This is a genomic window from Paenibacillus massiliensis 2301065 = DSM 16942, assembly GCF_000377505.1.
In the GTDB taxonomy this organism is placed as follows: Bacteria; Bacillota; Bacilli; order Paenibacillales; family Paenibacillaceae; genus Paenibacillus; species Paenibacillus massiliensis.
Genome location: NZ_KB898186.1, coordinates 288,358 through 519,043, shown reverse-complemented (window position 1 = coordinate 519,043; position 230,686 = coordinate 288,358). Strand labels below are relative to the sequence as shown.

At 49.8% G+C, this 230,686-nt stretch carries 190 protein-coding genes, 3 pseudogenes and 2 riboswitches (2 of these 195 running past the window's edge); of the genes and pseudogenes, 67 read left to right on the top strand and 126 right to left on the bottom strand.

The window, feature by feature from the left end; translation table 11 throughout:
• Together D328_RS0106170 and D328_RS0106165 are read left to right on the top strand one after the other, a co-directional pair.
• Nucleotides 1-417: the 3' portion of a hypothetical protein gene (locus D328_RS0106170; protein ID WP_018884098.1), read on the top strand. It extends 273 nt beyond the left edge of the window; 417 of the gene's 690 nt are visible here — the last part of the coding sequence; the start codon falls outside the window, past its left edge; the stop codon is at nt 415-417.
• A 96-nt stretch (nt 418-513) separates the two neighbouring features.
• On the top strand, nt 514-1,062 hold the full coding sequence (locus tag D328_RS0106165; protein ID WP_018884097.1) for a GNAT family N-acetyltransferase: 549 nt from the start codon (nt 514-516) through the stop codon (nt 1,060-1,062).
• A gap of 345 nt (nt 1,063-1,407) precedes the next feature.
• Here the strand turns inward: D328_RS0106165 and D328_RS0106160 are convergent, their stop codons facing one another.
• The 17 genes from D328_RS0106160 to D328_RS0106070 form a co-directional block, all read right to left on the bottom strand.
• Nucleotides 1,408-2,403 (bottom strand): ABC transporter substrate-binding protein, encoded by a 996-nt coding sequence (locus D328_RS0106160; RefSeq protein WP_018884096.1) that lies wholly within the window; start codon nt 2,401-2,403, stop codon nt 1,408-1,410.
• A 222-nt stretch (nt 2,404-2,625) separates the two neighbouring features.
• Complete coding sequence (locus tag D328_RS0106155; RefSeq protein ID WP_018884095.1) at nt 2,626-3,156, bottom strand: GNAT family N-acetyltransferase; 531 nt, start codon at nt 3,154-3,156, stop codon at nt 2,626-2,628.
• 268 nt (nt 3,157-3,424) lie between these two features.
• The gene (locus D328_RS0106145; RefSeq protein WP_018884093.1) at nt 3,425-4,681 is read right to left on the bottom strand and encodes an MFS transporter; all 1,257 of its coding nucleotides are present in this window, start codon (nt 4,679-4,681) and stop codon (nt 3,425-3,427) included.
• A 178-nt stretch (nt 4,682-4,859) separates the two neighbouring features.
• Nucleotides 4,860-7,007 (bottom strand): molybdopterin-containing oxidoreductase family protein, encoded by a 2,148-nt coding sequence (locus tag D328_RS0106140; RefSeq protein WP_033412387.1) that lies wholly within the window; start codon nt 7,005-7,007, stop codon nt 4,860-4,862.
• 562 nt (nt 7,008-7,569) lie between these two features.
• Nucleotides 7,570-8,406: a formate/nitrite transporter family protein gene (locus D328_RS0106135; protein WP_018884091.1), complete on the bottom strand. Its 837-nt coding sequence runs from the start codon at nt 8,404-8,406 to the stop codon at nt 7,570-7,572.
• A gap of 509 nt (nt 8,407-8,915) precedes the next feature.
• On the bottom strand, nt 8,916-10,277 hold the full coding sequence (locus tag D328_RS0106125) for an FAD-dependent oxidoreductase (RefSeq protein ID WP_018884089.1): 1,362 nt from the start codon (nt 10,275-10,277) through the stop codon (nt 8,916-8,918).
• A gap of 415 nt (nt 10,278-10,692) precedes the next feature.
• Complete coding sequence (locus tag D328_RS0106120) at nt 10,693-11,169, bottom strand: glutathione peroxidase (protein ID WP_018884088.1); 477 nt, start codon at nt 11,167-11,169, stop codon at nt 10,693-10,695.
• A gap of 98 nt (nt 11,170-11,267) precedes the next feature.
• Nucleotides 11,268-12,062: a (2Fe-2S)-binding protein gene (locus D328_RS0106115; RefSeq protein ID WP_018884087.1), complete on the bottom strand. Its 795-nt coding sequence runs from the start codon at nt 12,060-12,062 to the stop codon at nt 11,268-11,270.
• 244 nt (nt 12,063-12,306) lie between these two features.
• A complete protein-coding gene (locus tag D328_RS0106110) occupies nt 12,307-13,179 on the bottom strand; it encodes an ABC transporter ATP-binding protein (protein ID WP_018884086.1) in 873 nt (290 codons plus the stop codon).
• 90 nt (nt 13,180-13,269) lie between these two features.
• Entirely contained in the window at nt 13,270-14,295 is a 1,026-nt protein-coding gene (locus D328_RS0106105) for a FecCD family ABC transporter permease (RefSeq protein ID WP_018884085.1), read from the bottom strand.
• Between the two features lies 1 nt (nt 14,296).
• Entirely contained in the window at nt 14,297-15,337 is a 1,041-nt protein-coding gene (locus D328_RS0106100; protein WP_018884084.1) for a FecCD family ABC transporter permease, read from the bottom strand.
• Between the two features lie 344 nt (nt 15,338-15,681).
• Nucleotides 15,682-16,863, bottom strand: a complete 1,182-nt coding sequence (locus D328_RS0106095; RefSeq protein ID WP_018884083.1) for an AI-2E family transporter — start codon at nt 16,861-16,863, stop codon at nt 15,682-15,684.
• 81 nt (nt 16,864-16,944) lie between these two features.
• Complete coding sequence (locus D328_RS0106090) at nt 16,945-18,582, bottom strand: DEAD/DEAH box helicase (protein ID WP_018884082.1); 1,638 nt, start codon at nt 18,580-18,582, stop codon at nt 16,945-16,947.
• A gap of 137 nt (nt 18,583-18,719) precedes the next feature.
• A complete protein-coding gene (locus D328_RS0106085; protein WP_018884081.1) occupies nt 18,720-20,162 on the bottom strand; it encodes a SulP family inorganic anion transporter in 1,443 nt (480 codons plus the stop codon).
• A gap of 425 nt (nt 20,163-20,587) precedes the next feature.
• A complete protein-coding gene (locus D328_RS0106080) occupies nt 20,588-22,258 on the bottom strand; it encodes an ABC1 kinase family protein (RefSeq protein WP_018884080.1) in 1,671 nt (556 codons plus the stop codon).
• A 1-nt stretch (nt 22,259) separates the two neighbouring features.
• Nucleotides 22,260-22,637: a phasin family protein gene (locus D328_RS0106075; protein ID WP_018884079.1), complete on the bottom strand. Its 378-nt coding sequence runs from the start codon at nt 22,635-22,637 to the stop codon at nt 22,260-22,262.
• A 116-nt stretch (nt 22,638-22,753) separates the two neighbouring features.
• On the bottom strand, nt 22,754-23,392 hold the full coding sequence (locus tag D328_RS0106070; RefSeq protein WP_018884078.1) for a ThuA domain-containing protein: 639 nt from the start codon (nt 23,390-23,392) through the stop codon (nt 22,754-22,756).
• 580 nt (nt 23,393-23,972) lie between these two features.
• Here D328_RS0106070 and D328_RS0106065 point away from each other — a divergent pair.
• Complete coding sequence (locus D328_RS0106065; RefSeq protein ID WP_018884077.1) at nt 23,973-24,422, top strand: AbrB/MazE/SpoVT family DNA-binding domain-containing protein; 450 nt, start codon at nt 23,973-23,975, stop codon at nt 24,420-24,422.
• A 278-nt stretch (nt 24,423-24,700) separates the two neighbouring features.
• On the opposite strand, the gene D328_RS0106060 is transcribed toward D328_RS0106065, so the two are convergent.
• From D328_RS0106060 to D328_RS0105970, 18 genes and pseudogenes are all read right to left on the bottom strand, one after another.
• Nucleotides 24,701-26,281: a cobyrinate a,c-diamide synthase gene (locus D328_RS0106060; protein ID WP_018884076.1), complete on the bottom strand. Its 1,581-nt coding sequence runs from the start codon at nt 26,279-26,281 to the stop codon at nt 24,701-24,703.
• Nucleotides 26,282-26,496: 215 nt separating this feature from the next.
• Nucleotides 26,497-27,579, bottom strand: a pseudogene (locus tag D328_RS0106055) (cobalt-precorrin 5A hydrolase); the annotation flags it as partial.
• Entirely contained in the window at nt 27,572-28,375 is an 804-nt protein-coding gene (gene cobM / locus D328_RS0106050) for a precorrin-4 C(11)-methyltransferase (RefSeq protein ID WP_018884074.1), read from the bottom strand. The pseudogene D328_RS0106055 and the gene cobM, both read right to left, overlap by 8 nt.
• Nucleotides 28,372-29,085, bottom strand: coding sequence for a precorrin-2 C(20)-methyltransferase (gene cobI, locus D328_RS0106045; RefSeq protein WP_018884073.1), 714 nt, complete (start codon nt 29,083-29,085; stop codon nt 28,372-28,374). The genes cobM and cobI overlap by 4 nt, the downstream gene beginning before the upstream one ends.
• A 233-nt stretch (nt 29,086-29,318) precedes the next feature.
• Nucleotides 29,319-30,539 (bottom strand): bifunctional cobalt-precorrin-7 (C(5))-methyltransferase/cobalt-precorrin-6B (C(15))-methyltransferase, encoded by a 1,221-nt coding sequence (locus tag D328_RS0106040; protein WP_026281025.1) that lies wholly within the window; start codon nt 30,537-30,539, stop codon nt 29,319-29,321.
• A 25-nt stretch (nt 30,540-30,564) separates the two neighbouring features.
• Nucleotides 30,565-31,737: a cobalt-precorrin-5B (C(1))-methyltransferase gene (locus tag D328_RS0106035; protein WP_018884071.1), complete on the bottom strand. Its 1,173-nt coding sequence runs from the start codon at nt 31,735-31,737 to the stop codon at nt 30,565-30,567.
• Between the two features lie 40 nt (nt 31,738-31,777).
• Nucleotides 31,778-32,422: a precorrin-8X methylmutase gene (locus D328_RS0106030; protein WP_018884070.1), complete on the bottom strand. Its 645-nt coding sequence runs from the start codon at nt 32,420-32,422 to the stop codon at nt 31,778-31,780.
• A 74-nt stretch (nt 32,423-32,496) separates the two neighbouring features.
• Nucleotides 32,497-33,261: a precorrin-6A reductase gene (cobK, locus tag D328_RS0106025; RefSeq protein WP_018884069.1), complete on the bottom strand. Its 765-nt coding sequence runs from the start codon at nt 33,259-33,261 to the stop codon at nt 32,497-32,499.
• The gene (locus D328_RS0106020; RefSeq protein WP_018884068.1) at nt 33,258-34,412 is read right to left on the bottom strand and encodes a sirohydrochlorin chelatase; all 1,155 of its coding nucleotides are present in this window, start codon (nt 34,410-34,412) and stop codon (nt 33,258-33,260) included. The genes cobK and D328_RS0106020 overlap by 4 nt, the downstream gene beginning before the upstream one ends.
• A gap of 72 nt (nt 34,413-34,484) precedes the next feature.
• The gene (gene cobJ, locus D328_RS0106015) at nt 34,485-36,476 is read right to left on the bottom strand and encodes a precorrin-3B C(17)-methyltransferase (RefSeq protein WP_018884067.1); all 1,992 of its coding nucleotides are present in this window, start codon (nt 36,474-36,476) and stop codon (nt 34,485-34,487) included.
• On the bottom strand, nt 36,473-37,369 hold the full coding sequence (locus tag D328_RS28445) for an energy-coupling factor ABC transporter ATP-binding protein (RefSeq protein ID WP_018884066.1): 897 nt from the start codon (nt 37,367-37,369) through the stop codon (nt 36,473-36,475). Before D328_RS28445 ends, cobJ begins: the two co-directional genes overlap by 4 nt.
• Before the next feature lie 124 nt (nt 37,370-37,493).
• Nucleotides 37,494-38,282: a cobalt ECF transporter T component CbiQ gene (cbiQ, locus tag D328_RS0106005; RefSeq protein ID WP_018884065.1), complete on the bottom strand. Its 789-nt coding sequence runs from the start codon at nt 38,280-38,282 to the stop codon at nt 37,494-37,496.
• Between the two features lie 103 nt (nt 38,283-38,385).
• Nucleotides 38,386-38,655 (bottom strand): annotated as a pseudogene (locus D328_RS28440) (energy-coupling factor ABC transporter substrate-binding protein); the annotation flags it as partial.
• Nucleotides 38,655-39,425, bottom strand: coding sequence for an energy-coupling factor ABC transporter permease (locus D328_RS0105995; RefSeq protein WP_018884063.1), 771 nt, complete (start codon nt 39,423-39,425; stop codon nt 38,655-38,657). The pseudogene D328_RS28440 and the gene D328_RS0105995, both read right to left, overlap by 1 nt.
• A gap of 378 nt (nt 39,426-39,803) precedes the next feature.
• A riboswitch (cobalamin riboswitch) is annotated at nt 39,804-39,994 on the bottom strand.
• A gap of 74 nt (nt 39,995-40,068) precedes the next feature.
• Nucleotides 40,069-40,644, bottom strand: a complete 576-nt coding sequence (locus D328_RS0105990; RefSeq protein WP_018884062.1) for a DUF4304 domain-containing protein — start codon at nt 40,642-40,644, stop codon at nt 40,069-40,071.
• Nucleotides 40,645-40,764: 120 nt separating this feature from the next.
• Nucleotides 40,765-41,184 (bottom strand): hypothetical protein, encoded by a 420-nt coding sequence (locus D328_RS0105980; protein WP_018884060.1) that lies wholly within the window; start codon nt 41,182-41,184, stop codon nt 40,765-40,767.
• Complete coding sequence (locus tag D328_RS0105975) at nt 41,181-41,774, bottom strand: LOG family protein (protein ID WP_018884059.1); 594 nt, start codon at nt 41,772-41,774, stop codon at nt 41,181-41,183. Before D328_RS0105975 ends, D328_RS0105980 begins: the two co-directional genes overlap by 4 nt.
• 5 nt (nt 41,775-41,779) lie before the next feature.
• Complete coding sequence (locus D328_RS0105970; RefSeq protein WP_026281024.1) at nt 41,780-42,592, bottom strand: uroporphyrinogen-III synthase; 813 nt, start codon at nt 42,590-42,592, stop codon at nt 41,780-41,782.
• 322 nt (nt 42,593-42,914) lie between these two features.
• Here D328_RS0105970 and D328_RS0105965 point away from each other — a divergent pair, with 322 nt between their 5' ends.
• From D328_RS0105965 to D328_RS0105950, 3 genes are all read left to right on the top strand, one after another.
• The gene (locus tag D328_RS0105965) at nt 42,915-44,276 is read left to right on the top strand and encodes a hypothetical protein (RefSeq protein ID WP_018884057.1); all 1,362 of its coding nucleotides are present in this window, start codon (nt 42,915-42,917) and stop codon (nt 44,274-44,276) included.
• Between the two features lie 300 nt (nt 44,277-44,576).
• On the top strand, nt 44,577-45,233 hold the full coding sequence (locus D328_RS0105960) for a hypothetical protein (protein WP_018884056.1): 657 nt from the start codon (nt 44,577-44,579) through the stop codon (nt 45,231-45,233).
• A gap of 292 nt (nt 45,234-45,525) precedes the next feature.
• Entirely contained in the window at nt 45,526-45,801 is a 276-nt protein-coding gene (locus D328_RS0105950) for a hypothetical protein (protein WP_018884054.1), read from the top strand.
• 162 nt (nt 45,802-45,963) lie between these two features.
• Here D328_RS0105950 and D328_RS0105945 read toward each other — a convergent pair whose 3' ends face one another.
• Nucleotides 45,964-46,326: a hypothetical protein gene (locus D328_RS0105945; protein WP_018884053.1), complete on the bottom strand. Its 363-nt coding sequence runs from the start codon at nt 46,324-46,326 to the stop codon at nt 45,964-45,966.
• Nucleotides 46,327-46,426: 100 nt separating this feature from the next.
• On the opposite strand from D328_RS0105945, the gene D328_RS0105940 reads away from it, so the two are divergent.
• From D328_RS0105940 to D328_RS0105920, 5 genes are all read left to right on the top strand, one after another.
• Nucleotides 46,427-47,134, top strand: coding sequence for a hypothetical protein (locus D328_RS0105940; RefSeq protein ID WP_018884052.1), 708 nt, complete (start codon nt 46,427-46,429; stop codon nt 47,132-47,134).
• Between the two features lie 358 nt (nt 47,135-47,492).
• On the top strand, nt 47,493-47,762 hold the full coding sequence (locus D328_RS0105935; RefSeq protein WP_018884051.1) for a hypothetical protein: 270 nt from the start codon (nt 47,493-47,495) through the stop codon (nt 47,760-47,762).
• A gap of 119 nt (nt 47,763-47,881) precedes the next feature.
• Complete coding sequence (locus D328_RS0105930; RefSeq protein WP_018884050.1) at nt 47,882-48,076, top strand: hypothetical protein; 195 nt, start codon at nt 47,882-47,884, stop codon at nt 48,074-48,076.
• A 226-nt stretch (nt 48,077-48,302) separates the two neighbouring features.
• A complete protein-coding gene (locus D328_RS0105925) occupies nt 48,303-49,733 on the top strand; it encodes a DKNYY domain-containing protein (protein ID WP_018884049.1) in 1,431 nt (476 codons plus the stop codon).
• A gap of 240 nt (nt 49,734-49,973) precedes the next feature.
• Nucleotides 49,974-50,189: an aspartyl-phosphate phosphatase Spo0E family protein gene (locus D328_RS0105920; RefSeq protein ID WP_018884048.1), complete on the top strand. Its 216-nt coding sequence runs from the start codon at nt 49,974-49,976 to the stop codon at nt 50,187-50,189.
• Nucleotides 50,190-50,208: 19 nt separating this feature from the next.
• Here the strand turns inward: D328_RS0105920 and D328_RS0105915 are convergent, their stop codons facing one another.
• From D328_RS0105915 to D328_RS28435, 7 genes are all read right to left on the bottom strand, one after another.
• Nucleotides 50,209-52,263 (bottom strand): methyl-accepting chemotaxis protein, encoded by a 2,055-nt coding sequence (locus D328_RS0105915; RefSeq protein ID WP_018884047.1) that lies wholly within the window; start codon nt 52,261-52,263, stop codon nt 50,209-50,211.
• 363 nt (nt 52,264-52,626) lie between these two features.
• Complete coding sequence (locus D328_RS0105910; RefSeq protein ID WP_233426155.1) at nt 52,627-53,034, bottom strand: DoxX family protein; 408 nt, start codon at nt 53,032-53,034, stop codon at nt 52,627-52,629.
• Nucleotides 53,035-53,101: 67 nt separating this feature from the next.
• Nucleotides 53,102-53,962 (bottom strand): M56 family metallopeptidase, encoded by an 861-nt coding sequence (locus tag D328_RS0105905; protein WP_018884045.1) that lies wholly within the window; start codon nt 53,960-53,962, stop codon nt 53,102-53,104.
• Between the two features lie 2 nt (nt 53,963-53,964).
• Nucleotides 53,965-54,378, bottom strand: coding sequence for a BlaI/MecI/CopY family transcriptional regulator (locus D328_RS0105900; RefSeq protein WP_018884044.1), 414 nt, complete (start codon nt 54,376-54,378; stop codon nt 53,965-53,967).
• 143 nt (nt 54,379-54,521) lie between these two features.
• On the bottom strand, nt 54,522-55,331 hold the full coding sequence (locus D328_RS0105895; protein ID WP_018884043.1) for a response regulator transcription factor: 810 nt from the start codon (nt 55,329-55,331) through the stop codon (nt 54,522-54,524).
• Nucleotides 55,307-55,702, bottom strand: coding sequence for a Fur family transcriptional regulator (locus D328_RS0105890; RefSeq protein WP_018884042.1), 396 nt, complete (start codon nt 55,700-55,702; stop codon nt 55,307-55,309). The genes D328_RS0105895 and D328_RS0105890 overlap by 25 nt, the downstream gene beginning before the upstream one ends.
• A gap of 381 nt (nt 55,703-56,083) precedes the next feature.
• Complete coding sequence (locus D328_RS28435; RefSeq protein WP_025680537.1) at nt 56,084-56,518, bottom strand: Rrf2 family transcriptional regulator; 435 nt, start codon at nt 56,516-56,518, stop codon at nt 56,084-56,086.
• A 295-nt stretch (nt 56,519-56,813) separates the two neighbouring features.
• Between D328_RS28435 and D328_RS0105880 the strand changes: the two genes are divergently transcribed.
• From D328_RS0105880 to D328_RS0105860, 5 genes are all read left to right on the top strand, one after another.
• On the top strand, nt 56,814-58,757 hold the full coding sequence (locus D328_RS0105880) for an anaerobic ribonucleoside triphosphate reductase (RefSeq protein WP_018884040.1): 1,944 nt from the start codon (nt 56,814-56,816) through the stop codon (nt 58,755-58,757).
• Nucleotides 58,754-59,299, top strand: coding sequence for an anaerobic ribonucleoside-triphosphate reductase activating protein (gene nrdG, locus D328_RS0105875; protein ID WP_018884039.1), 546 nt, complete (start codon nt 58,754-58,756; stop codon nt 59,297-59,299). The genes D328_RS0105880 and nrdG overlap by 4 nt, the downstream gene beginning before the upstream one ends.
• A 344-nt stretch (nt 59,300-59,643) precedes the next feature.
• Nucleotides 59,644-59,979 carry a PadR family transcriptional regulator gene (locus D328_RS0105870; protein ID WP_018884038.1) on the top strand — a complete coding sequence of 112 codons (336 nt, stop codon included), beginning with the start codon at nt 59,644-59,646 and terminating at the stop codon, nt 59,977-59,979.
• The gene (locus D328_RS30170; RefSeq protein WP_018884037.1) at nt 59,966-60,568 is read left to right on the top strand and encodes a DUF1700 domain-containing protein; all 603 of its coding nucleotides are present in this window, start codon (nt 59,966-59,968) and stop codon (nt 60,566-60,568) included. Before D328_RS0105870 ends, D328_RS30170 begins: the two co-directional genes overlap by 14 nt.
• The gene (locus D328_RS0105860) at nt 60,565-61,437 is read left to right on the top strand and encodes a DUF4097 family beta strand repeat-containing protein (protein WP_018884036.1); all 873 of its coding nucleotides are present in this window, start codon (nt 60,565-60,567) and stop codon (nt 61,435-61,437) included. The genes D328_RS30170 and D328_RS0105860 overlap by 4 nt, the downstream gene beginning before the upstream one ends.
• 177 nt (nt 61,438-61,614) lie before the next feature.
• Here D328_RS0105860 and D328_RS0105855 read toward each other — a convergent pair whose 3' ends face one another.
• Complete coding sequence (locus D328_RS0105855; RefSeq protein ID WP_018884035.1) at nt 61,615-61,983, bottom strand: VOC family protein; 369 nt, start codon at nt 61,981-61,983, stop codon at nt 61,615-61,617.
• A gap of 247 nt (nt 61,984-62,230) precedes the next feature.
• On the opposite strand from D328_RS0105855, the gene D328_RS0105850 reads away from it, so the two are divergent.
• The 4 genes from D328_RS0105850 to D328_RS0105835 all read left to right on the top strand — a co-directional run bounded on the left by D328_RS0105850 (nt 62,231) and on the right by D328_RS0105835 (nt 64,715).
• Entirely contained in the window at nt 62,231-62,539 is a 309-nt protein-coding gene (locus D328_RS0105850; protein WP_018884034.1) for an antibiotic biosynthesis monooxygenase, read from the top strand.
• A gap of 127 nt (nt 62,540-62,666) precedes the next feature.
• Nucleotides 62,667-63,386, top strand: a complete 720-nt coding sequence (locus D328_RS0105845; RefSeq protein WP_018884033.1) for a 3-ketoacyl-ACP reductase — start codon at nt 62,667-62,669, stop codon at nt 63,384-63,386.
• Nucleotides 63,387-63,755: 369 nt separating this feature from the next.
• Nucleotides 63,756-64,409, top strand: coding sequence for a hypothetical protein (locus D328_RS0105840; protein WP_018884032.1), 654 nt, complete (start codon nt 63,756-63,758; stop codon nt 64,407-64,409).
• 39 nt (nt 64,410-64,448) lie between these two features.
• Entirely contained in the window at nt 64,449-64,715 is a 267-nt protein-coding gene (locus tag D328_RS0105835; RefSeq protein WP_018884031.1) for a hypothetical protein, read from the top strand.
• A 140-nt stretch (nt 64,716-64,855) separates the two neighbouring features.
• On the opposite strand, the gene D328_RS0105830 is transcribed toward D328_RS0105835, so the two are convergent.
• A complete protein-coding gene (locus D328_RS0105830; RefSeq protein ID WP_018884030.1) occupies nt 64,856-66,076 on the bottom strand; it encodes a nitric oxide synthase oxygenase in 1,221 nt (406 codons plus the stop codon).
• A gap of 535 nt (nt 66,077-66,611) precedes the next feature.
• On the opposite strand from D328_RS0105830, the gene D328_RS31460 reads away from it, so the two are divergent.
• The gene (locus D328_RS31460; protein ID WP_018884029.1) at nt 66,612-69,152 is read left to right on the top strand and encodes a GH36-type glycosyl hydrolase domain-containing protein; all 2,541 of its coding nucleotides are present in this window, start codon (nt 66,612-66,614) and stop codon (nt 69,150-69,152) included.
• A 337-nt stretch (nt 69,153-69,489) separates the two neighbouring features.
• On the opposite strand, the gene D328_RS0105820 is transcribed toward D328_RS31460, so the two are convergent.
• The 13 genes and pseudogenes from D328_RS0105820 to D328_RS0105760 form a co-directional block, all read right to left on the bottom strand.
• Nucleotides 69,490-71,202 carry an adenine deaminase gene (locus D328_RS0105820; protein WP_026281022.1) on the bottom strand — a complete coding sequence of 571 codons (1,713 nt, stop codon included), beginning with the start codon at nt 71,200-71,202 and terminating at the stop codon, nt 69,490-69,492.
• Between the two features lie 23 nt (nt 71,203-71,225).
• Nucleotides 71,226-72,287, bottom strand: coding sequence for an ABC transporter ATP-binding protein (locus D328_RS0105815; protein ID WP_018884027.1), 1,062 nt, complete (start codon nt 72,285-72,287; stop codon nt 71,226-71,228).
• Between the two features lie 15 nt (nt 72,288-72,302).
• Nucleotides 72,303-73,091 carry an ABC transporter permease gene (locus tag D328_RS0105810; RefSeq protein WP_018884026.1) on the bottom strand — a complete coding sequence of 263 codons (789 nt, stop codon included), beginning with the start codon at nt 73,089-73,091 and terminating at the stop codon, nt 72,303-72,305.
• 7 nt (nt 73,092-73,098) lie between these two features.
• Nucleotides 73,099-73,920 (bottom strand): ABC transporter permease, encoded by an 822-nt coding sequence (locus D328_RS0105805; RefSeq protein ID WP_018884025.1) that lies wholly within the window; start codon nt 73,918-73,920, stop codon nt 73,099-73,101.
• An 11-nt stretch (nt 73,921-73,931) separates the two neighbouring features.
• Nucleotides 73,932-74,870 (bottom strand): nucleoside hydrolase, encoded by a 939-nt coding sequence (locus tag D328_RS0105800; protein ID WP_018884024.1) that lies wholly within the window; start codon nt 74,868-74,870, stop codon nt 73,932-73,934.
• Nucleotides 74,870-75,937 carry an ABC transporter substrate-binding protein gene (locus tag D328_RS0105795; RefSeq protein WP_018884023.1) on the bottom strand — a complete coding sequence of 356 codons (1,068 nt, stop codon included), beginning with the start codon at nt 75,935-75,937 and terminating at the stop codon, nt 74,870-74,872. Before D328_RS0105795 ends, D328_RS0105800 begins: the two co-directional genes overlap by 1 nt.
• 188 nt (nt 75,938-76,125) lie before the next feature.
• A complete protein-coding gene (locus tag D328_RS0105790; RefSeq protein ID WP_018884022.1) occupies nt 76,126-76,476 on the bottom strand; it encodes a Na-translocating system protein MpsC family protein in 351 nt (116 codons plus the stop codon).
• Nucleotides 76,477-76,743: 267 nt separating this feature from the next.
• Nucleotides 76,744-78,279, bottom strand: coding sequence for an amino acid permease (locus D328_RS0105785; protein WP_018884021.1), 1,536 nt, complete (start codon nt 78,277-78,279; stop codon nt 76,744-76,746).
• Between the two features lie 312 nt (nt 78,280-78,591).
• A riboswitch (Lysine riboswitch) is annotated at nt 78,592-78,804 on the bottom strand.
• Nucleotides 78,805-78,963: 159 nt separating this feature from the next.
• On the bottom strand, nt 78,964-79,803 hold the full coding sequence (locus D328_RS0105780) for a hypothetical protein (protein ID WP_018884020.1): 840 nt from the start codon (nt 79,801-79,803) through the stop codon (nt 78,964-78,966).
• Nucleotides 79,804-79,925: 122 nt separating this feature from the next.
• A complete protein-coding gene (locus D328_RS28425; RefSeq protein ID WP_018884019.1) occupies nt 79,926-80,630 on the bottom strand; it encodes a Crp/Fnr family transcriptional regulator in 705 nt (234 codons plus the stop codon).
• Between the two features lie 60 nt (nt 80,631-80,690).
• Nucleotides 80,691-81,427: pseudogene (locus D328_RS30000) on the bottom strand (class I SAM-dependent methyltransferase).
• A 232-nt stretch (nt 81,428-81,659) separates the two neighbouring features.
• Entirely contained in the window at nt 81,660-82,613 is a 954-nt protein-coding gene (locus D328_RS0105765) for a nucleoside hydrolase (protein ID WP_018884018.1), read from the bottom strand.
• A 130-nt stretch (nt 82,614-82,743) separates the two neighbouring features.
• Nucleotides 82,744-83,634, bottom strand: coding sequence for a diacylglycerol/lipid kinase family protein (locus D328_RS0105760; RefSeq protein WP_018884017.1), 891 nt, complete (start codon nt 83,632-83,634; stop codon nt 82,744-82,746).
• 182 nt (nt 83,635-83,816) lie between these two features.
• Between D328_RS0105760 and D328_RS0105755 the strand changes: the two genes are divergently transcribed.
• Nucleotides 83,817-84,455: a hypothetical protein gene (locus tag D328_RS0105755; protein WP_018884016.1), complete on the top strand. Its 639-nt coding sequence runs from the start codon at nt 83,817-83,819 to the stop codon at nt 84,453-84,455.
• Nucleotides 84,456-84,538: 83 nt separating this feature from the next.
• Here D328_RS0105755 and D328_RS0105750 read toward each other — a convergent pair whose 3' ends face one another.
• From D328_RS0105750 to D328_RS28415, 4 genes are read right to left on the bottom strand one after another with little or no spacing between them, the layout of a single operon-like run.
• On the bottom strand, nt 84,539-84,784 hold the full coding sequence (locus D328_RS0105750; protein ID WP_018884015.1) for a DUF7660 family protein: 246 nt from the start codon (nt 84,782-84,784) through the stop codon (nt 84,539-84,541).
• Between the two features lie 38 nt (nt 84,785-84,822).
• A complete protein-coding gene (locus D328_RS0105745) occupies nt 84,823-85,320 on the bottom strand; it encodes a cysteine hydrolase family protein (RefSeq protein WP_018884014.1) in 498 nt (165 codons plus the stop codon).
• Between the two features lie 53 nt (nt 85,321-85,373).
• Nucleotides 85,374-85,937, bottom strand: coding sequence for a MarR family winged helix-turn-helix transcriptional regulator (locus D328_RS0105740; protein WP_018884013.1), 564 nt, complete (start codon nt 85,935-85,937; stop codon nt 85,374-85,376).
• Nucleotides 85,927-88,281, bottom strand: coding sequence for an ATP-dependent DNA helicase (locus D328_RS28415; RefSeq protein ID WP_018884012.1), 2,355 nt, complete (start codon nt 88,279-88,281; stop codon nt 85,927-85,929). Before D328_RS28415 ends, D328_RS0105740 begins: the two co-directional genes overlap by 11 nt.
• Before the next feature lie 276 nt (nt 88,282-88,557).
• On the opposite strand from D328_RS28415, the gene D328_RS30605 reads away from it, so the two are divergent.
• The gene (locus tag D328_RS30605; RefSeq protein ID WP_018884011.1) at nt 88,558-88,725 is read left to right on the top strand and encodes an aspartyl-phosphate phosphatase Spo0E family protein; all 168 of its coding nucleotides are present in this window, start codon (nt 88,558-88,560) and stop codon (nt 88,723-88,725) included.
• Nucleotides 88,726-88,835: 110 nt separating this feature from the next.
• On the opposite strand, the gene cidR is transcribed toward D328_RS30605, so the two are convergent.
• The gene (cidR, locus tag D328_RS0105725) at nt 88,836-89,735 is read right to left on the bottom strand and encodes a cidABC operon transcriptional activator CidR (protein WP_018884010.1); all 900 of its coding nucleotides are present in this window, start codon (nt 89,733-89,735) and stop codon (nt 88,836-88,838) included.
• A 167-nt stretch (nt 89,736-89,902) separates the two neighbouring features.
• Between cidR and D328_RS0105720 the strand changes: the two genes are divergently transcribed.
• Together D328_RS0105720 and D328_RS0105715 are read left to right on the top strand one after the other, a co-directional pair.
• Nucleotides 89,903-90,274, top strand: a complete 372-nt coding sequence (locus D328_RS0105720) for a CidA/LrgA family protein (RefSeq protein WP_018884009.1) — start codon at nt 89,903-89,905, stop codon at nt 90,272-90,274.
• The gene (locus D328_RS0105715) at nt 90,271-90,951 is read left to right on the top strand and encodes an LrgB family protein (RefSeq protein ID WP_018884008.1); all 681 of its coding nucleotides are present in this window, start codon (nt 90,271-90,273) and stop codon (nt 90,949-90,951) included. Before D328_RS0105720 ends, D328_RS0105715 begins: the two co-directional genes overlap by 4 nt.
• Before the next feature lie 206 nt (nt 90,952-91,157).
• On the opposite strand, the gene D328_RS0105710 is transcribed toward D328_RS0105715, so the two are convergent.
• The 3 genes from D328_RS0105710 to D328_RS0105700 all read right to left on the bottom strand — a co-directional run bounded on the left by D328_RS0105710 (nt 91,158) and on the right by D328_RS0105700 (nt 95,470).
• Complete coding sequence (locus D328_RS0105710) at nt 91,158-92,855, bottom strand: glycerol-3-phosphate dehydrogenase/oxidase (RefSeq protein ID WP_018884007.1); 1,698 nt, start codon at nt 92,853-92,855, stop codon at nt 91,158-91,160.
• 252 nt (nt 92,856-93,107) lie between these two features.
• Nucleotides 93,108-94,601: a glycerol kinase GlpK gene (gene glpK / locus D328_RS0105705; RefSeq protein WP_018884006.1), complete on the bottom strand. Its 1,494-nt coding sequence runs from the start codon at nt 94,599-94,601 to the stop codon at nt 93,108-93,110.
• A 314-nt stretch (nt 94,602-94,915) separates the two neighbouring features.
• A complete protein-coding gene (locus tag D328_RS0105700; RefSeq protein ID WP_018884005.1) occupies nt 94,916-95,470 on the bottom strand; it encodes a glycerol-3-phosphate responsive antiterminator in 555 nt (184 codons plus the stop codon).
• A 218-nt stretch (nt 95,471-95,688) separates the two neighbouring features.
• On the opposite strand from D328_RS0105700, the gene D328_RS28410 reads away from it, so the two are divergent.
• Both D328_RS28410 and D328_RS0105690 read left to right on the top strand, forming a co-directional pair.
• Nucleotides 95,689-96,003 carry a hypothetical protein gene (locus tag D328_RS28410; RefSeq protein ID WP_018884004.1) on the top strand — a complete coding sequence of 105 codons (315 nt, stop codon included), beginning with the start codon at nt 95,689-95,691 and terminating at the stop codon, nt 96,001-96,003.
• Nucleotides 96,004-96,236: 233 nt separating this feature from the next.
• Complete coding sequence (locus tag D328_RS0105690; protein ID WP_018884003.1) at nt 96,237-96,869, top strand: NAD(P)-dependent oxidoreductase; 633 nt, start codon at nt 96,237-96,239, stop codon at nt 96,867-96,869.
• Nucleotides 96,870-97,186: 317 nt separating this feature from the next.
• Here the strand turns inward: D328_RS0105690 and D328_RS0105685 are convergent, their stop codons facing one another.
• From D328_RS0105685 to D328_RS0105665, 5 genes are all read right to left on the bottom strand, one after another.
• Nucleotides 97,187-98,113, bottom strand: coding sequence for a DUF4180 domain-containing protein (locus D328_RS0105685; RefSeq protein ID WP_018884002.1), 927 nt, complete (start codon nt 98,111-98,113; stop codon nt 97,187-97,189).
• A gap of 208 nt (nt 98,114-98,321) precedes the next feature.
• Nucleotides 98,322-100,319 (bottom strand): thiol reductant ABC exporter subunit CydC, encoded by a 1,998-nt coding sequence (cydC, locus tag D328_RS28405; protein ID WP_018884001.1) that lies wholly within the window; start codon nt 100,317-100,319, stop codon nt 98,322-98,324.
• Nucleotides 100,316-102,466, bottom strand: a complete 2,151-nt coding sequence (locus D328_RS30165; RefSeq protein ID WP_018884000.1) for an ABC transporter ATP-binding protein/permease — start codon at nt 102,464-102,466, stop codon at nt 100,316-100,318. The genes cydC and D328_RS30165 overlap by 4 nt, the downstream gene beginning before the upstream one ends.
• Nucleotides 102,466-103,482, bottom strand: a complete 1,017-nt coding sequence (cydB, locus tag D328_RS0105670; protein WP_018883999.1) for a cytochrome d ubiquinol oxidase subunit II — start codon at nt 103,480-103,482, stop codon at nt 102,466-102,468. The genes D328_RS30165 and cydB overlap by 1 nt, the downstream gene beginning before the upstream one ends.
• On the bottom strand, nt 103,466-104,875 hold the full coding sequence (locus D328_RS0105665; RefSeq protein ID WP_018883998.1) for a cytochrome ubiquinol oxidase subunit I: 1,410 nt from the start codon (nt 104,873-104,875) through the stop codon (nt 103,466-103,468). Before D328_RS0105665 ends, cydB begins: the two co-directional genes overlap by 17 nt.
• Before the next feature lie 375 nt (nt 104,876-105,250).
• On the opposite strand from D328_RS0105665, the gene D328_RS0105655 reads away from it, so the two are divergent.
• Nucleotides 105,251-106,123 carry a GNAT family N-acetyltransferase gene (locus tag D328_RS0105655; protein ID WP_018883996.1) on the top strand — a complete coding sequence of 291 codons (873 nt, stop codon included), beginning with the start codon at nt 105,251-105,253 and terminating at the stop codon, nt 106,121-106,123.
• Nucleotides 106,124-106,346: 223 nt separating this feature from the next.
• Here the strand turns inward: D328_RS0105655 and D328_RS0105650 are convergent, their stop codons facing one another.
• The 4 genes from D328_RS0105650 to D328_RS0105635 form a co-directional block, all read right to left on the bottom strand.
• Entirely contained in the window at nt 106,347-107,750 is a 1,404-nt protein-coding gene (locus tag D328_RS0105650; protein WP_018883995.1) for an MFS transporter, read from the bottom strand.
• Nucleotides 107,751-107,831: 81 nt separating this feature from the next.
• On the bottom strand, nt 107,832-108,983 hold the full coding sequence (locus D328_RS0105645) for a winged helix-turn-helix domain-containing protein (protein WP_018883994.1): 1,152 nt from the start codon (nt 108,981-108,983) through the stop codon (nt 107,832-107,834).
• A gap of 66 nt (nt 108,984-109,049) precedes the next feature.
• Nucleotides 109,050-110,255, bottom strand: coding sequence for a CynX/NimT family MFS transporter (locus tag D328_RS0105640; protein WP_018883993.1), 1,206 nt, complete (start codon nt 110,253-110,255; stop codon nt 109,050-109,052).
• 199 nt (nt 110,256-110,454) lie between these two features.
• The gene (locus D328_RS0105635; protein ID WP_018883992.1) at nt 110,455-111,195 is read right to left on the bottom strand and encodes an SDR family NAD(P)-dependent oxidoreductase; all 741 of its coding nucleotides are present in this window, start codon (nt 111,193-111,195) and stop codon (nt 110,455-110,457) included.
• A 133-nt stretch (nt 111,196-111,328) separates the two neighbouring features.
• Here D328_RS0105635 and D328_RS0105630 point away from each other — a divergent pair, with 133 nt between their 5' ends.
• The gene (locus D328_RS0105630) at nt 111,329-112,219 is read left to right on the top strand and encodes a LysR family transcriptional regulator (protein WP_018883991.1); all 891 of its coding nucleotides are present in this window, start codon (nt 111,329-111,331) and stop codon (nt 112,217-112,219) included.
• Nucleotides 112,220-112,524: 305 nt separating this feature from the next.
• Here the strand turns inward: D328_RS0105630 and kduD are convergent, their stop codons facing one another.
• From kduD to kduI, 3 genes are all read right to left on the bottom strand, one after another.
• A complete protein-coding gene (gene kduD / locus D328_RS0105625) occupies nt 112,525-113,301 on the bottom strand; it encodes a 2-dehydro-3-deoxy-D-gluconate 5-dehydrogenase KduD (protein ID WP_018883990.1) in 777 nt (258 codons plus the stop codon).
• Between the two features lie 108 nt (nt 113,302-113,409).
• Nucleotides 113,410-114,054, bottom strand: coding sequence for a bifunctional 2-keto-4-hydroxyglutarate aldolase/2-keto-3-deoxy-6-phosphogluconate aldolase (locus D328_RS0105620; protein WP_018883989.1), 645 nt, complete (start codon nt 114,052-114,054; stop codon nt 113,410-113,412).
• An 18-nt stretch (nt 114,055-114,072) separates the two neighbouring features.
• On the bottom strand, nt 114,073-114,903 hold the full coding sequence (gene kduI / locus D328_RS0105615; protein WP_018883988.1) for a 5-dehydro-4-deoxy-D-glucuronate isomerase: 831 nt from the start codon (nt 114,901-114,903) through the stop codon (nt 114,073-114,075).
• A gap of 302 nt (nt 114,904-115,205) precedes the next feature.
• On the opposite strand from kduI, the gene D328_RS0105610 reads away from it, so the two are divergent.
• From D328_RS0105610 to D328_RS0105595, 4 genes are all read left to right on the top strand, one after another.
• Complete coding sequence (locus D328_RS0105610) at nt 115,206-116,177, top strand: sugar kinase (RefSeq protein WP_018883987.1); 972 nt, start codon at nt 115,206-115,208, stop codon at nt 116,175-116,177.
• 229 nt (nt 116,178-116,406) lie between these two features.
• Complete coding sequence (gene licT, locus D328_RS0105605; protein WP_018883986.1) at nt 116,407-117,261, top strand: BglG family transcription antiterminator LicT; 855 nt, start codon at nt 116,407-116,409, stop codon at nt 117,259-117,261.
• A gap of 207 nt (nt 117,262-117,468) precedes the next feature.
• Entirely contained in the window at nt 117,469-119,364 is a 1,896-nt protein-coding gene (locus tag D328_RS0105600; RefSeq protein WP_018883985.1) for a beta-glucoside-specific PTS transporter subunit IIABC, read from the top strand.
• A gap of 60 nt (nt 119,365-119,424) precedes the next feature.
• A complete protein-coding gene (locus D328_RS0105595; protein ID WP_018883984.1) occupies nt 119,425-120,834 on the top strand; it encodes a glycoside hydrolase family 1 protein in 1,410 nt (469 codons plus the stop codon).
• A 170-nt stretch (nt 120,835-121,004) separates the two neighbouring features.
• On the opposite strand, the gene D328_RS0105590 is transcribed toward D328_RS0105595, so the two are convergent.
• The gene (locus tag D328_RS0105590) at nt 121,005-123,071 is read right to left on the bottom strand and encodes a beta-galactosidase (RefSeq protein WP_051091098.1); all 2,067 of its coding nucleotides are present in this window, start codon (nt 123,069-123,071) and stop codon (nt 121,005-121,007) included.
• A 105-nt stretch (nt 123,072-123,176) separates the two neighbouring features.
• Between D328_RS0105590 and D328_RS0105585 the strand changes: the two genes are divergently transcribed.
• Together D328_RS0105585 and D328_RS0105580 are read left to right on the top strand one after the other, a co-directional pair.
• Entirely contained in the window at nt 123,177-124,082 is a 906-nt protein-coding gene (locus D328_RS0105585; RefSeq protein ID WP_018883982.1) for a helix-turn-helix domain-containing protein, read from the top strand.
• Nucleotides 124,083-124,180: 98 nt separating this feature from the next.
• Nucleotides 124,181-124,546, top strand: coding sequence for a VOC family protein (locus D328_RS0105580; RefSeq protein WP_018883981.1), 366 nt, complete (start codon nt 124,181-124,183; stop codon nt 124,544-124,546).
• Between the two features lie 229 nt (nt 124,547-124,775).
• Here D328_RS0105580 and D328_RS0105575 read toward each other — a convergent pair whose 3' ends face one another.
• Complete coding sequence (locus D328_RS0105575; RefSeq protein WP_018883980.1) at nt 124,776-125,795, bottom strand: LacI family DNA-binding transcriptional regulator; 1,020 nt, start codon at nt 125,793-125,795, stop codon at nt 124,776-124,778.
• Nucleotides 125,796-126,052: 257 nt separating this feature from the next.
• Here D328_RS0105575 and D328_RS0105570 point away from each other — a divergent pair, with 257 nt between their 5' ends.
• Nucleotides 126,053-127,252, top strand: a complete 1,200-nt coding sequence (locus D328_RS0105570) for an MFS transporter (protein WP_018883979.1) — start codon at nt 126,053-126,055, stop codon at nt 127,250-127,252.
• A 118-nt stretch (nt 127,253-127,370) separates the two neighbouring features.
• On the opposite strand, the gene D328_RS0105565 is transcribed toward D328_RS0105570, so the two are convergent.
• The gene (locus D328_RS0105565) at nt 127,371-129,356 is read right to left on the bottom strand and encodes a methyl-accepting chemotaxis protein (protein ID WP_018883978.1); all 1,986 of its coding nucleotides are present in this window, start codon (nt 129,354-129,356) and stop codon (nt 127,371-127,373) included.
• Between the two features lie 347 nt (nt 129,357-129,703).
• On the opposite strand from D328_RS0105565, the gene D328_RS0105560 reads away from it, so the two are divergent.
• From D328_RS0105560 to rd, 5 genes are all read left to right on the top strand, one after another.
• Nucleotides 129,704-130,720: a BMP family lipoprotein gene (locus D328_RS0105560; RefSeq protein ID WP_018883977.1), complete on the top strand. Its 1,017-nt coding sequence runs from the start codon at nt 129,704-129,706 to the stop codon at nt 130,718-130,720.
• A 51-nt stretch (nt 130,721-130,771) separates the two neighbouring features.
• Nucleotides 130,772-132,424, top strand: coding sequence for a methyl-accepting chemotaxis protein (locus D328_RS0105555; protein ID WP_018883976.1), 1,653 nt, complete (start codon nt 130,772-130,774; stop codon nt 132,422-132,424).
• A gap of 314 nt (nt 132,425-132,738) precedes the next feature.
• Nucleotides 132,739-133,974: an FprA family A-type flavoprotein gene (locus D328_RS0105550; RefSeq protein WP_026281017.1), complete on the top strand. Its 1,236-nt coding sequence runs from the start codon at nt 132,739-132,741 to the stop codon at nt 133,972-133,974.
• Between the two features lie 105 nt (nt 133,975-134,079).
• Nucleotides 134,080-135,261 carry an NAD(P)/FAD-dependent oxidoreductase gene (locus tag D328_RS0105545; RefSeq protein WP_018883974.1) on the top strand — a complete coding sequence of 394 codons (1,182 nt, stop codon included), beginning with the start codon at nt 134,080-134,082 and terminating at the stop codon, nt 135,259-135,261.
• Nucleotides 135,262-135,386: 125 nt separating this feature from the next.
• Nucleotides 135,387-135,551 carry a rubredoxin gene (gene rd, locus D328_RS0105540; RefSeq protein WP_018883973.1) on the top strand — a complete coding sequence of 55 codons (165 nt, stop codon included), beginning with the start codon at nt 135,387-135,389 and terminating at the stop codon, nt 135,549-135,551.
• A 180-nt stretch (nt 135,552-135,731) separates the two neighbouring features.
• Here the strand turns inward: rd and D328_RS0105535 are convergent, their stop codons facing one another.
• The 3 genes from D328_RS0105535 to D328_RS0105525 all read right to left on the bottom strand — a co-directional run bounded on the left by D328_RS0105535 (nt 135,732) and on the right by D328_RS0105525 (nt 137,256).
• Nucleotides 135,732-136,436 carry a Crp/Fnr family transcriptional regulator gene (locus tag D328_RS0105535; protein WP_018883972.1) on the bottom strand — a complete coding sequence of 235 codons (705 nt, stop codon included), beginning with the start codon at nt 136,434-136,436 and terminating at the stop codon, nt 135,732-135,734.
• Nucleotides 136,437-136,618: 182 nt separating this feature from the next.
• On the bottom strand, nt 136,619-137,002 hold the full coding sequence (locus D328_RS0105530) for a retropepsin-like aspartic protease (protein ID WP_018883971.1): 384 nt from the start codon (nt 137,000-137,002) through the stop codon (nt 136,619-136,621).
• Nucleotides 136,999-137,256 (bottom strand): hypothetical protein, encoded by a 258-nt coding sequence (locus D328_RS0105525; RefSeq protein WP_018883970.1) that lies wholly within the window; start codon nt 137,254-137,256, stop codon nt 136,999-137,001. The genes D328_RS0105530 and D328_RS0105525 overlap by 4 nt, the downstream gene beginning before the upstream one ends.
• 203 nt (nt 137,257-137,459) lie before the next feature.
• Here D328_RS0105525 and D328_RS31740 point away from each other — a divergent pair, with 203 nt between their 5' ends.
• Nucleotides 137,460-137,981 (top strand): DUF5412 family protein, encoded by a 522-nt coding sequence (locus D328_RS31740; RefSeq protein ID WP_018883969.1) that lies wholly within the window; start codon nt 137,460-137,462, stop codon nt 137,979-137,981.
• A 104-nt stretch (nt 137,982-138,085) separates the two neighbouring features.
• On the opposite strand, the gene D328_RS0105515 is transcribed toward D328_RS31740, so the two are convergent.
• Together D328_RS0105515 and D328_RS0105510 are read right to left on the bottom strand one after the other, a co-directional pair.
• The gene (locus tag D328_RS0105515) at nt 138,086-138,550 is read right to left on the bottom strand and encodes a hypothetical protein (RefSeq protein WP_018883968.1); all 465 of its coding nucleotides are present in this window, start codon (nt 138,548-138,550) and stop codon (nt 138,086-138,088) included.
• A 29-nt stretch (nt 138,551-138,579) separates the two neighbouring features.
• Nucleotides 138,580-139,062, bottom strand: coding sequence for a GyrI-like domain-containing protein (locus tag D328_RS0105510; RefSeq protein ID WP_018883967.1), 483 nt, complete (start codon nt 139,060-139,062; stop codon nt 138,580-138,582).
• A 111-nt stretch (nt 139,063-139,173) separates the two neighbouring features.
• Here D328_RS0105510 and D328_RS0105505 point away from each other — a divergent pair, with 111 nt between their 5' ends.
• Nucleotides 139,174-140,136 carry a helix-turn-helix transcriptional regulator gene (locus D328_RS0105505; RefSeq protein WP_018883966.1) on the top strand — a complete coding sequence of 321 codons (963 nt, stop codon included), beginning with the start codon at nt 139,174-139,176 and terminating at the stop codon, nt 140,134-140,136.
• 67 nt (nt 140,137-140,203) lie between these two features.
• Here the strand turns inward: D328_RS0105505 and D328_RS30160 are convergent, their stop codons facing one another.
• On the bottom strand, nt 140,204-140,767 hold the full coding sequence (locus D328_RS30160) for a winged helix-turn-helix domain-containing protein (RefSeq protein WP_197031808.1): 564 nt from the start codon (nt 140,765-140,767) through the stop codon (nt 140,204-140,206).
• 285 nt (nt 140,768-141,052) lie between these two features.
• Nucleotides 141,053-141,214 (bottom strand): aspartyl-phosphate phosphatase Spo0E family protein, encoded by a 162-nt coding sequence (locus D328_RS30600; protein WP_018883964.1) that lies wholly within the window; start codon nt 141,212-141,214, stop codon nt 141,053-141,055.
• Nucleotides 141,215-141,539: 325 nt separating this feature from the next.
• On the opposite strand from D328_RS30600, the gene D328_RS0105490 reads away from it, so the two are divergent.
• The 3 genes from D328_RS0105490 to D328_RS0105480 all read left to right on the top strand — a co-directional run bounded on the left by D328_RS0105490 (nt 141,540) and on the right by D328_RS0105480 (nt 143,836).
• On the top strand, nt 141,540-142,148 hold the full coding sequence (locus tag D328_RS0105490) for a papain-like cysteine protease family protein (protein ID WP_018883963.1): 609 nt from the start codon (nt 141,540-141,542) through the stop codon (nt 142,146-142,148).
• Nucleotides 142,149-142,166: 18 nt separating this feature from the next.
• Entirely contained in the window at nt 142,167-142,955 is a 789-nt protein-coding gene (locus tag D328_RS0105485; protein WP_018883962.1) for a hypothetical protein, read from the top strand.
• Nucleotides 142,956-143,044: 89 nt separating this feature from the next.
• Nucleotides 143,045-143,836: a hypothetical protein gene (locus D328_RS0105480; protein WP_018883961.1), complete on the top strand. Its 792-nt coding sequence runs from the start codon at nt 143,045-143,047 to the stop codon at nt 143,834-143,836.
• A 1,229-nt stretch (nt 143,837-145,065) separates the two neighbouring features.
• On the opposite strand, the gene D328_RS29995 is transcribed toward D328_RS0105480, so the two are convergent.
• From D328_RS29995 to D328_RS0105465, 3 genes are all read right to left on the bottom strand, one after another.
• Complete coding sequence (locus tag D328_RS29995; protein WP_324608924.1) at nt 145,066-145,938, bottom strand: hypothetical protein; 873 nt, start codon at nt 145,936-145,938, stop codon at nt 145,066-145,068.
• A gap of 104 nt (nt 145,939-146,042) precedes the next feature.
• The gene (locus tag D328_RS31795; RefSeq protein WP_324608923.1) at nt 146,043-146,462 is read right to left on the bottom strand and encodes a hypothetical protein; all 420 of its coding nucleotides are present in this window, start codon (nt 146,460-146,462) and stop codon (nt 146,043-146,045) included.
• Between the two features lie 296 nt (nt 146,463-146,758).
• A complete protein-coding gene (locus D328_RS0105465; protein ID WP_018883959.1) occupies nt 146,759-148,087 on the bottom strand; it encodes a DUF2252 domain-containing protein in 1,329 nt (442 codons plus the stop codon).
• Between the two features lie 199 nt (nt 148,088-148,286).
• Here D328_RS0105465 and D328_RS0105460 point away from each other — a divergent pair, with 199 nt between their 5' ends.
• The 5 genes from D328_RS0105460 (at nt 148,287) to D328_RS0105440 (ending at nt 160,085) form a co-directional block, all read left to right on the top strand.
• Nucleotides 148,287-149,519, top strand: coding sequence for a response regulator (locus tag D328_RS0105460; RefSeq protein ID WP_018883958.1), 1,233 nt, complete (start codon nt 148,287-148,289; stop codon nt 149,517-149,519).
• On the top strand, nt 149,516-152,575 hold the full coding sequence (locus D328_RS0105455; RefSeq protein WP_018883957.1) for an ATP-binding protein: 3,060 nt from the start codon (nt 149,516-149,518) through the stop codon (nt 152,573-152,575). The genes D328_RS0105460 and D328_RS0105455 overlap by 4 nt, the downstream gene beginning before the upstream one ends.
• A 352-nt stretch (nt 152,576-152,927) precedes the next feature.
• The gene (locus D328_RS0105450; RefSeq protein ID WP_018883956.1) at nt 152,928-154,754 is read left to right on the top strand and encodes an InlB B-repeat-containing protein; all 1,827 of its coding nucleotides are present in this window, start codon (nt 152,928-152,930) and stop codon (nt 154,752-154,754) included.
• 4 nt (nt 154,755-154,758) lie between these two features.
• Entirely contained in the window at nt 154,759-158,166 is a 3,408-nt protein-coding gene (locus tag D328_RS0105445) for an S-layer homology domain-containing protein (protein WP_018883955.1), read from the top strand.
• A gap of 173 nt (nt 158,167-158,339) precedes the next feature.
• Nucleotides 158,340-160,085, top strand: a complete 1,746-nt coding sequence (locus D328_RS0105440) for a dockerin type I domain-containing protein (protein ID WP_018883954.1) — start codon at nt 158,340-158,342, stop codon at nt 160,083-160,085.
• An 89-nt stretch (nt 160,086-160,174) separates the two neighbouring features.
• On the opposite strand, the gene D328_RS0105435 is transcribed toward D328_RS0105440, so the two are convergent.
• From D328_RS0105435 to D328_RS0105415, 5 genes are all read right to left on the bottom strand, one after another.
• On the bottom strand, nt 160,175-161,302 hold the full coding sequence (locus D328_RS0105435) for a hypothetical protein (protein ID WP_018883953.1): 1,128 nt from the start codon (nt 161,300-161,302) through the stop codon (nt 160,175-160,177).
• Nucleotides 161,263-161,985, bottom strand: coding sequence for an RNA polymerase sigma factor (locus D328_RS0105430; RefSeq protein WP_231505534.1), 723 nt, complete (start codon nt 161,983-161,985; stop codon nt 161,263-161,265). The genes D328_RS0105435 and D328_RS0105430 overlap by 40 nt, the downstream gene beginning before the upstream one ends.
• A gap of 134 nt (nt 161,986-162,119) precedes the next feature.
• On the bottom strand, nt 162,120-163,529 hold the full coding sequence (locus D328_RS0105425) for an MATE family efflux transporter (RefSeq protein WP_018883951.1): 1,410 nt from the start codon (nt 163,527-163,529) through the stop codon (nt 162,120-162,122).
• Nucleotides 163,530-163,970: 441 nt separating this feature from the next.
• Complete coding sequence (locus D328_RS0105420) at nt 163,971-164,663, bottom strand: hypothetical protein (protein ID WP_018883950.1); 693 nt, start codon at nt 164,661-164,663, stop codon at nt 163,971-163,973.
• An 80-nt stretch (nt 164,664-164,743) separates the two neighbouring features.
• The gene (locus D328_RS0105415; RefSeq protein ID WP_018883949.1) at nt 164,744-165,289 is read right to left on the bottom strand and encodes a hypothetical protein; all 546 of its coding nucleotides are present in this window, start codon (nt 165,287-165,289) and stop codon (nt 164,744-164,746) included.
• Between the two features lie 208 nt (nt 165,290-165,497).
• Between D328_RS0105415 and D328_RS0105410 the strand changes: the two genes are divergently transcribed.
• Nucleotides 165,498-166,499 carry an acrylyl-CoA reductase family protein gene (locus D328_RS0105410; RefSeq protein ID WP_018883948.1) on the top strand — a complete coding sequence of 334 codons (1,002 nt, stop codon included), beginning with the start codon at nt 165,498-165,500 and terminating at the stop codon, nt 166,497-166,499.
• Between the two features lie 147 nt (nt 166,500-166,646).
• On the opposite strand, the gene D328_RS0105405 is transcribed toward D328_RS0105410, so the two are convergent.
• The 18 genes from D328_RS0105405 to D328_RS0105325 form a co-directional block, all read right to left on the bottom strand.
• Complete coding sequence (locus D328_RS0105405; protein WP_018883947.1) at nt 166,647-167,288, bottom strand: VOC family protein; 642 nt, start codon at nt 167,286-167,288, stop codon at nt 166,647-166,649.
• A gap of 2 nt (nt 167,289-167,290) precedes the next feature.
• Entirely contained in the window at nt 167,291-167,746 is a 456-nt protein-coding gene (locus D328_RS0105400) for a VOC family protein (protein ID WP_018883946.1), read from the bottom strand.
• A 35-nt stretch (nt 167,747-167,781) separates the two neighbouring features.
• Nucleotides 167,782-168,333: an NADPH-dependent FMN reductase gene (locus D328_RS0105395; RefSeq protein ID WP_018883945.1), complete on the bottom strand. Its 552-nt coding sequence runs from the start codon at nt 168,331-168,333 to the stop codon at nt 167,782-167,784.
• A 189-nt stretch (nt 168,334-168,522) separates the two neighbouring features.
• On the bottom strand, nt 168,523-169,224 hold the full coding sequence (locus D328_RS0105390) for a response regulator (protein WP_018883944.1): 702 nt from the start codon (nt 169,222-169,224) through the stop codon (nt 168,523-168,525).
• Nucleotides 169,221-170,945 (bottom strand): GAF domain-containing sensor histidine kinase, encoded by a 1,725-nt coding sequence (locus D328_RS0105385; protein WP_018883943.1) that lies wholly within the window; start codon nt 170,943-170,945, stop codon nt 169,221-169,223. The genes D328_RS0105390 and D328_RS0105385 overlap by 4 nt, the downstream gene beginning before the upstream one ends.
• A 93-nt stretch (nt 170,946-171,038) precedes the next feature.
• Nucleotides 171,039-172,535 (bottom strand): DUF4179 domain-containing protein, encoded by a 1,497-nt coding sequence (locus D328_RS0105380; RefSeq protein WP_018883942.1) that lies wholly within the window; start codon nt 172,533-172,535, stop codon nt 171,039-171,041.
• A gap of 24 nt (nt 172,536-172,559) precedes the next feature.
• The gene (locus tag D328_RS0105375; RefSeq protein ID WP_018883941.1) at nt 172,560-173,066 is read right to left on the bottom strand and encodes a sigma-70 family RNA polymerase sigma factor; all 507 of its coding nucleotides are present in this window, start codon (nt 173,064-173,066) and stop codon (nt 172,560-172,562) included.
• 274 nt (nt 173,067-173,340) lie between these two features.
• The gene (lspA, locus tag D328_RS0105370) at nt 173,341-173,823 is read right to left on the bottom strand and encodes a signal peptidase II (RefSeq protein WP_018883940.1); all 483 of its coding nucleotides are present in this window, start codon (nt 173,821-173,823) and stop codon (nt 173,341-173,343) included.
• Nucleotides 173,824-174,008: 185 nt separating this feature from the next.
• Nucleotides 174,009-174,965 (bottom strand): nucleoside hydrolase, encoded by a 957-nt coding sequence (locus D328_RS0105365; protein WP_018883939.1) that lies wholly within the window; start codon nt 174,963-174,965, stop codon nt 174,009-174,011.
• A 200-nt stretch (nt 174,966-175,165) separates the two neighbouring features.
• Complete coding sequence (gene abc-f / locus D328_RS0105360; protein WP_018883938.1) at nt 175,166-177,223, bottom strand: ribosomal protection-like ABC-F family protein; 2,058 nt, start codon at nt 177,221-177,223, stop codon at nt 175,166-175,168.
• A 132-nt stretch (nt 177,224-177,355) separates the two neighbouring features.
• The gene (locus D328_RS31170; RefSeq protein WP_018883937.1) at nt 177,356-177,529 is read right to left on the bottom strand and encodes an RAxF-45 family protein; all 174 of its coding nucleotides are present in this window, start codon (nt 177,527-177,529) and stop codon (nt 177,356-177,358) included.
• A gap of 275 nt (nt 177,530-177,804) precedes the next feature.
• A complete protein-coding gene (locus D328_RS0105350) occupies nt 177,805-178,530 on the bottom strand; it encodes a HEAT repeat domain-containing protein (RefSeq protein ID WP_407667781.1) in 726 nt (241 codons plus the stop codon).
• A gap of 35 nt (nt 178,531-178,565) precedes the next feature.
• Entirely contained in the window at nt 178,566-178,712 is a 147-nt protein-coding gene (locus tag D328_RS30965) for a hypothetical protein (protein ID WP_154658971.1), read from the bottom strand.
• Between the two features lie 239 nt (nt 178,713-178,951).
• Nucleotides 178,952-179,917, bottom strand: coding sequence for an acetylxylan esterase (locus D328_RS0105345; RefSeq protein WP_018883935.1), 966 nt, complete (start codon nt 179,915-179,917; stop codon nt 178,952-178,954).
• 51 nt (nt 179,918-179,968) lie between these two features.
• A complete protein-coding gene (locus D328_RS0105340) occupies nt 179,969-181,003 on the bottom strand; it encodes a glycoside hydrolase family 130 protein (protein ID WP_018883934.1) in 1,035 nt (344 codons plus the stop codon).
• A 51-nt stretch (nt 181,004-181,054) separates the two neighbouring features.
• Nucleotides 181,055-181,888 carry a carbohydrate ABC transporter permease gene (locus D328_RS0105335; protein ID WP_018883933.1) on the bottom strand — a complete coding sequence of 278 codons (834 nt, stop codon included), beginning with the start codon at nt 181,886-181,888 and terminating at the stop codon, nt 181,055-181,057.
• A gap of 2 nt (nt 181,889-181,890) precedes the next feature.
• Nucleotides 181,891-182,772 (bottom strand): carbohydrate ABC transporter permease, encoded by an 882-nt coding sequence (locus D328_RS0105330; protein WP_018883932.1) that lies wholly within the window; start codon nt 182,770-182,772, stop codon nt 181,891-181,893.
• 42 nt (nt 182,773-182,814) lie between these two features.
• Nucleotides 182,815-184,128 carry an ABC transporter substrate-binding protein gene (locus tag D328_RS0105325; RefSeq protein WP_018883931.1) on the bottom strand — a complete coding sequence of 438 codons (1,314 nt, stop codon included), beginning with the start codon at nt 184,126-184,128 and terminating at the stop codon, nt 182,815-182,817.
• Between the two features lie 201 nt (nt 184,129-184,329).
• On the opposite strand from D328_RS0105325, the gene D328_RS0105320 reads away from it, so the two are divergent.
• The 3 genes from D328_RS0105320 to D328_RS0105310 all read left to right on the top strand — a co-directional run bounded on the left by D328_RS0105320 (nt 184,330) and on the right by D328_RS0105310 (nt 187,812).
• On the top strand, nt 184,330-185,505 hold the full coding sequence (locus D328_RS0105320) for an AGE family epimerase/isomerase (RefSeq protein ID WP_026281013.1): 1,176 nt from the start codon (nt 184,330-184,332) through the stop codon (nt 185,503-185,505).
• Nucleotides 185,502-186,692, top strand: coding sequence for a glycoside hydrolase family 130 protein (locus D328_RS0105315; protein ID WP_018883929.1), 1,191 nt, complete (start codon nt 185,502-185,504; stop codon nt 186,690-186,692). The genes D328_RS0105320 and D328_RS0105315 overlap by 4 nt, the downstream gene beginning before the upstream one ends.
• Before the next feature lie 112 nt (nt 186,693-186,804).
• Nucleotides 186,805-187,812, top strand: a complete 1,008-nt coding sequence (locus D328_RS0105310; RefSeq protein WP_018883928.1) for a substrate-binding domain-containing protein — start codon at nt 186,805-186,807, stop codon at nt 187,810-187,812.
• A gap of 83 nt (nt 187,813-187,895) precedes the next feature.
• Here D328_RS0105310 and D328_RS0105305 read toward each other — a convergent pair whose 3' ends face one another.
• Together D328_RS0105305 and D328_RS0105300 are read right to left on the bottom strand one after the other, a co-directional pair.
• Nucleotides 187,896-188,105: a cold-shock protein gene (locus D328_RS0105305; protein ID WP_018883927.1), complete on the bottom strand. Its 210-nt coding sequence runs from the start codon at nt 188,103-188,105 to the stop codon at nt 187,896-187,898.
• 242 nt (nt 188,106-188,347) lie between these two features.
• Nucleotides 188,348-188,863, bottom strand: a complete 516-nt coding sequence (locus tag D328_RS0105300) for a DUF2179 domain-containing protein (RefSeq protein WP_018883926.1) — start codon at nt 188,861-188,863, stop codon at nt 188,348-188,350.
• Nucleotides 188,864-189,027: 164 nt separating this feature from the next.
• Between D328_RS0105300 and D328_RS30595 the strand changes: the two genes are divergently transcribed.
• Nucleotides 189,028-189,204 carry a CsbD family protein gene (locus D328_RS30595; protein ID WP_018883925.1) on the top strand — a complete coding sequence of 59 codons (177 nt, stop codon included), beginning with the start codon at nt 189,028-189,030 and terminating at the stop codon, nt 189,202-189,204.
• 569 nt (nt 189,205-189,773) lie between these two features.
• On the top strand, nt 189,774-190,841 hold the full coding sequence (locus tag D328_RS0105290; protein ID WP_018883924.1) for a stalk domain-containing protein: 1,068 nt from the start codon (nt 189,774-189,776) through the stop codon (nt 190,839-190,841).
• A gap of 240 nt (nt 190,842-191,081) precedes the next feature.
• Here D328_RS0105290 and D328_RS0105285 read toward each other — a convergent pair whose 3' ends face one another.
• From D328_RS0105285 to D328_RS0105260, 6 genes are all read right to left on the bottom strand, one after another.
• The gene (locus D328_RS0105285; protein WP_018883923.1) at nt 191,082-192,545 is read right to left on the bottom strand and encodes an efflux RND transporter periplasmic adaptor subunit; all 1,464 of its coding nucleotides are present in this window, start codon (nt 192,543-192,545) and stop codon (nt 191,082-191,084) included.
• A gap of 44 nt (nt 192,546-192,589) precedes the next feature.
• Complete coding sequence (locus D328_RS0105280; protein WP_018883922.1) at nt 192,590-194,128, bottom strand: DHA2 family efflux MFS transporter permease subunit; 1,539 nt, start codon at nt 194,126-194,128, stop codon at nt 192,590-192,592.
• A 15-nt stretch (nt 194,129-194,143) separates the two neighbouring features.
• A complete protein-coding gene (locus D328_RS0105275) occupies nt 194,144-194,797 on the bottom strand; it encodes an HlyD family secretion protein (RefSeq protein WP_018883921.1) in 654 nt (217 codons plus the stop codon).
• A gap of 593 nt (nt 194,798-195,390) precedes the next feature.
• Nucleotides 195,391-195,936, bottom strand: coding sequence for a PadR family transcriptional regulator (locus D328_RS0105270; RefSeq protein WP_018883920.1), 546 nt, complete (start codon nt 195,934-195,936; stop codon nt 195,391-195,393).
• Nucleotides 195,937-196,158: 222 nt separating this feature from the next.
• Nucleotides 196,159-197,340 carry an NAD(P)/FAD-dependent oxidoreductase gene (locus D328_RS0105265; protein ID WP_018883919.1) on the bottom strand — a complete coding sequence of 394 codons (1,182 nt, stop codon included), beginning with the start codon at nt 197,338-197,340 and terminating at the stop codon, nt 196,159-196,161.
• Between the two features lie 36 nt (nt 197,341-197,376).
• Complete coding sequence (locus tag D328_RS0105260) at nt 197,377-197,808, bottom strand: DUF1641 domain-containing protein (RefSeq protein ID WP_018883918.1); 432 nt, start codon at nt 197,806-197,808, stop codon at nt 197,377-197,379.
• A gap of 607 nt (nt 197,809-198,415) precedes the next feature.
• On the opposite strand from D328_RS0105260, the gene D328_RS0105255 reads away from it, so the two are divergent.
• Nucleotides 198,416-198,826, top strand: a complete 411-nt coding sequence (locus tag D328_RS0105255) for a rhodanese-like domain-containing protein (protein WP_018883917.1) — start codon at nt 198,416-198,418, stop codon at nt 198,824-198,826.
• A 274-nt stretch (nt 198,827-199,100) separates the two neighbouring features.
• Here D328_RS0105255 and D328_RS28385 read toward each other — a convergent pair whose 3' ends face one another.
• Nucleotides 199,101-199,856: an HNH endonuclease gene (locus D328_RS28385; RefSeq protein WP_025679989.1), complete on the bottom strand. Its 756-nt coding sequence runs from the start codon at nt 199,854-199,856 to the stop codon at nt 199,101-199,103.
• A 408-nt stretch (nt 199,857-200,264) separates the two neighbouring features.
• On the opposite strand from D328_RS28385, the gene D328_RS0105245 reads away from it, so the two are divergent.
• Nucleotides 200,265-201,716: an alpha-amylase gene (locus D328_RS0105245; protein ID WP_026281012.1), complete on the top strand. Its 1,452-nt coding sequence runs from the start codon at nt 200,265-200,267 to the stop codon at nt 201,714-201,716.
• A gap of 213 nt (nt 201,717-201,929) precedes the next feature.
• Here D328_RS0105245 and D328_RS0105240 read toward each other — a convergent pair whose 3' ends face one another.
• From D328_RS0105240 to D328_RS0105230, 3 genes are all read right to left on the bottom strand, one after another.
• Nucleotides 201,930-203,270 carry a cryptochrome/photolyase family protein gene (locus tag D328_RS0105240; RefSeq protein WP_018883914.1) on the bottom strand — a complete coding sequence of 447 codons (1,341 nt, stop codon included), beginning with the start codon at nt 203,268-203,270 and terminating at the stop codon, nt 201,930-201,932.
• A gap of 140 nt (nt 203,271-203,410) precedes the next feature.
• Nucleotides 203,411-204,121, bottom strand: a complete 711-nt coding sequence (locus D328_RS0105235) for an MBL fold metallo-hydrolase (protein ID WP_018883913.1) — start codon at nt 204,119-204,121, stop codon at nt 203,411-203,413.
• A gap of 239 nt (nt 204,122-204,360) precedes the next feature.
• Nucleotides 204,361-204,960 carry a TetR/AcrR family transcriptional regulator gene (locus tag D328_RS0105230; protein WP_018883912.1) on the bottom strand — a complete coding sequence of 200 codons (600 nt, stop codon included), beginning with the start codon at nt 204,958-204,960 and terminating at the stop codon, nt 204,361-204,363.
• Between the two features lie 366 nt (nt 204,961-205,326).
• On the opposite strand from D328_RS0105230, the gene D328_RS0105225 reads away from it, so the two are divergent.
• The 8 genes from D328_RS0105225 to D328_RS0105190 all read left to right on the top strand — a co-directional run.
• Nucleotides 205,327-205,857, top strand: coding sequence for a hypothetical protein (locus tag D328_RS0105225; protein ID WP_018883911.1), 531 nt, complete (start codon nt 205,327-205,329; stop codon nt 205,855-205,857).
• Nucleotides 205,858-206,203: 346 nt separating this feature from the next.
• On the top strand, nt 206,204-206,986 hold the full coding sequence (fabI, locus tag D328_RS0105220) for an enoyl-ACP reductase FabI (protein WP_033412282.1): 783 nt from the start codon (nt 206,204-206,206) through the stop codon (nt 206,984-206,986).
• Between the two features lie 12 nt (nt 206,987-206,998).
• Entirely contained in the window at nt 206,999-208,459 is a 1,461-nt protein-coding gene (locus D328_RS0105215) for a class I adenylate-forming enzyme family protein (RefSeq protein WP_018883909.1), read from the top strand.
• 26 nt (nt 208,460-208,485) lie between these two features.
• On the top strand, nt 208,486-209,709 hold the full coding sequence (locus tag D328_RS0105210) for an aldehyde dehydrogenase family protein (protein WP_018883908.1): 1,224 nt from the start codon (nt 208,486-208,488) through the stop codon (nt 209,707-209,709).
• Nucleotides 209,706-211,400 (top strand): thiamine pyrophosphate-binding protein, encoded by a 1,695-nt coding sequence (locus D328_RS0105205; protein ID WP_018883907.1) that lies wholly within the window; start codon nt 209,706-209,708, stop codon nt 211,398-211,400. The genes D328_RS0105210 and D328_RS0105205 overlap by 4 nt, the downstream gene beginning before the upstream one ends.
• Nucleotides 211,401-211,430: 30 nt before the next feature.
• A complete protein-coding gene (fabF, locus tag D328_RS0105200; protein WP_018883906.1) occupies nt 211,431-212,672 on the top strand; it encodes a beta-ketoacyl-ACP synthase II in 1,242 nt (413 codons plus the stop codon).
• Between the two features lie 3 nt (nt 212,673-212,675).
• Complete coding sequence (locus D328_RS0105195; RefSeq protein WP_018883905.1) at nt 212,676-213,092, top strand: 3-hydroxyacyl-ACP dehydratase FabZ family protein; 417 nt, start codon at nt 212,676-212,678, stop codon at nt 213,090-213,092.
• Between the two features lie 76 nt (nt 213,093-213,168).
• Nucleotides 213,169-230,686 carry the 5' portion of a non-ribosomal peptide synthase/polyketide synthase gene (locus D328_RS0105190; protein ID WP_018883904.1) on the top strand. Its footprint extends 6,293 nt past the window's final position, so 17,518 of the gene's 23,811 nt are visible here — the first part of the coding sequence; it begins with the start codon at nt 213,169-213,171; its stop codon lies beyond the right edge, outside the window.

Below are 230,686 nucleotides of genomic sequence, written 5' to 3'. Positions count from 1 at the left end.
CCCGAGATTATTGCCATTCTTACGCAAATATCCGGGACAGGAGTCGAGGTACAGCAGATTCATGTAGTTGATCCACACACGATGATGGAATATCCGGTAGAAAGGGCACAGGAAGCTATCGAGCAACGGGTACAGACCCAGGTCAATGTGGGCGAGGTTACCGTTCAGTGGGATATCGAAATTGACGGTCAGAACTACAGCTCCACCCGTAATCGTTCTGATTTTTATGCCGATCCTTCCTTATTCTCGGATACGATTAATTTTCACTCCTATCAGATCTATTCTACGTCTCCTCAGAAGCTGACACTCCACGCCTCTGGGTATATCTTCCCATCGGAGTATGTCGCCGACCTTGAGATAGATTACGATTACGTTGATGGGGGATTTCAGGTAGGTCTAATTCGGCTAGTGCCGTAGTCTTTTGACGAGTATGACGGAATCATGTAGCATAACTATAGATGAGCCGCCGCACTGGATCACAGGCTACTTCAGGATAGAAAGAGGGTATCCATTATGTTTACATACGCGCTGGACGAGCGAACATATCTGAAGCCGCTTGCGCGCGAGGACGTTCAACCCCTATTCGAATTGACCGAGCTGTCACGTGAGCGTCTTCGACAGTGGCTTCCCTGGGTAGATCATACCACCGAGATGAGTCATACCGAGCAGTATGTGCAGGGGGCTCTGCAGATCGCCGCCGAGAAGGGCGCCATTACCGCTGGAATATGGATTGACAGGGAATTAGCTGGCATCATTTCATACCATGCAATCAATTGGGAGCATCGTTCAGTAAGCATTGGCTACTGGCTGGGACATGGATATGAGGGACAAGGCATCATGACGAATGCCTGCCGTGTGTTCGTAGATCACGCCTTGGTAGAGCTTGATTTGCACCGGGTCGAGATTCGCTGCGCTACCGCCAACCGGCGTAGCCGTGGGATTCCGGAACGACTGGGATTTGTGCTGGAAGGGATTATTCGCGAAGCAGAGAAGCTGCCGCAGGGTTATGTGAATCATGCCGTATATGGCATGCTCCAATCCGAGTGGAAGCAACTGCGATAAGAACCTGGATGCAGTGCAGCGCGCTCTTCATTTTATAAGAGGAATATTGCGTTTAGTAGTTTTCAAGCCATCACCTGGGTTCAGATGTGAGCATAGAGCACTACTCTCCCCAGTACCATAGGATGTTATCAGATATTATTGAAAAAGGTATGCTGGCCGTTACTCGTCAGCATACCTTTTTTAGTATCAAGCTTAACTTCTAATATAAAGTTCAAACTTCCATCAAGCTCTTTTCAGGATACTTCCCCTATCGCTCGCGATAGGATACGTCCCACCGGGTATAAGCCTATAGGCAGGGCAATTATTGTGCCATCTAACTGGTCATCTCCTCAACAGCGAGCTTGTTCAGTTAGTTGACTCTACGCCTAACGACTGCAATACATCGTCTACAATGCCCTCATTTGCAATGATACCGGAATATAGCCAGCTTCGCTCCTTTGGCATCGTATATACATGTCCTGCCTTGACCGCAGGCAAAGATAGCCATATTGAGCGTTTTAATGCTTCGGCAGTGCCTGCACCCTCGCTGTTCACCAGGAAGATATGATCGGCATCCAGCTCTGCGAGCTTCTCCAGAGATACAGGCATCCAGTTCGCTCCTGTGCTCTCTAGCTCCTGCGCCAGATTTGGCTTGTTGATCCCCAGATCCTGATACAGCACCGTTCCGCTGGATCTGCCTGGATCAACCATGTATACATTCTTCTCCGTTACCCATAGCACTATAGCGGATTCGTCCCCAATCGCTGCATGAATCTGCTCCTTCGCTCCCTGAAGCTTACGATCATATTCTTCAAGACGCTGTTCAGCCTCTGCCTTCTTGTTTAACAGCTCTCCGACCTTGAGGAAGGCCTTCCGCCAATCCCCAGTCTCCTCTTCACTCAGTACATAGGTTGGAGCAATGGCATGATACTGCTCATAGAGCCCCTTCTCAACGGAGGCTGCATTTTCCACAATGATCAGATCAGGCTGGAAAGAAGCAACCTGCTCTGGTGGCAGCTTACTATCGATTAATGGAACATCCCCCAAGGCATCCTGCAAATAATCCTGCTTCGAAGTTGAATGTGCGGACCATTGTGCTACTGGAGTCACACCCAGCGCAGCCAGATGATCTTCCAGATATGAGGCTAGTACACGCTCTGGCTTAGCAGGAATCATGACTTCATGGCCCATCCCGTCTACTACAACCCTGTCTTGCTCTTGTATCTGTTCCTGCGCCTGTTCTCCTGTATCATTGGTGCCTGTGCTCGCTGCCTGACCACAAGCTGACAGCAATAGAATCATCACCAGACTCATCATCGCCTGCATCCAGCGCATACGGCGTGTTCCAGTTCTACTTGCCATAATTACGTTCCTCATTTCCATCCATAAAGTTTAGTACAATATAGATGGTAATGATTATCATTCTCTATGTCAATAATAGCCGAAGCAAGTGTGCCTCGACTATCGTCTGTTTTTTGCTAGATGCAACTACTAGCGCCTATTTTATCCTCCAGATTCAGATCCATACGCTCCCTACATTTCACCTAATAACGTATCAAAGCAATCCTCTGCATCCGTTTACAATTATGAACCTTCTTGCCAGGTGATCCGGGAATAGATGCCATCCAGGTAATACGCCATCAGAATATCGTCTACATACTGTCCCTCAATATAGAACTCCCCGAAGAGACGCCCCTCTTCCACAAATCCACACTTCTGATAAAAGGTAAGCGCACTGATGTTGCTGGAGAGGACACGTAGACTAATCTTCTTAACTCCACGCTGAGCAGCCAGCTCCAACAAAGCCTTCATTAACGCTGAAGCAATTCCTTGCCGCTGATATCGGGGATGCACAGCAATATTAATCTCTAATACATGACTGTTGCTTGCCAGAAGGGTCGGAGGACGAAAGCCTACATAACCGCACAAGGTCTCGTCCTGCACAGCTACAAGCTGAGTTCCCGGAGGAGTATGCCGGAGATATTCTCCACGTGTCTTCCAAGACAATGAGGCCGGTGCTGTTCGTTCATTCCACACAAGCTCATCGAGTGCCATCAGCCCGGGAGCGTCCTTAATTTCTGAATCTCTTACAATAATCGATTGTCCTATAGACACGTCACTTCCAACCCTTCACATAAATGCTGTAGCTTTTTTTCCATTCATTGTAACACAACAAAAGGAGAAGCACATCGGCTCCTCCTTCCAGTTCAAGCAACAACTGTACAAGAATCGCAAGTTGTTTGTGCACGTATTCCATATTCCATTTAACCACAAACCAGCTGTGCTTAATCACTTGTTCTTGCCGCTTGTATTACTGCTTGTATTACTGCTTGTAGTACCGCTTATGTTGCCACTTAATCCTACTACATGATACTACATATCCTTAGGATGAACTGCCTGCCTGAATCTCTCCCGTCCGTGGAGCATGTAGGTCTACTACAGCTCGATTGCGGTTCAGCCAGCCATGCAAGAGGAAGAACAGCACACATAGTACAGCCGTTCCAGCAGCCAGCCATACAGTAGGGTCAAGACCTCCATGGTCATACAGTCCTCCCATCATGAAAGGACCCAATACCCGTCCAGCGGCACCAATACCACCAACCAGACCCATGTAGAAAGGCGCCCCTCTTCCCCCGTGATCCGACAGGAAAGCCGGTATTGCAGGTGCAACCAGCATCTCACCCAATGTGGCCAATACCATCGCAGCCACCATTCCGGGGTAATGCCCTGTACAGAGGATGACAATATAGGCTGACAGGTAGAATACTCCGCTAAGCGTAAGCTGGCGGGACGTGGTACCTGCCCAGATTCGCTTGATCCAGGAGAGAAGCGGCTGGGCAGCGAAGATCAATATTCCGTTGAGCGTCCACAGCAAGCCATATAGACTCTTCGGCAGTCCTTCCTCAATGATGAAAGGTGACACCCCTGTATTCCAGACGGAATTCCCCAGCCATAGGAACATCGAGCCTACACCTACATACAAATAGATCCGTACATCCCGTAATAGCAGTGCTACAGGGGCATCCGTTGTATGTCTAAGCTTCTTCCCACCGGCCTGTACTTGTCCTTCCATATGATCGATCCGGCTCAGGTACACAAGGAAGAATAAGGAAAAGACTGCGGAGGTCACTCCGTTCAGAATAAAGCTCAGGTGATAGGAGACGTCCGCCAACACGCCGCTCAGGGCTGTACCGACAGCAACACCGATATTGTTCGCTACATAAATTACATTGAACAGCTCTCCACGCCGGTCAGCGAATCGGAATCCAATGAACGCCTGAATGGCGGGAAACGACATCGCATTAAAGAAGCCGACGAACCCCATCATCACGACAAACAACGACCAGGTCGTTGTGGTAAAGGGCAGCATGAGCAAGGAGACTGCATTCAGTGCCTGCGAGCCGACGATCAGCCGCTTGACGCCCAGTCGATGATACATGGAACCACCCAGCAATTGCCCGAAGATCCCTCCGAGGGACATGATCAGGATCACAGTGCCTGCATCCGTCATGCTACGATCAAGCTCATCAAATACATACATGGACACTAGTGGCCACATGAGAGAGCCACCCAGTGAACTCACTAGACTGGCGATCAGGAAAATTTTGATTTCTTTGGGGTACTTCATCAGGGCATGCATAGGTATAGGTTTCTCCTGGACTTTAAGTTGTAAAATCACATTCACGTATTGTATCACAGACCAGGATTCTCGTACATACGTTCCCTCACAAATTTTGTAAGCTGTAAGAAGAGGTTACAGCTATGCCTACTCCCATTTAGAAATTACTAATATTGACTAAGAGCTTTCAAAGGCTTCATTATTCGGCACAGCGTTCTTCCGCTTCATGCTTATGGACTTCGACCAGAGTAGAGAAAAAGGTCGCTCCCTTCCCCATATCGGCCAATCGAGAGGAGGTCAAGGTATTAGCACGCTGTCCTGCTTTCGTTCCCCACCAGAGGCCTTGACTGACTACCGTGCCTGGCAGCATGGCGTCTACTACTTTGGCACGTAGCTCATAGGTTCCTCTATCGTTCCATACTCGAAGGAGGTCCCCGTCCACAATACGCCGAGCAGCTGCATCCTCAGGATGCAGCTGGAGCTGCGGCTCCTTCTCCAATTGCTGATGCTTGCCTACATTGCCGAAGCTCGAATTGAGGAAATTGTGGTTCGGTGGTGAAATGAACATGAGCGGATAACGCTTTGGCTGCTCTCGTTCCACTAGCTCCTCTGTCTGCTGCTTCAGCCCACTTTGCTCCTGCTCTTGCTGCTGAGTCAGCTTCTCACCGTCGAAGCCCTCCACCAAAGGAATGTAGGTAGGCAGAGGAGGAAGGCCTGCAGCTTCCAAAGCTTGCGAATACAGCTCAATTTTACCTGAAGGCGTGTTCAGACGATCTAAATATTCGGACTGCGCCGACATGTCCAGCTTGACGAATCGCTGCTCCTGTAGCGCCTCCAGCGTCACTCCCTGCAAATAAGGATTGTCTGGCTTGTTCAGCGCCCCCCGGATCATCTCCTCTGGACTCTCCTCGAATGCCTCCGTATCAAATCCCATTGCCTTGCCCAGTAACGAGAACAGCTCAACATTCGTCTTACTCTCTCCCACTGGTGCAATGACGGGCTCCTGCAGCTGAATATAGTGATGCCAGTAGGAAGCATATAGGTCCGTGCTTTCAAAGGAAGACGCTGCTGGCAGCACAATATCGGCATACTTGGCCGTATCTGTCATGAATAGCTCATGCACGACGGTAAACAGGTCCTCCCGCGCAAAGCCCTGTTGTACCCTTAGGGTATCTGGCGCTACGACCAGCGGATTACTGCAGTAGACGAACAAGGCTCGAATCGGATCCTCCGTCTCAAGCAGGGCTTCCCCGATTCGATTCATGTTAATTGCACGCGCGTCAGGATTCGGACGCAGATCAGGACGCTCCAGTGCCGCATCGTTCATCGAGTTATAGCCACCATTCCCCTTGAGTGCGCCGCCCCCGCGATTCAACCATTGTCCCGTCAGTGCAGGCAGACAGGCAATAGTACGTACATTCATGCCCCCATTGTCATGATGCTGCAGACCATTTCCAATGTAAATGAAAGCCGCCTTGGAGGTACCATACAAGTCTGCCAGGCGCGTAATATCCTCAATCGGCACACCCGTTATACGGGCGACCCGCTCAGGTGTATAACTCCGAACATGCTCCCGTAGCTCCTCATGTCCTACTGTGTACTGTTCCATGAATTCCTGGTTCGTATAGCCACGCTCGAACAGCAGGTGCATCAGCCCAAGCGCCAAGGCCGTGTCTGTCCCCGGATAGAGTGGAATGAACCAGTCAGCCCACTGCCCGGTACGGTTGCGATGCACGTCGATGACAACGATCTTCGCACCTTTCTTCCTTGCCTTCTCGGCGAGAACCACCTGATGCATATTCGTACTGATCAGGTTGGCACCCCATATGATGATCAGCTCTGCTTGTTCGGTATCCTCTGGACTCACTCCACCATTGAAGCCCATTGTCGCTTTCCAGCCAGCCGTGCCTGCCGAATTACAGATGGTCTGCTCCAATTGGCTGGCCCCGAGAGCGTTAAAGAATCGTCGATCCATTCCATCCACACTGAGCAAGCCCATGTTACCGTAGAAGCTATATGGCAATATGGATTCGGACCCGTATTCGCGGGATAGCCCCTGGAAACGGGTCGTGATCTCTGCAATAGCCTCATCCCAGCTAATGCGCTCGAATTGGCCACTACCCTTGGCGCCAACGCGCTTCATGGGATACTGTAGCCGCTCGGGGTGATAGACTCGCTCGGTCATATGCCGGACTTTATTACAAATGGCTCCCTTGGTGATCGGATGCTCAGGGTTGCCCGTTACCTTCACGATGCGTCCATCTTGTTTATGTAACAGCAAGCCACAGGTGTCAGGACAGTCCAGCGGACATACTGCCGGAAATATTCCATCTGTCCGCTCCTTCATAGGCGTGAATGTCCCTTCGACCACTTCGTTATCAACTGCATTACTCATGAGTGTCACTGTACGGTCTCCGTCCAAGTGTACGTTCCGGGGCTCTACATCCCCAACAATTTTGCTACTCATCTCTGTGGCACTCCCTTCAGTCCTGTCCTACATCGAATTCCATTTTATCTATCATACTAAAAATTTGAAGTATCCACCAAAAATAAAAATCCGACTGTTTCATTCATGAGTGCCTCTGGGTAATGAGAATCAAGGCAGCAAGAGGCGAGAGCACACTCCCTCTAATGCCATATCATGGACCACTCCCAAAAAAATTCGCCATGCCAAGTTTCGTTCCCCCGAACCTGGCATGGCGAATTTGTTGTTTGTAGAACATTTACTTTCGAAGGCTTGCTCTCAGCTATACAATTGATGCTACTGTAAAAAGCGATTTGATGTGCTTCCGTACATCTAGCGGCTGTTATTGTTCACATTACTCTTTCCATCTATTGCTTCTATTCATGTACCTTGATACTGCTTCCATGCACCTTGATGTCACTTCCATGCATCTTAATTTTGCTCGCTACACTTGTTCAGCAGTCGCCGCACCCTTCATTGGATGCTCTTCCGCCTTAGTCGCAGAAGTGTGAGGTGCTTTACGCAAATAAGCCATCCAATATGCCGCTGCTACGAATATACTGCCTCCTGCCAAATTGCCAAGCCATACAGGGATGAAGTTCATAATATAGTCGCCCCAGGAATAGTAGCCCTCGAAGATCGCTGCTGGAATCAGGAACATGTTAGCTACAACGTGCTGGAACCCGATCGCAACGAACGCCATTGTCGGGAACCAGATGCCCAGAATCTTGCCACTGATGGAATCCGTACTGTAAGACAGCCACACCGCAAGTGCTACCAACCAGTTACAGCCAATACCGGAGACGAAGGCTTGCAGGAAGCTATCGTGAATTTTGTGGCCAGCCATATCGACCAGCTTATCCAGAAAGGCGCCAGATCCTGTGAGACCTAACACATGTCCAAAAAAGTAAGCAACGAACAACGCGCCCACGAAATTACTAAGTGTAATGATGATCAGATTGCGTACGGCTTCGCCTGTTGTAATTTTCCCCGCCATACGAGCCAGCGGCACCGCCATCATATTGCCTGTCAGCAGTTCTCCGCCTGCCAACAATACAAGCACCAGTCCGACAGGGAACACAGCCGCGCCTATAAAATTCGCAAAGCTCCCCCAGGATGCAGGTGCACTCGCAATGACGCGAATATCGAGTAGGAAGCCAAGTGAAATGAAGGCCCCTGCCAAAAATCCAAGAATAGCAGCTGTCTGCCAGGAATTGTGTGCCTTATGCATGCCGGTCTCCACGGTTTTGGCCGCGATCTGCGCCGGTTTATAGGTTGCCATAACTCTCTCTCCTTTTTAGCCTGCTTCTATAACTCCCAATTATTCATGTAATTCATTGTAAATGGTAATCAGGAGGGTTGTCGTGAAATAAATCACATGACATGAAATTGAAACATACGGCTTGCTGTTTGAGAGTTGGAAATCAGGCTGCCCTATAACTTAGCACATCACTAGCATGTAAAATACAAAAAAGCAGCCTCTATACGAAGCTGCTTCCATCCTGGCATTCAATCATCTTACTTGTTCACATCCACACACTTAAACGTGAGTGAAGTGGCGCAAGCATATGATTAATTATATTCTTCTTTTTCGATTTGCTTCATGAACCAGCTGATACTTACTACGGATACAATAGCAATGACAATCATGAAAGTAATCCAGAACATTGCCATGGTAGGTCCCCCTTAACATGATTAATTACAAACCATTATACATCATAGTTAAGGGGTGAATTTTCGAAATTCATGACAAAGTAGTGAACAATATCATAGCCATCCGCGCAGCGAATGTTATACAGTAATGGTTTCTCTAGCTTTTACAGCTGGTAAAGCCTGTAGTCCTGCTGTATTCAGGAAATTCCATGGTTTGTTATAGTGTGGCTGGAAGAAGAAGTCGATAAAGGCCAGCTGGTCTACGGTCATATGATTCTGAATGCACACGGACAAGGTATTGATCGACTGGGTCAAATCCACCTCGGACATCAGCTGGGCACCGACGATGCGGCGGCTAGCGCGTTCGTATACAACCTTCAATAGCACTTTCTCTGCTGTCGGCATGAATTCCGGACGGTAGCTATCCTCAATCAAGACCGCTTCTACGTCTAGTCCCTCATCCACTGCAGCGGTCTCTGTCAGACCTGTACCTGCAATATTTTGCTCATATATTTTGATCCCGGAGGTGCCCTGTGTGCCCATATAAGGTATCGTCGGCTCCACCAGATTGCGCGCTACGAGTGTTCCCATTCGTACTGCATTGGTTGCCAGTGGAATATAAGCATTCTTGCCTGTAGGGTTGTAATGAATAGCGCAGCTATCACCTGCAGCGAACACATCTGGTTGGCTGCTCTGCATATACTTGTTGACGATAATTGCCCCGTTCGGAAGCATATCGACTTGGCCCTTTAGCAGATCCGTGTTCGGACGGAAGCCAATGCACAGGATCACAAGGTCTGTCTCATACGCACCTTTGTCGGTGATAACCTTGCTTACTTTGCCTTGCTCACCTTCAAAACGCGTCACCGTCTGTCCGAGGGCCAGCTTGATTCCATGCTCCTCCAGGGAAGTCTCAATCCGATCTGTATAATCACTGTCCAGATACTTGTTGAGGATACGGTCCATGCTGTCGATCAGTGTGACCTCTTTGCCATTCATTTGGAATGCCTCTACAAGCTCAATCCCGATATATCCGGCTCCTACAACAGTTATGCGCTTGGCATCCTTCGCTTTCTCAATGATCGTATTGGAGTGATTGTAATTTTTCGATAACAGGATGTTATCGAGCTTGATGCCTTCCAGCTTCGGAATAATCGGCCACGAGCCAGTTGTCACAATCAGTTTGTCATAAGTGTCCTCCAGCTCTTGACCTGTAGTCAGGTCACGCGCCTTCAGGCGTTTGCCTTGAGTATCCACCTCTGTTACCTCATGCAGCATCTTGGTTACGACTCCGAGCTCTGCGAGCTGCTGTGGCGACGAATAGAACAGGCCCTCAGGGTCCTTCACTACACCCCCTACATACAATGCAATTCCACAGGATAGAAACGATATATTATCATTACGCTCATACACGGTAATTTGCGCATCAGGGTAAAGCTTTGCTGTGTTGACAATGGCTGCTGTGCCTGCGTGTGTACATCCGATAACTGCTACTTTCATGGTGGTTCCTCCTCGAAGTTGAATTCCTCTTGCATAGTCTGATTCGTTTGGCTTGGTTTATACAAATGCGCCATGTGATGATTTTCACTAATGACTGCGCGGTTGTGATTTAATTCACTTTATATTGGTATTATAGTGTGACTTTTTTCACATTGCAATAGCTTTTCAGTTAGTTCATTGTTTGTTCACAATTTCACATTCTGTAGAACTGATAAAAATATCCACAAATAGACTCAGCCTACGTGCAATCTGCTTAATATGGACTATTTATCTCACAGTATGTGTGGGCCAAGAATCATAACGTACAACAAAAAAACAAGCCTCAACCAAAATAGTGTCAGCTTGTCCAAGACATAGCACACTTCTGGTAAGACTTGTTGATACATGCATGTTGCAAAGCTTACTTGACTGTTGCTTATAGCAGTCCCTCGATCACAGATCTCATGGACTCAGGGGATTCCTTTGGCTCGAAGCGCGCAACAGGAGCACCACTGCGATCCACTACGAATTTGGTGAAATTCCACTGAATCTCACCCTCCGGTTGGTCTCCAGGCTGCTTTTGCTTCAAATACTGGAATAGCGGAGTGGTGTCCGGACCGTTCACTTCTACCTTAGCGAACACCGGGAAATTCACGCCATAGTTCAATTTACAGAACTCTTCAGCTTGCTCACTCGTGCCCGGCTCCTGCCCACCAAATTGGTTGCAAGGAAATGCTAGTATAGTTAATCCTCTATCTTTGTATTCATCATATAGCTTCTGCAATTCACCGTACTGTGGAGTCAAGCCACATTCGCTGGCCGTATTGGCAATGATCAGAACCTTACCTGCGTAGGTCTCCAGGGATTGCACCTGATTGGCAGGGGTTATTGCTTGAAATGAATGTACTGACATGTAGCTCATCCTCCTTATATGTTCAACTTTCGATCATATCTATCATACTCAATTTGGCGGGATAATCCAAATGTGTACTTGGGAGGCTGGCGATATGCCTATCCGGATTGGAGCATAATCTCCTGACGACGCTGTTCGCGCTGCGCTCGTGTTAGCTTGGGACAAGAGTAACAATACTCTCCTTCACCAGTCTTATAGTACTGGCAGCAGGAAGGCTTCATATACATCGTTGTCCCTGGATTATGCGGGTTATCCAACTCGACGAATCGAATACTGAAGGGGTTCCGTGTCCGTCCGAAGAGGGCTCCCTCCATCGTATGTGTTACATAGCCATAGTCTCGCTCCAGTCTGTCACGCTCCCCTTCCATTTCTAGCATCGGCAAGACCTGATCTCGGAAATAGAGCAGCCCGAGTGGCATTTGTCCCCACAGCTGTCCGATGGGCGCGGATACCGCCTCAGCCAAATTCTCCAAAATGGGACGGATCGTATCCGAGAAGAAGAAGTTGAACTGCGCATCAGCCCAGCTATCACGCAGCTCCGGGTTCACGGGACCAGACTCCGTATCATCTAGTGGCTGGAATTGCAGTGACGGATATCCATCTGCATATTTCACATGAATGACGAGGTTGGATGGCGCCAGGTTGACCGTTCGATTCATGACCGACACCATATAATGCTGTGCCATCACCAGACCTCGCATGTAACCGGCACAGTATACCCCCGCTGTCACAATATCATCGCAATCCATATGATCGAGAAACCGGTTAGCCAATAGCAGTGCCGCACCCGGATTGCTCAGATCTGAAGCTGGAACAGAGTAGACTGCCTGCTCCGGATGGGTAAATATAATCTGGCCGTAACGTGCGAGAAGCTCATAGTCCATCGGCTTCATGCTGTATCGCCTTCTTTCTGCAAGCGGCTGTCCATGCCGCCTGTCATTCAGACATCTAAGGTATCTGATCAAACATAACTCAACAACATCATAGTCTGCCGCTACATGTCTAGCACATGCCTGTTATTCTACACAACCACGTACCTTCTTATCTCGCTCGCTACTGTAATCATCTTGTCTTGCTTTGCAGTGGTTGCACTGTAACTACAGCAGGCTAACAACGCATCAGCAACACATTACAGGCTTATCGCCCAGCAGCTACGCGAATCATCCGCTCTACTTGTTCTGCCGGAGCAGCTGCAGAATCAGATGCTGTATTCACTGGTGCATTATGACCTGCCAGAGCATATGGGAGACACAGCGGTACGCCAGAACGTGGATCCGTCACAATGTCTGCCTCAATGCCGAATACATCCCGTAATACTTCACAAGTCATTACATCAGCAGGAGAACCGACAGCCTGTGCCTTGCCTTTCTTAATAGCTATCATGTGGTTCGCATAACGAGCTGCATGATTCAGATCATGTACGACCATAACAATAGTCCGTTTCGCATCCGTATTCAAGTGCTCCAGCAGCTGCAGCACCTCTAGCTGGTGAGCCATATCGAGGAAGGTTGTAGGCTCATCCAGAAACAATATATCCGTCTCTTGGGCAAGCGCCATGGCAATCCATGCACGCTGACGTTGACCACCAGACAATTGGTCGATCGGGCGATCGTGGAATTCCGTCATGCCCGTCACCTCAACAGCCCACTCCACAATCTTACGGTCCTCCGCCTTCAGGGAACCAAAGCCCTTCTGATACGGAAAGCGTCCATAGGATACCAGTTCAGTCACTGTAAGTCCTTCAGGTGCAGTCGGATTCTGTGGCAGAATGGCTAGTTGCTTGGCTACCTCCCGAGTTGACTGTTTATGGATGGATTTGCCGTCGAGCAGGACCGTTCCTCCCTTGGGCTGCATGATCCGGGCCATGGTCTTGAGAATAGTAGACTTGCCTGAGCCGTTCGCGCCGACCAATGCCGTAATTTTTCCTTGCGGAATTTCAATATTCAGATCCTCTACAATAAGACGCTCCTCATAGGCAATATTCAGACCGACTGTATTCAAACGGAACATGCTCATCATCCCTCTCAATTATGTGTACTATGCGAATCGTTATATGGACTGCTTGGACTGTTACCTAAGCTTCATTTCTACTAAAGCCAACTAGCCACGTGATCTTGCCAGCAAGTACAGGAAGTATGGTGCACCAATCACGGCTACCACAATACCTGTAGGTATTCCTGACGGTTGAATGACGGTTCGTGCAATGCTGTCCCCTACCAGCATGATTAACGCGCCCACAAGCGCGGATACGGGGATGAAATACAGGTGCCGTGGCCCGACAAGTCTACGTGCCACATGCGGTCCGATCAGACCAAGGAAGCTAATTCCACCGCTCACCGAGACACAGGAGGCACTCAGAGCCACAGCGGCAATCAGCAGCACCAGACGTTCACGATTCAGACGGCTGCCAAGACCCACTGCAGTCTGATCTCCAAGCATGAATACATCCATCTGTCTGGCCTTCGTCAGCACAAACGGAATCAGAATCAATATCCAAGGCAGCAGAGCGGCTACAAATGTCCAATTCGTCCCCCATATACTGCCTGCCAGCCAGTTCGCTACAAAGTCATATTGCCTCTCGTCCAGTCTGATGACCAGCACCAGCATAGCAGCCTGAATACCAGCCGCCATAGCAATGCCCGCAAGCAGCAGTCTGGTCGTAGACAGACCCTTATGTCGGCGGTAGGCCAGCAAATATATAGACAATGCAGCTACCATCGAACCGACTATAGCGATGAAAGGTAGCCGGAACGGGGAAGCGCCTGTACCAAGCGGATTCAAGGTGATGAATAGCGTCACCGCCAGACCAGCACCCGAGTTAATCCCGAGAATTCCCGGATCGGCAAGTCCATTCCGCGATACCCCCTGCAGGACTGCGCCCGCCACTGCCAAGCCGGCTCCGATCAATAAGCAGATGACAATGCGCGGCAACCGGAATTCAAACAAAATGAGCGACTCCTTGCTGCTGCCCATACCGAACAACGTTCTCATGACCTGCATCGGAGACAGCGCCGTATAGCCGGTGTTCATGCTAATGACAAATACAATCACAATTAATATAAATAACAGCCCAGATACCTTGAGCAGCCTGGATTGACGACTGGAGCTCCACAGATTGGGTTCCATGCTAATCCCTCACCTCTTTTCGAATAAGATAGAGGAAGTACGGGACACCAATTAGCGCAAGCATCGCTGCTGCAGGTGTCTCGTGATTGGGATGAACCAGACGTGCCGCAATGTCTGCCACGACCATGAGCAGGGCTCCCAATACCGCAGAGCAGGGAATAATCCAACGATAATCCTTACCGACCAGGAATCTGGCGATATGAGGAATGACCAGACCAATAAAGCCTACGGCTCCGGCAATAGCTACAGATACACCAGCAAGCATCATGACCACAAGACATGCCAGCAGTTTGACAACACCTGTGCGCATACCCAGTCCAGACGCTACATCATCCCCCAGACTGAGCACCGTGATGAATCGGGATAAAAGTAAGGCCCCGACTAAGCCAAGAGCAATCCAGGGAAAGGTATACATCAGCTGCTCCCAGCGTGTACCCGCTACCCCCCCAGCGATCCAGAAATCAATATTCTGAGCGACTTTATTGATCAGTGCGATTCCCTGACTAAGACTATACAGGAGCACCGATATCGCAGACCCAGCCAATGCCATGCGAACGGGCGTGAGCCCTCCCCTCGACAATTGTGCGATCCCAAAGACGAGGAATACCCCAAGGCCTGCTCCAAAAAAGGACATCAGCATCAGTCCGTTAAATGTCAAAAACGGTAAAAAGGCAAAGGATATAGCCAAGGCAAACCCTGCGCCCGCATTAATACCGAGCAGACTTGGATCCGCCAGCGGATTACGCGTCATCCCTTGCATAATAGCTCCCGAGGCTGCAAAAGCAGCTCCTACCATCATGGCCGCGATTACACGGGGCAGACGCAAATCCCATACGATCTGGTGATCGGTGAGATCAGGGTTAAAGGACGTAAGGGCTTGAACCACAATAGACAATGGGATCTTCCTGGCACCGACTGCAATCCCCAGTGCCATCATCAGGATCAATGCTGCTATTCCAAGGAAAATGACAGCAAGCGCAGTCCCTGGACGGGACCATATTCGGTTTTGCAGCTCTTCCTGCTTCATTGCGGAGCGATTCATGCTTAAGCCTCTTTCATTACGATATCTTGATGATGGTTTCATGTAATCTTCATCTTCACTCTATTAAAGATACTGATAATCATTATCAAGTGTCAATAGCCACGGACATTTTTTTGCATCCATTCTAGGGCTTCCCTGCTTTCTGCTAACCAGAAGCTTCCAGAGCATTCAAGCTTAATCATATTTGGTCTAAACAATAGTATGCCTGAGTTCACGTGTTTTCTTATCCATACAAAAGAAGCCTCCTGCTCAAGGCAGAAGGCTCTATTGGAAAAAGTGCTCATTTTACGATAGCAGAGCATGTGGCAACTGAAGTGAGATGTAATGTAGCCGCTGAAACTGCATCAATGCTTCACAATCTTGTTACTCGGATCAACATCATAGCCAGGTACCTTCTCTTCATATAAATGGGAACGCTCCTGGAACCAGCGATAAAGATGCGTCACAACGACCTTTAACACAGCGTAGCCAGGTACCGCGAGAATGATCCCCACGACCCCGAACAGATTACCCGCCGTCAAAATAACAAAGATAATTGTAATCGGATGCACACTAAGGGATTTACCCATAATTTGTGGTGAGATGAATTTCCCTTCGATCAATTGGACCACTGTCCAGACCACAATCATCTTCAACAGCATAATTGGAGAAGTTACCATCGCTACAATCAGCGCCGGAGTAATCGCAATCGCAGGTCCGAGGTAAGGAACGATACTGGTGAAGGCTGCAATCGCAGCAAGCGTAAGAGAGTAGTCCAAGCCGATGATCAGATAACCGATATAGAGCAACACACCAATACAGAAGCTCACGATAATCTGACCACGAATGTAGGAGCTCACTTGGTGATTCATCTCTGTCATAATCCGGTGCGAGGACTCACGCAGAGCTGTCGGTATTAATTTCAGAATATATGCGGGCAGCTTCCTACGGTCCTTGAGGAGATAGAATAGGATGAAGGGAACCGTAATAACGGCAATCAGCGTCTCGGTCACAGCACCCAGGAAGGTACCAACCCCTGTCCAGGCACCGTTCACGATATCCGTAATGCGCGTTGTGGCTTGCCTCATCAGCTCCTCAGGTCGAATGTTGATGGCACTCTGGAACTGAGCCATGAAGTCACTGCCGATCAGTGCCTCAAACTGTAGCTGCACTTGCTCCGTGTAGGTAGGAACATTCGTAACGAGCATTGTCACTTGATCACGGATGACTGGAATGACCGAAGTAATGATGATCGTGATGATCCCCGCCACTGCCAGGTACAGAATAATAATGGAGTAGGCACGCTTCACCTTGAAGCGCTCCAGAATGTCCACAATCGGGTTCAACAGGTAGAATGCGACCCCTGTCAGGATCAGTGGCAGCAGTACTGTTTTGAGAAACACGACAAATGGATCGAACACAAATGAGATACGTGTGAAAATGAGAATGTTCAGCCCGATTAGCAAGGTAACCAGCAAGAACAAGACAAACTTGTTGTTCAGAAAGAAACGCTTGAATCTGTCTCTCCAGTCCAGGTTATTCTCCATACATTCCTACCTCTCCGTATACAATTCTCTCTGGTGCACTTGTTCTTCGATCGAATTGGCCCGTCAGGGTCTTCCTTGTCTCTATCTACCTCTTGCCCCTCGACGGCCTCCTGCTTGACCACCACGTCCGCGAGAGGTGCTACCCTGGCCACCTTGACTGCCTCGGTTGCCCTGACTGCTCTGACCACCACGACTGCCCCGGCCTACTCGACCTTGCCCCGAACGTTCACTCTGCCCGGATTCTGTACGGCTAGCGCGTTCGAAGCTACGCACATCTTGCTTGCCACGACCTTGACCTTGACCTTGACCTTGACTGCGACCTTGACTGCGACCTTGACCTTGGCCTTGACCATCACCTTGACCGCGACCTTGACCCTGAGCTTGACCTCGTCCTTGGCTTGAGCTTGAGCCCCGACGTGAATCCCTCTCCCGATGAGAGGAGGATGACGCACGGCCTCGGCTATCTCGGCTTCCTTGTCCTCGACCTGAGCTATCACGGCCTCCGTGTCTACGACTCGGCCCTGAGCCATCACGGCGCGATTCACGGCGGCTAACTTGTCCGAAGGACTCCGAATCTGATTCAGACTCCTTGCGGCTTGATCCAGACCATTCCGCCCTCGAGAACTCTAGTCCCGCTGTCTTCTGAATGATCCGCAGTGTCTGCATATCTCCCGGAGCTGCGAAAGTGACAGCTACCCCTTTGCCACCAGCACGTCCAGTACGACCGATCCGGTGAATATAGCTCTCGGCATCCTGTGGCATATCATAGTTGAACACATGAGTGACGCCTTCCACATCCAGACCCCGAGCAGCGACATCGGTAGCGACCAGCAGCTCAAGCTTCGCTTCACGGAACGCCTTCATGACCTGCTCCCGCTTATTCTGCGACAGATCCCCATGCAGCTCACCACTCTTATAGCCCATGGCTTGCAGCTCTTCATTCAGCTTGGCCGCCCGCCGCTTCGTGCGGCAGAAGATCACAGCCAGATAAGGACGATGGGCATTGATCATGTCCACAAGTGCCTTCTGCCGAGTACGATCCGTGCACTCCACCACCAGCTGTCGAATCTGCCGCACAGGCACCGGTGATGCGGCTTCGACTTTTACATCTACAGGGGTATTCATATATGCTCTTGCAAGCTTGCGCACCGCAGGTGGCATTGTCGCCGAGAACAACATAGTCTGTCTTTGCCCAGGAGTCGCTTGAATAATGGTCTCGACCTCATTCAGGAAGCCCATATGAAGCATCTGATCGGCTTCGTCCAGCACCAGCATCTTCAGGCCGCCCAGCTTCAGTGATTCTCTCCGCATATGATCCAGCAGACGCCCAGGTGTGCCAATGACCAGTTGCGCACCACCTTCGAGCTTACGCAGCTGTCGCTCCACATCCTGTCCTCCGTATACTGCTAGCAAGGAGATTCCCTCGGTCGTAGCAGCCAGACGCTTGGCTTCCTCTGTAATCTGCAAGGCCAGCTCACGCGTAGGTGCAATAATAAGTGCTTGCGGATAACGCTTGCTCCGCTCGATCTGCTCAAAAATAGGCAGGAGGAAGGCGAGCGTCTTCCCTGTTCCGGTATGTGCTTCTGCAATGACGTCTTTCCCGGCCATTAGCTGGGGAATAGATTGACGCTGTACTGGCGTTGGCGCCGCAATGCCTTGCTCCTTCAGAGCATCTACCCAATGAGACTGTATACCTAATGAAGCAAAATTATTACTCAAACTCAACCACTTCCCTAATCTAGTATAGATATATCATGAACCGTTCATATCAAGTTGATCCCAGTATACGCGATGTTGATCACTGTTTCCAACTTAAGGCTCCACTAGCACTGCACTAGCGCGTTATTAACGCGTTACTAGTGGCCAGATAAAGAGCGGAGGTCCATCCGACTCAGAAGATTCCGGCTCTCCTCGTTCAATCCCGTAAGCTCCACTTTACGGCCTGTCTCTTCGTACTTATTCAGCACCTTGCCAATGGCCGTGACAGCGGAGTGGTCCCAGATGTGAGAGCGCGTGAAGTTAATCTCAATCTGTGCAGGGTCCTGTGCCGGGCTAAAATGCTCTAGAAAATGCGAAGCCGATCCGAAGAACATCGGGCCAGACACTTCATATACCTTTAGCTCCTCATCGCTACGTACGTGTACCTTGATCTTGGCCATGCTCCAGCCGAAGTTCAGGGCACTGAGTAGCACACCCACCATGACACCTTTGGACAGATCATGTGTGTAGACGACGATGGCTACAGTGATGACCATAATTAACGCCTCTGCACGCGGTACCCGGTGAATCGTCGTAATGGATTTCCAATTGAAGGTCCCAATACACACCATGAACATCACGCCCACCAAGGCCCCCATTGGAATCTGCTTCACCACACTGCCTAATACAAGCAACAGGAAGGCCAGGAACACTCCCGCCGTCAGTGTAGACAGTCTCCCGCGAGCACCCGACTTCACGTTAATAACAGACTGCCCGATCATAGCACAGCCTGCCATCCCGCCGAAAAAGCCTGTAACCACATTCGCGATCCCCTGCCCGCGCACCTCACGGTTCTTGCTACTGCGGGTATCCGTCATTTCATCAACAATCGTAGCGGTAAGCAAGGATTCGAGCAATCCGACAAGAGCCATCGTAAAGGCATATGGAGCAATAATACTCAAAGTCTGCATTGTCCACTCGATCTGTGGAAGATGGAACATAGGCAAGGTGTTCGTTAGAGCACCCATGTCACCGACACGCTTGATATCGAGATTCAGAAGCGCGGTAAGAATGGTCATGACAATGATTGCCACTAATGGAGCCGGGACGGCCTTAATGAAGCGTGGCAGAATATATATGATCGCCAGTGTACCCGCAACCATCGCATACATCACCCAGCCTGCCCCCTGGAAATGAACCAGCTGCGCCATGAAGATCAGTATGGCCAGCGCGTTCACAAAGCCGGTAATGACGGATTGTGGGACAAAGGTGATGAAGCGTCCAACCTTGAATAGGCCCAGTACAAACTGAATAATGCCGGTCAGAATCGTAGTCGCGAACAAATACTCCACTCCGTGATCCTTCACCAGACCGACCATCAGGACGGCCATGGCGCCTGTAGCCGCCGAGATCATGGCTGGTCGACCTCCAGCAATGGAGATAACGATAGCGATCGAGATCGAGGCATATAGACCGACCATCGGGTCCACACCTGCAATGATGGAAAAGGCAATAGCTTCAGGAATAAGCGCGAGTGCGACTGTCATTCCTGCCAATATGTCGGCCCGGATATTACCGAGCCATTGTTGTCTGAGTTTCATAGATTCTTAAGTTACCCTCCTTGAATATAGCTGAACCGGTTGAATGGATTGCCCTCTGCAGTTCGGTGCAGGTATGCCGTGCTGCAATCCTATCCGATCTTCATTTTTTGAAGGCCCCTCTCAGACCTTCTACCCGTTATGTTCAGTCCACCATTATAACTTAACTTATGTATATTTATGAGTTATCCATCGAACCAAATCCCTACTTTCCTCCTGAATACTCTATTAATCACTAAAATTCTAACTATTTCAAGCATCGTATAAATTATCTCTTCGTGATGTACACCTCTATTATTCGTGCAGCTGTACCCTCTATTAAATGAAAACTCTCTACATTTCTTCATCTATACAGGTATAGACTGAAACTTTCCTGAGTCCAGGCCCATGCTACAAAAAAATCAGACAAACCCTGAGCCACAGCGTGGTCAGAATCTGCCTGATTTGAATATCGAATACAGAAGAAATACGAACATCAGCAGGGCTACTATGAAGCCCACCTCAATAGCCGGAACATTCCATAAGACCGTCGTCTGGTGCGTCAGAGACGAACCGATGATTAGCCCCACCATAATAATGCTAAAGGCCAGCAGTACGATACTGAACGATAGCCGATTGCTAATCTGATCCAGCCGTCGCAGCAGCTGCTCCAGCTCAGGTACCGTGACCTCCAGCTTGAGCTTGCCCTTACTCATCGTAGTGACTAGCTGTCTGGCCTGACCCGGTAGCTGAGTCAGTGCTTCAGCCAGCTCAAGGACCCCGCCCAATACCTTATCCCCGATATTACGGGTGCTATAGCGCTCCTTCAAAAGTCTGCGCCCGAATGGCTCTGCCATGTCCAGAATGCTGAGACTGGGATCGAGATTGGCAATGACGCCTTCCATCGTCAGCAACGCCTTGCCAAGCATTAGCACATCGGAGGGAATACCGATCCGGTGCCTGCGTGCAGCGCTGAACAGATCATCCACCGCCTGTCCAAGCCGAATCTGGGCGAACGGGACATCACCATATTCCTCCCGCAGCAGATTGAGATCCCGGCGCAGCCCTCGGATGTCTGCATCCTCATCAATCAGACCAAGCTTCTCGATTGCCCGAATCATGGCATCCGTATTTTTGCGCATCAAGGCGATAATCAAGGCAGCGAGCTGACTCTTCATTTCCTCACTAAGCCGACCTACCATGCCAAAATCCATATAGGCCAGCTTCCCCGATTCCATGACCATCAGATTTCCTGGATGAGGATCGGCATGGAAGATGCCATCCATGAAGATCTGCTGGAACATGCTGTTGACCAGCTTACGCGCGATCTCGGGAAGATCATAGCCCTGACGAATCAGCTCTTCACGATCGCTGAGCTTAATCCCCTCCACATATTCCATGGTGAGGATGCGCGAGGCTGTGAACTCCCAGAATACTTTGGGAATATGGACATCCGGGTCCTCTGGAAAATGCATCGCAATCTTCTCATTATTTCGCGCTTCATGACTATAATCCAGCTCATGAATGAGCGATTTGCCCAGCTCCTCCACCATCTGTGGTAGCTGGTACTGCTCGACCCATACCCAGCGCTTGGCAGCCAGTCCCACGAAATCTCGCAGGATATCCAGATCTCGGCGGATGATTCGATCCACACCTGGACGCTGAATTTTAATAGCTACCTCTTCACCACTGTGGAGCCTCGCCAAATGAACCTGCCCAATAGAAGCAGCTGCCAGTGGTGTATCCTCGAACCAGGACACCATGTCATGCAGTGGCATATTCAGCTCCTGCTCCAGAATTCCCTTCGCTGTCTCGTGAGAGAACGGAGGCACCTGATCCTGTAGCTTGGTCAATTCCTGAACGATGGAAGCCGGAATAAGATCAGCGCGAGTACTCGCCAGCTGCCCCAACTTGATGAATGCCGGGCCCAGGTCCTCCAGCAGTAGCCGAATCCGCTCACCTAGCGTCTTCGTCGTAGGTTCTTCCCGAGTCAACCATTTGCGCGGCAATGTCAGAATGTGCACCAGTCCTAATTCCTCAACCATATAACCAAAGCCATGACGCACCAGCGCCATGGCGATCTCACGATAACGACCAGCATGCCTTACGCGAACAGCCATGTTACTCCGACCGTTTCTCTTCCGCCACCGGTACCTCTGGTGCCACAGCTGCTTCCGCAGTAGTCAGCGACTTCCCCTGCTTCAGCTCAGCAATCTGACTCTCCAGCACTGCTATACGCTGTTCCAGAGCACGAATATCCTTCTGAGACGGGACATCCAGCTCCTCCAGCCCACGGGCAATCTGCTCTCGAACCAGTGTCTTGACATGGCCCAGGTCCTCTTCTCCACGGCTCATTAGCCTCTCAATCAAGGCCTTGGATTCCGTCGGAGCCAATTCCCCACGCTTGACCAGATCATCCACAATACGTTCTACCTTCTCCTTGCTAACCACTGTGAGGCCCCAACCCAACGAAATTGCTCTCTTCAACAAGTCGCTCATGATTATTCCTCCCTGTGCTGTTAGACCGGCAGCCATACATGCTTCATCCGGATGGGAATATTATACCGTGAATTACTCCAAATCCAAAAACGGCAATAGGGCCGAACCAGGCTTCGTTATCCTGGCAGACGACCTGCCCACTTGGCAGCCTGCAGCAGCAATTGGCGATAGGGTTCATGCTGGAAGGATGGCTGATGATGCCCAGGCATCATATACACCACCCGACCAAGCCCGTAGGATTGTGCCCATGCCGCAGGCCATGACTCTCCTTCATGCACGTATTCCAGCAGGACTGTCTTGGGGGTAAAGGGGTCGAATTCGAAGCGATACGGCTCCTCTTCCATCTCAAAGTCCGCAATCCCCTCCATAATCGGATGCTCAGGTGAAGCTACCTTGAAGTCCAGCTTCGCATAAGCAGGGTGACGCTTGAAGCGAGCCCCGATCAGTTGGGCAATCTCATAATTTTGCCCCAGGGTAATGCCATTATGAATAACAAGCAATCCACCGCCACCACTCACATAGGAAGCCAGACCGGAGGTCTGTTGGGGTGACAGGGCATCTTTTCGATTATCCGTATAAGCAATACACAGATCGAAGGCCGCTATATTCTCCTTCAACAGCATTTTACGATTCTCACTGCATTGTACAGTCAGCAACGACTGTAAAATAGAGCTAAGCTCCTCATCAATCCCCTGCAACGGATGAAATTCGGGATATGTATAATCACCTATTAGAAGTGCCTTACGTTTGCTCATGAGTGTCTCCCTTCATGCAAGCTTATCTTTTCGGTTAGACTCTGCTTAAGTTGCATCCTGATCTTGAATTCCTTCGGGTCACTACACAGTACAGTTCCACACACGAATTGAGAACTCCTTTTTTGGAAGATAGGATTAAATAAGTTTAATATTCAGCCACATTACACAATTGTTGTTAACCATTTCATAATGAAGCGAATGGAAAGGAATACAGCAGCCTCATACCAAAATGATACCCAAAAAAGAAATATGCTTATCATATAGCATGAAAAAGTTGCTTTATTATGAAATGATCTGTTTATAAAATTTAAAAAAAGATTAATAAAGGACATACTGACATTTATATTCATATTTTATATAATAATTACACGTGCAATATTGAAATTCAAAACCAAATAAAGCGTTTTACTGTGTTATACTCTTAGAGCATCAGGCAATATGTATTTTGCATAAATCGTTTTAGGAGCTATTCCACGATGGAATGAGTAGGCTGTATGTCGTCAATTCTGGTTAAATTCTGTGTATGTTGTTGCTTGCCTGATCTATGCAAAATACTGAAATTAAAATTGGAGGTTACCACATGAAGAGGACTGGAATGACCCGGCCCTTGGATAGCCTGGGGCGAATTGTACTTCCCAAAGAAATGCGTATGACGATGGAGATCGAGATTGGTGACCCGCTGGAATTCTTCATTGAAGACAAGACACTAATGCTGCGTAAGTACAAGTCCACGAACTGCACCTTTTGCGGATCATTGGACACCAACACCTATTACAAGGACCAATTTATCTGCAACGACTGTGCTGCAGAGCTCAAGGTAGCTAAGCATCAGCCCGTACCCATTCCTGGTCCCGTCGCTGTCCCCTCTCCAACTGCTGCACCGGTCAAGAAATCCTACCGGCGTACAGACGACATCCTCGCTAAGATGAAGCAGCTTATGCAAGAACACCCTCATTCATCGCAAAAGCAACTGGCCTCCATGCTCGGCATTAGTCAAGGAAGAGTTTCGCAGCTAAAAAAACTCATGTAATTGAATCCTGCTGTAATGGCCGTTTGAATGAAAATACAATACAGGAACACAAATAGCGGAGGCTGATCCCTTATGGACAGGCCTCCGCTACTATTTTTGGGGCACGAGGGTGTAATGACCGCGCCCACGACGTCTTGATCTCGTATCAGCACGCCCCATAGGTTGGTGCCTTCACCGAGATGGTGCCTTCACCGAAAGTCGCGCACCTTAATCTAATCGAATATGAGTGTAGGGCCACTACAAGTGAAGAGTCCTGTTAGAGGGTAAGGCTGTAGCATCTACTGATTAGCCGCTGCAAAGGCCGCACATGCTTCAACCCACCGCCCTGCTGCAGGAGGATGGGAGGCCAAGTGAATATGCGTGTAGCCAGCCATCAGTCGGCCCGAGGCATAGCCTTCCCTGGTGCTGCCGCGCAGTCCCTTGGTCTCATAGGCAAAAGAGTACGTCTCCTCCTCGAAGCTCATGACCGAGTAGTGGAACTCATGCCCCCTTAGCATCTCTCCAGCCTTGAGCAGCAAGCAATCCTGGAGTGCCTTTGCTTCACGGTAGCCCAGTGCTGCCCGTCGTTCCTGCATGCGCACATCGGCTGGAATCAGCCCCGCCATAGTATGCTGATGACCACTGCGGTCCGTCAGAGTCCGAGCCAGTACCATGTAGCCCCCGCACTCTGCAAATATCGGCATATCCTGCTCAGCCGCACGGCGCAGATCCTCCAGGAAGGTCTTATTGGCGGCAATAGCCGCTGCGAATTCCTCTGGGAAGCCACCGCCGAGATATAGGCCGCTTGCCGCTTCTGGAATACTTTCTCCTGCGAGCGGACTGAAGTAAGCGATGACTGCTCCAGCCGCCTGCAGCAGCTCCAGATTGTCCTCATAGTAGAAGTTGAATGCCGCATCGCGAGCCACCGCAATGACAGGCCGCTCAGAGCCCGAAGCGAGAACTGTACTCTCTGCTCCCAGGTTCTGTTGAAGGGGACTGCCCCTATTTATGGACGAATCCGTGCTGACCTTCTGCCCTGTGCCTGGTATGTGATTTGGCGTATGCTCTACCAAGCCCTGCTGGTCTTCCTGTGCGCTCCAGCTCGGGACATCCTCAACAGACATGCCGTCAGCATGGGACAGCTGCTGCTGTTGAGGCTCCAGCGGAGAAGCCGCGCAGGCCAGCTCGAATATTTTGTCCAGATCCGCGCCTTCTGCGACTCTGGCTGCCATCTGCTGGAACAGTGGCTCCAGCTCCCCACGTTCTACAGCTGGCACCAGCCCCAGATGCCGCTCGGGTACATGAAGCTGTTCATCACGCGGGAGCCAGCCCAGCACAGGTATACCACACATTTGCTCGATCGCCGTCTTCACCATCTTATAGTGCCCGGCGCTGCCACAGCGATTGACGATGACACCTGCAATCCGAAGCCCCGGCTCCAGCTGCTGGAAGCCCAGTACGATAGCTGCTGCGCTGCGTGCCATACTACGTACATCCACGACCAGCAGGACAGGCGTGTCCGTCAGCATGGCGATTTCCGCCGTAGAGCCTGTGTTGGAGCTCGGGTCTTTGCCGTCGTAGAGCCCCATGACACCTTCAATGATGGACAGATCTGATCCTTCGGATACGCGACAGAAGGTATTGTGAACATCTTCCGAAGAGGTCATCCAGCTGTCCAGATTGCGGGAGGGCCTGCCTGTAACAGCCGTATGATAGGTAGGGTCGATGTAGTCGGGTCCGCACTTGAAGCCCTGTACCTGCAAGCCACGGTCTGCAAATGCCCGCATCAAGCCCAGCGTAATCGTCGTCTTCCCTGCTCCGCTGCCAGTTCCCGCAATGACCAGTCGTGGCCGCTTCAGCCTGCCTGGTGCATGCATCATGTGCGTTCCTCCAACTGCTTGTCATCTGTCTTCATTGCGCTGGTGGCGTCAATCGCGTTGGTTGTGTTAATCACGTTGGTCGCTTGGGTTACGTCGCTTTGGCCATTTGTACTGTTCCTATTGTTGAGACTGTTCCTACCGTTGAGACTGTTCCCATCATTCGCACTATTCCCGCCATTAACATCATTCGCGCTCACACTATTCGGCTCGTCCGGAAAAGGAATGCGCGCAATTGACAGTGTCAGATTCCCGCTCTTCTTCTTCTCCAGCAGCCAGCCATCTGCCCCGGAGGACAGTAGACAGGCCGGCTCGCAGACGCCATAGGCTCCGGTATACTTATAGACTGTCTCCGAAGGATGGGGCAATGTCACTGTATTCAGCTCGGCAGGCGTGTAGACTGTCAGCTCCCAGCCGTACTTGGCGCATAGAGCTAGAAGCCCCTCCTCATCCTTCTTGAGATCAATGGTTGCCAGATTGCGGACACTATTCATGGATAGCTTAAGCTCTTGCAGTGTCTCGAGCAGCGCCTCTTCCAGCTCCTCCATTGGTGTTCCCCGGTTACAGCCGATGCCGACGACAAGGCTCTTGGGACGATACAGCACTCCATTACTCATGTAACGCGCTTGCTCCGTCTCATCCAACAGTCGATCTGTAATGACCAATGCTGCTGAGAAGGAGGCCGAAGACGCCTCGGCTGTGCTGCTGTAGATCTGGATATGTGAAGGTATTGGCTTATCATATCGCCACCAATTCTTCTCCCCTGTCTCCTGGATTAATGCTACAGGCTCCTCATTCACGACGGCGGCACTTACTGGCGTGGCTTGATCGAAGCTATCAATCGTCCAGCCCAGCTCCCTCCCGAAGAGATCGACCGGAATGGTCCCCTGCACATCCGAAGCCGTCGTAATGACCGGACGAGCACCGAGCACACCAGCCACCTGACGGGTCAGCTCATTGGCACCGCCCAGATGGCCAGAGAGCACGCTGATCACATGCTCACCGCGATCATCAATCACGATGACGCCAGGATCGACCTTTTTATCAACCAGCAGCGGAGCAATCATCCGTACGACTGCGCCAAGCGAGATACACAGAATGATGCCGTTGTACCGCTTGAACAAATCACCCAGAATGAGGCGGACAGAACCCTCGAACATCTGAATGCCGAGCTCTTCCTCATCTCCGCGTGCGAATTTGGCCATATAGTATACATCTGTCCCTGGAAAACGCGCACCCAGATCGCGCATCATCTCCACACCGTGCTTCGTAATGGCAACAGCGGCAAAAGGGTTACTCACCAGGCTTCACTCCCTTGCGATAGCCGTGCGTGAAGGATCGATCATACAGCTTGGAGCGATGCGCGTCCTTATCCGTCAGGCCTGGATCAAGCGCCCAGCCTGCCAGAATCATAGCGTGCATGGTAATTCCGGCAGCTCGCAGATCCGCGGGAAGCTGCGCCAGCGTCGTACGTACGATCTTCTGATCAGGCCACGTCGCCCGCTGTACGACAGCCACCGGGGTATCCTCACTCCAGCCTGCAGCTAAGAATTCGGCAACGACCTTCTTCGCCAGTGTTGCGCTAAGGAATAAGGCCACCGTACAATGGTGAGCTGCCAGGTCGCGCAATCGTTCCCGCTCAGGAACAGGCGTCCGTCCTTCAGCACGGGTCAGAATGACGGTCTGCGTCAGATCAGGCACTGTTAATTCCGCTCCCAATACCGCTGCTGAAGCGAATACAGAGCTCACACCCGGGATAATTTCATAGGTAACCCCGGCTTGCTTGAGCAGCACCATTTGCTCCAGAATCGCGCCATACATTGCAGGATCGCCTGTGTGCACTCTCGCTACACTGCGCCCAGCCTGTACAGCCTTCACCATGAGCTCTACCTGCTGCTCCAGATCCATACCAGAGCTATGCAACACCTCAGCGTCCGGCTTTGCCTTGGCGATCAATTCATCATTCACAAGAGAATCGGTGTAGAGCACGAGATCCGCCTGAGACAGAATCCGCATGCCTTTGACGGTAATCAGCTCTGGATCACCAGGACCAGCACCCACGATATACACCTTGGGACTCAGCACATTCGCACTCATTTGCTCACCACCATCAGACTCAGATATTCCAGCTCTTGACCGCGCAGCTCGCGCGCGTCACGCCATACCATCTCATACGGAGACGTCACCTTCGTGATGACCGAGGCCCGATCACCCAGCTGTAGCTCCTCCAATACATCCAGGATCAGGTCGAGCACCTTGGCTACCTTGATGAAGACGACTGTATCATGCTGCTCTATGACTCTGCGCATATCCTCACGATTATCAGTAGCCGGAATGATCCCCACCTGCTGATCCCCGTCAGCAAGCGGTTGCTCCAGGGCTGCGGCTGCTCCCAATACCGAGGAAATCCCCGGAATTGACACGATAGGCACCTCAGGATGAAGCTCTCGCATCAGCCTCGCCAAATGAATAAAGGTGCTGTAGAGATTAGGATCTCCCTCGGTTACAAAGGCAACATCCTTCCCCTGACTCAGCTCCTCCCAGCACAGGGCTACCGTCTTATTCCATTCCCGCTCCAGCACCGCCGGGTCCTTGGTCATCGGAAATACCAGACCGAGCATATTTTTCTCAGACGGGTTCACATATAGCTCCACAATCTCGTGGGCATAGGATTTGCCGCCCATTCGTTTTTTCGGGTATGCGATGACCTCGCATTCACGTAGCATCCGGTACGCCTTGACCGTAATCAGCTCCGGGTCGCCGGGTCCCACACCGACACCGTACAGTGTGCCTGTCACTGCATCCATTCCACTCTCTCCTATCTGTTCAGCCATGCTTGCACGGCATGAATTTCGCTTGATGATACACAGTTATCCGTGTGCTCTTTCGTTGTGCGACTGCTTCGTTGCGTAAATGGTGCCTTTAACGGTTGAACAGCAAGCTTCAATGCGGGCACTGCGTTTCTCTAGGACTTCCCCGCTTTCCGCTAACGACGATACTCGCCTGAACATTTAACCTTAAATTATATTCTGTCAGGGGATTAGGACTTCGTTCCGGTAATCACGTAGATCGGATTCAGACCCTCGAAGCGGGTCATATTCAGAATCGGCTTGCTGCGTGCGGTCTGCAATAAAGTCACCTCAGGGGCAAGACCTGCCTCCTGCATACTCTTCATAGCATCGTGGAGTGTCTCAATGGTCACTGCGTTCACCACGACGCGTCCGCCGCTCTGCAGTCGCTCACCGCACAGATGAATCAATTCCTTCAGCTCACCGCCACTGCCTCCAATGAAGACTGCATTCGGATCAGGAAGCTCGGACAACCCCTCTGGCGCCTTGGCATGAATTACCGGAAAGTCCGTTCTGAATTTGATCTTGTTCGCTTCGACGTTCTGCAGGTCACCTTCATTCTTCTCAATAGCAAATACCTGCCCATGCTTCGCAAGGCGAGCACACTCCACGGCGACGGAGCCAGAGCCTGCCCCGATATCCCAGACTACGCTTCGCTCCGATAACCGCAGCTCGGACAGACTGAAGACACGGACCTCTCGCTTTGTAATCAGGCCCTTCTCCGGCTTGCGCTGGTGAAATTCCTCGTCCGCAAAGCCGAACCCGACACGTGCCGGAGGTGTGTCCTTCAGTCGTCGCAGCACCACTACGTTCAGTGGTCCGAATTCAGCCTCAGCCATATCCGCAAGTGACCAGTGCGTAAATCGCTCATCAGGTCCGCCCAGATCCTCTCCTACAAAGGCCTCATATTCGTTCATTTCGAAATGAAGCAGATAGGCGGCGAGTGCGGATGGTGTGTTCACGTCATCTGTGAGCAGTGCGATCTTCGCCCGTCCATCCAGGCGCTGAGCCAAACCCTGTATCGGCCGACCATGCAGGCTCTCAAGCTGAGCATCCTGCCAGCTCTCGCCGAGCTTGGCGAACACCAGTTGAACGGAGCTGAGATGCGGAAGGATATCCAGACGCTCTCTCCCGAGACGGGAGGACAGATATCCCGCAATTCCGAAGAACAGCGGGTCCCCGGATGCCAGAACAACCGCCGATTGGCCCTCAGCAAGCCCAGCCAGTCGCTCCACGACAGCTGCGAGTCCACCTTTTAACACTACACGCTCTCCCTTAGCCTCAGGAAAAAAAGAAAGCAGACGCTCTCCGCCGACCAATAGATCCGCTTTATTTATCGTATGAATGAGCTCATCCGTCAAGCTGGAGGCTCCACACTCCCCGACCCCGATCACCTTAATCTTGTTCATCATTGCCCCCCACTCTTGTACAATCAATCTATTCAGCAGCACCGCTGTCGAGATCACTGACGGTTGCCTGACCCAATAAGGTTCCATCCATAGCAACAAGGACCATGCCCACCGTCAGACCACCGCCAACATGCTCCAGACAATGGCGACAGCCATAGCTGCATAGCGTCTCAAAGAAACTGTAGCACTCGGCCTGCACCATCATCTCCGCTACCTGAGAAGCGGTGTTCGCCCCCGCCACAGCCTCCACCAATTCGGGGGATACTCCCGCCTCACGGGCGGCTTCAGCCAGAAATGCGAAATCCACAGGTGCACTCTTGGAGTGAACCATCATGACGCCTTGGGCTACCTTGGATAGCTTGCCTGGCATCCCGACGAGCGTCGCCTTCTCCATGCCAAGACGCTTGCCGTGCTTGATGGAGAATCCAACGAATTCCCCCATCTGAATGAAGGCCTCCTCTGGCAAATGAGGATACATATCCATTGCATACTTCTCGCTTCTTCCTCCCGTGGTCAGCACAATCTCCTTGCAGCCTGATGCCTGTGCGACAGAGATAGCCTGCACAACACTCGCCATGTATGCGCTGGTAGAGAACGGCACGACAACTCCCCGAGTACCCAGAATGGAGATTCCGCCGAGGATGCCGAGCCGCGCGTTCAAGGTCTTGAGGGCGATTTCCTCACCAGCAGGCACGCTGATGACGACTCGCACGCCCGTCTCCACACCGTACTCGTCCAGTACCTGCTTGACGGCCTCAGTAATCATGCGACGCGGCACGGGATTAATCGCCGCCTCACCCACTGGCACAGGTAGACCGGGCTTCGTCACCCGTCCTACACCAATACCACCGTCCAGCTCAATGCCAGGCTCGTCCCGCCAGCTCACCGTAGCTACGATCTTGGCCAGATGCGTAGCATCCGGGTCATCGCCGCCATCCTTGATCGTGGCACAGGTCGCACTGCCACCCTCCAGCTGCTGGTCGATCAGCTCGAATTGGTGGTCAAAGCCAGCCGGCAGCCAAATGACAGCATGCTGCGGCACCTGGCCTGTGACGAGCAGTTCGGTTGCTCCTTTGGCCGTTGCCGCCGCGCAAGCCCCCGTGGTGAACCCGGAGCGCATCGGCTTGTCCGGTGCAGGTGCCTCTCCATTCTTGGGACGTCTGGGGCGACCTTCGCCACTCGCTGCTGCTCCCTTCTCCATCGCTATTCCTCCTTTAAGACACAAGGCATGCAGACCTGGATCAACGTACTGCCATGAGGGACAAGGCATTCACTGCCGCGACGACAATGGTACTGCCGCCCTTGCGTCCGATATTCGTAATATATGGAATGTCCAGCTTACGCAGCTCATCCTTGGACTCTGCAGCGGATACGAAGCCTACTGGCATGCCGATAATCAGCCCTGGCTTCGCTTCGCCCTCCTTAACCATACGGATCAGCTCCAGCAGCGCTGTAGGCGCATTACCGATTGCATAGATCCCACCATCCGCACGCTTGATCGCCTTGCGCATCGAGATGATGGCGCGGGTCGTATTGAGTCGCTTCGCCTCTTCAATGACATCCGGGTCAGAAATATATACATTAACGTCCATACCGAAACGGGCAAGACGATCCTTGCTAATACCCGCCTGAATCATTTGTACATCGGCTACCAGTGGCTCTCCTGCTTGAATGGCACGAATCCCTGCGGTAATCGCATCCGGGTGGAACACCATACTCCGTCCCAGCTCAAAATCAGCCGAAGCGTGGATGACCCGTTGTACAACCGGATATTGCTCCTCTGTGAAAGGATGCTCGCCCAGCTCCTCGGTAATCATCTCAAAGCTCTTGCCCTCAATCTCCTGAGGCTGCACCGTTAATGGCTTAAATTCTGTCTTGAAATCCATTCATCCCGCTCCTTTACCCAACTTCGATTGTTGTACACGACTTGCGCGGCAAATTTGAAATATGAAAATTAAGGCTAAAATAGCTCGGACAGTGCCGTTAACACCCCTTCATAATGATCGAACACTGTCCCAAAGTCTACCTCAGGCCGTGCAATTAATACCACATGAATGCCCAGCTCCAACGCCGACTGCACCTTCTCGTCCACAGCTCCAGTCTTGCCGCTCTCCTTCGTCACCATGATCGTCGTTCCGAAATGTCGATATAGCGCCTCATTCAGTTCACGCGAGAATGGCCCCTGCATAGCAACAATATTCTTCTGCTCGACACCTAGCTCAGCACACTTCTCCATGTTGTCCTGGCGAGGAAGCATCCGAATAACCAGGCGAATATCAGGGTCTGACAGCAGTCGCTTCGTGAACACTCCTAATGTCTTGCTGCCCGTAGTCAGCATGACCGAGCCCTTCATGCGGTCAATAACCTCTGCTGCCGCTTCATAGGTAGGAACTACATGCAGCAACGGGTGATTGTCGTATACCAGCCCAGCTCTCTCATAGCGAATATATGGAATCTGCTGCTCCTGCGCAGCTGTTATGGCCTGTCGATGGGCCTCTTCGGCAAAGGGATGACTTGCATCCACGATAACACGTACTCCATGCTCTCTTACCAGTGCCCCCATCTCATCAGCCGTCAGTCTACCCGTCCGTACCGACAAGCCCGCCTCCCTGAGCGTTGTAGCTGCACTATCGGTAACCACGGAAGTCAGCACGTCATATCCGGCAGCCTGAATGCTCAGCGCCAGCTCTCTGGCATCACTCGTGCCACACAGCATAAAGATCATGCCCGATTCCCCCCGGAACCAGACAGCTGCTTCTCTGCCGCATGGTCTGCATGGTGGTGCTCATTATGATCATGCTCATGATCGTGGTGATGTTCGTGAGCATGGTCGTGGCTGTGGTCATGGTGCTCATGATCGTGCCCGTGCGCGTGGTGCTCATGGAGATGCTCGTGACTATGATGATGGTGATCATGATCGTGGTGGTGATCATGGTCGTGGTCATGATGATGATCGTGATGATGGTCGTGATCGTGATGATGGTCATGGTCATGGTCATGGTCGTGATCATGGTGGTGATGGTGATGATGATGCTCCTGAGCAATCAAGCGGAACTGGCAGTTGTCACAGTTGGCCATCACTCGTCCATTCAGCCCCTCATTTGCACGCTCCAGCACCAGCTCCTCCAGCTGCGGATGGAAGCCGAAATAATCACCCATCTCTACAACGGTATCAGGATTCGCTTCAGCGAATTCCAGCGTCATCTCCTGAATACGCTTGATCAGGACGCCTGTGAACAGGAAGTAAGGCAGTACAATAATCTTCTTGGCACCGAGGCGCAAGCAACGCTCAAGCCCTTCCGGGAAGGACGGCTGCGTCACGCCAATGAAGCTGCTCTCCACCCATTTGTACGGGAGCTTCTCCCACAGCATACGGGTAATTTTATAAAAGTCACTATTCGCATCCGGATCGCTGCTTCCTCGCCCGAGCACCAGCACGGCTGTATCCTCATCTGCCACATCTGCTACTGCGGTTGACGTCCCGCCAGACAGCTCGTTTCCAGCGGTAAGTACCGCTGCAGCTCCCTGCAGACGAGTCTCCAGAATACGCACAATCTTCTCATGTACTCCAATCGGTCTTCCGTACACGAATTCCACTTCAGGGTATTTTGCCTTCGCCCGGTCGATTGCCATTGGAATATCAATCTTCGCGTGTCCTGCCGCGAACAGAATAATCGGAATCAGTACGACACGGGTCGCCCCCCGATTCACACAAGCCGTGACACCCTCCGCAATGGTGGGGCGAGTCAGCTCCAGGAAGCATGTCTCCACACAGGTATCTGGTACTCTGGCTGCGATCGCCTCCGCAAAGGCGAGTAGCTGCTCATTCCCCTCCGGGTCGCGGCTTCCATGTCCGATCAGTAATATTGCATTCATTCAGTCTTCCCTCTCCTCTCAGGTCGTAGCTCTTAGTAGATTTTTTTGATTATATTGATCCTTTATATGCTCTTAATCGCCACATACGACGTTCACTTCAACGGTAGCGGGTGCATCCTCATGACGGAACCCAGCCACAACGCCGACACGTTTGAAAAATTTATGGAATCGCTCGTTCGGATGGCCCTTCTCCTTGTATTCCGCGACAACCTGCTCCACGACTGCGCCAATCTGCTCTTCGGTCAGACCTTCTGCGACAGACTGCGCAGGGTGAGCATTCCGGCCGAATTTCTTACCGCCCAGAAACAGATCATAGCCTCCTTTGCGGTACACTACCCCAATATCCTCCAATACGGCACCGTAGCATGCCATGGCACAGCCATTCACAGCGACACTCGTTGTCTTGGGGGCCTTCAGACCACCTATTACCGCCTGCAAGCGCTCAGCAGTCGGCACGGCATCATTCTTCTCCATATCACAGAAGTCACAGGCCTTCACCTTGAAGACGTCCCCGATCGGAGACACAATGAGACTGGCTACACGAAGGCTGGCTACCAGCTGCTCAGGCTCGGCACACGGCACACGAAGAATGATCTGATGGTCCGTCGTGTACTCCAGCTCTCCCTCTTCCCCAGCTAGTTCTGCCAACAGGGCCATCTGTCTGGCATTGAACTTCTTGTTGCCGACACCTGGTGCCACGCCTACCTCGAAGATAGGAGCACGTGCTGTCATAACTGAGCTACGCGTTGCTCCACCCGCAGTGGCTACTGTAGGGGCTGCTGCCGGAGCTGGAGAGGATGCCAATACTGCCACGCCTCCAGTTGCTGTTGCTGAAGCTGTAGTTGCGGACTCTGCTGTTGCCGTTGCTAAGCCTGCTACAGTCGAGCCTGTAGTAGCTTCGAAGCTTCCCGCTACAGCTCCACTATTCGTAGGTTGGCCCCACAATTGCTGAAAGGCAGCCTCCTCGCTCTCCGTGCCAGTAGATCCGGCAGCAAGTCTGCGTAGCGCATCTTCGGCCAGCGCGAGTGAGGAGAGGGCTGGCTGTGCGTTGTCACCAGTCTGTTCACCAATCTGTTCACCAGTCCATCCACCTGCCTGCTGGCTCATCGGTGTGGTTGAAGCTACTGGATTCACAGCTGCCGCACCAGCTACATCAGAGCTGGATACAGGGGTCTCCACATCCTGCGCTCCCGCCGAGCTCTCTGGCTCTGTGCTACTGGACTCCGTTGCACTAAGGGACCATGGCTCAGCCTCCGTCCGCAGACGCTCATGCGGCCGCAATGGCTGTACCTCGGCATCCAGCGTATATTTGCGCTGATAGCCGCGCGGCGTCACGATCAGGCCATCATACTCCATCGTGGAGGAATTGCCGATGATGACCGTCGTCAGCATGCCGATATCATGATTGAGCATATCCTCAAGCGTTGTGACAATGACCTGCTGGCGATCGCGATATGCACTCTTGACTAGTCCTACTGGTGTCTTCGGATCACGGTAACGGAGCAGCATCGCCTGCGTCTCCATGATCTGCCGGGTCCGCCGTCCACTGCGCGGATTATATAGTGCAATTACAAAATCTGCCGAAGCAGCCGCTTCAACTCTGCGAATGATAGTCTCCCATGGCGTCAAGTGATCACTAAGACTAATAGTGCAGGCATCATGCATGACCGGAGCGCCCAGTAACGAGGCACAGGACTGAATGGCTGAGATACCCGGTACAACCTCGACCTCGACACCCTCTGCTCTTGTCCAGCCTTTCTCAATCAGCACCTCGTAGATCAGTCCGGCCATACCATAGACGCCGGCATCTCCACTGGAGATGACCGCCACCTTTTTCCCATTCTCGGCCTGTCTCACAGCTTCTTGGGCGCGACTCACCTCTTCCGTCATCCCTGTACGTACAATCTCCTGTTCAGCCGTCAACAGCGGCCGGATCAGATCCACATAGGTGTTATAGCCAATAATGACCTCACTCTCCGCGAGAGCATCCAGTGCCCGCTTGGTGATATGCTCCATATCCCCAGGCCCAAAACCAATCACCAGCAGCTTGCCAAGTGTACTCATTCGTCTCCCCCATTCGATGAATCTCCATCATGTATTGTCAACCTCGACTCTTGTTGAACCGTTAAGCATTCCTGCAACAGCTTCTTCATGTGTTCCTTGCTCCGAGGTGCAGGCCGTCCTCTCCGAAGTTCCGGCGGAAGCCCGAGCCATAGCTCGACGAGCAATGGCAGCGCAAGTCCTGCCCCTTCAAGCATCTCCTGCTGTGCCAGCACATCCTCCGGGCGCCCCTGCATACGACAGGTGCCCTTCTCTAGCACAATCACCCAATCCGCCCAGCTATACGCCAGATCCATATCGTGGGTAGCCATGACTACCGTGGTCCCCGCAGCATGTACCTCAGCTAGTCCCTGCAGCATCATTTGCTCGGAATGGGGGTCCAGATAGGACGTAGGCTCATCCAGCAGCAGCACTTCTGGCCTTACAGCTAGGATTCCGGCAAGTGCCGTTCGCTTCTTCTGCCCCAGGCTGAGATGATGGACAGGTACCTCAGCAAGCTCTTGCAGCCTTAGCAGCTCAAGCACCTGTCTGGTTCGATCACCAATCTCCACCTCATCCAGCCCCAGGTTACGCAATCCGAAGGCGATATCCGCCAGCGGCGTGTTCATAATGATCTGCTGCTCGGGGTCCTGAAGCACCAGCCCGACCTGCTGACGCAGTGCTGCAAGCTGCTTCCTGCTGTAGCCAAGCTTCGTTCCAGCTAATTCCACGCTACCTTCAGATGGCTGTACCAAGCCCACCGCATGCAGGAGCATGGTTGACTTGCCAGAGCCATTGTGCCCGATGATCGCAGTTCGGCTTCCTCTCGGGATGGCTACCGACAGATCCGACAATGCCTGCAGCCGAGTATACGGATAGAGATAGGAGACCCTGTTCCATTCCAATATGAATTTCATGCTAAGACCACCTAATCATGACTTGATCCACAGACTTGACTCACGTACTGGATCAGGCTAGTACCTTTGACCGCATCGCACGTGAGTGCAGGTCACTGCAACTGGAGAGCTCCGTCGACCACTGCTAAGGCACCAGGCCCAGTACGTACCATAGCTCCAGCACAGCAAGAATGACCACACCTGCCCAGCCCTCCATACGATATCTGACAGGCATGGGCTCCGTGGCAGTCAGGTATAGCGGTAGCGTACCGTCATATCCCCGCACAGCCAGTCCTTGCTCCAGTCCTCTGTATCGTCCCATTGTCTTCAGGAACAATTGTCCCGCCATCGCAGAGGCATCCTTGACCATGGCGCGAGCCCCACCTTTTCCCCCACGCAGTCGCCGTGAACGCATGAGGCCTGAGGCCGTGTCGGACAGAAAAAATAAAAAGCGGTACATAATGAGCATCAGCTCTGTAACAATGGCCGGCAGCTTCATTCGCGCCATTACACCGAGCAGATCGGCGAATGGGGTAGTCAGGATCAGGAACATCAGACAGGCAGTGCAGGCTCCTATTCGAACTCCTAGCTGCAGCGCCCGCTGAATATGCTCTGGTGTCATATAGACAGACCATGTGTCCCTCGCCAACAAGACGATTCCGTGATCTTCAGGCGAGCCCAGCTCCAGCAGCAACGGAGGCAGGCTCACGAGATAGAATAGGAATACGCTACCGCTCAGGACGGCATAGAGCTTCCACGGCACCGCCGCATATCCGACCGTCCAAACGACCAGCCAGCCCCATAAGATAGCCTGTACCCACGGATGCGTCACGTAGGCTAGCAGGAGCAGCGCTACAGCGAAGCCGCATTTCCATACGGGCGAATACTTGCGAAAGCGACTACCATACGAGACCGAATCAATGGTTCTTAGCATGCGACTGGGAGGAATGCATCACGCTGCTATTCGGTTGTTCATCTCTAGTCTCAGTCGATAGCGAGGCATCGGAGGCGCTAGATACACTAGATGGATTATTGGCCCGCTGCTCTCTACGCCCTCGCATGAGGCCGAGTACGTAGCCAATTAGCCCTGCACCCAACGCAGCTTGAAGCGCGAACAGCATACTTTCCGTCTCGCCGGGAGGCTCCAACAGCGGCTGGAACCATGGCTCATACTCGGGACGAATGTCCTGAATGGCTGCTTCTGCCGCCCCATCCGCTCCACCAAAATCCCCCTGCACCAGCAGCAGTGGCAGAGCCGCCAGTAAAATGACCGCCACCAAGATCCAGACCACTTGACCTCTACTCATCATATTTGGCGCGCTCCTCTCTCATGACGGCTCAGGATGGATAGCTCATGAGGGCTGTAGGACTTCAACCAATTCCACAGCAGCACAGTCAATAAGCCCTCGGTTATTGCGAGCGGAATCTGGGTAATAGCAAATACGCCGCCGAACTTCGCAAGGGATGCCAGCACCCCACCTTGAGCGGAAGGGAAGGCTAGTGCGAGCTGCAAGGAAGTAACAAGATATGTAGTCATATCCGCTACTGCCGCCGCTGAGAACACAGCAATGTTCTCCCTGCCCTTTCCCTTCATCAGGAGCTTGTACACGGCATAGCCTGCGAACGGTCCAGCTACTGCCATGGAGAAGGCATTGGCCCCCAGCGTCGTGAGTCCCCCATGTGCCAGCAGGACAGCCTGAAAGAGCAGGACGATCGAGCCAATTACACTCATCGGTAGCGGTCCCAGCATAATCGCCCCAAGTCCTGTCCCTGTCGGATGAGAGCTACTGCCCGTGACAGACGGAAGCTTCAAGGCTGACAATACGAAGGTAAATGCCCCAGCCAGTCCCATCATCAGCTTCAACTCGGGATGCTCACGCGTAATACGGATGAGCCTGCGCACGCCAAGAGCGAAGAACGGAATAAATAATAGCCACCAGAACACAGCCCACCCGAGTGGCAGGAAGCCCTCCATAATATGCATCGCGTACACTTCCTGTGGAGAGGCCAGTAGGAAATACAAGGTAAAGCCAAGCACCAGTACAGCAAAAGCGATCGATCGACATCGTGTGAACACACTCTTTCCTCCATTCAATGAAATACCTACTATCGGCAGTTTGCATAATCGTACTGTGGATGATAGTCGCTCGATGGTTGTATGCAAAATGCTTACTATATGTGCTTAGTCTGGTTGTATGTCGTCAGGGCGCTCCCTCTCACAGGGGAAATCCATCAAAAAAAGACCCTTATCCTGTTCGGATCGGGTCTCAAATAATGTACTCAAATAACAACGAGAAGCACAGCCACTCCTTCACTACTTGCAAGGCACACCTGTCCCAGGCTGCGCCGCATGCCTGCCGTCAACCTGAACACGATGAATTCAGCAAGCCTGTGTGAACTTTAGCCGGTCACTCCTCAATTGATTCGGTACACCTTGCTCCTCTCCGCGAAGGACTACGGTGAAATAGACTGGGTAGGTCTCCTGGCTAAGGCTCGTTGGTCTACTTCGTCTTCCCCGTGTAGTGGTACTCGAGTGACGTGATGAAGTAGACCTCCCCTTTACAGTGGCGGGACCGCTCGGGATTTGCACCCGATTCCCTGTTACCCTTTGCGTGAAGCAAAGGCACCCAGTCTGTGGCTGTATATGATTATGCTCTCTATGATACCCTCGCCCCGTCACCAGCGCAAGACAAAAACAGTCCCGCATAGGCTTGCCTTAATTAGTCGAGATTCGCTTGGCTCAGGACACGTCTGAACTCCTTCTTAAGTGCCGTTGCTCTTCCAGCCACAAGGAGGCCATAGCTGGCAAATTCGCAGGATCGGGCACTATTGCCGATGTGCTCATGGTAGCCCATACCTAGCATGGCCAATCTGACCTTGGTAACCTGCTGCAGCGGCTCCGGTACACGGCCGCTTTCTATAGCTTCAATCTCCAGCGAGTCGAACACCTGTGCAAATGAGCCAAAGAAATCGAAGAACCTCCACGCCTTATCGGTGATCTCCTCTATAATCTGACCGCAGGTATCTTCATCGTGCAGCCAAGCAACCTGTAGCTCCCTGTCCATCTGTAACCGATGACGTATATAGCAATCCATCTCCTGCCGGGGATGCAGTGCACCCGGGTCCTTCCTAAATACAGGATGTACCCCGAGATTGATGAAGAAGACGTCGCCAGAGCTTTTTCGCTGAAAGTTAATGCACTGCACGAACCCGTCCTTCTCTCGATAGAAATCAAGAGGATTGTGCAGCCTGAAATCATGACCTACTAAGAAGTCCCTTATGTATCTCGTATTCATCGTGCACCGCCAATTCGTCAGCCTTTACTGCTCGTCTCCCGCCACTGTCCGCACCTTAATTCAGAGTTAGCACGAGGGACATCCTTCAGCAGCTGCTCCATATCCATTTTCATTCAAAAGCTACTCCATATTCGATTGTAAGGCAGTGACGAAGCGATCCTCTTCAAAATAAAGCTTAACCCCTTGCGCTGTAGTCCAGACAACCTGTCCATCACGTTCGGCCTCCGTATACAGCAGTCCTGCTGCGATGACATAGCCCTTGAACTCCTCATAGGAGGTATCTGGCGTAATGAGATCAGCTCCAATCAGCACCTCGCCCAATCTAGCTATCTCGTATTGCACCAGACACAGTCTGCCGTCGTCGAATAATAGCTCCACTCCATCTGCATAGACAGCATACGAGCCGTATTTCTGATCCATAGTATATGTAGTAGAGGTGCCCAGCGCTTGCTGGACATCCTCCAATGGTGTCTCAAAGGGGAACGGTATTCGCCCCTCTAGCACAAAGGCTTGAAATGTCTTGCCTAGCTCTCTGTTCATGCTTCTCCTTCTGGTGCCTTGATGTTCCATTTGGTCCCGAGCGTGTGCGGCGTATATGCCTGCAATAGTCCGATTAATTCCTCAGCCTGCTCCGCAACCCGAATCAGATTCTGATGCGTCTCCCCTGCAAAGCCTTCCCGAACGCTATGGCGAATCAGCTCTACCAGAGGATCATAATAGCCGTTCACATTCAGCAGTCCAATCGGCTTCGTATGGATACCAATCTGGGCCCAGCATAGCACCTCGAACAGCTCCTCGAAGGTCCCAAGACCACCGGGCAAAGCAATGAAGCCATCTGCCAGCCGATTCATGGTCGCCTTGCGCTCATGCATGTCTGCTACCTCGACCAGCTCCGTCAAGCCGGTATGTACAATCTCACCGCGAAATAGCCCTGTAGGCATGATCCCCGTCACCTGTCCGCCATGCTCCAGCACGGCATCTGCCACAGCTCCCATTAACCCATAGCTGGAGCCGCCATAGACAAGGCGAATTCCTTGCTTCGCGAGTGCGGTACCCAGAGCAACAGCCTGCTCTCGATAGTCCGCAGATCGTCCGTCATTCGACCCTGCAAATACACAAATGGATTGCAATCACATCAGCTCCTGTCCGCAAAATAACGTCCCAGCTCCACCATCATGCTGCCCATCCGTTCTTCCTCAGGTACAACCCGTGGCTCAACGCCTTCCTCCTTCATCGCCTGTGCTGTCACCTTGCCTATAGCTACGGCTACCACCTTGTCACGAAAAGCCTCCAGCATTTCATCGAACTGCCCCTTCTCACGGGCATATGCTGCGAGGAAATGAATCTGCGGACGACTGGTGAACGTGACTGCATCCAGCTCGCGAGTAACGATACTATGCAGCAGCTTCTCCAGATGCTCCTCCTGTGGCGGAATATGCTTGTAAGGAAGGACTTGCGTGACATCCGCTCCTCGCTCTGTCAGCCAAGCGAGCAGCTCTGGAGCAGACTCGCCATGAAGCTGGAGGATCGCACGTTGTCCCTGAAGCTGTGTCTCGCCAAAGGAACGAATCAGTCCGGTTGTACTACCGTCGTCATCCCGTACGCTGGGCGTAAGACCTCTCTTCTTCAGCGCATTCACGGTCTTGTAGCCGCGAGCGGCAATATTGGAGTCCTGCAGCACCGCCAAGAGGCGCTCCGCGACGCCTGCCTCTTCAGCCACACTGAAGATCGCGTCGAGTCCCATGCCCGTCGTCAGAATCACCCATTCCGGTGGAGCCGCAAGCCATTGCTCTAAGGATTTGCGCAGCTCCGCATCATCCAGAAACACCGTCCCCTGTGCTGGAAGCAGCCAGGCGGTACCTCCCATTTTCTCTACCAATGTTGCCATTTCTGCCGATTTACGCGGACCCGCCAAGGCTACGATTTTACCTGCCATACGTTGTGCCACCATGCCATCCTCCCAATCCTTCAATTCATCTTATCTTGCTTCTGAACAGATCATTCCGCTTACATCGTCGATTCAGGGCTCTAGCTCGCAATAATTATTCTAATCTGGTACAAGTATACAATTCGAACAGGCAAAGCGGAATACCGCGATGAAATATCTTAATAAATAGAAGAGTCGTTATGCAATACGCCCTTATTGCCCACATTTTGGAAGTTGGTGTATAATAGAAAAATATTACAGGAATAGATTTACTTTTTTGACAACGAAAGCGAGCTTCATTTCAAGTTTGGTTCTCTGTAGGCGATTAGGGGAGGGCACCACATTGGAGCAGAAAGTAATGATACGTGATCAGTTGGAGCTATATTTAAAATCGAATAGATTGTCCATTAATCAGTTCTCACAACGCTCTGACATTAATTCAGGAACCATTAGCGGTATATTGAACGGAACTCGCCCGATCTCCATGCAGCATCTGGATGGCATCACGTCGGGTATGGCTTTGCCAGAAGGACATTTCTACGAACTATACATAGATGAGTACATTGCTGGCGCTACTGCGGATTGGCGAAGGCTGCGCCCGTTTCTGGGCCGCTGCGCGGAGCTCGGGAAGCTCGACTGTATTACCAAGGTGACGAACGAGATTATGGATAACCTCTCTTATACCCCTATGCTATTCGATCTGGCTGAGCAGTGGTACGAAGAGGATAACAAGGCAGCAGCGATGGTGCTCTACCAGCGCGTGGCGGAGAGCGAGAAAATGCAGCACTCTGAGCGGCTGGCTCTGTGTCACTACCGGATGTTCACGATATCTCTGGGGGATGATCTGGAGGCGAATCTTCGGGCCGCCATTCTGTTCGAAGGGTATGTCTCCTATCTGGATGAGTTGGATCAATTGGATGCGCTGCTTAAGCTGGCTTATACTTATGGGGCTTTGCGGCGCTGGAATAAGGTAGACGAATTGGCGCAAAAGCTGCATAAAATTTCAATAATGGAATATAAATTACATTGCAAATCAACGCGTTCAATAGATAAGCATCATCATCCGGAAAGGCCCTTATGTTCTTATCCCTTATATGCCTTACTGATACGCTCGGTAGTATGTGAGGAAAAAGGAAGCTATGAAGAAGCTCTCCATTATGTGAATTTATATTCCAATCCTGATTGGCTACAAGCAGATAATGAAGAATCCAGGCAGACCCTAGAGCAGTTTAGGGAATGGGGAATCGCTAATACCATGTTATACCGACTGATGTCTGGAAACTTTGAGGTACTAACTGAGTATATTAATTACATTTCTTCTCAAGAAGATGAGATTTTCACTGCTATTTATAATATTGTCCAAGCCGCTAATCGCTTTCACTATAATATCGATTCGACTCTGGAGCGCTTTGCTTCCCATATCTCTGTAAAAGTGTACGAGAACAAAATCTTTGAATATAATCAACAAATTATGGAAGAACAATATATCAGATCCCTATGCGAACTAGCTTTATACGAATTTAACAATAACAGAAAAACAGGCGTAAGTTATATTATAAACGCTCTTAAATATTCTGTAGAAAGTAAGAATGACAAAAACATCATAAAATGTATGTCTGTATTTAAGCAACATTTGGACAAAGCTGAGGAGGAAGAGCTTCTCCAGTTTAATCATTTGGTTGAGAAGAGCTTAAGGATTGGATAATACAAAGCACCTACAAAAATCATTCATATAAACCTCATACTTTACGGAATAACATGTGAGAAGTCTGAAAAGTAATCTGGATTAACCTGAGACTTCAACTAAAAAGAAGTTTCCAACACCATTGCATATGATTCGGAAGCTTCTTTTTAGTTGCTGCTGCAATACAAATATAAAACTATAATTCAGCATAATAATCCAAAATATTCAAAAAGGAGGTTTTAATTGAAAAATAATCAGTCTTTTTAGGGTGAGATTAGCAAAGACAGTTATGATAACCCAAATTTTAAGGAGGTACAACAAATGAATCGTAAAATTCTTGCTAGTGTGATGTCTTTAAGTTTACTCGGATCGGTCGCTGGGCCTACAGCAATATTTGCATCTGAGCCGATCACTCAAGAACAGCAAGATGATAACAAGTCAACGACATTAAAATCTGAAGTGTTTGCCAGTATCCCTGAAATGAGTAAATACATTTTAGCTGGAGAAGATGGTTTATTACATCTAGACGCTGAGAGTATAGGTAACATTTCTCCTGAAGTTTATAAGGTTTTTGAAGATGGTGTTCAAAAAACTAATAGCCTCATCAAACAAGATATTTTGGAGTTGGATTCTGATGGCAACGTGGTTCCAATTAACTATACTCCACCTATCAATGAAAGTAAGATATCTCTCCAAGCTTTTGGAAATCTCTATCCATGGGGTTATGCGCTGACCCTTACGGATAGAGAATCCAGAAACTTAGCATATGCAATGAACACTGCTGGTTCCGCAGCTGCAGCGTTCACCGCAATAATGGGGCTAATTCCTACTCCTCCAACAAAAGTGGCTCAGGCAATAAGTCAGATTATCAATTTTGCACATATCGCAATAGCTGGACAGATATCCTATAATAACGAAGGAAGAGGGGTTACGATCAATTTCCATTTCGCCCTTTACTATACGATCAATCCAAATTAGGAGGTAATTATGGTTGCATTAGCTTTCGTGTTACTAACTATTTATATACTAATCTATGCCACAGTTGGCGTTCTAGGTGTCAAGCTTATGGGTAAGAAGATGGCAAAGAATAGTTTTAGCAATACAAAGCTATTGCTCGTTATTTCAGTAATTGTCTCTATCGGCCTCGCACTTATTTGGTTCTACTCCCAAGCTCATAGTATACTGTTCTCTCTCGCCATAAGCCTATTATTGACGGTTAAATCATACTTGGAATTGAGAAAAAAACTAAATCATTAGGGAGGAGCACCATTTGAATATCTATTTGCTTGCTACTCTAATATTTATTTTTCTTGGCAGTTGGGCATACAGCACCTATAAGAAGAAAAAGGGTAGTGACAGCAAAGCTCCTGACCTTGTTACAATTGTAGGTTTACTCATAGCACTAGCTCTAGGCATAGCCCCTGTGGCAATGAACGGCATACAAGTGTGGACATGGCACACTACAGTCTTGTTGATTGCATGTGTGCTAATTATCGGACGTATTCTATTATCTTGGCGTAATAAAAACACAAAAAAACAAGAATAGTACCATCAGAAAGGGGATATCTACTAGGCAGATATCCTCTTTCTCGTCTATACTTCCGGGGAGTTCACCCGACATTCTCCCACTGCTTTTGAGCGGTAATTCTCCTTCAAAATCGGATGATAGTCACTCTGAGAAAATCAAGTGCACTCTCGTTAAAGCTGGCTACTCTTTGTTAACGGTTACTCGCTCAGTTTTACCATTCCAATCAAATTCAACAAAAAATTGATCTTCATCGACAAATACTTGACGATTTTCACCGCGTCTTTCTATTTCTTTTTCAAATGGCGCTGTTTCCTTCACATGTATATTCTCACTGATAAACTTATAATCTACTTGCTCAAAAGATGAAGTAACCTCTCCTTTGAATTTTATGACATATTGGTAACTTGAAGAATTCTCGTCACTTTGAACTGTGCTAGTAACTATCCAGTTATCACCCTCACCTTGAAATGAGACAATCTTATTTGAACATGCCGTTAGAAAGATCATTACTATTGCTAAAACATAAAAAAGAGCTTTTTCCATCCCAAATCCCTCCGTATTTTTATTATAATTTGTAAACCAAACCATTATCATGCAAGTATTATATCATTAATACATGAAAACAAATGGAGGTATGTATATTATGCTAAGAAAAATCTTCGCTCCAGTTCTTGCAATCGGCTTATTGTTGTCCAGTGGTAATTTGGCACTAGCACAAGAAGAACCAAGTTACGACTCTAATAGATATACCGTTATCAAAGAGTATAGTGGTAACGAAATTTCTAAAAATGACATTTCTTTATTTAACACTTCTTTTCCTACAGTTGATGTAAACAACGACTCCGAGGACTACGATATTGATGTTTTGGAAAATACAACACGACCACTATACGATCTACAGGATAAAAACACAGGGGAACTCGTTACTCAATATGCCACTGATGTTGTTCTTCAAGCAACAGGTCGGATTTCCGACAACAATGACTTCAAATCTTTTTCTGTAAAGGTATACGGAACACTTTACTATGTTACCGCAGGCGCAGCTAACAAATATGTATATGTCGATAAGGTAGATTTCCGTTGGGAAAATTATGGACGCACACCAGGGACTAAGGACCATAAAGTTTCCGTTACACAATTTGGAACCACCGAGAAAGGTGCAAAAGCTAACTACAATCGAACAGTTAACTTTGGCCTTTCGAGTTCAGGAACAGTCGTTGCAAGAGATTGGAATTGGGCACCGGTTTTTGCAAGTCCAGATACTTCATCAGTTGTAACGCAACTAAGCGCCACTGAGGTTGATGCTATTGGAGGAACCCACCCTTTAAGTTTTGTGATTAGACTATACTAAGTTTTGGAAAATCTGAATTGAAAAGACCAAAAAAGTAAAGTCACAATTAACTCTAATAAACTAAGTAACAGTATGCTCTAAGTCATACTTAAAATTTGTATTTATCAAAGGCCCCCCGGAGAGTTTTTCATTAAAGCTTTGAGTAGAATGTAGCGAGTATACTAAAACTACCCGATCATATCATGTCGTGTGCATCGGGTAGTTTTAATAACAAACTTCCTAAAATAATAGAGTGCACAATTTTACGGATCGAAATTCTAATCAATGGTTCCAACTAGATCCCAGAAAACCTCAGCGGCTGAGGGATCGTTAAATTAATCATTTGTATTGTCTATATGATAATAAGGGATAGGTGACAATGGACCCGATTTATTATGTTATTTCTTTTTTAATGGTTTATGCTCTTTTGGGCGTTGTAGCTGTCTTATTCATATCTAAGCGTTCAAAACAGCCCACACGAAGAAATGCTCAGTTCGTTGTTGGCCTCATTGGATTAGTGGCAGTCTATGCAGTCATCAAAGCTTTTATCAATGTAGGTAGCTCCGATTCATATCATTATTTTGCCATAGTGGTATTTATAATTGTGGCAGCTTCATTATCCAAGCATCTCAGAAAAAAAAATAATTAGTTGCTTAAACGCTCTGGAGGATTTCCCCCAAGAGCGTTTTAACTTTATACATTTCATCTAACATTTAATTGTTCATTCTCATGTCATCTAAGATTCATATTAAAAATGGAGGAGTATTAATGAATAAAAGATTATGGGCAAGCCTTGTGATCGGCGTAATCATCATTGTAGTCCCCGTACTCATAACTGGACAATGGTATAATCCCGGGCGAATTGTTGATCCCACTATGATTTCTGCTGAATTTATCGGTAGAACCTTAGCAGGAATTATAGGCCTGCTCGTCATATACCACGGTATCACTCATTCAAAATAATACTTAGTCCAACGGAACACCATATATCCAAAATCTCAGCTCAACAACAAAACTTAATAGACTGAGAGGGTATATTATAATCTTCTTGTACACAATAAGTACCTTTATAGCTACATGTGGAATTATTCAGTATACTCCTGGTCTGGATTCAGGTGCGGCAGCTCCTGTTTCAATCGCTGACAGGCTGGTTACTATTGGGTAAAAACTCGGATCGGAGCGTAATCGCGTGGCACAAAACTTCTTGTCGATTCACAATCATCAGGTTGTCCGCACAGATACGGAGAACGGAGAGTCCGTTGCAGTCAAAGGTGGGATTTCGGCGGATCACTTCGAGGTGATTCACCTATTCAAACGTGGCTGGATTCCCTTCGGGTATCTGCGTGATGGCAGCGGAGTCTGGTGGTACAACGGGCGTAGCAACAAAGCCTCTCGCATCAGCAAGACGCAAGACTCAGGGAATTTCACCGTTCTAGACGATGATTACGGCCTGAATGACCAGAACGTGTTTCTGGAGGACAAGCTCATTCCTGGAGCTGGCCCTGCCAGCTTCGAGCTATTGCCTCACTCCCCCTACTTTGCACGAGACAAGCATAGACTGTATGTCAAAGGAAGTAATCACTTCTTCACCAGAAATGATGTGGATGCCTCAACCGCCATTGCCTATCAACAATACGTGACGGATCAGGATCATCTCTTCCATTACTTCAACTCTCTTACCTATGCCAACGAAAGCAAAGATGAAATCAAGGATTGGCTGTTGGACAACTACCCTCACATTCGCGGCTGGTGGCATGCCGATTATGAACATAATGAAGCGGAGCTACAGCCTCTGCAATGGAATTGGCATACGACGGGACGAGCTGTCTTCTATGTCGTTGAATCAAGCGACTGGCGCGGCAACATAACGCGTACCACGCGCAATTTGGTGCGCGCAGCGGACCCTGTATCCTTCGAACCTCTTAGCGAACAGTTCGCGAGAGATCAGCAGCATGTCTATTTCCGCTGGCGTATCATTGCAGGAGCCGATCCCAGCTCTTTTGTTCCGCTGGACGATATGTGCGGACGGGATCAGAACCATGTGTACTACAACGGTTATATGGTGGCAGATGCGGACTCCGCTAGCTTTGTATCCTACCCAACGGCCAGTCACCACGGCCTCTCCAAGGACAAGCATCATGTGTATCATGCCGGCTTCGTGCGGACAAGCCTCCCCTTCGGACATCCTGATCAGGTGCTTGTTCCTATGAAAGGTGCAGATCCCGCCAGCTTTGAATTGTTGTCTCCTACAGGAAGCTGGGCGCAAGACGTGAGTAACGTCTATCTATGGGGCAGGCTTGTCAAAGCCATAGATAGGGCCAGCTTTCAGTTTCTGTTCGACGATGGGCCGCAAAGCTGGGCAAAGGACCGCCTCCATCTCTATAACGCGAACGGCAAACGTACCGTCAAGGGAATGGACGGCAATAGCTTTGTGATGCTGAATCGGTTCTGGGGAAAGGATCAGCAATCTGTCTTCAGCTTTGTGACAGGCAGCGTGCAAAAGTCTGCTGACGCCTCCACCTTTCAAGTCCACGACGACATGGGCAGAGCAGAGGACCAGACCCATTACTTTGCAATCAAGAATGGAGCTATCAAAAAGACGAAGAAAAAGGGGCTATAACGCCGAACAGCCTGCTTATCATAATTGGAGGTCACTCGTTCGCCTGAGTGGCCTCTTTTCTATTAATAATTAGCTGGAGTTCCCTATCATCTGTATAATTTGCTAGGGTTCCCTATCCTCGAACGTAGGAAAAACTCCTGCTCAACTCCTCTGCCAGTCCTCCATCTTCTGCAATACAAATTACAATCTATAATCTAGCAATAACCTCTAAAATATGACAATAGGAGGTGGATGAGAAGCATGGCTAATCTAAACTATCTACAGCACAGAATTGAGCTGGCCCGAGCAGAGCTACATAAGATTGCCGAGGAACGGGATAATCTGCTCCATCCCGAGGTCCTTGAGCACTCCGAGCAACTGGACTTATGGCTGAACCAATACAATCAGGAACTCCGGTTACATGGCACACGCAAAAAGCCGATTGTCCATACAATCGGCTTGAGCGAGTCAATCTAACTTTTTATATTATACTGCTCTAGACGCGGAAGCGGCCTACCATTCCTTGAAGCTCTTCTGCCATGCTGCTCAGGTCTGTAGCTGCGGAAGACACTTCCTCCATAGACGCCAGCTGCTCTTCCGCGGCTGCGGATATCGACTGTGTATTCGCAGAAGACTCCGAGGACAGATTCAGAATCTCGCGTATGGACTGAACCACCTCGGATGTACTTTTCTCCATCTCCTGAGCAGCCTCCCGAATCACCTCGGCACTCGTGGACGCCGCTATGATATCAGCCTGAATGAGATTGAAGGACTCCCCGGAGTTCTGCACTGCACTTACTCCCTCCGTCATACGCTCCTGCGTATCACGCATAGCACGCTGGGCCTTGTCCATATCGGATTGAATAGCCGCAATTCGTCTGCCAATTCGGGCAGCCGATCCAGCCGAGTCCTCCGCCAGCTTGCGCACCTCATTCGCGACGACCGCGAAGCCTTTACCGTGCTCACCTGCCCGCGATGCCTCAATTGAAGCGTTCAAGGACAGCAGGTTCGTCTGCTTGGCAATGCCTGAGATATCCTCTACGATGCCCCCGATCTCGGCAGACCGTAGCGTAAGCGATTCGATGACCTGCCCTAGATCATTCACGGTATGCTGCATCCCTTGCATCAGCTCCACGGCTTGCAATACAGAACCGCTACCCTCTTGGGCGGATGTAGATGTGCTACGCAGTCGGTCAGACATATCTCTGATCTGCCCGGTGACGCTACCTACATTGCTGGATACCTCATTCATTCGATCCGAGCTGTTACCCATGCGCTCAATCTGACGCTCGCTTCCTTCAGCCAGCTCTTGAATGGCTACCGTTACATGCTCGATCGACTGTGTTGTCTGCTCGGCCCCTGCGGCTAACTCCTCTGCAGCAGCATTGACACGATTCGTCGTCTCACCTACTCCTTGAATCATGGTACGCAGATTCTCCACCATCTGCTGGAAGTAACGTGCCAGCATACCGATCTCATCAGCAGGACCCGTCTCGATCTTCCCGCTCAGGTCGCCCTGGCTAATCCGCTCGGCAGAGACTTGTAGTCTACGAATCGGCACCAGAATCGCACGCACAATAATTGTAATCATCGCAACAACCACGACCAGTGACACCAAGATTACAATCAGTGTCGTATTACGTATTCCTGCGACCGTGTCATCAATCTCTGAGCTGGACATGGTACCTGCAATTTTCCAGCCTGTCGTCTCGTTCGTTACATAATCAAGTGTCTTGGGTTGCTCTTCATACGTATAGGCATAGTACCCACCCGGGGCATCATACATCTTCAGCAAATAATCGGATGCTACTGTTTCTCCCGATTCAATAGTTGGGTGCACAACCATTCGCTGGCTTGCATCCAGAATCAGAATATAGCCTTCCTTCCCGACTTTAAGGGAAGCCATCTCCTTAAGACTCTCCAGATTCAAAGAAATACCTAGAACCCCTGAGCTGTCGGGAAGTGTCTTCGCCATGACGACGACTGGAATTCCCGATGAATTAATATTCACTGGAGCAATTACAGTCTTCCCTGGTTGCTCCATAGCCAGCTTGTACCACTCCCGAGTACGGGGATCAAATCCATTCTCATCTTCCTTGGGTACACCCCGGATCATCAGTCCATCAGGAGTGCCTATAAAAGTATCTATCACATCAGGATGCAGCTTCACATATTCAATTAAGCGTGGCTCAATCAGTGGGCTATGGTTGCCATCTATCATGGAGTCATTGAACTGCTCCGATAGGTAGCCGACATTGTGCCATTTGGACGAGACACTGGACTCTACAATCATATTAGCGGTGGAGACCGCCTTGGCCGCATCCTCTCTAATCTGGTTAGCCACTGTGTCACGTGATGTAGAGTAGGTCATCCATCCGATAAATACACTTGGAATTAACAGGACCAATAGAAAGGCCACATACAGTCGGAGACGCAGCGTCAGTACAAATTTGCGCTTACGGACCTCGGGGGTGTGACCCTGCATCTCTGCTGCTTGGTTGTTTACCACCCTTGTCTCTTGATCAGATTTGAACTTCAATCCTCGTCTCATTCTACCTCTCCCTTTTAGCCTCTTTATATGACTAGCAGTGTTAATTATCGGCAGTAGAGAACCTGATGTTTAATTAAATAAATTTAAAAATAGCTTATTAACTTTAGTAATTATTGGCACTATAATTAGAGTGCCTTAGTTATGCTGTTACAAGAATTTCGGGGTCCTCATCAGCATATGATGACATGGCAAAAAGCGGCCGAGCGAACTCGGACCGCTTAGATGCACTTGACTTTTAGATAGTAGTTATGGTTGTGCTACGTGGTAATGGTGGCATTCTACCATTCACTCACTGAGCTTCGTAATACACCCGTTGATTCGTTATATGCACTGAACGTAGATGCTACAAGATTCTCGGGTGGATTACGCACTGATCGCTGGGGCTGATTTTTTGCGGAACAGAACGGCATCCAGTCCATATTGGCCACTACCTACGAGCGCCTGCTGAAGAGAAGCGAACAGTACAATCAGATCGAGCTCCAGAGCCATATAAGGCTGTCCCATCTTCGCTGTCAGTAGAACACCTAACATGATCACGGTCAAGGCAGCGCCGGCAAAGCGAGTACCCAGGCCGAGAATCAGAGCGATACCACCCAGCAGTTCTATTGCTGCAACGACAGGGGCCAGTGGCCCCGGAATGCCTATGCTGGAGAAAAAGCCGGCCGTCCCTTCCAGTCCCTGAAATTTCTGCATACCATGCACCAGGAAGATTACACCTGTCATCAACCTCACCAATAACAATCCAATATGAAGCGTCTTTTGATTCATCATATTTCCTCCTTTTTTCGTATCACTACATAGTGTAGTGTTGTTTGTAAAAATAAACGTTGCTGTGATGCTAGATCACAGCGAACGCGAATAACAAAGTTAATACCGATAATACTTGTACCGATATCATCACCGGCTTACGTGGCATTCTTGGCGGCAGATCCTGATCAGGATGAAGAATTCGCAGGATTCTGTAATTAATAGAAGTGCCCGCAAAGAAGGAATGTACTGCTCCTGTGACCGGTGTAACTTCTGCCGAAGGCTTCTTCAGTAGCTTCAGTAGTGCACTGCCCAGACCAGCAGGGCTCCCTGTGCGATGGATCGCTTCATTGTCTGCAAGAATCTCACGTGCTGTCTTATAGTGCTCAAGAATGTGACGCAGGACGGGAATATAGAACAATAGCACAGCGCTGAGCTGAAGCGTCCAGGTCTTCAGCGGATCATAATGTCGCATATGATGAGCCTCATGATAGATGACAGCGGCCTGTTCCTCCTCGTCCAGCATGGACAGCAGTTCTGTTGACACTATAATCCGGGGCTGCAGCAATCCCAATGTAAAGGCCGCAGGACGATCGTACTCAATGACCTGAATTCGCCCTAATCCTGCAGTGGCATAGGTCGCATTCAGTTGCTTCGTCCATACGCTATGCTCCAGGCTATCCAGATGTCGAAGAGCGGCTCGTTCAGCAGCAATCTGACGGATGGTCATGATCAAGGACACTATAAACGTCAGCAGGACCAGCAGATTCAAGCCATCTACAAGATAACCAATATGCAGGGATTCCAACAACTGTCTGCAGATTTGAAATACATTAAAGTTCAAATCCCAGTTCAATAACGTATGGCCGGCATACATGAACATTTGCACCAGCATCAGGCCGGACAAGCCCGCTCCGGCAGCAAAAAGCAATCGGGAACGGCTTTTCCACATGGTCACCTATCCTTTTTCCATTGTTTGATTTTTTGTTCAAGCCTCTCAATCAACTCAGGGTCGGCCTCCTCCAGCGCATCAATCATGTGATTGACAGCCAGCGGCCCGAATTGCTCCAGAAGATCATGACTTAGCTCCTTGGACTGGGCCTCCATGAATTCCTCTCTCGTCAGAACAGGCTCATAGAGCGAGGTCCGTCCACGTAGCTGCTTACTCAGAATTCCTTTGGTCACCAGGCGATTCATGACCGTCATAACCGTATTGAAGCTGATGTCCTTATCATGCTCAAGTGCCGTCTGAACTTCCTTGATGCTCTGTCTTGGCTGATTCCATAGCTGATCCATGATCTTGGATTCCAATGGTCCAAAAAAACGATTCAAGCCTGTCTCTCCGCCCTTGAAGTTGAGTCTCTTCATCATGCACACCTCACACTACTCATTGTAGTGATTATTAATCGAAAGTCAAATTCCTGATTTCGTCAATTTATGATATATATAGATTGAACTGAGGATGTTAAGAGTTCGGGTCAATCTATAATTAGTTATTCCCAGCTAGTTAGCTAGTCCGCCAGACGGTAGCCTGCTCCTCTAATCGTAGCTATATATTTCGGAGCCGACGCACTGTCTCCCAGCTTCTTGCGCAGACTCTTAACATGGACATCTACCACGTTACTTCCACCTGCAAAATCCGTATCCCAGATCTCCTTCATCATTTGTTCTCTGGAAATAACACGACCTTGCGCCTCAATGAGCATAAGCAATAGGTCATATTCCGTCTTGGTCAGGCTGATGCTCTGCTCGCTTAGCTGGACGGTCATCCTGTCTTGATCAATCCAGATGTCCTTGAACACGGTTCTGCGGCTGGTTGCTTGCTGCCCAGCGGTAGCTGGCAGGCGACTGATTAGCTCCTCCACCCGACTGATCGTCACATTCGCCGAGGCTGGCCAAGCGAGCAGCTCTTCATCGGGCAGTAGTGACCCAGCTTCCTCCAGCACCGTTGGAGTGACCAGCAACATACGCTGTAGCCCTTCCAGCTCAGGACGAGTCTGGTCGTACCAGCTCTTCAGCTCGCCAATGCCATGCAGTGAGGTGCAGTCGAGTACCAGCAGATCCGTCGTCAGCTGTCCCTGGACTTGCGGCTCCCAACGGTGGAATACCATCACATCATAGCAGGAGGCCGAGAGCATGCTGATCCAGGTCTGGACATGGGCAGGCACCGGGCTTATCAAAGTAATCCGACTCGTCACAGGGCAATACAACGGCTCATAGAGATTCACATCATTCACTTGATTCCCGGAATTCGCTTGGTGCACGTTATTCACTTGATTCATGGAAATTCCTGATGTTACCTGATTCGCTTGCTCTGGCATTCAGGGCACACTCCTCCGAATACGACATGGGCGTGAGCTACATCGTAGCCTGTCTCAACAGCAACCTGCTTCATCCATGCATCGGGCACTCTGCTCATGACCTCATCCACACGACCACATACCTGGCAAATGACATGCTGATGATCATCCATCAATCCGTCATAGCGACTTGCTGTATCCCCAAGCTTCAGCTCCCGAATGAGCTCCTTGTCACTCAGATAACGAAGTGAATTGTAGACGGTACCGTAAGCCAGATTATATCCCCGTTCATTCAAGCGCTCCATCACATCCGCGGCTGTTGGGTGATCGTGTGATTCACGTACAACATCATATACAGCCTGTCTTTGAATGGTGAGATTCAAGGATTTCATAAGAATCACTCCTTCTATATCAACGATTTGTATTCTATCTTAATTTATAATGAGTATAAATAACAATTTAGACCTAGTATAAATCTAAATCTATAGATCGTCAAGATAATGCGAATTGGTACATCATTACACAGGCTAGTTCTGCCCCGATAAAATGTGAATATGAAGCCGCTGCACTCCCCCGTTCAACACGGAAGCTACAAAAAAAAAGATGAAGCCAGCAGGCATCATCTCGGTTCAACTTTATTTAATTATTCTTTACCTTACCCCTATTCACAGCACAAATCACTGACTTCATCTTACACCATTTGGCCTGTCCACCCTCATATCTACACAGCCAGCAAATCTCCTCAGATGTACAAGAGATCCGCTCAAGTTCTGCTAATTCTCACAATAGACAGCGAGTGAGGCCAGTGTATGCTGCTCCCATGACTTCAACATCTGCTGCTCCGATTCCTGTATGATATTCGTAAGCGCAGATGTCACACCTGCACAATAGGTATTGGGCGACGGTGGTATCATCCCTGGACATATAGGCTCATAGATCTCCACAGCCCGATATACATCAGCCAGTGTAATCTCCTTGCAGGACCGGGTAAGACAATACCCTCCTACTCGCCCTTCCTTCGCCGTAATGAGTCCGGCCTGTACCAGCCGTGCAAGCACTCTTCGGACCAATGTCACCTCACTACCGATACAAGCAGCTATATCTCCACTAGCGCACATTTGCCCATCACGCTCCAAGAACAATAGCGCCTGCACAGCTACACCAAGCCATTTAGGCGTGGCTTGACGCATTCTTTTCTCTTTGCTCACAACCCCAGGACACCTCGATCCCATTTGGACTTACCGAATTAATATATTGTACGTGAACCACCGGGGAACTTCAAGGAACTACACATTTCGCACCCATTAATGTAAACGCTATCAACAAGTTCATCATATCGAACCTCAAAAAATATCTCAAGCTTCTCTTCCCTGTATACAGAGGGCTTGCTGGCATTGGGCACCTACTCAGTGTGATCAATGTCACATTCAAAAAACACCACATATAGATACAATGGGACAATCATATAACAATATATTGTGAATTGACGGAGGGTAACCCAATATGAAGACAACCTCAGGAACATCTGTTCATACTATAGGTGAACGTGTCATTGGAGCTCAAGATCTTGAAATGCTGCGGGAAAACGCGAATCTGAACGGAGACTCCTTCAGCGGTAAGATGAGTAAATTGGGCTCGGAATATGCAAAATGGTATACAAGAGAGCAGGTACTGCCCTCAGCATTGCTGAAGGCCATTGATGAAGGCTATGTGTACGTACATGATATGGATCAATATGCGCTCGGTACGACGAACTGCATCTTTATTCCTTTCGATAGATTGCTGGAATCCGGCTTCAATACAGGCAACGGCTCCGTCCGTACGCCGCAGACGATTATGTCTGCTATGGCGCTGGTCGCCATCATCTTCCAGGCGCAGCAGAACAGCCAATTCGGCGGGGTATCCGCGAACAAGATTGACTGGGATCTGGCCCCTTATGTAGCCCGCTCCTTCCGTAGACATTTCCAGAAAGGAATGCGCTTGTTCGGCGAGTCTACGACAATGGAAGAACAGCTAATTACGATGAGCAACGAAGAGGTACAAGCTGAGTGCCCACGCTCATGGGCATTCGCTCATGAAGAGACCGTTAGTGAGACAAGACAAGCTGCCGAGTCCCTGATCCACAACCTCAATACGATGAGCAGCCGGGCAGGCGGACAGATTCCTTTTACATCGTTGAACTATGGAATGTGTACTTCTATGGAAGGAAGACTGGTCGCTCAGAGCCTGCTCGAATCCACGATTCGTGGACTAGGTAGCGGAGAGACACCGGTATTTCCACAGCATATTTTCCAATGTAAGCAAGGAGTAAATCAGGCTCCTGAAGATCCGAACTATGATCTGTTCCAGCTCGCCGTTGAATGCTCCAGCAAGCGGATGTATCCGAACTTCGTGAATGTGGATGCGAGCTTCAACCTGCCGTACTACCGTGAAAATGAACCTGATACCATCATTGCTACCATGGGCTGCAGAACCCGTACAATCGGCGACCGCTTCGGACGCAATCGGCAGAGCGGCAAGGGCAACCTGTCCTTCAACACCATCAATCTCCCACGTCTGGGCATCGAATTCGGAACCTGCCAGGGACAACGTACCGTGCCTGATATCAAAGGTTTCTATGACAAGCTCAAAGAGATGATGGAGATCGCTGTCGAGGGTCTGATCCATCGTTATCGTATTCAAGCGAATCAGCCTGCGAAGGCTTCGGACTTCATGATGAGAGAAGGAGTCTGGGAGGGCGGCGAGCAGCTATCCCCTGAGGATAAGGTCGGCGATCTGCTGAAGCATGGGACCCTTGCACTGGGATTCATCGGCGTGGCTGAATGCATGAAGGCGATGTACGGTCAGCATCACGGAGAGAATGATACAGTCTATCGTGAAGCTCAACGCGTCATCACAGCCATGCGGAGCTTCTGCGATCGGATGAGTGAGCAGCATGAATTGAATATTACGTTGTTCGCAACACCTGCCGAAGGACTGTCCGGCAAATTCACACAGCTGGATGCGCGCGAGTTCGGCGTTATCGAAGGAGTTACAGATCGTGAATACTACACGAACTCCTTCCATATTCCGGTATACTATCCGCTACCAGCTGCACGGAAGATCGAACTGGAGGCTCCTTTCCACCTCTGGTGCAATGCGGGCGCTATCTCTTATATTGAGTTGGATGGTAATGTGCGTAGTAATCCTGTTGCTTTTCGTTCGATTGTGCAATACGCGCTGTCACAAAATGTAGGCTACTTCTCGATCAATCATCCGATCGACCGTTGCCCATGCTGCGGTTATGAAGGGATTATTGGCTCCGAATGCCCGAAATGTGAAGCTGAAGAGAGCACGACCCACTTCCAGCGTCTGCGCCGCGTGACCGGCTACCTTACTGGGGACTACACTGTACGCTTCAATGGAGCCAAGCAGGCGGAAGTTCGTGATCGGGTGAAGCACCAGTGAATCTGCTCGGATACATCCCTGAATCACTAAATGAAGGTATAGGCCTGCGAGCAGTAGTCTTCATCAGCGGCTGCCGGCACGCCTGTCCTGGCTGCTTCAACCCGGAATCATGGAGCTTCCGCAGCGGAGAACTGTTCACTGAAGTCCGCCAGCAGGAAATCATTCGAGAGATTGCGGGCAATCCGCTGTTGGACGGGCTGACACTCTGCGGGGGAGATCCCTTCTTCTCCGCCGGGGAATGCGCTGAATTCGTGCGCAAGTTCAGACAAAGCTGTCCGAACCGCAGCGTCTGGGCTTATACCGGATTCGTGTATGAAGAGCTACTGGAGGATGAGGAGCGGCGGACGCTTGCCGAGCTATGCGATGTCATCGTGGATGGACGCTTCGTTCAGGCCGAGAAGGATGTGTCTCTCCCCTTCCGGGGTAGCCGCAATCAGCGCCTTGTCGATGTGCCAGCCAGTATCCGGGCCGGAGCTTGCGTGCTCTGGTCTGATCAGACGAACAAGGAGAAGGTGGCACTCTCAGGCTCTGCCCGCTGGTAGCTCTCAATACAGCTCAGATGTTCAGTACAGAATTCCAGATTAATCCATACCTAACCAGCAGTCTTCAACAGCTTTTTTGGCTGTTCCGAAGAACGCTGGTTAGTTTTTTCATGGCCAGTACCTTGCATTATTCAGTACAGGGTGATAAGTTATACTTAACTACTGTTCAATGCACAGTACTGAACTTTGTATAGATCATGTCATTTCATAGATCAAGACGATTCATAGATCATTCTCATGGATTCGATTCGTTGTTGATTCTTTGATCATAAGGCTTAGATCGTAAGGCCGTACGGATCATAAGTGATTCACATTTTGATTACGAATTTGGAGGGTTCCAGCCATTGAACGTGCATATTCAATTTAAAAAAGGCGTATTGGAACTGTGCGTTCTTGTATTAATAAGCCGCCAAGACCGTTACGGCTACGAGTTGGTGCAGGCGGTGTCCAAGCATGTAGAGGTCGCGGAGGGGGCGCTGTATCCTCTGTTGCGTCGTCTAGTAACTGAGGGCTACTGCACAACCTACTTGCAGGAATCGAGCGAAGGACCGCCACGCAAGTATTATCATCTCACCCCTACGGGCAGAGAGTATATGCAGGTCCTGCATATGGAATGGAATCATTTTGTACACAATGTCACCAATCTCTTGGAGGAAGGACACGGGCATGAAGAAGCATGAGTTTATGAAAGAGCTAGAGACGCATCTTAGACCACTGCCACCGCACATTCGCAGGGAGTTGCTGGAGGATATGGAGCAGCACTTCACATTCGGAATGGCCAGCGGGAAGAGCGAGGAGGATATCTCCAGGGAGTTGGGTCATCCCGTTGATATTGCGATCGAAGCACTAGAGGAATTTCCGACTGCACAGGTTGAGGGAATACAAGATGAGACCCTACAAGCTTCGACAATGCAAGATTGGACATCTGCACCTGTAAAAAAGAGACACCCGGTAGCAACAGCCCTTATCATCATTGGACTTGTACTATTGAATCTGATGATCGGACTTCCCGTATTCTCCGTGATCTGGAGCCTCTGGTTCTCACTTGCTGCCATTGCTATATCCTGTCTGGTCGCGCCGCTGGCTCTGATCGCAGAGTGGATTATGAACCGCGAATTCCACTGGTTCAACCTGTTCTTATCCCTGTTCATGACAGGAGCAGGCATACTACTCTTCATGGCGGTTAGACGATGGATGCAACGGCTGGCTTATTTCACCGTTCACTATTGGCGTAAGAATCTGAGTTATGTGGAGGGAAAATCATCATGAAGCGTAATTGGATATATACGGCTATACTTTGCATGCTGTTGGGAATGGCCGGTATGATTGCAATAGGTTTCAATACTGACCAGGGCATCTTTGGCTCGAACAACTCCAAGCGAATCGCTCATGAACAGCAATGGAATTTCGCCGCTAAGGAGCTGCAGACCTTGAAGGTGGAGCTACTAAGCGATGATTTATATGTACAATTCGCGGACAGTCAGGATACACAAGGGACAATCACATTAGAAGGACACTTCGACCAGAAGGTACTTGATCAGCTTGAGCAAGCTCACATCCAGAATGGACAGCTTGAGCTCATCATGAAGCCGGAGACAAGAATATCCTTCTTTAATTTCAGGAACTATGAATCTAATAAAAGCACGTTGACGATCCATATGCCACAAGGTGAAGTGCTATCCAATCTGGATGTTCGCGGCACATCAGGCAGCTATAATCTCCAGGATGTTCATGCAGATCAGACCTCCGTCCAGCTAACTTCTGGCGATTTGAATCTGAACAACCTGACCGCAGATCACTTCACAAGTAAAATGACATCAGGAGAACTCAGCATCCTCAATGCTACTGCGAACCTTGACCTTCAGATGACCTCCGGTGATATTAAGGTCGACGGGCTAAGCGGTGAAGGGAAGGTTCATGCGACCTCTGGTGGTGTCGAGATCAGTCAGCGAGAAGCTGGGGGACTGGATATATCCATGAAGTCGGGAGATGTCCGCATCGAGACTCCGGTTGGATCACAGGCCATCTATGATGTACGCGCCACCTCCGGTGATATCGTGACTCCTCCTTCCAGCGCACAGGCAAAGCATATCATTAAGGTACGTGCAACTTCCGGCGATATAGTCATCACTAACTAACACCTTGACCAGATCAAACAGGAGTGTTTAGTCGCTTTCTAAAGTATTAGATTGAAAAACCGCCAGGTGTGAAGTGACCCTGACGGTTTTTCTTGAAGGAATGGCTAGCACCTTTTATTAATGAACCGTGTAATGAGTGTGTATGTGTTTACTTGTGTAGGTGGATACATTAGCGTATTAGGCTTTACTGTGAAGGGTAACTAGGTAACCGTCCGGGTCGGCAAATGTAAAGGTTCGCCCGAACGGTCCATCTATTGGCGCAGATGTAATCTTTACTTCTGCTTGAACAAGCTTGTCGTGGATTGCCTGCGCATCAGGAGCATGAAGCCACAGGGCGACACCAAGTCCAGGCTGAGTACCCGAGCCGAGCTCTACTCCTGGAATTAGATCACGAAGAGCAAATGCAATAGGCTTTGTTTCGAAGACCACAGCATGAGGTGGCCCCGCCTGTGAGCGGACGAGCCCGAGATAGTTTTGATAGAATTCTGCAGAGTCTTCAAGATTAGTCACTTGAAGTGAAATGAAGTCGGGTCCAATTGCTGACATAATGAAATGTCCTCCTTTGTATTTCATTTTTAATATCTCGATTGTACATCCCCCCTCTTGCCAACAGTATGTCAGTAGCGTTTTACCACTTTCTCAATTTCTTCTAAGACCATCTCATCTTTGTGGAGCAGACGTTTGCTCTTTATGGATCTTCCTTGTATTTGGTGTTGCCTGCTTAATCCAAGTATAATAATAGAGAGCCTGACCGCAGTGTCTGCGGACCTTACTTTCTCAGGAGGAGATTACCATGTTCGTAGTAACGAATACGATCAAAGTCAAGCAGGGAACCGGAGCGAAGCTGGCAGAACGATTCAGTGAAGGCGAAGGTGTCTCGGAAATGCCCGGATTTGTACGTATGGAAGTATGGCATGGGGTAAACAAAGATCAGGAAGAGATCAAGGTGTCCACGCTGTGGGACAATGAAGAGGCCTTCCGTGGTTGGACCCAGAGCGAGAGCTTCCGCAAGGCCCATCAGGGGCGGGGGAAGAACGAAGATATCCTGGGAGCTTCTCTCGATCAGTATGAGCTGCTGGCTCATATCTCTGCAGAGGATTAATCAGACTGCTATTCCTGCTTAATCGCAGCACACCTGGTATCCATTCACGTACATACAACATTACAATTCTGCTATAAGACTTGGCCAGAGCCAAAGAATGTACATTACAAAGGAGCGAACGAACAAAATGGAACTTAAGAACATGACAGCTATCATTACTGGGGCTGGTAAAGGAATCGGCAAAGCCACAGCTATCGCCTTGGCGAAGGAGGGCGTTAGTCTGGGACTGATTGCCCGTACCGTAGCCGATCTGGAGCAGCTTCAAGCGACATTGTCCTCCGAATACGGTGTAAAGGTCGTATGTGCCGTAGCGGATGTATCTGACCGCACACAGGCAGAAGCGGCAATCGCCTCTCTGGAGACAGAGCTCGGTGCTGTGGATATTCTGATTAATAATGCGGGAACGGCTTCCTTCGGCAAAGTCATAGACATGGACCCTGAAGAGTGGGAGCGCATCGTACATGTGAATCTCATGGGAACCTACTACATTACCAGAGCTGCTCTGCCGAGCATGATTGCTCAAAACAGCGGTGCCATCATCAATGTAGCCTCTACTGCAGGGGAGCGCGGTTTTGCGACAGGCTCTGCCTATAATGCCTCCAAGTTCGCAGTTATGGGCTTCACCGAGGCATTAATGCAGGAAGTTCGTAAGTCCAATATCCGCGTGACGGCTCTGACACCGAGCACTGTAAATACGGAGCTTGCCGTAAATGCAGGACTTGGGATCGGCGATGAGGATCGCATGATGCAACCAGAGGATGTTGCTGAACTGATCGTATCCGTACTTAAGCTACCGAAGCGTGTATTCATCAAGACCGCAGGCATCTGGACAACGAATCCGCAATAAGCCCTTGTAGCATTGGCACAGAATAGCACGAATAACTAACAGGATAAGTGTTATTGCTGTAGACAAACAAGGGGGTGTCCCAAAAGCCATGAAATGGCTGCTTGGGACACCCCCCCTTGTTACATCGTCATGAATCTCACCGTCAGACCCCATAAAGCGGTTGAAAATTGATCCTACAAATTGGGGCTATTATTCTTCATAGAGGGAATAGTCGCACTAATCCATTAATTATTCGAATTAGTTGAATGAGGTCTTATCTCCACCAATTATTTATCAATAAAGTAAAAACATAATAGTATATGGTTGAAATATCCATAAAACTAGTATATTATCCAAATAGAAACAATAATATACTTATGGAGGTATTAAATGAATAAAAAGGTGAAAATGTTGGTGGTTTCTTTGTGCGGTGCTGTTGCACTCACATCATTAGGCCCTGTTTCTGCATCTGCAGCAACACTCTCACAAGCAGTTGAACTTCCACAAGGTAACTTTGTTATAAACGAAGAGAATACAATTATCTTAGGTCAAGATGAGTTTTCAAAAAAAATACTCAATTCAGTTGAAATAATGACACCGTACATAACTCAAGGTTCCGACAATTTATACCATCTTGATCCTGACGCACAAAAAGTTGTTGATCAAGAAGTATACAATCACTTCGCGAATGGGGTTCAAACTCTAAACTCGGCAATTAGCAATCAAGTATCTGCTGGCGCAGACCAGGTAATATCCCCTATGGTTTACAGCAACCCCTATTGGTGGGGGGTAGCAGTTACCTTTGATGATGCTGAAACCAAAAGAATGGTTTATTCATTGCAACAAACAGCCACTGTTGGGGCATTACTTGCCGCAGTTGCTGCTTTTATTCCTTATGCACAATATGGGGCATTAGTGGCAGCCATTGAGGCTGCTGGTGCTACTATGATTGCCAACTCTATGTCTTATAGAAATAACGGCAGGGGTGTTACCCTGAATCTACATTGGGCACCTGCTGTTTATTACGAGGTCACATCAAATTAAGGAAAATGGAGTATCATAAAAAGAAAGGAGAGGATTTACTTGGGAGCATCTTTAGCAATCATTCTACTCTTCCTTCTTATTCCTGCTGTTGTTCTTGTTTCGGTCATTAGTTTGATTTTCAAAAAGGATAAGATGAAAAAGAACTATATCCTTGCGGGGATTATGTTCGCTGCAATTTTTCTTGTAGTAATAAATTTACTAAGGACTGGTTCCATTAATCAAAACAGTATCATCGTATTAATACTGCTGGTACTCTCTTTGATTTTATCTTTAAGGTTTATTAACAGCCGAAAAAAAAAGCATTAAAAGACTGCAAAGAATGAACCGGTATTCATATGCCGGTTCATTCTAATGGTAATCATTATCTAAATCTCTATAATGGCCTATTTACATATATAGGCTTACTATCTGAACCGCTCTCTCTGAAGGACGACTGCTTGAGCCCATCAATGGAAGGGGCAGCCACCGCTGATTGTACTCTTACTCTGCGGTTGACGCACCACATTAGTGACCTCCCCTTTCAGTCCCCCTTCAGCTTGATCCGAATCAGAAGCCTGATCCCTGTCGCCAGATGGATACGGCTTGTCCTGTGCGAAGAAATTCGGGCGCACCAGCTTGTTATCATACGAGGAATGGAAGATGTGTGTTGCTGCTGGCGACATTGGCGGAATCAGCCAGGTCCAGTTCCCTGTCAGCTCTCTTCCGGCTTTCTGCTCACGCTCCTCAAACAGCTTGAATTGAGCCGCTGCTGTATGGTGATCTACGATGCTTACCCCATCTCGCTTGTACGAATAGAGTACAGCTGCATTCAGCTCCACCAATGCACGGTCCTTCCAGAGCGTCGTATCACTTCCCGTATCCAGCCCCATAGCATGGGCCACTGCAGGTAGCTTGTCATAACGGAATGTGTCTGCGAAGTTGCGAGCACCAATCTCCGTGCCCATGTACCAACCATTAAAAGGAGCCGCGGTGTATTCAATCCCCCCGATCTCCAGCTTCATATCAGCGATAATCGGCACAGCATACCAACGAAGCCTCAGCTCGTTAATGGCTGTAATATCGGGATGCTCAATAGCTACCTCCTGCACTAGTCCATCCGGGATTGGATGAAGCGTCGGCTCCTGATCGCCTATCTGTACTACGAGCGGTAGGATGTCATAGTCGCTCTTCTTCCCTTGCCAGCCTTGCTGCTGGCACCAGGCTGTTAGCTCCAGAGAAAGTGGATCGCCGATAATCCCGTGGTCCGTATGGTAACCGGCATACCGGATCAACTGGTGATTCCAGATGCGGATCGTCGGCAAAGCAGGCTGTGCGCTGCGAAATACGGTCAAGGTCGGAATGATCCGGCCTCCATTCGTAGCAAGCTCAATATGCTCCAGCAGGGACCCTGCAATGGCGTTGCTATCGGTCAAATGGCGCTCATCACGCACACGGAGCTTGTCCCAGAACAAGCGTCCAATACAACGGTTGCTATTGCGCCAAGCCATACGAGCACCATGCTCCAACTCCTCATAGCTATGCTCGTAGGTGCCGCGGTCATGAATATTCTGCCGAATCACCTGTAGACGTTGCTCAGCCTCCTCCGGGCTACGCCCCAGCTCCTGATAGGCTGTATGTATGAATTGCTCTGCTTCTTGTATAAGCTCGGAATGCTCTATCTGCGACATCCTGCTCCTCCATCCTGCGGTATAACCGCACCGTTCATGTACTTTTCTCCCATACTTCACGCTATACTATGACTCTTGCTACCTTCTGTACGGTATGACGCTACTGTATGGCATTTTTGAGTAGATTCCAGAATATTGAATGTGCTTGTGTTCATATTATACGCTCTTATATAACAACCCATCAGGGCATTGCCTATTTGTTCACTGCATCTCCACACCTTTTCCAGCAACAAGCAATCTGACGATCCGTTCCATTTTATCTAGTCATTCTATTCGATCTACTCCTTCTTCCACGCTCTGTTCATTCCATGCCATTTCATGCACCATCCATTCGATGCACCTTCCATCTCGTTCGCTACTCATTCAGCGCTCTGTTCAGTCCATACTCCATGGATTCTATACACTTAGTGTCCCATGCTCTACTCCTACACTGCATTCCGGGCGAACCTGTGGTAAGGTGTAGAGTAAGCGCTGACAAATTTTCTCATTACTTCATTCCGTGCAAGCACATTTCCAATGAAATGAGGGATATCGTATGATTCAAGCCACCCATAACGATGAACGCTACGAACTGCTTAGCCCAACCCTGCTGCCGAGAGCTTCGGGCTTTCTGTGGAACGAGAGCATGATGGTGCATGTCAACTGCCGCGGATATATCGTGGCCCAATTCATGCAGCCAGAGCCTGCGAAGTATTCCCATGCGCCGAATCTGGAGGCCAAGACCTTCATGCAGCCAGAGCAGCCTTATTATGCACACCACCCCGGAAGATTCGTGTATGTGAAGGACGAGGAAGATGGAACTGTCTTCTCTGCTCCATACGAGCCCGTCCGTGCTGAGCTTGAGCAGTATTCCTTCTCGGTAGGAAAGCATGATATACACTGGCAAGTGCTCCATAACGGGCTTGAGATCGGTATGACGCTAACCTTGCCCAAAAATGAGCCGCATGAGCTATGGAAGATCACGGTGAGGAATGTGTCCGGGGCACACCGCAGGGTGAGCCTGTATCCCTATTTTACAATCGGCTATATGTCGTGGATGAATCAGTCTGGCGAGTATCGGCCTGACCTACAAGCTATTGTGGCCTCCTCCATCACCCCTTACCAGAAATACAAGGATTACGATAAGATTAAGCATTTGAAGGATAAAACGTTCCTGCTGGCAGAGCGCGAGCCTACAGCCTGGGAAGCCAATCAGGAGGAATTCGAGGGAGAAGGCGGCATTATGCATCCCTCTGCCCTGCATGCGGATACTCTCGCTGGCGGCGAAGCCCGCTACGAGACCCCTGCAGCCGTGCTGCAATACAAGCTCGACCTGAAGGCAGGCGAGGAGCAGGAATTTCGGCTGGTGTTCGGTCCGGCACAGCATGAGAGCGAGATCCCAGATATACGCCGCAGGTATTTTTCGCCTACTGAGCCTACTGATCTGAAGGATTATGAACATACCTACACGGCTACCTCGGAATCATTAGAGCGTAGAGGGGAGAGCAAGGATACCTATTCTGATGTAGATCATACAGGGGATAGAGAGCATACAGAGACGATGAGGCATGCAGCAAGCGAGAACTCGTTGAGCACGCCAGCTCAGGACGGCTTCACCGCTGCTACACAGGAGTATGCCGCATATATCAGCGCAGGCAAGGGACCGCTGGAGATTCATACACCCGACGCGGATCTGGACAATTTCGTCAATCATTGGCTACCGCGCCAGATGTATTATCACGGGGCAACCAATCGCCTGACGACCGACCCGCAGACACGGAATTACCTTCAGGATCATATGGGGATGAGCTATATCATGCCTGAGGTAGCCAGAAATGCATTCATAACGGCTCTCGCTCAGCAAGAGTCCAGCGGCGCGATGCCAGACGGGATTATCCTGCACCCGGATGCGGAGCTGAAATACATTAATCAGGTCCCTCATACGGACCATTGTGTATGGCTGCCCATCTGCCTCAGTACGTATCTGGATGAGACGAACGATTATGCACTGCTGGCCGAAAACCTGCCCTTTGCCGACAGCAGTGAACCTGCAACTGTATTCGAGCATATGAACCGAGCCATGCAATGGCTGGCACAGGACCGGGACGAGCGCGGCTTGAATTACATCCGGCAGGGTGACTGGTGCGACCCAATGAATATGGTCGGCTATAAGGGCAAGGGCGTATCCGGCTGGCTCACCATTGCTACTGCATATGCCTTCAATGTATGGGCCGACATCTGCGAGGCAGGTGGGCATGCGGAACATGCAGCACAGCACCGTCAGGCCGCGAAGGAGACGAATGCGATCGTTAACCAGTATCTGTGGGATGGCGATTGGTACGTGCGCGGTATTACGGACGATAATGTCGTGTTTGGAGTCCACACCGATAAGGAAGGACGTATCTTCATTAATCCACAAGGCTGGGCATTGCTCAGTGGTGCTGCGGATGCTTCTCAGCAACAGAAGCTGATCCGTGCTGTGGAGGAACAGTTGGAGTCACCCTATGGAGTGGAAAAGCTCGCTCCCTCCTTCACAGCCATGCGTGAGGATGTGGGGCGCGTAACCCAGAAGCATCCAGGCAGTGCGGAGAACGGAGCCGTGTACAATCATGCTGCTGCCTTCTATATCTATGGTCTTTATGAGGTTGGTGAGCAGGAGCACGCCTACCGACTCCTGCGGAAGATGCTGCCTGGACCAGATCGTGAGGACATCCTCCAGCGCGGTCAGCTTCCTGTCTTCATTCCGAATTATTATCGCGGAGCCTATCGCCAATTCCCGAAGACAGCTGGCCGCTCCAGTCATCTCTTCAATACAGGGACGGCACCGTGGGTATATCGCTGTCTCATAGATGGATTATTCGGCGTCCAGGGCACTGCCGAAGGGCTACGCATCCAGCCTCAGCTCCCTTCAGCATGGCAGCAGGCTGCGATCAAGCGCAGCTTCCGTGGTGCCGTGCTCGACATCCAGATCACGCGAGCAGCCGGGGTGTCTGCTACAGAAGTATATGTTGAAGGCAAGCAGGTCCCTGACGGCTTGTTGAAGGAATTGAACTCAGGAGCACTGTATCAGGTGCAGGTGAAGCTCCCTGTCGTCTGAGGACAGAATTAAGGCTGAGTGTCACAAAGTAAGCCAAACTGTATATTAGCTGATGCTTAAATGGATGTCAGTCACAGTATGCGTACTGATGAAGTCCCCCTTGCGGCTACAAACATTCAGTACTAGCACCAGTACACTATCATCTCACTGCCATACTTGCTTACTTTCACTCAAGCATTTATTTACTCTTAATTATTCGTTCCAAGCTACTCTGTAGCTACTCACTACCAAAAAGCCAGGTGACTCCTTCGCGGGAGTTCCCTGGCTTTCCTTATTAAACAATCATTTTGAATAAACATTTCTGAATAACCATTGCTAAACAACCATTACTGAACAATCAACGTTGTACAATCAACGGCACAACCTTGCCTTCATTCACATCAATCAGTCCATAATCCGTAATCTTCAGAGCCGGACTGACTGGAAGCGAATGCGTACTCAGGGACATAATGGGGTTGTAATGTCGATATCCCAGATGAAGCATCGCTGCGCGCAGCTCTTCCACCTGCACAGCGACCTCCTCCAGCGGTTCCTCGGTCAGAATACCACCTACAGGAAGCTTCAGATGCGACTTGATCTGTCCGCTATCCACTACACAGAATCCACCTTGACTCTCAATGACGGTATTCGCGGCGAGGATCATATCCGGCACGCTATGTCCAATGACCAGTAGATTATGATTGTCGTGTGAGTAGGTCGTAGCAATCGCTCCACGCTGAATGGTATCCCCACCAATGAGTCCATAAGCACGGTTCCCATTCTTGCCATAGCGCTCGAAGGTAGCGATCAAAGCATGGCCACTGCCCTCCCACTTCACCTGTCCATCCTTCACTGGAACCGTGACGACAGCCTCCTCCGTGAACGTCGAGCCATCCTTCACGACCATCATCCGGCAGCTGTGCTCACCCTCTGCCTCACTGGTATGAATGCAGAAGTCCGCTTCTGACAGCTTCTCCAGCTTCACGCTCCGGTAGAAGTGCTCAGGGAACGCTCCGATATGACGCTCCTGCCGATACTCCTCCGTATGATCATAGACCTTGTTGCCGTCCTTGTAGACCTGTGCAATCGCAAAAGACTCCAGATCCGACAGCAAGACAAAATCCGCCACCTTCCCTGGCGAGATACTGCCACGATCATGCATCCGCATCCGTGATGCCGGGGTGAACGTAGCTGCATAGATCGCGTGCTCGGGCTTCATTCCCATGCCAATTGCCTTGCGCACAATGTGATCCAGATGCCCGTGCTCGATGAAGGAGTCCGGCATCACATCATCCGTTACGAAGCAGAAATGCTGATGCACATCCTCACGAATGAGATAGTCCATCACTTCAGCGGTCATCGACTTCTCCTGAATCTCGATGAACATGCCCGCGGCGATGCGAGCTGTCATACCCTCAATGCTCTGATGCGTATGATCCGAGCCAATACCCGCGCTGATGAGCTGGTGTAGATCCAGATCAAGCAGCTTAGGCGTATGGCCTTCGATGATGAGATCCGGGTGATGCATTCGTACATACTCCAGAATCCGGTTCGTCTTGCTCTCAGGAGCCCGGATGACATCTACGTAATTCATGATCTCTCCGAGGCAGATCATCTCGCCCGTCTGCAAGAGCGCCTCAATCTCGGGGATATCAATTTCGCCCCCTGTTGTCTCTAGGCCCGTAGCCGGGACGGAGCTGGGGATCGAATAGAACATATCTGCGGTACATGACTTGCTGACAGCCATCATCTCTTCGATGCCTTCAAGTCCGAACACGTTCGCCATCTCATGCGGCTCGGGGACAATGCTTGTCACCCCACTGCGGATCAGCCCATGAGAGAACGAGGCTGGTGTCACCATGGAGCTCTCAATATGCAGATGAATGTCAATGAGCCCAGGAACCATGTATTTTCCGCCACCATCTATGACCTCAGCCGTCTGGAACGTCTCTTGCCCTCGATCGCCAATATAGATGAAGCGGCCATCCAGTACAGCGACATTCCCTTCCTCGAAGCGTCTGAAGTAACTATTGTACACCTTCACTTGCTTAATTAGCTTGTCCGCTCGCATTTCACGCATATCCGGATTCTCCTTCATTGCACCAGTACCATTTTGTCTTGCGGCACATATAGACGTACCTGCTGTCCGCTCTGATATGGAGTGTCCATTTCCTGGTTGGCGGTGAAGCTACCATGAGCCGTCTCAATGACATATTGATAGCTGCGCCCCAGGTACGTACTGACCTTGACAATTCCGGCTAGCTCATTGTCTTCCAGTTCACCTACAGCATCACGAATGACGAGGTCATCTGGACGGATAGCTCCCTTGCGTGCACCTATCGTAGCGGTACCTGGATTGCGCGTGAGCCGGAACGTGCTGTCACCCGCTGTCAGGCGCAGATGCTCTCCTTCCTCTACGGCAGGGCCGTCGAACTCCAGGAAGTTATTGAAGCCGATAAAACGAGCCACGAATTCGGTCGCTGGATATTTGAAGATAGCCGGAGGCGCATCAAGCTGCTCGATATTCCCCTTGTTCATAATGGCGACCTGATCGGAGATCGAGAAGCATTCCTCCTGATCATGAGATACGTAGACGGTCGTAATCCCTAACTCCTGCTGAATCCGACGAATCTCCACGCGCATGTTCACCCGCAGGTTCGCATCCAGATTGCTCAGCGGCTCGTCAAACAGAAGCAGATCCGGTTCAATGACGAGTGCGCGGGCAATCGCTACACGCTGCCGCTGTCCACCAGACAGCTCGGCAGGGAAGCGCTTCTCGAAGCCAGTAAGGCTTACTGTGTCCAGCATGGACATTACACGGCGCTTCACTTCGTCCTCCTTGACCTTGCGCAGTCGAAGTCCGAACGCAACATTGTCGAAGATCGACAAATGCGGGAACAGGGCGTAGCTCTGGAATACGAATCCAAAATTCCGCTTGTTCACCGGAACACGGGTATAGTCCTTCCCACCGAAGAGGAATTGACCCTGCTTCGCCTCCAGGAAGCCTGCGATCAGACGCAGTGTCGTCGTCTTGCCACAGCCGCTTGGTCCGAGCAAGGACAAGAGCTGACCCTTTTCCAGCTTGAGATCAAAATCCTTAAGTATCAGCTGATTCTCGTATGCAACGGATACATGATCCAATGTCAGCAATGCCATGTGGCTGCACCTCCATTACCTTTTAGTGAAATATGATAATCCCATCATTCGCTCGATCACGAACATCAGCACACCCGTCAACACCATCAGCAGCACAGACAATGCGGCAATGGTCGGGTCAAAATAGTTCTCTACATAGGTCAACATCTGAATCGGCAGTGTACTGAAGCCTGGACCCGTCATGAATACAGAGATGTCTACATTGTTGAAGGATTCCAGGAAAGCAATCAACACCGCCGCAATAATCCCTGAGCGGATATTAGGCAGCACAACCTTCACGAAGGTCTCGAAGCGGCCCGCCCCCAGACTCAGCGCCGCCTCCTCAATAGCAAAATCGAAGTTGGACAGGCTGGAGGCGATAACCCGAATAATGAACGGCAGCATAATGACCGTATGACCGATCAGGAGTCCGGCATAGATCGGCAGCTGATATACGACAATCAGGTATTTCAGCAGTGTGAAGCCCAGCACGATTCCCGGAATCAGTACAGGCGAGAGAAATATGGCGTTAAGCAGTGCTTTGCCCCGAAAGGAGAAGCGACTCAGCGCATAAGCCGCTGGTACGCCCAGCAGTAGCGCCAGCACATTGCCGCACAACGATACGATCATGGAGGTCTTGAAGGTCTTCATGAACATGCTGACCTCGAATATGTTCTCATACCACCGCAAGGAGAAGCCCTCCGGCGGGAACTTCAGCACTGTGCCTGGCTCAAAGGATGTGGCCGAAATAATCAGAAGCGGGCCCAGCAGGAACACGAAGACCAGCAGACTGAACAAGCCAAGTCCATATTGTTTGTCCTTCATAATCCACCTACCCCTTCGGATTCAGTCTGGCGGCTCCCTTATTCACCAAGCCGATAACCAGAAATGTAATAACGATCATAATGGTCGCGATGACCGAAGCCAGATACCAATCGTTCAGTGTCATGGCATTCTGATACAAAAATGTAGCGATGACACGCTGCTTGCCTCCCAGCAAGGCCGGCGTAGTATATGCAGTCAGGCTACCTACGAAGACGAGAATGCCGCCGATGATGAGCCCCGGCACAGCGAGCGGGAAGACAATTTTGCGGAAGGCCGCAATACGCGATGCTCCCAGACTCTGTGCGGCCCGGATCAGATCATGATCAATATTCTCCAGCACACCGACCAATGAGATGATCATCAGCGGCAGGAATAAGTGCACCAGACCGATGACCATAGCAGTCGGGGTGTATAGAATCTCCAGCGGCTTATCCACGATTCCAAGGTTGATCAACGTATTATTCAGCAGCCCCTTGCGGCCCAAAATCACCATCCAGCTGAAGGAGCGTACTACGGGGCTCGTAAGCAGCGGGAAGATCGCCAAGGCCAATAGGATACCCTTGCGCCGGGGTGCCTTTTGCGAGATATAGTAAGCTGTGGGGAAGCCCATTACAATGCAAATCAGGGTCGTAATGACACTGACCTGCAGCGTAGTCAGCAATATTTTCAGAAAGTAAGGGTCCTTGAAGAAATGAAGATAGCCCTCAAGTGAGAACGAGCTGTCCCGGACAAAGGTCGAGCCGATCGTCAGTACGATCGGAATGATCATAAATACCATCAAAAAGAGCAGTCCCGGAAGCAGCAGCCAGTACAAGTACGTTTTCTTCATGACTAACTCCTTTACATTTGTCCTGTCACATGAACGAACCGTGTCAAAAATGCTTCATGGTCAACACCCTCGCTGACCTGCATGTTGGGAGGGTGACCAAGACGATTCTGTATATCTCCGACCGTCTGTCCGTCACACAGGCGACTGGATGTCTCAATATCCACATACATTGGCTTCGTGTCCAGTAGCTCCGGCCATAAGGCAACGCCAACAGCCAACGGATCATGCAGTGCACAGGCACGGACGCCGTTACGCGCTTCATATCTTTTCGTATATTCAGAGGTGCTCTGCTCCACGTAATTACGAATCTGTGGATCAGCAATCTGAGCAATATGCTCGGCGGTAAGTAGCGCCTTGCGCGTCACATCCAGACCGACCTGAGTCAGCTTGCGGAATCCCGCATGGAATACGATGCGTGCCGCCTCAGGGTCCGCGTACATATTGTACTCAGCCACTGGAGTGACATTGCCGCAGCCATGAATGACGCCACCCATAAAGATGACTTCCTCAATATGCTTGGGTAGCTCAGGATATCTGAGCAGTGCATGAGCGAGATTGGTGAGTGGCCCTGTGCAGACCAGCGTAAGCCTGTCCTGCCCGCCTTTTAGGTTCAGTGCATGCTCAATCATCAGATCGGCAGCGAACCCTGAAGCAGGAGCAGTAGAAGGGACCGCATACGGCAGCGCTCCCCCTATCCCATCCTGACCGTGAATACGTGTCTCATTGAACTCCGGGCGGATCAGGGGCGTCTCCGCCCCACGGTAGACCGGAATATCCGGTCTACCCAAGAGATCCAGCACTTTGCCCGTATTCACTGTTGCCTGCTCCAGTGATACATTGCCGCACACGGTAGTAATGGCCTGGATATCGAGCTGCTTGCTCTTGACGGCCAGAATGATTCCCAGTGCATCATCAATTCCTGTGTCTACATCCAGTATAATTTTCTTCATCACTGAGCAATTTCCCGGTTCCAGCGGTCCGTCCAGGTTGCCATCTGGCTATTCACGAACGCCATATCCAGCTTCACCAGCTTCTCAACTACGTCCGCGCCATAAGTAATTCCTTCGGTCTCTTCACCAGACAGTACCACTTCGGTATTTACTGGGGAGTCTACTTTGGCTTTAGCAGACTTCTCCTGTACTTCCTTGCTCAGCTGCCAGTTCATGAACTCCTCTGCCAGTTCCTTCTGATCAGAGCCTTTCACGATATTCAGTGTATTCATTACGGCATATGCCCCTTCGGATGGTGCTACGAACTTGGCATCAGGTACCGCCGCCTTCAGATCCTTGAAGTACATTTCCATAATCGGCCCACCAGCAATCTCTTCCTGGCTGAACATATTCACGAACTCCGAGGTCTGGCTGTAGAACTTCACGATATTCGGGCTCAGCTCTGCGAGCTTCGTGAAGGCAGCATCCTCATTAAATTCAGCATTTCCGGCTACCTTGGAAGCTGCATCCACGACCATAGGTCCAGCCGTCGCTGTAATATTCGGCAGCGTTACGTTGCCTGCGAATTCAGGGCCCCACAGATCGCTCCACGAGGTGACTTCCTTCGATACCATCCCTGGATTGTAGGCAATTCCCAGACGACCTACCGTGTAGGCAGGACCATATTCCTCACCAAGTGGAGCCTTGGCAATGTCATACACATGCTCTAGATTCGTCAGCTTTGAGCGATCGACCGTCTCGAACAAGCCTTCTTGAATACCTTGTTGCGCATAATAATCCGACAGATAGATCAGATCGACGTCGGAGCTGCCTTGACGGATCTTGTTCAGACGCTCAGCGTTGTTCCCCATCTCAAGGACAATCTCCACATTATGCTCCTGCTCGAAGGGAGCGTACACTTCCTTCTTGAAGAAATCCTCCGAGAAGCCCCAGGTCGAGATGACCAGCTTCTGCTTGGCTCCCGTATTGGATGCTCCCCCATCGGCTGCTGGCTCAGTGCCCCCACAGCCTGCCAATAGAGTGGACGCAAGCGCCATTGTCACCATTCCGCCTAACCATTTTTTCATTTGATTCATCCTCCTGCTGGATAATATGGTCTTATTATGAAAAATAAAAAAGAAAAGCATTCTTGTCGTGTTGAACAAGAACGCTTTTCTCCGTAAACAAAGAATAAGCGACACCCGCTATAGGCAGTACAGGGCCTCCGCCCAGATAGATCCGAAGCCGAGAAGCCAATCTATGCAATTCATCATGGCTATGCCGAAGGTTCCTTCAGCATCACATTCGTAACCGCCCATTGTGTAGCTGCATCATAATCGCGTAGCAAAGCATCAATCTCCAGCTCCATAACCTGCTCCAGCCGCTCGCGCAGCCGCTTCTTGAACAGCATGGACATTCGGAAATCCACTTCCAGCTTCAAGCCGGGGGCTTCCCCTTCCAGTGCAGCTGATCTAGGTGAGCGGCGGTGCTTCGCTACGAAGGTCACCATATTGTTCTCAACAGTAGCCCGTAAGAGCGTGGTACCGAAGCCGAACAATTCCTTGGAGATCTCATTATAAATCTGACACATTCGTTTCTTGCTCTCATTACTGTCCAGCAGCTTCATGAACACACCCTCATCAAGAGACTAACGTACATTTGGACCGCCAACACGTTCGATTATACATAATTATATAATAGAGAGCAAGTAAAATACCAAAATCCATAGCTCACTTCTGCAAAAAGCGAACAATTCACCATTTCACCCTAAAAAAATCCCCTCTGAGACTGTGCTTCTCAAAACACTAGCCAGCAGAGGGAGGAGGGTACACACTGTCTGGGAACTTATTGAGCCCAGGACTTATTGGACCCGGGACTTATTGGATCTGGAACCTCATTTGCTTGGCTCAGAATCGGTAGGCGGCGTAAAGTCGCACTCCAGCAACGGAACCACACGGGTCCTGCGAATCCATTTGTATCCCAGCCATAGCACCAGGAAGAGCGGTACGCTAAGGTACGAGATCAGTACACCGTTCCAGTCGATTCGATCCCCTGTGAAGGCCTGATAATTCTGTCCCAGAATCACAATGATGCAGAGCACAAAAGCAAATATCGGTCCGAACGGGAACCAGCGCGCACGGTATGGCAGTGCACTTAGGTCACGTCCCTGTGCGACGTAGGCTTTGCGGAAGCGGTAGTGGCTGATAGCAATACCAAGCCAGGTAATAAAGCCGCACATGCCAGAGGCGTTGAGCAACCAGGTATATACGACACCATCTCCGAAGAGCGATGCGAGGAAGGCCAGCATACCTACAGCCGTCGTAACCAGCAGCGCATTCATCGGGATACCACGCTTGTTCAGCTGCTTCAGGAAACGCGGTGCCTTACCGTCTCTGGCGAGAGCGTAGAGCACCCGGGCTGACGCATACATCCCGGAATTACCAGCTGACAGGACAGAGGTCAGGATGACTGCATTCATGACCGAAGCCGCCATCGCAAGACCTGCCTTCTCGAAGACGAGCGTAAACGGACTGACTCCGATGTTCTCCAGCCCGTCCTTGAGCAGATTCGGGTGGGTATAAGGGATAATCAGACTGATGACAAGAATAGCCAGGATATAGAAAATCAAGATGCGCCAGAATACTTGCCGAATCGCACGCGGAACATTCTTGGCAGGCTCCTCACTCTCCCCGGCAGCCACTCCGATAAGCTCCGTGCCCTGGAACGAGAAGCCTGCTGCCATGAAGACTCCAAGCACAGCGAAGAATCCGCCATGGAACGGGGCATCTCCTATCGTCAGATTGGTGAAGCCGACAGCCTCGCCGCCCAGAATGCCGAAGATCATCAGCACCCCGACCGTCAGGAAGATAATCACCGTAGCGACCTTAATAATCGCGAACCAGTACTCGGACTCTCCGTAGCCTTTTACAGTCATGACATTCAGCCCGAATATAAGCACGAGGAAGAGCAGACTCCACAGCATCGAGTTGCTCTCCGGGAACCAGTACTTGATCAATACCGTGGCCGCTGCCAGCTCGGCAGCAATCGTGACCGCCCAGTTGTACCAGAAATTCCAGCCCATAGCGAACCCAAGAGCTGGATCAACGAAGCGGGCTGCGTACGTATTGAATGACCCGGAGTCCGGCATGAACGTCGCGAGCTCCCCCAGACTGGTCATCAGGAAATAGACCATGATGCCGACCGCTGCATAAGCGAGCAGTGCGCCGCCAGGACCGGCGCTGGAGATCGCTGTACCGCTGGCGAGGAACAGACCTGTTCCGATCGATCCACCCAGTGCAATCATCGTCATATGACGAGCTCGCAACGATTTCTTCAGTGTAGGAGGATTGCTGTTGCTGTTATTACTGTTATTGCTGGAATGATGGTTGGTACCGCTCTGATTGTTGCTTGTATGATGGCTTGCTTGCAAATGAGAACACTCCTTCTTGAATAGCTGATAACGAACAGACACACAGAGAGTGAATCCCGACCGATCGTATGAGGCTCAGGGTCCCCAGGATGGATCAGAATGATTCAGCAGCGGTCAACGGAGCATACATGCGATCAGGAAGATCAGCATTGCGTGGCATCTATCAAAAGTCAGTCAGCATTCATCTCGGTGAACTCCGTGCTCCCCACAAGGCGCTTACCACAAGCGGCAATCCCCTGCATCCAGGTATAGCAAAAAGAACCGCAGGCTGTAGGCCGCGGTTCTTCCATGAACGTTCGCACCTATCCTGATGATGAAGATAGCTCAACACAGGAGTCTGACACACAATGGTGCCATATCTCCAGTGACAGTTCTGCTCCTTTCGGCAGCAGCCCCAGCCGCGCAGGACGAACCAAGGAAACGGTCCCGCGGACTTCGGCGGATGTGCCTTTCGGCTGAATTCATAGGCGGTTCCTTGACGCCTCCCTCAGCTTACTGATCACATCCGCGACCTCTACCTCATCATAGGATGAGGTGTATCTGCATGTATTCATTTATCATTATTGTTAGTATCCACATCCAGGCTCAGGTAACTGACATAAGACGGCAGTATCCTCCTAGATAGACGTTTAGTATACTGCTCCTGCGAATCTGTTGCAATAGCTTCCGTCTCACTTCCACATATTAGCACTTCAAATTACGTTGTGCACGCATAGTGATTCGCTTGGTTGTCTTCCCGTCCGATGCCTTCAGCCATGCATCACATACAAAAGCCACCCAATCTGGCGAAGTTTTAGCAGCATCATTCAACCAGTTGGCCACCGAGTCCTGCACATATTTGGATGGATCCGATTTTAACGGCTCCAACAAGGGGAGTCCCCACGCTGGATTATCCTTAAGCTCCACAATATGCCGAGCCCACACCCCGCGCGGACGAGTCGCCTCGACGGCGAACCGCCGAATGTTATCGTCCTCCTCAAGCACCCAATTGCTGAGCAGATGAATTGCTGGCTTCACTTGCTGTGAAATAGTCTCCCGCATGGCCATCCAAGCGAGTTCGCGCACGCCAAAGTGAAGATCTGCAGCGAACGGACGAATGAGCTCTAGCTTGTAATCTAGCTCTAGCTGATCCAATCCTACCACGTAGGCTGCCCAGCACCGTACACTATCCGAGCGATGCGTCGAGAGGTGCACGAATAGCTTCGCACGCTCTTGATCCGACTGCTCCCGGAGAATTCCAAGCCATTCGCCAGCAATAGCGGGGATCATCTTCATAGTCGACTGTCCCATGATGCCCTCCAGGGCAGACATTACCTCATGAGTTCGTTGGTGTAGCCCACATTCATTCAGAACGTGCTTGAGCAACTGAATATGATCGACAGCCAGCCATTCGGTCAGATTGACGGACTCGATTCGACCGTAATTCAACCATTCGAGCACCTCGGGTAGAATATCGCCGGCTTTACGGGCTCCTTTCCGATGCACTATAGCCTCTGGAATGAGAGCTTTGTTGTCGAGCACCATCAGCAGCACCCTCCAACCTTATGTTTCATTGTGTCTTTCATGGAAATCGCTCCATTTCGTTATAGAATCCAGGTCTTTCACCAAGGATACGAGACGAAAGGAGTCAATAGATGTAATCTAGATTACAAGCTGTAGTCAGTAGCATTTTCATGTATTGCTGCAAGAATGTCATAGCGGATAGATACTGTTCGGAATTCAGTACGAATCATATCCACCTCCACAAGCTCCTTCAGCGCCACAGAGACAGCCTCCCGCGAAGCGCCCACGAAATGGGCAATCTCCTGATGTGACAGGGGCATATCGATACGGCAATAATCATTGCCCTCATCCTGAACACCATAGCGTCCTGAAAGCTCAGCCAGCACATGAATGATCTTATCGTGTAGCCTGCCCAGCGCCAGATGTTGGGCCAGATTGCTCAGCTGAGACAAGCGTTGACTCATGGCCTTGATCATATTCATCATGAACCTTGGATGCTGAATGAGGTAGCTCTCGAACCGCTCCCGGTCCATCACGCAAATGTCACAGTCCTCAACCGCCTCAATCAATAATCGCCTCGTTCCCAACGATATATCACCCATCTCGCCAAAGATATTCCCCTCACTCAAAATATCCAAGGTGAACTGCTTTCCCTGTTCATTAAGCTGATACAGCCGCACGGTTCCCCTCTTCACAAAATACAACCCTTCAACAAAAGTATCGGGCGTCTGGATGTACGTATGCTTCGGATACGTTGTGACGGAGGTCAGCTTATCCATCTCAATCAAATCCTCCCTGGACAGCGAACGCAGCAGGTTGAACTGTGACAAATATTCAATACGATCCATGACTCCTCCTGAGAATATCAGAGCTTTATTCCTGGTAAATACATATTCTGCTTTGATGTATTATGAGCGCTTGCGGGCATGAATGACTAGAAAATGAGGATGGGTCATCAGTCGCTCGAACCACTTGTCGTACCAATTGGCGATTTCAAACGCTTCCCTTGCATTATTATCCATTACAGGCTGTGGCTCGACCATACATTGAATGGAGAACTGTTCCACAGTTACGTTGATGATGTCTTGAATCGGCCTCCTGTAGAACGTGACCTCCACGGGACCTGACTCCTTCTTATGCCACACCTCACGCAGCTGCTCATGCGCGAAATAGTCTGGTCGGTCGAAATGCGTAAAATCCATAAAAGGGTGATGCACCGAGAAGAGCAGGCTCCCTCCTGCCTTCAGCACACGATGAAATTCGCGAAATGTAGGCTTCCAATCCTCAATGTAATGGAGTGTTAAGGAACTGACAATCAGATCGAATGATTCATTTTCAAAAGGAAGGGGCTCCGACAAGTCGCATTGAAGCACAGTGGCTTGGTCGCCAACGCGCTTTGGCATGCCTCCACCATTTCTGCACTCAGATCTACAGCTGTCACTGTGGCCCCTCGACTGAGCAGTTGTTCGGTATACCATCCTGCGGCACAGCCGACGTCCAATACCGTGAGCTGCTTCATGTCTGAAGGCATCAGCTTCAGCATAGCAGGTCGTTCGTAATAGGCGTTATGTCCACTGTACACGTCCACATTTCGTTCATAATCCTTAGACAGTCTATCGTAAGCTGCTGCAATCTTCTCCTTCATATTTCTCGCACCCTCCCTTACGCATAGAACCATTATACTGCAAACTAAAGAGGCCATAATTATAAGATATACAGCTATCGAAGTACCTTCACAGATGACCGACCGCATCTAGCGGAGATTTTTCCTTATAGCCATTGGAACGTCCAGCTCCACTGAAAGGTTATAAATTCTGTTATCTAAAGAAAAAGCGACCCGTTCTGGGTCGCTCCGCTCCTATAGCCAATGTAATCACTTAATAGCGCTTAGGTGCTGCCTTCTTGCCGAGATCTGTCATATAGGTGAAGAACGCATCCGGATCTGTATCATATACAAGCTCAACCGGACGGCCATCCGCCTGGGCTACCGTTCTGCCCTGACTCGGTCCATCTGCAATAACCGTACAATGAACGGTCTTTCTGCGTACCAGCTCTGGACGTCCAAGCGCAGCTGTCGTCAGTACATCCCACAGATAGTAAGTAGAATTTGTCTCACTGTAGACCAGCGGCGGGCAGCCTGCATAGCAATTCCCGATGAAGTCAACACCTTCATAGCAGCGCTGGCTGGCCCAGAGTCTGCGTACCGCAGGGGTCAGTGGTACTTTATTCGTGCTCTCCAGTGCGACCAGGTCAATGGGAATCCCGCTCTGCCATACACGCAGGGCAGCCTCTGGGTCCCAGAATACGTTCCATTCCGCAGTCCCATCATGCTCTGGCTCCTCGACATTACCCTTCTCGAAGGTGCCACCCATCCATACCAGCTTCTCAATCCGCTCTTCTACGTCCGGCGCCTCATCCAGTGCGCGAGCCAGATCCGTGAGCGGGCCTGTGAACAGCAATGTCGTCTTGCCATCAGCCTGACGTACCTTCTCAATCAAGTGAAGATGGGCAGGCAATGAGGACAGTGGAGCTTCCATCGTACCCGTCTCATTGAGAACAGGCAGGGCATCTACATAGAAGGAATGGAGACGCCATGCTGCCGGGAAAGGGTTCTTGCCACGGGAGTTGGACTTGGCTACCTCTACCTGTGCTCCATGACCAAAACGGTCAATAATTTTGCGACTGGCATCCGTAGCTGGCTCCAGATAGCCGTCTGCCGGGATCACGGATACCCCTGTCAGATGAACATCTTCCATTTGCAAAAGCATAAATAATGAGACGAGGTCATCCACGCCTCCATCATGATTGAAATATACATTACGCTTGCTCATTGATCTCTTCCTTCCTGTTCCTGCAATTTCGAAGCTGTCTCCTATATTATGCCGTAAAGTAGACGGGCCCGTAAATGCAGGATTTGGGACAGCGCTTCTGTCGCTATGCTCAAGGGTTACAGTTATCGGATCATCCGGCTCCAACCAACAGCTTGAGCGGTGTAGAGAGCAGACTCAGCTCTATAGGTGTCTGGAGATAAATCTCACCGTCCGTATCCACCTTCATTGGCTCATGTGTCTGAATCGTAAGCGAAGTGGCTCTAAAGTATTCTATCGCCTTGTCCTTGGGCTCCCAGGGCTCCTCCGACTTTCGTGCAAGCAGTTCCTTCAGCAAGGGTAATCCAGCTTCACGAATAATGAGAACATCGAGATGACCATCGCACAAGGAATCAGGCTGCAGCGGCAAGGGATGGGTCCCCAGATAGCGGCCATTCGCCACCAGGATCATAACCGCCTCCTCTTCCCTGCTCTCACCATTACTTACCATTGTGAAACGGAAGGGCTGCGCACTGCGTAACGTCTGTAGTGTGCTGATGAAATAGCTGAGCTTGCCAAGCGAGCTTTTCAGGGTGGGATCAATATTTTCCGAGGTCTCTGTGATGAGGCCAATGCCGCAAAAATTCGTAAATATCCGGTCATTGACTACCCCGATATCCAAGCTGCGGCTTGTCCCCTCCAGCAGCATTCGAGCAGCTTCCGGTATATCCTGGGAAATCCCGAGTGAGCGTGAGAAGTCGTTACAGGTGCCTCCAGGCAGAATGCCCACACTCGGAGGATGCGACAGGGAAGCGAGTCCATTCATACACTCATGTACCGTGCCATCCCCTCCAAGGATGAACACAGCCTCTATCTCTGACGACAGACTGCGACAGATTCGTTCGCCGTCTCCGGGGGATTCGATCTGACGCAGCACAAGCTCCGCTATATGGGGAGCAAGGACAGCTACAGCATCACCGAGACGTTTGTCTGCACCCGCCTTACCTGCATGATGATTATAGATTAGTAGCGCTTTGCGGAACATACTCACACCTCCTATTGCAGCTATGTAAGCCTCCCTATAAGATTACCCCTAAGAGGTAGGGCCATAAACGGTGCGAGCTGTCCCAACGAGTCAACACATGTCATTCTGGGGTATGTATAAGGTACAATAGTCAGCATAACCGATCTTATCCATCTGAATCTGTTATTAAAGGAGTGATTACCATGGTGCAAACGATCGCTGAGCTGGATCTCATACGGGAAGAATGCAGGTCCATGGTGGCCAAGAGAGCGGCAGTATCCGGTACGGTATCCCTGCTTCCGGTTCCAGGAGCAGATGTCCTGACGGATGTGGGTATCCTGATGGAGCTGCTACCTTCAATTAATAAAAAATTCAAGCTATCACAGGAACAGCTAGAGGGCCTGGATGCCGAGACCAAATCCATGATCTATGGATTCATTACTTCTGTTGGCAGCAAGATCATTGGTCGCGTCGTTACGCATGAGCTGATTCTCCAACTCCTTCGCAAAATGGGGGTAAGGATTGCAACCAAGCAGGTATCTCGATTTGTGCCCATCCTCGGGCAAGGACTCTCCGCAGCCATTGGCTATACCGCTATGCGGATCATAGGCAATCGCCATGTCGATGAATGCTACGAGGTAGCGAAGCATCTTCTGGAGCAACGGAATCTCGTGGCAGCGGTCCAGGATGCACAGACGCCACAAATCACAACTGAACCGCTTGAGGTCCCTGATTCTCATGAGCCATCTGCACTCTTGCTGCCGCCATCCAAGGAGCAACCCGAACCGGTACTTGAGCGGCAACCATCATCTGAACAGCCTACATTCAAACAGCCTAAATAAAAGAAGCGGACCCTACGCCATGTCCTCGTAGTCCGAGACTGGGCGGGTCCGCTTTGTTATTCAACAATGTATGGCTTTATGGGCTACTCGTAAATTTTGCCCATGTACAGCATCTGGGCACATCGCTTCCAGGGATTCTGAGGCTTCTCATAATACTCCAGGCCTTGAATAGAGGCTTTGCCCCACTCCTGAGCAGCCTCCAGAAACGCCTCGACAGACTCATTAGCCCACTCATGCCCCTCTGCCTTGTCCTGCGCGAGCTCCTGCAAGAAGTGGAGGAATGAAGCTTCATCGGTAACCGCATTGACAAGCTCAAACAGACTTTTCATAGGCTCACCTTCCCGTTCGCTTGGGTGTAACAGGGACATCAGCCCTGCTGCACAAGCGCTTCTACGACAGGATAGGAGATCAGATTGCGATCACGATAGGTAGAGGTGATAACGTCCTGTCTGGCACTGACGATACCATTTTGCAATATAACCGGCTTGAAGCCCCGCTCACTGGCACCATTGAAGGTGAACAGCACACAATGCTCAGCCGCGAAGCCTGCAATGATGAGTAGCTCGACCCCACGACTGCGCAGCATATCCTCCAATTCCGTCTGCCAGAAGGCGTTCGGCATCTCCTTCGTCAGCTTGAGGTCTCCGTCCTTGATCTGAATATCTGAAATAATATCATAGCTAGCCTGATTGCTGTCATTCATGCCTTCAATATCCTGAATATGTACAATGACATGGCCTTGTGAGCGTAGCAGCTCAGACACATAGTTAATGTGAATACATGCCTTGTTAAGCAGGCTCTTCTCCACAGGCTCCTCTTCCAAATGTACATGCTGCAAATCAATGATTAACAAGCCAATTTTCACAAAATAGCCCCCTCGTTCCGTACAATTGTAGTAAAATGACGCAGACTTCTTCCTCAGCCTTCCCCATCATCTTGGCAGGAGGCCTGCTTAGGCTCTTGAATAGTGAAGGATGGCTGCGCCTCACAGGCTTCAAAGCCCCTCTTCATCTTGTCCAGCAATCCCCTCATAAGCTGGTGATCCTCCAGCGTGAACTCAGACAGCATCGTCTGAATGAGATTTCTGTAATACGGAATGACCCGACTCAGAAAGTCTCTGCCCTTCTCCTTGAGACGAATCGTGATCATACGCTTGTCACTGGAGTGGGCAATCCGCTCAATCATGCCGTCACGCTCCAGACCATCGATCAATCCGGTCATCGTGCCCCTTGTCACATCGGCCTCCTCGGCGAGCTCGGATGGGGTCATATCGTGTGGAGCATGGCTGAGCAGCACACTCAACACGATAATTCGCCCCTGCGACACTCCAATCCGCGCAAAGTCACGGTTCATATCACGGAATATCCCATTAGCCAGATGGGCGAACGATACAAAGGTCTCAATATCCATAAGGTCCTGATCCGTAGCACCACGCTTGCGAAGCGTCTTGCGAATCGAATCGTTGTGAAAGTTAAAGTTCATGGCTATTCCTTTCTACTGAATGATCTAATTCTGAGGAAGGCGATATGATCCGGTATGTGCGCCATTCCTCGGGCAGCAGGGAAGCATATGGCTCCTGCATGAACCGATCGTCAACGAGTACTAACAGCCCATAGTCCTGAAGCGTACGAATCAATCTTCCGCCCGCCTGCAGCACTTTGTTCATCCCTGGATAAACATAGGCATAGTAAAAGCCATTCTTGCCCTCACGCTGGTAATAATCCTTCAATACATCCCGCTGCTCTCCTACCTGGGGAAGTCCCACACCAACAACGACAACACCATGCAGACGCTCACCAGGCAGATCGACGCCCTCTGAAAAAACGCCTCCCAGTACAGCCATTCCCATCAAGCTTCTGGGCGGGTCTGGCTGGAACCGATCCAAAAATGCGGTGCGCTCCTCCTCCGTCATCCCTGAGCTCTGCACGAGCAGTTCGGCATCAGTACCCATCTGCTCGAAGGCCAGGGCTATGTCCCGTAGATAAGTATAAGACGGGAAAAATACTAAATAGTTGCCCTTACGCTCCTGTACTAACCGAGTCAACAGCTCTGTAATCGGGCGAATCGACTGCTGCCTTGCATGATAGCGAGTCGACACAGGCAGCAGTCTGACGTCCCATTGCTCCTGCCGAAAAGGCGAAGGTACCGTTAAGGTGTAGTCATCTTCATCGGCTCCAAGCAATTCTCTGTAGTAGGCCAGTGGCCTGAGCGTGGCCGAGAAATACACTGCAGAGCGGTAAGACTTGACGCTCCGCTCAAGCAGCTTGGACGGGTCCAGACACATCAGACGGAGGATGACGTCACTGCTATTCTGCTCTATATAAGTAACATAACGCTCATCGTACAAGCCTGCAATGCGCAAACAGTTCTGTACAGCAAAATAACTCTCCAGCAGCAGGGCATGGTCCGCATCCGCTCCTCCAGCCCCCATCGCAAGAAGCTCTCTCTCTGCCACATCCACAAAGGGCTCCAGCAGCGACAGCAGCTCCTCTGGCAATTCTCCGCGGGTGATCGCTCCTGAGCTCGGCAGCTCCTTGCGCAGCTTAATAAAATAGTTGTTCACTTGGCTCGCTGCGGTAGCCACCCCTCCGCTTCGCTGCTTGTACGCTCGCTTGAGCTCTAGAAAGGGGCGTTTACTAAGCTCTGCCGAGAACATTTCCCGACTTCGATCGACCAGATTATGAGCCTCATCAACGAGCAGTATGGTCTTGCGCTTTTGCTCCTCCAGCCAACGCTTGAGTGAGATTCGGGGATCAAACACATAATTATAGTCGCAAATAATACAGTCCGACGCGTAGGCTACGTCGAGAGAGAATTCGAACGGGCAGACGCGGTGCTTGCGAGCATACCGCTCCAGGATCTCGCGGGTCATAATCGTCTCATGCTCAAGTATATCCATCACGGCATGGTTGACCCGGTCATAATACCCCTCACATAAGGAGCATTGTCCCGCATCACAGCCTTGCTCTTCTTTGAAGCATATTTTATCCTTCGCCGTTATGGTCACGGCATGCACCCGCAGCCCCTGTGATTGCATGAGTCGAAGCGCATCCTCAGCAGCCGCTCTGGTGGTCGTTCGCGCCGTCAGATACATAATTCGGCCCGCATGCTCCGTCACCAAGGCTTTTACCGCTGGGAACATTGTCGAGATCGTCTTGCCAATTCCCGTTGGGGCCTGAACGAACAGATCCGCCCCCTCCTCAACCGTCTTATAGACGGCACCTGCCAATCTTCGTTGCCCCGCACGATACTGTGCGAATGGAAATTCCAGCATACGGATGCTGCGATTGCGTTGCTCCTCATGAGCGAGCAGCATTCGTACGTATGGAGCATAGGCCGACAGGATCCTTCGTACCTGCTCTTCAAGCTCGGCGGCGGACAGCTTGCGCCTCAAGCGGCTCACACTTCCCGTGGCCACATCTACATAAGTCAACTGCACCTGCACAGCCATCAGCTGCTCAGACACCGATACCATATACGCATAGCAGATGGCCTGTGCCCAATGGACCGTATGCCCATCTGCTCCGGGGGCGCTTGCAGTGCCGGTATAGGACTTGATCTCATCCACAGTCCACTGCTCGTCCTCCCAGATCAGACCATCACAGCGGCCCTCGAGCTGAAACAGCAGCCCGTCCTGAGCCAGCTCGGTATTCAGATGTAGCTCCTTCCTGTCGCCCGGCTGATAATCCCGCTGAATCTCCTGATGGATGCGGGTACCTTCCTGCATGCTACTGGCCGTACGAAAGCCAGCTACGATACTTCCGCTACGATAAACATACTCGACAAGCGGCCTGACAGAGATACGAATCACGGGGGGAATTTGCACGAGATCACCTGTTCTGGTTATTATCCCTCCACTTTATCATGTTCTGAACGGAAAGGTAAGGACTTCACAGGATAAAATAAGGAAGGGGGAAGAAATGAACTATGCTAGGCTTGTTGGCAAAATGATCACGAATTTGTCTAAAATTTGAAATAAAAACCATGAAATATATGTTAGAATATTAATTATTTAGGGTAATCTGTCGATAACTATCTTTGAAATACCTGTCATCGCAAGGTTAGATATACAGGTAATTCAATCCATAGCCGGAGGTGGATTATGAAGCTCGAGCATCTGCAGCGACTATTGGAGAAAGAACGCATGGAGCTTAACCGCATGGTAGACCAGCATGGCTTAGGGGACAACCGGGTGTTGGACAAGTCCCTGAGGCTGGATCGTATACTAAATGTATACCAGCGTACGAAGCAATCAGCACGTAGCAATTAATACGGCAATGATCTCAGCATATATCCTCCAGAGCCTATACCATATATCACTTAGTGCCGCCATCCGTGAAGGATCGCGGCATTCGCCTTTTTAGCAAGCTCATGACCACCTTAGCTTCTCCCTCTCTTGCCGCGCAGTAACTGCTGCGTGAACGCAATCCATTCCCGTGCTGCGAACGAGAGATAGCGATCCTTGCGCCAGATCATGGCCAGATTCCACGGAATCACAGAGTCTTGTAGCTGTAATACCCTAACCCGCTTAGGGTCCAGCTCCCGGCACATGGTATCAGGCAGCAGGGCCACTCCTAGCTTGGCAGCCACCATCTCGGCAATCATATCCCACTGCGAGCTTTCATAGACCACCTTTGGCTGGAAGCCACAACGAACACATTCCTCGATAATTCGATCATGGAGGGCAAAATTCTCCTGGAACAGCACGAATGAATCGTCCGCCAGCTCATTTAATGTAATCCGTGTTCTGCCCGCCAGTCGATGCTCCGGGTGCACCAGTACATTCAGCTTATCCTCAACGAAGGGAAAATACTCGAATACATCCTCTCCTGTCGGCCACACCACGACACCGATATCCAGTGCGCCAGAAGCGACATCCACCTCTACTTTCTTCGCCCCGTCCTCGAAGAGCTGCAGAGTAATCTCGGGATAGGCCTTATGGAACTCACCAATAACCTGGGGAAAAAAGCTGGCACCAATCATCGGCGGCAAGCCAATCCGAATATGGCCACGCTTGAGGTTCATCAGATCGCTCAGCTCAGAGGATAGATTCTGAAAGGATTTCACGATCACCTGCGCTTGTCGCTCTATGGCTCTTCCGGCGTCAGTCAGCTCGACCTGCTTGCCAATCCGGTCCAGCAGTTGGACGCCCAGCTCCTCCTCCAGACTCTTGATCGTCTTGCTAATCGTAGGCTGCGTGATGAACAGGCTCTGTGCGGCCTTAGTAAAGCTCTTATGGCGCGCCACCTCCAAAAAGTACTGCAAATGCCGGATATCCATAGCTTCCCTCCTGTTACTCTTTTGCTACTCTCCTGTTACTGTTTCATTATCATCCATAGCCAAATGGAATACAAAACATTCTTAATATGCATTTTACCTATGAAAGAAACTGCTGTAAAATTTTCATAACACCTCAGGAAACAAGACAGGAAAGGAGCAACCGCCCTATGATGAAAATAGCGCAAGGTATATTGCAGATCGGAGTGCTGCTGCTATTCTCAGTCGGCATGAATGCGCTGGTGGGCTGGCTGCACTGGCCTATTCCGGGGAGCATCGTCGGTATGCTGCTGTTATTTATTCTTTTGCAGACCAAAGTTATTCGCCTGAGCTGGATTGAGATCGGTGCGAGCTGGCTACTGGCCGAGCTCTTGCTCTTCTTCATCCCTTCGGCTGTCGGCGTGATGGATTATTTGCCACTGCTGGAGCATGATGGCATGAGTATATTATTCATTGTATTGCTAGGCACCTTCATTGTCATGGCAGTCACCGGACTTGTGGCTACCTTCATCTCGAAAAGAAAGGGGAGTAAAGCTTCATGATCGCGATCCTCTGTATGCTGCTCACCCTGGGCATCTATGCTATGGCCAAAAAAATGTATCGCACGCTTCCAAAGGTGTACTTGTCTCCGCTGTTGATTACGCCTGTGGCTATTATTATCATTCTGCTGCTGGCAGGTGTATCCTATCAATCCTATAATCAGGGCGGCAAATGGCTGTCATTGCTCCTGCAACCAGCTACGGTCGCTTTCGCCGTGCCCTTGTATAAATATTTTCACGTGCTCAAGAAGCACGCACTGGAGATTATCGTCAGTGTTCTGAGTGGCTCTCTGATCGCGGTACTGTCATCCCTTATGATGGCACAGTGGATGCATCTGGACGCGTCCCTGCTGCATAGCATCATTCCGCGTTCGATTACGACGCCTATTGCCATGAGTGTATCGCAGACGCTGGGCGGCAATCCGACGATTACTGCCGTATTCGTCATCCTGACAGGCCTGTCGGGCTTGCTGATCGGGCCGATGACTGTACGCTTGCTCCGTATTGATAACGAAGTCGCACGCGGTGTGCTGCTGGGCACAGGAGCGCATGGAACCGGCACCTCCAAAGCCTTCGAATGGAGCATGCTGACAGGCACAATATCGAGTATATCCATGGTGCTGGCGGCGATGTTCACCTTGGCTGGTGCTCCACTGCTGATGAGCCTATTTCAGCCATAAGGCGGAAGCTGTTAAGACCTGTATGCAGAAGGAACTTTACGAAGCATGACTGGAAGCATAGCAGTAAATACCCATCTCATGATTATCCATCGTGGATAGAAATGCAGAAAAGCCTCTTCGTTGCCGTAATATTACGGTCTTCACGAAGGGGCTTCTCCTATTGATTAATAATTAAATAGCATTATTTACTGTACAGCAATGATATCCTAGCCGACGTGACCAGCGACCTTGGTGATATCCGCATCCACAGGCTCTACCGCATAATACAGCTCTGTCTCCAGACGCTCCGTATGCTGCTGGCGCTCCTCGATGCTCCATTGATAATACTCTGCCATCAGGTCAATCGCTTGACTCTTCCACTTACGTACCCAATCAATACGGAAGAAGATAGCACCCGTCCGACGAATGAAGAAATCGACAGGTGTCACCGCCATCTCCTCCTCCAATGCATAGAGAAGAGGTACTCTGATCTCGTCTGGAAGCTCCTGCTCGCTCGCAAGCTGGCGTGGACGGGCCGCTAGCTCGAACAGGCGTGCAATATTGGAGCCATAGCGTCTGGCCCACTGCTCGGACAGCTCAGCAGCAATACCACGGCTGTTGCCTTGCTTAATGGAGTCCTGTACAAACCCCTCGAACCCGGCAGATCCGCCGACATCGCCACCCGACATCTTGATTTGCTTCGTGTTCGCTTTGCTCCAGCTCTCACCCGTCTTATTGGTGAGCAATGTGCTTACGCGATCCATGACCATCTCTGCCATTTTGCGATATCCAGTCAGCTTGCCTCCAGCAATCGTAACCAGCCCTGAAGCAGACTCCCAAATCTCATCGCGGCGGGAGATCTCCGAAGGGTCCTTGCCTTCTTCATAGATCAGTGGACGCACACCTGCCCAGCTGGATTCGACGTCATCCAGGGTCAGCTTAACGTCTGGGAACATGTATGCAATAGCATTCATGATGTAGCTGCGATCTGCAAGCGTCATGCGCGGATTCGCTGTATCTTCCTTATATACCGTATCTGTCGTGCCCACATAGGTCTTGCCCTCACGCGGAATGGCGAAGATCATTCGTCCATCTGGCGTGTCAAAGTAGATGGCTTGCCGGAGCGGGAAGCGCTTCTGATCGAACACCAGATGCACGCCCTTCGTCAGCTGCAGCATCTTGCCCTTCTTGGACCCATCCATCTCACGGAGCGTATCCACCCATGGCCCCGCAGCATTAATAATGACGGTAGCATGAATATCGTAGCCTTCACCGGTTATCTGATCCCGAACGTGCGCGCCCACGACTTGACCGTTATTATAGAGCAGTCGCTCGACGCGAGCGTAATTGACCAGATCTGCGCCAGTCTGGGCAGCCTTCTTCATAACCTCGATTGTCATCCGTGCATCATCTGTCCGATATTCTACATAGCTGCCGCCACCCTTCAGGCCATCGCGCTTGAGTAGCGGCTCCTTATCCAGGGTCTCACGTGCACTATGCATCCGACGACGCTCGCTATGCTTCACGCCAGCCAGCCGGTCATATACTTGCAAACCGATGGAGGTACTGAATTTGCCGAAGGTTCCGCCTTTATGCATAGGTAGCAGCATTCTTTCCGGTATCGTGACATGCGGACCGTTCTCGTAGACGATGGCGCGTTCCTTGCCGACCTCAGCTACCATTTTCACCTCGAATTGCTTCAGGTAACGTAGCCCCCCGTGCACCAGCTTCGTGGAACGACTTGAGGTCCCCGCTGCGAAATCCTGCATTTCCACGAGTGCCGCCTTCATACCGCGTGCCGTTGCATCCAGCGCGATCCCTGCACCTGTAATACCTCCACCGATAATCAATACATCATAATTCTTCTCTGTCATGGATTGCAGTCGCTCTCCCCTGGCATGACCAGCAAAGCTTTTGGTTGTCATGACTCATTCCTCCCGGTATCTCTGTAGTGGAATTCCCGCCAATTGACCAGACTCTGCCTGCGCATGGACCATATGCCGATGACATCCGATCTGCTGCAGCTGCACGCAAAAAGAGACCATGAACAATCACTACGGCAACAGCCGAGTGCATCATGGTCTCTCCAAATCTCCTGACAGGAATATTAACTTAGTGACATCTTAACATAGTATATTGCAAAAGTGAACTATCGCTACTGCGTATTCGTCAAATTTTCACTTGAAGGCCTGCGCAGCATGGACTGCCTTCTTCCAGCCCTCGTAAAGAGCAGTTCGCTCCTCTTCCGCAAGCTCTGGCGTAAAGGTACGCTCGACGCGGACCCTGCTCTTCAGCTCCTCTGTGTTCTTCCAGAAGCCGACTGCAAGTCCGGCGAGATAAGCCGCACCGAGTGCCGTCGTCTCATGAATGAGTGGACGCTCGACTTGGGCATCCAGAATGTCACTCTGGAATTGCATCAGGAAATTATTCAGCACCGCACCGCCATCGACACGCAGCTTCTTGACGCTCAGCCCGGAATCAATCTCCATCGCTGTCAGTACATCTCTTGTCTGATACGCCAATGCTTCCAGCGTTGCGCGTATGAAGTGCTCCTTAGTCGTGCCCCGCGTCAAACCGAAGACAGCACCACGCACCTCACTATCCCAGTAAGGGCTGCCCAGACCTACAAATGCAGGAACCACGTACACTCCCTCAGAGGATGTTACACGACTGGCATAAGTCTCACTGTCCTTGGCGGACTTGATCATACGCACACCATCACGCAGCCACTGAATCGCAGAGCCTGCCACAAAAATACTGCCCTCCAGGGCGTATTGCACCTTGCCTTCCTCCAGCCCCCAAGCAATGGTCGTGATAAGACCATGCGTAGAGTCTACAGGCTGGTCGCCTGTGTTCATCAGCATGAAGCAGCCGGTGCCGTACGTATTTTTGCTCATCCCTTGCTCGAAGCAGCCCTGACCGAACAGTGCCGCCTGCTGATCCCCAGCTGCCCCGGCAATTGGCACGCTCTCCCCGAAGAAGTGATACGCTACAGTGTGCCCATAGACCTCCGAGGAAGGCCTTACCTCTGGCAGCATGCTCTGCGGTATGCCAAGAATGTCCAGCAGCTCCTCATCCCAGCGTAATTCATATATATTGAACATCAGCGTTCTCGCTGCATTGGAATAGTCCGTAACGTGCGCTGTTCCACCCGACAGCTTCCAGATCAACCAAGAGTCGATCGTCCCGAACAGCAGCTCTCCGCGCTCAGCCTGTTCACGCGCACCTTCAACATGGTCCAGAATCCATTTCACCTTCGTACCTGAGAAATAGGGATCAATCAACAGTCCAGTCTTGCTATGGAAGAGCTTCTCATGCCCCTGCTGCTTGAGCTGTTCGCAGATGTCCGCGCTCTGTCTCGACTGCCATACGAGTACGTTGTAGACAGGATGCCCGGTATTTCTGTCCCAGACCACAACCGATTCACGCTGATTCGTAATACCGATCCCTGCGATCTGACTCGCCTTCACCTCAGATTCAGACAGACAGGAGGCAATGACCGCCAGAATCGAGCTCCAGATTTCATTGGCATTATGCTCAACCCAGCCCGGATGCGGGAAATACTGCGGGAATTCCTTCTGTGAAGAATAGAATACATTCCCTTCCTGATCGAACAAGATCGCTCTTGAGCTAGTCGTTCCCTGATCCAATGCCAAAATGTATTTTTCCATATGTCGTGATCCCCCTCTATGTCATACACGTTCTTCAAAATGACTCCTGCCTACTCAGCAGTCATTCCTAATACACGCACAAAAAAGGAGACCCCTCACAAACCCGTACCTCTGCCCAAGGCAGGGAATGTCTGTGTGGCTCTCCTCGTCTCCGTCACGGGTATTAACTTAATTTAAATATAATATGTTGTTGTAAGCGTCGTCAACCTGCAAATTTGAATATGTAAATTTGAAGTATCAGTGATTCGTTTCACATATTTAGAAGGCCTGCTCCTCAGGTGTGTACCATCAGAGCTTATTCGAAGAGCTACGGACTATTCATAATGCTGGATAAGCTCCTTGTTGGAGGTAGTGACCGCATCAGCCCCAGCCTCCAAGGCTCGCTCCACGTCCTCTGTGGAACGAATCAGACCGCCTGCGAGAATCGGTATACCCGTACGCTCACGGACCTCCGCGATCATATGCGGCATAATGCCAGGGAGCACCTCTATATAATCCGGCTGTGTTTTCTTCAGCAAGGTGTAGCTTTTCTCCAGAGCCATCGTATCGAGCATGAAGACACGCTGAATCGCCAGAATGCCTCGCTTCTTGGCTGTCATAATCACACTGGAGCGGGTCGAGATCAGCCCGAAGGGACGAATCTCCTGACACAAGTATTGAGCAGCATATTCATCGTTCTTCAGACCCTGGATCAGATCGGCGTGCAGAAGCATTTTTTTCTTGCCCTGACGGGCCAGATCATGGAGCATGCGCAGTTGGCCAATATGCGTATCCAGGAACACCGCTACCTCATAGTTGCTCTGCAGCAGACTCTCGAACTGCTTGACATTCTTGGCCGCAGGCACGATGTGCTGTCCGTAAAATGGCATATCACGCCTCCTTATATTCAATATACAGAACACACAAATTACATTATATATAACGCCATTATATAAAGCACCGATTTTATACGGAAGGACCAGCTCGGTGTTATAACATCGCGTTAATTATAGTTATTTCCTATCGTCTACATATGATTTATATATTTCTCCAATTAAAGTCCTGTTGTTAAAATGATATCGTCATTTTTTCATTGTCGATACACCATTTGACTCATACAGCCAAAAGGCAATTATTTTCTACAGTTTATCAGTTATTAAATGACGGCGGTATTTTTGTAAATGCAGACCAAGTAGCGGGTAATAATTCTCAAACCGATGATTTTCTCAAAAGACATTGGCTAGAGCATATTAACGAAAGTGGCCTTACCCAGGAAGCGATAGATGCATCTGTAGAAAGAAGAAAGTTGGATATCAATGCAAAATTAGATGACCAAATCAATTGGATGGAGCAAGCAGGATTTCAAGCTGTTGATTGTATGTATAAATACTTTGATTTTGCCGTATTTTTCGGAAGAAAATGATGTGACCCCCACCTCCCCTCCACTTAACACAAGCATATATCATGATCTTGCTACATACACAAAGCCCCTCTTGCGAGGGGTTTCTGTCGTTACCATTTGACAGGAGGAATTACATCTTCTATAATCAATCACAGACGTAATTGTAACATTTTTAGTTACATTAAATTTTATATACGAGTGCAGGTGTACTCATCAGATACCTTCACTCCATACAAATGAGAGGATGAATGATTATGAAGATCGCAGTAATTGGAGCCAGTGGTAAAGCCGGAAGCCGTATTCTGAAGGAAGCGCTGGATCGCGGACATGAAGTGACAGCTATCGTTAGAGATCGCGCCAAGGTTACAGAGAACGGAGTCAGTGTAGTGGAGAAAGATATCCTGTCCCTGACTGCTGCTGACCTGAACGGGTATGAGGTAGTTGTCAACGCATTTGCCGCTCCGATGGGGCAAGAGCAGCTGCACGTCGAAGCAGGCCAGGTACTGATCCAAGCTCTGCAAGGCACGTCTACTCGACTGATTGTCGTAGGCGGTGCAGGCAGCCTGTATGCAGATGAAGCCCAGACAATTCTTGTGAAGGATACTCCTGGCTTCCCGGACTTCGTATTCCCGACAGCAGACAATCAGTCCAAGAATCTGAACGATCTCAAGAACAGTGCTAATCTGAGCTGGACATTCATCAGTCCTTCTGCTGAATTCGCACTTGGTCAGCGTACAGGCTCCTACCAGCTTGGTAAGGACAACCTGCTTGTGAACTCCCAGGGCAAGAGCTATGTCAGCTATGAGGACTATGCTGTAGCTGTGGTAGATGAGATTGAGAAGCCACAGCATGTGAACGCTCGTTTTACGGTAGTGTCCGAGGGTTAAGGCCCCTTCGACTTGACATCAGATTGCTTAAGGTACTAGAGGTATTCAGATTCGCTTAAGGTACTAAAGGTATATAGTAATGCTAGTGACGACACTCAGCCTAAATACGCACAACGGCCTGTATCGAGCTTATCGACACAGGCCGTTTCTTATATTTATCAGTTCATACTTCCAACTATCAGTTCATACTTCCAACTATGAGTTCATCCTAACAAGGTGTATACTTCAAGCGTGATTTTCGATTTCACGTTTATTGCAGGATCAGCATACTGCTGCTCTCAACATTTCGCTTAGACTCTAGCCGCTTATCCTCACCCTTAACCGCGCAAGAACCATTGCTCCGCCTCCACCTTCGTTTCAAATACCCTGAAGTGATTGCTCTTATTGGCTTCCACCGCCATCTCCTTGAATCTGCCCTGATGAATCAGCTCGCCCGGGATGACTGCGGCCACCTGAAGCTGATAGTTGATCCACTTCTGAATCATTCCCCCAGCCACACCCGTGCCGAGCTTGAAAAAATCCTCCGATAACGCCTGACTGTGTAGCAGCATCAGATGTACATCATTCTCCATACTTAGAGCAACCAGATCAACAGCATCCTGTTCCTTACTCAGCGGCGGTTCTGCAGAGATCACTTCGATATATTTTGTTTCCCCATTCTGTACTACTTGATAGTTCATGGACTTTAACTCCTCCTTTTGTCTGGTGTACAGCTCTTCAAGCTCACTGTGAAGCTCATGCACCCATTTAAGCTCATTGCGGTAAAAGGACAGCAGGTTGTCAGCTATTTTGTCTGCCACCACAGCCTCGCGTGCGTTGCGACGAGGGGAAGACATCCCGCGTCGGATCTTCTCCTGCTGATATACAAGCTGTACGTTAATCCGGTCTTTATATTGCAGCAGCAGCTCTTTTAATTCCTCGTTGCTTAACTGATCCGAGCAAGCCAATTGGACAAGAAAGGCATTCTTGAAATCGGGAACCTCCGGCTCCGAGAGAGCCCATTCCTTCAAGCCAGCAAGCCCCTTCTCTGTAATACTGTAGATTTTCTTGGAGGGAGAGCTCTCCTGATGCTGAATTTCGTTGGTTACCATACCCTCCTCCAGCAGCTGTACCAGTGACTTATAGATCTGATTGTTGTTGCCGGACCAGTACAGGATGGTGGATTCCTCGAATACCTTTTTTAGTTCATAGCCTGTAGCAGGCCTCCAGCTGAGAATGCCAAGTATCGCATATTGTATAGACATGTTCGCACCTCTAATGTTATAGATAACTTGTGTTAATGATAACATAGGTTATTGTTAACGTAAATATGTAGAAAAACTGCCAGAGCAGCATGAGGTTAAAATCGTAGCCTCTCATACGGTCTGGCAGCTTCTCTATAAAATAGAATATAAGATTCAACAGAATATTCGAACGATGGTTAACTGGTATACCCGGCGGAGGAACACTTCGTTATACAGGCTGACGGAATCCAGGCTGCCGAAGCTGCTCACTAGTCAGATCCGCATGCTCTCCAGATTCTTTCCGTTCCACAGAGGCCTTGATCGCTTCAGGTTCCTCAGTACTTTGAGCTCCCGACAGTCTCCGTCTCTTGTCTCGATAAGGATGATCCAGCTCATATAGCGCCTGATAACGGGGCGAATGCCTCAGGAGCTCTTGATGAGAGCCCTGCAGCATGATCGAGCCTTCCTCCAGAAACACAACCTGATCCATAGCGGCCGCTGCTCCCAAGTGATGAGTAACCCAGATGACTGTACGTCCTTGCAGTGTATCGAGCAGCGTCTCGGTCAGAGCGCGTTCCGTTCTGGGATCAAGCCCCGTCGTCGGCTCATCCAGTAGCACCACAGGAGCCTGTCGCAGCAAAATACGAGCCAGCGCAATCCGCTGTCGTTCTCCACCGGAGAAGCGTTGACCTGCTTCCAGCATCGGCGTATCGAGGCCAAGCGGTAGCGTGTCCAGCAGAGGTCCAAGGCGTACCTGCTGAATGACTGCAGCCAACTCTTCATCCGTCGCATCCGGTCTACCCAGTCGAATGTTATTAGCGATCGTCGTGTCGAACAGATACGGCTTCTGCTGCAGTACGTCTACCCTTCCCATCTCGGGCCGTCCCACCTGAGCGGCAGGGCTTCCGAAGAGGCTCGCCTGCCCACCTTGCAGAGATATAGCCCCCAGAATAACCTTGAGCAAGGTAGATTTCCCTGCTCCACTTCGTCCCAGGATGGCGATCCGGCTACCCTCTTCAAGCTGAAGAGAGATATCCTTCAATATCGCATCCTCGTCCTCGTAGCCACAGGTGACATGCTCCAAGGATACAGCCAACGCTTGCGCTAGCGGCGGAGGCTCCATACTCACAGCCTGTTGTATCGCACCCTGCACCTCATTCTGTTCACTCGCCTGCTTAGAAGCAGACATGAGTTCATGTCCATGAATCGGTTGAAACAGGGCCGTGTCATCATTCACTAGAGTATCCTTGGTCTCGTGCAACGTTGTGGTCTTCGCTGAGTCGAGGTTATTCAGTCGTCTTAGCGACTCCTTGTATTCCGGAATCCGGTCCACCGCCTCTGGCAAAGGAATGAACGCTTCGCTTAGAGGCAGCACCATCAATACGAATGCTGCGATGAAGGTCACCGTCAGATGCCCATCAGCGGTACGTAGCCCGCTCCAGATGAGCAGCATAAGGATCAAGCCAGCAATACCCAACTGCAGCAGAAAGGTCCGCACGGATGCCCAGTCCGCCAGCTTACGCTCCAGCTCCATTGCCGCTCGCTCATCCGTCTCGCAGCATTCAATCAGTTCTTTCGAGCGTCCACTAATGACCCAATCCGTCAATCCCAGCATCCCATCCGTCAACGTGTTATACAATGATGAACGCTGTGCTTGATGAGCAATACGGGTATCCCGGGTCCTCTTCAATGACCACCAGGGGAGTCCCCCAGCGAGTAGTAAGGTGTATAGCCCCATGAATACAGCAAAATACAGGTCGAACCAGCCAAGGAACGCTACGGCTCCCCCATACATGAATAATGCAGTGATGCAAGGCAGAACTGTTCGTAGGTATACATCCTGTAAGTGCTCCACATCGTCAGCGAGCGAGCCTAGTAGCGTCCCCGCACGAAACCGCGAGCGGAGCTGTAGCGCCTGTGGCTCCAGCACACGGTACAGGCGAACTCGCATCCCTGCAAGCATACGCAGGATGGCATCATGGCTGCTGAGCCGTTCTGCATAGCGTAAGGCAGCGCGACCCAGACCGAAGGCTCTGACACCGACAATCGGTACGTAGACCATCAGAATATTTTCCGGGCGTAGGGCCGATTTGGAGATAAGGTAGCCAGAGGTGAATAGCAGTGCTACAGAACAAGCGGCCGTTAATATACCAAGCACGGCTGACAGGGACAATCGCCACTTCAGGCCTGCGACATGTGGATTCAACCATCCTCCATGCTGCTTCATAAGATCCCCTCCCACTGTGCGTCAAGCATGTGCCAATACGCTCCCTTAAGCTCCAGCAGTTGGGCTGGAGACCCGTCCTCTACAATCTGGCCCTGCTCGACGACGAGCACCCGTTCCATGTCATTCATCCAGTGCATCCGGTGGGTAGCCAGGATTACCAGCTTCGATTCGAACAGCTGTAGCATCATCTGCTTCAGCTCGTATTCCGTCTCAATGTCCAGGTGTGCAGTTGGTTCATCTAATAGCAACACTGGGCGATCAGCCAGCCAGGCCCGAGCCAGCGCAATCCGATGTTCCTGACCGCCACTGAGCTGCCTTCCACCACTGCCGAGCAGCGTATGCATACCATCAGGCAGTTTGGCTACAAACGTCCCAAGGCCGACTGCTTCAATGGCCTCCTTCACCCTATCATCCTCTGCACCCGGGGTGTAAAAGCGTACATTATCTGCCAATGACATGCTGAACAGATAAGGGTGCTGCGGAATATAGACTACCTGACGCTTCCACTCCTGAGCGGATAGAGCAGCTGCCTCGATTTGACCAGAGTTGGCATAGCGTAGCTCTGCTATAGCGCTCCCGTTGTCAGGGGTCATGAATCCCCCTAACAGCTCGATAAGCGTCGACTTGCCCGCTCCGCTCTCGCCTATAACCCCTATGGTCGTCGGTCCATTCAAACGAGTCGTAATTCCAGCCAGCGCAGGGGCAGCAGCATCTTGATGCTGAACACAGACATCCTGTAGCTCAATCGTTAAGTCCAAAAGCTTGGACCCGGTTGATTGCGGAGCTGTCCTCTGCTTTTTCTGAGCTTCTTGTGCTTCATGTTTATCTTGTTCTTGTTGTTCTTGTTGTTCTTGTTGTTCTTGTTGTTCTTGTTGTTCTTGTTGTTCTTGTTGTTCTTGTTGTTCCTCGTATTCCCTGTACCCCTTGTATCTCCTATGCTCCTTGCGCTCTTCTCGCTCCTCATCAGATTGTACACGATGTAGCTCTTCATCCTGAGGACCTGAAGCTAATACTGCCCCTCCCTGAGACCTGTCTGAGTCACGATCTGGATAAGTCTTGTTCCGTATACCATCTGGCTGTTCCACATCTGATGGATAGAAGGAGCTCTCTGACATCCGTTCTGACTGTAGCTGAATCGTCTCTGCTGGAGTCGTATCCAGGCTGTCTTCGGCGGATCGGTGAGAGTCTGGTGAATCACCCACCTCCTGCAAGCTATCCATGAGCTTGCGAATGGATTGGCCTGCTTCTTTACCATCCATCGTAGCATGGTAATCCGCCCCCATCATACGCACGGGCATGAAGTATTCCGGTGCCAGCATTAACACGATGAGAGCAGGCAGCAGCTCCATCTGACCGTTAACCAGTCTCAATCCGAGCCCCACGGCGATCATGGCGACCGCCAGCATGGTGAAGAATTCAAGTGCGAAGGAGGATAGAAATGCCAGCCTCAGCGTCTTCATCGTCGCTTGCCGATAGCGCTCACTGATGCTATCTACCGAGGCAGCGTGCTTCTTGGATCTTCCCAGTAGCTTGAGCGTCTCCAATCCTCTGACCGAATCGAGAAAATGGTTCGACAGCTTGCGATAGACGTTGTGCTGATCCCGAGTATGCTTCCCTGCCGTTAGCCCCACCAGAATCATGAACACAATCAATAATGGAAGCATAACGGCAAGGATCACCGCTGACATGCGATCCTGCATCCATACATAGACCAATATGAAAATGGGGGTGATCCCTACAGCTCCCATTCGGGGAAAGGTCTTCTCCACATAGGCACGATATTGCCCGATTCCCTCCCGAATCAGGGTAACCAGATGACCTGTTCCTTCCTTGGCAGACCGACGCGAACCCTGATGCAACAACCGTGTGAGCAGCTCACGCCGTAGACTCGAACCTGTGCGTTCTGCAAAATCGAATGAAATCCGTCGCACAGCCGCATCTGCTGCCTGTCTGGACAAGAAGGCACACAAGAACAGATCAATCCTTTCCAGCTGCTGGCGTAGTGACTCCCCGTCGAAGAGCCCCACGACTGCTTCAGACAGCCATTTGGCCTGCATGAGAATCGCCAGCGACTGGATGATGATCAATACGGCAATACATACAAAGGTGAGCCGCGCACCCTTCAAACGCAATACATCGTGTCCCATTAGTATTCCAAATGCCCTTTCTCATGTACCCGCTTGCGGAATACAATGTAGCTCCAGATTTGGTAGCCGAGCACGAAAGGCAGAAGGCTACATGCTACGATGGTCATGACCTTCAAGGAGTACGGCCCCGAGGAAGCATTATATACGGTCAGATCGTACATACTTCCCAGCGAGCTGACCATGACCCGTGGAAACAGCCCGATGAAGACAGAGGCAATAGCTAACGCAATCACTGTACCTGTCATCGCAAAAGCCCATCCATCCCGGCCCTGATTAATAAAGTAGCCTGCCAGCACATAAGCAGCTGCACCCAGCACGGCGACCACAGCGAGTACTCCTCCTCTGACAGCAAATATATCTGTGTAAAGGAAGGTTAGCACCGCGAAGATCAGAAGCAGTGCCGCTAGCGGAATTAGCAGCTTGCCTGCCAGCTTGCGTGCGCGCTCCTGCAGGTCATCCATCGTGCGTAGCGTCGTGAACAGCAAGCCATGCACAAGGCACAGTAACGTTACCGCTGCTCCGCCAGCTACGGTATACAGGTTCACAATGTCAAAGAATCCTGCTCGCATATGCATGTCGCCATCAATGGGCAACCCCTGCATGAACGTCGCGAATACAACACCCAACAGGAATGGAGGCAGGAAGCTACCCATGAAGATCACGATATCCCAGCTCTTGCGCCAGCGTGCACTATCCACCTTACCCCGGAATTCAAAGGCTACGCCGCGCCCAATCAGGGCCAGCAGCAGGAAGACGAGCGGAATATAGAAGCCGCTGAACATCGTCGCATACCAATTCGGGAATGCCGCGAACATGGCTCCACCCGCCGTGAGCAGCCATACCTCATTCCCATCCCAGAACGGACCAATCGCGTTAATCAGCACACGACGCTGCCCGTCCGTCTTCGCAATCAATGCAGTAGACATGCCGACCCCGAAATCGAAGCCCTCCAGAAAGAAGAAACCAATGAACAGCACGGCCACCAGAATGAACCACAGCTCATTTAAAGACAGCATAAGCGCCCCCCTCTACACCAAACGGATCATGTACCGGCTGTTCGGCTTCACTCTTCAAGTCCGGCCCTTTTTTGATATATTTCACGAACAGAAATACCGTAATCGCTGCCAGCGCAGCATACGCTCCTGTAAACGCAATGATGGAGAAGAGCAGCATGCCGCTGCTGACATTTGGCGATACGCCCATTTCCGTAGTCATATATCCGAAGACCGTCCAAGGCTGCCGCCCAATCTCCGTCATAATCCAGCCGGAAGTATTCGAGATGAATGGCAGACATATGCCGAATACCATCATCTTGAAGTACCATGGCTTCGCCTGCTCCAGCTTGCCACGAAGCGACAGATAGATGCCGTAGCCGCCCAGCAGCAGACTCAGACAGCCCGCCGCGATCATGATGCGGAAGCTCCAAAAGGTCGTGCGTACAGGGGGTATGTAATTGCCCTCGCCGTAAGTCTGCACATACTCGGCCTGCAGCTCGTGGATGCCTTTGACCTCACCCGAGAACTTGCTGTAGGACAGATAACTTAGCAGCCCCGGTACCTGCAGCTCCCAGTTGTTCTTTTGTTCATCCGGATCAATGAAAGCAATGACGTTCCAGCCCGCGGGGTCCCCACTCTTGCCCCACAGTGCTTCGCTTGCCGCCATCTTCATCGGCTGGGTCTTAACGAGATATTGAGCCTGGAAATGCCCTGAGAAGGCCACGCCGAAGAAGGAGATGACGAGCATGATGACTGCGATCCGAAAGGAATGACCGAATAGCTGAGCGTCCTGCTTCTTCATGATCTTCCATGCGCTAATGCCCGCTACAAGTGCACCACCTGTCATGAGCGCTCCGAAGATCGTATGCGGGAATTCTACCAATACCTGCCCATTCGTAATCAACGCGAGAAAATCGTTCATCTCGGCACGGCCATTATTAATCTGGAAGCCTACCGGATGCTGCATGAAGGAGTTCGCCACCAGAATCCAGAACGCCGAGAACAACGTTCCGATGAAGACCAGCCAGATGCACATCAGGTGCAGCTTCTTGGACAGACGCTCCCAGCCGAAGATCCAGAGGCCAAGGAAGGTAGATTCCAAAAAGAAGGCCAGCAGTGCCTCTATAGCCAGCGGTGCTCCAAATACGTCCCCTACGAAGCGCGAATATTCCGACCAGTTCATCCCGAACTGGAACTCCTGAAGGATTCCCGTCACGACCCCAACAGCAAAGTTAATCAGGAACAGCTTGCCCCAGAACTTGGACATGGCTTTGTACGCAGGCTTGCCCTTGATGACATACAACGTCTCCATAATCGCAATGAAGAGTGCCAGGCTAATGGATACAGGTACAAATAAAAAGTGAAAAATCGTGGTCGACGCATACTGGATACGCGACAGCATTAACGGGTCCATGACCTTGTCCTTCCTTTCGTCTTAACGTTTTTGCATTTTGCGAAAAAATTCACATCCATTTCCGCGAAATGCGTTCTGAAAGTATTGTGTCAGAAGCCTATTTTTTTATTTGTGATAATAATCACAAAATCGGCTACAGAAATTGAAAAAATGTGAGTAGGATCACAGAAGATACTGGAATGGCCTGAATGGCTAAGAGAGAGGGTGATCAGAGAGGGTAATCTTTAAACGGGTATTTTGGGGCACCTAATCAATGAAGCGTACTACGAACAGGAAGAGGATAGCTTGCGTTCAGCGCTTGCAGCAACGATAATTTATGATAACCAAATTCCTTCATACAATTATAACCACATGCCGGATAGGAGATGACATACATTGAGCACCCACTTAACCGAGCTGACACTCGAACAACTGAGCATAGAAGATACAACTGGGCTGTTGCAGCTAACCACCCACGTACAGTGGGATTATAGCGAGCAGGAGGTACACACCTTACTGAAGGTCGGTACCCTCTTCGGTCATCGCGACCCCAGCGGGCAGATTGTGTCCAGTGCGGCCATTCTTCCATATGGAGATCGACTGGCCTCGATCGGACTGGTCATTGTCAATGAACGATACAGAGGGGCCGGTCTTGGGGCCAGTCTGATGCAAGCCTGCATAGAGGCAATCCCTGAGCACGTCCCACTTATGCTAATCGCTACCACGCAAGGTGAACCATTGTATAAAAAGCTGGGCTTTCAGACGGTATCCAGCGTGTACAAACTGCTGCGAGACAGCACTGTCACTCCACTACCGGAGCGCGAAGCCCCAATGGAGTATAGCATCGTCCCGTTCTCTGAGGAACTGCTTCCTGCACTAACGCGGCTGGACGAGTCCTCCATCGGAGCAGATCGGAAGCAGTTGATGAAAGCGCGCATACAGCAGGCTGACAGGGTCATGGTCGCAACGAAGTCAGATGGAACGCTTGTCGGCTACGGTATGGCTGTACCGGTCAGTGACAAGCTCGTGCTAGGTCCTATCGTGGGTACAAATGCGGCAATGGCATTACAGCTCACCAAGGCACTTGCCAAGGACGCATCCAGCACTCTGAGAATAGATATTCCTGAGGGACAGGAGGAGCTGCGCGATCTTCTCCTTCAGCTAGGATTTAAGTCCTCTTCTCATCCGCCGGTAATGCTCAGGAATTCCGAGCAGCTACCACCGAGACAGGACACTTATTTCGCCATCGCTAGTCAGGCGCTTGGTTGAGTATACAGAAGCAAATATAAGCCCCTGATCATCTATATGACGATCAGGGGCTTCATGCAGGTCTCACTCAGCCAGAATGGCTAGTACCTTGACCGAATTTGATTTTAGGTTGAATGACCTGGGCAGCGTAGTCGTTAGTCGACAGCAGCTCTATACTCACTTAGAAGCACAGCTTCTTCAACTGGTTCACACCATCCCATCACAATCAAAATAAATCAGACCTTCACAGTTCTCCGCGTTCGACATAACGTCCTGCATCCGTCTTCGGCTCGTGGCCCCAGATCATGGACTGAAGCAGCATACCGCTAACGCCAAGCAGCCCTACGACACTGCCAATCGCCAAAAACGATAGACCCGGCCCTGCCATCTGAATAAGTACACCCCCAGCTAGTGGCGCACCAATCATCACGGCGCCTAGCACGGTGTTCTGGATTCCAAATATTCTGCCTACAAGGTGAGCTGGCGTCTCGGATTGGAGGATGTAATTTTGCGTCACCATATAGAGTCCGTTACCAAGCCCGATCAGGACACCAGCAACCAGCAGGAGCCAGATCGGACTACCAGGTGGCAGTACGCCCAACACAGCAATAGCACCGCCAATGCACAGGTAGCCTCCGCCAAGCCCCCAGCCTGCCCCAATATGATTCATCCGGTTCAATACCATGATTACAGCCACCGCTCCAATGCCGATCGCCGAGATCAGCCAGCCTACCAATGACTCATCCCCTGGATAGATGGTTCTCAGCAATGTAGCGAACTGATAATCAATCATCAGGATAGCCATAATGCCGAACAAGCCGAAGATCAGGGTATGCAGCAGTCGCTTAGTCCTCACAATATATGCCCAGCCTTCACGCCACTGCGCCAGAAAGCCCTCTTCATCCTGTTTAGTCGCTTCGTCTGCATCTATGGCAGCTTGAAGAGGGGCGCTCTGTCCTTGCTCCTGAATGCATGTCCCTTCCCCGAAGGGTTGTTCATACCCCTGTCCTCTGTCTTCATCTGACGTCGTCATGTCGGATGACGCAATCACCTGCTTGCTGGACAGTCCGCGCAGCGGCCACAGCAGTGCAGCCGAGCAAAGTCGGGTCACCGCATTCAGCGCAATGCACAGCTGAGGCGACAGCAACACTAGCAGCATCGCTCCGAGCAAGGGACCAGCCACCTTGGACCCCTGTCCAACTAGGCCATTCCACGAGGCAGCCTGCAGCAATTGGTCCGAAGGTACAATGACCCGGGTCAGCCCCTGCTGGGCGGGCAGTTGAAAGACAGACGCGCAGGCGCGAAGGGCGAGCAGGGGTAGCAGCCAGGCTACTCCTGGAGCGAACAGCACCGCGAGCGTCAGGCAAGCAGCAGCTAGATCGCTCAGCATCATAAGCCGCGCCTGTGGCAGCCGATCAGCCAGCGTCCCCGCCAGCGAGCTGAGCAACAAGCCCGGAAGTGCCATCACCACCGGAATGAGGGCAATCATCATGGGGTCCGCTCCCCAGCGGTAGACAACCAGCACCTGAATAGCGATAGCGTCGAACCATTCCCCTAGCGAAGCCAGGGCGTGAGCGGAGAATAGCAAGCGGAAGGAGCGATTACGCAGCAGTCCTGATGTGTCTTTTCGTCGAGCAAAAAATGGCATAGTCTCCACCTCTTCATTGATCTGTAGAGACAGTATAAGTGCGTTATGTCAGAGGTTTATCAGAGGGAATAGCTTCATACCCTAGCCCATGCGTAAATGTGTCCTCAACCACTGCTCCAGCCGAGGACGCTGCTCAGTGATGTTATATTTTGCGTCCAGCATCTGATAATGCTCTGCACATACCTTCTCCAAGCGCTCATGAGGAGCATAGCGCCGCAAGAAGGATTGGATTCTGCACACCGCCTTGATCTGTAGCAGGCTCTGCCGAGCCATCTCGAAGATACCCATCCCCTCCTGCAATAGCGCCTCGGCCTCCGCTTCCCGGCCTTCCAACAGACGCCACAGTCCCTGGTTCACACGATACCCAGCCAATTCACGCAGGTAGGGGGCATCCTGCAGCTGTTGCTCCAGTCGCTCGGCTACAGCAGCTACCCGGACCAGATCGCCTTGAGCGAGATACAGGCTCATCTCGACGAGAGCAACAGGCATTCGGAAGCCATCCAATTGCTCCGTCTGAACAACCTCATAGGATTCCTTGAGCCGTTCAAGCACCCCTTCAAGTCTTCCATATTCAATATAGAAATCAAGAATATTCAATATTCGTAGCTCACGGTGCTGCTCGGGAAACAGCCTGCGATCAGCAAGTGCTCGCTCTCCCATCGCCAGCCCTTCAGCAGTAGCTGGAGCTGTCGCGGCATAGATGAGCAGCATCCAGTACATCCGCTCCTCTGGAGGTAGCTGGGTCTGCTCCAGGAACCATAGCGCATCCGCGTCCAGGAAATGAATATACATCAGGTAGTAGGGGTCGATCTCCACACCAAGCACTTGCTGCTGAGCGGCAAGCATCGACAATGAATGCCCCTGCCCGAACAAATGATACTTGCGCAGCATTTGTTGGACAGCGTCCTGCATCTCTTGGTCCTTCCATGATGGAACAGATATCTGCTCTGGCTGGTCAACCGCGAGGCTGTACCCATAGCCCCGGATCGTATAGATCTGTATGCTGCCGATCCGCTTCAGCTTGCGTCGTAGACGATACACATGATCATCCACCGTTCGTTCCACAGGACTCTCCAGCCCCCATACCAGATCAAGCAGCTGTTCTCGTGACAGCGCCTGCCCGCGGTGCCGATACAGACATTGCAGTAATGCATATTCCTTGGCCAGTAGCTCCACGGTACTCCCCCCGTCACTGACTCGCCGTTGTGTATGATCGAAGCTGAGTACTGCCATCACTTCAAGCCTCCAGTTCTATCCATTGCTGTTCCAATCGAGCGGCAAATGACTTGCAGCTGTGTATCAACGAATATATCGGTTCTTGCCAGCTCCTATCCCCACCATGAGTAAGCAGAGACTGAGGACTATCAACAGAATTAGCGGCACCGACCAGTTCTCGGTCATATCGTGCAAATATCCGAACAGAACAGGACCGGCAGCTGCGAGCATGTAGCCTACAGACTGAGCCATGCCCGAGATCTCTGCTGCCTCTTGGGCTGTGCGCGTGCGTAGCGTGAAGAACATCAGGACAAGCCCGAATGCCGAGCCGCCTGCAATCCCTATGCTAATGACCGAGAACAAAATCCATTCGTCTCCCCCAAGCCATAGACCACTAAGTCCACTTATGTACAAGAGACTCATTATACATACGAGCGGTAACTGATTTTTCATCCTTCCAGCCCATATCGGCACCAGGAATGTCAATGGCAGCTGGGAGAGCTGCATTAATGACATCATCCACCCTGCGGCAGAAGAGGAAATCCCTCTCACGGCCATCATTTCCGGGAACCAGGCAACAAAGACATAATACAAAATCGACTGCAGCCCCATAAAAATCGTAATCTGCCAGGCTAAAGGACTCGTCCACATGCCTGCACTGCGAGTAGTGGAGATCTGTACTACAGGGGACTTGGTACTCTGCAGCTGTGGAACCCATAGCAAGAGAGCTGCCCCCGCTGTACAGAGCCAGATAGCCAGTGAGCCACTCCAGCCCTGAGCAAGCAGCATCGCGAGCGGGACACTGATTCCCGAAGCAATGGAAGCCGAGATGTTCATGGACACACTGTATACTCCGGTCATCAGACCAGTGTTCCCGGGAAAGCGCTTCTTGATTAAGCTTGGCAGCAGCACGTTACATATTGCGATTGCCGCACCTATAAGAATTGTGCCTGTGAACAACGGAATCACGCCGCCCAACCATCGGACTCCAATTCCGATGGTCAGCAGCAGCAAGGCCGCACCAAGCACATTGGATAAGCCATAACGCTTTGCGAATCGGGGTGCAACCGGAGATAACACCGCGAAGGCGAGCAGCGGCAAAGTTGTCAGCATGCCACTCATGGCACTGGACAAGCCAAGCGACTCCCTAATCAGCCCGATGAGTGGCCCCACCGAGATGAATGGAGCTCGCAAATTCATAGCAATAAGAATAATTCCGACTATCAGAAGCCCGGCTCCGGCTTGCTGCCGGGAGGTCCGGGCTGTTCGTTCTTCTACTCCAGCTTTCATCTGTCTATCATCCTTTGAATTCTTTTGTACTTATTTGAATAGAGCAAGCTTCTATCCCAGTATAGCATGGGCAAGCAAGAGGAGCCGTGTACTTCCGAAGACAGTTTCATCGTAACCATGCATGTATCCTTATTGGAAAGGCTGCAGACATCTCTGACGTCATAAAGTTTTTGTAGCAATTGCTTAGCTAGATGTAGACTTACAATGTTTGCCCACTGTCAACCGTGATCATTTGACCCGTCATGGCCTCCTGCTCCAAAGCTGCGCAGATCATAGCAGCGATATCCTCAGGCTCGGAAATACGCTGCAAAAGCAGGCGGGGAGCAAGGCGGCGCATCTGCTCTTCCTTCCCCGCCCACCATCTCGTAGCCACGGCTCCCGGCACGATACAGTTCACGCGAATATCAGGCGCCAGCGCCTTAGCCAACGATTTTGTCAGCCCATGAACCGCCGCCTTGGATACAGCATAGGGAAGCGAGGAGCCTAGCCCGGTCTGCCCGGCAATGCTGCCTAGATTGATGATTGCCCCCTGCTTACTGCGTTTCATATGAGTGGCAACTGCACGCGCACAGAAAAACATCCCTTTTACATTCACGGCAAATAGACTGTCCCACACCTCCTCTGTAGCTGACTCCAAATCCTCCATCGGGATATGACTGGTAATGCTAGCGTTATTAACGAGCAAATCAATGGAGCCGAATTGCTGAACGACATTCTCGACCATTGCTCTGACTTCCTCATCTTTGGTAACGTCAGCCTGTATGGCCATCGCCTTACCTCCAGCATGAAGAATGCTCCGTACCGTCTCCATGGCCTCAACTTCGGAGCGCGAATAATTGACGACCACGGCTGACCCGCGGCTGGCTAATTCAAGACTGGTCGCCCGTCCAATCCCGGTCCCGCCGCCCGTAACCAGAGCCACCTTGTTTTGCAAATCCATTCAAAATCCCCTCCCCTAATGTCGGTGAGCTTTATTGTACAGACAACAAAGTTATTTGTATAATTGAATTAATCGAACATAAAATTCATTTTTTGTGAATCATATAAAGACATACACAACGGGGAGGACACTGGTGGATTTCAAACAATTAATAACCTTTCACAGGATTGTACAGGCTGGAAGCTTCAACCGCGCTGCCCAAGAAATGAATTATGTCCAATCCACGGTTACCATGCAGATACAGAAGCTCGAAGCGGAATTGGGCATTCAGCTTATAGAACGTGGGAAAGGAATTCGTCTGACAGAGGCAGGTAGGCTATTCTACAGTCAGAGTCGAGACATTGTAAAGAATATGGAACAGCTCCAATCAAACCTCTCCGATCTAAAGAATGGAGAATCTGGACACATCCGCCTTGGCGTCACGGAGCCCACAGCCAGCTACCGTTTACCAGGTATTCTGAAGGATTTCATGGTCAGCTTTCCCAAAGTGAAAATTTCTGTCGAGGTCTCGAGTACCCCTCACCTCAGCGAGCAGGTACTTCGAGGTGAACTCGATTTTGCCCTTTGTACAGCACCTAGCTTGGGATCGGAGTTGTACTTTGAGCCACTCTTCAACGAAGAATTCGTGGTGCTTGTTCCAGAAGATCATCCGCTGGTCCACAAAACGATAATAGACCTGAAAGATTTGCAAGGGCATCGTTTGCTCATTACTGCAGCAACCTGTCCATACCGCAGAAAGCTGGAAATGGCGTTGCACGAGGAGAATATTACGCTTGACACTATGGAGATCGGGAGCATGACGGCATTGAAATTTTACGTCGAGAGCGGACTGGGAATCGCACTGGTTCCGGGAATCACAGTAGCTTCCGTCAGTAAAGGTACAATCGCCAGGGCCATTAGCGGACATCTTGTCGAGATGGCATTCGGAATTCTATGCACAGAATCGGCTTATCCCTTCCAGCTGGCGAGCCAAAAGCTCTATCAGCACTTAAAACATGCGCTCACAGCAACTTCCAGCAATTAAGCAATGTTCATGTCCTAGCGACGTGTCTTCTCACCTAGCCCAATCTCTATCGAAGAGGGCCATACAAAAAGGCAAGGTCTGCAGCTATTGCAGCTACAGACCTCGCTCTTTTTGCATCCAAACCTTGCCTTATATGTTACGATCGCGGACTGGCCTTCGGTAAGAAACTACCCAAGGAACACCCCTCTTCACGGACCCCATCCATGAAAGCTAGACTGCACATAGAAAGCTAACGTACACTCACTCTAAAGCTTCAATAGATACTACTATAATGTCTACTTTTAATACTAAAATATAAGCCGTGATTAACGAACGAGCCAGCCGCCATCAATGGCCAGAATGTGACCGTTCATGTAGTCAGAACCACGACTTGCCAGGAATACTACGACGCCCATGAGGTCGGATGGAGCTCCCCAGCGACCCGCAGGAATACGGGACAGGATCTCTTGGTTACGCGCTTCGTCTGCACGGATCGGAGCCGTGTTGGCTGTCTCGATATAACCTGGAGCAATCGCGTTGATCTGTACATTGTGTACAGCCAGCTCATTAGCGAAGGCTTTGGTAATACCCGCAACCGCATGTTTACTTGCTGTGTAAGGAGGAACGAATTTACCACCTTGGAAGGCCAGCATGGAAGCGATGTTGATGATCTTCCCGCTCTTCTGCTCAACCATGACTCTAGCTACCGCTTGGCTCAGGAAGTATACGGAGTTCAGGTTGATCTCCATAACTGCATCCCAATCCTCTGGCTTGTACTCAAGCAACGGAGCACGACGAATTGTACCCGCATTGTTCACCAACACATCAATGCGACCGTAGGCATCCAGACATGCCTGTACTACACCGTCCAGAGCGGACTTGTCTGTCAGGTCAGCTTGATGGAATGCTACCTTGGAGCCTGCTTTCTCGATTAATTCGCGCGTCTCATCCCAGTTCTGATCATACGTAACGATGAAGAGCTCAGCGCCTGCTTTTGCCAATGCTACAGCATATCCTTGACCAAGGCCGCTGTTACCGCCAGTCACGATTGCCACTTTGCCTTTCAGACTAAAAAAGTCTAACGAAAATTGTTCCAGACTCATTGTGGATTCCCCCAATAATTAATGTACGAACCGGATCACCAGCGCTCCCGGCAGCCCGCCCGCTATACAAAATCAAAGCAATATTGCCTGATTACCAGCACATAAAAGCTATTTCTTGCTAATGACCTGCTGCGCCTTGGCTACATATTGTGCAGCCGTCTCGGTGATCAGATCGTAGCGTCCATCCTTGGCCGGAGCCGTCAGATTGCCGCCGATGCCGACAGCGATACAGCCGTTGTTCAGCCACTCTTGAATGTTGTCAAGGTCTACGCCGCCTGTTGGCATGATTTGCACGTGAGGCATTGGACCTTTGACCGCTTTTACAAAATCAGGACCCAGTGCGCTACCCGGGAACAGCTTGAGCACGTCCACGCCCAGCTTCAGGGCTTCCTTCATCTCATTCAACGTCATGCAACCAGGCATGTAAGGCACGCTGTACAGGTTACACATCTTGGCAGTCTCCTCGTCAAAGGAAGGACTCACCACGAACTCTGCACCAGCAATAATGGAAATCCGAGCCGTGAGCGGGTCCAGTACCGTTCCTGCACCGATCACAGCTTTATCCTTGAATATGGATTTGAGCTTACGAATGACCTGATCTGCCTCTGGCGTCGTGAACGTCAGCTCGATATTGGTCAGACCACCCTCGATGCAAGCTTCAGACATCTTGAAGGCAGAATCCGGATCATTGGCACGAATAACAGCCACGACACCCAGGGATTGAAGATTGTTCAGCACTCTCATTTTGTTCATTGTTGCATCCTTCCCGGATTAACGCAGCTCATCCATGGCTACAGCGTCCATATCCTTGTAAGTGTAGTTTTCTCCGGCCATAGCCCAGATGAAGGTATAGTTACCTGTCGCCGATCCGCAGTGGATAGACCAAGGCGGGGAAATGACAGCTTCCTCATTCTTCATGACAATGTGGCGCGTCTGAGTCGGCTCGCCCATCATATGGAACATACGAACTTGCTCAGCCATCTCGAAGTAGAAGTATACTTCTGTGCGGCGATCATGCACGTGTGTAGGCATGGAGTTCCACACGCTGCCTGCATTCAGGGCAGTCATCCCCATACACAGCTGACAGCTTTGGATGCCGTCCTCGTGAATGTATTTGCGCAGCACACGGCTATTGGCAGTCTCTTGAGAGCCGAGGTCATCAGCAGGCACTTCGGAGAAGGCAAGCTTCTGAATCGGATATGTCTTATGAGCATTAGCAGATACGAAATAGAATTTCGCAGGGTTGGAGGAGGATTCGCTCTCGAAGATCAGCTCCTTGCTGCCCAGGCCCACATACAGGCAATCCTTCAGCACCATCGGGTAAGTCTCGCCATCTACACGAATCGAACCAGGTCCGCCAACATTGAAAATACCAATCTCCCGGCGCTCCAGGAAGTAATCAGCTTTAATCTCGTCATAGCCCTTCAGCTCGACTGGTCCGTTCACAGGCAGAATACCGCCAGTAATCAGACGATCCTCCAGTGAGTAGCAAGCTCTCACTTCATCAGCTACGAATAGATCTTGAATCAAATAGTGCTCACGAAGCTCCTCCGTGGTAAAGGTCTTGGCATGCTCGGGATGAGTGGAATAACGTTTGTCCATGTCTCAAAGCCTCCGTTAGATAAAATTTTATTCTTTATTTACTAATTTAATTATGTCTACACCGCAAATACTAATTAGAATTAGAACTAATGTCAATGCAATTCTACACAATTTACGCAATTTTGGCGAAATGGTAACGTTTTATTTACAATATAAAGAAAATAGAGCGTTGTACTATATTTATTTCAGGCAATCTCGAATCGTTTATTGTTAAAAACCGATTTATGTGTTATTTTCATGAGGAATCAGGTACACCCTACTACGTTTAATAAACTGGAACTAAATCAAGGAGGAACATAAGGATGAATAATACCTTGGATGCCATTACGTTCGGAGAGCCCATGGCCATGTTTTATGCCAATGAGGTGGGTCCTTTACATGAAATTAATTCTTTCTCCAAGGCGATGGCCGGGGCTGAGACGAATGTAGCATCGGGTCTGTCCCGCCTTGGCAAGAAGGTCGGCCTGGTTACACAGCTGGGTCAGGACAGCTTCGGTAAATTTATTGAAAATACACTGCTGCACGAGGGCATCGATACTTCGAATGTTCATTTTACAGACCAACATCCAACAGGCATGCTGGTAAAATCCAAGGTGGAGACTGGGGACCCAACGGTAGAATATTTCCGCAAAAATTCAGCCGCCTCCAAGCTGAGTCTGGCTCACTTTAATGATGATTATTTCAATTCGGCTCGTCATTTGCACATGACCGGTATCTCACCAGCACTCTCCGCGAGCTGTCATGAATTCGCCCTGCACGCGATGAAGTTCATGCGCAAGCAAGGGAAGACGATCTCCTTTGACCCGAATCTGCGTCCGAAGCTGTGGCCGGATACCGAGACGATGGCCAAGACGATTAACGAGCTGGCTGCTCATTGCGACTGGTTCCTGCCAGGCATCGGCGAAGGGAAGATACTAACAGGGTATTCTGATCCCGAAGCCGTAGCGGCTTTCTATCTGGATCGTGGTGTATCGCTCGTCGTCATCAAGATGGGAGCTGAGGGAGCCTATTTCAGAACTGCAGAGACCTCTGGCTTCGTGAAGGGCTTCAAGGTAGACAAGGTAGCCGATACTGTGGGAGCTGGTGACGGGTTCGCGACTGGTGTCATCAGCGCATTGCTGGAGGATCTGGCACTGGAGGACGCGGTACGCCGTGGTAATGCTATTGGTGCTCTGGCGGTCATGTCTCCGGGGGATATGGATGGACTGCCGACACGCGAGGGTCTGGAAGCGTTCTATAATTCGCAGGGACATACTTTTGTAGGTAGTAAGTAAGCCTTCACCGTGGCTAACGGGACTGCAGGGGTAACCTGTAATTTACTATTGCCACTTCAATCAGAAAGTTTTATAGTATGGAGTAAATAAGCGAAGGGGCGACCTTTCGGGATTGTTACTGGTCATGCAGGCGATACCCAAACACGACTAATTTTCTATAAAATTAGCCTTGTTTGGGTTTTTGTTTTTCTAATCTCCCTTCGATTTCAAAAGCTGAGGTGAGCATACAATGATTATCCGGCAGATATTCAACAACAATGTCATACGAGTAGAAGACCAGGTAGGCCATGAGTTCGTAGTCATCGGCAATGGCCTGGGATTCAAGAAAAAGCCGGGGCAGCGCGTAGACGAAGACAAAATTGAAAAAACATTTATTCTAAAGTCAGATAAACTCCCTCAGAAGTTGATCGACCTGATTGGAGAAACATCTGTGGAGTACTACTCCTTGGCAAAAGAGATCGTGGAGTATGGCAAACAAGAGATGGGTAACGTCTTTAACGATAATATTTATATTACACTCATTGATCATATCCAGTTTGCCGTGTCACGGTTCCAAAAACATATGAATCTGCATAATGCACTTCTATGGCAGATCAAGAAGTTCTACCCACAGGAGTACCTCATTGGCCTGAAGGCTATTGACATCATCAGGGAGCATTTTGACGTTCAGATGGATGAGCATGAGGCGAGCTTTATCGCTATGCATTTTGTAAACGCTAAACAGGACGGCAAAGGCGTGCAGCAGACCATTGAAGCGACCAAAATCATGGATGATATCTTCGGTATTGTGACAAATTACTTTAACCTGACATTGGACGAGGACTCCTTTAATTATTCCCGTTTCTTTACTCATCTCCAGTATTTTGTACAGCGAATGCTAAGCGGGGCACAGGAGCACTCGACAGAGAGCGATAATTTTCTGTACGACCAGGTTAAGGAAAAATATCCAGAAGCTTTTCACTGTACAGGTCTGATCAATCGCTATCTTGAGGAGCACCATGAAAGCGCTATGACTGTAGATGAGAAGGTCTATTTGACCATCCACATCCACCGTGTCTCCTCCAGGGGCAACGCCCCTTCCTGATTCACATGTTCAAAAAAAAGTACTTGCAAACGATTTCGATGTAGACTATATTTGTTCTCACAACCTAAACGTAAGGATTGTTACTGGTCAAGCAGGCGATACCTAAACGATAGCAACCGGATTACTCTGTTGTAATTCACTGCTCTTCGTTTAGGTATTTTTTTGTTTACTGGGCCCTTTTCTAATCTAGTCGAAGGAGACATTCATATGGACAACAAGAAGCTGGCAGAAGATATAGTACAGCTAGTGGGTGGGGAAAAGAACATCAACGATCTCGTGCACTGCGCCACCCGCCTCAGATTCACACTCAAGAATAGACAAGATGCAGACCGTGAACAGTTAGAAAAACACGAAGGAGTAATCACCGTTGTCGAGAGCGGTGGGCAATTCCAGGTGGTCGTGGGTAGCCATGTAGCCAACGTGTATGCGGAGATTATGAAAAACAGTACCTTCTCAGCCTCTACAGAAGGCGGAAGCAGCAATCAGAAGACCTCTGTAATCTCCAGAGTATTCGAGGTCATATCCGGTAGCTTCTCACCGCTCATTCCCGCTATGGCTGGTTCCGGGATGTTGAAGGCTTTGCTAACGGTATTACCACTACTGGGGTGGCTATCCGAATCCAGTGATACGTACATGATTTTATCTGCTGCGGGAAATGCTGTGTTTTACTTTTTGCCGATCCTGCTTGGAATTACCTTGGGGCTCAAGCTTAAGGCGAACCCTTATGTAGCTGGAACGATCGGAGCTGCACTGATGGAGCCCAGCTTCACCGGCCTGATGGACAAGGGTCCTGAAGCATCGTTTTTAGGGATACCAATTGTGCTTGTGAATTACTCCTCCAGCATTTTCCCTATTTTCATAGCCGTCAGCATTTATGTGCTCTTGGAGAAGGGACTCAAGAAAGTGATTCACAGGGATCTGCAAGTGTTTCTCGTGCCGATGCTATCGCTGATGATTATGGTTCCGCTATCCGCAATGGCCTTCGGCCCGTTCGGAACGAACATCGGGAATTGGATCGCTTCAGGCGTGACTTGGCTCATTGATGTCAGCGGCATTTTGTCAGGCATTGTACTTGGGGGTGGCATGACCTTCATGGTCGTCCTCGGCCTACACTGGGGCTTCACTCCAATTACCTTGCAGAACATCAGCCAGGGTGGAGATCCGATTGAAGCAATGGCAGCAGCAGCCGTATTTGCCCAGATCGGAGTGGCTTTCGGAATTTTCCTGCGGGCCAAGAAGGACAAGACTCTAAGAACTGTTGCGGGATCATCTAGTCTCACAGGGATCTTAGCTGGGGTTACCGAGCCGATTGTATATGGTCTTATTCTGCGCTATAAACGCGTGATTCCTATCGTCATTATTGCCGGAGCCTTGGGCGGTGCCATTAACGGACATTTCGGGGTCAAATATACGGCCTATGTATTCCACAATATTTTCTCAATTCCAGTAGAACAGCCGACATTTATCTTCGTGATCGCAATTGCCTGCTCATTCGTTACTGCTATGCTACTGACTGTCCTATTCGGTTATGAGAAAAAAGAAAGTGTACCTGCGATTGAGGGAGACAGCACACAGCATGGTGAGTCTACCCTTACCAGCAGCGAGACCGTCTCAGAAACTGCCATCAAAGCACCTGTAGTCGAAGTAAGAAAGGAACAAATCTTCAGCCCGTTAGCTGGCACAGCTGTTCCGTTAAGCTCAGTTAGCGATGCTGCCTTCTCCACGGGAGCCATGGGAAAGGGCATAGCAATCGAGCCTACCAAGGGTGAGGTAACAGCACCTGTAGATGGCATAGTGACCTCTGTGTTCCCAACAGGACATGCGATCGGCTTGACGACAGCTGCCGGAACCGAGATTTTGATCCACATCGGCATTAATACCGTATCCTTGAAGGGTAAACACTTTAATCCTCTGGTACAGGAAGGCGATGCGGTCTCACAAGGCGATGTATTGATTCAATTTGATCTGGAACAGATTAGAGCAGCTGGCTATGAGACGGTGACACCTGTCATTGTCACCCTCACCCAACAAGAGGTAGACGTATTTGAGACTACCCAACAACAGCTGACTACTCAGGACGTACTCTTAACATTAGTCAGATAACAATGCATTAATAACAATTATATGAAGTGCATTATGAAATTACATCTGGAGGGATTGTATATGCTGCATCAACAACTGACACCATTTCCACAGAACTTCTTATGGGGAGCGTCTACCTCTGCCTATCAATTTGAGGGAGCCTGGAATCTGGATGGCAAAGGACCCTCGGTCATTGATATGGCCAATCATGTGGAGGGTGTAACCGACTTCAAGGTAGCCAGTGACCACTATCATAAATACAAGGAAGATATCGCCTTGATGGCTGAAATGGGAATGAAGGCTTACCGCTTCTCCATCTCTTGGTCCAGAATATACCCACAAGGGGCAGGTGAGCTGAACCCCAAAGGAATTCAGTTCTATAACGATCTGATTGATGAACTGCTGAAATATAAGATAGAGCCTATTGTCACCATGTATCACTTTGATCTGCCTTATGCCCTTGAGCAGCAAGGGGGTTGGTCGAACCGCTCTACCGTTGATGCCTTTGAGCAATATGCCCGCACGTTGTTTCAGCATTTCGGAGATCGCGTCAAATATTGGCTTACCATCAATGAGCAGAACATGCTCATCCTGCACCCAGGCTCCATTGGAACACTGAATGACCAAATGGCAGACCCACAAAAAGAGCTCTACCAGCAGAACCATCATATGCTAGTAGCCCAAGCCAAGGCGATGAGTCTATGCCACCAGATACTTCCGCAAGCGAAGATTGGCCCGGCTCCGAACATCGGTGTCATCTACCCTGCCAGCTCCAAGCCTGAAGACACGTTGGCTGCAGACAATTATGCCGCTATTCGCAACTGGCTGTACCTGGATATGGCCGTGTATGGCCGATATAATCATATTGCTTGGAGCTATTTGCTGGAGAAGGGATATGCACCGATCATTGAAGATGGGGACATGGACATTTTGGCTGCAGGCAAGCCTGACTTTATTGCCTTTAATTACTACACATCCCAGACCGTCGGCGAGAGCCTGAATGACGGGAATGACTTCTCGCACACGGGAGATCAGCATGAAATTGTAGGTGAGCCAGGAGCATATCGAGGCTCCGTCAATCCGCATCTGCAGAAGACCGAATTTGGCTGGGAGATTGATCCTGTAGGCTTCCGATCAACCCTGCGTCAGATCTACTCCAGATACCGTCTGCCGCTGATTGTCACCGAAAATGGCCTCGGCGCTTTCGATAAGCTGGAAGAGGATGGAACGGTTAACGATCCATATCGGATTGAATTTTTCCGGAAGCATATTGAACAAATTCAGCTGGCTATTACCGACGGGGTCGAGGTGTTCGGCTTCTGTCCTTGGTCCGCTGTCGATCTGGTCAGCACACATCAAGGCTCAAGTAAGCGCTATGGCTTCATTTATGTCGACCGTGAGGAATTCGACCTCAAGGACTTACTCCGTATTCGCAAGCACAGCTTCTATTGGTACCAACAGCTGATTCAAACCAATGGTCAATCTCTCTAATCTCTGACCAGCCAAAACCTTGTAGGTGGGTTATAAACAAAACAGCACGACCTCTCTTCAATCTGTACCGAAGAGAGGTCGTGCTTCTATTAGCTACATATCCAACAGTATGAGCTATTCATTCAACCTTGGCCCTGAATGAGTTATTCAAAGCAGCATTTTTCTCCTACTCAAGACTGCTCCTCAATAATAACGGTTCCCCATGACTCCAGTGTAAGCTGCTGCCCCTGTGTAATCTGCTCGTCACTCAAAAGAGAATGTCCAGCACCATAAGTATAGTTCAGAGATAGCGGCTCATCCGAATAGTTGAAATAGAAATGCACCTGCTGGCCTTGCTCATTCACGCTATGCTTCACAATAACCGGGAATGACAGCTCCTGATCCGCGCCCCATAGACCGATGTCCCTTACAATGTGCTCCAGCACCGCACGGATGACCTCCGGTGTCGTGAAGCACCCGATGTAGGCCGCACTGCCTTTGCCATAGCGATTCCTTGTAATAGCTGCATACTCACCCCAATGCGGATGATCGTAAGAGGCCAGTACCTCTGCACCCTCTGGTACCAGCAGCTCCATCCATTCCTTCACCTCTGTATCCAGCCCTGCAAGCTCCAGTACGCCACTCTTCAAGCGAGTGCCCCGTGGCTCGACGAACAGCTGATAGGTCGCTCCACACGCCTCGCTGATAATCCCGGGCTGCATGACTGTACGCACCTTAACATTCTCGTCGGTGAAGCCGGATTTGAAGGCATAAACGACATGTCCCCCCTGCTCCACGTAGCGGTTCAAGCGCTGCAAATATGAATCAGGCACGGTGTACAGCGGTGGTACAACGATGAGGTCATAGTCCTCCAGCTGTCCATTTTCCGGGTTCAGAATGTCGACACCGATATTCATGCGATAGAGCTGGTCATAGAGCAAACGGAATACATCGTTGTAATTGTAAGGCGTCTGCCCACTGAACGGTCTTCCTGCGAATGGGAACCATTCAAGTGCGGTGTGGCTCTCGTTACTGATGACCATACCTACCTTATTCTGCTTCCGCAAGCCAGTCAGTCGGGCAGAGATCTGAGCGAATTCGCGCCCGATGATCTTCGCTTCGTTATATACCGGATTCGGACGTAGGTCATGACTGAGCAAGCCCTTCCAATACGTCTCCGCTGAATTGTGAATTGAGTGCCAGTGCCAATATTCGACCATGACCGCCCCGGAAGCGAGGTGGCTATAAGCCTGCTGGCGAAGCTGGCCAGGGTATGGAACCCACTGCTTGAACGCCTGCGCCTCGGTCTCCAGCACGAAGTATGGCTGGTGCTTGGTCGAGCGTATAATGTCTCCGCCGAAGGATATTTCCAGCCCAGTCAGTTCTCCCTGACTTGGATGATAGATATCCACCCCGGTCACATCGAGAACCTTGGAGGCCTCGAAGTGGTTCACGTCTGGCTGAATACCATAGGAGTAGCCCCGCCATTCAAAATCAAAGTTATGGGTGACAAATTGATCCTCCCGCGCATATTCCCGGACCAGCTCCACCTGCCAAGCGAGGAAGTCCGTTACGAGCTGACGCTGAAAACGGGAAAATTCCGCGCCCAGGCTTCCATTAATGGTGCCGACGACGGACGGGAAGTCCTCCCAGCTGTTAATGCGGTTGCTCCAGTAGTCCAGTCCGTATTCATGGTTCAGCTGATCCAGGTCGCCATTGAACTTGTCCTTCATATACTTGACGAACATGAACTGTACATTGGGTCCGACCGTTCCATAATGCTTCGTCTCATTATCTACCTGAAAGCCGATGACGGCTGGATGCTCGGCGACACGGGCAATCAGCTTACGGATGATTCGCTCTGCGTAGCGCAGGTAGACTGGACTCGTAATGTCCATAATCTGTCTGGCACCATAGCGCCCCGGTCCATTCTTCGTGACGGCCAGCACTTCTGGATAGGCCTTGACGAGCCAGGTAGGTACAGCATAGGTCGGCGTCCCGACAATGACATCAATACCAGCGCGGTGCATAGCCTCCAGTACACGATCCACAGAGCTGAAGTCGAATACACCGTCCTGCGGCTCATGTGTGCTCCATGTACTCTCGGCGATCCGCACCAGATTGATCCCCGCGTCTTTCATCAGCGCAATGTCCTCTTCCAATCTGTCATACGGCATATATTCATCGTAGTAGGCAACACCATAATATAATTTTTCGGGCTTGTAGCTCACTTGCGACTCCTCCTCGAATGGATTCATGTAAGCGCTTCGTCAATCATGCTTATTATTCATTATGTAGATAATCGTGTAGAATGAATATAGTCAATCCTGGGGGACAATTTACCCAAATCAAAGGTGATATAGATGAATGAGCATCATTCGATAGATAACCCGCTCTTAACGAATGCCCGGCGGCTTCCAGTACTGGATTGGAATATCAGCTTCTTCGGGGCCCATACCCAGAAGGTGGATAAAGGCTGGCATGTACCGTCTGACCTGCATCTGGCCTTCGAGATGATCTGGGTGCTGGAGGGCAGCCAATCTACACAGCTTGAGCAGGACAGCTATGAAGTCAAGCAAGGCGATATCCTGATCATTCCGCCCGGCTTCCAGCACGAGATTCACTGTACCGATCCGCAGGGCATGACGTATTTTTGTGCTCACTTTGACATTGATGACCCTGTGTTCATGACTACCATGATTCAGAAATGCGAGATCCTGTACCGCCACAACCACGAGTACAACGTTGAATTACAACAGATTCTGAAGCGCTGGGTTGCTCTCACCGACCGGGAAGCCCCTTATTCCTTCCGCACGAAGATGGAGGTCCAGATCATCCTCTCGGAGCTGCTGATTGCCCTGGATCGAATGCTGGAGAGCAGTCCTTCTCCCCTTCAACCCGCAGGCATCAACAACACCAAGTACGCCAAGGAAATCGCCGAGATGATCAAGACGTCGTTCAAGCAGCAGGTACTCCACCCTGAATCGGCAGAGACGGACGAGGGACTGTATATTGAGCGCATTATTCAATCCATCGGACTCAGTGCAGGCTACGGATATGAGGTGTTCAAAAAGGTATACGGCTTGTCGCCTCGTCAATATTTATCCCAATTGAAGCTGAAGGAAGCGCGCTTGCTGATCAAGAAGCCTGGTCTCTCGATCCAGTCCATCAGTAAGCGGCTTGGCTACAAGAACGCCTCTCATTTCAGCAGGCAGTTCAAGCGTTGGACAGGGCTGTCCCCTCTGGAATATCGGGAAAGATACGACTGAGGTCACAGCTTAAGCAGCGCAGTCTACGGAACGAATAGGAATAATCACAAAAAAGTTGAAATCGCTTGTCCATATGACGTAAAAAGGAGAGATTCACTGTGTTGATCAGACTCAACTGGATCACGCTGCGCGTACGCAATCTGGAGGCATCCATCGACTTCTATCACGGAAAGCTCGGGCTCCAGATACAGCGCAGATTTGAAAGCCGTGGACGGCAAATTGCCATGCTGGGCATGGAAAATGAAACAGCACTTGAACTGATTGAGGGCAACGAAGTCGTTCTCAAACCCGAAGCTGGCGTGTCCATCGGTTATGAGGTGAGGTCACTAGAGGAAACTATAGAACGCCTGATAGCATTGGGTATTCCCATTGTACGCGGCCCCATCCAGCCGAATCCCCATTTGCGTTTTATATACATCGCTGACCCGGACGGATTCGAGGTACAACTGGCCGAGCATATGTAATCATCACTACAGCTCAAGCAATGCAATCAACGGAACGAATAGAAATAATCGCTGAAAAAGAGCTCTCCGGCCGCAAGCAAGCTGCATCGCCAGAGAGCTCCTCGTATCTAATTCTTACCACATGAACAGGGCTTCATGCTCCATTAGATAACTCAATAATCAGTAGCAACCAATAACACTCTATCCCCAAGCCCTTCCAGAGCCCCTCTATCCTGTCACTTCGCTCTGATCAGTTCTCGGGCTTGCTGACGGATTCGCCCTGAATCAGCTGCGGCACGAAGCGATAAATGATCGGCACCGCGTCGCCCTCCTCCTCAATAGCGGACAGCAGCGTCTTGGCTGCCTGCTTGCCCATCTCAGCAATCGGCTGCCGAATCGTCGTAATCGAAGGATTGTATATATGTGCGAACTGAGCGTCATCGATACCGATAATCGAGATATCACGCGGGATGCGCATCCCTTTTGCATTCATATATTGGAGAATCTCCGCCAGCACAATATCGTTCCCGGCTAGTAATGCGGTAGGCCGCTCATCGAGCGCGAACAGCTCATCCAGTGTGGAGAAGATCTCGTCTCGCGATACACTGCGAATATAGTCCTCACGGATCGGCAAGCCATACTCCTCCATGACCTTCTTATAACCACTGACTCGTTCAACCCGAGGCGTGATCCGGTTCACGCCCAGTGGAGGCGTCAGGAGAGCTATACGCTGATGACCATGCTGTACCAGCTCCTGAATGCCGATCTTGACAGCCATGTCATTATCGAGAAGCAGACTTTGCGTCGTGACTCCCTCTACCAGACGATCCAGGAAGACCAGTGGGAACTTCTCATCCACCAAACGGTTGTAGGCCTCTGCATTTTTGCCTGTCGGGAAAATAATCAGTCCATCCACCTGCCTGGCGATCAGCATCTCAATGTGCTTGTTCTCCTTGTCAGGATTCTCATCAGCGTTGCAAATAATAACCTGAATGCCATATTGCTGCAGCTCATTCTCGATAGCCCGGATGCCCTGGATGGACAACGTGTAGTCCAGATTCGCCACGATGATACCGATCATGAAGGAGCGGTTGTTCTTCAGACTTCGCGCAGCCCCGTTCGGCTGGTAATTCAGCTCCTTGATCACCTGTGCGATTCGTTCCTTGGTGCTATCGCTCATATATTTATAACGCTTGTTCAGATACTGCGATACGGTACTCTTCGATACACCGGCCTTCTGGGCCACATCCTCAATCGTTAACCTTTTCATGCCTAATCTCCTTACACGCCGCGGAATATGGTAAGTCGGACAAACCGACCTGCGGGTCATTATTAGCCTGTCTCCCATCCCCGCAACAGTTGTATTAGAAGTATACTTTTTTTTTAGTAAATTTTCTATAACGTTTTATAAAACTATTATTAAGCTTGTCCCGAGCATGGTAAAGAGAAACCATGTTCAATTTTAATTTTAGATGATAGGATGTACATATTGAAAAGATAGAGATTTCAGAAAACGGGAGAGAAACCATGCAAAAAGTAGAAACATCACAGCAAGGCTTGAGCAACAGCAGCCGCTTTCCGTTAGCTTTATTCTGCCTCACGGCCGGGGCATTTGCCATCGGGATGACGGAATTCGTCATCATGGGGCTGTTGCCCAATGTGGCCAGAGACCTGGACGTTACGATCGCACAGGCGGGACAGCTGATCACTGGTTACGCACTTGGCGTAGCCTTGGGTGCGCCCATCCTGACCATTGCCACCAGTAAAATCGCCCAGAAGCAGCTACTATGCCTGTTGATGGTCATCTTCATTATCGGGAACCTGGTTGGAGCGTTGGCCCCCAGTTATGGATTGCTGATGGGCTCTCGTCTCGTTACCGCGCTGGCCCACGGCACCTTCCTCGGCACAGGGTCCTTGATTGCGGCCAGACTGGTTCGTCCAGATAGACGGGCTGCCGCGGTCTCTATGGTACTCGCAGGATTGACCATTGCCAATATTATCGGCGTGCCATTCGGTACCTTGATCGGACAGCAGCTCGGTTGGCGGGCCTCCTTTGGGGCTATCACAATTATGGGCATCATATCTCTGATCGGGATTATTACGATGATTCCCAAGATTGAACAGACGGAGCAACCAAGCCTAGCTAAGGAGGTTAGCAGCCTCTTTCAGCCTCAGGTGCTGCTGATTCTGGCTACGGGAGCATTCGGATGCTGCAGCATGTTTGCAGTGTTCACGTACATTACCCCCATGCTGACAGATGTCGCCGGCTTTCAGGAGAGTAGCGTAACCTGGATTCTGGTCATGTATGGAATTGGTGTGACGCTGGGGAATCTCATTGGCGGGCGCCTTGCAGACTGGAAACTGATGCCTTCAGTGATTACCATCTTCATCATTTTGTCCGCACTGCTACTGATCCTGTCGGGCGTGCTGCATATTCCGGCGCTGGCACTGATCTTTATTTTTCTGTGGGGAATGGCGGCCTTCGGCATTATGCCAGGTATTCAGCTGCGCATTATGAATCTGGCACATGAGGCACCACGCCTTGCGGCTACATCCAGTCATTCTGCACTCAATCTGGGGAACGCTGCTGGTGCCTTCATTGGCGGTGTAGTACTCACACAGGCAGGGCTGGTCTATGTACCACTTGTCGGAGGATTGATTGCCGCGATCGGCACGGTTGGAGCTATCTTGAGTTACTACATGGTAGAGAAGCGGAAGGCTGTATGACCGTCGTTCTCTCAGCAGCTTTGACAGAATTAATACAGCAAATTGCATAGGACCCACACACGTAAACAGCGACTCTCCGATTAAAGGAGAATCGCTGTTTTGTTGTTTATCTTTATCTTTATCTTTTATTGTCTGTACGGAAACGACTGATTTCTGCCAACAATTGATCAGCATGCTGCAGCAGTTCACTGGCTGCCTCTGAAATGTTGCTAATTGTTCGGGACTGCTCCTGCGTAGAGGAAGCTGCTTCTTCGGTAGAAGCTGCACTTTCTTCCGCTACAGCCGCCAGCCCTGTCATGACCTCGGAGACCTGGTTAGCTCCCGCTTGCAATTCCTCCATAGCGGAGCTTATGGCGTTGATCGCATTAATGATGACGTCAACCGAGTGACGAATGTGGGCGAAAGACCCTGACGTCTCTTGAATCGACTCCAATTGGGAGGCACTGTTCAGACGGAACCTCTCCAGCTCAGCCGAGCTCTGATTCCCTGCCTGATCAAGCTCACCCAACAACTGATTGATTCCACCGATGGATTGTGCCGATTGCTCAGCAAGCTTGCGCACTTCCCCCGCAACCACGGCGAAGCCCTTGCCATGCTCCCCGGCCCGTGCCGCTTCGATTGATGCATTCAAGGCTAACAAATTCGTCTGCGCCGCGATATTCTTGATGCTTTCCGTAATCGTTGAGATTTCAACAATTTTATTCAATAACAGCTCATTGGCAGCCTCGACCCTGCTCGTCGATTCCCGACTTGAATCTGACAACGCAATCAGCCGTTCGAATGATTCATTCCCACTGTCCATAGCTTGTGTGACGTCACCGACTACGGAACGTGTATGATCCGTCTGGCTATAGATCTGGTTGATCGTCTCATTAATCTCGCCTATTCTCTCTGCACCCAGTTGAATGGAGCCAGCCTGCTCTGCCGCTCCCTTGGCAATCTCCTCGATAACGGTCGATACCTGCATGGCGATCTCATTACTTCCTGTAGCATCCTGAGACATCAATTGAGATGACGTCTGCACTTGTCGTGCGGAATGATCCACCTGCTTGATCAGGCCATTCAGAGAAGCCGACATCTCGTTGAAGGAGGCGCCTAGCTGCGCAATCTCATCCTTGCCCTTTATGGAGACTCGAACAGTAACATCCCCAGCAGCCAGCTTCGCAGCACTATCCCTCATTTCAATAAGAGGCTTGATCGCCCGATAGGACAAGAAGTACACAATGGCTATCATCAGTAGCGAGAACAGAACCACGAAGATTATGACGAAGTTTCTGACTTTGGTATACTCTGCAAAAGCCGCAGCCTTCGAGATCGAACTAGCTATAATCCAGTTCGTCTGTGGGACCTTCTCGAAATAGATTAGCTGACGATCGTTATTATAGGTATACTCCGACATACCACTTGGGTCACGCAGCATCGCTTGTACAATGTCCTTATAGTCTTCATGCTCGACTAGAGGAGTATTGAGCAAGGATTCGTCAGGATGGGAGAGAACCACACCAGCCGTATCCAACAAGAAGCTGAAGCTATGCTCTGTATTCAACGCATTCACTTCATCCTTAATGGAGGTCAAGGAAATATTCTCCGAGATGGCTCCCTGGAATTGGCCGTTCTCGTCATGGAATGGAACCCCGATGAATATGGATTGCACACCTGCCTGAGTCACATAGGCATCACTGATCGTAAGCTGATCAGAAGCCTTGATGGCCTTGTACCACGGACGTTCCCGAGCATCGAATGAGGCATCAGGAATGAAGCCGGCACCATCCATATAGGTCCCATCCTCTAGCCCGAAATAGATCGTAGCGATATCCTCTTTGTTCGTAGGCAATTGATAGGCCTGCAGGTGCTCTAAAGTAATATCATGAAGCGGAGTCGTATTCTGAATTGTTGTACCCAGGGTCTCGACGACCTTCGCCTGCGCAAGTGCCCAGCCATTAATATTGGCTGATGCTTTCTGCACAGTACCTTGCAATTCAAAATGTACGGCCCTCGTCGCTTCCTTCTCAATGTTGATCAAAGAAACCACGGATAGTGGAATCGACAGCAGGATACACATGGAAAGGACCATCAGAAGGATTTTTGTCTTGAGTGTGGACATATGAATTCCCCTTATTCTGTTGTGATGTTGTTATGTTCTATTATGCCTATGCTTTTTATATCGGTACTAGCGTGCTGGAGGAATAGCGTAATAAGCGGTTCGGAATAGACTTTTTTTGTGCATATTTTTCCCAGTCCACTAACAACCACACAGGCTTATGAGGCTAACACGAAGACAAACTTTAATATTGAAAACAGTGAATATTTCATGAATAATGTTATATTTCAGTAAAGTTTCAGCTCGACGTATGAAAATCCCCCTCCACCTTTCCGATAAATGTGAAGTAGTACATACCTCCTAGAATGAAATGACAAAGACACTATTGAAAGAAACGAGGGCACACGTACATGAAAAAAACACACGGTAAAATGCTGCTGCTGATCTTCAAGCTTGCTCTAGTCATGCTGCTCCTGTCGGCATGCACAGCACCTGGTGGTGAAGCAGGCAAGGACGGCAAGGATGGGCGAATTACCGTCGGCATCGTCCTGACTGATGTAGGACTGGGGGATCGTTCCTTCAACGACGCTGCATTTGAAGGTCTGGCGCAGGAACGCAATGAGAACAGTATTATCTTTGATTATAGAGAGCCTGGGAAGGGAATGACGACAGAAGAGGCCTTCGAGCATTTTGCCCAAGACAAGGTAGATCTCATTATTGGACTCAGTGATACGGTTAAGGCTGATATGGAGAAGGTTGCCGAGCGATATCCAGAGCAGACCTTCTTAATTGTAGATAGTCAATCTGAGCTTCCTAACGTGCACTCCATTTTGTTCAAAGCCGAAGATGGCAGCTTCCTGGCCGGCATCATTGCAGGCTTCGCTACCAAGGCTGACAAGGTTGGCTTCCTGGGTGGCATGGACATCCCGGTTCTGCGTGATTTCCAGCAGGGCTTCGAGCAAGGGGTACAGGCTGTGAATCCTGATGCCAGTGTCGAGGCTGTCTATGCAAATGATTTCGGTAACTCAGAGCTCGGGGCAGAGCTCGCTTCACAAATGATTAACGAGCAAGGTACAGATGTCATCTATGTAGCTGCGGGGCTTACTGGCGTCGGAGCCCTTTCGGAAATTCAGGATTTGCGCAAGCACGCTATAGGAGTGGACACGGATCAATTTTTCCTCGCGGAAAAAGCAATCCTGACTTCGATGCTCAAAAATGTCGATGTCGCCATGCGAAATGCCGTTGATACCTTCAAGAGCAATAACAATAGCTTCCCTGACAAGGTGATGGTCTATGGCATGGCTGAGAATGGCGTGGGACTCACGGAGCTTCACAACATTGAGCTGACGGATGCACAAGAGCAGCAGTTCGAGGACCTGAAGGCCAAGCTCGCTTCTGGTGAAGTGAAGGTGAACTTACAGAAGTAATGCAGCATTGTCCACGGAAGACTAATCACAATCAGAGATAGGAGCACATCCATGAAGCTACAAGGCAAACTAATCAGCTACGCTTTAATTACGCTGCTAGCCTCCCTGATGCTGGTGGCCTACATCATATTTCAATTGCTCGGTATGAACGCGGGGAACCAGAATCTCGTGCCTGCCATGCTGAAGGTATCAGAGCTGAATGCCAACCAGATGCAGGTACAGCAGGCTCTAGACGTCTATTCCACCTCGATGTCGGCAGCGAATCAGAACGCTGTAGCACAGCTACTAGAGGAAGGTCAGCAGATCTCCGACCAGCTCGCGACGAGTCTCATCCATGATGAACGTCAGATGAGCCTGATTAGCTCCATTCAAGAGAAAATGACAGAACTGTCTGCGGGGGCCACCCAAGCGATGGCGGAGATGAATAGCTCGGAAGCCAAGCGTTATAGCTCCCGGGTCAAAGGCATTCAGAACGATATCTACATGCTGAATGAGCTGACTCGTGAACAATATGATACCTTCACCGCTACATTGGAGAACGACATCCAGAACACCTGGAAGCTCGCGCTTGCAGGCGCACTCGTCCTTCTCATTGCAAGCACGTTGTTCAACATCTATACTTCGCGCAAGCTGGCTGGACGTATTCAGACCCTGAAGGATGCCGCCAGTCGAATCGCTCAAGGTGACCTCAAGGTCCAGCTACCACCTGCACAGGGCAAGGATGAGCTCGCTGAGCTGAATGTCTCCTTCCGTCAGATGATCGACAGCATACGCCAGATGATCCAATCCATCAGTGCAGCCGGGTATCGTGTGGATTCAATGGCACAGGATATTGATCGTGGCAATGAGACCATGCAGGCCATCGTGCAGCAGGTGACACGCACGACGGAAGAGCTGTCTCAAGGCAGCCAGAAGATTGCGGAGGATTTGAGCGAGACGGTATCGGTCGTGGATCGGATGCAGCAGACCTTCCAGAGCAATCTGCAGGCTACCACCGAATCCGTGCATTATGGCAATGAGGTACTAGGTACCGTAACCGCAGGCCGCACGGTCATGCAGGAGCAGCAGCGGCTGAGTGAGGTCAATCGCAGGGCAATGGCTGAGATGGAGCAGACCTTCCAGGAGCTGGAGGGCAGTACGGTTCGGATCAAGGAAATGACGGCCTTCGTATCCGACATAGCTGCCCAGACGACACTCCTATCACTCAATGCCTCGATTGAAGCCGCACGCGCTGGTGAGGCCGGACGTGGATTCACCGTCGTCGCCAGTGAGGTGAAGAAGCTTGCTGAGCAATCGGAGCAATCCGTACAGCATATCTACACAGCTATTACGGAGATCACAGCCGCCATGGACAAGGTGAAACAGTCGGTAACGAATAGCATCACTCTATCCTCAGAGCAGGAAGCGGCTACCGGGCAGACAGGCCAGACCTTCTCCTCGATCGGCGACAGCGTCGAGCGAATCAGCCTGCAAATCCGGAACGTAGCGGAGGAGATGCAGCAATCGCATGAGCTCAGCATTCTGGTACAGACGGCTATTGAGAACATCAGTGCCATTACGGAGCAGTCTGCCGCCAGCAGTGAAGAGATTACGGCATCTGCAGCCGAGCAGCAGCGGTCCTTCGAGGAAGCCTCTGGCAAGGTCAAGGAACTCCGGGATATCAGTGCTGAGATGCACCGTCAATTGGAGCGTTTCCAGCTGTAGCCAGGGTAGCTCTGCATATATAGACAACCAGATAGGCAGCATAAATAGGGGAGGCTCGTATCCCCCTATCGCTGATATTGGTTTCTCTTAGCCCTTTGGCCTTCAAGCAATTGGAGATCAAGGGGCTTTTTTGCGTGCAGTAATTGATGCAGCTGGCAGTATTCCATACCCATACCCATCTCGGAAACAAGGATTGTAATCACATGATACAAGCACTCAGATTCCATTATCGCTTGACCGGGGTCCTCTCTTCAGCGGCCTTCAAGGACTACAATGAAGTTGTTCTTACATTTCACTCAGGAGGTCATCGCTATATGAAACCAGGATTTGAGATCAGCAAGGATATCTATTGGGTCGGGAAAATTGATGATCGTGAGGTGCCTTTCCATCGACTGCTGCTGACGAAGGGCACAACCTATAATTCTTATTTGTTGAAGACAGGCAAGCCTACCGTAATCGACACGGTGGACATGGAATTCGGCAGAGAATTCGCTGAGCATATTACAGGACTTATCGATCCCCTCGATATCCAATACATTGTCATCAATCATACGGAGCCGGATCACTCTGGTGGGCTAGCTGCACTGGCTGCTCGAGCCGTCAATGCCACGATTGTCTGCACCGAGGTCGCCGTACCCGAGATTCAACAAATGTACAAGCTACAGCACCGTTCCTATCTGGTCGTCAAGGATGGAGACACGCTCGACATTGGCGGGAAGACACTCCTGTTCAAGGAGACACCTTACCTCCATACCGAGGAAACGATGATTACCTACTGCCTGGAGGATAAGATCCTGTTCCCCTGCGATATTTTCAGTACACACGTAGCGGTAAACAGCCTGTTCGCCGACGAGGCCGGATTTGATGTCACAGAAGACTTCATTGGTTACTACAAGGCCATCATTCACCCACACAGAAGATATGTTCGGACACTGATTGAGGCGGTCAAGGATCTGGACATCCAGATGATTGCCCCGTCACACGGGTATATCCTGCGCCACAATATTAATAACTTCATCTCCTTGTATGCAGACATGAGCACCGAGACGACGGAGGACAAGAAGGTCGCTATCGTATATACGACGCTCAAGAACAACACCAAGAAGATTGCCAATATGTTAAAGGACACCTTCGAGCACAATCAGATCAGCGTCGAGCTGTGGGACATCGACAAGGCGAATGAGCAGGATGTACTGAATAGCATTGCAGCCGCTGACGCAGTATGGATCGGCAGCTCCACCAAGTATGCAGACATGACCGGCAAGCTGGAGAGTCTCCTGAAGCAGCTCGCGGATATGAATCTGGAGGGCAAGCTTGCGGCAGCCTTTGGCTCTTATGGATGGAGCGGCGAGGCGATTGAAGTCGTGCAGGATTACTTGAATGCCACCAATATGGACGTACAGAGCACCTCCAATGTCATCAAGACAACCGGTATGACCCATGTAGAGTTCCCGGTTCGCGTACGGTTTGCCCCCAATGATGAGGTGAAAGTACAAAAAATCAAGCATGCAGCCAACTTCGTGTCGGATCTGCTGCTGAGCGCCATCTAAGGTCAGACGTCAATCACAGGCAATACAGAAATGCAGACATACACAAATACAAAAATACAAGCAAAATACAAAATAGCTGTGGGCCATATGGAAGGAGAAGTAATTATGTCCGAGCAACATTTCGTCATTGTCGGAGGGGGAGTGGCTGGCATCTGTGCCGCGAAAGCGATTCGTGATCGACTCGCGGGGGCTACCATTTCGATCTACGGCAATGAATCCGGTCTTCCCTATAACCGGGTCAAATTATCCAAAGGGCTATTCACCGATCTGCACAGTGACAAGGTTCTCATCAAAAAGGAAAAATGGTTCCGCGATAACCAGATCGCTTATTATCCCGAGACGCCTATTACTTCCATCGACCCACTAAACAACACGATCCTGACCGGGAAGGAAGAGCATGTGAAGTACGACAAGCTCCTCCTCTGTACCGGTGCCACGAACCGGGCGTTAGAGCTGCGGGGTGCGTCCCTGCCCCAAGTGCATCATATCCGCACCCGAAATGACGCAGATCAACTGAAGCAGTCCTTGCATAGCGGAGATTCCGTATGTGTAATTGGAGGTGGCATCCAGGGAGTAGAGACCGCTTGGGCTTTGATTCAAGCCGGCCATCCCGTGACGATTATAGAGCAAGCTCCACGACTGATGACACGTCAATTGGATGAGCAAGCTAGTACGATTCTGGCAGAGCGCATTCAGGCGACAGGTAATGAAGTAAGGCTGGGGCAAGCCGTACGAAGCATTGTGGGCACGAACTCAGTAGAGGGGGTAGAGCTAGCAGATGGCTCGATCGTGCCATGCGTGCATGTCGTGTATTCGATTGGCGTAATCCCTAATGTAGAGCTGGCACGACAGAGCGGCCTTGAAGTAAATACAGGCATTATCGTGAATGAGCAGATGCAGACTAGTTCACAGAATATCTATGCCGCAGGCGATGCAGCTGAGTGTCAGGGTAAGGTAGAGGGCTTGTGGAATAGTGCCATGGAGCAGGGAAGAGTTGCTGGTACGAATATGGCCGATGACATGGCTGTCTACACAAGACCGATTCCTATGACGGTGTCGGGCGCCTTTGACATGCCGCTCGTCTCCATTGGACAGGTGGATGAGCAGCAGTGTGACCATAGTGGACGCCGCTCGGATACAGAGACATATACTCGTGTGTTTGTGAGGGATGGCTCGATTTGCGGGGCGATCATTTTCGATAATGTAAGTGCAGCTTTGCCTTATAAGACAGCTATAGAGCAAGGCCTAAGTTTTGAAGAAGCTGGATTACAGGTGCATTCCATCTAGTCTATTTGATGTTAAGTGCGCTGATATCAGATTCCGTTATTGATTAAGTTACGCAATAGATCGAGTTTCATAATTGATTGAGTTATGTAGTAGGGCGAGTACCATAAAAGAAGGAGATGTTATATATGAAAAAGTATATTTGCCAGCCTTGCGGTTATATCTATGATCCGGCTGTAGGTGATCCTGATGAGGATATCGTGCCTGGTACAGCCTTCGAGGATCTCCCCGAGGATTGGGTATGTCCCGTGTGCGGCGATGACAAGAGTCACTTCCTGCCGCTTGAGCAATAGGGTCCAATACAATGACTAGCGTTCATATCATGAAGGCTACAGGTGATTTCCATAATATAAAAGATAGCTCCTGAATAGCTTCTGTATTCCCCGCTTCTCTCTGTAACCACATACCGAGAAACGGGGAACCCCTTCTCTTCAACTTCATGCGTTGCATCTAACTTTTAATCTATTCACGATTCAGTCCACATACGCATTCAATCTCTGCATATCACGGATTGCAATCTCTCTGGTGCCGTTGATCTCAATGATGCCGTCCTGCTCGAATTTCCTGAATTTACGGCTGATCGTTTCCCGTGTGACCCCTACATAGTTGGCCATCTCCTCCCGTGACAACGGCAGGTGAATGATGAGCTTATCTCGATCAGGACGGCCATATTTATGACCGAGCTCCAGAATCATATAAGCAATACGTATTTCGGGATCGTTCGTAGCTAGACTTTGAGCCAGATTCTCGGTGGCTGCGAGCCGTCTTGTAATACTTTGGAGCAGCTTGAAGGAGATATCCGGATTCTCCTGAATGATCTGCTGCATGTCGCTTTTGGTCAACAAGCAAATATCCGTGTCTTCCAGCGCATAGGCGCTAAAATTGCTGGTCTCCTCGCTGTTGAATATACTTAGCTCCCCGAAGAAATCCCCTGTGGACAGCACCCGCAGAATCTGCTCCTTGCCCAGTGCAGTAATTTTCAGAAGCTTAACATAGCCCTTCCTAACGATAAACAGCGTCTCCGAAGGCTGCTCCTCCAGAATGAGTGCATTGCCCTTTTTATATTTACGATGCTTGACCATCTTGCTAATCTTGCCAAGGTCTTCATCTGTCAATGATGCAAAAATCGGAACCTTACGTGTACACAGTGCGTCACTGCAATGCTGGCAGCTATCCATAGGTCAGCTCTCCTTTCTGTCCAACAACAAAAAGCAACCCGACCGGGTTAACCCGAAAGGCGGTTGCCTGAATTCTCGCTGTCCATGTAACATAGCACAAAAAGGAGAAAACGTATTTGATCTCGATCACAAACGTAGAAATTGGCTCAAAATTTATACAGGAAGTATTGAGAGATTGCGTACTAATCTTTTGTCAGCAAGGTCAAATTCTTCGAATCAATTATCAGTCCAGCTAAGTGGATAAAATCAAACCCCAGTATACCGTCTATCTCCATACCATAATTCATGTCTCCAATCTCCACTTCGAACGCTGGTAAGGCAATCTCTCCTACTTTCACAAAATCGAAATACTTGGAGTACACAACCTCTACCCCACCCACGCCTCTGATTTTGTTAAGAAAATCACCCGGCTCAATCTTGACTCCAATAGCGTCTACTGCGTCCGCACTGAAAATTGATCCAGCAGATCCTGTATCGAGGAGTACATTGCCCAGATGAAGTTCTGCACCACGATAACAAATCGTCACTTGTATAAATGGTAACCCGTGCCTAACGTCTATGTTCATCTAGGCCCCCGTACCCCTGCCCATTTCTCACGAAGCTCCAACTTCTCACGGGATGTGTGAAAGAAGCCATATTCTCGATGGGGCTGCTCTCTATGCAATTCATAATAGCGCTTCATGGCAATTGCAGAATCATCAAATCGATCAATAATCGCAACCTCATCAACAAGCCAAAATCCATCTTCCGAGCGGGATTTCAGCGCCTCACAGACGACCCATTCATTAGGAAACTGTTCTCGAACCTCTTCCCACCTCATCCTCGCCACCTCCAAATTGAATTACTTTAATTATAGCACAAGCGCCAAGCCAGAAGGTTCTGGCTTCTCGATTCTTACGGAAATACAGGAACCCGCCAATGACTCTAGAAGTAATAAGAGATACTTACTGTTCCTGCAAGATCACACTTGTAGACTTAGTTAGATTTAATCTTCGTTAATTCATTCGTTGAGGTGATTGAATAATGGTAAGAAGGCTTAGTTGGCTTGCACTTATCTTGGTCTTTATCTTAATTACGATATCGTTATACTCGCTCTATTCCAGTATGTATAATCAGTGGGTCATCACCCCACCTAACTACGTGACTCTTATTTCTGCTACTATAGTTTTCCTTGTGTCCATCCTCAGTTTTCAAGATACATCCAGCCGGTTCGCAAGGTTAAGGAGCTGGTTATCTACCATTCTTTCGTTCCTACTACTATTCGCTTTACTCATTGTGGTCTCATTCACGAACATGTTCTCAGGACACAAAGAGCTGATGACTACTTCGTTGTCCCCAGATCGGGCATATACCATACATATTTATAAAATGGACGCGGGCGCTATGGGCACCTATGGGATTTTAGCCGAGCAACAAGGGCCACTTTGGTTCAAGAAGCACCTTTATTATGAGAGAAGGCAAGATCAGGCGGATGTGGAATGGGAGAATAACCACACAATCCGGATTAATAGTCAACTGATTGATTTGCAGAACGGCCCTCATTGACATCGTCTTTTTTGCTCAATCAGGATTTGCTTCATTGGAGTGTATGAGACAATCCTGATTGAACAAGTTGTATTTATGGCTGAGCTGCTCCACATGCGCTGACTTTAATATTCCCCTTTAATGACAAAAAATGAGCCTCGAATCGTTCCTGCAAGCTTGGACTTTTGCCGAGCAAATTTAAATTTGCCCTCTAGCTCCTTAGGGATCTCCATCCCCTCAGACAGCTTAAAACCAACGGCACGCTTCTTGGACTCGTCCACCGTATACAAGACGTTAACTTCAAGACCGTCCTCAAAGAAGACATAAGCCCAGTCGATATTCTCTACTCGAAAGCGTGATGTCTCTAAAGGTCTAGCCGCAAATTCAATATCACGTTCTTGCTTCAAAATCTGATTCACATAATCAATAGTGTCACGGGATTCGCTCGCTGGTACGACCGTAAATTCATGCTTATATTTGTTCATAAAGTAACGAGCTTCATTCGCACGCAGACCAGCTAACGCTTCAGCTACTGGCGAAGACTCTAGACCAACGGTAGACACATGCTTGAAATCAACGATATAGGACATCTTCATCCCACCTATTATTTTTTGAAGTGTTATTTCTTAACGACCGGAATCCACATTTCACCATACACCAATCCATTTCGCTCTCCCATCTGCACGGCTGCATTGGGCCCACCAACATAGGCAACATCCTTGGCCTCAGGTAAGACCTGACCAAAAGCAATGCCCGAGAGCTGATTGCTCAACTCTTCGGTTGTCTGTGCTTCCCCTTTAACTACTACGTAGTACCCCTTGGGAAATTGGATAACTCTTGACTCTTCTTCGGGCAGGGTGGCCTCTGACATGACACCAGCATAGTGCATCATCTTGTTATTCACGGCTTCATTCACAACAAACACGTAGTCATTCGTGGCTATAGCTTTTAAAGTAGCGAGCCTTCCATCCTGCTGGACGGCATGCCAGAAATCTGACTTTTCCTTGTTAATGCCTGCATAGTCTGTGTAATTGCTCTTAAGCTCCGTACCCAGACCAACAACGATAAAGCTGTCTTTTTCTTCTAAAGTGTACTCTGCCATATTCAGTACCTACCTCTGCTTTGGATTGATCAAATGACTTTGTGTTTTCACTTGATGGTCTTATAATAGCCTTAAACCATGTCAAAAAGTGATACTGTTTAGGGAGGCCGCATGAAAAAAGTTGAACGAATTAATACCATGATGCGGTATATCAATAATCGTGCCCATTTTACCATTTCTGAAATCATGCTCGAATTCAACATTTCACGTTCGACAGCGATTAGGGATGTCAGAGAAATTGAAGCGATGGGAGTGCCACTTGTCGCTGAGGTAGGAAGGGATGGGGGATATTTTGTGATGAACAACTCCGTCTTGCCTAACGTTCAATTTACCGATCATGAGATCAAAGCTCTCTTTATTGCTTTTATGGCCACGAGAAATCAACAGCTCCCCTATTTGAAGAGTCGTCAATCTTTGGCCGAAAAGTTACTTGGCCTCCTGTCAGACAATCAGCAGGATGACCTGGTGCTGTTAAATCAAATTCTGCTGTTCGAAGGGACCAATCCTAACAATCCCGATCTCCTGGATTTGTCTGACCTCCCCCACCCTATGTTGGACAAGCTCATCCGAGTCCTGCTTGTTGACAGTTATCTGTTGATTTCCATTCAGGAAGAGAAGGGAATAAGGTCTTATCCCATCTACCTCTTGCGTTTGTATCGTGAGAAAAGTCTGTGGTTCATTGAAGGCTATGACCTACATGAGGAGAAGAGACGGATGATTCCTATCGACAACCTCACAGATGTTGAACCATACCGTGTGAAAATTAGAATAAGTAAGAAAAAGATTCTAGAGAAACTAAATAAAGAGAAAGAGGCAACTAATCTTGTCCTGGAGCTTGGTCCAGCGGCGATTGCCCAGTTCAAAAAGTATCATCCCTTAAAGGTATCCCTATTCTATACGAATCCTTACCAGACTACAGCCACTCTAGAGACGTTCATCCCTGTTCATCATTCCGAAGAATTAAGCGAATGGACCAGTTGGCTACTTTTCTTGGGTAAAGATATGAAGATCAGAGAGGCACCAGAGGAAATTTTAAAGGACCTGCAGGAACGATTGAACTTATTCCGCCCATAGCTCGTGCCTGTTACACTTCAAGTATGGCTTTGGGTGCCACACTCTGCACATTTGTACAGCTCAAGAATCACGAATCACGGATATACAGAAACCCACCTATAGCCCTAGAAGTAATGAGAGCTCCCGCAGGGCCAAGCTTCTCCTTCAGCCGAGCTATGAACTTCGGAATCCCCTCCGGCTTGATATACCCTCCCCATATGTAATCCGCCAGCTCATACTTGGTCACTACTTCTCCTTCATGATCCAGAAAATACTGCAAAAGCTTCGCCTGCTTCTCTGTTAAATCCCTCTTCACTCCATCAGACTGCACCCACAGCTGTTCGGGGTGGTACCACGTATCTCGTCCAATTTCCACGAGCACAGGCACGGGTACAGTATCGTTATTCTCACTTGCTGTATGTACTGAACAGGCCAATTGAGTCAGGACCTGACCCCAATGACTATCATTCTCTTGTAAAAGCCGATAATCAGGCACCTTTAGAATGCCGCTTATGCCAAGCTGCTCGATATGCTCTTCTTCGCTCTTGGTCATTTCTTTATAAGTCGCCAAGTATACTTTGGGCCCACATGCTAGAACTTCATGAAGCTTCTTCGTATGCTCCTCATAGATCTGCGTTGCTCCCACGATCACATAGCTATAGCTCTTACATATCGAAGAATTCAAACTTTCTATTGGATATATCGAGAAAGGAACTTTCGCCAACAGATACTTGAAAAACTGAATTATGCTTTCCTCATCCGTAAATAGAGCAATATTCATCCCGGCCTCTCCTCCATATTCGTGACAAACCACGTGTGTTCAAGTTCACTATCAGCTATATTAATCTCTATTTTGTATTCACATGACAATATCTGTGGGCTTACTAATTTAGACATATATACGGAGCTCTTCTATCTTCTACTAGGGGAACGAGGATTAAGACTGCTCCAGACCCTTCTCTCTATAATACTGATTAATCAATTCATCGAGCCGCATGGACTGAATCAGCACACATTCATCACGCATACCGAATAGTGACTGAAGCTTATGCAATTGCTGCCGTTCCTTCTCGATCTGATATAGGATACCTGTCATCATGGCCTCATCCCTCCTTGTTAGCCTTCAAGGTAAGGGGTTATGAAAAAAATAAGCCTCTCTATATTTTTGGAAAATATTGTGTCCTTGGTATGTCCTCGATTTGTCCTCACAATGATTGCAATTCATCCTAGTAATGGGTATATATATCATTTATCCAAAGAGTTACACTGGAAATATGCATATATGCTACATATAAATTTATTATCTAAAAAGGAGGGTCATCCACTTACCAAGGTTATTCTCACAGTCATCAATGAACCGAAGTACAAGAGAGTATTGTTACCGAATTCATTAGCAAAAATCATTAGATGAAGGAGCAAAGGGCATGAATAAAAGCAGATTCTTAAATACCGTTCTTGCATTTGTCGTAACACTATCACTAGTGGCCACACCCTCATTGATATTAGCAGCGGATGTCGAGACAGAAAGAGTAATCTCACCAAATTATGTAGACTACATGCTATTAGATATTCCTACTTACAAGCAAGAGAAAACCAAGTGGTGCTGGGCAGCTTCTTCGCAAATGGTCATTGAGTATCTTGGTGGCAACAAAAGTCAATCTCAAATCGTCAAATATATAAAAGGCAGCACAATAAATGCGGGTGCCTCAGATCAAGAGGTGATTCGTGTCTTAGACTGGGCTAAAATCAGCGCAACTCGGATCAGTGGCAATCTGCCCTTCGGTAAAGTCATCTCTCAAATATCAAACAATCAGCCTATCCTGGCACACATTAATTGGAAAAAAGACTCTGAATTAGGACATATGGTTGTTATTCGTGGTCACTACAACCACTCCGAGACTGGGAAATGGGACATTTATTACAAAGACCCTGCACAGAACGCAATCACTAATAATGTACTGGCTTATGATGAGTTTAATGACAACTCGGATTTCTACTGGAACTCAACGATTCACAGCATATATGTAAAATAAAAAAAGGGAGGAAATAGCATGTTGAAAAAAGCCTTAGGTATAGCATTAGCTTGTGTATTCCTGTTTCCCCTATCAGCGCTCGCCTCAGAACAAATACCTGCGGAGGTAGAACAGGCGATCCGACAGGATTTGAACCGATTCAAGAACTCATTAGTGGCTCACGGGGGATTTCACCTCAATTCCGAAAATGCTAAGGAAGTCATGCTTGGAGAGGGGATGAAGCGTTATATAGTTAAGGGAGACTCACTGCCCAATGGACCTATCCAGCAAGCAGATGAGATTCTCGAATTTACTGGTTATATCTTTCCCATCAGCAGCAATGGTGAAAGTAACGGCATCGTACGAACTGATCTGGAAGGGACAGAAATTATTGGGGGTTCTGATGACTTTACATTAGCCAGTGAGCTGGCAAAGGCTGAGCAACTGATCGGTATTAATGAGAACAGTAAGCTGATCTATGATAATCGGCTAACCCTCGTCTCCCTTGTCTCTCGCATAGAGGGAAAGGATGTCGTTGTTCTCCTGAGAGAAAGTGGCGCATTACCCGATTTAAAGCCATTTGTAGTGTACAACATACATGAGTTCAAAGAAATGCTGGATGCTTACCAGGCCGAGGTTGATGCGAGCAATGCCGATGCCGATCCTTCTGAGCCAAGATCAGGTGGTAGTCTGGCATACAGCTCGTCATCCACACCAAGAGGCACAAATACTGGAACCATTGCAGTACTGTCTTCCGCAGGGGTTGGAATTGTTGCGGGGACGTTACTGATGATTAGAAGGAAAAAGGGACGCTCAGGCGGGCAATAATTGTATCAATTTCATTTCGTTCTATTGATCGAGCAGCCATCAACACAAAGTTAGGGCTGCTCTTACTCTAGAAAACGGGAGGAATTACAATGTTATTTAGAAGAACCTTGGGTATAGCATTAGCCTGTGTATTCCTGTTTCCCCTATCAGCGCTCGCCTCAGATCAAATACCTGCGGAGGTAGAACAGGCGATCCGACAGGATTTGAATCGATTCAAGAACTCATTAGTGGCTCACGGGGAATTTAATCTCAATTCGGAAAATGCAAAGGAAGTTATCCTTGGTGAGGGGATGAAGCAATACATAGTTGAGGGAGACTCGCTGCCCAATGGACCTATCCAGCAAGCAGATGAGATTCTCGACTTTATTGGTTATGTCTTTCCCATCAGCAGCAATGATGTAAGTAACGGCATCGTATTTACCAATCTGGAAGGGACAGAAATTGTTGCGGGGTATGATGACTTTACATTAGCCAGTGACCTGGCAAAGGCTGAGCAACTGATCGGTATTGATGAGAACAGCAAGCTGATCTATGATGATCGGCTAACCCTTGTCTCCCTTGTCTCTCGCATAGAGGGAAAGGATGTCGTTGTTCTCCTGAGAGAAAGTGGCGCATTGACCGATTTAAAGCCATTTGTAGTGTACAACATACATGAGTTCAAAGAAATGGTGGATGCTTACCAGGCCGAGGTTGATGCGAGCAATGCCGATGCCGATCCTTATGAGCCAAGATCAGGTGGTAGTCCGGCATACAGCTCGTCATCTACACCGAGAGCCACAAATACTGGCACCATTGTAATACTCTCTTCCGCAGGGGTTGGAATTGTTGCGGGGACGTTACTGATGATTAGAAGGAAAAAGGGACGCTCAGGCGGGCAATAATTGTAGAAGAAGATGTACATTTATACGAAGAGACTTTCAGGTCTATATTTCAATAATTAAACAATTATTATACCCAGACTATCCTAATCGTTATGGAAGTTTGGGCATTTTTTCGAGAAAGTTTATATTAACTCCGGTTGCACAATAACTCCTAACGAAGGAGGTAAATCGGTTGGATACTTCACTCTTCTCTGCCTATTCTTATCCACTACACATTATCATGAGTCATTATTTTGTTATTCGATCTTCAAGCCACCGCTGGACTTACACGTATATCATTAGTAGATTTACTTCTACTTGAGAGCCATAAGTTTAATCCTTAATTTCGGATATTCTTTGATATTGCATAAAAATTATGGCTATAAAGTGAGGTGATCAATGTGAAGAATATTGTAATTAGTTTTCTGATTGTCTGTTTTTACTGTATTCCTTTCGTTTATTTCTCAATGTACCAAGACTTTTCGAATCATACTATGTTGGGCTATTTAATTGCAGTGGTAGTGACTTCAATTCTTGCCTTACTTGGCAAATTAAATAGTACTTCAAAATCCTTTATTTTTATTATTATTGGAAATGTATTATCGTTAATAATTTCTTTTCATTTGATTAGCGAGATGAGCGGGAACGAAAGGTGGGGGAGCTATTTCAAACCTCTGTACCCATACCAATTTTTAATATTTGTTAGCCTTTTAAATTTAATTCCTCAACTTTTGGTTATGAAACTTGCTGGTAAATACAAAAAGGAATAGACGCTCATGTATTGAATAGCGGTCTATTCCTTATCCTTACCTTAAAAGCTGACTGCTCTTTTAGCGGTTGCTACATACAGGGATTGTTTTGCATCTCTATTTTCAACTAAAATCCACCAACACGGCCCATAACTTGAATGCCCTTAAGTAGATGATTGTGTTCTATTAAAGTTAGAATACAGGCAAGGCTGAAACTATGAACTACTAAGCAATACGCTGCTTTCTTGATCATTCCCTTCCCACACCTTTCGTATCAGAGCGTTATACTGTGTCTTCACGTCTGATGTTGCAAATGATCTAAAAGTCTCAAATATGCATTGCACTTTAAATTTAATACCTAATTACTCATTTTAACTTTTCGAATCCAAGAGAATAAGTTACCCCCCACCGATATGATCTTGAGGCTGAAACTTTATTGAAAATTGGTTTGTTGATCCTGCATCTGAAGAATAGAAAGGTAAACTCCCTACCAATAGCAAACTAATTATCACGAAGAAAGAAACCATCCTTCTCATCATGCACCATCCACACCTTTCTTATCAAACTCTCATACTGCTCCTGAATCTCTGGTTTTGAAAAGGCTCTGTGCCCCTCAAATAACCCAATGCAATTCATCATAAGCATTCTATGATTGATTTTACTCGTTATTATCAAAGAAAATAACAAACTTTTAAAGCCATTATCATAATCTTTCCTATTAAATCTATACTTCGCAAGCTTATACCAAAAGCGAGCAGCTTGCTCCGTAAGAACCTGATTTGAATAAATATCATCCGACTCTACACGCTCATCCCGATAAAGCTGATGTTCAAACCGTTCCAGGATATAATCAATATTTATATTATGCCTATTGGCGGCTTCTACCACATTCAAAAGCTCTGCAAACACTTCTTTCTTTCCTTCCATGTAATCAACATACTCCGGGAGTACACTGATATCTCCAGCCATTAAGCGATTTACACAGGTATTAACTTTGGCCCATTGCTGAAATGAATCAATCCACTGCTTAGTATCCCCATCCTGTTCCTTCACCCAGCTCAAATTGGCATAAGCTTGTATATGCCTGAGACCTTGATCATAGTCACCCTTCTCATCGCTTGCACTTGCAATCAGAAAGTGGGAATAAGCTATATAAAAGAAATAAGGTCTACTCAGTTGATAATTAGAATCTGAATCCCCTCGTTCCAATCTATGCTTCAACTCATACTGAATTCTCGCCTTCTGTCCCATGTCCTGAGCCAGTTCAAAGACCGTATCCCAGTGCCCCAACGAACGATACAGGTTCGCCAGATCCTTCAGGGCGTCGAGTTGCTCCAGTTCACCTAGTCTTTCGGCATATGGACCAAACTCCACAGCCGCCTTCAAATTCTGTATCTGATCATCGCCAATCCGAATCTTGAACAGCCTGTACTGACATATTGCCAATCGCTCGGAATGCTGGTTCTTCTCGCTAAATGCTATATTCTTATATAATAGTGCCGCTGCCTCATACTGTTCCGCCCAAAAAAATCCTCAGCCAGCTCGAACACCAGCGGAGCATAGTAGGTTACATTCTCCATAAGTATGCCTACAACCTGTTCCATGCAATCTAGTCTATGAAGCTCCATACAACGCTGCAAGAAAGGCTTGACCCTCCGCCAATTCAAAGGGGTATCCCGCATGTACTCTTGTACATATCGACTGTAGAAATAGTCCTCCGGCTTATCCATCGCTTTGGTAATGCAGTCCATCTGGTGTACAGAGATCGAACGGTTCGTCATCACAATGCCGCTCACCGTACCTGGATTCAGACCCGCCGCCACGCCGAACTCACTCATGTTCAGATCATGCTCCAGCAGATAATCCCTGACCTCTGTCCGAATTGTAGCTGTATGCAACGGAATCCTCCTTTCCCATTTTCTTTTTTTATGATGTAATGGAAATTATATGTATATACCAACATTCTCATTATACCTTCTCTACGAGTATCTCGCAAAATTATACCAATTATAGAATTTATATATAGTTAAAAGAAGCTTATCCATGCCTCCATAGGCTGATAAGCTTCTTATGATTGAATTATAGAAACCCACGGCTAAAGGTTGGTAGCTCGGTAGGTTGTGCTGTTCTTCGGAACAGATGAGCGACTTCCGAGACGTGACTATTCACTATCACTATCAGTATAGGGGATCGTCTATAAGCTCTCGACCCATTCGCAGAATAGCTGATAGTCTTGCTCCACCTGATTCGCATAGCCGAAGGCCCAGCGAGAGATGTGCTTCACGAAGCCTTCAGGACTGTTGCCCATTGCCTCATAGATGGCATACTCGCTATGGTAGCCCAGAACCCCCTGCTCCACATCCGCATCGGCCCGGGCATGCATCTTGGCGGTCAGGCACGCCATAGCGGACAAGATGTCAGCCATATCCTCCGTATCCTGAATCTGCTCCAGCTTGAGTCGCTTCTTGTAAGGTGAGCGCTCCCGCACGTAGAAATCTCTGTCCTCCAACGTCAGGTAACCGAGGTAAGGATCTGCCTTGTGATGCATCGCCTGCTGAGTCGCGGTCACCCGCTTACCCTGCTGATCGAAGCTATCCCAGAACAATTCGGCATAAGGCAGAAAATACGCCGGCACGGGCACGCGTACCTCCTTGACCTCCAGCACGATGTCATCCTCTCCCCGCTGACTCTGACCCCCTTCAATAAGAACGTAATACCGATCCAGCCCAATGGAAGCCGTACCTGAGCCATGCTTGATCGCAACATCCTTGATCCGATAGTACCCTGTCTCTTCTATGGAAGAGCGAAGTGTGGACAGATACATCGGCCAAGCACTCTCCAACTGCTCCTGTTCTTCTGGCGTCGGCACGACCAGTTCACTATTCTCCAGGAACACCCGATCGGTCTGCATGACGGCGGTCACCTTCTCCAGAAAATGCCCTTGCTGACGCTTCTCCAGCTTGCGAAGCAGCTTGCGGATCAAGCCCTTGGCGTGCTGCTTGTCCATCACGAACTTGCCAGGGTCCGCCTTGTGCTTGGCATAACGGCGAATCTGCTTGTAGTAGGCCAATGCATAGTGCTCCAGCATGGCGAGCTGGCGCTCCTGGTCGTAACCGAGCTGACGGCAGACCAGCGCAATGCTTGCAGACATCCGCAGTACATCATACAGATAGGAGCCGATGTAGCCTTCATCAAAATCATTCACATCATACACAATCTGGCCGGATTCATCACAGAAGGCCCCGAAATTCTCAAAGTGCAGATCGCCCTGAATCCATGTCGGCTGCTCTACCGATGTGTGATAGGGAAAATAATGACGTGTAGCATCATAGTAGAACAGATAGGCACTTCCCCGGAAGAAAGAGAACGGCGTCTGCATCATTTTACGGTATTTCTCAGCTCGCTTCTCCCGATCCAGCTCCATAAGCTTCTCATCGAACTCTTCCAGCACCGAGATGAGCGTATCCCGGCGCAGCTTGGTACGTGTGCGAATGACATTGTCGACAATGGCTGGCTTGACCATCAAGATGCCCCCCTGTATGTAAGAACCTGAATTATGCTTCTTATCATATCGCACATCAGGGCTACACTCCAAGAAGAGAATCAAGGCCCCTACGGCTTGAGACTGGAATTTTATGCTTGAATTGTGTGGACGCGATCAGCCAAGCAGGTTACACTCGTTCATATTAATAGTTACTATAGCTGCTAAGGAGAACACCTCGATGATTCGTGTGATGCTGATTGATGATGAAGAAGATGCACTCGATTTGCTTGAAATATTGCTGGGACAGCTCGGAAATGTGCAGGTGGTCGGACGGTATATGAACCCTGTCGAGGCTATTGAGGTAATACGGACACTTCAGAGCAACGGAGGAGAAAGCCCTATTGATGCCGTGTTTTTGGACAACCGGATGCCAGGCATGAACGGGATGGAGGTAGCCCGAGCGATTAGACAAATGATCCCACAGATGCCGATCATCTTCACGACAGCTCATGCAGAATATGCCGTGGAAGCATTCGAGATTCAGTCGATTGACTATCTGCTGAAGCCCTTTACACCAGACCGATTGCAGAATGCTGTTACTCGTGTTCAGTATTCCATGTCCCATTCTTCGCTCAGCTCCTCGTCCCCCAACCCACCCCAAGCTGGACATATCGAGAATTCGTCTGCTGCCATTCAATGTCTGGGTGGATTCCAGATCAGGCTGCCGGGTAACGGAGGCAGAGTGCTGTCCTGGAAGACGAAGAAGGAAAAGGAGCTGTGCGCTTTATTGATTCACGTTGAAGGGGAATCCTTAAGCACGGCGGCTATTCTGGAAGCCATCTGGCCAGGCTATGACCTGAATAAGGCGAAGACGTATCTGTACACATGCCTGTCCTATTTACGCAAGACCCTGACAGATCATCATATTCCGATCCGTATACACAAGGTTCATCAGGGCTTTGTGGCTGAATGGGATGGAATGACACTAGATGTCGCTGAGTTCAAGCAATTGATAAGCCAATTCAAATTGCCTGGCATCCAGTCAGATCACCTGACTAGGAATACAACTGCTATAGAGATGGATGTACAGCTCTATGACCAAATGAATCAGATGTACAAAGGTGATTATATGGACGCCTGTGACTTCAGATGGGCGGAGCCCAGACAGCTGGAGGTTAGAGGAGCCTATATTCGAGCGCTTCGTGTATGGCATGCGCATTTCCGCAAGCAAGACAATGCCAGCTTTGCTGTCGATAGCATGCAGCGCATATTGGAGCTGATTCCTGATTCCGAACAGGACGGACGTGAGCTGATCCGACTGCATTTGGACATGGGCAATCGATCTGAGGCCCATCGCGTAGGCTCCCAGTTGGAGCAAGCGGTATGCCATCAGTTGGGAGCTGAGCTGGAGGCAGAGACCGTGCTGCTGATTCAACAGACGAGGGAAAAGGCTGAGTGGAACAACCGATGAGAAAACAAGCTACCGCTGCATGTATTACCATATTTTTGCTGGTTGCTGCCTACGGAATTTTCCTGACCTATGTGTCTATGCCCAAAGAGCATATCCCCGTCGCAACGAGCGGCGTGCTGGATCTGACCTCGTGGGAGTTCGCGGAGAACGGAGTGCTCCCGCTGGATGGCGAATGGGAGCTGTACCCTGACAAGCTGTTAACTCAGCAAGATTTGATCCCTGCTACTGCGGGGGAAAAATTAACAGCAGCAATGATTCAGGTACCGGGATCATGGTCGCAACTGATGCCTACGAAGGGTATGGTGACCTACAGACTACGAATTGAGATGGATAACGTGGCTGCCAGTACGGTATACGGACTCAAAACAGCATCTATTCAGGTATCGAATCGAATAATGGTAAATGGGCAGGTGGTTGGCTCCAGCGGGAATCCGGGCAAACAGCCAGATTATGCAGCCTTGAATAAGCCATATACAAGCTATTTCACACTACAGCCTGGCTCAAATGAGCTTCTGATTCAGGTGGCCAACTATGATTTTCGCGCAAGCAGCGGAATCAATGAGTCTCTCTTTCTAGGCACAGCTACGCAAATATCCGACCTGTATAATCGGGCCATCATTCATGATTGGATCACCATAACAGCCTTTCTGGTGATGGGCTTATATTTTCTAGGCTCATTCACTCAGCGCCAAAAGGACTTTTCCATCGCCGTATTTGGCATCGTCTGCATGTGTATCGCCGTATTCACAAGCGTGAATGGTGAGCGGGTGCTGTTCGATGTGGTCGGGCCGCTGCCCTTCTGGTTGTATTACCGTATTCAGATGGTGTCAGCAGCAGGTGTGGGGCTTGGATTTTTCTTCTATGTCTATTCCGCCTTCCGGCCTTATTGCTCCAAATGGTTCGTTCGCGGTGCCCTGATCTTCGGGGTGATATTGCTTGTGTTACATGTTCTGTTTGGTGCCCGGATTTCGTTGTCGCCATTTCGCGAAATGTCAACATTCTACACCACCTTTTCGTTGCTGTATGCTACCTACGTATTCGTATTGGCGGCACTCCATAGAGTCGCAGGCAGCCTGTATCTGGCAGTAGCAGCCATGGCCTCGAATGTACAGGCGTTGAAGCAGAATATGAACATTTACTATGGGGTACGGATTTTTGAAATGGCGCCAATTGAGCCCTTTCTGATGCTGCTCATGCTAGCCCTGCTGATGTCGGTTCACTTCTCGAACGCCTTCCGTAAAATCGAGGAGCTCTCAGAGGAGCTGCTACAGGCGGACAAGGTAAAGGATGATTTCCTGGCCCGTACCTCACACGAATTCAAGACGCCACTGCATGTAGTCATGAATATTTCACGCTCGATGCTGAATGATACCGTACATCCACCAACAGCAGAGCAGCGGGAGAAGCTGCAACTGATGACAGACATGACCAAGAGACTGTCGCAGCTGGTGTATGACATTCTGGACCTGTCCAAGCTGAGACAAGGTAAGCTCCAGATTGCTCTAGCGCCGATTGACATTCGTGCTGTAGCTGAGATGCAAGTGCGCTTCTACTCTTATCTGGCTGTCGAGCGGCAGCTTCAGCTGGTGAATCACGTTCCGGCACATTTGCCTTTTGCACTGGCCGATGAGGGACGTCTGAGTCAAGTCATCGGTAATTTACTGGACAATGCGATCAAGCATACCGAGCATGGAAGCATTGTGGTGACGGGAAGGCTACACGAAGATCAGCTCGAAATATCGGTGCAGGATTCAGGGAGGGGCATTGAGCCGCAGGATCTGGCGTTAATCTTCGATCCGTTCAAATCGCTTCATGGAGCGCAGCGAGGCGGCTTCGGATTAGGACTGTCCATCGCAAGACAATTGGTAGAGCTGCAGAGCGGTACGCTTACGGTCTCCTCGACGCCTGGAGTTGGCTCGACATTCACGATTACGCTTCCTGTCGCTGATCCAGCCAATCCAGCGATTACACTTCCTCCAGGCGCTGAGGTCGCTCCGAAGCAAATGCAGTATTCATTTGCTACGCCTTATTACTCGAATCATGCGGGAAAGCACACGGTACTCATCGCTGACGATCAGTACGAGAATCTGAAGGTTCTCATTGACGCACTTCAGGGGCTTGACTATCGGGTGATCGCCGTGAAGAACGGGTATGAGGTGCTGGAGCAGCTCCAGCAAGCCGACAAGGTTGATCTGGTCATTCTGGATCTGATGATGCCAGGAATGTCAGGCTATGAGGTATGCCAGGAGCTGCGAACACGGTACTCGCTGCTGGAGCTGCCGATTCTGATGGTGACAGCCACCATCCAACCACAGCACAAGGTAGCCGCCTTCCAGGCAGGGGCGAACGATTATCTGCCCAAGCCGTTCGATATGGAAGAGCTGAAGGCTCGTATCGGAAGTCTGCTGGCAATGAAGGAGTCCCTTGGACGTGCGATCCAAATGGAGGTGGCCTTCCTGCAATCCCAGATCAAGCCGCATTTTCTGTTCAACGTATTGAATAGTATTGTCGCATCAAGCTATACGAATATTGAACGAGCGCGGGGAATGATCGTCGATCTGGCTGATTACCTGCGCGGTAGCTTTCGATTTAGCAATACGGATGAAAGAATTGCTTTTGAGGAGGAGTTCAAGCTCATTCGCACGTATGTCGATATTGAGCAAGCTCGCTTCCGCGATCGGATCCGCTTCGAATCTGATATTGCGGCAGGTGCGCTGGACTTGCGCATTCCCCCACTACTGTTGCAGCCATTAGTAGAAAATGCTATTCGTCACGGTATTGGTGACCGCCTTGAAGGGGGGCTGGTTACTTTAACAGTAAGTGAGTCGGATGGGTATTGGCAATTTGTTGTAGCTGATGATGGTGTTGGTATACCGCCGGAGCGATTACAGACGCTGCTAGATCGCGTTGTGACAGATGAATCGCAAGGGGTGGGCTTACTGAATATCAACAAGCGACTGACTTATGAATATGGCATATCACTGCAACTGGACAGCACTCAGGGGCACGGAACGAAAGTAACTGTGCGCATCCCTGCCTCGTCGGTGGCAGTGTAAGCGGCTGATGAGTGTTGACGCGGGTGTTCACGCGGGTGTTGACGCGGGTGTTCACACGGATGTTGACGAAGGCAACGGCTCACATGACAGGCTCTATCCATGATGATAGGGCCTGTTTTTTTGTTTTTTTCAGTAATATTTTAGCTGGTTATCGTCGTTCGTCATCGAGTGATTCATCTAACTGGGAATACAAGCGTGTTAGTAGGGAAGAAGCACTGTAGAGTTATGTCGATTTTTAAGGTTTTTTTAAGGTGTGATTTTTTATACTAGGCTAAAAGAAGTGGGACAAAAGTATTAATAGTTGTGAGAGTTGCAGATTTGCGCTGTCAGGAGGGGTCAAGAAATAGACGCTATGAATCAACCAAAGAAGGGAATGAACAGAACGATGAACAGAGGCATGCTGACCGCAAGAAGGGTTTGTTTCATTCTAATTGCATGTATGCTGACAATGGGGTACATCCCCCCATTCCAGACATGGGAAGTGAACCGCGCCTATGCGGCGCCCGAGAAATGGACAACCGTAGGCAACCCCGGCATCTCGGATGGATATATGCAATATCACCGACTGGCGGTGGAGGATGGTACGCCCTATGTGACCTTTCAGAATCAAAATGGACAGCTGCGTGTGATGACGTATTCCAGCACAGAGGGCTGGAGAACACTCGACAACACAGGGCTCAACCAACAAACCTACTACACTACCCCGATTGAAGTATGGAATGGCGCCCCATATATTGTCTATCCCGATATGGCGCATGAAGGCAAGCCAATGGTCATGAAATATAGCGATGGTTCAGGCTGGATACCTATCGGGAATCCCGATTCACTGCCGCCAATGGGCTATAATGCTGGACTGACTCTAGATCAGGACGGCACGCCCTATATCGCTTTTACGAACAACCGCAAGGTATTTGTCATGAAGCTGGATTCTACAGATGGCAATTGGAAGTTCATAGGCAACATTATTTATACCGAAAGCAGTCCTTCAGATATACAGCTCAAGATGGATAACGGCGTCCTCTATCTGACCTACCAATATAACTACAATGGTTATAGAGCTGCCGTCATGAAGTATACAGAAGGAAGCAACTGGACTAGCCTCGGGGATGACATTTTTAATAACAACCTGAATTATTTCTCCGCATTCGACGTCTATGATGGTCAGCCTTACCTCGCATTCGGGGATCGCACCCACAGCAATAAGGCAACCGTCGTGACTTATAGCGAGCAAAATGGCTGGACACCTGTAGGTACAGAGGGCTTCTCAACAAATGGGGCCTATAATACGAGTCTGGCGATCGATGAAGACGGCACACCCTATGTGGGCTTCCGCAATGGTTCCTCTGCAAAGGCTACTGTGATGAAATACGGCACAGACGGCGTATGGCAAACGGTGGGCAATGCCGAGTTCTCCGAAGGCTTGATTAACGATACCTGGCTTGCGGTAGACCATGGCACTCCTTACATTGCTTTTCAGGACAGTGTATATGGCCAGAAGATGACGGTCATGAAGCTGGGTGAAGCTTACACCGTGTCTTATAACAGCAATGGCGCAACCGCCGGTAATGTGCCTACAGACATGAACTTGTATGATAATCACGCTACTGTGACGACGGCGGGCAATACAGGGAATCTGGAGAAGCCTGGCTATGCCTTCGACGGCTGGAATACTGCGGCGGATGGTAGCGGAACGGATTACAAGGCCGGAGACACCTTTACGATCCGTAGTTCCAATGTTCTCTTGTATGCGAAATGGACCTCACTGAACGTAACCGTCGATTATGCACCGGGCGATCATGGGACAATCAGTGCGACGAACGAGACGGTAGTGAAGGGCGGTCATCCGGCGGCGGTACCCCACGTCACTCCGAACAGCGGCTATCGGTTCACAGGCTGGAGCAGCGATGGTGGTATGACGAAGCTGAGCACCGACGAGTTGAAGACAACCGTCGTCAACCAAGCAATTACTTACACAGCGTACTACGCCAGGATTATCAAAGGTGATCCCAGTGGCGACGGCATCGTGACGGCTGCGGACGCCCTGATGCTGACAAAGTATCTGAAGGGCAGCATTCAATTGACACCTGAGGAGTTGGAAGCAGCGGACGTCAATGGTGATGGAGTTGTGGATGATAAGGATGTCAAGGCGATTCTGGCGATCATTACAGGAAAGGGTTGAGCACATGAAATTTTATGACACGAAGAAGCAACTGGCTGGATGGAGAAAATGGACGTCGATATTGCTGGTGATCTGCCTGGTATTGTCCATCACCCCGGCAATTCAAGCCGATACTTCTCTGCCTGCGGTTGAAGTGGCCGATGCGGAGGGCAAGCCGGGAGATATAGTAAGTATGGCGGTATATGTTGAGCCTGAGTTCCTTATTCACAAATTTAACATCTCGCTCCAGTATGACACCAATTCGCTCGAATTGATGACCTTGACTAATGAGCTTGAAGTAGATACCAATACGTACTCCAGCAATTCAAGCCAGGGAACTATTAATCTTGATTCTCCAACGAATGAAGTCATAGCTATCATGGAAAAAAGCAAAATTGCGACGTTGGAGTTCAGGATCAAGGAAAATGTGCAGCCTGGTGAGGTGAAGGTAAATGTCACCAATCATGCGCTTTATGAAGGAGATGACCCCGCAGATCCATCCTACGCGTTTGATGGCACAATCACAGTCTCGGCAGCGCAATATACCGTAGCGTTTGACACGCAAGGTGGTAGCGCAGTCACGAGCATCACGGGTGTAAGCAGCGGAACAACGATTAACGAGCCGCCAGCTCCGAGCAAGGCAGGCTACAGCTTCTTGGGCTGGTTCACTGATTCAGCCGGAACATCGGCATGGAATTTCTCCTCAGCAACAGTTACGGAGAATACGACGCTCTATGCCAACTGGCTACGTCATACGGCAACGATTGGTATTGGTAGTGTAGCAGGAATGCCAGGAGAAACGGTCAAGGTGCCAGTAACGGCAAGCCGTGCCAACTCTGGAATCGGCTCCTACGGGTTGCAGATCGACTTTGATGCTGATGCATTTGAAGTGACAAGCATTGAAGGTGAAGCGGGCGACTACTTCGATTCCAATTATGATAATACAGCAGGTTGGCTCAAGACGGCCTGGGCAGACAGTGACGGTGGAGATACACCGATTGTTGCTGGAGACAAGCTGTTCACCGTAAGCTTCCTGATCAAGAATGAGGCAGCAACCGGGGATAAGCCTTTGACGGTGCAGACGTCCAGCTTGGATCATTTTACGGTAACAGATGCTTCCGTGGCTGAAATGGAGAAGACGCTGGAGGCTGGTAAAATAACGGTCAGCGACACTCCGGCTGTCAACAGTGTAAGCGTCAGTCCCGCTACCATTGGCGTACTGCCAGGAGGCAGTCAGCAGTTCCATGCTACAGTGGACGCGTCAGAAGGCGCCGCTACGACCGTAACCTGGTCCATCAGCGGCACGAATGACAAAGTAACTATTGATGATACAGGCAAGGTTGATGTTGCGACGGATACTACACCAGGATTGTACACCGTCATGGCTACTTCAACAGCAGACTCCAGCAAGCAAGGTACAGCGACGTTAATGGTCCTGCCGATCGTTCCGATTCCAGGATTCCCAGGTGAATCAGAAGCACCTGCTGCTCCCCAAATTCTTACTGCAGTTGGAGGAGATCAGCTGGCAGAGCTGAGCTGGAATACCGTTACGGGAGCAACATACTATAACATCTATATGGCGACAGAGCCATGGGCATACAGCGATCAAGAGATCGCAAGTGTAACAGACTCAACCTACACAGTCCGGAATCTGAGTAACGGCCAAGCTTATTACTTCACGGTAAAAGCAGGCAATACTCACGGCATAAGCGTTGCTTCGATTCAGGCGAGCGCAACCCCGAGTAGCGGAGGTGCTCCAGGAACTGACACACCAACGCCTGCAACGGTATCGGCAGCTCCAACGAACGTAACAGCTACTGCAGGGAATAGACAGGCGACAGTCCGCTTCACAGCACCAGCAAGCGACGGCGGTAGCCCGATTACCAGCTATGAGGTTACTGCTGAGCCTGGCGGGCTGACTGTGAGAGGGACGGCAAGTCCAATCGTCGTACCTGGCTTGAGCAACGGCACTAGCTATACATTCACGGTGAAGGCGGTGAATGCAGTCGGGGCAAGCGCAGCTTCTGCTGCATCCAATACCGTGGTACCAAGAAGCTCTTCCAGCAGCGATGACAACAGTGGCATCGGAAATGAAAGCAGCAACAGCGGCAGCACAGGTAGCACAGGTAGCGGTACAGGTGGTGGCAGTACGGCATCAACACCAGCGACATCCCCGGCCTCTAACGGCGTGGAAATTCTGGTGAATGGCAAGGCTGAGCAAGCAGGTACAGTTGTCTCTGAAGAGCGCGCTGGGCAAAAGGTGACGACGATTCAGGTCGATCCACAGAAGCTGGAGCAGAGACTTGCAACAGAAGGTCAAGGAGCAGTCATTACGATTCCGGTCAGCACAGCGTCGGATGTAATTATTGGTGAATTGAACGGGCAAATGGTCAAGAGCATGGAGAGCAAGCAGGCAGTGGTCGAGCTCAAGACGGCTCAAGCGACATATACACTTCCTGCAAGCCAGATCCAGATTGACGCGATTGCAGACAAGCTAGGCAATTCCATCGCACTGGAAAACATCAAGGTACGTATTGAAATTGCTGCGGTGACAGCGAATATGCTGAAGGTTGTTGAAGATGCCTCTGCACAAGGTTCATTCACACTCGCCGTACCGCCACTGGAATTTACGGTGAAAGCTGTGTATGGGGATTCTGTTGTTGAGGTATCAAAATTCAATGCTTACGTAGAGCGGAGCATCGTGCTTCCAGCTAACGTGGATCCGAACAAGATCACGACAGGTGTCGTTGTTGCACCAGACGGAAGCGTGCGACATGTACCAACGAAGGTCGTGAATAACGGTGGAACATACTATGCACAGATTAACAGTCTGACCAACAGTATCTACTCCGTAGTATGGCACCCGACAGAGTTCAGCGATGTGGCTTCCCATTGGTCGAAGGCCGCTGTGAACGATATGGGTTCACGGATGATTATTGAAGGAACTGGGGATGGGCAGTTCAGTCCGAATCGCGATATTACCCGTGCAGAATTTGCAGCTATCCTGGTACGGGGACTGGGACTCGCTTCCGAGCAAGGAGGAACAGACTTCTCAGATGTGAAGCAAGGGGACTGGTATAATAAGGCCGTCAGCACAGCACAGGCATATGAGCTGATTGGCGGATATGAGGATGGTACATTCCGCCCGAACGACAAGATTACGCGTGAGCAGGCCATGGTCATGCTTGCCAAAGCAATGAAGCTGACTGGACTGCAGGACAAGCAATCCGCCACATCCACAGCTACAGTGCTGGGTTCATTCAAGGATGCAGCAGCCGTATCATCATGGGCGCAAGGTAGTGTGGCAGACAGCGTACAAGCAGGCATTGTGTCTGGTAGAGGCGCTGCCGAGCTGGCACCGAAGCAGCATATGACTCGCGCGGAGGTAGCGGCAATTATCCAAAGACTTCTGCAGCAATCCGGCCTGATTTAATTAGTTTAGGGGGGCAAATGCCCCCCTGTATTTATATATGCTAGGCAGGTACTCCTTAAGCGGGCATGCAGGCTAGCGAAAAATAGGCTACCTACCGCATATTTTCCTACTTGCCCACTTGCATGTTTGCCTAGTACACATTTTCATATTTTCGAGAGGAGAAAGAACAAATTATGCTCAAAAAAGCAGGAAGGGTTACTTTATGCCTGGCGCTGGTCTCCACCTTGCTGGGTGGCTTGTTGCCTCCCAAGGGTGAGGTGCAGGCGGATGGTTCGGCAGCGGCTCCGCAGTATAAGTATAAGCTGTTGAAGGAAGATATGGGTACCTCGATGAAGCTGTATTACAACAACGGTACCTTCTACTACAAGTCCCAACTGAATGGTGGTAACAATATCGGACATCAATCGACGGATCTGCAGACCTGGACCAAAATTATCGGTCACGATACCTTCGGTTCCAGCAAAAGGTTTCGCTTCGAGTCCTTCTCCTTTATTGGCGATAGAGTCTATGCAACGGGAGATAATATGTCTACATCAATGATGTTTGATGATTATACTACTACTTCCTATTTGGGCTATATGAATGATACATCCAATACCAGTTCCAGTTGGACTGCATCTGCATTTCCAACTGGAGATGTGGTACTTGGGCAAGTTATTACTGACGGGAGTAATTATGTAATGGGAGCCGGCAATAGCAATATCATTTATCGGCAAACCTCATCCACTGGGAATATAGAAGAGAAGGCATGGACTAAGATTAATTTCAGTGGCGTGCGCATTGTAAATGCTGTATACGATCAGGTTAACAGTCGCTTCATTTTAGGAGATCTTCGAAAAAACATTTACTACTCGACTAACGGAGGAGCTTCCTGGAATACCATTCAGGTAGATTCTACAGATTCGGACCTAAACGACCTTGTACAAGCTGGAGGGACAACTTATATTTCCGGGCAAAATGGTGTATGGAAGCTCGTGGGTACTACAGTAACCAGAATATTGCCCACAGGCAGCAATTACCGCGCTGTAGCTGTTGATGAAGACAATCATGTGTATGTGTTACGCTCTGACGGAACCGTGCTCATGTCATCCAATAGCGGAACAACCTGGACACCAATAGCGGCAGCAGACAGTAGCATTACTTCTACTTCTTTTGGCGCCTTGGAATATGGTAACGGGAAGCTGCTTGTCGGCGGTAATAAAGGCTTGTACCAGCTAGTAACGGACACAAGCATTACTAAGCAGCCAGAAGATACGCAAGTGAATATTGATGCAGCTGCTACCTTCTCTGTAGCTGCCACTGGAGATAGTCTTACCTATCAGTGGCAGGTGGATACGACGGGTACAGGCAACAGCTTCACGGATGTGAACGGAGCAACAAACAGCAGCCTGACTATTAATCCAGCATTAAGGAATATGGACGGCTACCTGTATCGCGTCATCATTACCGATGCCTCCGGGGCGCAGTTCATCTCGAGCACAGCTACCCTTTCCATCCTTATTGTGAAGGTGAAGGTAAGCTACGAATCAGGCGACCATGGAACGATCAGCGCAGCGAGTGAGGATGTCGAGGTGGGCATGAATCCAGCGGCTGTACCGACCGTTACATCTGATCCTGGCTATCGATTCACAGGCTGGAGCAGCGATGGTGGTGTGACCAAGCTGAGCAGCGACCAGTTGAAGACGACGGTTATCACTGGGGCGGTCACGTATACGGCGTATTACGCCCAGATTGTTAAGGGCGATCTAGATGGCACTAACAGTGTATCAGCTGCGGACGCCCTACTGCTGACGAAATATCTGAAAGGCACCATCACATTAGATCCGGATCAACTAAAGGCAGCGGATTTCAATAATGATGGGGTTGTGGATGAGGATGACGTTAAGGCGATTCTGGCTTTTGTAACGGGAAAAAGATGAGACATAGCTGCCGACGTTGATAAAAATGAACATAGCTCCATGTAAAGCCTAATGGCTTTGCGTGGAGCTATTCTTTGTATATCTGTGCTCTACAATCCAGCTTGTATTAGTTCTCGCGCCAGTTCAAGTAGTCCCGCCTTATCAAGAGTATGGTCGCCATAAGTACTAATGGTATAGTAGGCTTCCTGCTGCTCATTGTACCAATTCAGATAATGATAAGTGACCCGCTCGTTCCTAGTGTCGATTATATCCGTCATAACATCATTATAAATGACACTCCGCCCAGCAACCTGGATGACCTCTGGTGAAATCCCCTTCTCTTGATAGACCTGCACCTTGTCCACAAATGCAGCACTAATCCCTATATGGCCTCCTCTCTTGGAGGTATAGGTCCCCGCGAAGAATCCCGGTTCCGTCCAGGCTATCGGCTTCATGAATATCTTACCATCAGGAGCCTGACGTGCCTTGTTCATTAGCTCAGCCAATGTATCGCGGGCCAAGACCTCGACCGTGTTGCTAGCATCTGCGTTCGCGGTGTAGTACACATTTTGTCTCGGGCTTACCCTGCCGACATCAAAGATATATTCCCCTGCCTGTGCTGGAAGGATGGGCATACTGACCCGCTTCATTTCCTGCAGGAACCTATCATATTCTGTATACAGTCGTTCCTTGTATGCAAAGTACAGCGCAGGCTGTGGGGCGGCTTGTGGAGACGCTGCAACTGTAGATGTGGCAAGCGGGAGCTCCTTCTTCCCCGTTACGTAATAAGCCATGAGCTCGCCTGGCTTGGCCGCTGCCAATGCCTGCTGCTCATATTTATTGTAGCTGGCAATGTGGCTGGCCGCTATCAATGAATCCCGCCCATATTGGTTGTATATGTCCTCATCCGTCTCCGTCTTACGTAGCTCAGGCGCGGTATATTCCACCTTGACCTCGCCTCTAGAATCGCGGATCTGAATCCATTCCACTGCCGCATATGCAGATACTCCAGCCAGTAGCATGGAGCACAATGCTATCACCGCTCCTATCGGGGTAGTCAGCCGCCTCCAGACTTTATAACTGGAAGTCTGTTGATGCTGAATTCGCTCCATGACTCGGGCCGTAACATCAATTTTTGGAACATGTCTCTTATCCTCAGCAGCTCTCAACAAATGCTCATCTAGGACATCCTGATCTATCATATTTTCGTGCTCAGCACCGAATCCGTGTCGCGACATGTGGTCACTCCCTCCTCTGCTTCCATGGCTGTACGTACCTTCAGCTTGATGTTGCGCATCCGCTTCGCCAGGGCATTAGCGCTAACGTTCAGAATGTCGCTCATTTCCTCATAAGATCGCTGCTCCAGTGCCCGCAGCACCAGAATGTTTCGCTCTTGCGGAGTTAGCTGAGCTAATGCCTTTTCCAAGGGATAGCTGTACCATTGTGCCGCCAGCTCCTCCTCAGGACCGGCTGTGACTTGCCTTGATCCAAACAATTGAAGCACCTGCCGGTATACACGCCGTCTCCGCAATAGATTCAAGCAATGATTTCCGGCGACACGATACAACCAGGCGCTAAAGCTCACAGTAGCCTTGTACCTACGAATGCTCTGATAGGCCTTCACCATAATATCCTGCACCGCATCCTCCGCATCCTGCTGATTGCCGAGTAGTCTGCAGCAATACCGGAATAGCTGCTGTTGATAGCTGTCCACAATGTAGGCGAATTGCTCGCTCTCCCCGCGCTGAACTCTGACCACCATCTCTTCTATTAATCGTGGGGTCTGCTCCATGTGCTGCTGTTCGACTTGATGTTCATTCTGTTCTTTATTGAATGCTTCGTTGCATAATTCGTTTCTTACCTCTTTGCGCAAATCGTTGCATGCTTCAGTACGTGCTTCCTCCTGTGCCGTAATCCTCACCTCCTGCCGTTCTACTCTATATAACAATCAAGGATCACAAAATCGGCCTGATTCCATAAAAAAAACAGCTCACACCTTGTCTCATCGTAGCATACCGCTACTCAAGGTTGTGAACTGTTCTATTTACCTAGCCCTTACAGAGCTGCGGCTGGAGCAGGTACGGGTTCTTCTTTTTCCGGCTCGACCAACGCATGCTTCTCCCATAGGCGACTCTTCCAGCGGAAGTACATAATGATTGCACGGGTCCATTCATCTGCGGCAATCGCGAGCCAGATCCCTGCCAATCCCATATCAAGCTGGAATACAAGCAGGTAGCCAAGCGGTAAACTCATGCAGACCATGGACAAGATGCCCATGTATACCGGGAACCTGGCATCGCCGGCCGCCCGAAGGGAGTTGATGATGACAATATTCGTCGTACGTCCGCTCTCCAGAATAATACTGAGCAGCAGCACCTGTGCGCCCAAGCGAATGATTTCTTCATTCGTGGTGAAGATCCCCATGAGCGGTACACGGAACAAGATGACCAGCGCATCAATAGCCAGTGTGACCACCAGGGCCCACTTCACACTTGTCAGTACGCGAGTGTACGCGGAATCCGGCTGTCTGGCACCAACCAGTCTGCCGACGATAATCGCTGTACCCATGCCTACGGCCATGCTGAACAGATAGATATAGCTGGAGATGTTCACGGCATATTGACGTGTCGCCATCGCCTCAGCTCCGAGGTAGGTCACGTACAATGTGAACACAAGCTGGCAACACTGATACATGATGGATTCCATGGCAGATGGAATTCCGATCTGGAGAATCTTCACAATGTAATCCTTCGACAGCTTCAGGTAGTGCTCTATTTGAATACGAACCGGTGTCACTCGATACAGCAGCCAGAAGAAGATCAACAGACTGATGAATCGGCTACCTACAGTCGAAATAGCAGCACCTTCCACACCCAGTGCAGGCGCACCAAAATGACCAAAGATCAGAATATAGTTACCGACCACATGGATGACGTTCATGAAGACGGAGATGTACATCGTTTCCTTTGTGAAGCCATAAGTACGAATGGTCGCAGCCAAAGCATTAATAAGTGCCTGCAGGAAGATCGCTCCACCAACAATACTCATGTAGGATTTGGCATACACCAGAATCTCGCCCTGCACATTCAGCAGCTGCAGCATGTGTGTGCCGAAGACGAGGAAGATCACACTCAGGATCAGACCGACGATCAGGTTCAGCGTGATAGCTGTACCTGTGACCCGCGCGGCCTCCAGTAGTTTTTTGGAGCCAATATATTGAGCCACGACAATAGCTGCGCCATGACCAATCACTTCGAGAATAAGAATGGCAATAGACAGAATCTGATTGGAAGCACCTACACCCGATACGGCATTATCCGATACCGAGCTGAGCATGAAGGTATCCACGCTTCCCATCAGCATAAATAAGAATAGTTCCAGAAAAATCGGCCACGTCAAATGAACAATATTAAGCTGGTTGGAGCCGGACGTTGCCGATCCAGACTGTGCTGCTTTCGCGGTCATGATGTCACCTTTCTTCGCGTAAATTCATAAGCCAACCGTATGTTAGCACAGTCTTCCTGAAAATACATCCCATTTTTCGAAAATATATTGAAACGAATTGAAAGAATCCATTTATCACCTTCATCGGGCCTGATTATCTAAGGTTATGAAGAAGGATACATAGAAGCAGAGAATGAATTTTTACAGAGGGCGGTCTATTTCATTTTCAGATCGTTCAGAAACGCAACAATGAACATGCCGAACATGAATGGACAGGGCTTGATAAACTTCCACAGGCATCACCTCCCTTCCGGGAGATTGGCCAAAGTACGTATTTTAACCTGGTATACAGAAATAAATAATTATTGATAATGCCCAGAGATTCCATAAAACAGCGACCTTCCCTCAGTAAATGTCGAGAAAAGATCGCTGTTTTATGGTGTCTAATTATTATATTGGACTTTAATACAAGGAATAAGTTCCCGACTTATAATAGTATTCATAATGATTGGTCGCATATTGTATACTACCAGTCCCTTTCCAAACGAGGCCTCCTGCTTCAATACTTCCTGAAAACGTGGTCGTACCATTGTCATAAAAGTCACCATTAACGAGCCACCACATCTGCGTTTCATTTCGAGAGTTAATTTCTGCTTCAATACTTCCCTCAAACTGTTTTGTCAAGAAATGTATAGCTGTAGAAGTTCGATCAAGCTGGACGCTAACCAACTCTTGGAATTGTCTAAAAGAGCCCGAACTATAGTAATAAGCATATATTTTCAAGACAGGTTTATATACACTTGTAACGTTTTGCGTAATACTAATCTCCGTAATCCATGAGTTGGCCAGTTGAATATCTGAATCTTTATGTAATTTCTGTGCTGTTTTATCAGGGTATAAACTTTTGGCTTCCTCTACGGAAATTCCTTGCAACTCTGCTATACTAAACATTGCCTCTTCATAACTAACATCTTTTACAGTTACATTATCACCGAGCTCATCAAGATTATTAAGATCAATAACACCCTGACTTTGAATATCATTTACTTCCTCAGAACTATTTTGAGCATAGGATGGGACAGAGAAAGAAAGAGTCAACCCAATAACTAAGGTAAACACAAACAACAACTCTAGAAATTTTGTTTTCTTTTCCATATAACTCCTCCTACTATTTTTATACAATTATAATAGTAAATTACATGGATAATGTAAACATTTTTATTATAATAATGTATTTATTGTTTATTTTTATTTATTATATCAATTATCCTCATAATAATTTTTTCTTCTTTATCTACCTTCGTAGGCTGATTCGGCAAATGAAGAGACCATTCATTATACCCATCTTCTGTGCTTAAAAATCCCGCAGCATATGCCCCTGACCAACTGATTTTTGCTTTTTCCAATGAATAGACCTTTTCACGAAAGCTAGCTACTAAAATGTCCTCTGCATCAATAAAAAAAATGGGTACTTCAGTTTCCCTGAAGAAATCTTTGTACTCCATTTTAATAGCTTCTTGAAAGCTATTTCTATAGATGAGTATCCCATCATACGTCGTATGCTTCTCCTGTACTAAGCTCTGGAGATTTGTCTCCACAAAGTTTACTCCCTCGATATTTTTAATTCCTTTATCTCCAACCAACGCAATATTAAGGTTGCCTGTGTCAAGATTGGAGCGATAATTATTTTGAGACACCTCATAGTCTGTATCACAACCCACCAGTAACACCAGCAACAGTGTCAGAACAAAGGCAATACGTTTTCTTAAAACTATGATCACAATCCATATCCCCCTTTTTTTGGTTCTTTTATTATATAACGGAATATTTGTCCTCTCAATGCAGTCCCTAGATTACTTGAACAGGTGCTTCATTTGAGGTTAAAAAATTATGTTAGGGCTTTGTGACATAGCTCTTTGACCTGAGCTCTGTTTTCCTTTATAAATGTAAGTGACTAAGACTATTGTGCAGAGAGAGGAGATTTCTCAAATGACAGATTCTTTTCGAGCGCTGGTAGTTGACCAGACAGGGGCAGATGCAGAGGTTACTGCGCATGTGGGAACCCTGACTCAAGATCAGCTGCCACAAGGCGACATACTGATCCGCGTCTCTTACTCCAGCGTCAACTATAAAGACGGCCTGGCCAGCAAAGCCAATGGCGGGATCGTCAAGTCCTATCCGTTCGTACCAGGGATCGACTGCTCCGGTACCGTTGTATCCTCCACCGATGACCAATTCCGTGAAGGACAAGCCGTGCTGGTGACCGGGTACGGGCTGGGAGTGTCTCAATATGGTGGGTTCAGTGAATATGTGCGTGTACCTAAGGAATGGGTTGTACCTTTACCGGAGGGTCTGTCACTACGGGACGCTATGATCTTCGGTACTGCTGGCTTCACAGCTGCACTATCCATTCACAAGCTGGAGCAGCATGGCATGAGACCTGAGGCAGGCCCTGTGCTAGTGACAGGGGCTACCGGAGGGGTCGGAAGCACGGCCATAGCTATGCTGACTCATAGAGGCTACGAGGTTAGCGCGAGCACTGGCAAGACCTCGTCGCATTCATATCTACAATCGCTGGGAGCGAAGCACCTGTTGACTCGCGAGGATGTGTACGACGGCGACAAGATCAGAGCGCTGGACAAGCAGCTATGGCAGGCTGCTGTGGACCCTGTAGGTGGTCATGCACTTGCTGCTGTGCTCAGCAAAATTACCTATGGCGGGGCTGTAGCGGTGAGCGGGCTAACAGGTGGAACAGCACTACCGACGAGCGTGCATCCATTCATCCTGCGTGGCATCTCCCTGCTTGGGATCGACTCCGTATTCTGCCCGACTGAACTAAGACGGCTGCTATGGAATCGGATGGCCACTGACCTGATGCCCCCACAAACCGAGCTGCTTGTCGAGCAGGAGATCGCTCTGGACGAGCTGCCGCAGGCATTGAGCAAGATTCTGCAAGGCCAAGCGACGGGAAGAACTCTCGTCCGCCTCTAAGCCTCTATAGAGACTACTCCATCGAACTTAACCCACTGTGCAGAACTTATATTGCTCTAAGTCCTATGCAGTGGGTTTTTCTACTTTTTTTCTATTTTATTGTGCCTGATTTACTTGCTTTTTGTTCTATCCCATATACTTCTTATTCTATCCGAATCTTAGCGGCCCGATATCTCGAATCGTCAGCTCCAGTGGGAAGCGCTGTGCGGGGCGATCCGATGCGAACCATATTCGACCCTGCTTGACCGCAATAAGTAACCCGTATCGGTCTCCGACAGGTGAGAACCATTCACTCGGTTCACGCCAGCACTCCAGCCCATGCTCCTCACGAAGTCGCTCGACGAGAGCGAGTACATCGTCAGTCACAATTCCCACCTCGCAGATCCATAGTAGCTGCCGTGCTGAGAACGGCCCGTCTACATTATGACGAAGATCCGGATGCCCAATGAGCTCCAGAATATTACCTGCCGGGTCATCGAAATACATAGAATAGGCATTCCAGTTCTGAAAGAACACTTCATCTTGATCCCCATCAAGCCTCGTTAGCTGGAGGCGCTCTCTTGCCCAGACTTTGGCCTGCTGAAATAGATTGTTCGGAATCATCATGGCAAGGTGATAGAAGGGCTCTGTCTCCGGATCACTCCCCGCGAGCGTCAAGCAGGTCGACCCAAGCTGTACCGTGAAGGAGCTCTCATCCTCCTCTACTACCTTTAACCCCAACGTATGCTCATAGAAATGCCGCGTCTCATTCAGCTTAGCGGTGAACAGCTTTACTTGCTCGATATGCATAGTTATGCCCTCCCTTGCAGCTGCTCCCAAGTATTCCATGGCACCATACCCAGATCAGATCTCGGTCTATCTGGCAGCATGGAGATAAATTCTAAAGTGTGACCATCCGGGTCTGTGAAATAGACCGACACCGCCGGCATCCAGCCGAATACATATAGCTCAGCGCTATCATCGTTCAGGAAATTATGAGTCTGTATCCCCTTCTCCTGCAGATAGGAGACGGCCTTGCGCATATTCTGTAATGAGACCTGAAATGCGAAATGCTGCCTTAACACCTGTGACGATTCTTTTTGCCATAGCCCGAGCATAGCCTTCCCCTCGCCGCCGACCCAGAAAAACGCCCTATTTCGTTCCGGTTGCGTATAGGCAAGTGTCAGACCCAGTATGTCATTGTAAAAGTGTACTGACTTCTCCAGATCTCTCACATTCAGATGCGTCTCAAAAATACCATCTATCATCGTATGGCCTCCTTTTTCGCTAGATATATATAAATTCAATGCACCGTAACAATTGCATCAGCCAGAGCCAGAAAGGAACTGAGTACACGGTGAACCCGATCCTCAACCTCCTGCCCACCCTCGTATTCATCATAGCCTTCTTCAAACCGTCGTCTCTGCATTCCGCCAATCGAGATCCATTCTGGCGCATTAATTCCATGCATATTCCTTACAATCGCCTGTAGCTGCAGGAGAGCACTCACTCCGACTGCACCTCCGGCTGAGCTGATCGACAAGACTGGCTTCCCCCCCATATACATTTGTCCCAGATAATCCAGGGCGTTCTTGAGGACTCCACTGATACTACCGTGGTATTCCGGTGTCGTCAGGATAATCGCATCCGCGGCGAGCATGCTTTTCTTGAGCTCTGCCACATTTGCATCCTCCTCCCCAACTGCATCTGGTGTGTACCACGGAAGTGGCCGCTCATGGAGATCGAATATATGAACCTCATGCCCGTGATTAGCAAATCGCTCTGCGGCATATTGCCCAAGCCTTGTGCTAGTGGCGGTGTGTCGATTGCTGCCGTTCAAAATCATAATGTTCATAACCATTCCTCCTGATGAAATCAATATATCGCTTGGTTCCGGCTCCCCTGCCTTTCCTCTGTCCCCATCTTAATCCATTCCTTTGCTTGAATCGTCGGTAGTCAGGCTGAACTTTCAACGCAAAAAAACTCAACCCTTCGGTTGAGTTCACTTGCATTATCTACGACTTTAGACTGAGATGAGTATGCACTAGTTCGACTTCTGGTCGGACATCCAGCCGCTCTTAACCGCGTATATAGCGGCTTGCGTGCGATCAGCCACCTCTAACTTATCTAAAATATGACTGACATGTGTCTTGACTGTCTTCTCCGTAATGATCAATTGCTGCGCGATATCCTTGTTACTCATTCCGTGTGCAATCAGTCCGAGCACTTCACGTTCCCGCTTGGTTAGCTGCTCCAAACCTTGCGCTGAGGCCACTTCTTTCCTCTCCTCTCCCGATCGAGGAACAGAATCCACAGCAGCAGCGGGCGTAGCCATGACCTGCATTAATTGCTCTGCGGCAGCCGGGTGAAGCTCTACCTGTCCTGCATGCACACGGCGGATTGCTCGCATCAGCTCGTCAGGCTCAATTTCCTTCAGTAGATATCCCTTCACACCAGCCCGTATAGCCGGGACGACATGCTCCTGATCCGCGAACGAGGTCAGCACGATCACCTTGATCTCTGGCTGCGATACACGCAGACGGCTTGCCGTCTCAATGCCACTGAGCAGAGGCATATGCAGATCCATCAATATGACATGCGGCCGCAGCAGGTCAGCCTGCTCCAGCGCCTCCTGCCCATTGGATGCCTCCCCCACCACCTCCAGATCCGGTTGAGTTGCGAGAAAGACCTGCAGGCCTTTGCGCACCATCGCATGATCATCCGCTATCAATAATCGTATAGTCATCTTCGACACTCCTGTCGTGGAACGGCATGGTCAGAGAGTGGCAGCGGGATAATCGCCGTGACTGTCGTACCCTTGCGGACTGAGCTGGTCAGCTCAAAGCGCCCGCGTAGCGACTCTACTCGTTCCTTCATAATGGACAAGCCAAGAGAACGCGAAGAGACTTCACGCCCCCGTCGCTTGGCGCCACCTTGACCACGGTCGGAGATGCTCAACTCCACCTCGTGGCCTGTGTTTCGTAATGTCACGTTCACTTTGGCTACACCAGCATGCTTACGTACATTATTGAGTGCCTCTTGCCCAACTCTCCATAGCCCTTCTTCTATACTAGGTGGCAAATGCTCCTGCCCTTCACTCATCATGTGTACCTGAAGCCCCTGTCTCGCTCCATATTCCTGTAATGCCGCCAGCAGGCCAGAGTTCAGCGCTATCGGACGAAGCTGCAGGATCAGAGCTCTCATCTCCTGTAGCGCCTGCTGCGCCAGCAACCGCATATCCCTCACAGATTCAACTGCAGGATGAGGGGTAGAGTCATGTTCCAGCATGCTCTCCACGCCCTTGGCCGTGAGTGACAGCGAGAATAGCATTTGATTCACCGAATCATGTAGATCACGCGCCAATCGATTCCGTTCCTCCAGCCGAGCCAGCTCCCGTCGCTGCTCGACCAGCCGGAGACTTTCCCAGGCTGCTACGATGTGCTCAGACAACACCTCAATAATCTCCTGATCCGCTGTAGAAGCTTGATTCGAGGCAGCCAGTCCAATGAACAGCCTTCCACTCTCCTCTGGAAGGCTAAAGGGTAATTGGATCATCATACCACAGTCGGGGCGATGTGTCGGTTCCGAGGGCCAGCTATAGCCTGTATATGATGCAATCGCCTCAAGCTGGGCCACAGGCACCTGCACGACATGTCTCGCGTCACGCAGTCCTGGCTGCTTCGAACGATCCAGTAGCTCTATTATGGTAGCAGGCAGCTCGGTTGTGGATCTGAATACATTGCCCGCTTCCCCTGCCGTCTGAAGTGAGTAGATGCGATCCTTCTCATGTAGCAGAGCAATGAAAGCCCAACCGAAGTATTTCCGGACAAGCCGAACGACCCATTCTGACCAGCCTCTAGGGTCCTTACTGTACTCATCGACCATGGTGCCCAGCTCCACACTGAGCTCACCAAGCCTCGCGTACTGCTCTGCACGATGCTGCTCCATTTGATACAATCGCATACGCTCGACAGCACCGCCCAATTGATAAGCTACGGACTGCAGTAATGCCAGCTCGTTCTCACTAAAGCTCTCTTTCCCCGGTGCTGCCACATTTAACAGGCCGATTACATGATCACTGGAGCGCAGTGGGATCGTAGCATGATGCGTGATTCCCAATGTATCTCCCCACTGATACTCCACCGCATTCTCCAGCCGTTTGCAGTTCAGGATGTTCACGGCATAATCCAGCCTTCCGTCCCACATGCGGTTCAAGCACCAGCAGGTCCCTTGCTTCATCGGCTCTTTATTCCGAATCTGCAGCGCAGGAGGCAGATGCTTGTCGATAGCACAGTTGTAGTCTGGACTTCCATCACTGAAGAAGATCCAGCCGGCAGCCAGTCCAGTGAGATCCAGCAATTTCCCAAGCACAGTGTCCAGCATGATTGACAGATCATTCGAGGTGTTCAAGGTCTCCGCAATGGTCTTCAATATAGTCATCTCACGCAATCCGACTTCCTCTGACATCTTGCTTCTCTCCTTTACTGCCCTATCCTGCTATTCTAACATTCTGTCCACCAGCACAGCTACCTACCTGTCTTCCATACGTAGGAAACGTTACTAAGGATACAGCTGCACTGCCTTCGCATCCAGAATCGGACTCCAGTAGCGTTCTACCGGTATCGTTAGCGGCTGTGGATAATTCTTCGCTGCTGGCCCGAAAAAGTAGCTTTGCTCATCGACATTGTTCCCATCCGAGGAGGACATGTATCCGCCAAAGCTGCCTCCTTCTGCTGTCTTGGAGGCCCGTTCATGCACTTGTCCCTGTGCGTCGGTGAAGCTGCTCCCTAGCCACATCCCAAAGCCACTCCGATAAGGATCTTGCTGTCGCTGTCGGAACAGAATCTGGCCTTCCTCCCAGCCCGTCTCTGCTGTTGGCTTCACCAACTCAAGGTCGTCGCCCGGCGCAGCCAGTAGCTGCCCTTTCTCCAGATCAACTACGATCTTCATGCGCTCCTTGTCTACTGCAACAATACCAGCCATGCGAAGGGATGCCGATTCGGGCTGACTGTAGCGGCTCTTGTTGAAGACCAACGTGATGGCTGAACCATCGGTATAGACCTCGGAATTATTGGACGTAATGTAGGTTGGATAAAATATCTTCTCCTCACCTGCCTCGCCTTGGTTCACCAGCACCGGATTAAGTAGCTGGAAAATATGCTTGGAGTTCAATGGATCGTACTCTACATCCACATACGCAGCCAGCGGTGTATACAGTATGCGTGCCACTGTGATCTGCTGCTCGCCAACCTTCAGCATCCGATTGGGGGTCACTGTATGCTCTTGCTCCTTGAGCATGTTCTGATCCAGTCCAAAAGCCACCTCCAGCCCGAACTTGCTTGTGACCTGATTCGAATGGTTGGAAGCCGCGTTCCCATAAGTCGGTGACAGCGTAACATCCAGCTTGACATTACTATCATAGGAAATAGCTGGCGATAGCTTATTCGAAAATACATAATTCACCGTGTCACCTGGAGGTATGCCATTGCCCCCCCCACCGACAAAATCGAGAGAAGCCCCTCGGTACGGATAAGTGTTCTGCACGTCACCGAATTGAAGCGAGAAATTACCAATCATCATTTCCGAATCTGATTGATTCTGAACACTGAACAATACAAATACCTGACGGCCATCCGTCACAGCTCCAGCTACATCCAAGATGTAGTCCCCATTCTCTGCACGCTGACGAACAGGCTGCACCAGGTTCTGCTCCAGCGCGCGTGCTAGAGTGGGATTCAGACGAGTATCATCCTGACGGTAAATCTGGTAGTCATCCCACACGCTGGTGCTGTCACTTTGAACCGAGCCTTTGACAATGTTATCGTTGACATTGCTATCCTTCAGAGCCCCTCCCATGGAGAATACCAGCAATACTACAGCAGCGACTGCCACGGCCCCGAGTATCCCCTGTGTATAGCCCCGCTTCCGCTCACGCTGGCGCCCCTGCTTAATTCCATTCCGCATAGCTGCATACAACCTCTCTTCTTGCAGGCTCTCTGCCTGCTTCCTGATCTCACCAGCACGCTGATGGAGCAGACGCTCTTCAAGCTCTGACATACTCATCACTCCTCCCTTGTATACTCACAGATGGTCCCGCAGCTGCTTCAGCGCGGTCCGCAGCCAGGTCTTCACGGTCCCCTCGGGCTTCCTGAGCACCTGGGCAATCTGGGCAATCGTCAGATCCTGATAATATTTCAGCGTCACGACATGTCGATATTTGGGCTTCATGTGCTCCAGCGCACGCTCCAGGTCAATTCGGTCATTGCTCCTCATCTCCTGCGCAGTCCCTTCGTCTATGTTATCTACCGGAAGCATACGCCTCCTGCGTCGAAGCTCGTCCACACAGCAGTTCAAGGTAATACGAATAATCCAGGAGCTGAAGAATTGCTCATCTCTTAGTTTGTCTCGCTTCATCCAGGCCCGGCAGGATGCCTCCTGCACGACCTCAAGAGCATCATTTTCCTTTCGCAGATAACTAAGGGCTATGGCATACATCTTGTGACGCTCTGCATAGAGGCGTTCGAAAAAGGCCTCCTCATTCATCACTGTACTGTCCATTGTGTCCTCTCCACTTACAAGCTCCCCCATCCTTCGCCGCCCCCTTTCTGTATATGATGTAGGCTTCGGAATTTGAAGGTCATGATGGTAGCGCCGGATGCAGCGTCCTCATGAATCCTAAGTTAGACGGAGCTAGTGTCCAAAAAGATTGAATGTGCACAATAAAAAAAGGAGCACCCGTTGCATGAATAACCCACACGAGCAGGTAATTCAGGACTTGAATGATCCTGTATTCCATATGTATTAGTTTTTTCTTTTTATGAAAAGGGCTCTGAGAATAAGCTCATTCGCTGTTATTCCGTTCTTATGCTTTGGGGAGCATATTTCGTAGACGCTTCTCACGGTAGCTCTGGAAGGCATGCTTGAGCATCCCTAATATGATTAGCACCACGCCTATGTTGATCGCCACATCGGCCAGATTGAGAATCCCGCGCCCGGATGGAAATACGAGAAAGTCAGTAACCTTGGCGAACATAAAACGATCAATCGCATTGCCCAAGGCTCCGCCGACCATGAAGCCTGCTCCTGACTCCATAAGGAAGCCGCGAATCTCTCCTTTTCGCCTGTAATAGAGCACACCACCAATGAACAGCACAGCAATCACTCCGAAGAGACGTGCGTAGCCTTGGAGCAAGCCTCCTGCCATCCCGCTATTCTCGTAATGATGGAGCTGCATACCCGAATCGCCAAGCGGTATGACCTGACCGACCTCCATATACAGCCGCACGGCTATTTTTGTCCCCTGATCAACCAGCGTGACTAGGAGCGCTATGATATAAAACAGCATCTGTTGTTCCTCCTGCCTGTAGCAATCTATTCCGCTGTACGCCTATCTGGACAGACGGTAACGCTTTCTAACTAATGTACCATAGCTATAAAGCCGAAAGCCAAAAGAGAACAGGTCAAAAGAAAAACCCAACCCCTCCAGAAGTGCACCCTGAGGCGTATCTCCCGGAATCGGTTGGGCTCTTGTTATTTTATAGCCGTGAGAACATCCAGCAGCATGGATTTGAATTTCGGTCGGTCGATCGCCTCGCAGACGCGCACGTTAGGTTCTTTGCCAAAACGTCCATTAATGTCCACGACACTATAGCCGCGCGTCAGCTCGCCTGCAGCCTCTACATCCACGTAGTAATGACCTGACTTGGTCATAGCGGACTCGTCTGCAGCTACAGCCATCAGCAGTGTGTCGGGATGCGTCGTTCCATTCAGCTTGTGCACGGATTTGTTGAACTGCATAACCACTTTGTTGATCGCTATGAAGAATTCACTACCCGCACTGCCAAGCGCCGCAATCTCGGCATGATCATCATCGTCCATGACGGAATACTGCGTACACATCTCCCAACCCACCATCGTGATCGGAATGCCAGAATGCAGGACAATTTTGGCCGCCTCAGGATCTACGTAGAAGTTATACTCTGCAGCCGGGGTAATATTGCCCAGTGCATTGTTCGTACCGCCCATGATGTACAAGTGAGCAATCTCGGGAATAATGGTAGGGTCCTTCTGGATAGCCGCAGCAATGTTGGTCAGTGGTGCAATAGCCAGCAGTGAGATTTCTCCTGGATGAGCATGGATCTTGTCGATCATAAAATCTACAGCATGTCCACTCTCTGGACGCTGCACAGCCTTGGGAAAATGTGCCCCGCCCATGCCGTCATCGCCGTGCACATCCTCTACCGTGCGATGCTGCGCCTTACCATAGGCCAGAAGCGGACGCTCATAGCCCTTGTACACAGGAACCTTGCCACCATGACCGGCAACCTGCACCGTATACAGTGCATTCTCAACCTCCTGGTCAAATTGTACGTTCCCGCCCGTAATCGTAATGCCCTCTACCTGAAAATAATGCAGTGCCGTCAGAATGGCAATCGTATCATCGCCAGCGGTGTCCGTGTCAATAATGACTTTACGTTGGTCTGCCATATGTAATCCTCCTCGTTAACTCAAAGCTTTACTTATTGAAGCACTTGGAGGTAGGCTTTGCAAGTCAATTCCTTCCTCCAAGTGCCGTTCTGTCCTGGCAACACTGTTCCAGAGCCCTTAGTTACCTTAACTATATCAAATGTCAGTATAGAGCCGCTGCAAGCGGGGAGCCCTGGCGCCCGCTGCTAAGCTTGCAGTTCTTACAGCTCTACCCAAGCCTCCAGCACCTGATCAAGCTCCTGCTGCAGACGCTCACGCTCCTCCCACAGCTGCTGAAGACTTTTGCCCTCAGTACTGGCACCTGATGGTCCGCCCGTCTCCGCACCTGAAGCCAACACTTCCAGCTCCGTATCAGCTGTGTGCAAGGCTTGCTCCAGATCAGCAATCCGCTGCTCCAGCTGCTCACGAGACACGACGGCCTTTGCTGAATCTGCCTTCTTCTCCCTTTTCCCTGTAGCATTACTCCTCGCTTTGCTGGATGAAGCACCAGCAGTGGCTACTGATGAAGCGCTGGAGGATGCTTTGGAGGAGGACGCTTTGGATAAGGACGCGCCCGCCGAGGGTAATCCAGCTCCTGACCTCGACATTAGCGCAGCAGCGTCACTGCTGGTGGCTTCCAGCCGCTGTAGCTCCTGCTTCTTGGCACGGAAGTCGTCAAAATTACCGAGATAGGACGTAATCTGTCCTTGCTCCAGCTCCCACACACGACCAGCCAGCTTATTGACGAAGTATCGGTCATGAGAAATGGCTAATACAGTTCCGCCGTAAGACTCCAGCGCTTCCTCCAGAGCCTCGCGGGAATCAATATCCAGATGATTCGTCGGCTCATCCAGCAGCAGCAGATTAGGTTTCTGCATGACGAGTAGAGCGAGGCGCAGACGGCTCCATTCTCCGCCAGATAGCGTGCTCACGGAACGAAAGACGTCCGCACCATAGAACATATATGCGGCCAGAATATGGCGTGCTTCCCCCTCCTCTATACCGACCTCTTGCCGGAAGTAGGACAGGACAGTACCGGTTGCCTCCCCACGCGTCTCCTGCTGCGCAAGGTAACCGTATTCCACACGAGACCCCCATGTCACATCGCCGGCGTCCGGGGACTCTTCACCAAGCAGGATACGCAGTAGGGTTGATTTTCCCGATCCATTATCCCCCAGCAACGCAATCTTCTCACCGAATTCCAGATCACCCTCGACCCCCTGCAGGATCTGCCTGCCTCCGTATGCTTTGACGATTCCTTCAAATTGCAGGACTCTCCGTCCCGAGCGTTCCTGTGGATTCAGCTCGAACTCTGCACTCTGGCGCTCCAGTACAGGGCGTTTGATTCTGTCCATCCGCTCCAGAGCTTTGCGAATCGAAGCCGCTTTCTTGAAGAATTTCTCATTATCCCCGATGCGCCCCCACTCTTCGAAGCGCTTGATGGCCTCCTTCATCTTCTTGATCTGCTTCTGCTGTTCCTGATAATCGGCGAACTGGATGAGTAGACGCTCCTCCTTTTCCCTCACATACCCACTATAATTACTTAGATACGTGTGAGCCTCGCCATCCTCCAGCTCCAGCATTTTACCTGCTACCCTGTCCAGAAAATACCGATCATGCGACACGACCAGGACAGCCCCGGTGTAGCTGCGCAAAAATTGCTCAAGCCATTCAATGCCCTTCAGATCCAGGTGGTTCGTCGGTTCATCCAGCAGTAGCAGATCAGGACGGCCTATGAGCTGGGATGCGAGCACAATTCGTGTCTTCTCCCCGCCAGATAAGGAGCTGAATGGCCTATCATACATCGCTACAGGAATACGCAGACCATCTGCCACCGACTGAATATGTGCATCCATCTCATAGCCGCCGCCGTGCTCGAATTGCTCCTGCATGCTCGCATAGGATTTCAACAGCTGCTCCAGACATTCAGCATCCTCTGCAATGACGGGATTGGACATGTCTTGCTCCAGTAGCGTCATATTCGCTTTGCATTCCATTAACTGCCGGTATTCGTAGGCCAGCGTCTCATAGACTGTAAGAGCGTCATACTCCACTGGAATCTGCGGTAAATAGCCGACACGACTATCCTTCTTGAGAATGAGCTGGCCCGCATCCGGCTTGCCCAATCTGGCAATCAAGCGCAGCAAGGTCGTCTTGCCACTCCCGTTGCGACCGATCAGACCGACCTTCTCTCCCTCATGAATTTCAAAAGTAACTCCGTTCAATATCAGATTCGCCCCGTGATAGGCGATGAGTTGTTGTCCGCTAACAATATGCATAATAAGGTCCCCCTAAGGCTTGTGTATTAAGCGATAGACCCTACTCTCCGTACCCTTTGCAGCGCAACACAACACGAAAAAGAGCCGCAGGAGCTAAGCCCGCGACTCTTTCACATGGTCCACAGCATTCCATTACAGAATATCTGCGACAGCCGATCGAGTTAAGGTAGGCGTCTTCTCGCGATAGTTCATAACCGTATAGTTAAAAATGGACAGACTTCTCCCGTTGTTTGGAAAAGCATGAACGATGCCAGCCATAGCCATAGGCAGCTGGCTAATACGGTTATTCGCCATCTCGTGATTCACCTACCTCACCTCCTTCTTCATAATTATTGTTCAATATAACACATTTTCTATACCCGAACAATCTAATATTCTGCCACACCGCAGCAACATCCAAAACAAGGCTCAACATCTTTCCTTCGCAAGCACTGCTACGGGCTTGGAGGGTCTTACGACCGCTGGGTCTTACAATCGCAGTTAAAGCCCGATTCCTTGATTGAATTATAGTGAGCATTGTAGAAATCAAGCTCTACGGGTGAGCACTTCAGTTTCTCTCGTTGATGAGCCTACGGATGAATCTAAGCTTGCCTGTCCTGCCACTCCTGCTGTCGAATACGTGACAATGCCCTAGCGGCTGCAGACTTGCCGTTATGCATCCCCTGCTTCGCCACTACTTCAAGCTTCTCCTTGGCCGGTACATAACGATGATGACCTAGTACATCACATGCTCGCTCCTGCACATACATATCCTCATCGTCCAAATACGGAAGCAACGAATCCAAGCGGGAGATCGGAGTCAGAGCCATGACAGAGTAGAGTAGCATACACCGCTCCTCCTCATCTGTCTCTTCCCGCTCAATCTGCAGGAGTAGTCCGCTCAGGCACTGAATATCCTCCACTTCCTCTTGTTCGCTCAGCTCTTGGCGCGTGGGATAATCCTTGGTCAATTCTTCCCAATCCTGTTCGGGATACTGCTGAACGGCAGTAAGAAAGGTCTCCACACTGCGAAAGCCTGGTGATAGATCTGTCTCTTCATGACTAATATGGCACACCTTGCCCCGCAAAATCCCACTCGCATAGACTCCTATGTAATCAGAATGATCGTTCGTCCATAGCGGGAGCAACTCTTCAAAGCCCGTCATCCCCTGTAGAACGGATACCATTTCTGTTATCTCCTCACTGCTTAGGGGGCGAAGCCGCGATTCCTCGGTATGAAGCCCTCTTTGTTCCCACTCCTGATTCGTCATTCCTGCTAATTCAGAAGCATCTACCTCTACTATATTGCCATCCTTCAAGACGTCCATGAGGCTCACTTGTCATCCCCCCTCCTTGATTCCAATCATATCCGTGTCAGGCTTGTTATCCGCAACAGACGCTCGTGCTTCTTCTCCAGCACCTTATCCTTCAACCGCAGCCCCTCCTGCCATGTATATTCCCAGTCGTTCGGCGAAAAAAATAATGGAGCTACCCCAAAACCGGTTGTCACCGTTCAAGGCTGCTCCATGAGTGTAATCCAATAATTAAGTAATATAAGCTCAGCAGAACAGACTTGGGAATCACCTGTAGCCCTACCTTCTTCTGAGCGGAGGAGCATGCCTCCAATGCCATATGCCCCATTGTATCATAATGACAGAGCTTCGAGCTTAGGTCTGACTTACTTCATCCTTCATCAACAGTAGCACCTAGTAGCACCTAGTAGCACCTAGTAGCACCTACTGCTTGAACCTACTGTCTCAAAAGAAACTCCAGCACACGGTCCGACAGGTAGGGAAGATGCTCATGACCATATTCATGATACACCAGTAGCTCCTTCTCCCCTTGAATACGATTGTAGACGGCAAATTGTGTGGAGGGTGGACAGATCGTATCTACCAGCCCCGTTACGAACAGAACTCGCCCCTTGATTCGACTCGCTAGATGCTGAATATCAATGTAGCCTAGCTTGTTGAATACGGCTTCCTCCCGCTCATGATGAGGATCGAAGAACCGGAAATAATAGACCAACTCCTCGTAGGCTGAGGTTGTAGGCTCCAATGACCAAGCACGCCTGTAATCAGCCAGGAAAGGATACACAGGCACCGCTGCCTTCACCCTTGGTTCAAGCGCCGCACAGGCTGTGGCCAGAGCACCTCCCTGTGAGCACCCATAGGCTCCGATCCGATCCGGATCTACCCCCGGCATGCTCATCAGAATGCGAACGATCTGCACCGTGTCCAGAAATACGTTGCGGTAATACAGTCGATCCGGGTCTGGATCATCGATCCCCCGAATAATATGACCCCGGACCGTCGAGCCCTTCACCATCAGGTTATCCTCGGATAACCCTCCTTGTCCCCGACAATCCAGCGCCAGCACCGTTATGCCATGCGCAGCATAAGAGACCTTGTCGAACCAATCCCCACTGTCACAGGCATATCCGTGGAACATTGCCATAGCTGGCCCTGCTGCATCCTCACTGATGCCTTTGGGACGTACAAGCTTCGCATGGACCCTCGCCCCTCCTACACCTGTGAAATACAGATGATAGCAATCCGCCAGCGGAGAAGAGAATGCGGCCGTAACCAGCTCATACTCCATGGATTGCTGCTCCAGCTCATGCAAGGCCCGCTCCCAATAGTCATCAAAGTCAGCTGGCCGTGGGCTGCTGCCCATATACTGCTTCAATTCCTCAAGCGGCAAATCAGTGTGCATATTGCATTACTCCCCTCTCAGTCATGCTACATTACACCCCTATTAACCACGCTACATTCTGCCCAGCTCATGATCGTCCGAGACGACCTCATCCGTAGCCTTCACATACTCAACGATATCGGAGACAGTTGTGTAGGCCACGCCGACATAGGTGTCAGCCGCTCCATAATAGATGGCGATTCGGCCTGTCTTGGCATCGTGTAGTGTCGCACAGGGGAAGACCACATTATCCACGAAGCCCCGCTCCTCATACCACTCCTCAGGCGTAAGCACGTAATTGGCTGAGCGGTATTTGACCCGGGAGGGCTCATCGTGATCCAGAATGACAGCTCCCATGCTGTACACGAAGCCATTGCAGGTACCCGTGACTCCATGATAGAACATGAGCCAGCCCTCCGACGTCTCGATCGGTGCAGGACCACCACCAATTTTGACTGCTTGCCACCAGCCCTGCCCTCCTTTGCTCATGACATGCCGATGCTTGCCCCAGTAGACGAGATCCGGGCTTTCGCTAAGGAAGACATCTCCGAACGGCGTATGTCCGCTATCACTTGGACGGGACAGCATAACATAGTTGCCGTTGATCTTCTTCGGGAATAGCACGCCATTGCGGTTGAAAGGCAGAAACGGATTCTCCAGCCGCACAAAGCTGTTGAAGTCATCCGTACGCGCCAGTCCGATCGCAGCTCCATAGAAATCCGTGCACCAGATAATATAGTACGAATCCTCCACCTTCACGAGCCGTGGATCGTAGGCATAATTCGGCTGATAGGGGCGCCCATCCTCGTCCACGAACTCAATGCGCTCTTCATTGATGCTCCAGTTCAAGCCATCATCGCTCCAGCCCAGATGAAGATGCGGACGTCCGTTCACCGTCTCTGCGCGAAAGACACCTACAAATCGCCCATCGTATGCCATAACAGCACTGTTGAATATGCGGGCGATGCCGGGCGCTGGATTGCGCTTAATTACGGGATTATCCCGGTGCCTCCATACCGGACCCGGACATGACTCGGGTCTGTCCTGCCATGGCATGTAGGGTAACTCCTCCCCTAGAATATGGACCGTCTTGGTCTGATGAATCATGCTTATCTACTCCTTTCCATTCCTATTTAAGTTGAACTCATATTAGCTTCATCACTTCACAGAGCCCTGCGAGAATCCGTTGTAGATGTATTTTTGCAGAGCGAGGAAGGCAATCAATGTCGGTATGATGGCGATAATAACTCCTGCGCTGATGACCTCCCATTGGGAGCCGTAAGGACCCTTGAACTTGAACAAGGCGGTGGAGATCACCTGCAGATCCGATCCCGGCATATACAGGAAGGGCGTATAGAAATCATTGTAAATATTGACTCCCTTGACGATAATGACCGTTACGATGGCAGGCTTCAGTAGCGGCAGTATAATTTTCCAATAAATCGTGAAGTAGGAGGCGCCATCGAGCATTGCCGATTCATCCAGTGCGACCGCTATGGAGTCCAGGAATTGCAGAAAAATATAGACAGCGATAATGTCTGTCCCTAAGTACAGGAGAATCGCAGCCCAGTGCGTATTGAACAGGCCCAGACCCTTGATGATCTGGAAGGTAGCAACCTGTGTGGTGACGCCCGGAATGAGCGTGGCCAGCAGGAAGGCGCCTACGAGCACCTTACTGCCACGGAATTTGAACCGGTTCAGCACATAGGCAATCATCGAACCGGTCAGGGTAGCTCCCAGAATCGAGATCAGCAGAATGAACGTCGTATTGATGAAGCCTGTCATCATGTTTCCTTCCAGAAAGGCCTGACTGTAATTGCTCAGGTTCAGCCAATTCGACGGAGGTGTCAGCAATCCTGTAGATGCATACTCCTCCTTGGTCTTGAGCGACGCAAAGAACACAACGAGGATCGGCAGAATCGCTACAAAGACACCTAGCAGTAATGAAGTATATTTGAGCACAGCCCCAAGCCCGTATTTCAGCCTATGCATCTCTATCCCTCCTCCTTGATCGCCAGCCGCTGGATTAAGGTGACGACGATGACGATCAGCAGCAGCACGACCGCCATGGCTGAGGCCAGCCCGAATTTATCATATTTGAAGGCCACATCGACGGTCTGAATGACGAAGGTCTTGCTACCGTTGGAACCTCCCGTCATGATGTACGGAATATCAAAGGCACTGATGGCCCCACTGATGGCCAGAATCAGATTCAGCTGGAGAATTCGCTTGATGCTGGGCAGAATGATATGCACGAACTGATGCCAGCGATTCGCTCCATCAATATCCGAGGCCTCATAGATATCACTAGAGATCGAGGAGATCGCACCCAGGAAGATGATGAAATTAAATCCCATATACCGCCACACCGAGGTACCTGCCAGCGAGATATTGATAATATCCGGATTTCCCAGCCACAGCTGTACATACTGCCCTAATCCGACGGCTTGCAGGAAGGTATCCAGCGTGCCATCTGGCTTGAAGAAGAAGAGGAAGATGAAGCCGATGGCTACTCCGTTCATCAGATAAGGGAAGAACAATACGCCTTTGAAGAAATTTTTGAGACGCGTCCTGAAGGTGAGTATGGTGGCAAAGTAGAGTGCCAGCCCCATCTGTACGAAGGTAGCTACGAAATAATACAGACTGACCTTGAATACCACGAAGTAATCCGGGTCTGTGAAGATGGTCTTGTAATTGTCCAGGCCCACGAAATTCATGGATTTGCGCAAGCCATTCCAACCGGTGAAGCTGTATTTGAACATATTGAACACTGGAAGATAGGCAAAGGTTAACAGCAAGGCTATGGGCACCAGGGAGAACAACACAATAATGAACCTTCTCTGGGCCGAGTAGCTTAATTCAGAAAATTTGAACATGACACACCTCCAAGGCCCTTTCTTAAAATCAGCCTCTGAATGCTACTGGGCTATCACTTTAGCCCGTGCCTTCACCCAATCGTCATTCAGCTTCTTCATGATATCGTCGAATGACTCGCTGCGATTGCCGATCGCGGCTTCAATAATAAGCTTCTTGAAATCAGGCTGCCACAGACCAATCTCTGCTTCCTTATCAATCTGGTCTACCAGCCCTTCCTGTCCTTCATCGGCAGGCGTGATCATCTCGAACTTCACCCCGGTCTTGCCGTACTCCTCCAGAATGGCTGGCAGCTCTGAGCCCACTACGGGACTGACACTGCCCGCTTGCTCTGTCGCATAGTTCGATTCGTTCGTGAACCATTCCACCCACGCCTTGGCTGCTGCCTTGTTCTTGCTATTGACGTTCACGCCCAGATTATAATCAGCTGCCAATGGCACGATGACCTCAGGAGCATCTGTAGGGAACGGCATGAATCCAATGTCGTCCGGGTTATCCGCCAGGCCTTTGATCTGGTCAATCGCCCAGGAGCCCAGAATCATCGTAGCGATCTTGCCCTGAGCCATGTCAGCCTTGGATTGCTCCCAGTCGGTAGTCATGGGATCTCGTTCGATGAGACCAGCCTTGGCGGTGTCATACATGACTTTATACAGCTGGTAATGTGGCTGACCAGGCACAAAGTTATCATCACTGTTCGGCTGCGTAACATTCACATAGTCCGGGTCGCCAGCAACCGTGGTAAGATCAGCCTCCCATTGGGTCAACGCCCAGCCTGATGCATAATTCGTGAACAAAGGTACAGCCTCTGTCCGATCCTTGACCTGCTGCAGCGCGGCTTGGAATTGCTCGAACTTCTGTGGCAGCTCCGTAATTCCCGCGTTCTCGAATACTTTCTTGTTATAGATCACTCCCGAGTAGGTCATCGCAATCGGAATACCATACACCTTGTTCTCCACCATTCGCTCCTCGATACCTGTATACTTCGATTTCATTTCATCGTATGAGCCAAGGGGCTCGAAGAAATCAGGGATGTCAGCAATCGGAATGCTGGTAGGAATAAGGAGGACATCTCCATAATCATCGGTACTCATCCGAATCTTGATCTGTCCTTCATAATCTGCGAGTGCTTGAAAATTCACCTTCACGTTCGGATATTGCTCATTGAATTTCTGGGCGTATTCCTTGAACACCGTATCTACAATATCCGTACGCTGCGTAATGACCGTAATCTCACCCTTCATATCCTGAGGATCGGTACTCTCAGGCTGTTCGGCTCCCTGGCTTCCCGAGCAGCCTGCCAGCAATCCGATGACAAGCAAGAAGGCTAGAAACGGCATGATTCGTTGAACACACTTCATTATCCTGACCCCTCTCCACAATCGAAGTTATCGTTAAGCTTACGAATTAGATTCTAAAATGGTAACGCTTACTTGTCAATTATTACTGCATAAATAAATATATTTTTATTTAATCAGAATGAATTGACACCTCGATAATCTCTAATTATTATAATCTTGTAAAGTTAACGATAACTATATAAAACAAGGAGGTGCTTCATGCTGCAAGATGTGACAGCCGAGCTTCGTAGCGAATGGACGCAGCATATATTGCCGTTCTGGTCTAGGCTTAAGGATGAACGTCATGGCGGCTTCTATGGGAAGGTACATGTGGACCTGAAGACAGATCACGATGCTCCCAAGGGCGGCATCGCTACATCACGCCTGTTGTGGACGTTCTCCGCTGCTTATCGGACGACAGGCCTTCAAGCCCACAGAGAGCTCGCAGACCATGCTTACCTGTATCTCACACAGCATTTGCTGGACCGGGTATACGGAGGGATCTACTGGATGAGCAGCTATGACGGACTGCCATCGGACACCCGCAAGCATATTTATGCTCAAGCCTTTGCGATCTACGCTCTAAGTGAGTATGTTCGCGCTACAGGCTCGAAGGCAGCTCTGCAGGAGGCACAGGCGCTCTTCCAGCTCATAGAGAGCAAGGGATATGACGCCACGAATCAGGCCTATCGCGAGGAATTTGACCGAGGCTGGCAAGAGCAGCCTAACGAGATGCTCAGCGAGAATGGCGTCATGGCCGAGATCACAATGAATACCCATATTCACGTACTGGAGGCATATACCAATCTCTACCGTGTGTGGCCTGACCCCGCTATACGCCAAGCACTGGAGCAGCTGCTCACTGTAATGCACGAACGCATCTATGACCCAGAGGAACGCCGGCTTGGTGTGTTCTTCGACAAGCAGTGGAACCCTCTGTTGGACCTGACTTCCTTCGGGCATGACATTGAAGCCAGCTGGCTGATCGACGATACGCTGAAGACGTTGGGACTGGAGCAATCAATATATGCAGATATGGTTGCCGCCTTGGCCTATAGGGTAGCGGAGAGTGCCATCCAGAGCGATGGCTCCCTGATCAATGAGCAGGAGGGCAGCAGACGTGACCTTTCTCGGATCTGGTGGGTACAGGCGGAGGGCATGGTAGGTTTTCTCAATGCCTTTGAGCGTACAGGTGATTCCTATTTTCTCAGGCTGGTGGAGGAACTATGGCAATACACGAGAGGACATCTCATTGACCCACGTCCTCATGGTGAATGGTACTGGTCTATAGATGCAGCAGGGACCCCTTCAAGCCTGGAGATTGCCGGGCCCTGGAAGTGTCCTTATCATAACAGCCGTATGTGCATCGAAATTATAGAAAGGATGAGTGCGCGATGATCCACGAGCAATATGCAATTCGTCAAGCCAGACAAGAGGAGCTGCTGAGCCGCCGTAATCCAGTGAACACGGAATTCTACAACGGAGTCTATGACCGCTATCAATACCCCGTTCTGACCCGTCATCATGTCCCCTTGCACTGGCGCTTCGATCTGAATCGGGAGACGAACCCGCATTTTATGGAACGTCTGGGTGTCAATGCTGCCTTTAATCCTGGCGCCATCTACTACAAGGGACAATATGTGCTTGTTGTCCGTACAGAGGGACTGGATCGCAAGTCCATCTTCTCACTCGCCGTGAGCGACAACGGGGTCGACGGCTTCAGATTCATGGATGCCCCCCTCATCTGGGATGACATCGATCCGGAAGAGACGAACATGTATGATATGCGACTTGTACAGCATGCGGACGGCTGGATCTATGGCATCTATTGCTCGGAGCGTAAGGACCCTTCTGCAGAGCCCTTCGACACGTCAAGCGCGGTAGCCCAAGCAGCACTTGTCCGAACGAAGGATCTCAAGCAATGGGAGCGGCTTCCGAATCTGTCGACCCCCTCTCCACAGCAGCGGAACGTAGTGCTTCACCCCGAATTCGTGAACGGACAATACGCCTTCTACACTCGTCCTCAGGACGGCTTCATCTCGACAGGCTCTGGCGGCGGCATCGCCTTCGGATTATGTCAGGACATCCTGAATCCGGTCATAGAGCAGGAGATCGTGATGGATGAACGACTGTACCATACCATATCCGAAATGAAGAACGGGCAGGGCCCTGCCCCGATCAAGAGCGAGCGCGGCTGGATTCATATTGCTCATGGGGTTCGGAACACGGCGGCTGGGCTGCGTTATGTGCTCTATGCCTTTGCCACTGACTTGCATGATCCTGCACGTGTCATTGCCAAGCCAGGCGGACATTTCCTGGCACCATATGATGACGAGCGTACAGGGGACGTATCGAATGTAGTCTTCTGTAACGGAGCCATCGTCAACGAGCGGGATGAAGTGTTCATCTACTATGCCTCCAGTGATACCCGCATTCATGTCGTCACGACGACAGTTGAGAAGCTGGTCGACTATACTTTCAACACGCCCGCGGATCCCCTGCGTTCTCTTGGTAGTGCAGCCCAGCGCCGGCAGCTGATCGAACGCAATGAAGCGCTACTGACGAGCGAGGGTATCCCGCGTTAAGCGACGATTTTCCGCTATGAATGCCTTTATTCATGGCAGGTAACGATGTATGATGTAAATACCAAGATGACACTGGCCTGAGGAGGCGACCAAGCTGAGACACAATATCACCATGCGGGACATCGCCGACCGGCTCGGGGTCAGCAGTATGACCGTCTCAAAAGCATTGAACGACAAAGAAGGCGTCAGTGAGGAGCTAAAGGAGCGAATCAAGGTCCTGGCCGTAGAGATGGGCTACCGCTATAACGCGGCGGCCCGTTCCATGAAGGAAGGACTAACTCACCATGTTGGTGTAATCATTCCTGAACGCTTTACAGGTCCGACACAATCGTTCTACGTACGCGTCTTCCAGCATATCAGCAAGCACCTGGAGGCTCAGGGATACTACGGAATTCTGCACATTCTCAATGAAGAGGATGAGCAGGCCCTGATCTTGCCCAAGCTGTATAGCGACAATAAGGTCGACGGATTCATTGTGCTGGGACAGGTCAGCAAAGCCTATATCGAGATGGTACAGGCGATGAGCGTGCCCAAGATTTTTCTGGATTTCTATGACGAGCATGCCGAAATCGATTCTGTCGTGACAGATAACTTCTATGCGGCCTACGAGTTGACTAACTATCTGATTCAACAGGGACACCGACGTATCGCCTATGTTGGCAATCTGCATTCCACAAGCAGCATTCAGGACCGTTTCCTGGGCTATTATAAATCGTTGTTGGAGCATCGTCTGACGCTCCTTCCGGATCTGATCGTGAATGATCGGGACGAGCGGGGAAGCTTTGTCGATATGGAGCTGCCCGAGCAGCTACCGACAGCATTTGTATGTAATTGTGATCAGGTAGCTCATCTGCTGGTACAGAAGCTCAGTTCGATGGGCATTCGTATCCCGGAGGATTGCTCTGTGACTGGCTTCGACAACGATATCTATGCCACGCTCTGCGATCCAAAGCTAACTACCGTCGAGGTGGACATGGAACAGATGGCTCGTGTCGCTGTGCAGTCCATCCTGAAGAAGATCGACAATCCTAACCGCCGCTTCGGACGCGTGCAGGTACAAGGCAATATTATCTATCGGGATTCCGTTCGCACCCATCACTCCACGCCAGACAACCCATGAGCAATGTGCTCATGGGTTGTCTGCTGTAAGTTCAGTTCGGAACTGGGCTGCTGCCCGTCACCTTCCGAACCGCATTCGCTATCCTAGCTGTGGGTTGAATACTGGCCGCCAGCTGCGTTCAGGATCGGCAGCATTCTCGTCTCAGGCTCCATTTGTGAGGAACAGAACGGGCAGTCAGGCTGGCTTGTGAATGTATAATCTGCTCTCATCCATCCATTACATGCCTCTTGGGTACAAGACCAGATCTGGGTATTCTCCTCGGGAACAGGCTCAGGAACATGACGTCGGTACATGGATACTCCCCCTATTCTTTAAGCGTAATCAAGACGTGCTCGTTTCGCCTGTGAATGAATCACCCTGTGCCGGTATTAATATGCGCCTTGTCCAGGAAATAATACACATTGTATGCAATTTTGTGTGCAAATATGACTGACAACCAGCCGGTGTTACTGTACATACCCCAAGTATGAACGAGCATTTTCCAGCAAGTACTCGCTTTTTCAAAGCGTTATAAGACTGTGCTCGACCTCAGGCGCTATTTGCGGATGGACTTGGTCCAGAAGCCCCCATGGAATTGCTTGGGCTCTACAGTAATGACGAAGGCCTTCGGGTCTAGCTCCAGAATGGACTTGTACAGCCTGCTTTGATTTTTTCGCTTAGCCAGAATCTCCATGACCAGTCGATCCCCATCCCTGCCACTACCTAGCCAGGCCGTTACACCGTAGCCCTTGTCCCGCAGTTTATTGGCAATCCCGCCATCGAATTCATTGCTAATCACCTTGACCGTGACATACCCAAGGGCGATTTTCTCCTCAATCCATGCACCGATCAGAATGCCCAAGGCATAGCCCAGAGCATAGACAATCAGACTGGTCACCTGATCCAGATAGTTCAGTACCAGATTCAGACCCAGAACATACACCACGACCTCGAAGGTGCTAATAAGCGCAGCAACATATTTTTGGCCCTTCAATGTCAGAATCATCCGCAAGGTGTAGGCAGAGACATATATAATTTGAATTCCGAAGATGAACAGCAGAATTTGAGCCATAGGTGACACTCCTTTCACAGTAGGATTGCGTATTTACGCAGACATGATAGTCACTATCATAACATGTTCAAGAAAGCAAAATGTTTGTGATCCTACTGAGCGGGTATATATAGGTTACACACATCACACGTTACACATTACACATTCCAAAGGAGATGACAAACATGAGTAACCACGGAACAAGTGATAAAGTAAAGGGTGCTGTTAATAAGGCTAAGGGAGAAATTAAGGATCAGATCGGCAATGCGACCAACAATCGTTCCCTACAGGCCGAAGGCAAGAAAGACAAGGTCAAGGGCAATCTGCAGGAAGCTGCAGGCAAAATAAAAGACGGTAAATAAACGGCAAGCTCGATAGCTGAGCTCAAACAGAGATTACAGCAAGATTCACAGCATGAGCTCATTATGAATCTCTGTTAGGCATACACATAGACGGTCGAATGATCGTCCAGAGGGCCGAGCGGCGAGACCGCTTGGCATTTCTGCGCTGTTAGCACTTCTGTCGTTAGCACTTCTCCTGTTGGCCCTTCGGCTGTTGGTGGTTCTGCTGCAGGTACATTTATTGCTGATATTACCTAATATCCTGCAACAATCGAACAGACGGATTCTGTTATTAATTGGATATTAATAACCTCAATTATTCAGTCTGTACATATTCGCTTGGCTTATTCACGAAAAAAAATCAATGAATTTAGCAACCATTCAGGGGGCTTCTGCGTCTAAACATACAGGAACGGTGGAATTTACCTATTTTCCTTGGTGCTGTTGGAATTCAAGTCTATTAATGTTACTCTAGTATTAGCATTGCAATCCAACAATTGCTAGGTTCAGGACATCAGGAGGGGGACTTCGTCTGTCCGAATGAGTCAAGCAAGACCCAGATTTTATGATGAAAAGGAGCAGACAAACGCATGAAATTTATTAAAAAACCCGTAATTATCACTGCCGTATCGGCGTTGGCCGTATCCGGAGCATTCTTCTTGCCTTCTACGTATGCTGCCCAAGCTACAAAGTCTATTCAAGCCGTCTATAACAATATCAAAATCGTATATAACGGTAACGAAGTATCTACGGATGCTAGCACTGAGCCGTTCATGATTAACGGCACGACTTATGTACCTCTTCGTGTAGCAGGTACTGCGCTGGACAAGAAAGTATCCTGGGATGGTAACAACAAACGTGTCGTGATCGAGGACAATGCTGTTCCTGTAGACAACACTACTGTTGTTGCATTGAACCAACAGATCAATAGCCTGACACAGCAGCTCGCAACCACCAAAGCGGAAGTGGCTAGCAAGGACGCTACGATCGCTCAATTGGAAAAAGATAAAGCTGCTCTGCAAGAGCAGGTAAATAAGAACAATAGCAGCAACAACAATAACAGCAGCAGCTCGACAAGTCTTCGTGATCTGGAAGATGATCTGAATGACGATTATGGCGATTACGAGCGAACATATGCTGAAATTTCGCTGAAAGGCAACGACCGGAACGTGACAGTGAACATTGATGTCGACAAAGATAGATGGAATGATCTGTCCAGCAGCAAGCAAAAGAGCTTCCTGCAAGACATCGCGGACGACATTCGTAGTGAGTATCGTAATGCGAACATTTCTGGTACGATCTACGATGACAGCAACTCCAACAAGCTGCTGACCTTCGAGACGAACAGCCGCGGAACTGTGACTACCAAGACTACAACTTCGACAGTGAGCCTGTCTACACTTTCTCGTGACATTCGTTCCTATATGCAAGGCTACAGAAACGTAACGGTAACTGACCTTACGTTGAGCGGGAACAGTCGTCGCGTAGAGGCTCTTGTCTATGTTGACAAAACAAGCTACGAAAGACTGGGCAGCTCCGAGAAGAGAAGCTTCACCGACGCTATCATCGATGAAGTTAAGAAGGAGTACACTACTGATGAAGTATACGGAACAGTCTACAACACTGATAACCGTAACGATCGTCTGGACACGTTCTAATTACGAAGTCATATGAAGTAAGCGAACCACATTCGTACTAAGATGCATAAAAGTAGCCCATCGTTGGAAAGTCCACGATGGGCTACTTTGCTGTGTTCGCTATATTTACTGTATACTAGCTCTGTCTACAGGCCTCCTCTACCTATCAGGCTTGCTGTTCTCGCTTTCCCTTCTACTTCAACTTTTGCTTCTAGTCCCTCATATTTCACAAGCTTTTACTTCCTTCGAAGCTGTTACTTCTTAGTATTGTGCAATCGTAATCGCTGTATCATTACCAAGCAGTGCCAGATTATTCACAATGATCTCTTCTCCATCCGCCAGACCGCTTGTAATGAGTGTCTGCGAGCCTGATTGTTCGCCGACGGATACTTCCTTGCGTACAGCATGACCTTGTTCAGCTACATATACATAAGACTTGTCATTTTCCTGCTGCACGGCTTTGGTAGGCACGATAACACCTTCCTGGGCATCTGTGCCGATAAAGCTTACATCTGCCAGCATACCCGATTTGAGCTTGCCATCGGGATTAGACACCGTGATCTGCACAGGAAATCCATTCCCATTCGCGTCATCCGAGCCGATGCTCTTGACTTTACCTGTAGTCATTACCTTGGAAGAAGGTACCCGAACCTGCAACAAGTCGTCCATCTGAATCGTGTTCACTTGATCTGCCGGTACATAGATCAAGAGGTTCACGGAATCAAGATTATGGATGACGAGCAGCGGTGAAGATGGAGATGCCATCTCACCCGCCTCGATATTACGTCGCTGAATGACACCGCTGATCGGAGAAGCAATGGCTGCATTGTCGAGATTATTGCGAGCAATCTCCAGATTCACCTTTGCCAATTCCAGTCTCTGCTGACTTGTTTCAATGCCAGCAGTGCTCTGGGCTACCTTCAGCTGGCTTGCCGCATTACTATAACCGCTATTTGCATTTTGATAGCTATTCTTGGCATTCTGATAGGCCACCTTTGCCGTCGCCAATGATTTCTGGGCGGTAGCAAGCTGCGTTTCAGCATTAGATCGGGTATTCAGAGCATTGTCGTAGGTCGCCTGAGCACTCGTAAGCGCAGCATGAGCTTCCTCCAGTTGGACCTGCGTGGCTGATGAGCTAGCCACCAGTGTTTCCGTACGGCTCAGATTTTTCTTAGCCTTGTCGAGCTGCTCCTTGGACTGCTTCACCGTATTATTGGCTGTAGCAATGGCTGTGCGAGCCTGATTCACAGCTGCTTCTGCCGAGTTGATTCCCGATTCTGCCTGCGCAATGGCGTTCTGGGAGGAGATTACCCCACCTTTGGCATTCACTACACCGGAGTTCGCCGACACCATACCCGATTCACGGGAGTCTCTGGCCGACATAATCGCAGTCTCGGCTGCAGAGGCATTGGCTTCTTCAATTTTGAGCTTGTTACGAAGATCATCGTCCTCCAGCTTGACCAGTACCTGTCCCTTCTTCACTACAGTTCCCACATCTACCGAGATGGAGGATACTTTCCCGGATATTTTGGGTGTAATATTTACAGCTTCGGCAGGAGTAATCTTACCTGTATAGATTTCTCCGCTGCCCAGCATGCCTGTCTGAGCCTGATTCACCTTCACGGTCACATTCAATTCTTGACTTGCTTCACTTCCTGTCGAGCAGCCAGACAAGATCAACGTACCCGTCAAAAGCACGGCTGCGGTCGTTCTCCATTTGTTCATTTGTACAGCCCTTCCCCTCTCCGAATCAATAACTTATATATACTTCAACTATTCAATGCCTGCGTCTCCACTGCTGCCCGCTTGGATGATTTCCGTCGTTCTATGAACAATAGAATCAGCGGAATCGAACAAAACAAAGGAATGGAGGATAGTAAAAATGTATCTGCAATGCCTCGGGAATACGCATCCAGCGAAATTAATCCTGATACCGTAGATATCCATGAGCTACCCAAGGTGGATTGCAGAACCTGAACAGATTCCACAGGTATCGACTCTGCAATATGCTGCGTGTGCAGCGCTGTACGACTCTGCATCAGGAAGGTCAGGATGGCAATAGCCATCGAGCCCGCGATGGTCCGGATGAGATTGGATGCAGCAGATGCATTCCCGACCTTATCACTCGATACGGCGTTCATACCGATGGTCGACAGCGGCATGAGGCACAGGCCGATCCCAATCCCACGTAATACGGTCACGACCTCGAACCAGGTATGTGAGGTCTGCGGTGTCAACGAGACCAGATGATAGGTCATCACGCTGGTTAGTGTCAGACCGAATAGACCAATGGGAACGATACCGACCTTATCCAGCAGCTTACCGGCAATCGGCATGACCATGGCCATCGCCACAGCTTGCGGCAGAAGAATCATCCCTGTCTCAATCGGGGATACGGACTGAATATTTTGCAAGAATAGTGGTGCCAAAAATGTCCCCCCATACATGCCCATCATGACAAAGCTGGACGTAATGACGCTAATGGTAAACCTATAATTTTTGAATAAGGACACATCAATTACAGCATTCTCCTTGCCGCTCTCGACGACAATCAGGAACACCAATGACCAGAAGGAAATGAAGAACAATCCGACAATCTTGAAGGATGTCCAACCGTCGGATGACGCACTGGAAAGGGCATATAGCAAGGTTCCCGCACAGGTAGCTGCCAGAACAAAGCCTACGATATCGAATTTGATCGGCTTCCCTTTGGGCGGTTCCTTAATGAGCAACCACACGAGCAGAATGGCGAGTAGCCCGAATGGAACACAAGCGATGAAGAGAAACCTCCAGCTGAACCACTCAATCAGATAGCCACTCAGCGTCGGGCCGATGGCTGGTGCCGCCATGGACGAGATGCCCCAGATTCCGATGGCTAGCCCAACCTGCTCACGCGGGATAATTTTATATACAACTGTCATACTGAGCGGAATAATAACCCCACCGCCAAGCCCTGCAAGAATCCGTGCAAATATCAAGGACAGATCATTCCAGGCAAATATGCACATCGCTGTCCCCAGGGTGAACACGGACAAGGCTCCGATTAAAAATTTCTTATATCCTACACGCTGCTCCATAAAGCCCGTAATCGGTACGATAATCCCCGAAGCCAGCGTATAGCCCGTTACAACCCACTGGATTCGAGCCGTAGCAGACCCTAAATCTGTGGTCAGTTGGGGGATCGCCACATTAATCAGACTGTTGTTCAACACTGCCACAAAAGCCCCTACAACAATGGCGACAAAAGCCAGCCAGCGTTCCTTGGGAGAATCATTGGGAGGAGAAACGGCTACTGTATCACTGGACACTATGACCTTCCCTCCTTATGGCGTATGAATCTTGACTTCTACGTTCGTTCCCGGGATCAAACTCAAGCCCTCCGGTACATTCAATGCAATCTCTACAGGGATGCGCTGTGTAACTTTGTTGAAATTGCCACTGGTGTTCACAGACGGAATCACCGAGAATACCGAGTTCGACGCCTGCCCTACTCTTCTGACCTTCCCTTGAATCACTTGGCTCCCCGCGGCATCCAGCGTGACATCCACAAGTGCGCCCGGCTTGATCCGGCTAATCTCGGTCTCTTCGATGTTCGTCGCGACATACAGATTGTTCATATCAACCATGATCGCCACTGCGGAGCTTGGTGAGACAATCTCCTTTTCCCTGGCATAAATCTTGATTACTGTCCCATCAATAGGAGCACGCAGTACAGATTTACTAATCGAGCTAGGTTCAAGACCCGCCGTATCCTGTACAGCAATCATCTCATTTTGCTTCAGCACATCGCCTTCCTCAACCTGAATCTCATTGATTTTGGCCGTCATTTGCGGCATAACCTTGTACTGCTCTGCAGAAATCCGGGCATCATCACTTGTCACATAGTGGGTACCTTGATACCAATAATAGAATCCCAAGGCACCGCCGCTCAGTATAACCAGCACTATAAGCACGATATAAAGTTGCTTTTTACTCACTACATCCACCTCTACAGCCTGTATTTTTCTAAAAACCAATTACTCAGCCTCAAAATGCCGGACTCTACCCTCTTGTCTTGAGCTGATCCGGGCTGTCGACCGCTTAGGCACACCTCTTGTACCTTTCTCGTGTCTTTCTTGTACCTTCCTCCCTGGTTCTCCCTTCGCATAAATGTTCTACATAGATGTGGCATTGTTCGAGCTTTAAGCATCCAGCATGCAGAAAAAAACCTCTTTGGCTAAGAGGATGGCGAACCAGAAGTAAAGACCCGTTCTGTATAGATTACTCTGTACAGAGTAATTTGATAATGATTGTAGCTAACTCCTGAATTGTTGTCAATATGTTTGATTGTTCATGTCATGCTCATTCGAGCACTATTATTTTCAAAAAAACCTCCAAGCCATACCGGTTGCGAATTCGCACGGGCACAGCCTGAAGGCTTATCGGGTCCATAATGTCGATCTTGGCACTATCGAGACACTACGGAGCGCTAGGGTTCTATGAATTTATGGATCTGTACTTTTGTGACTCTGTAGCTCTATGGTTCTATGATCTGTGGTTCTATGACTTATGGATCTGTAGCTTGGATGCCTTATGAATTCTTCAAAATGTTCAGGAGCTTCGTGTATGAATCCAATTCAAGCTTCTTTCGATTCCATACATGATCCGCTATGAAGCTGGCATAATGTCCCTTATCCGTCAGAATGACCTCATTCACTCTTTTGGAATAGTTTAGCCATTTATCATCGTACTGCTCAAGGTCTTTCTCAAGCTCTGTGATGATTTCCTGAATAAAAAAGATCAGCCGCTGGATATCGACCAGCTCAATGAATAGCAAGGGGGCAAAGAGCGATTCAATGGACTTAGGATCTTTGAAGGCGGCATATATCCCTTCCTTGAGTGCATCCTGCCCCGACTCTGTAATACGATAAGTTGTCTTCTCCGGGCGATTCTCGGATTGAACCGTCTCTGATTTGCGAATGTAGTCCTTCTTTAGCAAAGCCTCAAAATTATAATACAGGTTACCATCCGTGATGTTCACTTTATTGTCTGTAGCTTCCATGATTTTCTTCTTAATCTCATAAGGATGCAGCTCTCTATAATACAAGGACCCGAGAATATAGATTCGTAGCGACAATCTTGAACTCCCCCTCTACTTGCAGGCTACAAAACTGAATTTCACATGCTATGCTTGCACAGCATATTTCGAATTATGTTCCCCACGGAAATATCCTAATTATTATAAACACATTCCCTGATGATTGCTATTCTATACTACCAAAAAGCAAACAACGCGTACCAGAAGCCTGGCACGCGTTGAGATTCATACAATACGTATGAAAGAATATTGTTAAAAAGATTAGTAGGCCAATGCGAACAGACCTTTGATATGGGACAGGTAGCGAATGTTGCTGCCTTCCTTCATCAAAGTTGCTACAGCGCCTTTCAATTGGGTCTGGTTCGCGCCTACGGAACCGATCGCATCTGTTCTGCCCAAGCTTCCCAGTGTACCAGAGAATACTGGAGTGAAGCGCTCCATGGTATGACCATTGAAGTATGCGAACAGGTTGTAGCCGATCGTCTCACCCATTTGCCATGCCAGCTGTGCTGTCGGCGGATAAGGACGCTGTCCTTCGCCTGGGAATACTACAGCACTGTCACCAGCTACGAATACATCCTCATGGGAAGTGGATTGCAGCGCACCTGTAACCGTTGCGCGTCCACGATCTACTTCGATGCCAGAAGCGCCTACAAGCACGTTGCCTTGTACGCCACCAGTCCAGATGAGCGTATTCGTCTCAATGGAGCGGCCGTCCTTCAGCAGAACTTCTTTCTCTTTCATCTCCGTGATCGGCACGCCAGTCACGAATTGAACACCACGTTTCTCAAGGCTGGTAACCGCACGGTCGATCAGCTCTGGAGCGAAGCCTGCCAGAATGGAAGGACCTGCTTCCACACAGTACAGGCTGATATCTTCATAGTTGATACCTTTTGCACGGCATACTTCTGGCAGCTTGTCAGCGAATTCGCCAATCAGCTCGATGCCTGTCAGACCGCCGCCACCAACAACAATCGTAGCGTCTGCTTTGTTGCCAGATTGCTTGTAAGCATCCAGACGAGCTTCCACATGCGCACGAATCTTGTTCGCTTCATCTACGGATTTCAGTGTCAGGCTGTATTGCTCCAGCCCCGGAATTCCGAAGTATGCAGTTTGGCTGCCCAATGCGATAACCAGTGCATCATAGCTCAGGGTCGCGCCGCTAGCCAAGGTCACCTTCTTGCTCTCTGTGCTGATCTCGCTCACGGTATCAATCTTCAGATTGATGTCCTTGTTGCGGAACAGCTTCTCCAAAGGAAGTGCAACAGCCTTCTCGTGAATTGTACCTGCTGCCAGACGGTGCAGCTCTGTAATAATCTGATGAGTGGCATAGCGGTTAACTACAGTAATTGTAGCCTCGCTGGAGCTCATATGCTGACGAGCTGACAGTGCAGCCAGCACGCCGCCGTAGCCGCCACCAAGAATCAAAATTTGCTTCGACATTTCCATCCTCCGTTCGTTCTTACCTTCTAGATTGTATTACTTACTCTCACGTTGGCGTTCGTTCAGGATTTCCAGGAAAGCCTGGCTGAAGCGAAGCGTCTTTTGTACATTAGGGTCCTTCAACATTTTGAGCAATGCAAACAATCCCACGGAACCCGATTCTGTCTGCACACGATCACCAGCTTCAATAGCAGCAGATGCAAGGCCTTTGGCCGATTCTGTTACTGGCTTCACAAACTCTCCCATGGAGCTTTTCATATCACCGATAAATACCGGGTCTGTCGCCAAGCTTCTCGCTACATCGTACGCATTGGTCATCACTGTAACCATCTCAGTTAATTTCGGCAGATTTTCTACCAGGACTGTCAACGACTGTTGAACCTCTGGCTTCATCAGCTGATCCAGCACATCGCGAGTCTCTTGTGTAGCCTCTTGAGTAACTGCCACCTCTTGTTGATTTTCTGACATGACGCGAACGTCCTCCTTTACTCTGGGATAGAAGTCCATTCCTCTCCTGTAACCTGCCACGCAGTACACTGGCTGCATAATCCCGAAGATTGATATAAATACACGGTCACACGAAAAAGCCACCCTGAGGACGCAACTAGGCGTCACCGGGTTCTCCAGCAGCCCGATGCATCGGCAAATAACGGTCTCCGGTGTTCATACTGCTTCCATGCCATCGTGAATCTGATCCAGAATCAAAACAGGCCGAAACGGAACTCTATACCCCTATATTACACCTTTCACAAGCCTAACGTCGAAACAATTTTAATATTTTCAGAAAAAACTATAAAAAACTTCACGTCAAACTCCAGAAAGGCCTTGGAAATACAGCAATATCAAGGAGATCTAACGTCATTCCTGTGTCGAGTAAATTGTGTCTGTCACAAAATCTAAACATATTTTCCTACATAAATCTCTATGAATTTTCAGGAAACTGAAGGCAAGCGGCCGTACGGAGGGTAATAAACCTTGGGTAACACAATTGAGAAATAGATTATGGGACAACTTAAATCAGTAAGTAACTCAAATCAGCAATCTAACCGTGTATTCGGAAATGGAGGAATGAACCGTGGCAAAAACATTCGCAGATATGGTACGAGAGGCTGAAGCTCATGTCAAAGGGGTAAGCTCCGAGGAAGCCAAGAAGATGATAGAATCCGATCCTAACACGTTCATCATCGACGTACAGGATTCAGTAGATGCCGGGGCATGCGGGCTCATCCGCAGCAGTGAGAATATCTCGCTGGGCATGCTGCCGATTCGTGCAGATCTGGAGGTGCCGCAGCAATTGCGCGACGAACGTCTGTCCGACCGGAGCCGCCCGATCTTAACGACCTGCGGAGCAGGAGGTCAGGCAGCCATCGGTGCCTATATTCTTCAACAGATGGGCTTCGAGAACGTTGCCTATATTCAAGGCGGCACGACAGCATGGAAAGAATCCGGCTTTGAAGTAGAACTCTATTCGGACATGCAGCAGTAAGAATTATAGCAGTACAGTAGTACAGCAATATAGCAGCACAGCAATAAGCAGTACGCCAGCAAGCTCTACCACGTGCCCTATTTTCTACAACAATATTTAAGAGCATGCATTCAAGCTTCCCCTGCACCAGAACGTGTCGGCTTACCGCTGATGCTCTGGTGCTATTGGCGTGCTATGCGCGAGGTGTAATGTGACCACGCCCACGACGTCCTGCTGCCACGTCAGCCTGCCCCTACTGCGTTGCATGGTGTGCCATGACCTATCTATTGCTTATCTATTCATCTGACAATGACGCCTCCCGGGATTCGATGAATTCGTCGACGTCGCGGGCCGCCTTGGATTGGTTACATTCATTACAAGCACACACACAATTCACGGGAGTCGTATGTCCTCCGCGTGCCCGGGGCAATAGATGATCGAGGGTATCCCCGTATTGGCCACAATAATAGCAGGTATAGTTGTCACGCTTCATGATCATATTCCTGAATTCCTTGTTGCTGTACAATCGGCGAATCGTGGTGCGGTTCACGATGACAGCCATATGCTCTCTAACCAGCGTATGGGCTAGCTCCATCTCAATCTCTTGCTGCCATCTTCTCCCCTTATCCGTCTTCCCTCTCATGCGTACAAGTCCATTCCTATTAGGTCGCAGCCGTGATATATCTCGTGGATCAAGCTCTCGCTTGCTGGAGATGGTCAGAGGGATATGTCCCGGATGTTCATGTGCAAAGCGCGGAACCGCTGGCTTCCGCCGCTGCTGCGAACGAGGCCTGCCTGCTACAGCTGGCTTCTTCATAACCGCGGCTAACTGTACGTTCTCTGCCGCAGCCGTTGTATCCGATGGTCCATGCTTCATGCTGTTGGTAGCAGACGAGTTCTGTGCGGGTGGGCTATGACGACACTCGCGGCATAGGCCGCGGCGGGAGTTGGGACTGGACCTGCGGCCTGTCCTGCGCCGGAAGTCTGTCAGAGGCCTGCTGATCTGGCAGCCAGGACACTGCTTGTGGGCATGCTGTTGTTGTGAGTCCATCCTATTCAGAACCGGGATTGCCCGTTCTTGTTCACCTCCGTAACATCAAAATTAGAACGTATGATCATCGCCCCCGTTCATCCCGTCTTGAAATCTTCACAAGAAACGATTACAGGGGAGTATATGCTTGTTGTAGATGGTTATTATTGTATCACAGAGGAACCCTGAACCCGCTATCCCTCTTTACAGGCGAAGCATTCACTGTGTGCCATGCATATCCTGATTCATATCGAAAGACCACGCCTTCGATACCTTGACTTTAACCGCTTATTTCGATTGGTGTACAATACAAGCATGGACAAGACAGTTAGGTCTCACACTTGCTTGGCGCTTCTTTACGCTTTTGCCCAGGTTTAGACAGGCTATGATCGTGGGTAATTGGATATATGCAAAGGGGGACTCCTGATGATGAAGAGAAATCATACGATGATGCAATTTTTCGAATGGCATGTAGAAGCTGACGGCAACCATTGGAAGAGACTCATTGAGCGGGCTCCTGAGCTGAAGTCAAAAGGCATTGATGCCCTCTGGATTCCACCCGTGACGAAGGGCCAATCCCCCGACGATACCGGCTATGGTGTCTACGATCTATATGATCTGGGAGAGTTCAATCAGAAAGGCGCAGTGCGCACCAAGTACGGTACCAAGGGAGAGCTGCTGGAGGCCGTAGCTGCCTGCGTGCAGCACGGACTGGCCGTATACGTCGATCTCGTCATGAATCATAAAGCGGGGGCCGATGAGACGGAGGTCTTCAAGGTCGTCGAGGTCAATCCGGAGAATCGAAACGAGGTCATCTCGAAGCCCTTCGACATTGAAGGCTGGACCAAGTTCAACTTTCCTGGCCGCGGCAATCAATATTCCAGCTTCAAGTGGAATTTCGAGCACTTTAACGGAACAGATTATGATGCGAGCAAGGATCGTACGGGGATATTTCGTATTCTCGGAAAGAACAAGCAGTGGAATGAGAATGTAGACAGCGAGTTCGGCAACTACGATTATCTGATGTTCGCCAACATTGACTATAACAATCCAGACGTCCGGGAAGAGATGATCGGGTGGGGAAAATGGCTCGTGGATACGCTGCAATGCAACGGATTTCGACTCGACGCCATCAAGCACATTAACCATGAATTCGTTCATGAATTCGCCACCGAGATGATCCGCAAACGTGGTCAGGACTTCTACATGGTGGGCGAGTTTTGGAAGCCTGATCTCAAGGCATGCCAGGAATTCCTTGACACGATTGATTATAAAATTGACCTGTTCGACGTATCCCTGCACTATAATCTGCACAATGCCTCGCTCGCAGGCAGCTCCTATGACCTGTCTACTATTTTCAAGAATACACTGGTCAACACGCATCCCCTTAATGCGGTTACGTTCGTGGATAATCATGATTCGCAGCCATTGGAGGCTCTTGAATCCTGGGTAGAGGATTGGTTCAAACAGATCGCGTATGCCCTGATTCTACTGCGCCGGGATGGCTATCCTTGCGTGTTTTACGGCGACTACTACGGTATACAAGGCGACCATCCTGTTGCAGGCAAGCAAACGGAGATTGATGCACTGCTCTACGCACGAATGAATAGGGCCTACGGAGAGCAGATAGATTATTTCGACCATCCCAATACGATCGGTTGGGTCCGGCAAGGCACCCCCGAGATTGAGAAATCCGGCTGTGCTGTCGTGATCTCCAACAAAGGCAACAGTGAGAAGCGAATGTGTGTAGGACCCGCTCATGCCGGGAAGGAATGGGTTGATCTGACCGGTAACCGCGAGGACCATATTGTCATCGACAAGGAAGGATGGGCATCCTTTCCCGTCAATGCAGGCAGCGTATCAGTATGGGCAGCACGCTGAGACGACCTGTCGCTGGCTGATACAGGATACACGTAGACTGCGTAGATGGCCGATCCGAAGCATCCCTTCTACTTACACTATATTCGTCGTGCATCCCGCACCCATGACAAAACAGAGTGCTGCTATGATTCCACGGAATTACAGCAGCACTCTGTTGCATCTAAATTCTTCTTAACAATCTTTTTCACCCTATAAATGGATAGCAATGCTTACTCAGGGCTGGAAGCTGTTCACAATGACCTTATATGTCTCCAGAGCCAGCTGGCGAGAAAGCTTGAGATCGACGATCGCATCTGGCCGAGGGAGATGTATTTGCTTATCGTTCTCTTCCCCCAGTTCTGGAAGCCAGCGTCTTATATAACTGCCCTCCTGGTCAAATGTGGCTGATTGGGTCACGGGATTGTTCACACGGAAATAAGGAGCCGCGTTGACACCCAGGGATGCGCAGAACAGCCAATTGCCCCGATTTTGGATATTGTCATAGTCCAGCAGCTTCCGCCGAAAATAGCGCTCTCCGAGATAGAAGGGACATTGCAAATTCTTGACCAGAAACGTTGCACAGAGAATTCGAATCCGGTTAGGCATACATCCCGTCGTATTCAGCTCCGTCATTCCCGCATCAATAATCGGAATCCCTGTCTCGGCGCGGCACCAGCGTTCGAAATATTCATCATGCAGTGCAGACAGATCATACCGGTCCTCGTACTGGAAGTAGTTCTCCTCATAAATGGCTCGATATAGATAGAAATCCCGAAATGCCAGCTGTCGTACCCATCCGTCATGTCCTGACAGGGGGCGGGCTGTGTGGTATAGCTTGCGGATCGACACAGCACCTACAGCCATATGAGGACTTAGCTGGCTAGTGTTATCCTCTCCAAATTCATCACGACGCTCATCATATCCTGTAAGTCGCTCTTCAATGAATTCCTGCAGCAGATGAGCATATCCCTCTGCCTCCTCTACCTGAAGTAGCTCCTCCGGGCAATCAAATGAGTCTGGCCAAGGCATATGCCCCTCCAGAGAGAACATTCGGAGTTCACGGAGATGGATCTGTCCAGGCGCCGTTGCATGCTCCTCCAGATATTCGAGCCATCTGCGGTGAAAGGCTGCAAATACCTTGTAGTACCCCGGCTTGTTGACGTAACGCACAAACTCCTCTACATCGATCATCATATGATCCGTCAAGGCTGTGAAGCTTACGCCATGTGCTGCTGATAGCTGCTGCAGCTCACGATCTCTTTTCCGGGCATAGGGTGTGAAATCCCGATGAAGCACCACCTCGCTGACCGGATAGTGTGACAAGGCATACTCCAGAACCCTGGACGGCTCGCCGTGCAGCACATGCAGCGGAGCTCCTGCCTCCTTATACTGTGCACGCAGACGAGCGACATGCCGCAGGAAATTCTGCCCGCTATGCTCACGCTCTCTGCCATTGCGCAGCAGAAACGGGTCCAGGATGAGCAGATGCATGCTCTCCTCTCCCTGCTGATGCAGGTACTCAAAAGCCATCATATCCTCCACCCGTAAATCTTTACGGTGAATAAACAATTTCAACCTCTTGTCCTCCTCACAGCTCTTCTACACTCTATCCTATACCCAATCGGGAGCTGGGTCGAACAAGATTTGTTCCAATTCATCGCCATGCTTTATAGTTCCGCATAGATGAGTGTACGGACCCTCGCAAGCGCTCTGGTTCAGCTCGTAAAATGGCGGCCTGCCATAGCAACTGCCCGTCTCATCTCCTCAAGAGGCTCCTCCACCATGGGGCCATGCCCTGTACACAAAAGAGTGGGTGAATAGGCGAGTAGCTTATCTGCACTGCGCCAAGCCTCAGCCTTGCTCCAGGTAGCCAGCGCAGGGAAGGGGAAGGTCGGTACCAGCTTTCCAGACACAGTAGTCCCTCCTCTCGTGCAGAACGCATCTCCCACCATCAGTGCCCTTGTACGAATATCGAGAAATGCCATCGAGCCCGGGGTGTGCCCCGGGACACTGATTGCCTCCAACGAACCAATCCGATCCCCCTCTGATAGCAGCACATCAGCCTGGGTCTTTAACTTCTTTGGTACCCCGCCTTTGATAGGAGTATCGTGCTCACCAGGAAGCAATGAAGTATCCCCCTTCAGCAGACGCGCATCCCGACTGGAAATATACACCTCAAGCTGGCGGTTCTTTTCCTTCAAGGCATCCAGTGCTCCGACATGATCATCATGAGCATGGGTAAGTACAATGCGCCGAATCGGCTTTCCGAGCTGCGCGGCAGCACGTAAGATGGCCTGCGCCGTTCCGGGTAGAGCGGCATCAATCAAGGTGAAACCATCTTCCTCATCCACTAGATAACAGTTCACGGGGAAGATGACGGGCATGAACGTGATCTGGTGTAGACGATCCTTGGTAATTACTCGCATAAGCAGGCTCTCTCCTTTGTTGTAAGCTAAACCCACAGTTGTGTTTCGTCGAGATACTATACATTTAAACTAATACAATTAGTTTAAATGTTACATTTGTTAGTTTATTATGTTCTCACAAGAAACGCAATGCTTTTACAGAAAAAAAGCCGCTCCACTGTCATCACATGACAGCAAAGCGGCAGAAACAGCGCACAATATGAAACTCATATCAGCACCCACAAGCTTCGAAGGTCATCCTAATGCTTACCCTCATAGCCCTCAGCAGCAGATGAACAGCTTCCCAGACCTGCAATGAAGATATTCAAAATAACCTCCAGGCTCTCATCCGTGCTGACGGCCATGCGGAATCCACGGCTACGTTCCAGAGAGGCAAATCCATGGAGAATGCTGCGCAGACCTCGTGTTGCATGAATGGTCTCCAGTTCAGACATGCCGAAGCCATTTTTCATGACCCGCATGATCAGCCCTCCTACCCTAGTGTTGAGCTGCTGGATCTCCTCATCCGGCTGTAGGGATGAATAGACCATTGCTTCATAGAGCCCAGGCCTCTGACGGGCGAAGTCCACATAAGCTTGACCCATCGCCCGAATCGCCTGCTCCCCAGCTCTGCCTACGGCAGCATCCATCAGAGCCGCTTCCAGCTCCTGAGTGCTCTTCATCACCATGAACTTGTGCAGTCCTTTCAGCCCATCTACATGATTGTACAAGGAAGGAGGCCGGATCTGGAGTCGCTGAGCCAGCGTGGCAAGCGTCACAGCATGAATTCCCTGCTCATTGGCCATCTCCTCGGTGGCCTGCAATATCTCGTCTAAGGTCAGTCCCCGTCTTGGTGACATGTTGAATTCAATCCCTCGCTAGTATCACGAAATGGTCAGTTCCCCACTCGGATCATTAATTTAATTGTTCATTACCATACTAACTAACCTTATTAGTTAATTCAAACTTTATATTAGTAGGAGCCTGTCCATATACTAAAGTTTTTTCAAATGAATAACCTATAATAATCTCCTTACTGATTCACACAAACTCACACAATTAGATGCTAAAATTGGTAATATTTTGTTCGCTGCGCTATAATGATCTGTGCATATTCTGGTAAAGTCGGAAGGAAATGAGGTGTGGTCAATACGAAGATGAATAGCAAGATATGATTTCTATCCAGATTTCTATCCAGAATCATATACAAGAAAGGAAATGTGATCATGGTTGTCTGGTTAATTATTGCTTGCGAGATTTTATTTTGGGTATTTGTAGTCGCTGGCCTGGTTGCCCGATATATCTTTCGGCAAAAGCGATTAGGCGCTCTGTTGCTGCTCGTCACACCGCTGATTGATCTCATCCTGCTCGTTGCTATCTTTGTCAATTTGCGCAATGGTGGAGAGATCACACTCGCCAGCGCTCTTGCTGCTTGTTACATTGGTATTACGGTCGCCTTTGGTCATAGGCTCATTCACTGGGCGGATACCCGCTTCTCCTATTGGTTCGCTGGTGGACCCAAGCCAGTCCCTAAGTATGGGAAAGAGCATGCCAGAGAAGAGCGGAAAAGCTGGTACTTACACTTGCTGGGGTACCTGATCGGTAACGGTATTATGCTGATTATGATTACGTATGTTGGCGACCCTTCGCAAACAACCTCCTTAAATGAAGTGATGTCCATCTGGAGTACGGTGCTTGTGATCGACTTCTTCATTTGCTTTAGCTACACTTGGTTCCCAAGGAAAAGCAAAGGATAGTTCTGTAATCCTTCCGTAGCCGACCTTATAATCTACTCTTCCACACCATAAGATGATATACACTTGCAGATCCTACCAGCTGTCAGCATGAGACGCTTTCTCCCTTTCATATGGGATAGAAGCGTCTTTTTACATATAAACCCATGTAAACAAAGTATATATATGTATTTTTTACACAATCAGTACAAAAAAATGTAAGATCCTAGTATACATTTTATATAATGATATGGTATTATCTAGAACGAAAATACATAAATATTCCTTTTTATTCTATTATTATTTATTTTACTTCAATTTATTACATAATAACCAAAACATAAATAGTCTCGCCAAAGCATTGGAAAGGATGATACTTCTGACTAATCATTTGTTGGATGGAAAAAATGTGCTGGTTATGGGCGTAGCCAATAACCGGAGCATTGCCTGGGGAGCCGCGCAGTCCCTCTCCTCTGCTGGAGCCAGGCTTATTTTCACGTATGAGAACGAACGGGTAGAGGAACGAGTAAGCAAGCTCGCGGAGACATTACCGGGTTCTTTGCTGTTTCCATGCAATGTGGCTGAAGACACCGAGATTGATCGCTTGCAGCTCTTTCTAAGAGAGCATGTCGGGGTCCTCCATGGTTACTTTCACAGCATCGCTTACGCCCAAAGTGAAGATATGGAAGGGACGTTTGTCGAGACCTCTCGCGAGGGATTCCGCATCGCACAGGACATTAGCGCATACTCACTAGCCGCTGTAACCCAACGAATCCTCCCGTTAATGAGCGAGGGAGGAAGTATTGTAACCATGACTTACATTGGAGCCGAGCGTGCGATTCAAAATTACAACGTCATGGGCGTGGCGAAGGCATCCTTGGAAGCCAGTGTTCGTTATCTGGCACATGATTTAGGGCAGCACGGCATCAGGGTTAACGCCATCTCTGCTGGCCCAATCCGGACATTAGCCGCTTATGGCATTAAGGATTTTCAGACCGCACTCAAAAAGATCGAGGACATTGCCCCGCTGCGCAAGACGGTAGACACCTCGGAAGTGGGAGACACTGCTCTGTTTTTACTATCCCAGCTGGCAAGAGGGATCACTGGGGAAGTGATTCATGTAGATGCAGGATACCATATCACGGGAATGTAAGGAGTGGACAGCATGCCTGTAACTCAAATGCATGGCCAGATCATCACCTCTCAGAAGTTGATAGACCAGGCAGAGTTTCAGAGGGATGTCTTGGGCTTCTCGCACTTGATGCATATCAACGGTATTCATGAAGAGAGTCGTGTGATTCTCAAGGCAGAAAATTCATACTGGTTCATAGTATCTCTATTCTCTCTCTGTCAGCTCGCTGCCTCAGTTACTGTCGTTGATGAGCAGATCCAGACAGATGAATTAGAGAACATTTATCACGAGGTTGAAGCCTGTTGTATCGTAACGGACCATGAGCTGGCACTTCCACAGGCCAACACGTTATTGTTCAGCACCCTGCAGGAGGAATTGGAATTATACCAATACCTATACGGTAAGGATCGATCGTTCCTTATTAATCTCGACTCATGGATGCTCAAAAATGATGCACTTATTCTTTATTCTTCTGGCACGACTGGAAAACCGAAAGGGATTGTCAAGTCAGGCCGTTCATTCATCGACAATATCAAGCTATCCGTCCAAGCTATGGCTTACAAGTCTGACGATTGTCTCCTCCCTGTTGTACCCTACTCGCACTTTTATGGAATCTCGCTTATTTTTTCCTGGTGGTTCACCCAATGCTCTATTCTCATTTGCAAGCCTAAAAATCTATGGAGCGTCATCACCTGGCTAGACCAGGACAAGGCCACCGTCATAGATGCCAATCCATCTGCCTATTATATGATTCTACGGATGCTAGAAAGAAAGCCCGAGCTTCTCGAACGATTGAAGCAATCACCTGTCCGCATGTGGTGCGTCGGTGGATCTCCTCTTACGAATGACTTGGAGAAGAGCTTCATGGACATTGTCGGACAACCACTGCTTAACGGTTATGGTCTTTCAGAGCTGGGGAACGTTTCTATGGGAACGCTCGCTAGCCCTATGGGCTGCGGTCGCCTTCTTCCCGGAGTCGAAGCGAGAATTGAAACCCGAAATTCAGTAGATGAGCTGGAACAGGGGATTGGAGAAATATGGATTCGTACACCTGGGTGTATGGAAGGCTACTTGCACCAACCAGATTTGACACAGGAGGTGTTGCAGGACGGATGGTTCAAGACAGGGGACCTCGGCTTTCTGAAGGAAGAAATGCTATATGTCATTGGACGCGCAGGTAAGTCTGTCACCCGTATGGGTTACACCTTCTCGCCTGTCTATATCGAGAATCAGATCAGCCGCTTGGGCTATCGCTCTTGCGTCATTGCCTTGGATGATGAGAGGAAGGGCGCCTCACTAATCGTCTTTGTCGAGAGAAATGACGGACAAGAGCATTCTTCTCTCCGAAAAGATATCAACCGATTGCTTCCCACCTACATGTATCCTGACACCTTACTCGTCGTTGATTCATTCCCTTTGAATCGAAATGGCAAGGTAGACCGACTGGAATTGGAACGTCTCGCGTATCAAAGAACTATTCATGAAGTAGGGTAAATGCACAATAAGAGAGGATGAGGCAAATGAATATGAACCTGTTGTCGCAAGAAAACGTTGTATTCGCGCAAAGGTGTGAAGCCATTCGCAGATGCCTAGACTACTTAACGACCAACCGCGATGAAGTCATGAGTATTCTCCTTAATATCTCATCATGCCGGGCAGCGAATGCCGAGATAGACTCCACCATTACGACGCTGCAGGGGGCACTCGGGGAAGTTGAGGCCTACCGCCCTGGCTGGCAGCAATCCATGGCTGTGTTCATGCCGTCTAACGTAATTTTGTATTCCTATGCTCTGTACCTGCTAATCCCCTCTTTATATGTAGAGAAGATTGAATTCCGGGCTTCCTCACATGTCGTCGAATTCGTCGCTCTACTGCATGAGAAGCTCAGTGCCGTTCATCAATTGCCCGTTGAGAACATGAAGATCAGTCAGAAAAAATTCCTGGAGCAATCCGTTCATCCTGCTGACATCGTCGTATTCACTGGAAGCTACACGAATGCGGAGCAGATCAAGAAACAAATCAGGAAAGAACAGCTCTACATATTTTTCGGACAAGGTATCAATCCGTTCATTATTGGTCCAGACGCAGATATCCCACTTGCGGTTAATGACGTGATCCGAATGAGGCTGTTCAACTCAGGACAGGATTGCCTGGGTCCAGATATTATCCTGGTGCACGAGAATATCAGCGACACCTTCCGAGACCAACTCACTCAAGCCATACAAGGGCTTTCCTTCGGTGCGAATGACGATCCCGAAGCCAACTACTGCCCCATCTATTATAAGGACACCTTAATCACCGTATCGGAATATTTGAACAATAACGACAAGTACATTGCTTATGGAGGAGGCATTGATTTCCGGACAAAGAAAATGGAACCGACTATTTTATACAGCTCCTTGGATGAAGAACTTGAGATTATGGAGTACTTCTCTCCGATCTTCAACGTGGTCAGCTATCAGGATGATGAGCAGCTACTCAAGCGCATTCGTTCGAGCTACTTTAGTGAACGGGCCATGGGCTGCAGTCTTTATGGCTCCCTTCATTTGGCTGACGTCCTGCGAAGAAAGCATACCCTGACCATCAATCAGACGCTGGAGGATGTCGAGCAAGGAAACAAGGCCTTCGGGGGCTATGGAACCATGTCCAACTATATTTATTACAACATGCAGCTGATCTCAAAGCCGATCCTGATCTCAGAAGTAGTTGCTGAGTTTCTCACCGAAAAGAGGGCAGAAGTATGACACAGACCATGCACGCATGGGAGACAGTTATTCAATATATCGAGTCCATTGGCACAGACCATATTTTTGGGCTTCCGAGTGACGATCTGAAGGTACTCACCGCACTTCAGAACTCGTCCGTACGCTTCATTATAGGCAGGGATCAAAGAAACTGCATGTTCATGGCTTCTGGTTATGCGCTCGCCTCGAATCGCCTGGGGGTGTGCATCGTTGGCAAAGGTCCTGCATTAACCAATACCTTAACAGGCTTGCTTGAAGCACAGCATTCAGGGGTGCCCCTGCTGTTAATTGCTCTTGGTACCAGCAGTGAAAAGCTGGGTACCAAAGCCTTTCAGGAAGCCGATCAGCTAACGCTGGTGAAGCCTCTAGTCAAATGGGCATATCGAATCGAGCATTCGAGCCGATTGGTATGGGCGCTGGAGAGAGCCGCATTCCTTGCCATGAATGGCAGCAGGGGGCCTGTCTATCTGGAGCTTCCAGAGCAGATTGCCGAAGAGACCGTGACTGTTCAGCATCCTTTTCAGCAGCTGGTGAAATTGAACTGCGCACCGTCAACCCACGAACTAGAGATGGCAGCTGCGTTGCTCCGTGAAGCCCGCAAGCCTATTATCGTCGTTGGCGGAGGAATGAAGTCTGGAACTAAAGGAGTCATTGAGCCATTAGCAGCGCGATTAGGTGCTGCTATATTTGCCACGGCCTCTGGCAGAACGGCTATTAACGAGAGTCATCCTTTGTTTTGTGGTATCGCAGGTCTCTACACAGACCCCAGCATAAGAACAATCTGGGAGGAAGCAGATACCGTACTGACGCTGGGTAGCCGTTTGGAGGAGACAGCCACCTTCGAGTGGGACACCCTTCTTGAGCACACGCCCTTGATTCAGGTAAATGTCAGTATCGAGGATTTCTCACACCAGTATCGGGGAATGAAGCTGCTTGGGGACGGTGACGCTGCTGTGCAAGCATGGTTATCCCTGCTTGCACAGCAGGCTGACTCCAGCTGGCTTGAACTCATTTCCCACTGTAAGCGCGAAGCCTTCCGCAATCGGGAGGCCTGTCTGCACGAGATTAAGGGCTTGCCATCAGTTCATGTATCGGAAGTACTTGATACACTTCAGTCTCAATTAACGGAGCCATGCATTTTAGTACAAGAGAATGGACTACAGGACATGTGGTCATATTTTTATCCCTTCTATCAGTTTGAGGATAATAGTCTATCAATCGTCCCTAGCGATCAGACCAGCCTTGGCTTCGGAGCTGCTGCTGCCGTCGGGGCAAGCCTTGCAGATCACCGCCCTGTCGTAGCGCTTGTAGGAGATGGTGCATTCAATCTGTTCCAGTCAGACCTGATTACAGCTATCCAGCACCACATTCCGCTCATCTATATCGTGATGAATAACGGCGGCTACGGATGGCTGCAATATCAACTCAATCAATACGACTTCGAGGGACGCCCATTTCAGTTCGTGACGGATGCTCCACTTGAGCATATGAATTGGAGCCATCATGACTTCATCGAGATGATCAACATTCAAGAGAAGTCCGAGCTGGAATCCCAACTCACATTGGCACTTACGAGATACCGAATGAACAAATTGGTGATTGTCATGGTCAAGGTAGCACTTGAGGATGTGCATGAGAAGATTCGTAACATATACGGCGACTTTCCTGTATTTGAAAATCAGATAATGTAGTTCCAGCATATGACAAAAGGTGGGGTTTCGTTGAAGAGAAGAGTAGTAATTACAGGTCAAGGTGTAATCACTCCGGTTGGACTTAATGTTAACGATTTTTGGACCTCTCTGATTGAAGGACAGAGCGGCATTGCCCCTATCACGGGATTCGACACCACCGATATGCCCACCAAGATTGGTGCACAGGTTAAGGATTTCGATCCATTGCAATATATGAGTAAAAAGGACGCCAGTAAATGGGCGCAGTTCACACAGTTTGCCGTGGCTGCAACCAAACAGGCTATGGAGCAGTCGGGACTTGTAGTAAATGATAGCAACGCACACCGAATCGGGGTTGTGGTCGGCTCAGGAGCTGGTGGACTCGATGTTGTCGAAGAGAACTTCAAGCGGCTGAATCAGCATGGTCCGAAGCGTGTCAGCCCTTACTATGTCTCGTCGATGATGATTAATTCTGCACCCGGAGAGATTGCGATTGCGACTGGAGCCAAAGGCCCCTCCTTCGCAGTGGTCACAGCCTGCGCCACAGGCAGCAACGCCATAGGTGAGGCGATGCGCACCATTCAATATGGTACGTCAGATGTGATGATTGCAGGCGGCTCGGAGGCGAACTTCAGCACATTGGATCTGGCCTCCTTCGCCAATATCCATGCCCTCTCCAGACGAAACGATGCACCACAGCAAGCCAGTCGTCCTTTTGACCGCAACCGGGACGGCTTTGTCATTGGTGGAGGAGCTGGCATCGTAGTACTTGAAGAGCTTCAGCATGCACTCGACAGGGGTGCTACCATATTGGCTGAGTTGGTTGGCTATGGCTGTACCACCGACGCTTTTCACATTACAGCCCCTGACCCGAGCGGCTCCGGGCCGGCCGAAGCTATCCGTAATGCATTAAGAGATGGAGGCCTGGACACGACCGACATTCAGTACATTAATGCCCATGGTACCAGTACACCTTTCAATGACCAGATGGAGATTAATGCGATCAAGACCGTGTTTGGTCCACACGCCCCCTCCCTGGCGATCAGTTCCATCAAATCTGTGACAGGACACTTAATGGGTGGAGCAGGTGCCGTCGAGCTCGTAGCCACTGTGCAAAGCATGATTCATAACAAAGTGCCTCCGACCCTGAACTGTCACGACCCTGAAGATCCCGAATTGAACTTTGTACCGCATGTGTATCAGGAGCGCGAGGTGCTGGGAGCGATAAGCAATTCCTTCGGGTTCGGTGGTCATAACGTATGTCTGGCTGTGCGTAAATGGCAGGGGGAATAGTCTATGAGCCCGGATAACGTACGCATACTTGATGTGCTACCACACCGTTACCCTTTTATCATGCTGGATCACGTTACAGGCTATGAGCTATCGAAATGGGCTCGTGGCTATAAGAATGTCACCTGGAACGACTGGTTCGTCACGGAAACGAATCCTTACATGCCTCATACCATGGTCATTGAAGCTCTGGCACAGCTCGGGGCTTTTGCCTCTCTGGATGAGACGGGAATATCCCTGTTGACCTCATTGAACCAGGTAGAGATGCACGAGAAAGCTGTGCCTGGAGACCGACTGGATCTTTATTTTGAAGTAACGAAGCGAAAAAGAGGATTTTTGGTAGGCAAAGGCCTGGCTACGGTAGGAGATCGTATTATTGTCAAAGCTGAAGAAATCGTGTCATACACGCCAAAAGCAGACTGAAGGCAACCTCCATTCATAACACATACCTGCATGACGATGATGGCACCTTACAATCGAGAGGATGGGTGTAATATTTATGCATGATGATGTTCAATTATTCCCGTTAACCAATGCCCAACAGCGAATTTGGTATACCGAGCTGCTGTATCCGAATACCTCCGTCTCTCTACTTCTAGGGACTGTAAAATTCAAAGGAAACATGAATCTGGATGCCTTGATGCGCTCCATTAATATGGTGATCGAGCAATACGATGCATTTCGCATTCGCATTACGTCCGAGAACGGGATACCTCTGCAATATGTCGTTCCTTTCGAATATAAGGAGTTCACTTGTCTGGATGCAGCCGATTTTGCTGGAGCAGACGAACTGAATGCCTGGCTGGAGCGTCATATCCAGACACCATTTGAGCTTCTGGAGAATGAACTCTTCCATTTCCTATTCATAAAAATCAGTGATGATGAGTACTGGTTGAGCGTCAAGATGCATCACATTATTTCGGATGGCATATCGATGGTACTATTCGGAAATCAGCTGACGGAATATTATATCGAATTCATCCGGGGCATGGCTCCATCCCTGGGCGAGAAGCACTCCTATATCGAATATATCGAGGCGGAGAATACATACGTGCAATCTGATCGCTTCGCCAAGGATAAGGCGTTCTGGAACGACAAATTTGCGGAGCTTCCAGACATGACAGGACTGAAGCCATACAATCCCTTACTGCTCAGTACCGCTGCCCGTAGAGAACACTTCACAGTAGACCGTGAATTATATAGGCAGATTCAGAAATTCTGTCAGGAGAACCGGGTCAGCTTGTTTCAATTTTTTATGGCGGCCATGTACATCTATATTCATAAGGCGACTGGCGAGAAGGACATCGCCATTGGCACCTCCTTTGCCAACCGTTCGACCAAGAAGGAAAAAAATACGGTAGGTATGTTCGTCAGCACCATCGCTGCTAGATCCCTTGTCGACCCTGGGATCGATTTGATGAGCTTTGTATTAAACGTAGCCAAGGAGCAAATGGCTCTGCTACGCCATCAAAAGTATCCTTATAACCTTCTCATTCAGGATTTAAGATCCTCTCAGCACCACAAGGACATTCAGCGCTTGTTCGGAGTATCTATGGAATATCGCCCGGTGAGCTGGGTGGACCTGGATGATGTTCGCATTCATACAGATTATGATTTTGGTGGAGACGAGGTTAATGATCTCGTGCTGCATATTGCAGAACTGCTGGATGAAGATCAATTGGTGCTGCATGTCGATTATCGCATTCACCTGTTTGACGCTGAGGAGATCGCCCACATCATTCGGCAGCTTATGTCTATATCTGAGTATATTGTGCGCAATCCCGCGCACAGCATCTCAGAGATTTCCCTAATGGATGAGCAAGAAGCCAATACCATATTGACGGTATTTAATGATACTCAAGCAGACTATCCTAGAGAGCATACCATTCATCGTATATTCGAGGAGCAAGTCATGCAGACCCCGGATCAAGTAGCCGTCATACTTGGCGACAACAGTCTCACCTACCGGGAGCTGAATGCCCGTGCGAACAAGCTCGCCCGTATGCTGAGACAGCAAGGTGTCCATGCAGATCAGCTCGTTGGTCTGATGGCAGAGCGCTCACTTGATATGATCGTAGGTATTCTGGCTATTTTGAAGGCTGGCGGAGCTTATGTTCCTATCGACCCAGAATACCCGGAGGAACGTATCCATTACATGCTGGAGGATTCCGGGGCAGAGCTGCTGCTGCTGCAGGGTCATTTGCAGGATCGTGTGCAGTTTGCCGGACGTATCGTATTCCTGGAGGATGTGACCTATAGCAACGAGGATGATACCAATCTGCCATCTATCAACACTCCAGCCGACCTTGCTTATGTCATCTATACATCAGGAACGACGGGCAAGCCAAAGGGTACGCTTATTGAGCATAAAAATGTGGTACGTCTTCTCTTTAACAGTCACAATCGCTTCGCATTCGGGCCAACCGATTCATGGACCATGTTCCACTCCTTCTGCTTCGACTTCTCGGTCTGGGAAATGTACGGAGCCCTACTATACGGCGGAAAGCTGGTCATGGTACCATCCCTTACTGCCAAGAATCCGGCACAGTTCCTGAAGCTGCTGGAAGAGCAGGAGATCACGATCCTGAACCAGACACCTACGTATTTCTATCAGTTGTTGCGCGAGGCGCTGGCTGCTCCGCAGCAAAAGCTGAGGGTGCGCCAAGTGATCTTCGGAGGCGAGGCCCTGAGTCCACAGCTCTTGAAAGAATGGCGGGCTGCCTATCCGAATACACAGCTGATCAACATGTATGGAATTACAGAGACAACGGTCCACGTTACATATAAAGAAATTACCGAAGTCGAGATTGAGCAGGCAAAGAGCAATATCGGCGGTCCTATTCCGACGCTAAAGGTGTACGTACTTGATGAGCACCGAAGACTGTTGCCGATTGGCGTAGCTGGGGAGATGTATGTAGCTGGAGATGGACTTGCGCGTGGTTACCTGAACCGCCCGGAATTGACAGCGGAGAAATTCGTGGACAATCCCTTTGAGCCCGGAGAACGAATGTATCGTAGCGGTGACCTCGCTCGCTGGCTGCCGGACGGTAACATCGAGTATTTGGGGCGCATTGACCATCAGGTGAAAATTCGTGGCTATCGGATTGAACTAGGAGAAGTAGAGACGCAACTCGCCAAAGTGGAGGAGATTCAGGAGGCCGTCGTACTGGCCAAGGAAGATACTCACGGAGAGAAGCAGCTATGCGCATACTTCGTGGCAAGTCGGCCTCTGACTGTCGGAGAGCTCAAAGACAGACTTTCGGAGAATTTACCAGCCTATATGCTCCCGGGCTACTTCATACAGCTTCCGAGCATGCCGTTAACATCCAATGGCAAGATTGACCGCAGGGCACTGCCAGCGCCTGAAGGCCATATGAACACGGGTGAAGCTTATATAGCACCTCGCAATGAACGTGAGGCACAGCTTGCACGGATCTGGGAAGGCATACTGGGGCTAACAGCTGTTGGCGTGAAGGATAATTTCTTCGAGATCGGGGGTCATTCCCTACGCGCTACGCTCATGACCGCCCGTATAGAGAAAGAATTAAATATGAACCTCTCTTTGCGAGAGGTATTCCAGGCACCGACTATTGAGCAAATGGCTCAGTTGTTGGAAGGAAGAGCACATAGCACATACACAGCTATCCCTGTTATTGAGACACAGGCGTATTACCCGGTCTCTTCGGCTCAAAAGCGGCTGTATCTGTTGAGCCAGCTTGAGGGTGGAGAGATTAGCTATAACATGCCTGGTGTGATGCTTGTTGAGGGTGATCTGGACCGTAAGCGTGTGGAGAAAGCCTTCCAACAGCTGATTCAGCGGCATGAAACATTAAGAACGAGCTTTGACGTCGTTGGTGGAGAGCCCGTACAACGTGTACACGCAGAGGTTCCATTTGCCATCGAGTACACTCAAGCGAAGGAGCAAGACGCAGAAGTCTGCATTAATCGTTTCATTAGAGCATTCGACCTTCAGACGGCTCCTCTTCTCCGTGTAGGATTGGTCGAACTGGACATGAATCGTCATTTGCTGCTATTCGACATGCATCACATTATTTCCGATGGAGTATCCATTCGTATTCTGGTGGATGAATTCAATCGCCTGTACGAGGGACTGGGTCTTCCCGCGCTACGAATACAGTACAAAGACTACGCAGGCTGGCAATTGAAGCAGGCACACACTGACCGTATGAGCACACAAAAGACATATTGGCTGAATGTGTACCAGGATGAATTACCGGTGTTGGAGCTGCCAACAGATTTTACAAGACCACCTGTCCAGAGCTTCGCCGGGAACTCAGTGGAATTTGTATTGGATCAATCCCGTACGGCGGCATTGCAGCAGCTTGCTACACAGACTGGCTCTACCTTGTTCATGGTACTTCTCTCGGCTTACACCGCATTACTTCATAAATACACCAGACAAGAAGACATCATTGTAGGCACACCCATTGCTGGCAGACCACACGCTGATCTGGACGGCATCATCGGAATGTTCGTGAATACACTGGCAATCCGTAGTTATCCGGCTGCGGATAAGACCTTCGTTCAGTATGTACAGGAAACAAAGGAAGCCTCCCTAAAAGCCTTTGAGCATCAAGATTATCCGTTCGAGGAGCTTGTAGACAAGCTGGATCTCCGGCGCGATCTAAGCCGCAATCCCCTGTTTGATACTTTATTTGTGCTGCAAAATGTTGAGCAAGATACGCAGGAGCTCGATGGCTTACAATTCAAGCCCTATCCTCATTCACATCAGACGGCCAAGTTCGATCTGACACTCCAGATCACCGAGGGCGTCAGCGAGCTGGCATGCAGCATGGAATATGCTACCTCGCTATTCCAGCAAGATACTGTGGAACGGTTGGCGCAGCACCTGCAGCAGTTGATTGACGTTATCATAGCTAGACCCGAGACGAAGCTGTCAGCGATTGAGATCATTACACCTCAGGAACGGGTACAGATTGTGGAGCAGTTCAATGCAACTGCAGCAGACTACCCACGCAATAGCACAATTCACCAGCTATTTGAGGAGCAAGCCGTATTGAATGGTACGCAGGTTGCTCTCGTATATGAGGGTGTTGAGCTTCAATACCACGAGCTTAACAGTCAAGCTAACCAGCTAGCGCGAACACTTAGAGAGCATGGCGTCGTTCGGGATCAACCTGTAGCGATCGCTGCCCATCGCTCGACTGAGCTGATGGTCGGTATTCTAGCCATTCTTAAGGCCGGAGGAGCTTATGTAGCTATTGATCCTGATTATCCAGCCGAGCGTATCAGCTACATACTGGAGGATTCGGGAGCACAGCTTCTGCTTACCCGTGGTCATGATCTGGATCGTACAGATATTGATTTTGTTGGCCAAATGCTTAATTTGAATGACACCGAGATCTACGCACAAGACGGATCGAACCTTGATCCCGTGAATATGCCTACTGATTTGGCTTATGTAATCTATACTTCAGGAACCACTGGCCAGCCCAAAGGCGTCATGATTGAACACCGGAATGTCGTGCGTCTGGTGAAAAATACGAATTATGCTGTGCTTGATGACAACACACGTATATTGCAGACAGGTGCGATTACGTTTGATGCGTCTACCTTTGAAATATGGGGAGCTTTGCTGAATGGCGGTCAGCTCTATCTGGCTAACAAAGATGTCATCCTGGACGCCTGCAAGCTGCAACAGACCATTGAAGATTATGGCATTACGACAATGTGGCTGACCTCCCCTCTCTTCAATCAGCTATCGCAGCAGAACAGCCAGCTGTTCCGTTCTATGAAGACATTGATTAGCGGCGGGGATGTACTCTCCGTGCAACATATTAACCGGGTACTTCAGGACAATCCAGCGCTCCACATTGTGAACGGCTACGGCCCGACTGAGAATACAACCTTCTCGACTACCTATCAGATCCCTGGCCTGCTCATGGAATCAGCACCCATTGGACACCCCATTAACAATTCTACAGCTTATGTTGTAGATAGCATGATGAAGCTTGTCCCAATTGGGGCCTGGGGTGAGCTGATCGTCGGCGGGGATGGTGTAGCACGTGGATACTTGAATCGTCCGGAGTTGACAGCAGAGAAGTTCCTGCAAGACCCGATTCGAGCAGATGAACGCTGCTATCGGACCGGAGACCTGGTGCGCTGGCGGCCTGACGGCACGCTTGAATTCAAAGGTCGGATAGATGAGCAGGTGAAAATCCGTGGCTATCGGATTGAGCTAAGCGAAATTGAGGCACAGCTGCTACAACTGGAGGAAATCCATGAGGCTGTCGTCATTGCACGTGAAGACGATCATGGACAAAAACAGCTGTGTGCCTACTTCACAGCCGATAGCCGGCTGAATGCACGTGAGCTACGGAGCACATTGGGCAACAAGCTGCCTAGCTATATGATTCCATCCTATTTCGTGCAGATCGAGCAATTGCCACTGACAGCCAATGGGAAGGTCGATCGCAGGATGCTGCCTGCTCCTGAGGTTAACGTTCATACCGGAAATGAATATGTGGCACCACGGACTGCGGTAGAGCAAGCACTGGCATCTGCCTGGCAGAGCGTGCTTGGTGTGCGTAATATCAGTATTCATGACAGCTTCTTCGATCTGGGTGGCGACTCTATCAAGTCGATTCAGGTATCCTCCAGGCTGTTCCAGTCCGGTTATCGTCTGGAAATGAAGGAGCTCTTCAAAAACCCGACAATTGCAGGCTTGAGCCCATATGTACAAGCAGCAGGTCGCGTTGCTGAGCAAGGTGTCGTTACAGGCTCTACTGCCCTGCTCCCTATACAACATTGGTTTTTTGAACAGTATGGAGCCTCTGCGCACCATTTTAACCAAGCAGTTATGCTATTCCGGGAAGATGGGTTCCAAGAAGCGGCGCTTCGTCGTGTCATGACTCGAGTTGTTGAGCATCACGATGCGCTACGTCTCGTATTTCGTCAGACGGATTCAGGATATCAGGCATGGAATCGCAGCATCTCGGATGGTGAATTATTCACCCTGGAGTGTCTTGACCTTCAAGGAGAGGCTAACCCAAGCGCAGCCATAGAGGCTAAATCCAATGAGATTCAAGGGAGCATGGATCTGACGAATGGTCCTTTGTTGAAAATGGGTCTGTTCCGATGCACAGATGGAGATCATCTGCTCATCGTTATTCACCATTTAGCTGTGGATGGTGTGTCGTGGAGAATTCTGTTCGAGGATATTTCAGCAGGCTATGAGCAGATCATGAATGGCCAGGAGATCCAGTCGCCGCTAAAGACCGATTCGTATCAGGCCTGGGCACAAGAGCTGTCACTGTATGCTGATGGGCAGGCTATGGAATCAGAGCGCATGTATTGGGAGCAATATCGTGATATCCAGCTTGAACCATTGCCCAAGGATGAGCCACTAGTTACGTCTACAATAAGTGACTCTGCTACGGTCACAGTTCAATGGAGCGAAGAAGAGACAGAACTCCTGCTTAGACAGGCTAACCGGGCCTATAGCACGGAGACGAATGATCTGCTTTTGACTGCACTGGGCCTAGCTATTCAATCCTGGTGCGGTATCGAGCAAGTGATGGTCAATCTGGAAGGACACGGACGGGAGCCGATAATCCCGGGGATTGATATCACGCGTACTGTCGGTTGGTTCACCACCCAATTCCCTGTTGTTCTGGATATGGGTCACAGTGAGCTGTCATACCAGATTAAGAAGATCAAGGAGAGCATGAGGATTATTCCTCATAAGGGGATCGGATTCGGCTTATTGAAGTACCTGTCCGAGCATACGGAGAAGAACTTCGATCATCTCAAGCCTGATATCAGCTTTAATTACCTGGGCCAATTCGACCAGGATCTGAGCAATAGCTCCTTGCGCCTGTCCCCTTATTCGACGGGTCGTGCAGTGAGTGAGCATACCGGGCAGGTCTATGCCTTGGACATGAACGGATTGATTACCGGAGGGATACTGCAGCTCGACATCAGCTATCGCCCTACCCAGTACCACCAAGAGACGATGGAGCACCTGGCTGGCCTTATTCACACATCCTTGCAAAATGTCATCCAGCATTGTGCAGCCAAAGAATTCCCAGAGCTGACGCCTAGCGACCTGCTACTGAAGGGACTTGGCATCGAGCAGCTTGAGCAGCTGTCAGAGCAGCATCGTCATATCGGCGAGATCGAGAATGCTTACAGGCTGACGCCTATGCAGAAGGGCATGTTCTTCCACAGCCTGCTGGAGCCTGATTCATCATCCTATTTTGAGCAGGCCACATTCGAGTGGCATGGCCCATTCGATCCGCAGGGCTTCAAGCAGAGTCTGGACGCTTTGTTACAAAGACATTCTGCACTTCGCACCAATTTTCATAATGGCTGGGGTGACCCGATACAGATCGTGTACCGTACCAGACACAGTGAGTTCAATTATGAGGATCTGAGCAATCTCGATGAGCTTCAGCGCGAAAGCAAGATTAAGCACTATATTGATAGCGATCGGACCAGGGGCTTCGATCTGACGCAAGATGTGCTACTCCGTGTATCTGTACTGAAAAAGGATAAGGACGATTATCTACTGATCTGGAGCTTCCATCACATCATCATGGACGGATGGTGTGTACCGCTCATCACGCGGGAAGTATTCGATGTCTATTTGGCTGCTCAGCAACAACAGACCGTTGAGCTGGCGCCAGCTGTGTCTTATAGCACTTATATCGAGTGGCTTGAGCGTCAGGACCATGAGTCCTCTGCTCAGTATTGGAATGATTATTTGGCTGATTACGAGCAACACACACAGCTTCCACAGGCGCTGCATAGCAGCAAGTCATCATCTTATGTCTCCAAGCAGCTGGCGTGCAGTCTGGGCACGGAACTAAGCAGGCGTATCGAGCAGGTAGCCAAAGGGCAGCAGGTGACGGTCAATACCCTGATGCAGACTGTGTGGGGTATTGTCCTGCAAAAGTACAACAACAGCAGAGATGTCGTCTTCGGCAGTGTTGTATCGGGAAGACCTGCCGAAATTCCAGGCATTGAGAGCATCATAGGCTTATTCATCAATACCATCCCAGTGCGTGTGAAGGCTGATGCTACTATACGTGTCTCCGAGCTTGTTAAGCACCAGCAGCAGCAATATCTGTCCTCTCACGCCCATGATACATTCCCTCTATATGAGATACAGGCGCAGACAGGACAGCAGCATTTGATTAACCACATCATGGTGTTTGAGAACTATCCCGTAGAGGAGCAGATCGAAGTGTTGGGTGGCGATCAGGCTGCCTTTGAAATTACAGATGCCGAGCTCTTTGAGCAGACGAATTATGATTTCAATTTGATCGTATTGCCAGGCGAGGAGTTCAATGTTGTATTCCGCTTCAATGAGCTTGTCTATACGCAGGCCAGTATTGAACAGATTCAGGGACATTTTGTTCATATGCTCAAGCAGGTGGTTAACCAACCGGATCTTCGTGTGGGTGAGCTAACACTGGCAACACCACATGAGGAAGCACAGCTGTCACTCCTCAGCCAAAATGCGGTGACAGCTTATCCGAAGGAGAAGACACTGCAGCAGCTATTTGAGGAACAGGTCCAGTCTACCCCTGACAATACAGCTCTCGTGTTCGGAGATGAGCAACTGACCTATAGACAGCTTAATGAGAAGGCCAATGGATTGGCGCATACACTACGTGCATACGGTGTCCAGGCTAATCAGCCTGTCGGAATTATGACGGAACGGTCACTGGAGATGATCATTGGTCTGCTTGCCATACTAAAAGCAGGCGGAGCCTACGTACCTATCGATCCGCAATATCCGGAGGAACGCATTCGCTTTATATTGGAGGATTCACATGCCACCGTACTGCTGGCTCATCCTCAGGTCAGGGATCGAGCGAAAGCGTTCAACGGACTCGTATTGGATCTATCCGCTGAGGGTAACGATCTGCACGACACTGGCAACCCGACACCTGTGAATGGTCCTGATTCGTTGGCATGCATCATCTATACTTCCGGCTCGACTGGTAAGCCGAAAGGCAACCTGACGATGCACTACAATATTAGTCGCGTCGTGAAGGACACGAACTATATCCGCTTCTCTCCACAGGATCGTGTCCTTCAGTTGTCCAGCTTTTCATTCGATGGCTCGACATTCGACATCTATGGGGCTCTTCTGAACGGAGCTTCTCTGGTGTTAATTCGCGGCGAACAGGTACTAGATGCACGAGAGCTGGCGGATGTGTTACAGACAGAGCACATTACGAAGTGCTTCATGACCACCGCCCTCTTCAATACACTCACAGATATTGATGTGAGCTGCTTCGACACGCTGGATACCCTGCTATTTGGTGGGGAGAAGGTGTCTGTTGGGCATGTGCGGAAGGCCTTGGCCAGACTCGGTCCCGGCCGCATCATTCATGTCTATGGACCGACGGAAAGTACAGTATTCGCCACCTACCATGCGGTGAACGAGCTGGACGAGGCCGCACAGACGGTGCCTATTGGCCAACCGATCAGTCATACTTCAGCCTACATTATGGATCTTGATCTTCATCCACTACCAGCAGGTGTCCCTGGAGAGCTATACATTGGCGGTGACGGTTTGGCCTTGGGCTACCTGAATCAAGCGGAGCTGACTGCCGAGCGATTCATTGCTTCTCCATTCGCAACGGGTGAACGTCTGTATCGGACAGGCGATCTGGCCCAAATGCGACCGGATGGTCAGATCGAGTATATAGATCGTATTGACGCACAAGTGAAGATTCGTGGGTATCGCATTGAATTGGGCGAGATAGAAGAGAATTTACGGAAGCTGAATTCGGTACAAGAAGCTGTCGTTGTCGTCTATGAGGATCGCACGGGACAGAAGCATCTGGCAGCCTACTATACCGCAGCCAGCACCTTGCTGTCCGAAGGTACATTGAAAGAGGAGCTAACACAAGTGCTGCCAGCTTATATGGTTCCAGCTTATTGGATTCAGCTGGATCGCTTGCCGCTGACTCCGAACGGCAAGATCGACCGTAAAGCATTGCCTGATCCACAAGTGAGCCGGGCAGACGGTGCACATCAGGAGCCACCAAGGACGCCAACCGAAGCACAGCTGGTGACCCTCTGGCAAGACGTGCTGGGACTCGACAGCGTGGGCATCAGAGACAACTTCTTCGAGCTTGGCGGTCATTCCCTGCGTGCAACCAATCTGGTTGCCCGCATCTCCAGGGAGATGAATGGACAGCTCGCCCTCAGAGAGATATTTCAGTTCCCGACCATTGAGCAGCTTGCCGGGCTACTGGATGACCGAGGACAGTCAGTTCACGTGTCCATTCCGCTTGTGGAGCAACGAGACTATTACCCTGTATCCTCGGCACAGAAGCGTTTGTACGTACTGAGCCAGCTGGAGGGCAGTGAGCTTAGTTACAATATGCCGGGCTCCCTGCTGGTGGAAGGACAGCTTGACCGAGCAAGGCTGGAAGAAGCCTTCCAGCAACTCATCGCTCGGCATGAGACCCTAAGAACAAGCTTCGAGATCGTCGACGGCGAGCCTGTACAGCGCGTACAGAATGAAGTGTCATTTATGGTGGAATACGAGCAGATCAGAGAAGAAGAGACATCAGAGCACATGCGTGCGTTCATTCGTCCCTTCGATCTCCAGCAGGCTCCACTGCTTCGAGTCGGCTTGCTAGAATTGGAGCCTGAGCGCCATCTGTTGCTGTTCGATATGCACCATATTGTATCCGATGGGGCCTCGATGGGCGTACTGGTGGAGGAATTCATCCAGCTGTACGAAGGGAATTCACTGCCAGCACTTCAAATGCAGTACAAGGACTACGCTGTATGGCAGCATTCCGAGCTTCATAGCGAACGCCTGTCTCAGCAGGAGGAATACTGGTTGAATGTGTTCCGTGGTGAGCTGCCTGTGCTCGACCTGCCTACCGACGGTGTCAGACCAGCGCTTCAAAGCTTCAAGGGAGACCAGATCGAATTCGTGATCGACGCCGCCAGAAGTGATGCGATCAGACAGCTTGCAGCAAGTACAGGATCTACCTTGTATATGGTGCTTCTATCTGCGTATACCTGCCTTCTGCACAAGTACACGGGTCAGGAGGATCTGGTTGTAGGTACCCCTATTGCGGGAAGACCACATAGTGAGCTGGAGCACCTGATCGGTATGTTTGTCGGCACACTGGCACTCCGTAACTACCCTTCTGGGGAGAAGACGTTCCTCGACTATCTGCAGGAGGTCAAGGAGAACGCCTTACGAGCCTACGAGCATCAGGATTACCCATTGGAGGAGCTTGTCTCGAAGCTGAATTTGAAAAGGGATCTCAGCCGTAATCCATTATTCGACACGATGTTCGCACTCCACAACTTTGAGCAGGTAGAACGGGGGATTGACGGTCTGTCCTTCAGTACCTACCCACACGAGCACCAGGTCGCCAAGTTTGACCTCATGCTCAATGTGACCGAGCAAGACAATGAACTCGCGTGCAGTCTCGAATATGCCACCGTGCTGTTCCGACCAGATACAGCTAAGCGGATCACAAGCCATTTCGTACAGATTCTTGATGCGGTGATTCATGCACCCGAGACGAAGCTGGCTGAGATCGACATGATTACGCCAGCAGAGCAGCTCGAGATTATGGAGCAATTCAACGCGACCATGGCCGACTATCCAAAGGATACAACGATTCATCAGCTGTTCGAGGCGCAAGTGGCCAGAACGCCTGAGCAGACCGCTATCATTTTCGAACACACTAGCATGACATATCAGGAGCTGAATGAACGTGCGAACCAGTTAGCCCGGACGCTGCGGGCCGCAGGTGTACAGGTGGATCAGCGTGTTGGACTGATGACGGAGCGGTCGCTAGAAATGATGGTCGGGATCTTCGCAATCTTGAAGGCCGGTGGAGCCTATGTGCCGATTGATCCGAGCTACCCGGAGGATCGTATCCGCTATATGCTGGAGGATTCGGGCGCACAGCTGTTGCTGCTGCCAAGTCATTTGCAACCACCAATTCAATTTGCTGGACAGACCTTGAAGCTCGACGAGGCGCAGTCATATCACATGGATGGTTCAAATTTGCAGCCGGTGGCTGGACCACTGGACATGGCCTATGTGATCTATACTTCTGGCTCCACAGGGAAGCCAAAAGGCGTGATGGTTGAGCATCGTTCGGTCATCAATCGCCTGAACTGGATGCTGGAGCTGTACCCGTTCGAACCAGGGGAAATCATCATGCAGAAGACAGCGATTACGTTCGACGTATCCGTATGGGAGCTGTTCGGCTGGTCGCTGGTGGGGGCAAGCCTGTGTCTGCTTGCGGTGGACGGAGAGAAAGACCCTGAGGTCATCCTAGACACCATTGCTACACACAGGCTTAGCAGAATCCATTTCGTACCGGCTATGCTGCATGTCTTCTTGGAGTTTGTTGAGCGTCAGGGCATACCAGCACAAAGCAAGTTATCTTCATTGAAGCTGGTGGCTACAAGTGGTGAGGCATTGACGCCATCTCAAGCTGAGAGATTCCATCAATATATCTCATCAGTCAGTCAGGCGAAGCTAGTGAACTTGTACGGTCCGACGGAAGCAACAGTCGAAGTATCCTATTTCGAGGTGCACCCGAACATCACTTATAGAGCGATCCCAATCGGTAGGCCGATCTCCAATATTCGACTTTATGTCCTTAGCGAGGGAGGAAAGCTGCAGCCAATTGGCGTGCCGGGAGAGTTATGCATCGCAGGGGTCGGTGTAGCCAGGGGCTATCTGAATCGTCCTGATCTAACCTCCGACAAGTTTGTAGCCGACCCATTTGTTCCAGAAGGGCGCATGTATCGCACAGGCGATCTTGTACGCTGGCAGGCAGATGGCAACATTGAATATTTGGGTCGTATAGACCACCAGGTGAAGATCCGTGGTTACCGGATTGAACTGGGCGAGGTTGAAGCGCAGCTGCTCAAGGTTAGTGCTATTCAAGAGGCTATCGTTGTGGCACGTGAAGAAGAGAATGGACAGAAGCAGCTGTGCGCCTACTTTACGGCAGATAGTGCCCTGGTAGTAAGCGAGCTTCGGGGAGCACTGGCGCAAGAGCTGCCAGGCTATATGATTCCATCATACTTCGTGCAGCTCACCCATATGCCGCTGAATGCAAATGGAAAAATCGACCGCAAGGCATTACCAGCACCGGAGAGCAGTCTGTCCATGGGACACGAATATGTCTCCCCACGGACAGCGATAGAAGAAGTACTCGCTGCAATCTGGCAAAGCGTACTCGGGATGGACAGAATCAGTATTCATGATAGCTTCTTTGATCTTGGAGGCGACTCCATTAAAGCCATACAGGTGTCCTCAAGACTTATGCAGGCGGGTTACAGGCTGGATATGAAACATTTGTTCAGATATCCTACGGTCTCGGAGCTCAGCCAGCATGTACAAGTTCTCGTTCACACCGCCGATCAAAGCGAGGTGGTTGGCGAGACGCTACTGCTACCGATCCAGCACTGGTACTTTGAGGAGACATCCACAGACCCTCATCACTTTAATCACGCGGTCATGCTGCATCAGGCGGAAGGGTTCGATCTCACTGCCCTTCACAAGACGATGACCCGAATTGTACAGCATCATGATGCACTGCGGCTTGTGTTCGGACAGACAGATGATAGATATCAAGCGATGATTCGAGGCATTGATGAGGGCGAGTTGTATACGCTGGATATTGCCGATCTTCGTAATGAAGCTGATTGCCATAATGTGATTGAGGCAAAGGCTAGCGAGATTCAACGCAGCATCAATCTGAATACGGGGCCCCTGCTGAAGCTCGGATTGTTCCACTGTTCGGATGGCGACCATCTGCTGATCGTGATTCACCATCTGGCTGTTGACGGTATATCGTGGCGAATCCTGCTTGAGGATATTGCTTCAGGGTATGAGCAAACGTTAACTGGGCAGGACATTCAGCTACCGCACAAGACGGACTCATTCCGCACCTGGGCACAGCAGCTGTCCTTGTATGCAGCAGGTCCAGCTATCGCATCCGAACGAGCCTACTGGCAGAACCTTGTGCAGACTGCCTCAGCCATTGCACCGCTACCAAAGGACGAGTCCCAGGATAGCCTGTTGCGGAGTCATGTCGATACTATTACTGTGCAATGGAGCGCCGAAGAGACCTTACTCCTGTTGCAGCAGGCTAATCAAGCCTATAACACGGAAGTAAGCGATCTGCTGCTCACAGCCCTTGGCATGGCTGTCCATGCCTGGACTGGAAGCAGTCAAGTATTAGTGAACCTGGAAGGCCATGGACGAGAGGCAATCGTACCGAATGTCGATATTACCCGTACTGTCGGCTGGTTCACAAGTCAGTATCCCGTGATACTGGATATCGGCTCTGGCCAGGGTGTATCAGGTAAGATCAAGCGTGTAAAGGAAGACCTGCGGCGCATACCGCATAAAGGCATCGGATACGGAATCCTGACCTATTTGTCTGGTGGCCAAGGAAGTGTTGACCATGATATGCTCCTACATCCAGACATCAGCTTCAACTACCTGGGGCAGTTCGACCAGGATATGGACAACAACAAGCTACAGATGTCATCCTATCCTGTGGGTGCCTCTCTAAGTGAGAAGCAGGCCCAATACTATGCACTCGATATTAACGGTATGATCTCGGACGGTGTACTGTCCTTAAGCGTCGCCTACAACAGACTTCAGTATCATCAAGGCACGATGGAACAGTTCTCTACCCTTCTCCAGGCGAAGCTCAGTGAAGTACTCTTACACTGTGCGAGCCAGGAGCAGCGAGAGCTGACACCAAGTGATCTGCTGCTATCCGAGCTCAGCATGGAGGAGTTGGAGCAGCTTGTGGGACAGACCCGCAAGATCGGCGAGATTGATAATGTGTACAGACTTACACCCATGCAAAAAGGGATGCTGTTCCATAGTCAACTGGAGCCGGAGTCAGCAGCCTATTTTGAACAGGTTACATTCGGTCTTGAAGGGCAACTGGATGCCGAAGTATTCGCCCAAAGTCTTCATGCTCTAATGCGGCGCCATGATATACTGCGTACCGGTTTTTATGATGGTCTGAATGAGCCAGTACAAATCGTCTATCGAAACCGGCCTTGTGGATTTCTTTACGAGGATCTGCGCCATATGCACAAAGCGGAGTGCGATGCATATATCGAAGCCTTCAGTAGCCGCGATACTAGGGACGGCTTCGATCTAATGCAGGATACACTCATGCGTGTATCCGTCTTCCGTACGGGGGAGCAGACATATCGACTATACTGGAGCTTCCATCACATCATCTTGGATGGCTGGTGCGTGCCACTGATGATGCAGGAGGTATTTGAGCACTACACGGCCATCCAACAGCATCGAGAGCCCAGCTTAACACCGGCTGTTCCTTATAGCAGATATATCGAATGGCTGGCGCAACAGCATGATGATGAAGCCTCCTCCTACTGGCTTCACTATCTTGAGGGATACGATCAGCAGACGCAATTGCCGCAGGATGCCGAGCACAGCATGGTAAGCAAGGACGCGGGCTATGTGCTTGAAGAATGGGTATGTGACCTAGGCGAGGAACTGACCCAGCGTATGGAAGCGTTGGCCAAAGAGCATCACGTCACCGTCAATACCTTGATGCAGACCGCTTGGGGTCTAGTTCTGCAACGATATAACGGAAGCCGTGATGTTGTATTCGGAAGCGTCGTATCCGGCAGACCAGCTGATATTTCCGGAATCGAGACGATGATCGGCTTGTTTATTAATACGATTCCGATTCGCATACGAACCAATGATGATGCTTCTTGCCTGGATGTGCTCAAGGCAGCTCAGGAGTCAGCTCTGGCATCGAGCACCTATGACACCTACCCGCTATATGAGATTCAGGCTCATGCTGAACAAAAGCAAGGCTTGATCTCCCATATCATGGTGTTTGAGAACTATCCGATGGAGCAGCAATTTGAACAGTCTACAAGCGCTAGTGAGGATGCTTTTGAGATCACGGACGTTCACATGTTCGAACAGACCAACTATGATTTCAACCTAATTGTTATACCGGGGCAGACCCTTCGAATCAGCTACCGCTATAACAATCTGATCTATCAGAAGTCCGTTGTTGAGCGAATCCAGGGACATCTCGTGCATGTTCTGGAGCAGCTTACAGCTCAGCCGAACATGCTGGTCAGCCAGCTTGAGCTGGTTACCCCGGCTGAACAATCGCAGCTGATTGGGCAATTGAATGCAACAGCAGCAGCGTATCCGAAGCAGCAAGCCATTCATCAGCTGTTCGAGGAGCAGGTGCTGCGAACACCTCATCACGTGGCGGTGGTACTCGAAGATCAGCAGTTAACCTACGGCGAGCTGAATGAACAGGCCAATCGGCTTGCCCATTATCTTCGCGCCGAAGGCGTCCAGTCCGAGCACATTGTCGGGCTGCTGGTCGAGCGTTCGCTGGAGATGGTCATTGGTATTATCGCCGCCCTGAAGGCTGGCGCTACCTATGTCCCGATCGACCCTGAGTACCCGGACGAGCGAATTCGCTATATCCTGCAGGACTCTGGGGCTAGCCTGCTCCTGACGCAAAGCCATCTGCGAGAGGAGAAGCCTGAGCTGGCAACCTTCGAGGGCAAGCTGGTGAGTCTGGATGATGCACAGGCCTACTCGGACGTATCGGATAATCCGAACGTGAGCGTTATGCCACATGACCTGGCCTATATCATCTACACCTCTGGCACAACCGGACTGCCTAAGGGGGCTATGATCACACACCAGGGACTCGTCAACTATATTTGGTGGGCCAAGAAGGTATACGTGGGTGAGGATTCGCTCGATTTCCCACTGTACTCGTCCATTTCCTTTGACTTGACGGTTACTTCGGTGTTCACACCGTTGATTACAGGCAACACGATCCGGATTTACGCCGGTCAAGATAAGGGCTTGTTAATCCAGCAGATCGTCGAGGACAACCAAGTCGACATTATCAAGCTGACGCCAACACACCTGAGTCTCATCAAAGACATGACTTGGGCAGCGGCAGGACGCTCCCGCATTC

Coding starts and splice junctions, on each gene's coding strand:
- D328_RS31740 (WP_018883969.1), top strand. CDS start 137,460: ATGGTAAGAAGGCTTAGTTGGCTTGCACTTATCTTGGTCTTTATCTTA.
- D328_RS0105910 (WP_233426155.1), bottom strand. CDS start 53,034: ATGATGAATCAAAAGACGCTTCATATTGGATTGTTATTGGTGAGGTTG.
- D328_RS0105720 (WP_018884009.1), top strand. CDS start 89,903: ATGATGAAAATAGCGCAAGGTATATTGCAGATCGGAGTGCTGCTGCTA.
- cobJ (WP_018884067.1), bottom strand. CDS start 36,476: ATGAGTACACTTGGCAAGCTGCTGGTGATTGGTTTTGGGCCTGGGGAT.
- D328_RS0105895 (WP_018884043.1), bottom strand. CDS start 55,331: ATGCCAGAGCAAGCGAATCAGGTAACATCAGGAATTTCCATGAATCAA.
- D328_RS0105285 (WP_018883923.1), bottom strand. CDS start 192,545: ATGAACAAATGGAGAACGACCGCAGCCGTGCTTTTGACGGGTACGTTG.
- D328_RS0105440 (WP_018883954.1), top strand. CDS start 158,340: ATGCTCAAAAAAGCAGGAAGGGTTACTTTATGCCTGGCGCTGGTCTCC.
- D328_RS31460 (WP_018884029.1), top strand. CDS start 66,612: ATGATTCAAGCCACCCATAACGATGAACGCTACGAACTGCTTAGCCCA.
- D328_RS0105905 (WP_018884045.1), bottom strand. CDS start 53,962: ATGTGGAAAAGCCGTTCCCGATTGCTTTTTGCTGCCGGAGCGGGCTTG.
- D328_RS0105585 (WP_018883982.1), top strand. CDS start 123,177: ATGAATGAGCATCATTCGATAGATAACCCGCTCTTAACGAATGCCCGG.
- D328_RS28385 (WP_025679989.1), bottom strand. CDS start 199,856: ATGGACTCACAACAACAGCATGCCCACAAGCAGTGTCCTGGCTGCCAG.
- D328_RS0105980 (WP_018884060.1), bottom strand. CDS start 41,184: ATGAACAGAGAGCTAGGCAAGACATTTCAAGCCTTTGTGCTAGAGGGG.
- D328_RS0105375 (WP_018883941.1), bottom strand. CDS start 173,066: ATGGGGGAGCTTGTAAGTGGAGAGGACACAATGGACAGTACAGTGATG.
- D328_RS0105335 (WP_018883933.1), bottom strand. CDS start 181,888: ATGCATAGGCTGAAATACGGGCTTGGGGCTGTGCTCAAATATACTTCA.
- D328_RS0105260 (WP_018883918.1), bottom strand. CDS start 197,808: ATGTCAGAAAATCAACAAGAGGTGGCAGTTACTCAAGAGGCTACACAA.
- D328_RS0105840 (WP_018884032.1), top strand. CDS start 63,756: ATGAATAAAAAGGTGAAAATGTTGGTGGTTTCTTTGTGCGGTGCTGTT.
- D328_RS0105575 (WP_018883980.1), bottom strand. CDS start 125,795: ATGAAAAGGTTAACGATTGAGGATGTGGCCCAGAAGGCCGGTGTATCG.
- D328_RS0105945 (WP_018884053.1), bottom strand. CDS start 46,326: ATGGAAAAAGCTCTTTTTTATGTTTTAGCAATAGTAATGATCTTTCTA.
- D328_RS0105345 (WP_018883935.1), bottom strand. CDS start 179,917: ATGCACACTGATTTGCCGCTTGAGGAATTGAAGCAGTATATGGGCAGC.
- D328_RS0105750 (WP_018884015.1), bottom strand. CDS start 84,784: ATGAAAAGTCTGTTTGAGCTTGTCAATGCGGTTACCGATGAAGCTTCA.
- D328_RS0105555 (WP_018883976.1), top strand. CDS start 130,772: ATGAAGCTACAAGGCAAACTAATCAGCTACGCTTTAATTACGCTGCTA.
- D328_RS0105385 (WP_018883943.1), bottom strand. CDS start 170,945: ATGTCAGAGGAAGTCGGATTGCGTGAGATGACTATATTGAAGACCATT.
- D328_RS0106115 (WP_018884087.1), bottom strand. CDS start 12,062: ATGAAGCCGATGGACTATGAGCTTCTCGCACGTTACGGCCAGATTATA.
- D328_RS28425 (WP_018884019.1), bottom strand. CDS start 80,630: ATGGATCGTATTGAATATTTGTCACAGTTCAACCTGCTGCGTTCGCTG.
- D328_RS0105305 (WP_018883927.1), bottom strand. CDS start 188,105: ATGTACCGACGTCATGTTCCTGAGCCTGTTCCCGAGGAGAATACCCAG.
- D328_RS0105535 (WP_018883972.1), bottom strand. CDS start 136,436: ATGGATAGCTGCCAGCATTGCAGTGACGCACTGTGTACACGTAAGGTT.
- D328_RS0105525 (WP_018883970.1), bottom strand. CDS start 137,256: ATGAGGTGGGAAGAGGTTCGAGAACAGTTTCCTAATGAATGGGTCGTC.
- D328_RS0105600 (WP_018883985.1), top strand. CDS start 117,469: ATGGACAACAAGAAGCTGGCAGAAGATATAGTACAGCTAGTGGGTGGG.
- D328_RS0106145 (WP_018884093.1), bottom strand. CDS start 4,681: ATGCATGCCCTGATGAAGTACCCCAAAGAAATCAAAATTTTCCTGATC.
- kduD (WP_018883990.1), bottom strand. CDS start 113,301: ATGAGTCTGGAACAATTTTCGTTAGACTTTTTTAGTCTGAAAGGCAAA.
- D328_RS0105485 (WP_018883962.1), top strand. CDS start 142,167: ATGTTGAAAAAAGCCTTAGGTATAGCATTAGCTTGTGTATTCCTGTTT.
- D328_RS0105465 (WP_018883959.1), bottom strand. CDS start 148,087: ATGGTCAAGCCAGCCATTGTCGACAATGTCATTCGCACACGTACCAAG.
- D328_RS0105610 (WP_018883987.1), top strand. CDS start 115,206: ATGAATAATACCTTGGATGCCATTACGTTCGGAGAGCCCATGGCCATG.
- D328_RS0105330 (WP_018883932.1), bottom strand. CDS start 182,772: ATGTTCAAATTTTCTGAATTAAGCTACTCGGCCCAGAGAAGGTTCATT.
- D328_RS0105790 (WP_018884022.1), bottom strand. CDS start 76,476: ATGAAGCTGCTGGACAGTAATGAGAGCAAGAAACGAATGTGTCAGATT.
- D328_RS0106095 (WP_018884083.1), bottom strand. CDS start 16,863: ATGGAGAATAACCTGGACTGGAGAGACAGATTCAAGCGTTTCTTTCTG.
- D328_RS0105530 (WP_018883971.1), bottom strand. CDS start 137,002: ATGAACATAGACGTTAGGCACGGGTTACCATTTATACAAGTGACGATT.
- cobK (WP_018884069.1), bottom strand. CDS start 33,261: ATGATCTTTATGCTGTGTGGCACGAGTGATGCCAGAGAGCTGGCGCTG.
- D328_RS0106165 (WP_018884097.1), top strand. CDS start 514: ATGTTTACATACGCGCTGGACGAGCGAACATATCTGAAGCCGCTTGCG.
- D328_RS0105290 (WP_018883924.1), top strand. CDS start 189,774: ATGAAATTTATTAAAAAACCCGTAATTATCACTGCCGTATCGGCGTTG.
- D328_RS0105780 (WP_018884020.1), bottom strand. CDS start 79,803: ATGGTGCTCGACAACAAAGCTCTCATTCCAGAGGCTATAGTGCATCGG.
- cobI (WP_018884073.1), bottom strand. CDS start 29,085: ATGGATGCAGTGACAGGCACACTGTACGGTGTCGGTGTGGGACCCGGC.
- D328_RS0106120 (WP_018884088.1), bottom strand. CDS start 11,169: ATGTCAGTACATTCATTTCAAGCAATAACCCCTGCCAATCAGGTGCAA.
- D328_RS0105755 (WP_018884016.1), top strand. CDS start 83,817: ATGGTGCAAACGATCGCTGAGCTGGATCTCATACGGGAAGAATGCAGG.
- D328_RS0105810 (WP_018884026.1), bottom strand. CDS start 73,091: ATGAAGGACAAACAATATGGACTTGGCTTGTTCAGTCTGCTGGTCTTC.
- D328_RS0105265 (WP_018883919.1), bottom strand. CDS start 197,340: ATGTCGAAGCAAATTTTGATTCTTGGTGGCGGCTACGGCGGCGTGCTG.
- D328_RS0105400 (WP_018883946.1), bottom strand. CDS start 167,746: ATGATAGATGGTATTTTTGAGACGCATCTGAATGTGAGAGATCTGGAG.
- licT (WP_018883986.1), top strand. CDS start 116,407: ATGATTATCCGGCAGATATTCAACAACAATGTCATACGAGTAGAAGAC.
- D328_RS0105390 (WP_018883944.1), bottom strand. CDS start 169,224: ATGACTATACGATTATTGATAGCGGATGATCATGCGATGGTGCGCAAA.
- D328_RS30595 (WP_018883925.1), top strand. CDS start 189,028: ATGAGTAACCACGGAACAAGTGATAAAGTAAAGGGTGCTGTTAATAAG.
- D328_RS0105920 (WP_018884048.1), top strand. CDS start 49,974: ATGGCTAATCTAAACTATCTACAGCACAGAATTGAGCTGGCCCGAGCA.
- D328_RS0105570 (WP_018883979.1), top strand. CDS start 126,053: ATGCAAAAAGTAGAAACATCACAGCAAGGCTTGAGCAACAGCAGCCGC.
- D328_RS0105460 (WP_018883958.1), top strand. CDS start 148,287: ATGATTCGTGTGATGCTGATTGATGATGAAGAAGATGCACTCGATTTG.
- D328_RS0105855 (WP_018884035.1), bottom strand. CDS start 61,983: ATGTCAGCAATTGGACCCGACTTCATTTCACTTCAAGTGACTAATCTT.
- D328_RS0105450 (WP_018883956.1), top strand. CDS start 152,928: ATGAATCAACCAAAGAAGGGAATGAACAGAACGATGAACAGAGGCATG.
- D328_RS0105900 (WP_018884044.1), bottom strand. CDS start 54,378: ATGAAGAGACTCAACTTCAAGGGCGGAGAGACAGGCTTGAATCGTTTT.
- D328_RS0105800 (WP_018884024.1), bottom strand. CDS start 74,870: ATGAAGAAAATTATACTGGATGTAGACACAGGAATTGATGATGCACTG.
- D328_RS0105665 (WP_018883998.1), bottom strand. CDS start 104,875: ATGGACCCGTTAATGCTGTCGCGTATCCAGTATGCGTCGACCACGATT.
- D328_RS0105820 (WP_026281022.1), bottom strand. CDS start 71,202: ATGCGAGCGGACAAGCTAATTAAGCAAGTGAAGGTGTACAATAGTTAC.
- D328_RS0105230 (WP_018883912.1), bottom strand. CDS start 204,960: ATGTCACCAAGACGGGGACTGACCTTAGACGAGATATTGCAGGCCACC.
- D328_RS0105435 (WP_018883953.1), bottom strand. CDS start 161,302: ATGTCGCGACACGGATTCGGTGCTGAGCACGAAAATATGATAGATCAG.
- D328_RS0105340 (WP_018883934.1), bottom strand. CDS start 181,003: ATGATTCATCAGACCAAGACGGTCCATATTCTAGGGGAGGAGTTACCC.
- D328_RS0105635 (WP_018883992.1), bottom strand. CDS start 111,195: ATGGATTTGCAAAACAAGGTGGCTCTGGTTACGGGCGGCGGGACCGGG.
- D328_RS30170 (WP_018884037.1), top strand. CDS start 59,966: ATGAAGAAGCATGAGTTTATGAAAGAGCTAGAGACGCATCTTAGACCA.
- cidR (WP_018884010.1), bottom strand. CDS start 89,735: ATGGATATCCGGCATTTGCAGTACTTTTTGGAGGTGGCGCGCCATAAG.
- cobM (WP_018884074.1), bottom strand. CDS start 28,375: ATGAGTGCGAATGTGCTGAGTCCCAAGGTGTATATCGTGGGTGCTGGT.
- D328_RS0105740 (WP_018884013.1), bottom strand. CDS start 85,937: ATGAACTTTAACTTTCACAACGATTCGATTCGCAAGACGCTTCGCAAG.
- D328_RS0105480 (WP_018883961.1), top strand. CDS start 143,045: ATGTTATTTAGAAGAACCTTGGGTATAGCATTAGCCTGTGTATTCCTG.
- D328_RS0106110 (WP_018884086.1), bottom strand. CDS start 13,179: ATGTTCCGTTTGAATACAGTCGGTCTGAATATTGCCTATGAGGAGCGT.
- D328_RS0105700 (WP_018884005.1), bottom strand. CDS start 95,470: ATGCCATTTTACGGACAGCACATCGTGCCTGCGGCCAAGAATGTCAAG.
- rd (WP_018883973.1), top strand. CDS start 135,387: ATGAAAAAGTATATTTGCCAGCCTTGCGGTTATATCTATGATCCGGCT.
- D328_RS0105960 (WP_018884056.1), top strand. CDS start 44,577: ATGAATCGTAAAATTCTTGCTAGTGTGATGTCTTTAAGTTTACTCGGA.
- D328_RS0106105 (WP_018884085.1), bottom strand. CDS start 14,295: ATGGAACCCAATCTGTGGAGCTCCAGTCGTCAATCCAGGCTGCTCAAG.
- D328_RS0106135 (WP_018884091.1), bottom strand. CDS start 8,406: ATGGCAACCTATAAACCGGCGCAGATCGCGGCCAAAACCGTGGAGACC.
- D328_RS0105365 (WP_018883939.1), bottom strand. CDS start 174,965: ATGGCAGACCAACGTAAAGTCATTATTGACACGGACACCGCTGGCGAT.
- D328_RS0105420 (WP_018883950.1), bottom strand. CDS start 164,663: ATGGAAAAGAAAACAAAATTTCTAGAGTTGTTGTTTGTGTTTACCTTA.
- D328_RS0105490 (WP_018883963.1), top strand. CDS start 141,540: ATGAATAAAAGCAGATTCTTAAATACCGTTCTTGCATTTGTCGTAACA.
- D328_RS0105715 (WP_018884008.1), top strand. CDS start 90,271: ATGATCGCGATCCTCTGTATGCTGCTCACCCTGGGCATCTATGCTATG.
- D328_RS0106035 (WP_018884071.1), bottom strand. CDS start 31,737: ATGGAGAAGGGAGCAGCAGCGAGTGGCGAAGGTCGCCCCAGACGTCCC.
- D328_RS0105795 (WP_018884023.1), bottom strand. CDS start 75,937: ATGAAAAAATGGTTAGGCGGAATGGTGACAATGGCGCTTGCGTCCACT.
- D328_RS0105650 (WP_018883995.1), bottom strand. CDS start 107,750: ATGCCATTTTTTGCTCGACGAAAAGACACATCAGGACTGCTGCGTAAT.
- D328_RS0105590 (WP_051091098.1), bottom strand. CDS start 123,071: ATGAATCCATTCGAGGAGGAGTCGCAAGTGAGCTACAAGCCCGAAAAA.
- D328_RS0106070 (WP_018884078.1), bottom strand. CDS start 23,392: ATGAGCAAACGTAAGGCACTTCTAATAGGTGATTATACATATCCCGAA.
- kduI (WP_018883988.1), bottom strand. CDS start 114,903: ATGGACAAACGTTATTCCACTCATCCCGAGCATGCCAAGACCTTTACC.
- D328_RS30600 (WP_018883964.1), bottom strand. CDS start 141,214: ATGATGACAGGTATCCTATATCAGATCGAGAAGGAACGGCAGCAATTG.
- D328_RS0105210 (WP_018883908.1), top strand. CDS start 208,486: ATGAATATGAACCTGTTGTCGCAAGAAAACGTTGTATTCGCGCAAAGG.
- cydC (WP_018884001.1), bottom strand. CDS start 100,319: ATGAAGCAGCATGGAGGATGGTTGAATCCACATGTCGCAGGCCTGAAG.
- D328_RS0106030 (WP_018884070.1), bottom strand. CDS start 32,422: ATGGATTTCAAGACAGAATTTAAGCCATTAACGGTGCAGCCTCAGGAG.
- D328_RS0105990 (WP_018884062.1), bottom strand. CDS start 40,644: ATGAATACGAGATACATAAGGGACTTCTTAGTAGGTCATGATTTCAGG.
- D328_RS0105880 (WP_018884040.1), top strand. CDS start 56,814: ATGAAGACAACCTCAGGAACATCTGTTCATACTATAGGTGAACGTGTC.
- D328_RS0105235 (WP_018883913.1), bottom strand. CDS start 204,121: ATGCGAGTAATTACCAAGGATCGTCTACACCAGATCACGTTCATGCCC.
- D328_RS0105310 (WP_018883928.1), top strand. CDS start 186,805: ATGCGGGACATCGCCGACCGGCTCGGGGTCAGCAGTATGACCGTCTCA.
- D328_RS0105205 (WP_018883907.1), top strand. CDS start 209,706: ATGACACAGACCATGCACGCATGGGAGACAGTTATTCAATATATCGAG.
- D328_RS0105930 (WP_018884050.1), top strand. CDS start 47,882: ATGAATAAAAGATTATGGGCAAGCCTTGTGATCGGCGTAATCATCATT.
- D328_RS0105710 (WP_018884007.1), bottom strand. CDS start 92,855: ATGACAACCAAAAGCTTTGCTGGTCATGCCAGGGGAGAGCGACTGCAA.
- D328_RS0106125 (WP_018884089.1), bottom strand. CDS start 10,277: ATGAAAGTAGCAGTTATCGGATGTACACACGCAGGCACAGCAGCCATT.
- D328_RS0105890 (WP_018884042.1), bottom strand. CDS start 55,702: ATGAAATCCTTGAATCTCACCATTCAAAGACAGGCTGTATATGATGTT.
- D328_RS30165 (WP_018884000.1), bottom strand. CDS start 102,466: ATGGGACACGATGTATTGCGTTTGAAGGGTGCGCGGCTCACCTTTGTA.
- D328_RS0105940 (WP_018884052.1), top strand. CDS start 46,427: ATGCTAAGAAAAATCTTCGCTCCAGTTCTTGCAATCGGCTTATTGTTG.
- D328_RS0105510 (WP_018883967.1), bottom strand. CDS start 139,062: ATGGCAGAGTACACTTTAGAAGAAAAAGACAGCTTTATCGTTGTTGGT.
- fabI (WP_033412282.1), top strand. CDS start 206,204: ATGATACTTCTGACTAATCATTTGTTGGATGGAAAAAATGTGCTGGTT.
- D328_RS30605 (WP_018884011.1), top strand. CDS start 88,558: ATGAAGCTCGAGCATCTGCAGCGACTATTGGAGAAAGAACGCATGGAG.
- D328_RS0105620 (WP_018883989.1), bottom strand. CDS start 114,054: ATGAACAAAATGAGAGTGCTGAACAATCTTCAATCCCTGGGTGTCGTG.
- D328_RS0105640 (WP_018883993.1), bottom strand. CDS start 110,255: ATGAAAGCTGGAGTAGAAGAACGAACAGCCCGGACCTCCCGGCAGCAA.
- D328_RS0106060 (WP_018884076.1), bottom strand. CDS start 26,281: ATGATGCATGCACCAGGCAGGCTGAAGCGGCCACGACTGGTCATTGCG.
- D328_RS0105325 (WP_018883931.1), bottom strand. CDS start 184,128: ATGAAGTGTGTTCAACGAATCATGCCGTTTCTAGCCTTCTTGCTTGTC.
- D328_RS0105845 (WP_018884033.1), top strand. CDS start 62,667: ATGGAACTTAAGAACATGACAGCTATCATTACTGGGGCTGGTAAAGGA.
- lspA (WP_018883940.1), bottom strand. CDS start 173,823: ATGCTGTTTTATATCATAGCGCTCCTAGTCACGCTGGTTGATCAGGGG.
- D328_RS0106100 (WP_018884084.1), bottom strand. CDS start 15,337: ATGAATCGCTCCGCAATGAAGCAGGAAGAGCTGCAAAACCGAATATGG.
- D328_RS0106040 (WP_026281025.1), bottom strand. CDS start 30,539: ATGATGAACAAGATTAAGGTGATCGGGGTCGGGGAGTGTGGAGCCTCC.
- D328_RS0105815 (WP_018884027.1), bottom strand. CDS start 72,287: ATGGCATTGCTGACATTGGATCATGTATCCGTTGCATACGAGAATCAG.
- D328_RS0106160 (WP_018884096.1), bottom strand. CDS start 2,403: ATGGCAAGTAGAACTGGAACACGCCGTATGCGCTGGATGCAGGCGATG.
- D328_RS0105545 (WP_018883974.1), top strand. CDS start 134,080: ATGTCCGAGCAACATTTCGTCATTGTCGGAGGGGGAGTGGCTGGCATC.
- abc-f (WP_018883938.1), bottom strand. CDS start 177,223: ATGCATATTGTTAGCGGACAACAACTCATCGCCTATCACGGGGCGAAT.
- cydB (WP_018883999.1), bottom strand. CDS start 103,482: ATGCTGTCTTTAAATGAGCTGTGGTTCATTCTGGTGGCCGTGCTGTTC.
- D328_RS0105405 (WP_018883947.1), bottom strand. CDS start 167,288: ATGCATATCGAGCAAGTAAAGCTGTTCACCGCTAAGCTGAATGAGACG.
- D328_RS0106085 (WP_018884081.1), bottom strand. CDS start 20,162: ATGAAACTCAGACAACAATGGCTCGGTAATATCCGGGCCGACATATTG.
- D328_RS0105830 (WP_018884030.1), bottom strand. CDS start 66,076: ATGTCGCAGATAGAGCATTCCGAGCTTATACAAGAAGCAGAGCAATTC.
- D328_RS0105550 (WP_026281017.1), top strand. CDS start 132,739: ATGAAACCAGGATTTGAGATCAGCAAGGATATCTATTGGGTCGGGAAA.
- D328_RS0105560 (WP_018883977.1), top strand. CDS start 129,704: ATGAAAAAAACACACGGTAAAATGCTGCTGCTGATCTTCAAGCTTGCT.
- D328_RS0106075 (WP_018884079.1), bottom strand. CDS start 22,637: ATGAGCGACTTGTTGAAGAGAGCAATTTCGTTGGGTTGGGGCCTCACA.
- D328_RS0105565 (WP_018883978.1), bottom strand. CDS start 129,356: ATGTCCACACTCAAGACAAAAATCCTTCTGATGGTCCTTTCCATGTGT.
- D328_RS0105685 (WP_018884002.1), bottom strand. CDS start 98,113: ATGTCTATACAATATGCGATACTTGGCATTCTCAGCTGGAGGCCTGCT.
- D328_RS0105395 (WP_018883945.1), bottom strand. CDS start 168,333: ATGAACATTATGATTTTGAACGGCAGCAATCGACACACCGCCACTAGC.
- D328_RS0105645 (WP_018883994.1), bottom strand. CDS start 108,983: ATGGCAGTACTCAGCTTCGATCATACACAACGGCGAGTCAGTGACGGG.
- D328_RS0105515 (WP_018883968.1), bottom strand. CDS start 138,550: ATGTCCTATATCGTTGATTTCAAGCATGTGTCTACCGTTGGTCTAGAG.
- D328_RS0105195 (WP_018883905.1), top strand. CDS start 212,676: ATGAGCCCGGATAACGTACGCATACTTGATGTGCTACCACACCGTTAC.
- D328_RS0105445 (WP_018883955.1), top strand. CDS start 154,759: ATGAAATTTTATGACACGAAGAAGCAACTGGCTGGATGGAGAAAATGG.
- D328_RS0106020 (WP_018884068.1), bottom strand. CDS start 34,412: ATGAATGCAATATTACTGATCGGACATGGAAGCCGCGACCCGGAGGGG.
- D328_RS0105425 (WP_018883951.1), bottom strand. CDS start 163,529: ATGACCGCGAAAGCAGCACAGTCTGGATCGGCAACGTCCGGCTCCAAC.
- D328_RS0106140 (WP_033412387.1), bottom strand. CDS start 7,007: ATGAAGGAGCGGACAGATGGAATATTTCCGGCAGTATGTCCGCTGGAC.
- D328_RS0105380 (WP_018883942.1), bottom strand. CDS start 172,535: ATGTCAGAGCTTGAAGAGCGTCTGCTCCATCAGCGTGCTGGTGAGATC.
- D328_RS0105805 (WP_018884025.1), bottom strand. CDS start 73,920: ATGAAGAAAACGTACTTGTACTGGCTGCTGCTTCCGGGACTGCTCTTT.
- D328_RS0105860 (WP_018884036.1), top strand. CDS start 60,565: ATGAAGCGTAATTGGATATATACGGCTATACTTTGCATGCTGTTGGGA.
- D328_RS0105245 (WP_026281012.1), top strand. CDS start 200,265: ATGAAGAGAAATCATACGATGATGCAATTTTTCGAATGGCATGTAGAA.
- D328_RS0105225 (WP_018883911.1), top strand. CDS start 205,327: ATGGTTGTCTGGTTAATTATTGCTTGCGAGATTTTATTTTGGGTATTT.
- D328_RS0106065 (WP_018884077.1), top strand. CDS start 23,973: ATGAAGAGGACTGGAATGACCCGGCCCTTGGATAGCCTGGGGCGAATT.
- D328_RS0105850 (WP_018884034.1), top strand. CDS start 62,231: ATGTTCGTAGTAACGAATACGATCAAAGTCAAGCAGGGAACCGGAGCG.
- D328_RS28445 (WP_018884066.1), bottom strand. CDS start 37,369: ATGAAATTCATATTGGAATGGAACAGGGTCTCCTATCTCTATCCGTAT.
- D328_RS0105215 (WP_018883909.1), top strand. CDS start 206,999: ATGCCTGTAACTCAAATGCATGGCCAGATCATCACCTCTCAGAAGTTG.
- D328_RS0105410 (WP_018883948.1), top strand. CDS start 165,498: ATGACAGATTCTTTTCGAGCGCTGGTAGTTGACCAGACAGGGGCAGAT.
- D328_RS0105315 (WP_018883929.1), top strand. CDS start 185,502: ATGATCCACGAGCAATATGCAATTCGTCAAGCCAGACAAGAGGAGCTG.
- glpK (WP_018884006.1), bottom strand. CDS start 94,601: ATGGAAAAATACATTTTGGCATTGGATCAGGGAACGACTAGCTCAAGA.
- D328_RS0105765 (WP_018884018.1), bottom strand. CDS start 82,613: ATGAGCAAGCGTAATGTATATTTCAATCATGATGGAGGCGTGGATGAC.
- D328_RS0105935 (WP_018884051.1), top strand. CDS start 47,493: ATGGACCCGATTTATTATGTTATTTCTTTTTTAATGGTTTATGCTCTT.
- D328_RS0106080 (WP_018884080.1), bottom strand. CDS start 22,258: ATGGCTGTTCGCGTAAGGCATGCTGGTCGTTATCGTGAGATCGCCATG.
- cbiQ (WP_018884065.1), bottom strand. CDS start 38,282: ATGCTAAGAACCATTGATTCGGTCTCGTATGGTAGTCGCTTTCGCAAG.
- D328_RS0105595 (WP_018883984.1), top strand. CDS start 119,425: ATGCTGCATCAACAACTGACACCATTTCCACAGAACTTCTTATGGGGA.
- D328_RS0105690 (WP_018884003.1), top strand. CDS start 96,237: ATGAAGATCGCAGTAATTGGAGCCAGTGGTAAAGCCGGAAGCCGTATT.
- D328_RS0105350 (WP_407667781.1), bottom strand. CDS start 178,530: ATGGACGTCTTGAAGGATGGCAATATAGTAGAGGTAGATGCTTCTGAA.
- D328_RS0105455 (WP_018883957.1), top strand. CDS start 149,516: ATGAGAAAACAAGCTACCGCTGCATGTATTACCATATTTTTGCTGGTT.
- D328_RS0105760 (WP_018884017.1), bottom strand. CDS start 83,634: ATGTTCCGCAAAGCGCTACTAATCTATAATCATCATGCAGGTAAGGCG.
- D328_RS0105505 (WP_018883966.1), top strand. CDS start 139,174: ATGAAAAAAGTTGAACGAATTAATACCATGATGCGGTATATCAATAAT.
- D328_RS0105300 (WP_018883926.1), bottom strand. CDS start 188,863: ATGGCTCAAATTCTGCTGTTCATCTTCGGAATTCAAATTATATATGTC.
- D328_RS0105915 (WP_018884047.1), bottom strand. CDS start 52,263: ATGAGACGAGGATTGAAGTTCAAATCTGATCAAGAGACAAGGGTGGTA.